Raw genomic sequence first — 221,826 nt, forward strand, 5'->3', positions numbered from 1 at the left:
TCGCGATTCCGGCCCCCGCGCCTCCACCGACGCGTCATCGCCACCGCGCCGCCCGATCGCGACTCGCGTCGCTCCTACGGGGCCTCGCTGAGGCGGCCGGAGTCCATGCGTAGCACGCGGCCGCAGCGGCGGGCGAGGGACTCGTCGTGGGTCACCAGGATCAGCGTGGTGCCCTGCTCGCGGTTGAGCGCGAACATCAGCTCGATGATCGCCCTCCCCGTCTCGGCGTCGAGGTTGCCGGTGGGCTCGTCGGCGAGCAGCACCCGGGGATCGGGCGCGAAGGCGCGCGCCAGCGCCACGCGTTGTTGCTCGCCGCCCGACAGGTGCTTGGGATAATGCGTGAGCCGGCTGCCCAGGCCGACGCGCTGCAGCCATTGGGTGGCGATCGCGCGCGCGTCGTCCACGCCGGCGAGCTCCAGCGGCAGCATCACGTTCTCCAGCGCGGTGAGCGCCGGCAGCAGCTGGAAGGACTGGAACACGAAGCCGATCGCCTCGCCGCGCAGCGCTGCGCGCGCGTCCTCGTCGAGCGCGAAGAGGTCGCGGCCCTGCACCCGCACCGTGCCGTGCGCGGGAACGTCCAACCCGGCGAGCAATCCCAGCAGGGTCGATTTGCCGGAGCCGGAGGCGCCCACAATCGCCACCGACTCGCCCGCACCCACGGCAAAGCCGATGTCCTGCAAAATCCGCAGCTCGCCCTGGCCGTCGGCCAGCGCGACCTGCTTGCACAGGTCATCGACCTCGATGACCGGATTGGAGAGCTCGATGCCGTTGCGTTTCATCATTCCCTTCGCGTTCATGTTCCTTTTCGGCGCCGTCGCCCGCGCCGACACCATCCTGGTATGGGGCGACAGCCTGTCGGCCGGCTACGGTCTGGAAAGGGGCCAGGAATGGCCCACCCTGTTGCAGACGCGTCTGCAGGCCGAAGGGTTCCGCCATGTCGTGGTCAACGCCAGTGTATCCGGCGAGACCTCGTCGGGTGGCCTCACCCGCCTGCCCGCCGCCCTGGCCGAACATGCGCCCACGCTGGTGATCCTGGAGCTCGGCGCCAACGACGGCCTGCGCGGACTCAAGCCGCAGCTGCTCGCGGACAACCTGGCCGCGATGATCGACGCTGCGCACGCGGCGGGCGCGCGCGTCCTGCTGATCGGCATGCGCATGCCGCCAAACTATGGTCCGGCCTACACGCAACGCTTCGCAGAGGTCTTCGCCAACGTGGCCGCGGAGAAGAAGGTGCCGCTCGTGCCCTTCCTGATGGACGGCTTCGCCGACCGCCCCGAGCTCTTCCTGCCCGACGGCATCCACCCGGCCGCCGAGGCGCAGCCGCGCATCGTCGACACGGTATGGGCCGGCCTTCGCCCGCTGCTTGCCGCGAAGGAGACGAAGGCGGCGCGCAAGTGAGGCTCGAAGCGCTGGGGGGAATTCAGCCGCAGGAGCGCTGCGAGGCGCGATCGTGGCGCACGGGATCCGACCGACGCCCGTCCCGGCACGATCGCCCGATCGCGACTCGCGTCGCTCCTACGAAGAACCGAAACACCGAGGGCTGGCTGTAGGAGCGACGCCAGTCGCGATCGCACTGCCCGGTCGCGCGTCGCGGCCGAAGGCAGGGGAGCACGGCGCCCGATGCCGAACGGCAGCCGCCCGTGGCGCCTACCCCACCACCACCCGCGCTGCGCCCGCCTTCATCTCGCCGACGATCGTCCCCGCCTCGCCCTGCTCGGCGCGCACCGCGGCCTGCACGGCCTCGACGGCTTCCGGCGCGCAGGCGATCAGCAGGCCGCCGGAGGTCTGCGGGTCGGTGACGAGCTTGCGCTGCCACTCCGGGGCGTCCACCGGCAGCTCCACGCTGGCACCGTAGCTCGCCCAGTTGCGCGTCGACGCGCCGGTGGCGACGCCGTCCCGGACCAGGGCGCGCGCCTCCTCGATCACCGGCAGCGCATCGAAGCGCACCGCGCCGGTCAGCGACGCGCCGCGGCACATCTCCAGCAGGTGCCCCGCGAGGCCGAAGCCGGTGACGTCGGTCACCGCGTGCACGCCGTCGAGGTCGGCGAGCCTGGCGCCGACACGGTTGAGCGTCGTCGTCCAGCGGATCATCTGCGCGTAACCGTCTGCCGACAGCCGGCCCTTCTTCAAGCCCGCCGAGAGGATGCCGATGCCGAGCGGCTTGGTGAGGATGAGCACGTCGCCCGCCTTGGCGCCGGCGTTGGTGCGCACGCGCGCGGGGTCGACCACGCCGAGGCCGACCAGACCGTAGATCGGCTCGAGCACGTCGATCGAGTGCCCGCCGGCGACCGGGATGCCCGCGTCGCGGCAGACCTCGGCGCCGCCCTTGAGGATCTCGCCGATCACCGCGGGCGGCAGCTTGTCGAGCGGCATGCCGACGATCGCCAGCGCCAGGATGGGCTGGGCGCCCATCGCATAGACGTCGGAGAGCGCGTTGGTGGCGGCGATGCGGCCGAAGTCGCGCGGGTTGTCCACGATCGGGGTGAAGAAGTCGGTGGTGGCGACGATGGCCTGGCGCTCGTTGAGCTTGTAGACGGCGGCGTCGTCGGCGGTGTCGGTCCCCACCAGCAGCTCGGGTGGCACGAGGCCGGCGGGCATGGTAGCGAGCAGCTCGGCGAGTACGGCGGGGGCGATTTTGCAGCCGCAGCCGCCGCCGTGGGAGAATTCGGTCAGTCTGATTTCGTTCATGTTTCCGGGAGAGAAAGCGACGCGCGGCGCAAGTGGGCGCCGCGCGTCGTGTCAACATCATGCAAAAAGGCGTCGCGACCGTAGCACAGCTGTCCGGCTTTGACGAGATCATCGACGCGCGCACGCCCGCCGAGTTCGCCGAAGACCACATTCCCGGCGCGATCAACCTGCCGGTGCTCGACAACGACGAGCGCATCGTCGTCGGCACGATGTACAAGCAGCAGTCCGCCTTCGACGCCCGCCGCCTCGGCGGCGCGCTGGTGGCCGCCAACATCTCGCGCCACATGCTCGCGGTGCTGCAGGACAAGCCCAAGAACTGGCGCCCCCTCATCTACTGCTGGCGCGGCGGCCAGCGCAGCGGCTCCTTCACCACCTGGCTGCGCATGGTGGGCTGGGACGCCTGCCAGCTCGAGGGCGGCTACAAGGCCTTCCGCCACCTGGTGATCGCCGAGATCGAGCGCATCGTGCCCACGCTGGCGTTGCGCATCGTGTGCGGCCCGACCGGCAGCGCGAAGACGCGCGTGCTCGAGGCGCTCGCGGCGCAAGGGGCGCAGGTGCTCGACCTGGAGGACCTCGCCGCGCACAAGGGCTCGGTGCTCGGCGCCCTGCCCGACCGTCCGCAGCCGGCGCAGAAGCGCTTCGAGACCCTGCTGTGGGATCGCCTGCGCCGGCTCGATCCGGCGCGCCCGGTGTATGTCGAGGCCGAGAGCCGCAAGATCGGCCTGGTCTTCGTGCCCGAGGCGCTGATCCTGGCGATGCGGCGCGCGCCCTGCATCCTGATCGACGCCACGCGCGCGGCCCGCCTCGAGTTTCTGGTGCGCGACTACGCCTACCTCGGCGACGACGTGGGCGCGCTGCAGGACAAGCTGCACCGCCTGCGCGAGCACCAGAGCCGCGAGACGCTCGAGCGCTGGAAATCGCTCGCCGCCGCACACGCGCTCCCCGAGCTGTTCGCCGAGCTGATCGACCAGCACTACGACCCGCTTTACCATCGTTCGCAGAATCACAACTACGTGCACTACGCCGACGCGCTGCGGGTGGAGAGCGCCGACCTGAGCACGGCCGGGGTGCGCGCGCTGGCCGGTCGCATTCTCGCCGAAGCTGCGGAGTGAAGCGTCCGGGGCGAGCCCGAGCAGCCCCGCCACTTTTTTCACCCGCCCCGCCACCCCAATCGGGACGCGCGTTTCCTCGAAGAACCGGCGCGTTCCCTGTGGCGCCGACGTCCGCATCGGCCGGTGGGAGCGACGCGAGTCGCGATCGGGTCGGCCCGTTGCGGCGACGCAGGTCGCGATCTCGCCGGCCGAGGGGCGGACACCGTCGCATCTTCGCCCAGGTGGCCGCCAAGCCTAGACGGATTGTGGCAGGCGGCCCGGCGACGCGCCGCGGGTCGCGCACAGGCGCTGGATCATCGCCGGACGCTCGATCTCGCCCTGCTCGAAGGCCACCACGCTCCAGCCCTCCGGAAGGCAGTCGAGCAGTTCGCGCGGACGGAGCAGGAAATCGGGGTTCGAGGGCTTGCCGAAGCGCTCGTTGCCGAGCATGAAGGTCTCGTAGATCAGCACGCCGCCCGGGCGCACCAGCTCGAAAAGCTCCGCCAAGCGCGGCCGGTACAGGTAATTTGCGACCACCACGGCGTCGAAGCGCTCGCCGCCGAGCGGCCAGTCCGTACCCTCGAGCTCGAGTACTCGCGTCGCGATCCCCGCCACCCCATCCAGCGTCGCCAGCGCCGCCGCGTCCCGATCGACCGCGGTGACGCTGCAGCCGCGCGCGGCAAGCCAGCGCGCATGCCGGCCGCCCCCCGCGGCGAAGTCGAGCACGCGCGCGCCGTCCGCGAGCAGCGCGGTGAAGCGCCGTACCCAATCGGAGGGGGCGCCGCCGGCACCGTGCAGGCTGGGGTGACGGCGGGGTTCGGGGACGGGATCGGAAGACATGGGGGCTCCTTGGATGCAAGCCTCGTCGCGGGGGCGCGGCAAGACCGGGCGTGGCCACCGCATTCTAGCGACGCTCGGCATGCCGTGCGCCGCAGGCTTGCCTTCCCACCTCGCGCTGCCCGCGCGCCCCATGCCGGGACCGACGCACAGGCACGGGCGGGCGATCGAGCGCCATTGCAGGCGAAAGGCCTAAACTAGCGGATTTAGCCACGTCACCACGCCGGCCGCGGCCGCGCCACCCGATTACCGGACCTTCACCGACGTCACCATGGATCTTGCCCAGTTCACCCTCCAGTACGACCGCCCCAGCACCGACGTCGAGTCGCTCAAGCGCGCGATCGCCAACAAGCTGATGTACCAGATCGGCAAGAACCCCGAGTCGGCGCTGCCGGAAGACTGGCTGCACGCAGTCGCCTACACCGTGCGCGACCACCTGGTCGAGCGCTGGATGAAGACCACACGGGCGAGCTACGCGCAGGACGTCAAGCGCGTCTATTACCTGTCGATGGAGTTCCTCATCGGCCGCAGCCTGGGCAACGCCATGCTCGCCCTCGAACTCGCCGGCCCCGTGCGCGAGGCGCTGCGCTTGCTCGACATCGACCCCGACAGCCTGCCCGAGCTCGAGCCCGACGCCGCGCTCGGCAACGGCGGCCTCGGTCGCCTCGCCGCCTGCTTTCTCGACTCCATGGCCACGCTCGGCGTGCCCGGCTTCGGCTACGGCATCCGCTACGACTACGGCATGTTCCGCCAGCAGATCGTCGACGGGCAACAGGTCGAGGTGCCCGACTACTGGCTCACGCACGGCAACCCGTGGGAGTTCCCCCGCCCCGAGATCCGCATGCGCATCCGCTTCGGCGGCCACCTGCAGGAGGATGGCGGGCGCGTGCATTGGGTGGGCACCGACGACGTGCTGGCGATGGCCTACGACTCGATCATCCCCGGCTACGGCACCGAGGTGACCAACACCCTGCGCCTGTGGTCAGCACGCGCCACCGAGGAGATCGACCTGTCGGCCTTCAACCGCGGCAACTATTTCGGCGCGGTGGAGAGCAAGAACCACTCCGAGAACGTCTCACGCGTGCTCTACCCGGACGACTCCACCCTCGAGGGTCGCGAACTGCGCCTGCGCCAGGAGTATTTCTTCGTCTCCGCCAGCCTGCAGGACATCCTGCGCCGCTACCGCGTCGGCCACACCGACTTCGACGCCCTGCCCGACAAGGTCAGCATCCACCTCAACGACACCCACCCGGTGCTCGCGGTGCCCGAGCTGATGCGCCTGCTGGTCGACGAACACGGGCTGGAATGGGCGCGCGCCTGGGCGTTGTGCCGGCGGGTGTTCTCCTACACCAACCACACCCTGATGCACGAGGCGCTCGAGACCTGGCCGCTGGAGATGCTCGGCCGCGTGCTGCCGCGCCACCTGCGCATGATCTTCGACATCAACGCGCACTTCCTCGCCGAGCTCAACGCCGAGCTCGGGCCCGACGTCGAGCGCATGCGCCGCATGTCGCTGATCGATGAACAGGGCGAGCGCCGCGTGCGCATGGCCTACCTCGCGATCGTCGCCTCGCATTCGGTCAATGGCGTTTCGGCGCTGCATTCGGCGCTGATGCGCGAGTCGATCTTCGCCGACTTCGCGCGCGCCTGGCCGCAGCGCTTCAACAACAAGACCAACGGCGTGACGCCGCGGCGCTGGCTGGCGCACGCCAACCCAGGGCTGGCGGCGCTGATCGACAGCCGCATCGGTCCAGCCTGGCGGCGCGACCTCGAGCAGCTCCAGGGCCTGCGCGCGCACGCCGACGACGCCGACTTCCTGCACACGCTGCGCGCGGTCAAGCAGGCCAACAAGCTGCGTCTGGCGCAGTGGATCGGCCAGCACTGCGGGCTCCACGTCGATCCGGCCGCGCTCTTCGATGTTCACGTCAAGCGCATCCACGAGTACAAGCGCCAGCTGCTCAACGTGCTGCACCTGGTGAGCCGCTACCAACGCATCCTCGCCGAGCCGAACGGCGAACACGTGCCGCGGGTGGCGATCTTCTCCGGCAAGGCGGCCTCGGCCTATCGCATGGCCAAGCTGGTGATCCGCCTCATCAACGACGTGGCTGCGGTCATCAACGCCGATGCGCGCGTCGGCGAGCGCCTCAAGGTGGTCTTCGTGCCCAACTTCAGCGTCAGCCTGGCCGAGCTCATCATTCCGGCCGCAGACCTCTCCGAGCAGATCTCCACCGCCGGCACCGAGGCCTCGGGCACCGGCAACATGAAGCTCGCACTCAACGGCGCGCTCACCATCGGCACGCTGGACGGCGCCAACGTCGAGATCCGCGAGCAGGTCGGCGAGGACAACATCTTCATCTTCGGCCACACCGCAGCCGAGGTCGCGCAGATCCGCAACGGCGGCTACCAGCCGCGTCAGTACTACGAGCGCGACGCGCGCCTGGCCGCGGCGCTCGACGCGATCCGGGCGGGCCTCTTCAGCCCGGACGAGCCGGGGCGATACCAGGCGATCTTCGACACCCTGGTGAACTGGGGCGACCACTACCTGCTGCTGGCCGACTACGCCAGCTATCTCGACGCCCAGGACCAGGCCGACGCGCGCTACCGCGATCCGCTGCAATGGAGCCGCTGCAGCCTGCTCAACATCGCCGGCATGGGGGCGTTCTCGTCCGACCGCACCATCGCCGAGTACGCGCGCACGATCTGGCACACCGAGCCGCTGCGCATCGGCAGCCCGGGCGGGCTATGAAGGCACGCGGGCGGCGGCATGGGGGCCGCCCGCGGCGCGATCGGCACGAATAAGTGCAATGCATCGGCCCCGCGCACGCTTTCCATGAGCGTCCAGGAGTGCGGCGGGCGATAATCGCGCGGCAGGGGCACGCAATCACAGGGAGCTTGCGGCGATGACGGCAGAACTCGAAACCATCCTGGAGCGTCACCGGCGCGATCCGCTGCAGTTGCTGCAGATCCTGATCGAGCTCCAGGCCCGTGACGGCTGGCTGCCGCCGGCCACGCTCTCCGCGCTGGCGGGCGCGCTCGGCATCCCGCGCGCCCGCGTCGAGAGCACCGCGAGCTTCTACAGCTTCCTGCACACCCGGCCGGCGGGCGAATACCGCATCCTGTTCTCCGACAACATCACCGACCGCATGCTCGGCAACCAGGCGCTGATGCAGACGCTGTGCGACAAGCTCTGGCTGCAGCCGGGCAAGGTGTCGGAGGACGGCCTGGCGAGCGTGTCGACCACCTCGTGCACCGGCATGTGCGACCAGGGGCCGGCGCTGCTGGCCAACGGGCGCACGATCACCCGCCTCACGCTCGAGCGCATCGACGAGATGGCGCACCTGATCCGCCGCCGGGTGCCGGTGGGCGACTGGCCGCCGGAGTGGTTCCATGTCGAGGACAAGCTCCGCCGCCGCGACGTGCTGCTCGACCATGGCCTGGCGCCGGGTGCGGCGCTCGCCGCGGCGCTCGAGCGCGGCCCCACCGGGCTGCTGTGGGAGATCGAGCGCTCCGGACTGCGCGGCCGCGGCGGCGCGGGTTTCGGCAGCGACATCAAGTGGCGCTCGTGCCGCGACGCCTGGGGCGACGCGCACTACGTGATCTGCAACGCCGACGAGGGCGAGCCCGGCACCTTCAAGGACCGCGTGCTGCTGTCGAGCTACTTCGACCTGGTGGTCGACGGCATGTGCATCGCCGGCATGGCGATCGGCGCCAACAAGGGCTTCATCTACCTGCGCGGCGAATACCGCTACCTGCTCGACCGCCTGGAAACACGCCTCGCCCAGCGCCGCGAACAGAACCTGCTCGGGCGCAACATCCTGGGCCGCGGCTTCTCCTTCGACATCGAGATCCACCTCGGCGCCGGCGCCTACATCTGCGGCGAGGAGTCCGCGCTGATCGAGTCGCTCGAAGGCAAGCCGGGCAAGCCGCGCATCCGCCCGCCCTTCCCGGTCACCAACGGCTATCGCGGGCAGCCGACCACGGTGAACAACGTCGAGACGCTCGCCCTCGCCGCGCTGATCGCGGTGCGCGGCGGCGACTGGTTCCACGCCATCGGCACCCCGGCCTCGACCGGCACCAAGCTGCTGTCGGTGTCGGGCGACGTCGAGAGCCCGGGCATCTACGAGTTTCCGTTCGGCGTCACCGTGGCCGAGGTACTCGAGGCCGCCGGCGCGCACGACACGCAGGCGGTGACGAGCGCCGGCGCGGCCGGGCATTGCCTGGCGGCCGACGAGTTCGGTCGTCGCATCGCCTTCGAGGACGTCGCCACCGGCGGCTCGATCATGGTGTTCGACCGTTCCCGCGACATGTTCGAGGTGGCGCACAACTTCGCCCACTTCTTCGCCCACGAGAGCTGCGGCTTCTGCACGCCCTGCCGCGTCGGCACCGCGGTCAACGCCCGCCTGCTGGACAAGCTCGCCGCCGACCACGGCTCGCCCTACGACCTCGACGAGATCGCGAAGATGCACCGCCTGATGCAGGGCGCCAGCCACTGCGGCCTGGGCAACACGGCGACGATCGCGATCGACGACATGCTGGCCAAGTTCCGCCCCGCCTTCGAGCGCCGCCTGCACTCGCCCGACTACGAGCCCGCCTTCGACCTCGACGCGGCGCTGTCGCAGGCGCGCCGGATGACCGGCCGCGACGACCCCGGCGCCCACCTCGGCGACAACCACGAGGCCCTGGTCGAGGAGCGCCCCCATGCGCAGGGCGCCACCACAGCGGGCGCCGCGCAGTCCGTCCCCTCCTCCGCCGAGGCCGCCTCGGCAAAGGATCTGCAGCCATGAACGATTCCTTCCTGCTCGACGGCGAGGACATCCCCTTCACCCCCGGCCAGACCGTGATGCAGGCCGCCGCCGCCGCGGGCAAGTACATCCCGCACCTGTGCTGGCACCCCGACTTTGCCGCGCACGGCTCGTGCAAGCTGTGCACGGTGAAGATCGGCGGGCGCTTCGCCACGTCCTGCACGGTGCGCGCCGCCGCCGGCCAGGAGGTGGAGAACCGCACGGCAGAGCTCGACGCCAAGCGCCGCACGCTGCTGCAGCTGCTCTTCGTCGAAGGCAACCACTTCTGCCCTTCGTGCGAGAAGAGCGGCGACTGCGCACTGCAAGCCACCGCCTACGAGATGGGCATGCTGACGCCGCATTTCGACCACTTCTACCCCGATCGCCCGGTGGACGCCTCGCACCCCGACGTGCTGCTCGAGTTCAACCGCTGCATCCTGTGCGAGCTGTGCGTGCGCGCCAGCCGCGATGTCGACGGCAAGAACGTGTTCGCGCTCGCCGGCCGCGGCACGCAGTCGCACCTGGTGGTCAACAGCGACACGGGGCGGCTCGCCGACACCGACTTCGCCGTCACCGACCGCGCCGCCGCGGTCTGTCCGGTGGGCGTGATCCTCAGTAAACGGGTGGGCTTCGCCGTGCCGATCGGGCAGCGGACCTACGACCGCCGGCCGATCAGCGCGAGCACCAGCCCCGAAGGCAAGGCCGGTGCCGGCATCGAGGAGGCTCGATGATGGACATCGACATCGCAAAGATCGACGCTGGCGGCGCGCCACGCAAGCTCAAGGTCGCCACCGTCTCGCTCGCGGGCTGCTTCGGCTGCCACATGTCCTTTCTCGACATCGACGAGCGCCTGCTGCCGCTGCTCGAACTCGTCGAGTTCGACCGCTCGCCGCTCACCGACATCAAGCACTGCGGCCCCTGCGACATCGGCCTCATCGAGGGCGGGGTGTGCAACGCCGAGAACGTGCATGTGCTGCGCGAATTCCGCGCCAACTGCAAGGTGCTGATCGCGCTCGGCGCGTGCGCGGTCAACGGCGGGCTGCCTGCACAGCGCAATCACCTCGAGCTCGCCGACCTCCTGCAGGAGGTCTATCGAACCGGCCACGGTCTCGCCGAGGGCAGCCGCATTCCCGACGACCCCGAGCTGCCGCTGCCGCTCAACCAGGTCCATCCGGTGCATGAGGTGGTGAGGATCGATTACTTCTTGCCTGGCTGCCCGCCATCGGGCGACGCGATCTGGGCCTTCCTGACCCAGTTGATCGAAGGCAAGGACCCGAGCCTGGGACATGGGCTGCTGCACTATGACTGAAACCCCGAAAGGCTCGCGGCTCGCGCCGCTCCTGCAGGAAGCTCGAGCACCTCGCTTTTCGGCAGGAGTGGCGCAAGCCGCGAGCCTCTCACTGACGACGATATCCAAATGAGCTTTCAACTCGAAACCGCCACAGTCGCCAGCGATACCTTGCGCCGTATCGCAATCGACCCCGTCTCGCGCGTGGAAGGCCACGGCAAGGTCACCATCCTGCTCGACGAGGACAACAAGGTGCACCAGGTGCGCCTGCACATCGTGGAGTTCCGCGGCTTCGAGCGCTTCATCCAGGGGCGGCCGTACTGGGAAGTGCCGGTGATGGTGCAGCGCCTGTGCGGCATCTGCCCGGTGTCGCACCACCTCGCCGCGAGCAAGGCGCTCGACCTCGTCGTCGGCGCCGCACGCGTCACGCCGACCGCCGACAAGATGCGCCGCCTGATGCACTACGGCCAGATCCTGCAGTCGCACGCGCTGCACTTCTTCCACCTGTCCTCGCCCGACCTGCTGTTCGGCTTCGGCTCCGAGCTCGGTCGGCGCAACATCGTCGGCGTGGCACAGCAATATCCCGACATCGCGAAGAAAGGCATCCTGCTGCGCAAGTTCGGCCAGGAGGTGATCCGCCTCACCGCCGGCAAGCGCGTGCATGGCACCGGCGCGGTACCGGGGGGCGTCAATCGCGCGCTGAGCGCCGACGAACGCAAGCTCCTGCTCGCCGATGCCTACCAGATGATCGCCTGGAGCCGCGACGCGGTGCGCATCATCAAGGAACTCCACCAGCAGGACCGCGCGCTCTACGACCACTTCGGCACCGTGCGCTCGAGCTTCATGGGCCTGGTCGCGCCCGACGGCAGCCTCGACCTCTACCACGGCGTGCTGCGCGCCAGGGACGCCGACGGCAGGATCCTCTTCGACCAGGTGGACTACCAGACTTACGACCGCCTCATCACCGAGGAGGTCAAGCCCTGGAGCTACATGAAGTTTCCCTACTTCACGTCGATGGGCCCGGAGGCGGGCTGGTACAAGGTCGGCCCGCTCGCGCGCGTGCAGAACTGCGACAGCATCCCCACGCCGTTTGCCGAGCACGAGCGCCGCGAACTCGTCGCGTACGCCGGCGGCAAGCCGCTGCACGGCAGCCTGGCCTTCCACTGGGCGCGCATGATCGAGATGCTCTTCGCCGCCGAGACCATCAAGGACCTGCTTCACGACGACGACCTCTCCGGCACCGAGCTCATGACGAGCGGCGAGCGCCGGCGCGAGGGTGTGGGCGTGATCGAGGCCCCGCGCGGCACCCTCTTCCACCACTACCAGGTGGGCGACGACGACCTCGTCACCATGGCCAACCTGATCGTCTCCACCACCAACAACAACCAGGCGATGAACACGGCGGTGCGCGAGGTCGCGAAGCAATACCTCCACGGCCAGGAGATCACCGAGGGACTGCTCAACCACATCGAGGTCGCCATCCGCGCCTTCGACCCCTGCCTGTCCTGCGCCACCCACGCGCTCGGGCAGATGCCGCTGGAGGTCACGCTGGTGGATGCCGAGGGCACGGAGCTGGACCGGAAATACAAGGCATGAGCGCGCCGGTGCTGGTCTTCGGATGGGGAAATCCGAGCCGCGGCGACGACGCGCTCGGGCCGCTGTTCGTGGAGGCGGTCGAGGCGATGAAGCTGCCGGGGATCGAGTGCCTGACCGATTTCCAGCTCCAGGTCGAGCATGCGCTGGATCTGCGTCGCCGTAGCCGGATCCTGTTCGTCGATGCATCCGGTACGGCACGGCCGCCTTTCGAATTCCAGCCGATCGCAGCGGCCCGCGACGACAGCTTCACCACCCACTCGGTCTCGCCGCAGAGCGTGCTACAGGTGTTCGAGGACCTCGAGGGCCGGCCCGCGCCGCCCAGTTGGTTGCTCGCCATCCGCGGTGACTCATGGGAGCTCGGCACCGCGCCAGCCCCCTCCGCCAACGCCAACCTGCGCGCCGCCATCGCGGCCTTCACGGCCTGGCTCCCCGACCTGTAGAAGCGGCGCAAGCCGCGAACTCGGCGGACTCATTATCGACGTGGGTGGGACGGCCGACGCCGCATTCGCGCCTGGCGGCGCTCCTGCAAGAAACGGCGCGCTTGCGGGTGTCGTGTGGGAGCGGCGCGAGCCGCGATTCCTGCGTGCGGGGAATCGACGTGGGTGGGACGGTCGACGCTGCATTCGCGCCTGGCGGCGCTCGTACAGGGATGCGACTTACCTTCCCGCTTACAACCCGCGCAACTGCTCCAGGGCCTCCTCCACGCGCTCGACCGCGATCACCTTCAGGCCCTCGATCGGATGCTTCGGCGCATTGGCGCGCGGAACGATGGCGGTGTCGAAGCCGAGCTTGGCGGCTTCCTTCAGGCGCTCCTGGCCACGCGGTGCGGGCCGGATCTCGCCGGCGAGACCGACCTCGCCGAACACCGCGAGGCCGCGCCGAAGCGGGCGGTCGCGCAGCGAGGAGACGATCGCGAACAGGATCGCGAGGTCGGCGGCCGGCTCGGTGATCTTGACGCCGCCGACCGCATTCACGAAAACGTCCTGGTCGAAGCAGACCACGCCGGCGTGACGGTGCATGACCGCGAGCAGCATCGCCAGGCGGTTCTGCTCCAGGCCCACCGACAGCCGGCGCGGGTTGGGGCTCTGCGACGAATCGACCAAGGCCTGCACCTCGACCAGCAGCGGGCGCGTGCCCTCCTGGGTGATCAGCACGCAGCTGCCGGCGACCTGCTGCGAGTGCTGCGACAGGAAGATCGCGGAGGGATTGGACACACCGCGCAGGCCGCGCTCGGTCATGGCGAACACGCCGAGCTCGTTGACCGCGCCGAAGCGGTTCTTGAAGGCGCGGATCAGGCGGAAGCTGGAGTGCGTGTCGCCCTCGAAGTACAGCACGGTGTCTACGATGTGCTCGAGCACGCGCGGGCCGGCGAGCGTGCCGTCCTTGGTGACGTGGCCGACCAGGATCAGGCTGGTTCCGCTCTGCTTGGCAAAGCGGGTGAGCTGGGCGGCGCATTCGCGCACTTGGGCGACCGAGCCGGGGGCGGACTGCAGGGTCTCGGAATAGACGGTCTGGATCGAGTCGATGACCGCCACGCGCGGGCGCGCCTCGCGCAGGGTGTGGAGGATGCGTTCGAGGTTGATCTCGGCGAGCATCTGCAGGGGCGACTGCGGTAACTGCAGGCGCTGGGCACGCAGCGCGACCTGCTCGCCCGACTCCTCGCCGCTGACGTAGATGACGCCGCCCGCCTTGGTGCCCTTGCCCGTCGCGCCCTCGCTGCCAGCCGACGCACTCGTCGCGGCCAGGTTGGAGAGCGCCTGCAGCAGCAGGGTGGATTTTCCGATACCCGGGTCGCCGCCGATCAGCACCACGCCGCCGGCGACCAGGCCGCCACCGAGCACGCGGTCGAACTCGTCGAGACCGGTGGGCTGGCGGGGTTCTTCGCGGGGTTCGAGCGCGGACAGGGGCTGCAGCCGGCTGGTCTCGCCGGCGAGCGCGGCGAAGCGGCTGCCCGCAGCCGGCGCTGCGGGCTCGAGCACGGTTTCGACAAGGGTGTTCCAGGCCTGGCACTGCGGGCACTGGCCTTGCCAGCGCACGGCCTGCGCACCGCATTCGGTGCAGACGAAAGCGGATTTCTGCCGTGCCATCAGGGTCTTCCGTAACTGCGTCAGGGCCCCGGCCGCGGCCGGAGCAAAAACTTGCGGGGAATCAGTCCTGCTCGGTCGCGATGCGGGCGAACTCCTCGCAGACGTGGTCGGCGAAGGCGTTGATCAGGCGCGAGCGGAACTTGTCGCGTGGCAGGATGACCTCGAGCGGGGTGTGCAGCCGCGGCTGCAGCGGGATCGCCACCAGCCTGCCCTCTTCCACGTCGCGCCGGATCGCGCGCCCGGAGGCGATCGCGAAGCCGAGGCCCGCGGCCGCGAGCTGCTTGACCGCGGCGAGGCTGCCGAGTTCGGCGCACAGGGTGATCTGGCTGCCGGCGATGCCGGCGGCCTCGAAGAACTCGTCGGCGATCTGGCGGATGCCGTTGCCAGGGTCGCGGTCGATGAAGGGGTGGCCGACCAGGTCGCGGGCGGTGAGCTCCTTGAACTTCGCCAGCGGGTGGCCGGGGCTGCAGATCACCAGGAGGTCGTCGCGCGCGGCGCTGCGGCGTTCGATGCTGGGCTGCTCGGTGGCGATCTCGATGAGGCCGAGGTCGAGATCGCGCGCGGCGACGCGATCCTCGGTGAGCTTGGAGGTTCCGACCACCACGCGCGGCAGCACGCCGGGGTAGCGGCGCTTGAAGCTCTCCAGCACCTGCGGCAGCCAGTAGGCGGCGATCGTCGTGCTGGTGCCGATGCGCAGCTGGCCGGCGAGCTCGTCGGTGAGTTCGGAGACGCGCGAGTCGAGCTCGGCCGACAGACCGAGGATGCGCTCGGCGTAGGCGAGCACGAGCTCGCCCGCGGCGGTGAGCGTGATCTTGCCGTGCCCGCGATCGAGCAGGCGGGTGTCGAAGTGTTCCTCGAGCTGCTTGATCTGGAAGGTGACGGCCGGTTGCGTCATGTGGAGGTGTTCCGCGGCTCGGGTGAACGAGCCGTGCTTCGCAACCGCGTGGAAAACCTGGAGTCTGCGATCTGCCATGGCGTGGATAAGTACGTTTTATTTACGTGAATTAAAGCACAAACCGGCGCATTCAGGTGGATCCCTGCGCGTTCATCCCGAGAACCTGCTCGCTGCGGCCTCAAACCGTTGCCATACGGGCATCTGCGCGCCCTCGCACAAGCGCTGCGCGAGATCATCACAGGGCAATCCGCTTCGTGATATAAACCGCGCTTCGACCTTCCGCCGCGACCCGACGATGCCGCTCGGCTTCTACATCATCATGGCAGCGCAGTTCTTCTCCGCGCTGGCCGACAACGCCTTGCTGATCATCGCCATCGCCATGCTCCGGGACATGGCGGCCCCCTCCGAATACGAGCCGCTGCTCAAGCTCTTCTTCACCGTCTCCTACGTCGCGCTCGCCGCCTTCGTCGGCGCCTTCGCCGATTCGATGCCCAAGTGGCGAGTGATGCTGATCAGCAACACGATCAAGATCGGCGGCTGCCTGATGCTTTTCCTGGGTACGCATCCACTCTTCGCCTACGCGGTGATCGGACTGGGCGCGGCGGCCTACTCGCCGGCGAAGTACGGCATCCTCACCGAGTATCTGCCCCACCGCCTGCTGGTGGTGGCCAACGGCTGGATCGAGGGCCTCACGGTGGCGGCGATCATCGTCGGCACCGTGATCGGCGGGATCATGATCCGTGGCGACGTCTCCACCTGGCTGATGGGGCTGGGCCTGCCCGGCGCCGGCTCGGCCTTCGGCGCGGCGGTGCTGGTGGTCGGCACCCTGTACCTGGTGGCGGCGATCTTCAACATGTACATCCCCGACACCGGGGTGGACCACAAGCCGCTCAAGAGCAATCCGCTCTACCTGCTGCACGACTTCAACCACTGCCTGCGCCTGCTCTGGCGCGACAAGCTCGGGCAGATCTCGCTCGCGGTCACCACGCTGTTCTGGGGCGCAGGCGCGACGCTGCAGTTCATCGTGATCAAGTGGGCCGAGCACAACCTGGGCATGAACCTGTCGCAGGCCTCGATGCTGCAGGGCGTGGTGGCGCTCGGCGTGGCCACCGGCGCGGTGCTGGCGGCGCGCTACATCACGCTCCGGCGCGCGGTGAACGTGATCCCGCTCGGCATCGCCATGGGCCTCGGAGTGATGATCATGGTCGGCGTCACCGAGGCCTGGGTCGCGATGGCGCTGATGGTGATCGTGGGCGGGCTGGCAGGCTTCTTCGTGGTGCCGATGAACGCCCTGCTGCAGCACCGCGGCCACATCCTGATGGGCGCCGGGCACTCGATCGCCGTGCAGAACTTCAACGAGAACCTGTCGATCCTGATGATGACCGGCACCTATGCGCTGCTGATCGTGCTCGGCCTGTCGATCAACACCGTGATCGTGCTGTTCGGGCTCTTTGTCGCCGGCACCATGCTGCTGGTGAAGCGCCGCCACGAAGCCAACCAGCGCGAATTCGACAACGTGGCGCTGCTCGAGGATCGCCCGCACTGAGGCCGGGCGGCCTTCGCCCCCGGCCCGCCCGGCACCCCGCCACCGCCTTCACCCCGTCTCGGCGATCAGCCGGCGCGCGAAGCAGAGGTCTTCCCATGCCTTGGCCTTGTCCTGCGGATTGCGCAGCAGATAGGCCGGATGGTAGGTGACCACGACCGGAGTGCCCGCGCGCTCGAAGCGCTTGCCGCGCGCGGCCGAGATTGCGATCTCGCGATCGAGCAGGGCCTGGGCGGCCGGACGGCCGAGCGCGACCAGCAGCTGCGGCTGCACGAGCGCGATCTGGCGATCGAGATACGGCTGGCAGGCGGCGATCTCGCCGCGTTCTGGAGTGCGGTTGTGTGGCGGTCGGCACTTGACCGCATTTGCGATATAGACGTCTTCTCCGCGCTTCAGCCCGATCGCCGCGAGCATGTTGTCGAGCAGGCGCCCGGCCTGGCCGACGAAGGGCTCGCCACGCTGGTCCTCCTCCGCGCCCGGCGCCTCGCCCACCAGCATCCAGCGTGCCTGGCGGTCGCCCACGCCGGGCACGGCCTGCTTGCGGCGCTCGCACAGCCCACAGGCCTTGCAATCGCGGATCTCGGCTTCGAGCGCGTCCCATTCGAGCGTGGAGATGCGGGCGCCGCGAGCCGGATCCGGCGCCGCAGGCGCACTGCGAACGGCTGCGGGCGTCGAAGCGGCCGCGGGCTGGGGGCGCGCGGCACGGTGCGGGCCGGCTTGGAACGCAACGCTCGATCGCGGTCCGGCAGCCGGGGCCGGTGCGGCTGGCGGAGGATTCGGCGTACGCGGCACCTCGACCCGGGGCGAGGCGGTCGCGTCGGTTTCGGTCGATGCAGGCTCGGCCGCTTCACGCTCCGCATCATCCGCTTCGGAGACCTCCGCCTTCCGCGTGCGCAGGCGCCAGATCGGGCCGAGCCCCATCTCGCGCAGCACCGCGTCGCGGCGGGAGGACAGGCGCGGCGACATCACAGCGCCCGCCTCATCACGATCGCGTCCTCGCGCCCACCCGCCGCGGGGTAATACCCGCGCCGGCGACCGATCTCGACGAAGCCGCTGCGCGCGTAGAGGCGCAGCGCCGCGGCGTTGGAAGGCCGCACCTCGAGGTAGAAATCCCGCGCGCCGCGCGTCTTCGCCCCTTCGGCCAGCCAGTCGAGGAAGCGCTTGCCCAGCCCCCTGCCCTGCAGCTCGCCGACGATGCCGATGTCGAGCAGATGCGCTTCGTCGAGCACGTTCATCACGACCGCGTAGCCGGAAGGGACACCGTCGCAGGACAGGATCCAGGCGTCGTAGCCGCTGGCCAGCGAGTCGGCGAAATTGCCGCGCGACCAGGGGTGGGCATGGAGCTCCGCCTCGCGCGCGCCGACCCAGTCGAGGTCTCCCTCGCCCATCGGCGCAAAGGCCAGCGCCAGCATCAGGCACGCCCTCCGCGCGCGAGTCGCTCGGCGGTGGTGAAGGCGACCTTGTCGCGCACGTAGAGCGGCGCGGCCTGCTCGGGGGCCACCAGCCCGCCTTCGCGCGCCTGGATCGCCCCGAGGCGGGCAATCTCTTCCGCACGCGGGTGAAGGTCGGGCTGGCAGGCGACGAGACGCCCTGCAGTGCGCGCCTCGAGTTCCTCCGGCCAGGCGCGGAAGGCCGACCCGGCAGCGCTCCACTCGCCGGGGGGCAGCTCGAGATCCAGCGGCGCGCAACAGCGCGGCATGCCCTGCGGCTGCGGCACCCCTTCGGTGTCGGTCACGAAGCTCGCCCAGTAGATCTCGCCCATGCGCGCATCGGTGGCCGCCAGCACCCGCGGCGCGCCGACCTGGAGCGCGAGCGCCTGCAGGCTGCCGACCACGGCCACGCCGAGATCCGCTGCCAGCGCGATGCCTTGCGCGACACCGCAAGCCAGCCGCAGCCCGGTGAAGGCACCGGGACCGGCGCCGAAGGCGACCGCGTCCAGCCGCGCCACGGCGAGCCCGGTCTCGGCAAGGAGTTCGCGCAGGTCGCGCAGCACCGCCTCGGAGTGATTGGCCGCGCCCTGGATGCGGCGGACGAGCAGCTCGTCACCATGCAGCAACGCGACGCTGCCGTGTTCGGTGGCGGTTTCGATGGAGAGGATGTTCATGGGGCCGCCATTCTACCGGGAGCGCGCCGGTTCGTTGCGGCCGCGGTTGTCACGCGGCGGCATCGACAGGGGCGAACGAAGACCGCGACCGCATGCGGGTGCGGGTATCCCGACTGCCGGATTGCCGAGTGCTCAGCGCTGCGGCTTGCGCCCCGATTCCTCGCGGTAGGCGCCGCGCGCGGCGTCGCGCATGTGGCGCCGCAGGTCGCTGCGCTCCTCCTCGCTCATGCGCCGGCGCTCGCGCGCGCCCTCGCGCTCGTTGCGCTGGTCGCTCAGGGTGTCGCGCCATTCCTGCCGGTCCTCTGCTCCCGCCGGACGCAAGCGTTGCGCCTGCTCCTCTCCACCGACGATGAAGCGTAGCTGCGCGCTGGCCGTGGTGGGCGCGAAGACGAAGAACGCCAGCAAGCCGCAAACGAGGTAAGCGCGCACGCACGGCCGGCAGGCAAGGTGCTGCGCGGGATGCCGGAAGGCGCGGGAAACGCGGAAAGGGGTCATGAGAGCACGACGTCGGCCCCTACGGCCTCGAGGAGGCACGGAACCGACGCAGGAAAGCGATGACCGCACCTTACGGCAAACCGCCCGGTGCGCAAAGCCTTCGCGGGCCTGATCGCGACTGCTTTGTAAGCCGATATTGCCTCTCCGTCCCCGCCTTACGAAGGCTTACCGGGAGCCCCCCGCGACCGGCCCCGGGAAGGCTGGCACCCTGCCGCGAGTCAGGCTAGCATTCCGTTCATGAACCAGAAAAACCGCTATCGCATTCTCGTGGTGGATGACGACGCGCGCCTGCGCGAGTTGCTGTCCCGATACCTTCAGGAACAAGGCTTTTCGGTGAAGGCCGTCGGCGATGCGCCGATGATGGATCGCGCCCTGCACCGCGAGCATTACGACCTGATCGTGCTCGACCTGATGCTGCCCGGCGAGGACGGGCTGTCGATCTGTCGCCGGCTGCGCGCGGCCGAGAACCAGATCCCGGTCATCATGCTCACCGCCAAGGGTGACGACGTGGATCGCATCGTCGGGCTGGAGATGGGCGCCGACGACTACGTCGCGAAGCCCTTCAACCCGCGTGAGCTGGTGGCGCGTATCCAGGCGGTGATGCGTCGCCAGCCCCACACCCTGCCGGGCGCGCCCACCCCCGAGGACGAGATCGTCGCGTTTGGCCGGGTCAAGGTGAACCTGGGCACCCGCGTGCTTGTCCGCGATGGCGAGGAGATTCAGCTCACCACCGGCGAATTCTCGCTGCTCAAGGTGCTGCTAACCCACCCGCGCCAGCCGCTGTCCCGCGACAAGTTGATGGAACTCGCGCGCGGGCGCGAGTACGGTGTGTTCGACCGGGCGATCGACGTCCAGGTCTCGCGCCTGCGCAAGCTGGTCGAGGACGATCCCGCCAAGCCGCGCTACATCCAGACCGTGTGGGGTTTCGGCTACGTCTTCGTGCCCGATGAGCAAAAGGGCGGCGAGGACAACGGCGGGCAGCCGGACACCCCGGCCGGCGGCGAGGACTGATGGCGGGCACGGTCGAGGCAGCGGGCGGGCCGGCGCGGCCCCGCCTGCTGCCGAGCACCCTGCTCTGGCAGACCTTCCTGCTCGTCGCGCTGCTGCTGATCGTCGCCCTCGGCAGCTGGGTGCAGATCTTCCGCTACTTCCAGGAGCCGGCGCGCTCGCGCGACGTGGCGCAGATGGTGGTTTCGGTGATCAACCTCACCCGCACCGCGCTGATCAATGCCGACTTCGACCGTCGCATGGATCTGCTGATCGACCTCGCCGCCCTGGAAGGCATCCGCATCTATCCCGCCGAGGCCACCGACGAGCTCGCGCCGCTCGCCGACACCCGGCCCTTGCGCTTGCTCACTGCCGACGTACGTCGGCAGCTCGGCGACCATACCCGCTTCGCCTCGCGCTGGAAGACGCTGGACGGCTTCTGGGTGAGCTTCCGTCTCGATCCGGACGACGCCAACGATGAATACTGGGTGATGCTGCCGCCCGAGCGTATCGAGAACCCGGACGATTTCGGCTGGCTCGGCTGGGGGGGGGGGGCGCTGCTCGCCGCCCTGCTCGGCGCCTTCCTGATCGTCGCCCGGGTGAGCGCGCCCCTGCGCCAGCTCGCGCGCGCGGCGCGCATGGTGGGCAGCGGCGAGCGCCCGCCTCCGCAGCCCGAGAGCGGCCCGCAGGAGATCGCGCTGGTGGCGCGCGCCTTCAACCAGATGGCGGGCAACCTCGCGCGCATGGACGAGGACCGCGCGCTGATCCTCGCTGGCGTTTCCCACGACCTGCGCACGCCGCTCGCGCGCCTGCGCCTGGGTATCGAGATGTCGGGTGCGCCCGACGACGAGGTCACCGCGATGGTCGCGGACATCGGCGAAATGGATCGCATCATCGGCCAGTTCCTCGACTTCGGCCGCGGCGACGCGCAGGAACCCACCGCGGCCATCGATCTCGCCACCCTGGCGCGCGAGGTCACCGAACCGTACCGGTTGCGCGGCGTGGATCTTCGCCTGGAGGTCCCGGAGAGCCTGTTCGTACAGGCGCGCGCCCTGTCGATCCGGCGCGCGCTCGCCAACCTGATCGACAACGCCCTGCGCTACGCGGGCGGGAACGCGCCGCTGGAGGTGACGGTCTCCATCGAGGACGGGCAGGCACGCATCGAGGTCGCCGACCGCGGACCGGGCATCCCCGAGAGCGAGATCGAGCGCATGCGCCAGCCCTTCACTCGGCTCGAGAAGGCGCGCAGCAACACGAAGGGCGCCGGCCTGGGCCTGGCGATCGTGGATCGGGTGATGCGCGCCCACCAGGGCCGCCTCGAGCTGTCCGCCCGCGATGGCGGCGGCCTGCGCGCGGCGCTCTGCCTGCCGCTCGCGGCTCCCGCCGGGGAACAGGATAGAATGCGGCGCTCCGCGCACAGCGAACCGGACCGACCATGAAATTCCTCTTCGATCTCCTGCCGGTGATCCTTTTCTTCGCCGCCTACAAGATCGGCGGCGCCAACCCCGAAGCCTCGCATGCCTTCGCTACCGGCTGGCTGGGCGACGGCATCGCGGTCTCGCAGGCGCCCATCCTGATCGCGACCTTCGTCGCCATCCTCGCCACCTTCCTGCAGATCGCACTGGTGTGGCTCAAGCACCGCAAGGTGGACACCATGCTGTGGATCAGCCTGGCGATCATCGTCGTATTCGGCGGCGCCACCCTCTTCTTCCACAACCCCACCTTCATCAAGTGGAAGCCGACCGCGCTCTACTGGCTGTTCGGCGCGGTGCTGCTCGGCTCGGCCTCGCTGCTCGGACGCAACCTCATCCGCACCATGCTGGAGGCCCAGATCAAGCTACCGGACCCGGTTTGGGCGCGGCTCAACCTCGCCTGGGCCGGTTTCTTCATCGCGATGGGCGTGCTCAACCTTTGGGTCGCCTACAACTTCAGCGAAGAAGCCTGGGTCGACTTCAAGATGTTCGGCGGCATGGGGCTGATGCTCGCCTTCGTGCTCGCCCAGGGTTTCTACCTGTCCCGTCACATGGAAGAGGAAAGCAACTGATGCTCTACGCCCTGATCGGAGAGGACGCTCCCGGCGCGCTCGAGACGCGCCTCGCGGTGCGCCCGCAACATGTCGCCCGCCTCGAGGCATTGCGCGACGACGGCCGCCTGCTGCTGGCCGGGCCGATGCCCGCGATCGACTCGCCCGACCCCGGCCCGGCGGGCTTCGCCGGCAGCCTGATCGTCGCCGAGTTCGACTCGCTCGCCAGCGCCGAGGCCTGGCTTCGGGACGACCCCTACGTTCGCCAGGGCGTGTTCGTACGCACCACCGTGCGCCCGTTCCGGAAGACGCTGCCGTGAGCGCGACGAGGGTCGAGCGCATCCGCGCCGCGCTGCACGAACGCTTCGCACCGACACGGCTCGAGATCGGCGACGACAGCGCGCTGCACGCCGGGCACGCGGGTGCGCGCGAGGGAGGCGGACATTATCGGGTTTTCATCGTCTCGGAAGCTTTCCAGGGCTGCAGCAGAGTCGTCCGGCAGCGTATGATCTACGACGCGGTCGGGGACATGATGCACAAGGACATCCATGCCCTCGCCATCCGCGCGCTAACGGCCGCAGAGGCCGAATCACAAGGACATTGAAGGAATCTCCATGAAACATTTCCCGAGCCGTCTCGCCATCACCCTGCTTGCCGGCTTCCTCGCGCTGCCCGCCCTCGCCGCATCCCCGGTCGCCAAGGTCAATGGAGTCGCGATTCCCGGCGAGCGTTCCGACGCCATGCTGGCCGAGCAGCGCGCCCAGGGCGCGCCCGACGGTGAACAGCTGCGCAATGCGGTGCGCGAGGAACTGATCCGTCGCGAGGTACTGAGCCAGGAAGCCGGCAAGAGGGGCCTGGACAAGAAGGCGGACGTGAAGGCGCAGATGGAGATGGCCCGCCAGGCCATCCTGATCCGTGCCTACCTGCAGGACTACGTGCGCACGAACCCGGTCGACGACGCCGAGCTGAAGAAGGAATACGAGGCCATCAAGGGCCGCATGGGCGACAAGGAATACAAGCCCCGCCACGTGCTGGTCGAGACCGAAGACCAGGCCAAGGCGATCATCGCCCGCCTGCAGGGCGGTACCGCCTTCGAGGAAGTCGCCAAGGAGTCGCGCGACCCGGGCTCCAAGGAGCGCGGCGGCGAACTCGGCTGGAGCAATCCGGCCATGTACGTGAAGCCGTTCTCGGATGCGATGGTCCAGCTCCAGAAGGGCAAATACACGACGACGCCCGTCAAGAGCGATTTCGGCTATCACGTGATCCAGCTCGACGACGTGCGCGACGTGCAACCGCCGCCGTTCGAGGAGGTCAAGCCGCAACTGCAGCAACGCCTGCAGCAGCAGAAGATCGAGCGCCACGTGCTCGATCTGCGCGAGAAGGCCAAGGTCGAGTAAGCGCCCGTCCTGTCCGCGCCTTCCGACGCTCCTGCGTGGAAGGCGCTGCGACGCTGGAAGGCGCGAACACGAACACAAGAAAAACCCGCTGCGGGCACTTGCCCGGTAGCGGGTTTTTTTTCGCTCGGTCGCTCCGGCGCTTCCACGCCGGGCAATATCCGGTCAGAACAGCTCTTCGGTCAGCTCCAGCGCGCCCGGGGCGCCATTGACGACCGTGTAGGCCAGACCGCCGGCCTGCGCGAGCACGTGGTCGGCATAGAAGCGCGCGGTGACGATCTTGGCCTTGCAGAAGCCGGCATCGCCCTCGCCCGCCTCGAGCTTGCGCTTGGCCACCAGCGCGGCGCGCGCCATCTGCCAGCCGCCAGCCACGATGCCGAGCAGCTTCAGGAAGGGCACCGAACCGACCGAGGCCGCCTTGATGTCCTGGGAGTAGGTGGCGAGGATGTAGGCCACAGCCTCTTCCACGGCCGCGATGCCCTTGCCGAGCGCGCGCGCGATGGCTGCGAAGGCCTCGTCCTGCACGCCGGCCACTTCGGCCTCGACCGCGCGCATCATCTTCACAACGGCACCGACGGTGGCGCCGTTCTCGCGGGCGATCTTGCGGCCGATCAGGTCGTTGGCCTGGATGGCGGTCGTGCCCTCGTAGATCGTGGTGATGCGCGAATCGCGGAAGTGCTGCGCCGCGCCGGTCTCCTCGATGAAGCCCATCCCGCCGTGCACCTGCACGCCGTCCGAGGTCACGTCGATCGAGTTCTCGGTGCACCAGCCCTTGACCACCGGGATCATCAGGTCGACGAAGGCCTGATTCTGCGCACGCACAGCCTCGTCGGCGTGGTGATGCGCCTTGTCGAAGGCGGCGCCGACGACGTAGGCGAGTGCACGCATGGCCTCGGTCTTGCTCTTCATGTTCATGAGCAGGCGACGCACGTCGGCGTGATGCAGGATGTTGACCTTCGGACCGCCGCGCACGCCGGCGTCGGTGCCCTGGATGCGATCCTTGGCGTACTGCAGCGCGTGCTGGTAGGAGCGCTCGGACAGCGCGAGGCCTTCCATGCCGACCGCGAAGCGGGCTTCGTTCATCATGATGAACATGTACTCGAGGCCGCGGTTGGGCTCGCCGACCAGAGTACCGATCGCGCCGCCCTTGTCGCCGAAGGCGAGCACGGCGGTGGGGCTGGCGTGGATGCCGAGCTTGTGCTCGATCGACACGCAATGCACGTCGTTGCGCGCGCCCAGGCTGCCGTCGGCGTTGACCATGAACTTGGGCACGACGAACAGCGAGATGCCCTTCACGCCCTCGGGCGCGTCCGGCAGACGGGCGAGCACGAGGTGGATGATGTTGTCGGTGAGGTCGTGCTCGCCGTAGGTGATGAAGATCTTCTGCCCGAAGATCTTGTAGGTGCCGTCGCCCTGCGGCTCGGCCTTGGTGCGCACCGCGGCGAGGTCGGAGCCGGCGTTCGGCTCGGTCAGGTTCATCGTGCCGGTCCACTCGCCGGCGATCATCTTGGGGAGGTAGAGGTTCTTCTGCTCGTCGGTGCCGCGCAGCATCAGGGCCTCGATGGCGCCGCTGGTCAGCATCGGGCACAGCGAGAAGGCCATGTTGGCCGACTTCCACATTTCCATGACCGCGGTGGCGAGCAGCTTGGGCAGGCCCTGGCCGCCGTATTCCGGATCGCACGGCAGCGCGGTCCAGCCCGACTCGGCGAACTGCGTGTAGGCGTCCTTCCAGCCCGGCGCGGTGGCGACCTCGCCATTGTTCCACTTGGCGCCTTCCTGATCGCCGGTCCAGTTCAGCGGAGCGAGCACGCCGCTGGCGAACTTGTCGGCTTCTTCCAGGATCGCGTCCACGAGGTCGGCCGAGACCTCCTCGTTGCCGGGCAACTGCATGACTTCGTCGAGACCGGCGAGCTCACGCATCACGAACTGCATGTCGCGGATGGGGGCGTTGTATTGACTCATTGTTGCGCTCCGGAAAAGGTTGAACAGCCCTACTTGTCGAGCAGATAGCGGCGATCGTCGAATGCACTCACCCATTCGGGCCGATACACCACCATCAGCGTGATGATCGCGCCGCTGATCCAGCCCTCGGAAAACCCGAGCAGCAGGAAGAACGGCAGGTAGTCGCTCCACAGGAAATCTGCGGAATACGCGCCCGACAGCGCCAGCACGGACGAGGCGGTCAGCCCCTGTGCGATTGCGGTCAGCGCGGAACCGGCAAAGCCGGTCACGAAAATGAAGATGAAGAAATGCGCCGGGAGCAGGCGCTCGATCAGGCGATGCAGACCGCTCGCGACGGAAACCGGAACCAGCACCATGAGCACGAAGTTGGCGGGCCAGTCGCCCCACTCCAGCGCGCCGTTGAGGGTGATCCCGCACAGCGCGAGCGCGAGCGCGGCGATCGCCTTCCACGGCCCGAGCGCGAGGGTTGCCGCCATCGCCCCGAGCAGATGCAGGTTAAGCCCCGGCTTGACCCCGGCCTTCATGCTCCAGATCAGCGTGAGGCACACCGCGAAGCCGAGCAGCAGGTTCAGATGCACCCCGCCGGCGAGCTCCCTCCACGGCAGCTTGCGCGCGAGCGCGAGCAGTCCCAGCGCGGCGAGCGCGAACACCACCCCCTGAACGTCTGCCGAAAGCAGCGCCGCCGGGAGATCCATGCCCGCGCTCCTCGCGCCCGGTCAGAGCGCCCCGGTCAGTTCCGGCACCACCTGGAACAGATCGCCCACCAGGCCGTAGTCGGCGACCTGGAAGATCGGCGCTTCGGGATCCTTGTTGATCGCCACGATCACCTTGGAGTCCTTCATGCCGGCCAGGTGCTGGATCGCGCCCGAGATGCCGACCGCGATGTAGAGCTGCGGCGCGACGATCTTGCCGGTCTGGCCGACCTGGTAGTCGTTGGGCACGTAGCCCGCGTCCACCGCGGCGCGCGAGGCGCCGAGCGCGGCGCCGAGCTTGTCGGCGAGCGGCTCGAGCAGCTTGTGGTAGTTGTCGCCGCTGCCCAGGCCGCGGCCGCCGGAGACGATGACCTTGGCCGCGCCCAGTTCGGGGCGCGCGCTCTTGACGATCTCGCGACCGACCAGCGCGGTCACGCCGAGGTCGGCCGCCGCCGCGACCGCCTCCACCGGCGCGGCGTTGCCGCCGGCTTCGGCCGCGTCGAACGCGGTGGTGCGCACGGTGATCAGCTTGATCGCGTCGGCGCTCTTGACGGTGGCGAGCGCGTTGCCGGCGTAGATCGGGCGCACGAAGGTGTCGGCGGACTCGACCGCGACGATGTCGCTGATCTGCGCCACATCCAGCAGCGCGGCCACGCGCGGCAGCATGTTCTTGCCCGCCGGCGTCGCCGGTGCGAGCACGTGGCTGTAGCCGCCCGCCAGACCCTTCACCAGCTCGGCGACGTTCTCCGCGGTCTGCGCCTCGTACTGCGGCGCGTCGCACACCCGCACCTTGGCGACGCCGGCGACCTTCGCCGCCGCTTCGGCCGCGGCTGCGCAACCGGCGCCGGCCACCAGCACATGGACGTCGCCGCCCAGCTTCGCGGCCGCGCTCACGGTGTTGAGCGTGGCCGCCTTGATCGATTGATTGTCGTGTTCAGCAATGACGAGAATGGCCATGTTCAGATCACCTTCGCAACGTTCTTGAGTTTGTCGATCAGCTGGGCCACGTCGGCCACGCGCTCGCCGGCGCTGCGCTTGGGCGGCTCGGCGACCTTCAGCGTGGCCAGACGCGGCGCGACATCCACGCCCAGGTCGGCCGGCTTCACGGTGTCGAGCGGCTTCTTCTTGGCCTTCATGATGTTGGGCAGCGTCGCGTAGCGCGGCTCGTTCAGGCGCAGGTCGGTGGTCACCACCGCCGGCAGCTTCACCGACAGGGTCTCGAGGCCGCCGTCGATCTCGCGCGTCACCGCGGCTTTCCCGTCGGCCAGCGTCACCTTGGACGCGAAGGTCGCCTGCGGCCAGCCCGCCAGCGCCGCCAGCATCTGGCCGGTCTGGTTGGCGTCGTCGTCGATCGCCTGCTTGCCGCAGATCACCAGCTGCGGCTGCTCCTTGTCGCACACCGCCTTCAGGAGCTTGGCGACCGCCAGCGGCTGCAGCTCGACATCGGTCTCGACCAGGATGCCGCGGTCGGCACCGATCGCCATCGCCGCGCGCAGGGTCTCCTGGCAGGCGCCCACGCCGCAGGACACCGCCACCACCTCGGTGGCCACGCCCGCTTCCTTCAGCCGCACCGCCTCCTCGACGGAGATCTCGTCGAAGGGGTTCATGCTCATCTTGACGTTGGCCAGGTCCACGCCGCTGCCGTCGGCCTTCACGCGAACCTTGACGTTGTAATCCACCACGCGCTTTACGGGTACGAGAATCTTCACTCTGACGCGCTCCTCTTCTTTGCAGGGGATGGTAGGCCCGAAATGCGGACCCGACTTTCGGATTATGTCACCGCCCTTGGCCGGTCGCACTGCTGCGCAGCAGCATTTCCATACGGCCAAGTATGGCGCATACGGTAGCGTATGGTCACCGAATCGTCAATACTACGCCGTATGGAAAACATTGTGAAAAAGCCGCGTACCCAGCTCGACCGTGCCGCCTGGATCGCAGGCGCCACCGAGGTGCTCGCCGAGGAAGGCATCGCGGGCTTGCGCGTGGAGGTGCTGGCGAAGCGGCTCAAGGTCACCAAGGGCAGTTTCTACTGGCATTTCACCGACCGCCGCGACCTGCTGATGGCCGTCCTCGCGCAGTGGAAGGAAGGTCGAATCCGCGACATCATCAAGCAGACGCGGGCACAGCCTGGCCGCGAGCTCGAGCAGATCTACCACGTCATCGACGTCTACAGCGCGAGCCGCAGCCGTCGCGGCATGATGATCGAGCTTGCCGTGCGCGACTGGGCGCGTCGGGACGCCGAGGCCGCGGCGATCGTCGCCGAGGTCGACGACGTCCGCCTGCGCTGCGCACGCGACCTCTTTCTCGCCTGCGGGGTGCCGATGGACGAGGCTTCCAGCCGCTGCATGCTGTTGTACGCTTACGTGTTCGGGGTCTCGCTGATGATCTACGAGAAATTCGATCGCGACGTCGTCCGGCTCAAGCGCGACATCGCCGACCTGATCGCGCGCTCGCCGTCGAGGGTGGTCGCTTAGCGCCTGCGCGGCAGCGCACGCGCCGAGCGATGCGCGCGCGCAGGCGTCGAGGGCGGAATCAGGCTCGACCGGAATGGCGCCTGGATTTCCTGCGCAACAATCCGAGCCCCAATCCAAGCAGGGCGATCGTTGCGGGCTCCGGCACCGTTAGCGCGGGAGCGTTCGTGCCACCTCCCGGGTTGTTGGTCCCCCCGGTGCCCGAACCCGAACTGGGCGCAGTGTCGGTCCACCACCGCGTGGAGCGGTCCGTCAACAACAGCCCACCAGTTGCGTACTCGAAAATCTGCACGCCGTTGAGATCGGTCTCGCTGAAGACGAAGACCGTGCTCCCGTCATCGTTCGTGCCCGTCAGCAGGCTGGTGGACCAGCCGTGGAGCTCCGCCGGATCGAGGCCGGCGAGGATGGAGTCGACTGCATCGTTTACGCCGATCTCCACCTTGGACGTGATCCGCGTCGCGGCCCGATACCAGTTGCCGCCCTCGTCCAGATACCAGTTTCCGACATCCCGCGTCTGCCCCATCCGCAGGTAGTAGCCGTCCGCCGAGCCGAGACCGGGGCCATTGGTGTCCGCGTACATCCGCACGTCGTTCGTGAGGTCGCTCCCCCGCCCTGCAAGGGTGCGCGTGACCCCGTTGATGGTGACCGATGCGCTCATGAAGTAGGTGCAGCCGGGGGCTGCGGATCCGCATCCGTAGGCGGAGAGGGTCGGATCGGTGTTGCGATCGGATCCCAGCGAAGCAGAGTCCATGAGCCACGAGAAGGTCGCGGCGCGTCCGGTGAGGCTGGTGTTTGCCCCCAGGCCGAAGACGTTGGTCCGATCGGTCCCGTAGGCGAGATTGCCCGAAACCTCGAGGCGGATGAGCGCAGCTTGCGCGCTCGCTGAAAGGGTGGCGATGCCGATGGCGGCGAGCAGGGCCATTCCGTTTTTCATGTTGTTTTCTCCCGGTTGCGGGCGTACGAGGCCCGTCCAATAAGCGTTAACTCGAAACCTCGCGGCACAAGGGTATGCATTCATCACCGAGACGGTTCGGCTAAAGCAAATTTCGAACCAGGAAGCTCTTCCCCATCAATACAGACACTTGCCGAGTCGATCGAGTGGCTCGCGAAAAAAAATGTAAAAAAAATCGACAAGCGGGCGCCGGGGATCTCGGCGCCCGCGTCGCCTATTCTTCTTCGAGGGGTGGCCAGTGCAGGACCTGGATGGCGTTGGCCGTGGTCACGTCCGCCACCTCTTCGGGCGCCATCCCTCGCAGCTCCGCAAGGATCCCGGCGTAACGGGCGAGGTTCGCCGGCTCATTGCGCCTGCCACGCGCCCATTCCGGCGCGATATCGGGTGCATCGGTCTCGAGGACGATCGCCTCCAAGGGCAGCGAGGCGGCGAGCTCGCGGATCCGGGTGGATCCGCCGTAGCTCATCGATCCGCCAAAACCCAGCTTGAACCCCATCCCGATCAGGATGTCCGCCTGCTGGCGGCTGCCGTTGAACGCATGTGCGATTCCACCCGGGACCGGGATGCGGCGCAGTTGCGCGAGTATCGGATCGATCGCACGCCGCACGTGCAGGATCACCGGCAGTCCGTGGCGAGCGGCCAGGCGGAGTTGTGCGGTGAAGAACTCGAGCTGTACGCCGCGATCGACGTCGGTCACGTAATGGTCGAGGCCGATCTCTCCGACGGCGATCGCCCTGCCACGGTTCAGGCGCTGGTCGAGGAGTTCGAGGTCTTCCCGCGCCGCCCGCATCGTGTAGAGCGGGTGGATGCCGAGCGCATGAACGATGCCGCGATGGTCGTCGGCGAGCCGCTCGACCGCATCGAACCCCCGGCGCTCGACAGCAGGAACGACGAAGCGCCCTACCCCCGCGGCGCGCGCACGCGCGATCGCCTGCTCGCGGTCGTCGTCGAACTCCGCAGCATCGAGGTGGACGTGGGTGTCGATCAGCACCGGTCGCCTTCGCATTGCTCGACGGGGATGATCCCGACGCCGCTCAGCGCCCCTTGAACTCAGGTTTGCGCTTGGCGATGAAGGCATCGATGCCCTCGGCCGCGTCCTCGCACATCGCGTTGCAGGCCATGGTCTCGGAGGCGAGCTGGTAGGCGGCGTCGAGGCCCATCTCGAGCTGCTTGTAGAACATCTGCTTGCCCATGCGGATCGCCACCGGCGATTTGGCCAGGATGGACGCGGCCAGGCGGCCGACCTCCTCGTCGAGCTGGTCGGCCGGCACCACGCGGTTGATCAGCCCGCGCCGCTGCGCCTCGCGGGCGTCGATGAAATCGCCCGTCACCAGCATCTCGAAGGCCTCCTTGCGCCCCATGTTGCGCGACAGGCCGACGCCGGGCGTGGCGCAGAACAGGCCGACATTGATGCCCGACACCGCGAAGCGCGCGTGCTCGGCCGCCACTGCGAGATCGCACATCGACACCAGCTGGCAGCCCGCGGCGGTGGCGATGCTGTGCACCCGCGCGATCACCGGCTGGGGCAGCTCGGTCAGCTTCATCATGAACCTGCCGCACAGGCGGAACAGGCGCTGCTGGAATTCCAGCGTATGGTTGCCGCGCATCTCCTTGAGGTCGTGGCCGGCGCAGAAGGCCTTGCCTTCGCCGGCGATGACCACCACGCGCACCGTCTCGTCGCGTGCGATCTCATCCACCGCGGCGATCAGCGCCTCGAGCATCTCGAACGAGAGCGCGTTGAACTGCTGCGGACGGTTCAGCGTGAGGGTGGTCACGCCGCCGGCATCCTCGCGGCGCAGGATGGGGGCTTCGGCTGCGGCATCGGGGCGGAATTCGGCGTTCATGGTTCTCTCCTCGTGGTTTCGTGTTCGCAGGGCCATGTGGCCACGGGCGGCAACGTTAACGTCAACAAGCGCGCCACGCCAGCGCTTCGCGCAGCGCTCCGCCCATCACGATTCGTCGCGCCATGCGTCCGGGTGTGAGAAAACGCACACCTGCGCCCGCGCCGGCAGCCCAAACTGAGCAAGAAGCCACGGACAGCGACCCGAACGCAGGGAGTGCCGGCGCGTGAACCTGAGAACTCGATTTCTCCTCCTCATCTCCGCGCTCATCGTGGTCGGCTCGGTATCCGCATGGGCGGTGTTCCATCATCTTGCCCGGCAGATCGTCATGCAGTGGGGACAACGCGTCGCCGACATCCAGGTGCGCTACGACCGCGCCCGCCTCCTGCAACCGCTCGAACGCGAGATCGCGCTGGCGCGGCAGATGGCCGACTCGCTCGTGCTCAAACGCTGGGCACGCTCGCCCGTCGATCCGGCGCTCGAAGCCGAGGCAGTGCGCGAAATGGAGAACTTCCGCCGCAACTTCAGCTCCGGCAACTATTTCGTCGCGCTGCGCACCTCCGGGGCCTATTACCACAACAACGCCGGGGACGAGTTCGCCGGCCGCCAGCTGCGCTACCACCTCGACCCCGCCAAACCCGCCGACGCGTGGTTCTACAAGCTCGTCCAGGTCGGGCCCGACTTCCACCTCAACGTCAATCCCGATGCCGAACTGGGCGTCACCAAGCTGTGGATCGACGTCCTCATCCGCGACGGCGACGAGATCCTCGGCGTGGTCGGCACCGGCATCGAGCTGACACGCTTTCTGGACGAGATCGTGGACCTGCACCAGGACGGCGTGAGCACGCTGTTCGCTGATCTTTCCGGTGCGATCCAGCTTCACCGCGACGCGAAGCTCATCGACTTCGCCAGCCTGGTCAAGCCGGAAGGGCAGAAGAGCCTGGCGGACCAGCTGCTCGATCGCGAGTCCGACCGCGTGGCACTGCGCGAGACGATGAGTGCCCTGGCGGCGTCGGGCGACGGCGTTCCGCGGGTCCTGGACCGCTTTGTCGAGTCCGGCGGGCGGCGGACCCTGCTCGGAATCGCCTTCGTGCCCGAGATCGGCTGGTACGAGATCACCCTGCTCGACCTCGACGTACTGATGCCGGTGGCAGCCCTCACCCCGGTCGCAGTCGCCTTCGTCCTCACCCTGCTGGTCGCGCTCGTCCTCGTCCATCTGGTCCTGCGTCGCCTCATTCTCGACCCTCTGGGCAGGCTGGAGCAGGCCATGCTGCGGGTGCGCGACGGCGACCTCAGCCCCGCGCCGCTGGCGCAGGCGAGTGGAGAGATCGGGCGTCTCACCCAGCACTTCGAGGCGATGGCGGGCGCGATCCGGGCGCACACCGCGGAGCTCGAGGCCAAGGTGCGCGAGCGCACCGACGCCCTGCACCGGCTGGCGCGGATCGATCCGCTCACCAACCTGACCAACCGCCGCGGCATGAGCGAAATGCTGGAGGCCGAGATCATCCGCGCGGAACGCCAGGCCAGCCGCTTCGGCCTGCTGTGGCTGGATGTCGATCACTTCAAGGAGATCAACGACCGCCGCGGCCATGGTGCCGGCGACGAGGCGCTGACGAGGCTGGCGCGTGTCCTGGAAGGATGCCTGCGCCCCTACGACCGCGCCGCACGTTGGGGTGGCGACGAATTCCTCGTGCTGCTCTCGCCTTGCGACGCGGCCACGCTGGAGGCGATCGCCCACCGCGTCCGCGCCGACATCGAGCACGGCAGCGCGGCCTGCGGCGAACGCGTCACGGTCACCATCGGCGCCTGCCTGGCGGAACCGGGCGAGACCCTCGGCGTGGTGCTGCAGCACGCCGACGATGCGCTCTATCGTGCCAAGGACGCCGGGCGCAACCAGGTCGTGATCGCCGCCCGCTGAAACCGAGCGCCCCACTCCACCAGGCCGCCGCCGGTGCGCTCGAGACGGCCGCCCCCCGCGGCATCGCCTTCCTCAGCGCTGGCAGCGACCCGCGATGCCGAGCCCGCCGGAGAGCGCGCGGTCGGTCTCGGCGATCCACTGCGCGATGGCAAGCGCCAGCCGCTCGGTCGCCGCACGGAAGGCGCTCGCCCCACCGCTCGCATCGGCCGTCGTGGCCGGCTCCGCCACGACGAGCGAAGCGCTGGCGATGACCGCGGCGCCGCGCACCGGCAGCAGGGCGAAGCGAGCCAGGAGACGAGCCTCGCTGCGTTCGCCCGCGGTGAAGACCTGCTCGAACTCGTCAAGCTGGACCTGCAGCCGGCACCCGCCCCCCTCGCCGGCACCGAGCGTGCGCTCCAGCACGAGTCCGAGCATGGCGGGAGGTGGAGCGGCCCAGCGGTTGTCGGCATAGGCGCGGCGACGCCCTGGATCGACCCGGGCATCGCGATAATGCATCGTCGTCGTCTGCAGCCAGGGGGGCGAGGACACCGCCACCCGCGCGGGCGCGAGCCCGTGGGCGAGCGCGGCGCGCTCGCCGGTGCCGAGATCGTAGGTCGTCGCCGCACGCGGACGCTCGGGGAGCACCTGGCAGGCGGCCACCAGCAGCGCGGTCGCGATACACGCGGACAGGCGCGGCAGGACGCGGTGGCAGTCGGGATGACGTGGCTGCATTCCTTTCTCCCTTCGGCTCATCGGTCGCTCCCCGCAAAGCCCTCGTGGCCCGCCTCACCGGGCCCGGGCAGAGGACGGTCGCGCCCGGTCAGCAGGAGCTGCGGCGAGGCGTCAAGCTCCTCGACCAGGTGGCCGAAGCGTTGCGAGGTGCTCGTGAGCTCACCGAGCAGGACATCGAGCTGCGGCAGCGTGCGCTCGACGAGGTCGTCCCCTGCGGCGGCGGCGCGGAGCTCCAGACGCGCGGCCGCCTGATCGATGCGGACGATCAGGCGGCGCAGCTCGGCAACGGCGGGCACGGCTTCGGCCGAGCCGCGCTCGAGGTTCCCGAGCACGGAGGTGATGCGCGCGATGTTCCCGGCACTCAAGGCGGCCCGCAGCGCGGCCAGGGTCGCCGGCAGTTCCGCCACCCCGCGATCGACGCCCGCGGCCGCTGACTCCAGGCTGGCCAGCGCCCCCTGCAGGCGCTCGCCGAGCGCCTGGAACTGGTCGAGGGCGGCGAGCGCCCGCCCGGAGAGCGCCTCCACCAGCCCGGGTTGCAAGGCGATGCGCGGCACCTCGCCATCGGCGGCAGCCAAGGGCCGGCGGTCCACCCCGCGATCGTCGAGCTGCACGAAGGCCAGGCCGGTCACGCCCAGCGTGCCGAGCGCGGCGGTGGTGCCGCGGGTCAGGGGCAGATCGGCGGGCACCGCGATGCGCACCAGCAGCGTGCGCAGGTCCTCGGGGTCGATCGCGACGGCGCGCACGCTCCCCACCGCCATGCCGCGGTAGCGCACGCGCGACTGTGCGCCCAGGCCGTTGATGTCGCCGCGTGCCTCGAGCACGATCTCGCGCATCGGCACGCGCTGGCCCGAAAACCACCAGATCGCGAACACGACGCCGGCACCGAGCAAGATTGCGAACAGCCCGGCGGCAAGCGCGTGGGCACGGTTTTCCATTTCAGCCTGCTCCTGCGCCGCGCGGCTGGCCGCAGCGCGCCTGCAGCCCACTGAAAAAGCGGGCGACGAAGGGGTGGTCGTAGGCGAGCGTGTCGGCGAGCGAGGCGTGGCTGACGATGCGGCGCTCGGCGAGCACCGCCACGCTCGTGGCCATCTGCGCCAGTGTATCGAGATCGTGCGTGACCAGCACCACGGTGAGTCCGAGCTCGCGATGCAGCGCGCGGATCAGGCGGATGAAGCTCGCGCTGCGGTCGGGGTCGAGCCCGGCGGTGGGCTCGTCGAGCAGCAGCAACTCGGGCTCGAGCGCGAGTGCGCGCGCGAGCGCCACCCGCTTGACCATCCCGCCGGACAGCTCGGCAGGCATCAGTGGCGCATGCGCCGGCTCCATCTCCACCATCGCCAGCTTGAGGGCGACCAGGCGGTCGATCTCCGGCCGGCTGATCACGCCGAGCTCGCGCAGCGGAAAGGCGATGTTCTGCGCCACGCTGAACGCCGAGAACAAGGCGCCGTGCTGGAACAACACCCCCATGCGGCGCTGGCGGGCGAGCCGCGCGGCCGCCCCGCCGGCATCGAGCGCCTCGCCGAACACCTCCACCCGGCCGGCGGCGGGCCGGCTCAGCCCGACGAGGTGGCGCAGCAGTGTGGTCTTGCCACTGCCCGAGCCGCCCACGAGGGCGACGATGTCGCCCGCGCGGATGGTGAGGTCCAGCCCCTCGTGCACGATATTGCGCCCGAAACGGGTGACGATGCCTTCGAGGCAGACCACGGCGTCGCTCGTCGCCCGCTCGCTCACAGCGGCAGCCCGATCGAACGGGTGGCGATCGCGAACACCGCGTCCACCAGGATCACCACCGTGATCGCCGCCACCACCGAGGCGGTGGTGTTCGCGGACAGGCTCTCGGTGTCGGGCTTCACCCGCAAGCCGAAATGGCAGGCCACGAGCGCGATCAGGAAACCGAACACCGCCCCCTTGGCGAGCCCGATGTAGAGGTTGGCCACCGGCACCGCATCGGGCAGCGCCCGCAGGAAGAACTGCAGCCCGATGCCGAGCTCCACCCAGGCCGACACCCAGCCGCCGAAAAGGGCGATCGCCGAGGTCCACAACACCAGCAGCGGCATCGCGAGGGAAAGCGCCACCACCTTGGGCAGCACCAGGCGCAGGCTGCGCGAGACGCCCATCGCCGCGAGCGCATCGATCTCCTCGGTCACCCGCATCACCCCGAGCTGCGCCGTCATCGCCGAACCGGAGCGCCCCGCCACCAGCACCGACACCAGCACGGGGCCGAGCTCGCGGATGATGCCCATGCCGAGGATGTTGACGATGAAGGCGTCCGCGCCGAAGGTGCGCAGCTGCAGCGCGGACAGATAGGACAGCACCACACCGATCAGGAAGCCGACCAGGGCCGAGACCGGCATCGCCTTGACGCCTACCTTGTGGAGGTTTGCCGAGATCTCCAGCAGCGGCCAGTCGCGTGGATGGTGCAGCAGGTGGCCGAGATCGAGCACGAGACGACCGAGGAGCGCGACGAAGCCGGAAAGATGGCCAGCGAATGCGAACAGGCCCTTGCCGAGCAGCGCCACCGCGTCGAGCGCGGAAGCGCGCGGCGGCTCGGGCAGCGCACGGGCGGAGGCGTTCTCGATACGGCCGATGATGGCGCGCTGGGCGTCATCGGCCTCGAGCGCCGCAGGCCAGCGTCCGCCCCAGGCCTGCCACAGCAGCAAGGCGCCGAAGCTGTCCATGCGGCGCACCGCGCGCAGCGACCAGCGCGCGTCGGGAGGCACCGTGGCCAGCGCCCGGCGCAGCGTCGGGAGGCACTCGTCGAGACCGCGCAGGGTCCAGTCGCCGGCGAGGCGGATGCCCTCGGCTCCGGCCGTGAAGACCTCGTCGAGCACACGCCCTGCCATCTGCGCTCAGGCCACAGGCGTGCGCAGGCTGAGCGCCCGGATGTAGAGCGCGCGCCCGAGACCCTGCCACTGGCGCTGCTCCTCGTCGAGCGCGGCCGCGGTGAGCGGCAGCTTCTGCAGCCAGCCCGGCGCGGCGGTGAGGCTGAAGCCGCGGCCCTCGCGACGCAGCGTGACGGGCGGCAGGCCGCGCGCGTCGCGGGCGCGGTGGATCACCACCGCCAGGCGCATGCAGGCGATCAGCAGCCAGTCCACGCTGCCAGGGTCGATCGAGGCGACACGTTCGAGCTTGCCACGATGCGCCAGCACCAGGCGCGCCAGGCGGGCCTGGTCCATGCGCGAGAAACCGGGCATGTCGGCGTTGCCGACAATGTAGGCGCTGTGCTTGTGGTAGCTCGAGTGCGCCACCGAGATGCCGATCTCGTGCAGCATCGCCGCCCAGCGCAGGAAGCGGTGGTCGTCGTGCTCGGGATCGGCGGTCTCCGGCTCGAGCTGGGCGAGCAGGTGGCAGGCCGTGTCGGCGACCTGCTGGGCCTGGCGCAGGTCGACGCCGTAGCGCCGCACGAAGGCGCTTACCGTGGCGTCGCGCAGATCGTGGTGGTGGTAGCGACCGAGCAGGTCGTAGAGCACGCCCAGGCGCAACGCACCTTCGGAGAACACCATGTGCTCGAGCTCGAACTCCTTGAAGATCGCGCTCATGATCGCGAAGCCGCCCAGGATGACGGGCAGGCGGTCGCCCTTGAGGCCGGCGAGGTCGATGTTGTCCAGGCTGCCGGCGCGCAGCAGCAGCGCCTTGAGCTTCTCCAGGCCCTCGCGGGTGATCCCGCTCGCCGACAGGCCGTTCTGCTCGAGGATCTCCACGATCGCCTTGGCAGTGCCGCTCGAACCCACCGCTTCTTCCCAGCCGGCCTCGCGGTAGGCCGCCGAGATCGTCTGCAGCTCGCGGCGGGCGGCGAGTTCGGCCTCCTTGAAGGCGCGCTTGTCGATGCGGCCCTCCGGAAAGTAGCGCAGGCTGTAGCCGACGCAGCCCATGTAGCGCGACTCCAGCAGCTGCGACTCGAAGCTCTTGCCGATGATGAATTCGGTCGAACCGCCGCCGATGTCGACCACCAGCTGCTGGCGGTGCGGATCCGGCAGCGTGTGTGCGACGCCGACGTAGATCAGGCGGGCCTCCTCGCGGCCGGCGATGATCTCGATCGGGAAACCGAGCGCGGCCTCGGCGCGGATCAGGAACTCGGGCGCGTTCTTGGCCACGCGCAAGGTGTTGGTCGCCACGGCGCGCACCCGGGTGGGCGGGAAGTCGCGCAGGCGCTCGTGGAAGCGTTGCAGGGCGCCGACCCCGCGCTGCTGCGAGGCGAGGTCGAGCATCTTGTCGGGCGACAGGCCGGCGGCCAGGCGCACCGCCTCCTTGAGACCGTCGAGCGGATAGATCTGGTCGTTGACGATGCGGCCCACCTGAAGCCGGAAGCTGTTGGAACCGAGGTCGATTGCGGCGATCAGATCTTGCATGGTTTTGTCGGCGGCTGGCACCCGCGGGGCGCCGGAACCCTGGATTCTAGCACCCCGCAAAAGGCTTCCGAGCCGCGCCGGCATGGCGCCGGGGAAGGCCCCGCGGGCGCGGCCCGACGTCATCAAACCGAAATGGAAATGTCACATAATCGCGAGCGAACTTCCGCGCACAGGAATCCCGAATGCCCGTCGACCGCATGACCCTGAACTACCCGCCCGAGCACTTCCTCAACCGCGAGCTTTCGCTGCTGCAATTCCAGCGCCGCGTGCTGGCGCAGGCCGCCGACCCCACCGTGCCGCTGCTCGAGCGCCTGCGCTTCCTGTGCATCGTGTCGAGCAACCTGGACGAGTTCTTCGAGATCCGCGTCTCCGGCATCAAGGAGCAGATCCGCATCGGCAGCCGCAAGTCGGGCGAGGACGGGATCGCGCCCGTCGAACTGCTCGAGCGCGTCAGCGACGAGGTGCACGAGATCATCTCCGAGCAGTACCAGCTGCTCAACGGCGACATCCTCCCGGCACTCGAGAAGGAAGGCGTGGTCTTCCTGCGCCGCAGCCTGTGGACCGAGGCCCAGCGCGCGTGGATCCACGACTACTTCATGCGCGAGGTCATGCCGGTGCTGACCCCGATCGGGCTGGACCCGGCGCATCCCTTCCCACGCGTGCTCAACAAGAGCTTGAACTTCGCCGTCGAGCTCGAAGGCCGCGACGCCTTCGGGCGCGACTCGGGCGCGGCGATCGTGCAGGCGCCGCGCGCGCTGCCGCGGGTGATCCGCCTGCCGCGCGAGCTGTGCGATCAGGAGTACGGCTTCGTGTTCCTGTCCTCGGTGCTGCACGCCCACGTGGGCGAGCTGTTCTCGGGCATGAACGTGCTCGGCTGCTACCAGTTCCGCGTCACGCGCAACTCCGACCTGTTCGTCGACGAGGAAGAGGTCAAGGATCTGCGCGCCTCGCTCAAGGGCGAGCTGCAGCAACGTCACTTCGGCGACGCGGTGCGCCTGGAGGTCGCCGACAACTGCTCCGAGGAGATGGCGGGTTTTCTCCTGCAGCACTTCCACCTCACCCCCGACGACCTCTACCGCACGCCCGGCATCGTGAACCTGGTGCGCCTCATGCAGGTCCCCGACTGGGTCGAGCGCCCGGACCTCAAGTACGCACCCTTCGTGCCCGGCCTGCCCAAGGTGCTCGACAAACGCCGCCAGGTCTTCACCGCGATCCGCGGCGGCGACATCCTGCTCCACCACCCCTTCCAGAGTTTCGCCCCGGTGATCGAGATGCTGCGCGCGGCGGCCGACGACCCGCAGGTGCTGGCGATCAAGATGACTGTGTACCGCACCGGCACCGACTCGGTGCTGATGGAGCACCTCGCCCGCGCGGCGCAGAAGGGCAAGGAAGTCACCGTGGTGCTCGAACTGATGGCGCGCTTCGACGAGGAGGCCAACATCACGCTGGCCAACCGCCTGGAAGAGGTCGGTGCGCACGTCGTGTATGGCGTGTTCGGCTACAAGACCCACGCCAAGCTGCTGATGATCGTGCGCCGCGAGGAAGACGGCCTGCGCCGTTATGTGCACATGGGCACCGGCAACTACCACCCGCGCACCACACGCTTCTACACCGACTTCGGCCTGCTCACCTGCAACGCGGAGATCGGCGAGGACGTCGCCACCGTGTTCAAGCAGCTCACCGGCCTGGGCAAGGCCACCGAGCTGCGCCACCTGTGGCAGGCGCCCTTCACCCTGCAGCCCAACGTGGTCGCGGCGATCCGGCGCGAGGCCGAGATCGCGCGCGCAGGCCGGCGCGGTCGGGTGATCGCGAAGATGAACGCGCTGCTCGAACCCGAGACCATCGAGGCGCTCTACGAGGCCTCGCAGGCCGGGGTCGAGATCGACCTCATCGTGCGCGGCCCGTGCGCGCTGCGCCCGGGCGTGCCCGGGCTGTCGGACAACATCCGCGTGCGCTCGGTGATCGGCCGCTTCCTCGAGCACCACCGCATCTTCCACTTCCACGCCGACGGCGCCGAGCACATGTACCTGTCGAGCGCGGACTGGATGGACCGCAACTTCTTCCGCCGCATCGAGATCGCCTTCCCGGTGCTCGACCCGCGCCTCAAGCGCCGCGTCATGAAGGAAGGCCTGCGCCCCTACCTCGGCGACAACTGCCAGGCCTGGGACATGCAGGCAGATGGCAAATACCGCCGCAAGCACCCGCGCAGCATCCGCCGCGCGGCGCAGCTCATCCTGCTGAAGGAGCTCGCGGCGAGCAGCTGAGGCGTCGATACGGGAAGGCGTGCTGCGCGAGTCGGCGATGGGGAGGCGCCGCTGAAGCGCTCGCCGGACCAAGCCCGATGCCGCGCAAGCCCGCCGCAGGGCCGGGGGCGGCGCTCACTTGCGCTGAGCGTCGATCACGCCGGGCACCTCGCGCACCAGCGTGATCGCGCGCTGCACCTGCTTGATGCCGCCCACCTCCATGGTGAAGCGCATGTAGGCGGTGCCCTTCTTGGTGAGCGTGTTGACCGCGATGACGTTGAGCTTCTCGCGCGACAGCACCTCGGAGATGTCGCGCAGCAGGCCTTGGCGGTCGCTCGCCTGGACGTTGATGTCGACCTGGTAGAGGGCGTTGCGGGTGTCGTGCGCCTTCTCGCCCCACTCGGCCGGGATCACGCGCTCGGGGTGCTTGCGCGCGAGGTCCTGGAAGTCGGCGCAATCGACGCGGTGGATCGAGATGCCGCGGCCGCGCGTCACGAAGCCCTCGATCGCATCCGGCGGGGCGGGCTTGCAGCAGCGCGACAGCGAGGTCATCAGCTTGCCCACACCGACGATCAGGATCTTGTCCTGATTGTCGCCCGAGCGGCTGCGGCTGACCACGAACTCGGGTTCGGCCTCCGCCGCCGGCTCGGGGGCGCTGCCCTCGCGCAGCGCGGTCTGCATCGCGCGCGGGCCCACCTCGCCACGCCCGGCGGCCAGGTACAGCGCCTCGGCGTTCTTGAAGCCGAGGCGCTCGGCCAGGCCGTCGATGTTGGCCTGGCCGTGGCCGTCGCGCTGCATCTCCTTGGTGACGAAGCTGCGCCCGCGCGAGAGGATCTCCTCCTCGTCCAGTTGTGCGAAGTACTGCTTGATCTTGCTGCGCGCACGCGAGGTGGCGACGTAGCCCTGGCGCGTGTCCAGCCAGTCGCGCGAGGGGCCGCCCTCCTTGGCGGTGACGATCTCCACCGTCTGCCCGCTCTCCAGCTGGGTGTTCAGGGGTATGAGGTGGCCGTCGACCTTGGCGCCGCGGCAGTGGTGGCCGACGTCGGTGTGCAGGCGGTAGGCGAAGTCGACCGGCGTGGCGCCGCGCGGCAGATCGACCACCCTGCCCTGCGGCGTCAGCACGTAGAGCGTGTCGTCGAGCGAGGCGCGCTTGAGCTGCTCCACCCAGTGCGCCGCATCGGTAACCTCGTCGCGCCAAGACAACAGGCTGCGCAGCAGCGCGATCTTCTCGTCGTAGTCGCCGCCCTGCCTGGCGCCTTCCTTGTAGCGCCAGTGCGCGGCCACGCCAAGCTCGGCGTGCTTGTGCATGTCGAAGGTGCGGATCTGCACCTCGAGCGCGCGCCCGTCGCCCGCCAGCACGGCGGTGTGCAGCGACTGGTAGTTGTTGCCCTTGGGCTTGGTGATGTAGTCGTCGAACTCCTTCGCGATCGGCTGCCACATCTGGTGCACGATACCCAGCACCGTGTAGCAGTCCTTGATCTCGGGCACCAGCACGCGCAGCGCGCGGATGTCGAAGACCTGCGAGAAGTCGAGCCGCTTCTTGCGCATCTTGTTGTAGATGCTGTAGATGTGCTTGGCGCGGCCGGTGATCTCGGCCTCGATTCCGACCGCGGCGAGCTCGCTCTTCAGGCGCTCGATGGAGTCGCGGATGAACTGCTCGCGCTCCACCCGACGCTCGTCGAGCATCTTCGCGATGCGCTTGTAGGTGTCGGGCTCGATGAAGCGGAAGGAGAGATCTTCCAGCTCCCACTTGATCTGCCACACCCCCAGCCGGTTGGCGAGCGGCGCGTAGATGTCCAGGCTCTCGCGCGCGACCTCGACGCGGGCCTCGCCCGGCAGGTCGGTGTAGAAGCGCAGGGTCTGGGTGCGCGAGGCCAGCCGCACCAGCACGACGCGGATATCCTCGACCATCGCCAGCAGCATCTTGCGCAGGACTTCGGTCTGCGCGCGGATCTCGGGCGCGCTCGCGCTGGTGGTGAGGCGGGTGAGCACGCGCAGGCCGTTGAGCTTGTGCAGGCCGCGCACCAGCGCGGTGATCGCCGGACCGAAGCGCGCCTCGATCTCCTCGGCGGGGGCCTCGAGTTCCTCCCAGGCTGCGAACAACAGCGCGGCCACGCGCGTCTCGGCGTCCAAACGCAGCGAGGCCGCGATCAACGCGGCACCGATCGCGTGCGTCCAGGTCGGCTCGCCGGTGCCGAGCACCTTGCCCTCGTAGAGGTCGGCGATCCATTCGAGCGCGGCTTCGATGTGCTCGCGTTCGGTCGGCTCCAGGCCGGCCGCGAGCAGATCGATCGGAGGGGCGGTGTCGCCCTGGGAGATGGCGTGGGTGACGGATACCATGGGTGCAATTATCCCACATCGGGCAGTCCATCGTGCTGCATGCCCGTGCTCGCAGCCCCTTCGCCGGGTGCGACTCCCCGGGTCAGCCGCGCCGGCGCGGCGTCTCGAAGGTGGTGAGCATGCCGCGCAGCAGGGCGACCTCCTCGCGCTCGAGGCGCACGCGGTTGAACAAGCGCCGCATGCGCGGCAACAGGCGCTTGGGGTTGGCAGGATCGTGGAAGCCGCTGGCGGTGACCGCACGCTCGAGGTGCGCCATGAAGCCCTCGAAGTCGGCATGCGTGGCCGGCTCGGGCTGCGGGTCGGCGGGCGCGGCGGCGTCGCCGAGCGCGGCCATGCGCAGCTCGTAGGCCAGCACCTGCACCGCCGCGCCGAGGTTCAGGGAGGAGAACCCGGCGTCGGTGGGGATGGTCACCGGCAGGCTGCACAAGGCGGCCTCCTCGTTGGTGAGCCCGCTGGTCTCGTTGCCGAACACCAGCGCGACGGCGCCGTCCTGCGTGCGCCGCACCAGCTCCAGCGCCGCGTCGCGCGCCTGCAGGCGCGGCAGCGAGAGTTCGCGCCGGCGCGCGGTCAGCGCCGCGGAAAAGACCGTGTCGGCGAGCGCCTCCTCCAGCGTGCCGACCACCCGCGCGGCGTCCAGCAGGTCGGCCGCGCCCGAGGCGCGCGCGGTGGCGACCTCGTCGGGAAAGGACTCGGGCGCGACCAGCCAGAGCTCGCGCAGGCCCATGGTCTTCATGGCGCGCGCGGCGGCGCCGATGTTGCCGGGATGGGTGGTACGGGACAGCACGACGCGGATGCGGTCGAGCGCGAGGGGGCGATTCATATTAAAATTCCGCGTTTTCCGAATTTGCCGGGCTGCCTGCCCGGAACGTGGCCCGGCGGTCGCGCGGCGGCTCGATGAAGCGGGCGGCGGCGCGCGCCCGAGGCACGTGGCAGGCCCCGATTCTTTAACCGAGACCGCTCCGCATGCATCCCACCCTGAACATCGCCGTCAAGGCCGCCCGTCGCGCCGCGTCCGTCATCAACCGCGCGTCGACCCAGCTCGATCTGCTGACCGTCCAGTCCAAGTCGCCCAACGACTTCGTCACCGAGGTCGACCGCGCCGCCGAACAGGCGATCATCGAGGTGCTGCGCGACGCCTTCCCGGGGCACGGGATTCTAGCAGAGGAGTCCGGCGAGTCCGGACCCGAGAGCGAATACACCTGGATCATCGACCCGCTCGACGGCACCACCAATTTCATCCACGGCATGCCACAGTACGCGGTCTCGATCGCGCAGGCGAAGAACGGCGTGCTCGAGCACGCGGTGGTCTACGACCCCAACACCAACGAGATGTTCACCGCTTCGCGCGGCGCCGGCGCCTTCCTCAACGACCGCCGCATCCGCGTCTCGCGCCGCACCCGCCTCAACGAGGCGCTGATCGGCACCGGCTTCCCCTTCCGCCAGTTCGACCACGTCGACGCCTACCTGGCGATGTTCAAGGAACTCACCCAGAAGACCGCCGGCATCCGCCGCCCGGGCGCCGCCTCGCTCGACCTCGCCTACGTGGCGTCCGGCCGCTTCGACGGCTTCTGGGAGATGGGCCTGTCGCCCTGGGACATGGCGGCCGGCGTGCTGCTGATCCAGGAGGCCGGCGGCCTGGTGTCCGACCTGTCGGGCGAAGCCAACTACCTCACCACCGGCAACCTGGTTGCCGGCACGCCGAAGATCTTCGGCCAGCTGCTGCCGATCATCCAGGCCTGGCGCCCGGCCAACCTGCGGGCCTGAGGACCGAGAAAACGCGGCCCGCTAGCCGGAACCCGGCGCGCGCAGGGTGAGCGTGTCGCCGCGCTGGGTAAACTCCAGGTGACGCAGCGCCGACATGCCGAGCAGCACCTCGTCGCCCTGCATGCCCGGGTTCAGGTGGCCGGCCACGTCGCGGAACTCGAAGGGGCCGAAGGCGAGGCGCGGGATGCGCGTCTGGCGCACCGTGACCGCGCCGTTGGCGGTCAGCACCGAGGCCGGCGCGCCCGCCTGCAGCCCAAGCTCCGCGGCGAGGCGCGCAGGGACCGACACCTGCGTCGCGCCGGTGTCGAGCAGCAGGCGCACCGGACGGCCGTTGATCTCGCCGGGCAGCAGGTAGTGCCCGGCGCGGTTGCGCTGCAGCACCAGCTCGCTGGCGCCGGGGGCGACCACGAGATTACGGTTGGGGTCCTCGCGGCGCTCGAGCGCGCCGTCGAAGCTCACCCAGCCCAGCGCGAGAAAGGCGAGCGTCGCCAGCAGGCCCAGCCTGCGGCCGATGCGGCGGGTGTCGGCGTCGGGTGTGTTCAAGTCGGTCTTTCCTTCGATCCACGGTGATAATCCTGCCTTTGCTGACGACAGCACGGCAACCGGGAGGTTTCTTCAGTTGGCAATCCGCAAGCCGCCCTTCGGCGACACGGCCATCCGCCCCGCCGCGCTGAGCGAGGCCGAGATCGGCGCCCACACTCCGATGATGCAGCAGTACCTCCGGATCAAGCAGCAGCATCCGGACACCCTGCTCTTCTACCGCATGGGCGACTTCTACGAGCTCTTCTTCGACGACGCCGAGAAGGCCGCGCGCCTGCTCGACATCACGCTCACCACCCGCGGCCAGTCGGGCGGCAAGCCGATCCGCATGGCGGGCGTGCCCTTCCACGCGGTCGAGCAATACCTCGCGCGCCTGGTCAAGCTCGGCGAATCGGTGGTGATCGCCGAGCAGGTGGGCGAGCCGGGCGCGAACAAGGGGCCGATGGAGCGCGCGGTGAGCCGCATCGTCACCCCCGGTACGCTCACGGACGCCGCGCTGCTCGACGACCGCCGCGACTCCTTGCTGCTCGCCGCCAGCCTGCACCGCGGCGTGCTCGGGCTGGCCTGGCTGAATCTCGCCAACGGCGACTTCCGCCTCATGCAGTGCCCATCGGACGCACTGCAGGCGCAGTTCGAGCGCCTGCGCCCGGCCGAGGTGCTGGTGCCCGACGGCCTCGCCCTGCCGCTCCTCGACACCCTCGCCCCCGCGCTGCGCCGCCTGGCCGACTGGCAGTTCGACGCCGAGACCGGCACGCGGCTGCTGACGACCCACTTCGGCACGCGAGACCTCGCCGGCTTCGGCGTCGAGGACCTGCCGGTGGCACTCGGCGCCGCCGCGGCCTTGTACGACTACGCCCAGGCCACCCAGCGCCAGACGCTCTCCCACGTCACCGGCCTCGTGGTCGAACGCGAGTCGGAATATCTGCGCCTGGACGCCGCAACCCGGCGCAACCTGGAGCTCACCGAGACCCTGCGCGGCGAGTCCTCGCCCACCTTGCTGTCGCTGCTCGATACCTGCGTGACCAGCATGGGTTCGCGCTGGCTGCGCCATGCGTTGCACCACCCGCTGCGCGAGCGCGCCGAGCCCGCCGCGCGCCATGCCGCGGTGGCGGAGCTGGTGGGTACGGTCGAAGGCGAGATGAGCGAGCACACCGGCGCAGCCCCCGGCGGCTTCGCGCTCGGTGGCCGCGACGGCCGCATCGCCTTCGCGGTGCGCAGCGCGCTGCGCGGCGTGGCCGACGTCGACCGCATCACCGCCCGCATCGCGCTGCGCAGCGCGCGCCCGCGCGACCTCTCGGCGCTGCGCGAGAGCCTGCTGCGGCTGCCCGAGCTCGCCGCCGCGCTCGCACCCTGCCGGGCGCCGCTGCTCGCCGAGATCGTCGGCGCGCTCGCCATCGCCCCCGAGCCGCTCGCCCTGCTGCAGCAAGCCATCGCCGCCGAGCCCGCCGCCATGGTGCGCGACGGCGGCGTGATCGCCCCCGGCTTTGACACCGAGCTCGACGAACTGCGCGGTATCCAGACCAATTGCGGCGAATTCCTCATGGCGCTGGAGACCCGCGAGCGCGAGCGCAGCGGCATCCCCGGGCTCAAGGTCGAGTTCAACAAGGTGCACGGCTTCTACATCGAGGTCAGCCGCGCCAACGCCGACAAGGTGCCCGACGACTACCGCCGCCGCCAGACGCTGAAGAACGCCGAGCGCTACATCACGCCCGAGCTCAAGGCCTTCGAGGACAAGGCGCTGTCGGCCAACGAGCGTGCGCTGGCGCGCGAGAAGACGCTCTACGACCAGGTGCTCGAGGTGCTCGCCGCCCACATCCCGGCGCTGCAGCGCATCGCGCGCGCGCTGGCCCTGCTCGACGGCCTCGCCGCGCTGGCCGAGGCCGCGCTGCGTTACGGCTACGTACAGCCACGCTTCCTGGAGACACCCGGGCTCACCATTACAGGCGGCCGCCATCCGGTGGTCGAGCGCCAGGTCGAGAGCTTCATCCGCAACGACGCCCGCCTGGCCGCCACGCGCCGCATGCTGATGATCACCGGCCCCAACATGGGCGGCAAATCGACCTTCATGCGCCAGGTCGCGCTGATCTGCCTGCTCGCCCATGTCGGCAGCTTCGTGCCGGCGGATGCCGTCGAGCTCGGCCCGCTCGACGCCATCTTCACTCGCATCGGCGCCTCCGACGACCTCGCCTCGGGGCGCTCGACCTTCATGGTCGAGATGACCGAGGCCGCCGCCATCCTGCACGGCGCCACCGAGCGCAGCCTGGTGCTGATGGACGAGATCGGCCGCGGCACCTCGACCTTCGACGGCCTCGCGCTCGCGTTCGCGATCGCCCGCCACCTGCTGGAGAAGTCGCGCGCGCTGACACTGTTCGCCACGCATTATTTCGAGCTCACCCGGCTCAACGCCGACTATCCCGAGTGCGCCAACGTGCATCTGGACGCGGTCGAGCACGGCCACCGCATCGTCTTCCTGCACGCGCTCGAGGAAGGCCCGGCGAGCCAGAGCTACGGCATCGAGGTCGCCGCGCTCGCCGGCATCCCGGCCGCGGTGATCCGCGACGCCAAGCGCCGGCTGCGCGCGCTGGAGAACCGCGAGATCGACGCCGGCCCGCAGGCCGACCTCTTCGCCGCCCTGCCCGAGCCGGAGGACGCGCCGCTGTCGCACCCGGTGCTCAGCGCGCTCGCCGACATCGACCCCGATGCACTGAGCCCGCGCGAGGCGCTGGAACGCCTCTACGCCCTCAAGCGCCTGGCCGGAGACCGCAACACATGAACCCGCCGATCGACATCTCCGAAGAAGCCGGCGTGCGCTACCTGCACTTCGGCTCCGACTGGATCCAGGGCGCGATGCGCATCCGCAAGCCGTACGCACTGGAACTCGCCTACACCCGCGAGATGATGGCCGGCCTGCTGCTGCGCGACGGCCTTGCCGCCGACGGCGGGCACTGGCCGCGCAAGGTGCTGATCATCGGCCTCGGCGCGGCCTCGCTGGCGCGCTTCGTGCATCACCACCTGCCGCAGGCCAGGATCCGCGTGGTCGAGATCGCTCCCGCGGTGGTGGCCGCGGCACGCCAGTTTTTCAAGCTGCCGACGGAGGATGCGCGCTTCTCGGTGCACCTCGGCTGCGGCGCCCAGTTCGTGCTCGAGCACGACGAGACCTGGGACTACGTGCTGGTCGATGGCTTCGACCGCAATGCGCGCGCCGGCGTGCTCGACACCGAGCCCTTCCACCAGGCCGTGCGTGCGCGCTTGTCGGCGCGCGGCATCATGGCGGTGAACCTCTTCGGCCGCGCGCGTGGCTACAAGGCCAGCCTGCAGCGCATCGTGCGCGCCTTCGATGACCGCGCGCTCGCCTTTCCGTCCTGCGACAGCGGCAACGTGGTCGCCTTCGGCGCGGCCGGCGAGCCGATCGAACGCAGCGTCGAGGAACTGCGCGAACGCGCCCGCCAGCTCAAGGCCGAGACCGGACTCGACCTCCTGCCTACAGTGACGCGCCTCGAAGCCGCGGGGGAACTCCCGGGCGGCGTGCTGCGCATGTGAGCCGCCCGCTCGCGACTTGCGTCGATCCGGCGCGCGTGCTCGAACGGCCCCATGGCCAGAACCCGGCAGCCCGCGTTATTGTCCACCCGATCGGATGTCCGTGCATCCGCAACCCGATAAGCTGCAAACCATGAACACTTTTCTGATCACCCTGCTCGTCGTCGGCCTCGTGATCCTGGCCATGGCGGTTGGCGTCCTTTTCGGGCGCAAGCCGATCTCCGGCAGCTGTGGCGGGCTCGGCTCGATGGGTCAGGACTGCGAGTTCGGCTGCAAGAAGCCGTGCTCGAAGCGCCAGGCCCGCATGATGGCGGCGCAGGCCGAACAACCACACTGATTCCCCGGAGACATGATGCTCGGCTCCCTTCTCGTCAAGGACTACATGGTCGGCGACCACCTCGCCTTCTCGCCGGACACCGATCTGCTCAAGGCGGTCCGTCTGCTGCTCCAGCGCGGCCTCTCCGGAGCGCCGGTGGTCGACGAAAACCGACGCCTCATCGGCTTCCTCTCCGAGAAGGACTGCCTCAAGGCGGCGTTGGACGCCTCGTATTTCCGCCGCGACGAAGGGAAGGTGGAAGACTTCATGAACCGCGACGTTGTCTCGATCCGCGCCAGTGCCAGCCTGATCGACGCGATCGAACTCTTCCTTGCCAGGAACCACCACATCCTGCCGGTCGTCGAGGGCGCGCGCCTGATCGGGCAGATTTCCCGCCACGACATCCTCAAGGGCCTGGAGAAGGTCCGCCGCGACGAACGCTAGCCTTCAGCGTCCTCGTGCACGAAACCGGTGCGCTGCGGGGCACCTGCGGAGCGATGCGAGTCGCGAGCGGGCGCTTCCATGGCGCCGTCGCAGATCCCATGCGCCCTGATCACGACTTGCATCGCCTTCCATGAGCGCCGGCGCACGCTCCCGCATCTGCAGGGGCGTGGCAAGTCACGGCGGGCTCAGCCGCCAGGCGCTCATCCCGCCGACGCCGGCTCCGGAGGCAACCACAAGCACAGCCCCTTGTTCGCCTTTGCGATGTCGGCGAGCGCTGCATCGTGGGCGGCGCATTCGTCGGCGCTCGCACGCAACACCCGGACCGCGGCGCGCAGCACGGGCGCGCCCTCGCTGTCGGACTCCCGCGGCGCGGCTTCCTCGTCGAGCCCGATCATGAGACTTTCCTGGCCGCGCGTCATCGCCAGGAAGACCTCGGCGAGCAGTTCCGCGTCGAGCAGCGCGCCGTGCAGTTCGCGGTGCGCGTTGTCGATCTCGTAGCGGTCGCAGAGCGCGTCGAGCGAAGCCTTCTTGCCCGGGTTTTGCTCCTTGGCGAGCTTCAGCGTATCGACGACCCCGGCGCACAGCGCACCCAGCTTCGCGCGCCCGAGGCGCTCGAGTTCGGCATCCAGGAAGCCGACGTCGAAGCTCGCGTTGTGGATCACCAGCTCGGCGTCGCGCACGAAGTCCTCGAAGTCGGCGACGATATCGGCGAACTTCGGCTTGTCGGCGAGGAATTCCTCGGTGATGCCGTGCACCGCCACCGCCTCGGCGTCGATGCCGCGCCCGGGGTTGATGTAGACGTGGTAGTGGCGGCCGGTGAGGCTGCGGTCGAGCAGTTCGACGCAGCCGATCTCGATGACGCGGTCGCCGTTGCGCCAGTCGAGGCCCGTGGTTTCGGTGTCGAGGACGATCTGTCTCATTGCACGCTCCCGCTCAGCATTGCACCGCGGCGCCGGACTTGCGCACCGCGTCCACGCCGCGGCGCGCGAGCGCGTCGGCGCGTTCGTTCTCGGGGTGGCCATTGTGGCCGCGCACCCACAACCACTTCACCTGGTGGCGCGATGCCGCGTCGTCGAGCGCCCGCCACAGGTCGGCGTTCTTGACCGGCTCCTTCGAGGCCGTCTTCCAGCCCCGCGCCTTCCAGCCGTGGATCCACTCCGAGATCCCCTTCTGCACGTACTGGCTGTCGGTGTGAACTCGCGCCGCCACCGGGCGCTTGAGCGCGTCGAGGGCACGGATCACCGCGAGCAGCTCCATGCGGTTGTTGGTCGTCGCCGGCTCGCCACCCCAGATCTCCTTCTCGTGCGATCCGGAGCGCAGGATCGCGCCCCAGCCGCCGGGTCCGGGATTGCCGCTGCAGGCGCCGTCGGTATAGATATCCACTTCTTCCATCGTTACTGCATGTTCCTCGTCGAGCCGTCGCGCTGGGCGACCGGCGAAAGTCGTTTGGCCGCGGCCTTGCGGCCGCGCCAGTGGGGGGTGATCAGCCGCATGCCCTGCACCCGCTTGACTCCGTGCAGCAGATAGCCCGCGCCCAGCACCGGCCACCAGCGCGAGCCAGCGCGGTCGAGGCAGCCCCAGCGCTCCAGCCACTGCGGCGTGCGCAGCGGCGGGGCGTAACAGCCGAAGCGGCTCTCCTGGATCTCGAAGCCGAGCAGGTTGAGCCAGTCGCGGATGCGCATCGCCGAGCGGTAATGCCCGCTCCACGGCGCCTCCGCACCGCGGCGCGCGATCAGGCGACGCAGGCCCCACAGGCTGAGCGGGTTGAAGCCGCTGATCACGACGCTGCCCTCGGGCACCAGCACGCGCTCGACCTCGCGCAGCACCCGGTGTGGGTGCGCGGAAAACTCGAGCACATGCGGCAGCAGCACAAGGTCGAGGCTGCCGGTGGCAAAGGGCAGCTCGTATTCGGTGCAGCGCAGATCGCGACCTTGCGGGCCGCAATCGATCCGGCGCGGCATGCGATTGGCGCGCAGCAAATCGAATCCGGACAGCCCGAGCTGCACCGCGTGATAGCCGAAAATGTCCGCCACCAGGCGGTCCAGTCCGTCCTGCTCCCAGTCGAGCAGGTAGCGCCCCTGCGGGGTCTGCAGCCATTCCTCGAGCCGGAGGATTGACATCGGCACTCAGGTCCTCACAATTCGCGGGATGGACATTATCCCCGTTCCCGCCTTCCGCGATAACTATATCTGGCTCGTCCACGACGGCCGCCATGCCTTGGTGGTCGATCCGGGCGACGCGACCCCGGTCGAGGAAGCCCTGCGCGAGCACGGCCTCGTGCTCGGCGCGATCCTGGTCACCCACCACCACCCCGACCACACCGGCGGCATCGCCGCGCTGGTGGCGAGCCACCGTGTACCGGTTTACGGCCCCGCGCGCGAATCGATCGCGGGCGTCGTCCATGCCGTCTCCGACGGCGACGAAATCCACCTGCCCGCGCCCGCCATCGCGCTGCGCGTCCTCGACGTGCCCGGGCACACCGCCGGCCACGTGGCCTACGTCGGCATGGACATCGAGCCGGGCCTGGTGTTCTGCGGGGATACGCTCTTTTCCGCCGGCTGCGGCCGGCTCTTCGAAGGCACGCCGACCCAGCTCGCGCACTCGCTCGCCCGCCTGGCCGCCCTGCCCCCCGACACCCGGATGTTCTGCACCCACGAATACACGCTGTCCAACCTGGCCTTCGCACGCGCGGCCGAGCCCGAGAACGTCGAACGCGACGCCTGGGCCGCGCACTGCGAGACGCTGCGCGCACGCGGCGAACCCACCCTGCCGAGCACCGTCTCCCGCGAGCTGGCGATCAACCCCTTCCTGCGCTGCGACCAGCCCGGGGTGATCGAGGCCGTCGCCGCGCACACCGGCAGCCGCCCGCAGGATGCGCTCGAATGCCTCGCCGCGCTGCGTGCCTGGAAGGACCGCTTCTGAGCCCCGATGACCTCTTCCGCTTCTTGTGCCGCCCAGCCCCGCGGCGGCCGCAGGCATGGCCCGCTGCTGGCCGTCTGCGCCTGCGCCCTCGCCCTTGCCGCCCTCGCCTCTCCCGCGTCCGCCCGTGACGTGACGGCGGCCCCGGCCACCCTCACCGCCAGCGACACCGCCGCTAGCGCCGCGGTAGCGACGTCCGCGCCCGAGACGGCGCGCGTGCTCACGCTCGATCTCACCCGCGACGCCAACGACATATGGGATCGCATCCGCCGCGGCTTCGGCATGCCCGACCTCGACAGCCAGCGGGTGATGGACCAGCAGAGCTTCTACCTCAACCGCCCGCGCTTCCTCAAGCAGGTCTTCGAGCGCGGCGGGCGCTATCTCTACTACATCGTCGACGAACTCGAGCGCCGTGGCATGCCGACCGAGCTCGCGCTGCTGCCGATGGTCGAGAGCAGCTACAACCCGATGGCCTACTCGCGCGCGCACGCTTCCGGCCTGTGGCAGTTCATCCCCTCGACCGGCAAGCACTACAACCTCACCCAGGACCACTGGGTGGACGAGCGCCGCGACGTGATCGCCTCGACCAACGCCGCGCTCGACTACCTGCAGCGCATCTACGAGATGCACGGCGACTGGCACCTCGCGCTCGCCTCCTACAACTGGGGCGAAGGTGCGGTGCAGCGCGCGCTCAAGCGCAACGCCGAGGACGGCCTGCCGCTCGAATACGAGCACCTGCGCATGCCCGACGAGACGCGCAACTACGTGCCCAAGCTGCAGGCGATCAAGAACATCGTCGCCGAGCCCGAGCTCTTCCACTTCGAGTTGCCCTACGTCGCCAACGAGCTGCACTTCGTCAGCGTCGAGGCACCGATCGGGGTCGACCTCGCCACCGCGGCGAAGCTCTCCGGCATGCCGCTGGACGAGTTCCTCGCCCTCAACCCGGGCTTCAACCGCCCCGCGGTGACCACGCCCGGGCAGATCTTCATCGTGCCCACCGACCGCGCCGAGCAGCTGCAGCAAGGCCTCGCCGAGCTCGACGAGGAGGACGGCGAATGGCGGATGCACGTGATGGCCGCGGGCGAGACCCTCGAGGCGGTCGCCGCCCGCCATGGCCTGAGCTCGGCCGAGCTGCGCAGGCTCAACGGCCTCGGCCCCGGCAGCCAGCCGGGTGAAGGCCATTCGCTGCTGGTGCCCGACGGCATCGACCCGGACGGTGCGCTCGAGGTGACCAGCCTGCTCCCGTTCGCCGCCACCGCCGCCCGCCAACCGGGCCTCAAGCTCAACACCAGCCAGGCCCGCAGCGGCGAGCCTCACCTCAAGTCGCCCAAGGCCAGGCCGCGCCCGGGCGAGAAGCGCAGCACCAAGCGCAGCAAGAAGCGCTGATCCTGGCGGCGGGGGCATGGAGTCCCGGGGCTCCCACCGCGCTTCGCGCCCCCCGCACAAGGAGCGACGCCAGTCGCGACTGCAGCGCCTCTACGAGCGCAGGCGCTTGAACGCTCGCGCGATCGCGACGCGCGTCGCTCCTGCAAGAAAACCGGTGTCAGCGGAGCGCGAGCGGCCAGTGGCAGCGCACGCGGTGGCCCTGGCCGAGGTCGGCGGGCGCGGGGTAGCGGATCCGGCATACGTCGGTGGCGTATGGGCAGCGCGGATGGAAATGGCAGCCGCTCGGCGGGGCGAGCGGCGACGGCAGCTCGGCCATGATCGTGCCGGGGGTCGCCGTGCTCCCGCCCGCAACGCCTGTGCCCCCCACGTCCGGTGCCGCGCCGCCCGCGCCCTCGATCCGCGGCACCGCCGCGAGCAGCGCGCGGGTGTAGGGGTGGGCGCGCACGCCGAGCACGCGCTCGATCGGGCCCTCCTCGACGATGCGACCGAGATACATCACCGCGACCTCGTCGGCGAGGTACTCCACCACCGCGAGGTTGTGGGTGATGAAGAGGTAGGCGAGGCCTTGCTCGTGCTGCAGCTCGCGCATCAGGTTGAGCAGCTGCGCCTGCACCGAAACGTCGAGCGCGCTGGTGGGCTCGTCGCACACGATCACCCGCGGCGCCACCGCGAGCGCACGCGCCACCGCGATGCGCTGGCGCTGGCCGCCGGAGAACTCGTGCGGATAGCGCCAGCGCATCTCCGCCGACAGCCCCACACGCTCGAGCAGTTCGGTCACGCGGGCCTGGCGCGCGCGGTGGTCGGCGCCGACGCCAAGCGCAGCCAGGCCCTCCTCGATGATCTCGCCCACCCGCATGCGCGGATCGAGCGAGGCGAAGGGGTCCTGGAAGACCATCTGCACCGCACGCCGCAGGGGTTGCAGCGCCGAGAGCGGCAGTGCGTCGTAGCGCTCGCCATCGAGCCATAGGCGGCCGGCGGTGGGCTCGATCAGGCGCAGCAGGGCCTTGCCCACAGTGGTCTTGCCGCAGCCCGATTCGCCCACCAGCGCGAGCGTGCGCCCGGGCTGCAGGCGCAGGCTCACGCCGTCGACGGCCTTCACGTGACCGACGGTGCGGCGCAGGAAACCCTTGCGTACCGGGAAATGCACCGCCAGCTCGGCGACCTCGAGCACGCTCTGCGCCGGGCGTGCGGCGACGACATCGGCCGCACCCGCCGTCTCGCGCACGAACCGGCGCGGAATCGCAACGCCTTCGTACAGATGGCAGCGCACGGCCTGCGTGCCGACCGCATGCCAGACGGGGACTTCCTCGTCGCAGCGGTCGAAGGCGGCCGGACAGCGCTCCGCGAAGCGGCAGCCGGGGAAGTGGCGGTCGGGCGGCGGCACGCTGCCCACGGGCGCGTCGAGCGCACCGCCGCGCTTGGCCGCCTCGGGCAGCGCGGCGAAGAGCTTGCGCGAATACGGATGCAGCGGCGTGGCGAAGAAGGCCTCGCGCGGACCGCTCTCCACCACCTGACCGGCATACATCACCCCCACGCGGTGGGCGACGCGCGCGACCACGCCGAGATCGTGGGTGATCAGCAGCATCGCCATGCCCTCGCGGCGCTGCAACTCGGCGAGCAGGTCGAGCACCTGGGCCTGGATGGTGACATCGAGGGCGGTGGTCGGCTCGTCGGCGATCAGCAGGCGCGGACGGCCGGCGAGCGCGATCGCGATCATCACGCGCTGCTTCATCCCGCCCGAGAACTGGAAGGGAAACTCCTGCAGCCGGCGCTCGGGGTCGGGGATGCCCACCGCGGCGAGCAGCCGACAGGCTTCGGCACGCGCCGCCGCGCCGCGCAAGCCGTGGGCGGCGAGCGCCTCGGCGATCTGCGCACCCACGCTCATCACCGGGTTGAGGCTGGTGGCGGGCTCCTGGAAGATCATGCCGATGCGCCCGCCACGCACCCGCCGCATCGCCGCCTCGGGCAGCGCGAGCAGGTCCTCGTCGCCCAGGCGCACGCTGCCCGCGGCGATGCGGCCGCCGTCGGGCAGCAGGCGGGCGAGCGCGAGCGCGGTCATCGACTTGCCGCAGCCCGATTCGCCGAGCAAGGCGAAGGTCTCGCCCGCGGCGATGGCGAAATTCACCCCGTCGACCGGGCGGACCTCCTCGCCGTCGGTGCGCGCGATCGCCACGCCCAGTCCTTCGACGTGCAGCAGCGCAGCGGTCGCGGCGTCAGGAAGATCGGCGGGGAGCGGAGCGTTCATGCGCGTGGGACGACCCTTGCAGGGCCGCAGCAGATCGAGGCGGAGGAAGGCGGAGAGAGGCGAACGAGGCGCGGACGAGGCGGACGGCCCCTGACACGCACCGCGCAGCCGCAGGTGCCGTCCACATGTCGAAAGGGCCGCTTGCGCGGCCCCGTCCTGACATCGGTGCAATCAGTGGTGGTGATGACCACCGGGACCATGCACATGGCCGTGGGTGATCTCCTCGGCGCTCGCCGCGCGCACCTCGGCGACGGTGACGTCGAACACCAGCGCCACGCCGGCCAGCGGGTGGTTGCCATCGACCACGACCTTGCCGTCGGCGATGTCGGTGATGCGGTAGATCATGTCTTCCTCGCCGTCCTCGGAGACGCGCTCGAAGCTCATGCCGATCTCGATGTTGTCCGGGAAAAGCTTGGCGTCCTCGACCAGGATCAGCTCCTCGTCGTAGTCGCCGAAGGCGTCTTCGGGCTGCAGCTTGACCTGCAGCTGCTCGCCGACCTTCTTGCCGTGCAGGGCCTCTTCGAGCAACGGAAAGATGCCATCGTAGCCGCCGTGCAGATAAACGAGCGGGTGCTCGCCGTCGTCGATCACCGCGCCTTCGGGGTCGCGCACGGTGTACTTCAGCGTCACCACGCTATTCTTGACGATTTCGTTTTGCATGCTGGGGTTCCAGTTCCTTGACCAATTCGAAAACCGCGGCGGCGTGGCCGCGGGGTGTCACATCGTAGAGCGCGTGGCGGATCCTGCCCTGCTTGTCGATCACGAAGGTCGACCGCCGCACGCCCATCTTCTTCATCCCGTCGACTTCGCGCTCATGCCATACGTTGTAGAGCCGGCACACCTCGGTGTCCGAATCGGAGAGCAGGCGGATCGACAATCCTTCCTGGTCGCGAAACTCGGCGTGGGTCAGGCAATCGTCCGGGCTCACGCCGACCACGATGCAGTCGTAGCGGGCGAACTCGTCGTCGTGGTCGCTGAAATCGGCGGCCTGACGCGTGCAGCCCGGGGTCTTGTCGCGAGGGTAAAAGTAGAGAACCACATTGTGCTTGCCGGCCACCGACGCGAGGTCGAAAATTTCCATGTCGGCATCCGGCAACGAAAACGCGGGGGCGATGTCTCCGCTCTGCAGCATGTGTTCTCCCTGATGTGGGCCGGATTCTAGCCGAGACCCCAGGCGAACACTACCGCCGGGACCGCAGGCTTCGGACTGGTCGAGCATGGGGGTCTCCTCCCTTTTCCTTGTCGTCGTGTCGGGTGCCGCGATGCGGCTCCGTGTCCAACGAATAGCCCAGATCGGGGCCGTACTCAAGTCGCAGCGCACCATCGTTCCGCCTGTCCTGGAGACCGCAAGCATGCCCCGGCCCCATCCGAACGCCCCCGCCAAGCCCCCCGCCGGCATGCGCGCGATGCAACTCGAACGCCCCGGCGAGGCCCTGCGCGCGGTGCATCTGGCGGTGCCGCGCCCCGGCCCCGGGCAGGTGCTGCTGCGGGTGGAGGCCTGCGGCGTGTGCCGCACCGATCTCCACCTCATCGACGGCGAGCTGCCCGACCCGGTGCTGCCGATGATTCCCGGCCACGAGATCGTCGGCCGCGTGGTCGAGCTGGGCGAAGGCGTCGGCGACGCCGCGGGCATGGCGCCGGGTCAGCGCATCGGCGTGCCCTGGCTGGGGTGGACCTGCGGGCATTGCGGCTTCTGCGCCAGCCAGCGCGAGAACCTCTGCGACGCGGCGCGCTTCACCGGCTACCAGATCCAGGGCGGTTATGCCGAATACACCGTGGCCGACGCACGCTACTGCTTCCCGATCGACGAGGCGCTCGACGCCGCCGAGGCCGCGCCGCTGCTGTGCGCCGGCCTGATCGGCTATCGTGCGCTGGAGATGGCGGGCGCCGCGCGCCGCATCGGCCTCTACGGCTTCGGCGCGGCCGCCCACATCATCACCCAGGTGGCGGTGTGGCAGGGTCGCGAGGTGTACGCCTTCACCCGTCCCGGCGACAGCGCAAGCCAGGCCTTCGCCCGCCGGCTCGGCGCCTGCTGGACGGGCGCGGGCGAAGAGCGCCCCCCGCACCCGCTCGACGCCGCGCTGATCTTCGCCCCCGCCGGCGAGCTCGTCCCCGCCGCGCTGCGCGCCGTCGCCAAGGGTGGCACGGTGGTGTGCGCGGGCATCCACATGAGCACCATCCCCGCCTTCCCCTACGACATCCTGTGGGGCGAGCGCCGCATCGTCTCGGTCGCCAACCTCACCCGCCGCGACGGCGACGAATTCCTCGCCCTCGCGCCCAGGGTGCCGGTACGCACCGAGGTCGTCCGCTTCGCCCTCGAGGACGCCAACGAGGCGCTCGAGCGCCTGCGCCGCGGCGCGCTGCAGGGGGCGGCGGTGCTGCTGCCCTGAATTCCGCTTGCCAGCGCTGCGGGACTGTTTAAAATTACAGCCATCCCATGGAGGCTGTCATGACCGCCCGTAGCGAAAACCTCACCGCGCGCCAGCAGGAAATCCTCGATTTCATCCGCTCCACCGTCGAGTCCGAAGGCCGCCCGCCCACCCGCGCCGAGGTGTGCACCGCCTTCGGCTTCCGCTCGCCCAACGCCGCCGAGACCCACCTGCGCGCGCTCGCCGCCAAGGGCGCGATCCTGCTCGAGGAGGGGCGCGCGCGCGGCATCCGCCTGGCCGAGGCGCTCGGCCTGCCCCTGGTCGGCCGCGTCGCCGCGGGCAGCCCCATCCTCGCCGCCGAACACGTCGAGGCGCGCTATCAGCTCGACCCCGCGCTGTTCTCGCCCAGGGCCGACTACCTGCTGCGCGTGCGCGGCATGAGCATGCGCGACGCCGGCATCCTCGACGGCGACCTCATCGCGGTGCATCGCAACAGCGAGGCGCGCAACGGCCAGATCGTGGTCGCCCGGGTGGACGACGACGTCACCGTCAAGACCCTGCAACGCAAGGGCCCGGTGGTCGAGCTCCTCCCCGCCAACCCGGACTACACCCCGATCGTCGTGGACACCCGCCGCGAGCCGCTGGTCATCGAAGGCGTCATGGTGGGGCTGATCCGCAAGGACCACTGAGCGAGCCGATGCCGCACCCGCCATGGCCCTCCCGCTCCAACGCCACGCCGACGCGTCGCTGCGCGCCGTAGCTCCTGCCGCCACCGGCACGCATGGCGTGCTCGCCGGCCTGCCTGCGGGCAGCGTGTGGCAGGCGAGCCGGCTCGCAGGCGCCGCAGGAGCGGTGCTGCCGACCGGCTTCTCCGCGCTCGACGCCGAGCTGCCCGGCGGCGGCTGGCCGGCCGGGGCGCTCATCGAGCTCCTCGCCGACCGCCCCGGCGTCGGCGAACTGAGCCTGCTGCTGCCGCTGCTCGGCGCCACCCCGCCCGCATGCTGGATCGTCTGCATCGCCCCGCCGCTGCTGCCCTACGCTCCCGCGCTGGCGAACGCAGGCGTGCCGCTGGCGCGCCTGCTCGTGGTGCGCCCCGAGCGCCGCGAAGACCTGCTGTGGGCCGCACGCCAGGCACTGCTGTCGGGCAGCTGCGCCTGCGTGCTGGCGTGGCCGCAGCGCATCGACAACACCGGACTGCGCCGCCTGCAGCTGGCCGCCGAGGAAAGCGCCACCCCGCTCTTCCTCTTCCGTCCCGGCAGCGTCGCCGGCCAGCCTTCGCCGGCGGTGTTGCGGATTGCGCTCGCCCCGCAGCCCGAAGGCCTGCAGCTACGCATCCTCAAGCGCCGCGGACCGCTCGCCGCCGCGCCGCTCGTGCTCGCCCTGCCGCCCGGGGCCAGCCCGGTACCGAAGGCATCCCGCGCAGGGCAATCCCCCCGGATGCCCCTCTCGGCAGCTTCCCACCCTACTGCATCCACCACCGTCGCCCCCGTCGCGCCTGCATGCAAACCGGAAGCGCGGCGTTTTCTGTAGGAGCGACGCCAGTCGCGATCGGCGGCCTTCCTCCACCCGCCGCAATCGTTTCGTCGCTCCAACCGCAGCCCTCGCTGCCGACCGATTCAAACACCTCGACGCGGAGCGTTTCCATGTTGTGGCTGGCGATCCTGTTGCCGGCGTTGTCGCTGCAGGTCTTCACACGCGGCGTACGCGCCGCCCCACCGCTGGCGATCCTGTCGCCCCGGGGCCGGGTGCTGGCCGCCAGCGCGGCGGCGAGCGCGGCCGGCATCGAACCGGGGCAGCGTGCGGCGAGCGCCCTCGCCTTGCTGCCCGAACTGCGCCTGCAACCGCACGAGCCAGCGCGCGAAGCCGAAGCCCTCGCCGAGATCGCCACCTGGGCCGGGCGCTTCAGCCCGCGGATCAGCCTGTCCGCAGCGGACGCGGTGCTGCTGGAGATCTCCTCCTGCCTGCGCCTGTTCGGTGGCACGGCACAGATCGAATCCGCCTTGCGCGAAGGCCTTGCCGAGCTGGGCTTCACGGCCCTGCTGGCCTGCGCACCCACTCCACTGGCCGCGCGCTGGCTTGCACGGGCGGCCGCTCCTTCCGCCCTCTCCTGCCCCCCGACCGACGCGGCACTCCCCACCGACGCCGCCGGGCAAGACTGGCGCGCTGCGCTCGACCCGCTGCCGCTCGAACTCCTGAGCGAGGAAGACGCCTGCGACGCCGCCACGCTGGAGTTGCTCGCCGGACTCGGCCTGCGCACCCTTGGCGAGCTTCGCCGCCTGCCGCCCGCCGGACTCGCCCGCCGTGGTGCGCAGGCGGCCGCGCGGGCGCTGGCGCGGGCGCGCGGCGAGCTCGCCGATCCACGCCCCTGGTTCGAAGCGCCGCTGCGCTTCCACCACGGCATCGCCCTGCCCGCGCCGGAACTTCACGCCGAGGCCCTGCTCTTCGCCGCACGCCGCCTCTTCGCCAGCCTTGCCGCCTGGCTCGATGCCCGCCACGCGGCAGTCGACCGCTTCCGCCTGCGTTTCGGCCACGGCTCGCGACCGCCCACCGAACTCGAGTTCGCGCTCGGCCGCCCAAGCCGCGACGAGGGGCACTTCGCCCTGATCGTGCGCGAACGCCTGGCCATGCTCGAGCTGTCCGCCGAGGTCGACTCGATCACCCTGTGTGCGGAAAGCCCCGTGGCTGCCGACCCGCGCGCCCGGGACCTGTTCGGCGATCCTGCCCAGGCCGGAGAGGACGCCGCCCTGCTGCTTGCCCGCCTGCAGGCGCGACTTGGCGAGGAATGCGTGCAGCGCCTGGATCTTCGCGCCGATCACCGTCCCGAAGCCGCCTGGCGAAACACCGTGCCCTCCGCACAGGCGACCACTGCACGCGCCGGCCGCGACGCCGCTGCGGGGCCGGCCTCGACACGGACGGCATCGCCGCCGCCACGCACGACAGCAGGCCTGCGCCCGCTCTGGCTGCTGCCCGCGCCGCGTCCGATCTCCGCTCCCCGCTATACCCTGCTCGGCGCCGCCGAACGCATCGAGACCGGCTGGTGGGACGGCATGCCGGTCCGTCGCGACTACTACCTCGCGCGCGATGCCGACAACGTCCTGTGCTGGATCTTCGAGAGCCTGGATGCGCCGGGGCAGTGGTTCGTGCATGGGTATTTCGGCTGAAGACGCCGGTCCCGATCACGGTGCCGGAGCCCGCGACGAGGGCGGCGCGAGCCGGGACGGAGGATCGCCACTCGCGTCGCTCCCAGCGGGGTCCGAAGCTGCATCGTGCTGCGGTAACGTGCCGATTTTCGTGGGAGCGACGCAAGTCGCGATCACGACGACGCGCGAGCGCGTGACGGGAACTGCAGGGGCGCGGGGCTGTGCGCGTAGTACACTTCCCGGGCTCCGAACCTTTTCCACCGCCTCCATTCCCATGCCCGAGCCTTCCTCTTCCGTCACCGTTTCCGCTGAAACCCGCGCCCGCCCCCTGCCGGGCGACCTCGACCGGCGCCGCGCGCTGTTCGCGCTGCTGGTATGCGTGGTCGCGCTGCCTGCATCGTGGCTGTTGTTCAGCCAGCTCGAGCGCCTGTGGCCGGAGATCGTGCGCCTGGAGGGGCTCGGCTTCCTCGCGGCGGCCACCCTGCTCGGCGGCGTGATGGCGATCGGCCCGCTCGCTGCGGCGCTCGGCTTCCTGATCGCGGTGTGGTTCGGGGTGCGCAGCGTCTACAGCGCGCGCAGCCTCGCCACGCCGCTGCTCGACCGCGTCATCGTCGGCGCCGGGCTGCTGGTTTGGTTCATGCCCGCGCTGGCGGCGATCGCACAGGCGGTGCGCGCGCTGACCACAGGGCGGATCCACTTCGTGCGCCCGCCGCGCGACTACCTCCTCGCCACCGATCCGATCGCCTTCTGGCAGGGCGTCGGCTTCTGGCTGATCATCGCGGGGCTCGCCGGCTTCCTCGCCTGGCGCTACTGGCAGCCGAAGCTGTTCCCGGCGCACGACGCCGCCCCCGAGGCCTGAACGCGACCTGCCGCCGCGAGCGCGCCTGGCCGTGCGTGCCCGCTCCGTCACACCTTGCCGTCGTCCGCGGCTGCGCCTCGCGCACGGCAAGGCGGCGCATCACCCCCCCAACCAACCCCGCCGCAGCTTCGCTGCCGCGCTATCGGCGCGCGGCGCCAGCTTGAGCTCCTGGCGCTCGGCAGGCGGTGCAGCGAGCACCGCGCGGAAGCTCATCAGCTCGTCGCGACGGAAGAGATGCAGTTCCACCTCGTCGCCCGCACCACGACGGGCGAGCAGATCCTCCAGCCCCTTGGCGCTGGAGATCCTCAGCCCGTCGAGCGCGATCAGCACGTCCCCGGCCGAGACGCCCGCCGCCTGCGCCGGACCGTCGTCGTACACATTGGCGACCTTCGCCTCGCCACTGCCCCCGCCGAGCTTCATCCCGAGCACCGGCGCGGTCCCCGCCGCCTCGGCGCGCAGGCTCACGCCGAAGGGACGCAGCAGGCGCGCCAACGGCAGATCCTCGCAGCCGTCCACCGCCTTCTGCAGCCATTTCGCCAGGCGCGCGCCGAGGCGTTCGCCGCCCGCGTCGCGCACCGCGGCGAAGATGCCATCCTCCGGCACGCCCACGCCGGTGAGGCCGTGGCGCCGCCACAGCAGCCGCATCACGTCGTCCAGGCTGGCCGCACCCTCGCTGCCCGCGCGCAGCTGCAGGTCGAGCGCGAGCGCGATCAGCGCACCCTTGGCGTAGTAGCTGACGATGGCATTGGGTGCGTTCTCGTCCTGGCGGTAGTACTTGGTCCACGCGTCGAAGGAGGACTCCGCCACGCTCTGCTTGAGCCGGCCGCTGCCGCGCAAGACGTTGGCGATGGTCTTGCCGAGCAGCCCCAGGTAGTCATCGATGCCGATCACGCCGCTGCGCACCAGGGCGAGGTCGTCGTAATACGAGGTGAAGCCCTCGAAGGCCCACAGCAGCCGGGTGTGGTTCTCGCGCGCGAGATCGTAGGGCGTGAACGCCACCGGCTTGATGCGCTTGACGTTCCAGGTGTGGAAATACTCGTGGCTGCACAGGCCGAGGAAGCTCTTGTAGCCGTCGGGCAGACCCTCCATGCCCTTCCACGGCAGCTCGGCGCGGCTGCAGATCAGCGCGGTCGAGGCGCGATGCTCCAGCCCGCCGTAGCCCTCTCCCACCACCATGGTCAGGAAGGCGTAATAGTCCACCGGCGCCGGCGTGCCGAAGAGCGCGATCTGCCATTCGCATATGCGGCGCAGGTCGGCGCACAGGCGCTCGAGGTCGCAGTCGTGGCGGCCGGTGAGCGCGATGTCGTGCGGCACGCCCGCGGCCTCGAAGCGTGCCAGCGTGAAACGGCCCATCTCGACCGGGTGGTCGATGAGCTCGTCGTAGTCCGCGGCGCGGAAGCGGCCGAAGCGGCAGGCCTGGCCCGGGTGGCCGTGCTCGGGCGGCAGCGCGGTGACGAGCTTCCAGTCGCGCCCGCAGTCGCCCTCGGGGCGTTCGATGGTCACCACGCAAGGTGCTTCGGTACGCCCCGCCACCGCGAGGAAGACGCTCGTGCCGTTGAAGAAGCCGTGTGTGGTGTCGAGATGGGCGGTGCGCACCGACAGGTCCCAGGCATAGACCTCGTAATGCACGCTCAGCACGCGCGCGCCCGGCACCGCAGCCGCGCGCCAGGTGTGCTTGTCGAGCTTCTCCAGCGCGCAGGGCTCGCCGTCGGCCTCGGCACGCAGGCGCACGATGTTGCGCGCGAACTCGCGGATCATGTAGCTGCCCGGGATCCACGCCGGCAGGCTGAAGACCTGCCCCGCGGGGTCGGGCTCGGCCACCGTGCAGCTCACCTCGAAGAGGTGGGCGCCGGGGTTCGCCGGGCGGATGCGGTATTCGACCGCGGGCGGCGGACGGTCATGGAGCGCCGACGCGGCGGCGGACAAGCGGGTGGAACGGGCGGACATCGGCAGGCTCCGGCGGAACTCGTCTGGAAGAGGTCCAATCGTAACCGCATGGCCGGGCGCCGGGGAGGCGACAGAGGTGGGCAGCGATCTCCCGGCGCCCAACGGCGAACGCCCGGCGTGACGGCCGCGATCCGCGGATACCCGTCATCCCCATGGATCGATTACCGTGCGCATCACGCGAACGACTGATAGGTTCCTTCGAACTCGATGATGATCGACCGGAGTCCGCTCAGATCGAGCTCACTGTTGTACTCCCGGGGAATTCGGATTGACCACTGACAGAACGGCCCGATCATTTGTCGCTGCGCGTCCAGGAACCCGCCGGTCAGCACGGGCGCTGGTGTCGCCGCTGGTGCGCTGGTAACGGTGCCCGTCTCGGGTCTTGCTGCCGCCGCCGCACCTGCCGAAATTGTCGTGCCGTCGGGGGAGAGCGCACGTGCATCGTAGCGGTACTCGTGATGCACTTTTTGATGATTGACGGTGACCGGCACGTCGCTGGCGGTCACGATCGTCTCTACGCCGGGATGCGTAAACTGAATCACGTGAATGTTGTCCTTGGTCCTCATCCCGAGCGCGCACGCTCGAATGGCGGAGAGGCGGACGTTGGCCATTCCCGGGAAGTGTGTATGGTCGGTGTTGGTGTCCTTTCGCGCCGGAAGAATCGACACCAGCCCCTCGTTGCCGTTCATCAGCGTTGCGAACAGCAGGGGGTTCCGCGCTTTTGTGAACTCGATTCGGCAGGAGTTGCCCATGGGGACAAAAGCTTGAATGGTCGAAAGCCGCTTGTTCTCCTCTTTCAGTCGTCCGACGATGAAGTCGATCAACGCGGCTCTGAACGCGGTCGAGTTGATGTTGTCGGGCCGCTGCGAGCCAGCCATCAACTGCCGAAGCACGTCGACGAACACATCCTTGTTGCTCAAGGTGTGCATCGTGAATGCGCGGCTCGCCAGGTACAGCGTCTCCACGCACTGCTCGCGCGCGTGACGCCACAACGCGCTGCTGAACGCGGCCATCTGCGGCAGGCTGAGACCGGCCTGACTGACCCGCCAACTTTCGGTCTTGTTCTTGGCCGACCTTATGGCATCCGCCTGCGATCGCAGGTAGCACAATTCGGTAAGCGCGTCGTTGTACTCGGCAATCTTGGCATTCCGCGTCGCGACCAGTTCGATGTAGTGCGCCAGATCGTCGCTTAATTTCTTCGCTGTCGGACACTTGCTGAAGAATTCGGCGCAGATCGCATCAACCTGCCTGCGCGTCGCCATCAGGCGGCCTTGCTCGGTTCCGTCGGCGCTGATCAGTCCGTCACTGGCCTGTTTCAATCCGGTGAAGTCGGTGACTTCATTGGACAAGGACAGCACCTGACGGCTGAGATACGAACGATTCACCGTGGTGCCGTTGTCGGTCGCGATCTCGTTGGCAGTCTTCGAGATCAAATCGCCGGCCTGACTTGCAACGAGCGGTATCGCGAAGGCTGGCGCCTCAGGGTTGATGAAGGCCAACTGACCGATGGCGGACAACAGGGCTGCGGGCGTAAGGCCTGTGCCGAGCGTGACTTCATTTTCAAAATCGGTGAATTTCTTGATCAAGTGCACCGAGCCCTCGGCGCGGTTCGCCTCGAACTGCTGAACGGACGTCAGGGCCGCATTGACCTTGGCGACGCTGTCGGCTACGTCCGCCTCGAGCGCCGTCAATGTGCGGCTCTGACTCCCCGAGAGGTTGCCGAGAAAGCCGGCTCGCTCCTGCGCGTTCTTCAGCGCGCCTGCCAAGGCGCCGTGCGTCTGCTCTATGGCGCTGTATTCTGCGACCACCTCGGTCAGATCCGGCTGATAGCGGTCGATCGACCCAAGCGCGACGAAATCATGATCGTGCCCGAACAGGTTCCGCCCCTGTCGAAGCGACTCCAGCGTCATCGTCGCCGCTGCAGCAAGGTCGGCCTCTTTGCGCTCCGTAGCCATCCGGACAATCCATGACAGGGTTGCCTGCAGGCTGCCGACCGCTTCGCGGGTCTCGTTGGTGTTCGCATGAACGTTCGTGAAGAGAAAACGTTCGCGGCAACGCTCGAAGACCATGGGCAGAAGATCCCCACTCAGTTGCAACGCAAGCGATCTGTCATCGACGATCGACCAGCAGCCGGGATAGTTTGACGCGGGACTGATGCCTACACGTGTGGGCGGCGTCGCAACGGGCCTCGCGCCTTGCGCAGGGCGATTGGCATTGTTGGCGCCGACCTGCCCGCTTTGCCCCGGACCAAATCCGCGCCCTCGGATGTCCAAGCCACCATTGACGGCGCCATACCGGGGATCTACGGGTGCGGGCCCGCCTGGTGTTCCCGCTTTTCCGAACGTCTGCTCCGCCGGCAGCGCTTGCCCATCTGCCCCGTTCGCATCGATGGGCGTATGAATCTCATTCCACGAGCCCCACACTTTGGCGCGAGTCCACACTGCCCAGATATTCGCGATCGTTCCTTCGAAGGCCGTCTGCTCGGCCTCCACGCGAATGATCTGGTACGTCTTCGGGTCGACGGATGGAACTGCCGGCGGGCGGAGCGCGCCAATGGCGATCGTGCCAGGGCTGCCGGCAACTCCGCCGTAACCCGGAAGTCCGCAGACACCGCCGCCGCCGCTGTCGGCGCCGTTCTGGTGCCCATCCGGATCCCTGCCGCCCATGAAAGCGAGGAAATTGGGCTTGTAGCGCAGCGAGTCCATTTTGGGCGTACCGCCGTTTCCACCGTTGCCGCCGATTCCGGGTGATGCTCCGTTGCCGCCGATGCCCCCCGCAACCGACAGGCTCATGCCTGACATCGGAAAATCAAACCCCAGAAAATTCAGCGAAATGGTTCCGCCGTCGCCACCTGCCCCGCCGTTTCCACCGTGACCGCCACAGCCTCCAGCGCCCCCACGTGCCGACTCCGAATCGTTGTCATCCAGGTTGTCGATCCCGTTTCCGCCGCGTCCGCCAGGCTGGCCCTTCCCTCCGTTGCCGCCGAGGCCCCCACTGGCATCGAGGACCAACTGCGGTCCCCGAACCAGTCGATCGCACCAGATCGTGATCGAGCCCCCCTCGCCCCCCTTGCCACCATCCCCGCCCGGTTGACCGTTCGACCCAACGCCTCCTTCGTGCCGCCCTGGTTGTCCGTCCTGTCCCGCGGTCGCCGCCATTGGTTCTGTGCCGGCGGTCGTCTGGCCTCCGCTGCACCCATCCTTGCCACGACAACCGCTTACATCGATTCCCCCGTAATTGCCTGGGTTCAATGGGTCGGGCAGGAACTCCAGGCGCCGGCAGACGATCGTTACCTGCCGTCCGGGCAAGGTGATCACGCCTTCAACCACCACCTCGTCGCCATAGACCGTCAGATTGGTGGTCGCCGCAACGGTCCTCTCGTTCAGGACGTGACGCCTTGCCGTCAGCACCTGCTGCATCGCGACTGAATCGCCCGCCGCCGCGGGAACCAGAATCTCCGAATAGTAGGGGTCGAAAGGCGTTTCGCTGGTGGATGCAGGCGAAGTGCATTCGGTCGTGTTCATGACGTTTCACCTCGATTCGAACGCGCCGTTCTGGAACAGAAAGGTCAATTCCTTTGCGATTGCGGCGCGCAGCGCCGCGATGGGTGCACAGGCGCCATCCGCGATCTGTTCAATCGCCAGCGGGTCGCCCGCCGCCGCACGGCTGTCTTCTCCATTCAGGATCGAGCGGGTTCGCAGCGCATACGCGTCGAGGGTTTGCAGCAGCGTCGATGCGAGGTTCTGCAGTTTCTGCGGATCCAGCTTGGACTTCACCAACTGTTTCGTGAAGTCGTCCAGTTTGCTCGCCAAATCAGAATCGAACGCGGCATCGAGTACCTTGCGGACGCTCTTCCCGAGCAGGGCGTCGACCTCGCTGAACAGCCGTGACTTCGACGAGCGCCAGAACTCTGCGAGATCCTGCCCGTTGGCCAACGCGCTTGCGGCGGTCTGGAAGCTCTGTTCATATGCGGCGCTACGGTCCGAGGCGGCTGCAAGTCCGTTCTCTGTCAGGGCGATGACGCTGTCCAGTCGGTCCGACACGCTCTTGAGACGGCTGATGTCCCGTTCCAGCTTGGACACTTTCCGTGTCGCCTCGTCGCGCTGAGCGGCCGTCAGGTCCGGACCTTGCAATTCGATGCGGAGGCCGTCGAGCTCTGTCGTCCGATCATAAATCAGCTGCTCGCTGCGGGCCTTGTTGTCGCGCCTTTTCGCGAGCTCCGTCTCCATGTTCGCCCGCGCCTGTTCAATCAGATCACCCGCCTCATCCATGCCGGCGCGCTCGATCAACTGCTTGGTCTGCGTGCTCATCGTGATCGGCTCGACGATGCCGCCTGCGGCGATGGCATGCAGACGCTCGGCAATCTGCTCAGACAGGCCGGTCAGCGCGCTGCCGAGCAGTGACAGGCAGGCGATTTCGGCGCGATCTTGCAGGCGCATTCCCTCGAGGCGCGAATCGAGCGTTGCGCGGGCCGCGCGAATACTCTCTCGAAGGGCATCGGCTGCCGCGCCGATCCGATCGGGATCATATTCGGCCGCCGGACTGGTAGCCTCTTCCCACTCGGCCAATCGCTCTTCCAGACCTCGATCAATCGACTTGAAGTCCGCTTCCAAGCCTGCCCCGAAACGTTCGAGCGTGGAGGCTCCGAATTCGTAGGCGTCGGACGCCGTCTCACGTGCGCTCGCCCAGTAGTCGCCGAGATCCAGGCTGAACTTGGCGGCCCGCTCGACCAGCCTGCGATTCGGTCCCGGGATTTCTTCGCGCTTGGCAGGCTTGTACCCCTCCGCTTTGGGGTCTCTCGACATGGAGTGATCGTAGAAGTGTTGGGCGTCCGAGGTGAAGGAATGCGCGATATCTGCCAGATGTCGGGCGCCAGGCGACTCGTGCTCGATCGGCCGTACTGCAACTCGTGTCAAGCGACACGAAGATTTAACCCCCTGACGACATCTGGAATTGACCCCCTGGGTTAATCAACTCTCCGACGTGATCGGGGTGGGGGCAGCGGCCTTCTGCAGAAGGCCGCTGCGGCGCTTGTCGCGCAGCCGGTAGCTGTCGCCCCGGATCGTGATGACCTGGCTGTGGTGCAGCAGTCGGTCGAGGATGGCGGTAGCGGCCACCGCGTCGCCGAACACCTGCCCCCACTCGCCAACGGGCCGGTTGCTGGTGATCAGCATGCTGGCCCGCTCGTAGCGCCGCGACACCAGCTGGAAGAACAGGTGCGCAGCGGCCGGCTCGAGCGGCAGGTAGCCCAGCTCATCGATGATCAGCAGCTTGGGCTTGGAGAGCTGCAGCAGCTTCTCCTCGAGCCGTCCGTCGGCGTGCGCCTTCGTGAGCCCGGCCATCAGCGCTGCTGCCGAGGTGAAGAGCACCGTGTAGCCGCGATCCACCGCTTCGCGCCCGAGGGCGACCGCCAGGTGCGTCTTGCCTACGCCCGGCGGACCGAGCAGCAGCAGGGCCTGACCGTGCCCGATCCAGCGACCGGAGGACAGATCCCGGATCTGCCCTGGATCGATCGAGGGCTGCGCGTCGAAGTCGAAGCCTTCGAGCGTGCGCACGCACGGGAAACGGGCGAGCTTCATGCCCATCTGGATGCGTCGGGTGTCGCGCCGGGCGACCTCGCGCTCGGCCAGGAAGAGCAGCGCTTCGCGCAGTGTCATCTGCGCCCGGCTGGCTTCGTCGAGCAGGCTGTCGAGCTGGTCGCGGATCGCCGTGAGCCGCAGCCGGGTGAGCAGTTCGTCGAGTCGGTCGGCATCGATCATCACCAGCCTCCTCCGACGAGCGCTTCGTACTCGGCCAGCGGACGCAGCAGCGCATCGGTGGGCGGCGGCGCCTCGATCTGGGCCGGCGGCAGCGACCCACCCAGCAGGTGGCTGCGCTCGATGCTGCGACCGCGACTGCCGGCGAGCTCCGCATGGCGGGCGACTTCCTCGCCGGCGTACTCGACCACCACGGTGTCGGCGCTGACCACGACCGTCACCGTCTCGCCAATCAGCCGCCACGGCACGCTGTAGGCGTTGGTGTCGAGCTCGATGCAGCCCTCCGCATTGACTCGGCGCACGAGCTCGCGCACCTGCAGGAAGGGGGCGATCCCGGCAACCGGACGCAGGTGTTCACGCTCCAAGTCGAAGCGCTCAGCGGGCGTGACACCGGTCGTACCGTGGATGCGCACATCGGCCACCTCGCGCTGCCAGCGCGCCAGGTGCGCCTCCATCGCCGTCCAGCTCTCGAAAGCATGGCCGGCGATGGCGTTCTTCTTCACGTAGCCCACGCCGTTCTCGGTCTTGCCCTTGGTGCGCGCGCGAAACGGCGCGCACGCCTTGGCACGGATATCCCAGTGCCGGCAGAACGCCTCGAAGCGGCTGTTGAGTCGGACCTGGCGCGTCTGCGTGTCGTGTTTGTCGACCAGCGCCTTGGCGTTGTCGATGAGCAGCGTCTGCGGCCGTCCGCCGAAGTGGACAAACGCCGCCTCGATCCCAGCGAACCACGCACTCTGGCGCTCGTGCCGGAACGCGCACGCAAATCCCCGGCGCGAATAGCCCAGCGTCGCCACGAACAGGAACACTCGCACCGACTCGCCGCCGATCAGCACACGTGTCTGGCCGAAGTCGATCTGCATCTGTTCGCCCGGTCCGGTCTCGAAGCGGATCGTCGCACGGCGACTCGCCTCCAGTTCCTGGCGGAACCCTCGACACGCGCGCTCGACCGTGCGCAGGCTCGTCTCGATCCCCAATTCCTTGCTCAACTGCTGACGCACCACGTCGCAGTTGCCCCGGTGCTGCAGGAAACGCTCCCGCAGCCATGCGTCGTGACCGCCCAGCACGCTGGCACGCTGCGGCTGCCGGTACGCCACCGGCCCGCCCGCGTTCAGATACCGCCGCACCGTGTTGCGCGCGATGCCCAGCGCCTTCGCAATCCGCTTCGCACCCCAGCCCGATTGCCCCAACCGAACGATCGTCGTGACCGCCTCCGGCTCCAACATCTCCTGCACTCCGCAAACCAGACGGCGTACAGGATTCACCTCGATGTGCTTCGTTTCCAATGATGGCCTCCTCGCGAACGAGGGGGTCAGTTCCTCGTGTCGCTAGGGGGTCAATTTACGGTGTCGCCTGACAACTCGCTCCAGTGCCATGGCTGCATCCCTCCTCTTCCCAGGTTCGGTTGGTGGTTACGGCGGCCTACGCGTGAATACGTCGTCGTCGATCGACCAACGACGTGTCCCGGCTTGTGTCCGCCCGCATACGGGCCTGTAACATTCTAGACACTACAGGAAAGACTCGCCCGCTGCCGCCAAGGGGCACGCTTGGATTCCTTCACCGCACCGAACCTGTGGTTGCTGGCGAAGTGTCGTCGCATGTGGTTCGACTGGAGGGTCGGATGGTCGGTCGCGCCGACCCATTCGCACTTCCTGAGGCATGAGGAGCGCGCGGAGCTGGACACCTCGCATCCGGATGAGAGCTGGTGGAGGGCCGAGTTGCAGATGGTTCCGTCGACAAGAAAAAAGCCGGCTCGCGGGCCGGCTTTTTTCTGCTGTCTGGTGGGCGATACTGGGATCGAACCAGTGACTTCCACCGTGTGAAGGTGGCACTCTACCGCTGAGTTAATCGCCCGTCTCTGGAACCTGTTCCGTACGATTTCCGTACCTTCTTTGCAGGAGGGCACCAAGTCGTTGATTTACCTGGTGGGCGGTACTGGGATCGAACCAGTGACCCCTGCCGTGTGAAGGCAGTGCTCTACCGCTGAGCTAACCGCCCTCCCGAAAAGAGGCCGCATTTTAGAAGGCGAGTCGCCGGGCGTCAAGCGCGGCATCGCTCGCGCGGCGTTGCTCGCACGCACGCCCCCTGGCGATGCGGCGCCGCGCGGGCAACCGGAGCCGGGACACGCGCGACCGCTCAGCGCAGCGCAGCGTGGATCTGCTCCGCGAGCTTGCGGCTGACGCCCTCCACCCGGCACAGGTCCTCCACCGTCGCCTCGCGCACCCCGTCCAGCCCGCCGAAGGCGGCGAGCAGGTTGCGACGGCGCGAAGGGCCGACGCCGGGGACGTCCTCCAGCTTCGAGCCCACCCGCGCCTTGGCGCGCTTGGCGCGGTGCCCGGTGATGGCGAAGCGGTGAGCCTCGTCGCGGATCTCGACGATCAGGTGCAGCGCCGCCGACTCGCCGCCGAGCGCCAGACCCTCGCGCCCGTCGGGGAAGATCAGCGTCTCCAGACCCGCCTTGCGCCCCTCGCCCTTGGCCACGCCCACCATCGCCACCGCCTCCAGGCCGACCTCGGCGAGGATCGCCCGCGCCGCGCTCACCTGCCCCTTGCCGCCGTCGATCAGGATCAGGTCGGGGCACACACCCTCCCCGGCCGCGACCTTGCCATAGCGGCGCTCGAGCGCCTGGCGCATGGCGGCGAAGTCGTCGCCGCCGGTGATGCCGGCGATGTTGTAGCGGCGGTATTCGGCGCGCTTCATGGCGCCCGCCTCGCACACCACGCAGGACGCCACCGTGGCCTCGCCCATGGTGTGGCTGATGTCGAAGCATTCGATGCGCTGCGGCGCCTCGTCCATGCCGAGCGCCTCGCGCAGGGCCTCGAGACGCTGTTCGATGCGGCCGGTGTCGCGCGCGCGCGCCTGGATGGCGAGGTGGGCGTTCTTCTCTGCCATCTCCATCCACGCCTTTTCCGCCTCGAAGCGCGGCGACACCACGCCGGGCGGACGCTCGGTGATCTCGGCGAGCGTCTCCTTGACCGCCTCCGGCGGCAGGTTGACCAGGATGCGCGCCGGGATCGGGTGCTGGCTGTAGTGCTGCTCGACGAAGGCGAGCAGGCTGTCCACCGCACCCGACACCGCCGCACCGCTCGGGAACTGCGGGCGATCGCCGAGATGGCGGCCGCCGCGCACCATGGCGATGTTCACGCAGGTGAGTCCGTCGGCCTCGATCGCGGCGAGCACGTCCACATCTTCATCCTTGCGGCTGTCGACGAACTGCTTGTGCAGCACCGCCTGCAGCACGCGCACCTGATCGCGACAGGCCGCGGCCTCCTCAAAGGCGAGGCGCTCGGCGGCGGCCTGCATGCGATTCGTGAGGTCGTCGATCACCTCGCTCGCCTGGCCGTCGAGGAAGCGCGTGGCGAGCTTCACGTCCGCAGCGTAGGCGGCGGGCTCGACAAGACTGACGCAGGGCGCGGTGCAGCGCTTGATCTGGTGCAGCAGGCAGGGGCGCGAGCGGTTGGCGAAGACGGTGTTCTCGCAGGTGCGCAGCTGGAAGGTCTTCTGCAGCAGATGGATGCTCTCGCGCACCGCCCAGGCGTTCGGGAAGGGGCCGAAGTAGCGCGCGCCCTTGGTGAAGGCGCCGCGGTGGTAGGCCAGGCGCGGGAACTCGTCGGCGGAGAGCTCGATGTAGGGGTAGGTCTTGTCGTCGCGGAAGAGGATGTTGTAGCGCGGCGCGAGGCTCTTGATGAGGTTGTTCTCGAGGATCAGCGCCTCGGCCTCGGAGCGTGTGGCGGTGATGTCCACGCGCAGCACCTGCGCCACCATCATCGCGATGCGCGGGCTGGAGACGGTCTTCTGGAAGTAGCTGGAGACGCGACGCTTGAGGTTCTTCGCCTTGCCGACGTAGAGCACCTTGTCGTCGGCGCCGATCATGCGATAGACGCCCGGCTCCTCGGTCAGGGTGCGCAGGAAGGGCTTGGGGTCGAAGGCGGGGGCGGGCGTCGGGTCGGTCATGGGAGCAGGATGTTTGAGCAACGCCGCTGATCGCGACTTGCGTCGCTCCTACAGGGGAGTTCGCTACCGCTGCGCGGAATTATCCTTCCTTGCGCAGGACTTCGGTACGTTGCTCACCGATGGTGGCGGCGGTCATGGTTGGCGCGGCGCTCTTGTCCTCGGGAATGGACGCGAGGTGCTCGCGGGCCCGGAGGTAGGGGGCGTGCAGTTCGAGTGCGAAGGGGTCGGCAAGCCAGGCTGGCCTGGCCGTGTCCGGCAAGATCGCGGCGAGTCGGGCCAGGTTGCCGGCGTCCAGGTCCGGCGCCCAGCGATCCAGCAGCTCGGCCGCGAGGTCAGGTCGATTGCACACCAGCAGCATGTCGCAGCCGGCCGCGTAGGCTGCTTTCGCACGGCCGACGATGTCACCGGCGACGCGGGCGCCTTCCATGTTGAGATCGTCGCTGAAGATCACCCACTGGAAGCCGAGGCGGTCGCGCAGCACCTCCTTCAGCCAGAACGGCGAGAAGCCTGCGGGCTGCGGTTCGGGGCTGGGGTCGGCGTTGGGGTAGACGACGTGGGCGGGCATGACGCCGGCGAGCTGGCGGCCGAGACGATGGCGGTAGGGGGCGATGTCCTCGTTCCAAACCGTGTCGAAGTCGCGCTCGTCCACCGGCACGTCGTGGTGCGAGTCGGCCTCGACGAAGCCGTGGCCGGGGAAGTGCTTGCCCACGCAGCCCATGCCCGCCTCCGCCATGCCGGCGCACAGCGCCTGCGCGAGCGCCGCGACCACCTGCGGATCGCGATGGAAGGCGCGGTTGCCGATCGCGCGGCAGCAGCCGTAGTCGAGATCCAGCACCGGGGTGAAGCTCAGGTCGACCCCGTGCGCGCGCAGCTCGGCGGCGAGCACGACGCCGGTGGCGCGCGCCGCGTCGAGCGCCACCAGATGGTCCTGCGCCCACAAGGCGCCGAGGCTGCGCATCGACGGCAGGCGGGTGAAGCCGTCGGTGCGGAAGCGCTGCACCCTGCCGCCTTCGTGGTCGACCGCGATGATCAGCGCCGGGTCGCGCAGCCCGCGGATCTCGGCGGTGAGCGCGCGCAGCTGCTCGGAGCCGGTGTAGTTGCGCGCGAACAGGATCACCCCGCCGACCAGAGGGTCGCGCAGGCGTTCGCGCTCCTCGTCGGTGAGCGCGGTGCCGGCGACATCGATCATGACGGGGCCGCGTGGGCGGCGGATGGGTGGATTCATGTTCTGGAGGCTCCGGGGCTCACACGCTTTCGATCAGGGCGAACGCGACGATGTGCTCGTCCTCGTCGCTGATGCTGAGGTGGGCGCGCAGCGCGTTGTCCCGCATGTGCGCGGCGAGGCGCTCGTCATAGCGGTATTCGGGCTTGCCGCGCGCGTCGTGGCCGACCGCAACCGCGTGCAGCGTGGCCGGCACCGCGACGCCGGTGCCGAGCGCCTTGCCGAAGGCTTCCTTGGCGGCGAAGCGCTTGGCGAGGAAGCGCGCCGGGTCGCGATGGGCGCGCCAGGCCTCGACCTCGCTCGCGGCCAGGATGCGCAGGGCGAAACGCTCGCCGTGGCGCTCGAGCGCCTCGCGCATCCGACGCAGTTGCACGAGATCGGTGCCGATGCCGTGGATCATGCTTGCACGCTCGCACACAGGCTCGCGCGCGCCCCTGTGGGAGCGGCGCAAGCCGCGAATGCGGCGCCCGGATCCACTCCACCGCCCGGATTGGGTGCAGCATTCGCGGCTTGCGCCGCTCCTGCAGGGGGACGCCGGCGCGCTGCGCTGTCGGCGGGTGCAAGGGGGCAGGGGCGCGGCACGCGCATCGCGCTTCCTCAGGCGCCCTGCGCCGCTTCGCGCATCAGCCGCTTCATCTCGGCGACCGCCGCGCGCAGGCCCACGAACACCGCACGGCTGACGATCGAATGCCCGATGTGCAGCTCGCGGATGCCGTGCAGGCGGGCGATCGGCTCGACGTTGTAGTAGTTGAGCGCGTGGCCGGCGTTGAAGCGCATGCCCAGGCTGCGCACCACTTCACCCGCCGTGCGGATCTTGTCGAGCTCGGCGAGCACCGCCGGCGCCTCGGCGTCGCGTCCGGCGGCGTGGAAGGCGTGGGCGTAGGGGCCGGTGTGGATCTCGCACACGCGCGCGCCGATGCGCGCGGCGGCCTCGATCTGCTCGGGCTCGGCGTCGATGAACACGCTGGTGACGATTCCGGCGTCGGCGAGGCGGGCGATCACGTCCTTCAGGCGCGTCTCCTGCGCGAGCACGTCGAGCCCACCCTCGGTGGTGATCTCGTGGCGGCCCTCGGGCACCAGCATCGCCATCTGCGGCTTCGTGCGGCAGGCGATGGCGACCATCTCGTCGGTGGCCGCCATCTCGAGGTTGAGCTTGACCTGGGTGAGCTCGGCGAGCCGGCGCACGTCCTCGTCGCCGATGTGGCGGCGGTCCTCGCGCAGGTGGATGGTGATGCCGTCGGCACCACCGAGGTGGGCTTCCACGGCGGCCCACACCGGATCGGGTTCCCAGGTGCGGCGGGCCTGGCGCAGCGTGGCGACGTGGTCGATGTTGACGCCGAGTTCGATCATCAGAGCTCCTGCAATTCCTTGAGCACCCGGCGCGACTGCAGCGGCTGGCCGCCCAGGGTGTGGTTGATCAGCATGCGCAGCAGCTGCTTGGACTGGCCCAGCGTCTCCGCACGCGAGAAGTCGCCGGCCGCCATGTCGAGCAGGGTCTGACCGGAGAGCAGCGGCTGCTCGCCGAGCGCGGCAGGGTCGAGGGCAGCACCCTCTTCCTCCAGCGCCTCCAGCCTCACCGGACCGCGCTCGATTATATAAAGGTAGCGCCCCTCGGGCCGCACCGGCTCGCCGCTGTCGCCCTCGTTCGCGAGCCCGGCCTCGTAGCCGAGCTCCTGCAGCAGGGCGAGCTCGAAGCGACGCAGGATGGGCGACTCCGCCTCGCCGCGGCCGAGCGCACGCACCGCCTCGGCGTAGGCGTCGAAGAGGCGCGGGTGGGGATCTTCACGTGCGGTCAGGCGCACCAGCAGCTCGTTGAGGTAGTAGCCGCAGATCAGCGCGCGCCCGATCAGCAGCGGCTGCCCGCCCTGCCATTCGGCACGCACCAGGGTCTTGACCTCGCCACCGCCAGACCAATCCATCCACAGCGGCTGGAAGGCGAGCAGCACGCCGCGCAACTGCGAGTGCGGGCGGCGCGCACCCTTTGCGACCAGGGCGACGCGGCCATGCTCGCGCGCGAAGATCTCGACGATCAGGCTGGTCTCGCGCCACGGGTAGGTATGCAGCACCCAGGCCGGCTGCTGCTCGATGCGCTGCTTGGCTGCCGCCATGACCCGGGGTCCGGATCACTCGTAGCCGAGGCTCTTCAGCGCGCGCTCGTCGTCGGCCCAGCCGCTCTTGACCTTGACCCAGACCTCGAGGAAGACCTTGCCGTCGAAGAGCTTCTCGAGTTCGACGCGGGCCTCGCTGGAGATGCGCTTGAGCTTCTCGCCACCGCGGCCGATGACCATGGACTTGTGGCCGGGCTTGTCGACGATCACCGCGGCGTAGATGCGGCGCAGGTTGCCCTCGACCTCGAATTTCTCGATCTCGACCGCGATCCCGTAGGGCAGTTCGTCGCCGAGCAGGCGGAAGAGCTTCTCGCGCAGGAATTCGGAGGCGAGGAAGCGCTCGCTGCGGTCGGTGATCTCGTCTTCCTCGAACATCGGCGTACCGACCGGCAGCAGGGGCGTGGCGGCCTTGACCAGCTCGTCGACGTTGCGTCCCTTCTCGGCCGACAGCGGCACGATCTCGGTGAAGTCGCGCGCCTCGCGCACCTGGGCGATGAAGGGCAGCAGGCGGGTCTTGTCCTTCAACTGGTCGACCTTGTTGATGACCAGGATCACCTTCGAGGACTCGGGGATCACCGCCAGCACCTTGCGGTCGTCCTCGGTGAAGCGCCCGGCTTCGATGACGAAGAACACCAGATCGACGTCGGCCAGCACCTGCGACACGGTGCGGTTCATCGAACGGTTGAGCGCGTTGCGGTGATGGGTCTGGAAGCCGGGGGTGTCCACGAACACGAACTGCGCGCCCGGCTCGGTGAGAATGCCGGTGACGCGGTGTCGGGTGGTCTGCGCCTTGCTGGAGACGATGCTGATCTTCTGCCCGATCAGACGGTTGAGCAGCGTCGACTTGCCGACGTTGGGGCGACCGACGATGGCGACGAAGCCGGCGCGAAAGCCGTCCTCGCCGGTGGGCTGGTCGCTGAGGGGAGTCTGGGACGCGTCGCTCATTTCTTTCTCACCGCGGCGAGCGCGAGCTCGGCCGACTGTTGTTCGGCGATGCGCCGGCTCGGGCCGCGGCCCAGCGTGCGTACCGCGAGTTTGGGGATTTCGCAGGCGACCTCGAACTCCTGCGCGTGGGCTTCGCCGACGATCTCGACCATGGTGTAGCTCGGCACCGGAATGCGGCGCGCCTGCAGCCATTCCTGCAGCGCGGTCTTGGGGTCCTTGCTCGGCTTGCACGGATCGACTTCGGCGATCAGCGGTGCGTAGAGGCGGTCGATGACCCCCTTCGCCGCTTCGAAGCCGGCGTCCAGATAGACCGCGGCGAACAGCGCTTCGAGCGCATCGGCGAGGATGGACGGGCGCCGGCTGCCGCCGGACTTGAGCTCGCCCTCGCCCAGGCGCAGGCAGTCGCCGAGCTCGAGCTCGAGCGCGAGGCGGTGCAGCGTGTCCTGGCGCACCAGCGAGGCGCGCACCCGCGACAGCTCTCCCTCGCGCAGCTCGCCGAAGCGGCCAAACAGCGCGATCGACACCACGCAGTCGAGGACGGCGTCGCCGAGGAACTCGAAACGCTCGTTGTTGGGCTGCCCGAAGCTGCGATGGGTCAGCGCCTCCTGCAGCAGGCGGACATCGGAGAACGCGTGGCCCAGGCGCGCCTGAAGTCGATCCGGCATCATCGGCTCAGCGCGGCTCGCTGCTCGGATGCAGGTCGATCGACAGGCTGACGTTGGCGAGCAGGGGAATCTTGCGGGTGTACTCGACGTCGATGACGGTGCGGACACCCGACTTGTCGATCGTCAGATCCGCGCCACCGACGCTGCTCACGTCGTCGATCTGCCGGCGCCGATCGAAGCTGCGCCGCACCTCGATCAGGCTCGCCCCCTTGTCGGACTCGTCGGCGACGATTCCGAGGATGCGCTTGATGGCGAGATACTCGTTGATCACCGGAACGCTGCGGAACCCGACGACGAGCACGAAGGCCGCGATCACGCCGGTCACCAGCACGCCCAGAAGCGTGAGCCCGCGTTGGGAACGCATCTTCATCTCCACCCCCATTTCAGTCGAAGCCGCCGATCCGCTTCATGTCGCCGAAGTTGAACCAGATGAAGAAGGCACGCCCGACGATGTTCTGGTCCGGCACGAAGCCCCACACGCGGCTGTCGCTGCTGGCGTCGCGATTGTCGCCGAGCACGAAGTAGTGCCCGGCCGGCACCGTGCAGCGCACGCCCGCATGCACGTAGGTGCAATGCTCGCGCCCGGGGAAGTTGAGCACCTGCGGCACGTAGGCCGGCGCGTCGCGCTCGATCAGCACAGAGTGCTCGACCTCGCCGAGCCTCTCGACGTATTTCGGCGAGTAGTACAGCCGATCCGGATGCAGGTAGCTGCCGTCCTCACGGATCGGCACCGCCTCGCCGTTGATGGTGAGGCGCTTGTCGATGTATTCGACGCGGTCGCCGGGCAGGCCGACCACGCGCTTGATGTAGTCCATCGACGGATCGGCCGGATAGCGGAAGACCATGACGTCGCCGCGCTGCGGATCGTTCACGGCGACGATCTTGCGGTTGATCACCGGCAGGCGGATCCCGTAGGTCCACTTGTTGACCAGGATGAAGTCGCCCACCAGCAAGGTCGGGATCATCGAACCGGAAGGGATCTTGAAAGGCTCGACGACGAAGGAGCGCAGGCCGAACACGATCAGGATCACCGGGAAGAAGCTCGCGCCGTACTCCACCCACCACGGGTCGGGCGTGCCCGCGGGACGCAGCTTGCGCGCGTGAAAGCGGTCGACGGACCACAGCGCGCCGGAGGCGATCAGCAACAGGAACAGGATCAGGGCAAAGTTCATGCGGTTTCCGTCTTAGGCCGGCCCCCAGGGCCGGCGTCGATCACTTGCCTTCGTCGGTGCGCAGCACGGCGAGGAAGGCTTCCTGCGGGATCTCGACGTTGCCGACCTGCTTCATGCGCTTCTTGCCTTCCTTCTGCTTCTCGAGCAGCTTCTTCTTGCGCGTGATGTCGCCGCCGTAGCACTTGGCGAGCACGTTCTTGCGCAGGGCCTTGATGGTCTCGCGCGCGATGATGTGCGCACCGATCGCCGCCTGCACCGGCACGTCGAACATCTGCCGCGGGATCAGGCCGCGCAGCTTGGCGGCGAGCTCGCGGCCGCGATACTGCGCGCTGGCGCGGTGCACGATGACGGACAGCGCGTCCACCTTCTCGCCGCCCACCATGAGGTCGAGCTTGACGAGGTCGGCCGTGCGGTACTCCTTGAAATCGTAGTCGAGCGAGGCGTAGCCGCGCGACACCGACTTGAGCCTGTCGAAGAAGTCCATCACGACTTCGTTCATGGGCATCTCGTAGATCAGCTGCACCTGGCGGCCGTGGTAGCGCATGTCGATCTGGTTGCCGCGCTTCTGGTTGCACAGCGTGATCACCGGTCCGACGTAGTCCTGCGGCAGGAAAATGGTCGCGGTGATGATCGGTTCGCGGATCTCCTGGTACTTGCCGGGCTCCGGCAGCTTGGCCGGATTCTCGATGCGGATGATCGAGTTGTCGTTCAGTACCACCTCGTAGACCACCGTCGGCGCGGTGGTGATGAGGTCCATGTCGAACTCGCGCTCGAGGCGCTCCTGCACGATGTCCATGTGCAGCAGGCCGAGGAAGCCGCAGCGGAAGCCGAAGCCGAGCGCCTGCGAGACCTCGGGCTCGAACTGCAGCGAGGAGTCGTTCAAGCGCAACTTTTCGAGCGAGTCGCGCAGTTGGTCGTATTCGGAAGATTCCACAGGATACAGGCCGGCGAAGACCTGCGGCTTGATCTCCTTGAAGCCGGGCAGCGGCGCACTCGCCGGCTTGTTGGCGAGCGTGATCGTGTCGCCCACCTTGGCTGCCTCGATCTCCTTGATGCCGGCGATGACGAAGCCCACCTCGCCCGCGCGCAGCGCATCCCGGCCCACCGAGCGCGGCGTGAACACGCCCACCTGGTCGCAGGGATACTGCAAGCCGTTCGACATCAGCAGGATGCGGTCCTTGGGCTTGAGTTCGCCGTCGACGACGCGCACCAGCATGACCACGCCGACGTAGTTGTCGAACCAGGAGTCGATGATCAGCGCCTTCAGCGGCCCGTCGGGCTCGCCCTGGGGCGGCGGCACCCGGGCGACGATGGCCTCGAGCACCTCCTCCACGCCCAGGCCGGTCTTGGCCGAGCACAGGATGGCCTCGGAGGCATCGACCCCGATGACGTCCTCGATCTCACCGCGCGCGTTCTCGGGGTCGGCCGCGGGCAGGTCGATCTTGTTGAGCACCGGCACCACCTCGACGTCGAGGTCGAGCGCGGTGTAGCAGTTGGCCACGGTCTGCGCCTCGACGCCCTGCGAGGCATCGACCACCAGCAGCGCGCCCTCGCAGGCGGCAAGCGAGCGGCTGACCTCGTAGGAGAAGTCGACGTGTCCCGGCGTATCGATGAGGTTGAGGTTGTAGACCTGCCCGTCCTTGGCCTTGTAGTGCAGGGCCGCGGTCTGCGCCTTGATCGTGATGCCGCGCTCGCGCTCGATATCCATCGAGTCGAGCACCTGCTCCTCCATCTCGCGCTCGGACAGGCCGCCGCAGAAGTGGATGAGTCGGTCGGCCAGGGTCGATTTGCCGTGGTCGATGTGGGCAATGATGGAGAAGTTTCGGATGTGCTTCATTTGAAACGAAAAAGGTGCCTTTCAGCACCCGTTTCGGAAAGGATTCGGTTAGTCGCCGGGCGGGTTCGGTCCAGCGCGTCAGGCCCGCGATTCTAGCGGAAAACCGCCCAGATAAGCGCGGACCGCGGCCTCGTCGAGGTGATAGTGGCAAAGTTCGTGCTCCCCGTGCAGCAGCACGGGCACCCATTCACCCCAGCGCGCCTCGAGCTCGGGATGCTGGTCGACGTCGATCACCTCGATGCCCCAGCCGGCCGCTTCGGCGAGCGGGCGCAGGGCGTCCACGAGCACATGGCACAGGTGGCACCATTCCCGGCTCATCACGGTAAAACGCCGTTCCATCGCGACCGGGCTCACTTGTCGGCGCGCAGGCTGACATAGGACGCGCTCTCGCCGCGCCCGACCAGCAGGGTGACCTGCTGCCCGGGCTTGAGTGCGGCGACCACGCGTTCGAAATCCTCGATGCGATCGAGCCTGGCCTGGCGCCCTTCGACGACGATCGCCAGCACGAGGTCGCCGGGAACGATCTGGGCCCGCGCGGCGGACTTTTCGGCACGCTGCACCAACAGGCCGTGCGCAAGCCCGCGCTCGCGCCGCTGCTGCGCCGTGGGCGCGACGAGTTCGAGGCCGAGGCGGTTGGTCGCGCCCGTGGCCAGACCGACCGCCACGGGCTCGACCTCTTCCTCCGGGTCGCGCCATTCGCCCAGCGTCAAGCTCAGGGAACGCGGCGCCCCGTCGCGATAGATCTCGACCTCGACCTTGCTGCCCGGGCGCGCCGCCGCGACGATGCGCGGAAGGTCGGCCGAATTCTCGACGTTGCGCTGGTTGAAGCGCACGATCACGTCGCCCTGGACGACGCCGCCGAGCGCCGCCGGACCACCGGCCTCCACACTGCTCACCAGCGCACCCGCAGGGCGCGGCAGCCCGAAACTGTCGGCGAGGTCGCGGGTGATCTCCTGGATCGACACCCCGATGCGCCCGCGCTCCACCCTGCCCTTCTCGCGCAGTTGCTGCTGCACGTCCATCGCGACATCGATCGGGATCGCGAAGGACAGACCCATGAACCCGCCCGTACGACTGTAGATCTGCGAATTGATGCCGATCACCTCGCCACGCAGGTTGAACAGCGGCCCGCCCGAATTTCCCGGATTGATCGCGACGTCGGTCTGGATGAAGGGCACGAAGTTCTCGTCGGGCAGACTGCGCCCCTTGGCGCTGACGATGCCGGCGGTGACCGACTGCTCGAAGCCGAAGGGCGAACCGATCGCCAGCACCCACTCGCCCACCGCGAGCGCCTCGGGGTCGCCGAGCACGACATGAGGCAGGTCCTTGGCCTCGATGCGGATCAGCGCGACGTCGCTGCGCGCATCGGCGCCGATCACCGTGGCGTCGAACTCGCGCTTGTCGGCGAGGCGGACCACGATGCTCTCTGCGGCCTCCACCACATGCGCGTTGGTGAGGATGAAACCGTCGGCGCTGATGATGAAGCCCGAGCCGAGCGACTTGTCGTCGGGCTCCGCCCCCGGGTACTCGGGCATGCGCGGGATGAACTTGCGGAAGAACTCGAACATCGGATCCGACTCGTCGAGTTCCGGAAGACGGAAGGGTTGCTTCTGCGGCTGCGCAGCCACCTGGGTGGCGCTGATATTGACCACGGCGGCGCCCTGTGTCGCCACGAGGCGGGTGAAATCGGGGAGCATCGCCCGCTCTGCCGTGCCGGCCGCGAAGCCCCTCGGCGCGCAGAGCATCAGCAGGAGACAGAGCACCACGGCGAGCGCCCTCGCGGCGCTCGTTTGCATGCGGACTTCGGGGTTCATTGCAGGACGCGCAGCCGGCGGCTGCAATTCTCCTCGACCGAGAGCTCCATGCTGAGACTGTTCCGCCAGTTGCGGCTGCGCGACAGCATCCGATTGACGACCCAGGCCAGCGCGAGCCCCGCGACGCCCCCGGCCAGACCCCAGGCATCGCCGTGCTGCACGCCGCCCAAGAGGCTGCCGAACGCGGCGCCGACCAGAAGCAGCAGCGTCCCCAGCCCGTAGCTGACCAGCGCCGCGCGCAGCGGCGCACCGTCCGGGATGCGGATCACCACCGCATCGCCAGCTGCGAAGCGGGCGTCCGCGGGGATGGAGAATTCGTCCCGGGGCATGCCGAAGACGTGGGAGATCTGCACCGAGCCGCAACCACCCGGCTCGTCACAGCGTCCGCAGCCGCCCTGCTTGCCACTGAGCTTGACCCAGGCCTGACCATTCTCGATCCGCAGGATACGGGCGCGCGCTTCCATCATCGTGCCTCCGGCCGAATGCCCTCGCCGATGCGACGCACCGCCGCCTCTGGCGCCTCGCCGAGTGCGGTGACAAGGTGACCGTCGATCGCGCGCTTGAAAATGTTGATCGCGCCGCTGGAGAGCGGGCCGAGGCCGGCTCGCGAACCCTCGCCGATCGGTTCGATGAACACGGAGATCGCCGCCAGCCCGTCGCTGAAAACCATGTGCACCGCTTCACCGCGATCCCGCCCCAGCGGGCGCTTCATGGCCGAGGTGAGCGCGTAACCCGGAACCGCCGGCTCGAGCACCCAGCCGGCAGCCTCGACGGACATGCTGACACCGCGCGCATTGACCATCCGCCAGCCTTCGTCGGTCTTGAAGCGCGACTCGAGCAGGCTGTTCTCCACCTCGCCCCCGATGCGCAGCTCGCTGAAGCTGAATTGCTCGATGACAGCACCGTGCTGATCGAGCGTACGCGACTTCAGCAGCAGGCCCGACTGCACGTCGGCCCACAGCACGTGGCCGTAGCGCAATTCGTCCTTGGGCTCGAGGACCAGCGCCTGGGCCTCGAGCCCGGCCACCCTGCCCAATTCGCCCTTGCGCACACGGTAGTTTTCGGCCAGCCCGGTCGGCGACGCCGGCAGGCGAGCCGGGAAGGCGCGACGGCCCTGCGCTTCGTCGATGATCACCGTGCGCTCGTCGGGCAATACGCAACGCACCTCGGCACCACGGCGGATGATTTCGCGCGGACTGCCATCGAGGACCTCGAGGCGCTCGTACTCGCCGCTGGCATCGACACGATGCGCGATCCGCGAGGTCTCGACATGGCTGCCGGACTGATACACGAAGGTGCCAACGTAATTGAGTCGTTGCCCCGCGGTCGAGATGCGTCCGAGCCAGGACAAGGGGTCGGTCGGGTGTTCGGCAGACGCCGGTCCCTGCGCGAGCAGCGCGCAGAGACCGAGCATGGCGGGGAACCACCTCATCGAGCGCCGCCCTCGCGCGTGTCGGATACGGTGCGGACGTACTGCACGCCGGCCGGCATCGGGCGGCCGCGGCTGAGGCCCTGATGGGCGAAGAGATACTCGCGCATCGGATCGGCCGCCGGAGCGGCGACCGGGCGCACATTCGAGGAACCGACGAACTGGATCGGCGACGCGGCGACCGCCATCTGCGGCGCCGGCGCGTCCTGCCGGTACAGACTCGCGGCCACCAACCCCACCGCGGCCACCCCCATCACCGAAGCGGCCAGCGGCATCAGGCGATGCACGAGGCCGCGCTGCGCGAGGCCTGCCGCCGGGACCCCAGGCGCGAGCAGCGTCGGCTCGTCATCCAGGCTGACCATGACACGGGAAACGAAATCACTTGAACCGGCGGAGTCGCCACGCAGGGTGTCGCCGATCAGGCAATAGGTGTCCCACTCCTTGCGCAGCGAAGCATCCTTGCGCATGCCGTCGAACACCGCACGCATGCCCTGGTCGTCGAGATCTCCGTCGAACAGCGCCGACACTTTGTCCTTCATGCTTGCACCTACCAACGTTTGTCCGGGGCCGTGTCCAGCAGGGGCCGCAGACGTTCTGCTATCGCTTCGCGCGCACGGAAGATCCGCGAGCGCACCGTGCCAATCGGGCATTCCATGATGCCGGCGATCTCCTCGTAACTGAGCCCTTCGAGCTCGCGAAGCATGATCGCCGTCCTCAGTTCCTCGGGCAGTGCGGCCATCGCGTCCTCCACGGTTTCGCCGATCTGGCGGGTCATCAGCAGCCGCTCGGGCGTGTTGATGTCGCGCAACTGATCGCCTTCCTCGAAGGTCTCCGCCTCTTCAGAATCGAAACTCGTCGAGGTCGGGGCCCTGCGCCCCTGGGAGACCAGGTAGTTCTTCGCCGTGTTGATGCCGATGCGGTACAGCCAGGTGTAGAAGGCACTGTCACCCCGAAACGAACCCAGCGCTCGATAAGCCTTGATGAAGGTCTCTTGCGCCACGTCCTCGACTTCTGCCGAGTCGCGGATCAGCCTCGACAGCAATCTGTTCAGCTTGCGCTGGTACTTGGATACCAGCAGACCGAACGCCTGCTTGTCGCCACGTTGAACACGCTCGACGAGTTGCTGATCGAGTTCCCGATCGCTCATGGGTTCCTGTTGATTCCGGGGAATTCAAAGATTCGAAGATCCCGGATTATAAGCGAGCGGGCCACGTACTCAGCAGAAATCGAAGACACTGGAACTGACAGGGTCGGGTGGAAATAGTTCAGGCGCGCGGACGGGCAGGACGGACGACCGGGCGCGCCCGACGGCCTGTCACCGCATGCTATATTCCCTCTCCCGCAAATCCTGCCCGAGCGACATCTTGCTGAAACAGTACGACGTACTCATTCTTGGCAGCGGCACCGCCGGCCAGTCGATGGCCCTCCGTCTGGCGGACCGCCTGCGCGTGGCGCTCGTGACCAAGCGCGAGTTGGCTGACAGCGCGAGCAACTGGGCGCAGGGCGGCATCGCCGCGGTGCTCGACAACACCGACAGCATCGAAGCTCATATCCAGGACACCTTCGTCGCCGGCGCCGGCCTGTGCAACCCCACGTCGACGCGCTTCGTGGTCGAGAACGGCAAGCGCGCGATCGAATGGCTGATCGACCGCGGCGTACCCTTCACCCGCGAGGCCGACTCCCAGCTCGGCTACCACCTCACCCGCGAGGGCGGCCATTCCCACCGGCGCATCATCCACGCCGCGGACGCCACCGGCGCGGCGGTGCAGGCGACACTCGGCGACCACGTGCGCCGACACCCGAACATCGACATCTACGAGCACCACATCGCGGTCGATCTCATCACCGCGGACAAGCTGGGGCAGTCCGGCGCAGGCTGCCTCGGCGCCTACGTGCTCGACATCCACGGCGAGCGCGTGCTGACCTTCGCCGCGCGCAACACCGTGCTCGCCACCGGCGGCACCGGCAAGGTCTATCTCTACACGACCAACCCGGACGTCGCCACCGGCGACGGCGTCGCGATGGCGTGGCGAGCGGGCTGCCGGGTGGGGAACATGGAATTCATCCAGTTCCACCCCACCTGCCTGTACCACCCGCAGGCGAAGTCCTTCCTGATCTCCGAGGCGGTGCGCGGCGAGGGAGGCCTGCTGAAGCTGCCCGACGGCACGCGCTTCATGCCCGAGCACGACCCGCGCGAGGAGCTCGCACCGCGCGACATCGTCGCGCGCGCGATCGATTTCGAGATGAAGAAACGCGGCATCGACTGCGTCTACCTCGACATCAGCCACAAGCCGGCCGACTGGCTGCGCGGCCACTTCCCCAATATCCACGCGCGCTGCCTGGAGCTGGGCATCGACATCACCAAGGAGCCGATCCCGGTCGTGCCCGCGGCGCACTACTCCTGCGGCGGCATCATGACCGACCTTGCCGCGCGCACCGGCGTTCCCGGGCTCTACGCCGTGGGCGAATCTGCATGCACCGGCCTGCACGGCGCCAACCGCCTCGCGAGCAACTCGCTGCTCGAATGCCTGGTGTTCGGCGAAGCCGCGGCCGAGGACATCCTCTCCAAGGCGCAAGAGCCTGCACCCGTGCTTCCGGCTTGGGACGAGAGCCGCGTCACCGACGCCGACGAGGAGGTGGTGATCTCGCACAACTGGGCGGAACTGCGCCGCTTCATGTGGGACTACGTCGGCATCGTGCGCACCAACAAGCGCCTGCGCCGCGCCCAGCACCGCATCCGCCTGCTGTCGCGCGAAATCCACGAGTTCTACTCGAACTTCCGCGTCAGCAACGACCTGATCGAGTTGCGCAATCTGGTGACCACTGCGGACCTGATCGTGCGCTGCGCGCTCAAGCGCAAGGAAAGCCGCGGCCTGCACCACTCGCGCGACTATCCCGAGACACTTCCACGCGCACGCGACACCGTGCTTCGTCCGCCGGCGCGCACGCCCCGCAAACGCTGAGCGTCAGCCCTGTCGCGCCGGCGCGATCCGTCCGCGGACGAGACCGCGTCAGCGCGCAGCGGCTTCGGGCCCGACGCGCCCCGAGCGATGGCGCAGCCAGACCCTGAGGAGGCGGAAACTGCCGGCGGATAGATTGCCGGGAACGAGGAACAGCGTTCGAGCAACCGGGGCGCCCTGCCCCGGCGCCGATATCTGCGCGGGCACCAGCGTGAACCAGGCGGCCATCGGCAACACCACCTGCGAGCGTTCGCGCACCCGATACAGCCCACCTTCACCGTCCGGTTCCTGCAACAGTTCGAGCGTGCCGTCGCGCTCCAGCCAGAGCGTGCAGCCATCCAGACGAGCCTGCGCACGCAAGCCGCGAAACAGCGACAGGAAGATCAGCGCCCAGGCGCAGGCGGCGATCGCCCGATCCACGTCTCCCGCCTCCCAGTCCGTGAAGACAGGCACGTGAAAAAGCGCCAGTGCGGCCGCTGCATGCACGACCCACACCGACGCTTTCACGAGACTGCAGCCGCGCAGCTTCAGTTCGACGGGGAACTGCATGCCGCGGAGCAGAACGAAAGGCTCACACCCGGCGGAACACCAGGGTGCCGTTGGTTCCGCCGAAGCCGAAATTGTTCTTCAGGGCCACGTCGATCTTCATCTCGCGGGCGACGTTGGCGCAGTAGTCGAGGTCGCACTCCGGATCCTGCTCGAAGATGTTGATCGTCGGCGGCGAAATCTGGTGGTACACCGCCAGCGCGGTCACAACCGACTCCAGCCCCCCGGCGCCACCGAGCAGGTGACCGGTCATCGACTTGGTGGAGTTCACCACCAGCTGCTTCGCCGCTTCGACGCCGAAGGCGAGCTTGATCGCGTCCGTCTCGTTCTTGTCGCCGAGCGGGGTCGAGGTACCGTGCGCGTTGAGGTACTGCACCTGATCGACGTTCACGCCGGCGTCCTTCATCGCATTGACCATGCTGCGGCGCGGGCCGTCGGTGTCGGGCGCGGTCATGTGGTAGGCGTCGCCGCTCATGCCGAAGCCGGCAACCTCGGCGTAGATCTTCGCGCCCCGGCGCCTGGCGTGCTCGTACTCCTCGAGCACCATCACGCCGGCACCCTCGCCGAGCACGAAGCCGTCACGCCCCTTGTCCCACGGCCGGCTGGCGGTGGCGGGATCGTCGTTGCGGGTGGACAGCGCCTTGGCCGAGCCGAAGCCGCCAATGGCGAGGTTGGTCACGGTGGATTCCGCGCCACCGCACACCATCACGTCGGCATCACCGTAGCCGATCATGCGCGCGCCCATGCCGATCGCGTGCAGGCCGGTTGTGCAGGCGGTGACCACCGCGAGGTTGGGCCCCTTCATGCCGAACATGATCGAGAGGTTGCCCGAGATCATGTTGATGATGGTGCCCGGAATGAAGAAGGGCGAGATCTTGCGCGGGCCGCCACCGAGGAAGTCGTTGTGCGTATCCTCGATCATCGGCAGGCCGCCGATCCCCGAACCGATATTGATGCCGATGCGGTCGGCGTTGGCCTCGGTGACCTCGATGCCGGAGTCGCGGATCGCCTGGATGCCAGCGGCCATGCCGTAGTGGATGAACACATCCATGCGGCGAGCTTCCTTGGGCGACAGGTAGGCGGACACGTCGAAGTCCTTCACCTCGCCGGCGATGCGGGCAGCGAAGTTGCTCGCGTCGAAACGGGTGATCGGACCGATGCCGCTCTTGCCGGCGATCAGGTTGGACCAGGCTTCGGTAACAGTATTGCCGACAGGCGAGATCACGCCCAGACCGGTGACGACGACTCTACGACGCGACACAGGCGACTCCGTTGAAATCGTTGGAGAAATTCAAACCTGTCCGGTTGCCGCAACGATGCGCGGTAACGCGGACAGGACGCGCGGGAAAATGCGCGGGGATTACTTCTTGAGGTGGGCGTTGACGTAGTCGATCGCCTGCTGGACGGTGGTGATCTTCTCGGCCTCTTCGTCCGGGATCTCGCACTCGAATTCTTCTTCCAGCGCCATGACCAGTTCCACGGTGTCCAGCGAATCCGCGCCCAGATCATCGACGAACGAAGACTCGGTCTTGATCTCCGATTCGTTCACGCCAAGTTGCTCAGCGACGATCTTCTTGACGCGCTGTTCGATGTTCTCCATGAACCAACTCCTTCCTGAGGGTGACAGGTGAATGTAAAAAGCCGGCGTATTCTACCAAAACGCCGCGGAACCGCTATCCCGACGCAAATCAGGACATGTACATGCCGCCATTGACGTGCAGGGTGGTCCCCGTCACATAGGCGGCAGCGGGGGAGGCGAGGAACGCCACGGCGCCGGCGATTTCTTCCGGACGACCGAGACGGCCCAGCGCGATGTTGCCGAGCAAGGCGTCGCGCGCGGCTTCGGGCAGCGCGCGCGTCATGTCGGTGTCGATGAAACCGGGGGCGACGCAGTTGACCGTGATGTTGCGGCTGCCGAGTTCGCGCGCCAGCGCGCGCGTCATGCCCGCCACGCCGGCCTTGGCGGCGGCGTAGTTGGCCTGGCCCGGGTTGCCGGAGCTGGCCACCACCGAGGTGATGTTGATGATGCGGCCGTGGCGGGCCTTCATCATGCCGCGCATGACCAGCTTGCTCATGCGGAAGACCGCGCGCAGATTGGTGTTCACCACCGCATCCCACTCCTCGTCCTTCATGCGCATGGCAAGGTTGTCGCGGGTGATGCCGGCATTGTTGACCAGGATGCCGACCGCACCGAAGCGCTTCTCGACCTCGCCGACCAGCGCCTCGCAGGCTGCCGCGTCGGTCACGTCCAGCGCCATGCCGGCCCCCTGGATGCCGGCGTCGGCGAGCGCCTTGCCGATATCGGCGGCGCCGGATTCCGAGGTGGCGGTGCCGACCACCGTCGCACCCAGGCGGCCGAGTTCGAGCGCCACCGCACGGCCGATGCCGCGCGACGCGCCGGTGACCAGGGCGACCTGGCCTTCGAGCGAAAAACTCATGTCTTACCTCACCGCCGCAATGGCTTGTTCCAGGCTCGCCGCGTCATGCGCCGAGCCACCCTCGACTTCCTTGGCGATGCGCTTGGTCATGCCGGCGAGCACCTTGCCGGGGCCGCACTCGATGACGTGGCTCATGCCGCGGGCGCCCATCGCCTGCACGAGCTCGATCCAGCGCACCGGCGAATACGCCTGCCGCACCAGGGCGTCGCGGATCTTCTCGGGATCATCGTAAACCGCGACGTCGACGTTGTTGATGACGTCGATCTCCGGCTTGACGATCGCCACACCGGCCAAGCGCTCGGCCAGGCGCTCGGCGGCCGGGCGCATCAGCGCGCAATGGAAGGGCGCGGAAACAGGCAGCAGCACGGCACGCTTGGCGCCCTTGGCCTTGGCGATCTCGCTCGCGCGCTCGACCGCGGCCTTGGCGCCGGCGATCACGATCTGCCCCGGCGCGTTGAGGTTGGCTGCCTCGACCACCTGGCCCTGCGCGGCCTCGGCGCAGGCCGCATGCACCGCGTCGGGCTCCAGGCCCATCACCGCCGCCATCGCGCCCTCTCCCGCCGGCACGGCCTCCTGCATGGCTTGGGCGCGGAAACGCACCAGCGGCACGGCGTCCTTGAAGGCCAGCGCGCCCGCGGCGACCAGCGCCGAGTACTCGCCCAGGCTGTGGCCGGCGACCAGGGCCGGTTTCGGCCCGCCCGCGGCCCGCCAGGCACGCCAGGCCGCCACGCCGGCGGTCAGCATCAGCGGCTGGGTGTTGACGGTGAGGGCAAGGCGCTCGGCAGGGCCGTCGCAGACCATCGCCCAGAGATCCTCTCCGAGGGCCTCGGAGGCCTCCGCGAAGGTGTCACGGATGACGGCGGACTCGCCGTAGGCGGCCATCATGCCGACCGATTGCGAACCCTGGCCGGGAAAAACCAGCGCAAAAGCCATGCTGTTCTCCGCTTGTGTCGAAAGTGGGAAATCGGGAAACGAAGCTCAGAAATCGATCAGGGCCGCGCCCCAGGTGAAGCCGCCACCGACGCCCTCGACCACGATGCGATGCCCCGGGCGCAACCGCCCCGCACGCACCGCCTCGTCGAGCGCGAGCGGAATCGACGCCGCCGAGGTGTTGCCGTGATGATCGAGCGTGGTCACGACGCGCTCCATCGGCACACCGAGCCGCTTGGCGGTGGCCTGGATGATGCGGATGTTGGCCTGATGCGGGATCAGCCAGTCGACACTGGACGCCTGCACACCCGCGGCATCCAGCACCTCGTTGGCCACATCGCCGAGCACCTTGACCGCGAACTTGAACACGGCCTGGCCGTCCATGCGCAGGAAGGGATCGCCGATCACCTGCCCCGAGGCCACAGCGCCCGGCACGCACAGGATGGGGTGGTGGCTGCCGTCGGCGTGCAGCGCCGAAGCCAGGATGCCCGGCCGCTCCGAGGCCTCGAGCACGACCGCGCCTGCGCCGTCGCCGAAGAGCACGCAGGTGCCCCGGTCGGACCAGTCGAGGATGCGCGAGAACACCTCGGCGCCGATGACCAGCGCGCGCTTGTTGCTGCCCGAGCGGATGAACTTCTCGGCCACGCTGAGCGCATAGATGAAGCCGCTGCACACCGCCTGCACGTCGAAGGCGGCGCCGCCGTTGCGGATGCCGAGCTTGGACTGCACGAGGGCCGCCGTGCTCGGGAAGATGTAGTCGGGCGTGGAGGTGGCGACGATGATGAGGTCGATGTCCTCCGCTTCGCAGCCGGCGGCCTCGATCGCGCGCTCGGCGGCGACGCGGGCGAGGTCGCTCGCCCCGGTGTCGGCCGCCGCCAGATGGCGGCTGCGGATGCCGGAGCGGCTGACGATCCACTCGTCGGAGGTATCGATGCCACGCTTGACCAGGTCGTCGTTGCTGACCGGTTCGCCGGGCAGGTAGCTGCCGGTACCGGCAATCCGTGCATAGATCATGCCTTCGCCTCGTTCATGCTCGCCATGCGTTCGGAGATGCGCTCGATGAGCCGGTTCGACGCCGCTTCGGCAGCGCGCGAAAGCGCATTGCCGAATGCGAGCACGTCGGCCGAGCCGTGACTCTTGAGCACCACGCCGCGCAGGCCGAGCAGCGGCGCACCATTGTAAAGACGATGATCGACGCGCTTCTTGAAGCGCTTGAGCACCGGCATCGCCGCCACCGCCAGCAGCTTGGTGAACAGCGTGCGCTTGAACTCCTGCTTCAGGAAGGCGCCGACCATCTGCGCCAGGCCCTCGGAGGTCTTGAGCGCGACGTTGCCGACGAAGCCGTCGCAGACGACCACATCCACCGTGCCCTCATAGATGTCGTTGCCCTCGACGTTGCCCTGGAAGTTGAGGCCGCTGTTACGCAGCAGCTCGCCCGCTTCCTTGACGACGTCGTTGCCCTTGATGACCTCCTCACCGATGTTGAGCAGGCCGACCGTAGGACGGTCCTTATGCTCGATCGCAGCGACGAGCATCGCGCCCATCACACCGAACTGGAGCAGATGCTCGGCGCTGCAATCGACGTTGGCGCCGAGGTCGAGCACATACGTGTGCCCCTTCATCGACGGCAGCACGGTCGCGATCGCAGGGCGATCGATCCCGGGCAGGGTCTTCAGCACGAAGCGCGAGATCGCCATCAGCGCGCCGGTATTGCCCGCCGAGACGGCAGCGCTCGCCTCGCCCGCCTTGACGAGGTCGACCGCGACGCGCATCGACGAATCCTTCTTGTTGCGCATGGCGATCGCGGGCGGATCGTCCATGGCCACCACCTCGGAGGCCGCGCGCACGCGGATGCGCGCGCCGAACTCGGTCGTCGCGTTGCCGAGCAGGGGCGCGATCGCCTCCTCCCGCCCGACGAGGATCGCGCTGGCCTGGGGATGGCTGCGCAGGAATTCCAGCGCGGCTGGCACGGTCACGACCGGGCCGTGATCGCCACCCATGCAGTCGATCGCAATGGTGACACCCATCGGGTTCTCGCGTGATTACAGGTTTCGGGAGCCGGAAAAAAGGCGGCGCCGGCGCAATGCGCCCGACGCCGCCCTTCTCGATTCAGGCAGCAGGATTACTCGCCCTTGCCCTTGGCGACCTTCTTGCCACGGTAGAAACCGCTGGGGCTCACGTGGTGGCGCAGGTGGGTCTCGCCGGTGGTGGGCTCGACGGCCAGCGCCGGACCGGTGAGGAAGTCGTGGGCACGGTGCATGCCACGCTTGGACGGGGACTTCTTGTTCTGCTGAACGGCCATGAGTAAAGCTCCTAAAACAAATATCGCGCCTATTTCGCGCTGTGACTGCCTCGCAGCGACGCCAGCGCAGCGAAAGGCGATTCCTTCGACGCACCACCATCGGGCCGTGGCGCGTCACAAACCTGGTGTCGCGGGGCGATCGGCAGGGCGAGCAGGATCTCGTCCTCGACCAGGGCGATCACGTCGAGCTCGCCATCGAGCTCGATCGCATCGATCTCGTCATCCTCGAGCTCTTCCTCGGGGATGGGCTGACCCGAACGCACCGGCTGCAGCACCGAGTCCACCCGGACCGGCCATGCCATCCCGCCGAGGCAGCGCTGGCAGCAAAGCTGCAACTCGCCCTCGAACATCAGGTGCAGCCGCGGTTCACGCGCCTCGACGCCTTCGACCATCGACCCCTCGATCCGCCACGACACCTGCCCGCCGGACGACGCGAGCACGTCGGACAGACGCAACATCTCCGCGACAGCGGTCACGCCTTCCAGCGTGCGCGCCTCCGCGGCAAATCGAAACGGGTCGGAGATGATCCTGGATGGATCGCCATGTTGCGACATAAGCCGCGCATGATAATATTTTTCGCATCGGCCTGTAAAGGCTTCATTCGATTCGGGAAGCCCCACCCCGATCCCTCCTCTCCAGCACAGTCGCGCGAACAACTCGACCGGTCTCCGGCGGGTCGTGTTCGCACCGGACCCATGAAGATCGTCCTCGCCTCCACCTCCGCCTACCGCCGGATGCTGCTCGAGCGCCTGCAACTCCCCTTCGAGACCGACCGCCCGGAGACGGACGAATCGCCTCTGCCCGGCGAGGCACCCGCCGCCACCGCCGAACGCCTGGCGCTGGAGAAGGCCCGTGCCGTCGCCGCGCGCTGGCCCGGCGCGCTGATCATCGGCTCGGACCAGGTCGCCCACCTCGGCAACGAGGTCTTCGGAAAGCCGGGCACCGAGGCGCGTGCGATCGCGCAGTTGCAGCGCATGCGCGGACAGACCGTGGTCTTCCACACCGCACTCGCCCTGCTCGACACCCGCAGCGGCCACGCCCAGGTCGAGGGCGTGCCGACGCACGTCCGCTTCCGCGAACTCTCCGACGACGAGATCCGCCGCTACGTCGAGCGCGAACGGCCGCTCGACTGCGCCGGCAGCGCCAAGTCCGAAGGCCTCGGCATCGCGCTGCTCGAAGCGATGCGGGGCGACGACCCCACCGCACTGATCGGCCTGCCGCTGATCGCCCTCGCGCGCATGCTGCGCACGGCCGGAGTGCATCTCCCATGAGCGGCGACGCCATGCCGCGCGGCAACCTCTACCTGGTCCCCGTGGCCCTGGGCGAGCACACACCGTGGGCACACTTCCTGCCTGCGCAGGCACAGGCGATCGCAGCCGGCCTGCGCCACTTCGTCGTTGAGACCGCGCGCGCGGCGCGCGCCCACCTCAAGCAGCTCGACTATCCCCACCCGCTGCGCGACACGGACATCCGCGAGCTGCCCGCCGAGGCCGCCGACGCGGCGCTCGACGCGCTGCTCGCCCCCGCGCTCGCCGGCACGGACCTCGGCCTGCTCTCGGACGCCGGCTGCCCGGCGGTGGCCGACCCCGGCGCCCGCCTGGTGGCACGCGCGCACGCCCTCGGCATCCGCGTCGTGCCGCTGGTCGGCCCCTCCTCCATCCTGCTCGGGCTGATGGGCTCGGGGCTCAACGGCCAGAGCTTCGCCTTCCACGGCTACCTGCCGGTGGCCGAGGGCGAGCGCGATGGGGCCCTGCGCACGCTCGAGGACGAATCCCGGAAGCTCGGGCGCACGCAGATCTTCATCGAGACGCCTTATCGCAACGAGCGCATGCTCGACGCCCTGCTGCGCACGCTCAAGCCCGAAACCCGGCTGTGCGTGGCCTGCGAACTCAACACCGCGGACGAATTCCTCCTCACCCGCAGCGTGCGCGAGTGGAAGAAGGCTGCGCGCCCCGCCCTCGCCCGCCGCCCCGCGCTCTTCCTGCTGCTGGCCTGAACGACGCTACGCGGCTCAGGCGTTGGCCAGCAGCCAGCCCGCGAGCTCGCCCGGCGTACGCACGCAGGCGAGCGGGGACTCGGCCACCAGCACCTCGACCGGATGCGCGCCGAAGCCCACCGCCAGCCCGGCGGTGCGCGCGTTCTTCGCCATCTGCAGGTCGTGGGTGGTGTCGCCGATCATCAGGGTGCGCTCCGGCGCCACGCCGAGCTCGTCCATGAGCGCTTCAAGCATCGCCGGATGCGGCTTGGAGAAGCACTCGTCGGCGCAGCGCGTGGCATGAAAATAGCGACCCAGCCCGGTGTGGCAGAGCGCACGGTTCAGGCCCACGCGGCTCTTGCCGGTGGCGACCGCCAGCAGGTGGCCGCGCCCGGCAAGCGCGTCGATCAGCGCGTCGATGCCCTCGAAGAGGCTCAGCTCGTGATCCGAGGACAGGTAGTGGTGACGATAGCGCTCGACCATGCGCGGATAGTCGGACTCTTCCAGATCGGGCACGGCGTGGCGCAACGCATCGCCCAGGCCGAGGCCGATGACGTAGCGCGCGCGCTCCTCGGAGGGCACCGGCAGATCGAGGTCGCGCGCCGCGGCCTGCATCGCACGCACGATGGCGGCAGCCGAATCCATCAAGGTGCCGTCCCAGTCGAAGACGATCAGGTCGAAACGTTCAGCCATGCTTTTTCTCCGCGGCATCGAGCCGGTCGAGGAAGGTTTGCAGGTCCGCGGGCAGCGGCGAATCGAAGGCGAGCGGCGCACCGGTGAGCGGGTGGGCGAGGCGCAGCTTCGCAGCGTGCAGGAACATCCGCCGCAAGCCCTCGACCTCCAGGCGCTTGTTGAGCGCGAAGTCGCCGTATTTGTCGTCGCCGCACAGCGCGAAGCCGAGATGGGCAAGATGCACGCGGATCTGATGCGTGCGCCCGGTCTTCAGTTCCACCTCGAGCAGGCTGTAGTCGCGCCAGCGCCGTACCAGGCGCACGATGCTGTGCGCCGCCTTGCCCTCGTCCGCGACGCGCACCCGGCGCTCGCCTTCGGCGGTCAGGTACTTGTGCAGCGGAACCTTGACGTGCTGCAGCGGATTGGACCAGCGCCCCGGCACCAGGGTCAGATAGCGCTTCTCCACGCTGCCCTCGCGCATCATGTCGTGCAACGCGGTGAGCGCCGAGCGTTTCTTCGCGACGATCAGCAGCCCCGAGGTCTCGCGGTCGAGGCGATGGGCGAGCTCGAGCATGCGTAGCTCGGGGCGCTGCACGCGCAGCTGCTCGATCACCCCATAGCTCACCCCGCTGCCGCCATGCACCGCCTTGCCGGAGGGCTTGTCGATGACGAGCAGCGCCTCGTCCTCGTACACCACCGGCAGCGGCTTGCCCGCCGGCGCGGGTGCGGCGTGGGTCGGCTCGGCGATGCGGATCGGCGGGATGCGCACCTCGTCGCCCTCCTGCAGGCGATAGGTCTGCTGCACGCGACGCCCGTTCACCCGCACCTCGCCGCTGCGCAGGATGCGATAGACGTGGCTCTTGGGCACCCCCTTGGCGATGCGCAGGAGGTAGTTGTCGATGCGCTGGCCCGCCGCCGCCTCGTCGATGCGTTCGTGGCGAACCGCGATCGCTTTGCCTTCAATCGTCGTCATGAAATATACTTTCGCGCGGTTGAACCGGTCGCTGCCACCCAAGTGCGGCGCGTCAGCAGTCCGTCAGGTCGAAACACCTGCTCCGGACGACGCGCGCAGACTGCTGGCAAAGAGCCCTGAAGAGCGCTCCCGGTCACAACCCTTGCCCGCCATCCAAGGCCGAAAAGGCGCCGATGGTAACGCAAGCGATCCCCTTCGACACACCCATCCAGCCCCCGGGTTGGATTTTGACGCGCAAGTCACCGACGCAGGATCAAATGTTCCGGCCACGCTGCCGCACCGGCACCGCGGGCGGGAACAAGAGAAATTCGACCAGCCGACCCATCACAGCCCTGTTAACCCACCGGATGAAAGCAGCAGCCCTACCCAATCGCTCCTGATCCCGGAAAGCGCGATGGTGCGCGCCGTTCGTCCTGCCCGTGTGTCTTCTCGCGGGAGAACGATCCAAATGAAGCGCATGCTTTTCAATGCGACGCAGGCCGAAGAACTGCGCGTCGCGATCGTGGACGGTCAGAAACTGATCGACCTCGATATCGAATCGGCCGCCAAGGAAGAACGCAAGAGCAACATCTACAAGGCCGTCATCACCCGCATCGAGCCCAGCCTCGAGGCGGCGTTCGTGGACTACGGTGCCGACCGCCACGGCTTCCTGCCGTTCAAGGAGATCTCGCGTTCCTACTTCCAGCCTGGTGCGGACGCCAAGGCCTCGATCAAGGAAGCCCTGAAGGAAGGCCAGGAACTCATCGTCCAGGTCGAGAAGGACGAGCGCGGCAACAAGGGTGCGGCGCTCACCACCTACATCTCGCTGGCCGGCCGCTATCTGGTGCTGATGCCCAACAACCCGCGCGGCGGTGGCGTCTCGCGCCGCGTCGAGGGTGACGAGCGCGCCGAACTGCGCGAGAACATGGATCAGCTCGACGTCCCCCAGGGCATGAGCCTGATCGCGCGCACCGCGGCGATCGGCCGCAGCGCCGAAGAGCTGCAGTGGGACCTCAACTATCTGCTGCAGCTGTGGACCGCCATCGAAGGCGCGGCACAGGGCCAGTCCGGCGCCTTCCTGATCTACCAGGAAGGCAGTCTGGTGATCCGCGCGATCCGCGACTACTTCCAGCCCGACATCGGCGAGATCCTGATCGACACCGACGACATCTTCGAGCAGGCCACGCAGTTCATGGCCCACGTGATGCCGGGCAACGTCGCCCGCGTGAAGCGCTACAGCGACGACGTGCCGCTGTTCTCGCGCTTCCAGATCGAGCACCAGATCGAGTCGGCCTATTCGCGCCAGGTGAACCTGCCCTCGGGCGGTGCCGTGGTGATCGACCATACCGAGGCGCTGGTGTCGATCGACGTCAACTCGGGCCGCGCCACCAAGGGCTCGGACATCGAGGAGACCGCCTTCCGCACCAACTGCGAGGCGGCCGACGAGATCGCCCGCCAGCTCCGCCTGCGCGACCTCGGCGGCCTCATCGTCATCGATTTCATCGACATGGAATCGGCCAAGAACCAGCGCGAGGTCGAGAACCGCCTGCGCGACGCGCTGCGCCACGACCGCGCCCGCGTGCAGACCGGCAAGATCAGCCGCTTCGGCCTGCTCGAGCTGTCGCGCCAGCGCCTGCGCCCGGCGCTCGCCGAAACCAGCTACATCACCTGCCCGCGCTGCAACGGCACCGGCCACATCCGCAGCACCGAATCGTCGGCGCTGCACATCGTGCGCATCCTCGAAGAAGAGGCGATGAAGGACAATACCGGCGCGGTGCACCTGCAGGTGCCGGTCGATGTCGCCACCTTCCTGCTCAACGAGAAGCGGGTCGACATCGCGCGCATCGAGATGCGCCACAAGGTGCAGCTCATCATCGTTCCGAACCGCCATCTCGAGACGCCGGCGCACGAGATCATCCGCCTGCGCCACGACCAGCTCAACACCGAGGACATCGCCCTGGCGAGCTATCAGATGGTGCAGAAGCCGGTCGAAGAGGACACCCGCCTGCCCTCCAAGGCCAACGAGCGCCCGGCACGCCCCGAGGCCGCGGTGAAGGGCATCGCCCCCGCGCAGCCTGCCCCGATGGCTGCACCCGAGCCCGCTCCCGCCTCGGCCCCGGCCCCTGCCGCGCCCGAGCCCAAGGGGCTGATCGCGCGCATCATGGGCTGGTTCTCCGCCGGCAAGGGCGCCGCGGAACCGGTCCCCGCCCCGGTCGTGGAAGAGACTCCGAAACGCGAGGCGCGCCCGCGTGGCGAACGCAGCGGCGAGGGTCGCCGCAATGGCGGCAGCAATGGCGGCCGTGGCCGTCGCGGCGAGCGCGACGGCGAGGCGCAGCCCTCCACCCGCGGCAGCCGTGCCGAGCGTGGCGAGAGCACCGAGCGCCCGCAGCGCGTCGCGGCCGAGCGTGCCGAGCGCCCCGAGCGTGCCGAGCGCCCCGAGCGTGCTGAACGCCCCGAGCGTGCCGAGCGCAGCGAAGGCGGCCGCCGTGGTCGCGGCCAGCGCGGCGAGCGTGCCCAGGAAGGCGCCGAGCAGCGCGCGGCCCAGACCGAGGACGATCTGCTGAAGGCCGCCACCGCCACTGCGATGGTGGCAGCGGCCACGACGGCGGACTCCGGCACGACCGAGACCGTTGCCAGCACGGAAGGCGGCGAAGAGGAAGGCACCCCGTCCGAGAAGCGCCGCCGTCGCGGCCGTGGCCGCGGCCGTCGCTCGGGCGAGCCGCAGGGCATCGACGGCGCCGCCGAAGCGGGTAACGAAGCCGAGACCGGGGCGAAAGCGCCCGAGGGCGAACTGCCGGGAATCGCGGCGTCCGCCGTCGAGCAGGGGACCGTCGAGTCCGCGCACGCTGCCAGCCCGGTCACGACCGGACAGGACGCGAACGTCGGCGCTGCCGCCACAGCCGTGGTGCAAACCGCTCCGGCGGATGCGCAGATCGCCGAACTGCCGATCGTCGGCGGCACCGCGGAGGACGTCACACCGGTCGCCCTGGCCGCACCTCAGGTGCCGCTTGCCCCGGTGCCGGTCGGCGCAGCGCTGGAAGTCGTCGCTGAAACGGCGCCTGCCGCGGAGGTCCCGGTCGACAAGGCCCTTGCGGCCGAAGCGGTGCTCGCCGAGCAAGGTGCTGCTGCCGAAGAGCTTGCCGCCGGGAGTGCTGCCACGGTCGAAGCGGTATCCGCCGCGGCGCCCCGTGCCGAGACCGCTGCCATGATCGATTCGGCTTCTGCCGAGGAAGCGCCGCCTGCGGTCGCCTCCGCAGCGGGCGAGGAGGCGGTCATCGGCACCGAACCCGTCGCGGTCGCCGAGCCCGCCCCCACGTCGAGCGCCGGCGTCCCCCCCGAGGTCGCCGCCGCAGCGCCGGAAGCCGTGCCAGCCCCGCTCGCGGATTCGACGGAGGTCGCCGAACCGTCCGTGCCTGCGGCAGCCGAGTCGACGGTGGTTCGCGCGATGGAAGCCGGCCGTGCCAGCCACGCGCCGAGCGCACCGATCGCGGTGCCGTCCGGCGACAGCGGCCTGATCAGGATCGAGACCGATCCGGCCAAGCGCGTGCAGTTCGGCACCGGCGCCCCGGAGCAGCCGGCACGCCTGGGCCGCCAGCCCCGCCCGGCCGCAGTGATCGCCGAAGAGCCGCTGCAACAGGTCGAGACCCGCAAGTAAGCGGTTCCACCAACCCCGGCGCGAAGGCTTGTCGAGCGCACATCGCGACTTGCATCGCTCCTGCAGGAAACCAGCCCGCGTGGTTGCGCTTTCCGCAGGAGCGGCGCGAGTCGCGATTTCCTTGTCGCCCCGAACTCAGCCCTCGCCCCGAACTCAGCCCTCGCCGCGGACGCGTTGCACGATCCCGCGTGCTGCGTCTTCACACATGTCGAGCACCAGGTCGAAGCCCTTCGGCCCGCCGTAGTAGGGATCGGGCACCTCCTCGCCGTGAGCTTGCGCGCCGGCGAAGGGCAGGAAGAGCTGCAGCTTGGGCCGGTACACCTCGGGGCAATGGCGCTGCATGTGCTCGAGATGCCCGCGGTCCATCGCCAGCAACAAGTCGAACTCCTGGAAGTCGCGCAGCTCGAGCTTGCGCGCGCGCAGCGCCGAGAGGTCGTAGCCGCGCAGCTTGGCCGCCTTCTGCGTGCGCGGGTCGGGTGCCTCGCCGGCGTGGTAGCCCTGCGTGCCGGCAGAGTCGAGCAACACCTGCGCACCCAGCCCGCCGGTCTCGACGAAGTGGCGCGCCACCGCCTCGGCGGTCGGCGAGCGGCAGATGTTGCCAGTGCATACGAACAGGATCCTCTTCATCCCCTCCCCTCCTCTTCTTGTTGTTCACACGCTGCCATGCTGGTCGGCGCCGAAGGCGCGCTCGCGCAGCTTGAAGAGCTCGTCGCGCGCCGCCGCCGCCTTCTCGAACTCGAGGTTGCGGGCGTGCTCCTGCATCTCCTTCTCCAGCCGCTTGATCGCGCGCGCCAGCGCCTTCTCGTCCATCGCCGCGTAGTCGCCGCCCTTCTCCGCCACGCGCGCGACGTCGCGCTTCGCGCCATCGGCATCGTACACCCCGTCGATGATGTCCTTGATGCGCTTGGTCACCGACTTCGGCACGATGCCGTTGGCCTCGTTGAATGCGATCTGCTTGTGGCGACGGCGCTCGGTCTCCCCGATCGCCGCCTTCATCGAGTCGGTGACGCGGTCGGCATAGAGGATGGCGGTACCGTGCAGATGGCGCGCGGCGCGGCCGATGGTCTGGATCAGCGAACGCTCCGAGCGCAGGAAGCCTTCCTTGTCGGCGTCCAGGATCGTCACCAGCGACACCTCCGGGATGTCCAGGCCTTCGCGCAGCAGGTTGATGCCGACCAGCACGTCGAACTCGCCCAGGCGCAGGTCGCGGATGATCTCGACCCGCTCCACGGTGTCGATGTCCGAGTGCAGGTAGCGCACGCGGATGCCGTTGTCGGCGAGATAGTCGGTGAGGTCCTCGGCCATGCGCTTGGTGAGCACGGTGACCAGCACACGCTCGTTCACCACCAGGCGCTTCTTGATCTCGGACAGCAGATCATCGACCTGAGTCATTGCCGGGCGCACCTCGACCATCGGATCGATCAGGCCCGTCGGGCGCACCACCTGCTCCACGACCTGGCCCTGGTGCTCCTCCTCGTACTTCGCCGGGGTAGCGGAGACGAAGACGGTCTGCGGCATAAGGCGCTCGAATTCGTCGAACTTGAGCGGCCGGTTGTCCAGCGCCGACGGCAGGCGGAAGCCGTAGCCGACCAGGTTCTCCTTGCGCGAGCGGTCGCCCTTGTACATGCCGCCGACCTGGCCGATGGCCACGTGCGACTCGTCGATGAAGAGCAGCGCATCCTGCGGCAGGTAGTCGATCAGCGTCGGCGGCGGCTCGCCCGGACCGCGCCCGGACAGGTGCCGGGAGTAGTTCTCGATGCCCTTGCAGAAGCCCATCTCGTTCAACATCTCGAGGTCGAAGCGGGTGCGCTGCTCGATGCGCTGCGCCTCCACCAGCTTGCCCTCGCGCTGGAAGAAGGCGACGCGCTCCTTCAACTCCTCCTTGATCGCCTCGATCGCCTGCAGCACCGTCGCGCGCGGGGTCACGTAGTGGCTGGACGGATAGACGGTGAAGCGCGCCAGCTTGTGCCTGAGGTGTCCGGTGAGCGGATCGAACAGGGTCAGGTGTTCGATCTCGTCGTCGAACATCTCGATGCGCACCGCGAGCTCGGCGTTTTCCGCCGGGAAGACGTCGATCACATCGCCGCGCACGCGGAAGGTGCCGCGGCGGAAGTCGATGTCGGCGCGGGTGTATTGCATCGCCACCAGGCGCTGGATGAGGTCGCGGTGCGCCATGCGCTCGCCCTCGCGCAGGTGCAGGATCATGGCGTGGTAGTCGACCGGATCGCCGATGCCGTAGATGCACGACACCGTGGCCACGATGACCACGTCGCGGCGCTCCATCAGGCTCTTGGTCGCCGACAGGCGCATCTGCTCGATGTGCTCGTTGATCGACGAATCCTTCTCGATGAAAAGGTCGCGCGAGGGCACGTAGGCCTCGGGCTGGTAGTAGTCGTAGTAGCTGACGAAGTACTCGACCGCGTTCTCGGGCAGGAACTCCTTGAACTCGGCGTAGAGCTGCGCGGCCAGCGTCTTGTTGGGCGCCAGCACCAGGGCCGGTCGCCCCATGCGGGCGATGACGTTGGCCATGGTGTAGGTCTTGCCCGAGCCGGTCACGCCGAGCAGGGTCTGATACATCAGGCCGTCCTCGACGCCTTCGCACAGCAGGCGGATCGCCTCGGGCTGGTCGCCGGCGGGCGGAAACGGCTGGTGCAGGCGGAAGGGGCTGCCCTCGAAGCCGAGCACGGTCCCGCCTTGCTGCGGTGCATCGTTTCCGGCGCTATTGCCTTGAGTCGTCATGCTAAAATTCCCGCTCCATTCCGGTGCATCGCCGCACGGCGGCACCGGACGAAAACGCCGATTATTTCCCAAATCGCGTGACAAGGCACGGCGCAAGTCCGTTCCCGCCACGCGCATTCACTGCCGCCCTACCGGAACAACTGGAGTCCTCATGTCCGCTTCGATCTTCGCCGCCGTCGAGATGGCGCCCCGTGACCCGATCCTTGGCCTCAACGAGGCCTTCGCCGCCGACACCCGCGCCGAGAAGGTCAACCTCGGCGTCGGCGTGTACTACGACGACAACGGCAAGATCCCGCTGCTCGCCGCCGTGCGCACCGCCGAGAAGGCACGCCTCGAAGCCATGCCGCCGCGCGGCTACCAGCCGATCGAAGGCCCCGCGGCCTACAACAACGCGGTGCAGGGCCTGCTCTTCGGCAAGGACTCGCAGCTCGCCACCAGCGGCCAGACCATCACCGTCGAGGCCCTCGGCGGCACCGGCGCGCTCAAGGTCGGCGCCGACTATCTCAAGCGTCTCGTCCCCGGCGCCACCGTGTACATCTCCGACCCGAGCTGGGAGAACCACCGCGCGCTGTTCGAATCCGCCGGCTTTCCGGTCGAGAACTACCCCTACTACGACGCCGCCAGCCGCGGCGTGAACTTCGCCGGCATGAAGGCCAAGCTCGACAGCCTGCAGCCCGGCTCGATCATCGTGCTGCACGCCTGCTGCCACAACCCCACCGGCGCAGACCTGTCCGACGCGCAGTGGGACGAAGTGGTCGCCGTGTGCCGCGAGCGCGGCCTGATCCCCTTCCTCGACATGGCCTACCAGGGCTTCGCCGAAGGCATCGACGCCGACGCCGTGGCCGTGCGCGCGCTGTCGGCCAGCGGCCTGCAGTTCTTCGTGTCGAGCTCGTTCTCGAAGAGCTTCTCGCTCTACGGCGAGCGCGTCGGCGCGCTGTCCATCGTCACCGCCAGCAAGGAAGAGGCCGGTCGCGTGCTGTCGCAGGTCAAGCGCGTGATCCGCACCAACTACTCCAACCCGCCGATCCACGGCGGCGCCATCGTCGCCGCGGTGCTGAGCTCGCCCGAGCTGCGCCAGATGTGGGAAGACGAGCTCGGCGGCATGCGCGAGCGCATCCGCGCCATGCGCACCGGCCTGGTCGAGCAGTTGAAGGCCGCGGGCGTGGCGCAGGACTTCTCCTTCGTGATCAAGCAGCGCGGCATGTTCTCCTACACCGGGCTCACCGCCGCGCAGGTCGAGAAGCTCAAGGCCGATTTCGGCATCTACGCCGTGTCGACCGGCCGCATCTGCCTGGCCGCGCTCAACTCCAAGAACATCGGCTACGTCGCCAAGGCGATCGCGCAGGTGGTCAAGGGCTGATCCAGCCCGGCCAGGGCGGCGGGATCGCAAAATCTTCCGCCCCAGCCTTGACGAGCGCGCATCTGCTGCCTAAAATGCGCGCCTCTGTTCCCCGATAGCTCAGTCGGTAGAGCGCCGGACTGTTAATCCGTAGGTCCCTGGTTCGAGCCCAGGTCGGGGAGCCAAGTTTCAGGACTTGGTGTTTCATAAAGGAACAGCAAGCCAGCATCGCAACCGAGTACTTCCTCGATAGCTCAGTCGGTAGAGCGCCGGACTGTTAATCCGTAGGTCCCTGGTTCGAGCCCAGGTCGAGGAGCCAGCATCGCCAACAAGAAAGCCAATCCTTCGGGGTTGGCTTTTTTGTTGGCGGGGCCAGCGCGACGCGGCACTATTCCGCGCCGGATCGACCTCGCCTATCGCGACTTGCGTCGCTCCTACAGGCGGGCGGAACGACCCGACGGCTCACGGAAGCGATGACGACCGAGCCCGCGGTGGGAGCGACGCAAGTCGCGATACGGCGCGCGAACGAGCACCGGCGTCCGGCCCCGCGCCACGATGCGTCAACGAGCACTGAAACCGGGTTCGCCGCCGTGCCGCGAGCCCTCACGAATTGCCCGCATCGTTCGCCGGGTCCATCTCGCGCGCGGCACGCAGGTCGCGGTACACCGCGGCACGCATGATCAGCATCGACACCACCGGCGCGGTCATCAGCACGAAGACGCTGATCAGCAACTCGTGGATCACCAGGCGCGACTGTGTCACGGTGAAGTACAGCATCGATGCCACCAGGATGCAGCCGGCGCCGAGCGCGATGCTGATCGCGGGGCCGTGGATGCGCTGGTAGAAGCTCTGCAGGCGCGCCAGGCCGAGCGTGCCGACGAGGGTGACGATGCCGCCCAGCACCAGCAGCAGGGCCACCGGGATCGCCGCCCACCACGGCAGGGATTCGGCACCGCTCATTGGGCTGCCCTCCTGTCGCTGCGCGACCTCCTCCCCGAGGGAGGGGAGCGCTTTCCTTCGGGCGGTGGTGCGGACGCGCTCATTCGATCACCTCCCCGCGCATCAGGAACTTGGCGAGCGCGATCGTGGATACGAAGCCGAGCAGCGCGATGATCAGCGCGGCCTCGAAATAGATCTGGCTGCCGTGGCGGATGCCCAGCAGCAGCGCCAGCACCATCACGCACATCCACAGCGTGTCGAGCGCCAGCACGCGGTCCTGTGCCGAGGGGCCGATCATCAGCCGCAGCGTGCACAACAGCATGGCCAGCACCACGCAGGCCAGCGCGAAAAGTGTCGCCGCCGAGAGCAGCGTCGCGGTCGTCATGTCCGGCCTCCTCCGGGTTCGGGCGTCTCGAACACCTCGATGATCGGCTGTTCGTAACGCGTCTTGATGGTGTGCACCCACCACGCCTCGTCGTGCAGATCGAAGACGTGGAGCAGCAGCTCGTGGCCGTCGGGAAGGATCTCCACCCACACCGTGCCCGGCGTCGAGTTGATCAGGCAGGACAGCAGGGCCAGGCCGTGCGGGCTCTTCAGGTCGAGCGGCACGCGGATGAATTGCGAGTTCACATCGGCCGAACGCCGCAACAGGATGATCTGGGTGACGTTGAAACAGGAGCGGACGATCTCGATCGCCGCCATCCACAGCAGGCGGAACAGCGCCAGCGGGCGGCGGATGCGGGCGTGGCCGTGCGGCTGCAGCGGCTGCGACAGCAGCGGCGCGAGCACGCCGAGCGCGCCGCCGAGCAGCCAGTGCGCGGGCTCCAGGCTCTGGTTGAGCATCAGCCACATCAGCAGCAGGCTCGCCGACAGCAGCGGCGAAGGCAGCCAGCGTCTCATCGCGCACCCTCCGCGCCCGGCGCGCGCAGCACCGGAGGCTCGCCGAGCACGCGCGCCGCGTAGTCGCCGCTGCGCAGCAGGCCCGCGGTGGTGCGGTCGAGGTAGTCGAACACCGTGCCCGCCTGCACCGTCAGCAGCACGCACAGGATCACCAGCGCCCCCACCGGCACCGCCTCGGAGAACTGCAGCCGCGGCGGCGTCACCGCGCCCGCAGCCCAGAAGGTGCGCACCCCCAGGCGCATCAGCGCGATGATCGCCGCCAGCCCGGCGAGGATCATCAGCCCGATCAGGCCCCAGGTCGTCGCCGGGACGCCTTCGGGCGCGGCCGCGAGCATGGCGTGGAAGAGGCTGAACTTGGCGACGAAGCCCGCCAGCGGCGGCATCCCGGCGATCACCAGCGCGCACGCGGCGAAGCTCAGGCCGAGGAAGGCGAGCGTGCCGGGAATGCCGACGCCGACCGGATCCTCCGGCTTGTCCTCGATCGCAAAGGCCTCCATGGTGATCGCGATCAGCGCCGCGCCCGGCGGACGGATGCGCTCGGTGAGCTCGATCAGCAGCATGAAGGCCGCCATCGCCAGCGTGGAGCCGAGCAGGTAGTAGAGGCCCGAGGCCAGCACCGCCCCCCCGGAATGCCCGATCACCGCCAGCAGCGTGCCCGAGGACACGATCGCGCCATAGCCCGCCATGCGCCCGCCGTCCTGGCTCGCGAGCATGCCGATGGCGCCGAACAGCACGGTCGCCATGCCGCCGAGGGTCAGCGCGGCGAAGCCGAAGCCCTCCGCGGCGCCCGCCCCCTCGCCGAACACCGCCAGCCACACCCGCAGCACGGCATACACGCCCACCTTGGTCATCAGCACCAGCATCGCCCCCACCGGCGCCGAGGCCGAGGCGTAGGTGGTGGGCAACCAGAACCCGAGCGGCCACATCGCCCCCTTGGTCAGAAAGGCGAGCGCCAGCACCGCCGCCCCGACCTGCAGCAGCCAGGCGTCCTGCGCGCCGAGCAGGGCCACGCGGGCGCCGAGGTCGGCGATGTTGAGCGTCCCGGAGGCGGCGTAGATCAGCGACACCCCGATCAGGAACACCAGCGAAGCCACCAGGTTCACCGCGATGTACTGCATGCCGGCCTGGATGCGACGCAGGTTGTAGCCGTGCAGCACGAGCCCGTAGGACGCCGCCAGCATGACCTCGAAGAACACGAAAAGGTTGAACAGGTCGTTGGTCAGGAAGGCGCCGTTGAGCCCCATCAGCAGGAACTGGAAGAGCGGGTGGAAGCTCACGCCGACGCGGTCCCAGCGCCGCGCCGAGAACACCAGCACGGCGAGCGCGATCGTCGCCGTCAGCACCAGCATCAGCGCGGAGAGGCGGTCGGCCACCAGCGCGATGCCGAAGGGCGCAGCCCAGTTGGCCGCCAGATACACGCCGATGCCGCCGGGCCAGTACCCGCCGTCGGCCAGCACCAGCAGTGCGACCGCCACCGCCCACAGCAGCATGCCGCTCGCGAGGCCGAGGCCGAACTTGAGCCCGTGGCGCTTCTGGTTGATCGGGATCATCAGCGCGCCGACGATCAGCGGCAGCAGCACGGGCACGATGATCAGGTGGTTGAGCCAGGGCAACACCGTCATTCGCGCGGCTCCTCGCCATCGACGTGGTCGCTGCCCGAGAGCCCGCGCGCGCCGATCATCATCACCAGGTAGAGCGCGGTGGTGGCGAAGCCGATCACGATCGCGGTGAGCACGAGGCCCTGCGGCAGCGGGTCGGCGAACTGCGCCGGATCGATGGCGGGCGTGGGCGTGATCGGCGGCTTGTCCACCCACAGCCGCCCCATCGCGAAGATGAACAGGTTCACCGCGTACGACATCAACAGCAGCCCGGTGATGAGCTGGAAGGTGCGCGGACGCAGGATCAGCCAGATCCCCGCGCCGAACACCACGCCGACGGAAATCGCCAGTACCAGTTCCATCAGATCCGCCTCCCCTCGGCACCGCCCTGTCCGTCCGCCGTCAGGTCCTCGCCCGGGTGGCGGTGCGCGCGCAGCGACTGGTGCGCGAGCGCGACCAGCATCAGCATCGTGGTGCCGACCACCACCGCGAACACGCCGAGGTCGAACACGAAGGCGCTCGGCAGGTGCAGCTCGCCCACCAGCGGCCACTCCACGTGCGCGGTGTGGGTGGTGAGGAAGGGATGCCCGAACCACCACGCCCCCAGGCCGGTGGTGCAGGCCAGCAGCAGTCCGAAGCCCAGCCAGCGATGCGGGCGCAGGTTCAGGCGGCTCTCCACCCACACCGTGCCGGCGAGCATGTACTGCACCAGGATCGCCACCGCGAAGATCAGTCCGGCAACGAAGCCGCCGCCCGGCAGGTTGTGCCCGCGCATGAAGAAATACACCGCGATCACCCCCATGAAGGGCAGCAGCAGGCGCAGGTAGATCCCCGGCACCAGCAGGTAGCCGCTGCCGGCCTGCTCGGCGGGGCTCTGCCGGCTCGCCGGATCGCCCTCGAAGCGCTGCTGCGGCGGGATGCCGGCGCTTTCCGGCGCCGGGCGGAAGCGGCGCAGCAACGCATACACGGTGAGCGCGACGACGGCGAGCACGGTGATCTCGCCCAGGGTGTCGAAGCTGCGGAAATCCACCAGCAGCACGTTCACCACGTTGCTGCCCCCGCCGCCGCCGAGGGCGTTGAGCAGGAAGAAGTCCGCGATCGTGTCCGAGGCCGGATGCACCAGCACCGCATGGGTCAGCGCCGCCAGCGCGAGGCCGCCGCCGACGGCGAGCGCGAGGTCGCGCGTGCGTCGCGTCCATACCTGCCACGGCGGCTGCACCGGGCCGGCGATCGACTCGATCCGCGGCGGCAGCCAGCGCAGGCCGAGCAGGATCAGCACCGTGGTCACCGTCTCCACCATCAGCTGGGTCAGCGCCAGGTCGGGCGCAGACAGCCACAGGAAGGTCGCCGCGGTGACGATGCCGGTGCCGCCGACGAGCGCGAGCGCGGCCAGGCGGTGGTACTTCGCCATCCACGCCGCCGCCAGCGCGCAGCCGGCGCCGATCAGCCACATGCCGGCGAAGATGGGGTCGAAGCCCCGCACGGGGATCACGGTCCACGCCGGCGGAGCGCCCGCCAGCAGGAGCGGGATCAGCAGCAGCGCGAGCATCATCAGCATCAGCTGCGGCTGCAGCCGGCGCGTGCCGACGCGGCGCAGCAGCCACTCCGCACCGCGGGTGAGCTGCAGCATCGTCGTCTCGTAGGCCTGCGCGCCGTTGAGGCGGTGGAGCAGCGGCACGCGCTCGCGCCGCGCCAGGTCGAAATGGCGGCGCAGCACCCCGTAAAGCAGCATGCCGCCCACGAGCGCGCACACGCTCATCAGCAGCGGCAGGTTGAAGCCGTGCCACACCGCCAGGTCGTAGGCCGGCGCGGCCTCGCCCAGGGTGGCGACCACCGCCAGGTGCAGCAGCGGCTCGATGCTCACGCCGGGGGCGACGCCCACCACCAGGCAGGCCAGCACCAGCAGCTCGACCGGAAAGCGCATCCAGCGCGGCGGCTCGTGGGGGTCGCGCGGCAGGCCCTGCGCCGACGTTCCGAAGAAGACCGAGATGAAGCGCAGCGAGTAGGCCACGCTGAACATGCCCATCGCCACCGCGGCGTACGACATCCACCAGTTGCGATCCCCCCCGACGTGCAGCGTCTCGGCGAAGAACATCTCCTTGGACAGGAAGCCGTTCAGCAGCGGCACCCCCGCCATCGCCGCGCTGGCCACAATCGCCAGCGTGGCGGTGATCGGCAGCTTGTGGCGCAGGCCGCGCAGCACGCGCAGGTCGCGGGTGCCGGTCTCGTGGTCGATGATCCCGGCGGCCATGAACAGCGAGGCCTTGAAGGTCGCATGGTTGAGGATGTGGAAGATCGCCGCGACGATCGCCAGCGGCGTGCCGATGCCGATCAGCACCGTGATGAGGCCGAGGTGGCTGATCGTCGAGTAGGCCAGCAAGCCCTTGAGGTCGTGCTGGAAGATGGCCACGAAGGCGCCGATCAGCAGGGTGCACACGCCGGCGCCGCCGATGATCCAGGTCCATTCCGGCGTGCCGGCAAGCGCCGGCCACAGGCGCACGAGCAGGAACACCCCGGCCTTCACCATCGTGGCCGAGTGCAGGTAGGACGACACCGGCGTGGGCGCCGCCATCGCATGCGGCAGCCAGAAGTGGAAGGGAAACTGCGCACTCTTGGTGAGTGCACCGAGCGCGACCAGCACCAGCGCGGGCAGGTAGAGCTCGTGGCCGCGGATCTGGTCGCCGGCGGCGAGCACCACGTCGAGGTCGTAGCTGCCGACGATATGCCCCAGCACCAGCACACCGGCCATCAGGCACAGGCCGCCGGTGGCGGTCACGGTGAACGCCATGCGCGCGCCGCGGCGAGCGTCCGCGCGGTGGTGCCAGTAGCCGATGAGCAGGAAGGAGGTGAGGCTGGTGAGCTCCCAGAACACCACCAGCTGCACCAGGTTGCCCGACAGCACGACCCCCAGCATCGAGCCCATGAAGGCGAGCAGGAAGGCGAAGAAGCGCGGCACCGGGTCTTCGGGCGACATGTAGTAGCGCGCATACAGCACCACCAGCAGTCCGATCGCCAGCACCAGCATGCTGAAGACCCAGGCGAGGCCGTCGACCCGCAGCACGAAGTCCAAGCCCTCGGCGGGCAGCCAGGCGAACTCCGCACGCACGACCTCGCCGGCGGCGACCTGCGGGAACAAGGCTGCGGCGATCGCCAGTCCGCCCACCGCCACCCCGATCGCCAGCCAGGACTCGCGGTTGCGCGCGTCCTGCGGCATCAGCGCGGCGAGCACGCTACCGAGAAAGGGGAGGAGGACGAGCGAGGCGAGCAGCATCGAGGCGGATCGGGGCGGAAAGGCGTTCAGGGACGGGGCGGGGGCCAGGACGACGTGCGGCGGTCCGGCGAAACCCTGCCGAGGTTACCACAGCAAATTTGGTGCCAGATTACCGGGCACGCATGAAAAGGCGGAGCTCCCGCAGGGGTCTGTCGGGTTCTGGGAGCGCGGGAGCGGCGCGCTCCAGCGCTTTCGACCCGCTTCACCGACCCTTCCACCGCCGTATCGCGACTTGCGTCGCTCCCACAAGATGCCCGTCGCTCCCACAAGGTGCCCGAATCACCCGGTGGGGGCGCCGGAACCGCGGTGTTCTTGTGGGAGCGACGCAAGTCGCGATCGCCGCTGAAGGGTGCGATGACGCTCGCACCGCCCTCACCCGCCGCCACCCTGCTCCCCGCGCACCAGCCGCCCGACATCGAAGCCACGCGCCGCGAGGCGCTCGAGCAGCTCGGCGTAGGCACGCGCCTCCACCGTCGGCGTGCGCGACAGGATCCACAGGTACTCCCGGCTCGGCTCGCCCACCGCGACCAGGCGATAGTCGGGGTCGAGGTCGAGCACCCAGTAGTCGCCCCATACGATCGGCAGGAAGGACAGCCAGGCCGGCGCGAAGCGCACCTCCAGCCGCGGCGAGTCGGCGCCACCGATCTGCCGCGCCACGCCGACCGCCTCGGAGACGCTGCCATCGGCCTCGCGGCAGCGGTTCACCACGCGCACCTCGCCGCTCTCCAGCAGGCTGTAGTCGGCGCGCGAATCCCCCACGCACTTCTTCTGGAACCAGTTCGGATAGCGCGCGATCTCGTACCAGGAGCCCATGTAGCGCGGCACGTCGAGCGCGGCGATCGGCTCCACGGGCGCGGATGGCGCGTCGGCCGCGGCAACGGGGCCGACCTGCGCCAGGAGCGCCAGCACACTGGCGGCGAGCATGAGCGGACGGTGCTTCATCGGAGATCCTGCATGTAAATGGGAGTGGTACGACTTCCCGAGGAGCGTGAAGTTTCTCTTGCCGTACGCAGCCGCTGCGCCGGCGCAAGCGGGCCATGCTGGCGGGGAAGCCCGCAAGGGCTCAGGATTGCACGCACTGGCGATCGCCCGCCGGGCCACCCCCAGGCTCCGCACGCGGCGCGCAAACCCACGCCCTGCACCTGCCCCCGGGAGCCCCACATGAAGCTGCGTCTCGCCCTGCTGATCCTCGTCCTCGCCGCCCTCCTCGCCTCGGGCATCGCCCCCTACGACCGCGGCGTGTGGTGGGCCGAGGTGGCCCCGGTGCTGATCGCGCTCCCCATCCTGCTCGCGAGCGCGCGCCGCTTCCCGCTCACCCCGCTCACCTACGGTCTGATCGCGTTCTTCTCCCTGATCCTCATCCTCGGCGGCGCCTACACCTACGCGCGCGTACCGGTCGGCTTCGTGGTGCAGGACTGGTTCGAACTCGCGCGCAACCCCTACGACCGCTTCGGCCACTTCTTCCAGGGCGTCACCCCGGCGATTCTGGGCCGCGAGCTGCTGCTGCGCACCTCGCCGCTGCGCCCGGGAAAATGGCTGTTCGCCCTGCTCACCCTGAGCTGCACCGGCATCAGCGCGCTGTACGAGCTCGTCGAATGGGCCTCGGCCGAGCTGTGGGCCGGCGGCGCGGTGGAATTCCTCGGCACCCAGGGCGACCCCTGGGACGCCCAGGCCGACATGCTGATGGCGCTGCTCGGAGCGATAATCGCGCAGATCGTGTTCGGACGGCTGCACGACCGCCAGCTCGCACGCCTCGCCGCGCAGCCCTCCACCTGAACGGACGCATCCGGCCGATCTTCATATCGGCCGTCCGTCGCGGCGACTGCGGTCGCCAGGCCCTGCCGGGCCGTCGCGCCCGGCTCATCAAGCCCCGGCGGCTTCCCGCACCGGGGCGGCTCACCTATCGGGAGACCTCATGAACCAGCCATCCTCGAACCCACGCCGGCGCTTCCTCACCGCGGCCGGCGGGCTCGCCACCGCCGCCGTCGCCGGCCCGGCCCTGGCGCAGTCCGCGCCCCCCGCCGCGAGCACCGAGCGCAGCCTGCCCTTCCTGATCGGCCGCGCCACCGACACCCTGCTGCCACCCGGCAAGCAACGCCGCGTCGTGATCTGCGGTGGCGGCTGGGGCGGGGTGACCGCCGCCAAGTACCTGCGCCAGCTCGCCCCCCAGCTCGACGTCGTGCTGCTGGAGCGCAACCCCGTGTTCTTCTCCTGCCCGATGAGCAACAAGTGGCTGGTCGATCAGGTGGATACCCGGTATCTCACCCACGACTACCTCGCCGTCGCCGAGAAGTACGCCTACCGCTTCATCCAGACCGAGATCCTCGAGATCGAGCGCGAGGGCAAGCGGGTGATCACGGCGGCCGGCGCCATCCACTACGACTACCTGATCGTGGCCCCCGGCATCCGCTACAACTACGAGGCCTGGTTCGGCAACGACCGCCGCATGGCCGAGGCCACCCGGGCGCGCTTTCCGGCGGCCTACATCCCGAGCGCCGAGCACTTCCACCTCAAGAACGCGCTCCAGTCCTTCAAGGGCGGCGACCTCGTGATGACCCTGCCGCCCCCGCCGCAGCGCTGCCCGCCCAGCCCCTACGAGCGCGCCTGCCTGATCGCGTCGATGTTCAAGCAGAAGAAGATCCCGGGGCGCATCTACATCCTCGACCACAAGGACGGCGCGCGCCCGATCGGCCCGGGCTTCCGTTCCACCTTCGAAGAGCTGTACAAGGACATCATCACCTACGTCCCCGACGCGCGCATCGAGGAGGTCGATCCGTTCAAGCGCAGGATCCGCACCGAGGCGGGCGATTTCGACTTCCAGCACGCCATCCTCATGGCCCCGCACCAGGCCGGCGACCTCGCCTGGAAGGCGGGTCTGGTGCCGCGTCCAGGTGCGGGCAACCCGAGCGGCGGCTGGGCCGACGTCGATCCGCTCTTCCTGCACGACCGCACGGACAAGGAGGTCTTCGTCATCGGCGACGCGGTCGGCTTCGTGTCGCCGCAGTTCGGCTTCTACCCCAAGGCCGGCCACGTCGCCAACCGCCACGCCCGCATCGTGGCCTACTACATCTCCGAGCGCGAGGCCGGGCGGGAACCCGACTACCGGCTCCCGGACAACCTCTGCTTCATGATGGTGAATATCGCCCCACAGGAAGGCATCTCGGTGCAGTTCGACTACAAGGTCAACGCCCAGGGCATCATCGAGCAGACCCAGATCGACTACAACGAGCGCACCGCGGCGACGATCTCGCAGGACTTCGGCTGGGCGCAGACCATCTACGAGGACATGTTCTCGTAAGCCGGCCCGTCCGGCGCGGGGCTCACACCCCGTGCCGGCGGCGGTGCTGGCGGGCGCCGGCGGCGCCGTCGGCGTCCGAATAGGCGTGGCGCGCCGCGGTCATCTCGGCGAGCACGGTGGCGATCTTGTGGTTGAGCGTGCCCTTGGGAATCACGCCCTTGGCGTCGGGCTCGCCGGCCTCGACGCCGGTCAGCACGGTCATCGCCTCGTCCACCGTCTTCACCGCGTGGATGTGGAAGCGGCCCTCCGCCGCGGCCTGCACCACGTCCTCGCGCAGCATCAGGTGGCGCACGCTCGCCGCCGGGATCACCACGCCCTGCGTGCCGTCCAGCCCGCGCGCGCTGCACAGGTCGAAGAAGCCTTCGATCTTCTCGTTCACACCGCCGATCACCTGCACCTCGCCGAACTGGTTCACCGAGCCGGTGATCGCGAAGCGCTGCTGGATCGGCACCTGGGTCAGCGCCGAGAGCAATGCGCACAGCTCGGCGAGCGAGGCCGAGTCGCCCTCGACCGGCGCGTAGGACTGCTCGAACACCAGGCTCGCCGACAGCGACAGCGGCTGGTGGCGGGCGTAGCGCGCGGCGAGGAAGGCCGACAGGATCAGCACGCCCTTGGAGTGGATCGCACCGCCGAGCTCGGTCTCGCGCTCGATGTCGACCACGTCGCCCTCGCCCATGCGCACCGTGGCGGTGATCCGCACCGGGTGGCCGAAGAGCTCCCCGGCGAGCTCGATCACCACCAGGCCGTTGATCTGGCCGGCGCGCTCGCCGGTGGTTGAGATCAGCGTGGTGCCGTCGAGGATGGACTCCAGTACCCGGGTCGGGTAACGATTGGCCCGCCGCGCGCGCGCGGCGAGCGCGTCCTCGACCTCGGCGCGCGTCGTGGCGGCGAGGCCCTTCTGGCGGGCGTGGAAGTCGGCCTCGCGCATGAGGTCGGAGAGCGCGCGGGTGTTGAGCGACAGGCGCCCGGAGTCCTCGGCCAGGCGCGAGGCTTCCTCGACCAGGCGCGCCACACCGCTGCGCTCGACCGGCAGCAGCTTCGCGCCGCGCGCGAGCAGCGCCATCAGGCGGGCGTACTCGCATTCGTTCTCGGGCGTGCGCAGGATGTCGTCGTTGAAGTCGGCCGCCACCTTGAAGAGGTCGGCGAACTCCGGATCGTGCTCCATCAGCAGGTAGTAGACCTCGCGGTCGCCGATCAGCACCACCTTGAGCGCGCTCGGCACCGCCTCCGGCTCCAGGGTCAACGCCCCGCTCCAGCCCTGCGCCTCGGCCGGCGGCTCGATGCGGATCTCGCCCGCGCGCAGGCTGCGCTTGAGGCCTTCCCAGGCGAAGGGCTGCGACAGCAGGCGCTCCGCGTCGAGCACCAGGTAGCCGCCGTTGGCGCGGTGCAGCGCGCCGGCACGGATCAGGTTGAAGTGGCTGACCTGGTTGCCCTGCTGCACGATGTGCTCGATGCGGCCGATCAGGTTGCCGTAGCCGGGGTTGTTCTCGAACACCACCGGCGCACCCTGCGAGCCGCAATGATCCACCAGCAGCTTGACCTGGTAGCGGTGGTAGCGCGTGTTCTCCTCGGGCTCGGGGGCCTCGTCGTCTTCTTCCTCCAGCATGGTGCCGCGCACCGCGCTGTCGATGACGTCGCGCTCGACCGCGTCGAGGAAGGCGAGCACCTCGGGCAGGTCCTCGTGCGCCTCGCGCACCTCGCGCAGCAGGTGCGCGACCGCGGGGCCGAGCACCTCGCGCTCGGCACGGTCGATCGACTCGCGCACCGACTTGCGCCAGCCGGGGAAGTCGTTGAGCAGATCCTCGAGGCGGTCGCTCCACGCGCCGATGCGCGCCTCGATGGCCTTGCGCTCGTCCTCCGGCAAGGCCTCGAAGGCCTCGGGCGACAGCGGCTCGCCGTCCTTGGTGGGCGCGAACACGAAGCCCTCGGGGGTCTGCAGCAGCGAGATGCCTTCGGCGTTGCAGGCCTTGCCGAGTTCGCGCAGCGCCCCTTCCTCGCGCGCCTTGTGCGCACTCTGCAGCGACTCGACACGCTCGACGTGGGCGTCGCTGTCGAGCGCGGCGCCGAGCGCCGGGCCGAGGTCGCGGATGAAGGTCTGCATGCGCGTGCGCAGCGCCGCGCCGCGCCCGGCCGGCAGGGTCAGCAGGCGGGGCTTGAGCGGCTCGTCGAAGTTGTGGAGATAACAGAGATCGGGCGGCACGTCCTCGCGCGCCGCGCGCTCGCGCAGCAGGCGGAAGGTGGTCGCGTGCTTGCCGCTGCCGGCATCCCCGAGCACGAACACGTGGTAGCCGGTGTGGCCCATCGCGAGGCCGAAGCGGATCGCCTCGACGGCGCGCTCCTGGCCAAGGTCGCCGGCGTGGTCGGCGAGCGATTCGGTGGTGTCGAAGCTGAAGCAGGCGGGGTCGCAGCGCTTGCGCAAAGCCGTCGCCGGCAGTGGCACGAGATCGGCCATGGATTTGATCTTTCTTCTGGTGCCGGAGCGGCAGGGAGCGCAATGATACACCCCGCCCCGCAGGCCCCGTGATCCACGCCCACTGCCCCCGGCTACGGCGGCTCCGCTTCTCGTGGGAGCGACGCGAGTCGCGATCGGCCGCGGGCTTGCGACGAAGCTCGAGATGCACGCCTGCGCGAACCTCGCCTTGCGCCGCGCTGTCCACGACTCGATAATCCCGCAACCCGAACCCCAGCCCGCAGCCGCAGCCGACCATGAAAGTCATCCCGATCCAGCAGGCCGCGTCTCCCCTCGCCCCCGCGGCCCCCGCGCCCGTTGCGGCGCCCGGCGCTGCGCTGGTCGACCGCCGCGCGCGCAGCGTGCGCGACCTGCGCATCTCGGTCACCGACCGCTGCAACTTCCGCTGTGTGTACTGCATGCCGCGCGAAGTCTTCGGCGACGACTACGCCTTCCTGCCGCGGCGGCAGCTGCTCAGCTTCGAGGAGATCCTGCGCGTGGCGCGGCTGTTCGTCGCGCGCGGCGTGCGCAAGATCCGCATCACCGGCGGCGAACCGCTGCTGCGCAAGGACGTCGACCGCCTGATCGGCATGCTCGCCGCACTCGACGGCGTCGAGGTCACGCTCACCACCAACGGTGTGCTGCTGCCCAAGCTCGCGCGCCGGCTCAAGGACGCCGGCCTGCACCGCGTCACCGTGAGCCTGGACGCGCTCGACGATGCGCTCTTCCGGCGCATGAACGACGCCGACTACCCGGTGGAGAAGGTGCTCGAGGGCATCGAGGCGGCCAAGGTGGTGGGCCTGGGCCCGATCAAGGTCAACATGGTGGTCAAGCGCGGCACCAACGACGTCGACATCGAGCCGATGGCCGCGCACTTTCGCAACAGCGGCCACATCCTGCGCTTCATCGAGTTCATGGACGTGGGCGCTTCCAACGGCTGGAAGATGGACGAGGTGCTGCCCTCGCGCGAGATCGTCGAGCGCATCGACCGCCTCTTCCCGCTCGAGCCGGTCGACCCCAACTACGAGGGCGAGGTCGCCGAGCGCTGGCGCTACAAGGACGGCGCCGGCGAGATCGGCGTGATCTCCTCGGTGACCCAGGCCTTCTGCTCGAGCTGCACGCGCATCCGTCTGTCCACCGAGGGACAGCTCTACACCTGCCTGTTCGCGCAGCAGGGCCACGATCTGCGCGCCCTGCTGCGCGAAGGTGCCGACGATGCCCGTATCGACGCGGCGATCGCCCAGGTGTGGCAGGGGCGCGAGGACCGTTATTCCGAGATCCGCACCGCCGAGACCGCCGCGCTGCGCAAGATCGAGATGTCCTACATCGGCGGCTGAAGCGGTCGCGGCCGCCGCCACCGCGGCCTGCGCCACCTCGATCGTCGCCTCAATCGTCGCGCATCGCCTCCAGCTCGAAGCGCAGCGCCACCGCATCGCCCACCATGCCGCGGCTGACGCCGTAGTCCATGCCCCAGCGGCTGCGCTCGATGGTCGTGCGCGCCGAGATGCCGAGCGTGTGCTTGCGGTGGCCGAAGGGATAGCTTGCGGCCTTGTTGAGCGTGACGTCGAGCACGACCGGGTGGGTCTGCCCGAGCAGGGTCAGACGGCCGGCGAGCTTGCCGTGCAGGCGCCCGTCGCGCTCGGCGCCGGCCTCGAAGCCGCTGGCCTCGAAGACGATCTCGGGATGCTTCCTGGCGTCGAGGAAGTCGCTGTCGCGCACGTGGCGGTCGCGCGCCTCGTGGTTGCTGAACACGCTGTCGGCGGCCACCACCACCCTCCCCGACTTCAGCGTGCGCGCGGCCTCGTCGTATTCGAAGCGCCCGCTCGCCTTCAGGAACAGGCCGATGATGTCGGCGTAGCCGAGGTGCTCGACCTGGAAACCGATGGCGAAATGCTCCGGGTCGATCGTGTAGCTGCGCGGCTCCGCCCAGGCCGGTGCGGCACCGAGGACGCCCGCCAGCACGGCCGCGGCGAGCATGCGGGGAAAACGTTTGCGCGATTCCATCTTCCTTTCTCCTCCAGGGACTTGCGAATGTGGCTTCCGCGGTCAGGATTGCGGACGCGTGTGGTACAGCCAGCGCACATCGACCGCGAAGGACCACGCCAGCAGCGCCAGCGCCAGCACCAGCAGCGCCGTCGCCAGCGCGCCGCCGATCGCCGGCAGCAGGCATAGCAGCAGGCAGGCGACCTGCCAGACGCAGACCAGCTTGCGCCGGCGGCTCTCCCGCAGCGGCCGCTCCAGCCAAGGCCAGGGCCGCATCGCGGCGACGAAGACGTAGCGCATCGCACCGATCACCAGCACCCAGGGTCCCGCCTTGTCCATCGCCAGCAGATGCACGCACAGGACCAGGATCAGGAAGGCGTCGAGCTCCATGTCGAAGCGCGCGCCGAAGTCGCTCTCGCAGCGCCAGCGCCGCGCCACCCAGCCGTCCACGCCATCGAGCAGCAGCGCGAGCGCGGCGAACGCGGCCACCTGCACGGGATGTGCATCCACCCATGCGGGCGCGGCAAGCATCCCGGCGAGGAGGGCGACCAGCAGGGCGCGCACCAGCGTCACCCGGTTCGCCGGACCCAAGCCGCGGCGCGGGTCGGACCAGAAGTGCCGGATCAAGGCAGCGATGGCGAGCAACACCGCGCCCGCCGCCCAAGCAGCCGCGAGCGGCAGCGCGAGCGTGCTCGACGCCAGCGCGACGAGCGCGACGAGGCCGCCGAAGCCCCCGGCCAGATCGCGCCAAAGGCGGGGAAGTCCGCCGCGCCGAACACAACATCCGCCCTGCTCCATCGCCATGCTGCCCTTGCGCCCCTTTCCCACGTCGTTCAGGCCCCATTCGCGCCTGGCGGCGCGCCTACAGTGGCTGCAGCGCCCTGCTACCATGCCTGCTTCGATCATCCGCCGCGCGAAAGGGTTCGCACAAGGAGCTCGGCATGTCCAGCACCAACCTCGCCTTCTGGACCGTCCGCCCGGGCTACGGGGAATTGCGTCCGGCACCGCTGCGCCCGCCCGCAGACGGCGAGCTGCGGGTGCGCAACCTCTTCGGCGCAGTCAGCCGCGGCAGCGAGAGCCTGGTGTTCCGCGGCGAGGTGCCAGAAAGCGAATACGAACGCATGCGCGCCCCCTTCCAGGAGGGCGACTTCCCCGGGCCGCTCAAGTACGGCTACATCGGCGTCGGCGTGGTGGAGGACGGCGTCGGCACCGCGGCCGCCGCCTTGCGCGGCCGCACGGTGTTCTGCCTGCACCCGCATCAGCAGCGCTACGTGGTACCCGCCGGCGCCGTCGTCCCCCTCCCCGCCGGCGTGCCGGCCGCGCGCGCGGTGCTGGCCGCCAACCTCGAGACCGCGATCAATGCCTGCTGGGACGGCGCCCCCGCGCTGGGCGACCGCATCGCGGTGGTCGGCGCCGGCGTGGTCGGCAGCCTGGTGGCGTGGCTGTGCGCGCGCCTCCCCGGCGTCGAGCTCGAGCTGATCGACACCGACCCCGGCCGCGCCCGCCTCGCCGCCGCGCTCGGCCTGGTTCACCGCCTGCCGGACCAGGCGCATGGCGACTGCGACCTCGTCTTCCACGCCAGCGGCAACCCCGCCGGCCTGGTGCGCGCGCTCGAACTCGCCGGACAGGACGCCACCGTCGTGGAGATGAGCTGGTACGGCCGCCGCAGCGCGGAGTTGCCGCTCGGCGCCGCCTTCCACGCCCGCCGCCTGCGCCTGCAGTCCAGCCAGGTCGGCCGCCTGCCGCCGCCACGCAGCCCGCGCTGGGATTACCGTCGCCGCATGGAACTCGCGCTCGCGCTGCTCGTCGATCCACGTCTGGACGCGCTGATCAGCGGCGAGACCGACTTCACCGACCTGCCCGCGCTGATGCAGCGCCTCGCCGAAGCCCCCGCCGGGGCGCTGTGCGAGCGCATCCGCTATGCCAGTCCGAGCACCTGAGATCCACCCGAGCATCGATCCGGAGCCCCCATGTACAGCCTCACCGTCCGCGAACACATCATGATCGCCCACAGCTTCCGCGGCGAGATCTTCGGCCCGGCGCAACGGGTGCATGGCGCGACCTACCTGGTCGACGCCTGCTTCCAGCGCAGCGAGCTCGACGCCGACGGCCTGGTGGTCGACATCGGCCTCGCCGCCGCAACGCTGAAGGCGGTGCTCGCCGAGTTCAATTTCCGCAACCTCGACGAGCTCGAGGAATTCCGCGGCCGCAACACCACCACCGAGTTCATGGCCAGGGTGATCTTCGACCGCCTCGCCGCCACGATCCGCGCCGGCCGGCTGGGCCCCGGGGCGCAGGGGCTGGAGCGGCTGAAGGTGAGCCTGCACGAGTCGCACGTCGCATGGGCGAGCTACGAGGGCGCGCTGTGAGCGCTCACAGGGGGAGCACAGACCTCGATTTCATCGTCCCCGGCGACCCCGCCCAGCGCACCGGCGGCTATCTCTACGATGCCCGCATCGTCGAGGCGCTGCGCCACCTCGGCTGGACCGTCACCGTCCATGGCCTGCCCGGCCGCTTCCCCGACGCCGACCCCACGGCGCGCGACGCCCTGCACGACACCCTCGCCACCCTGCCCGCCGGTCGGCGCGTGGTCATCGACGGGCTCGCGCTCGGCGGCCTGCCCGAGGTCGCGATCGAGCACGCCGGACGGCTGGCACTGGTCGCGCTGGTGCACCACCCCCTGGCCGACGAGCGCGGCCTCGATCCCGTGCTGCGGCGCTGCCTGCTGGCGAGCGAACGGGCCGCGCTCGCCGCCGTGCGCCTCGCGATCACCACCAGCGCCTTCACCGCGCGCCGGCTGCTCGACTTCGGGCTGCGCGCCGAGCGCATCCGCTGGGTCGAGCCGGGCGTGGCGCCGCTCGCGCTGGCCGCCGCGGAGGGCGAGCCGCCGCAGCTGCTGTGCGTGGCCAGCCTGACCCCGCGCAAGGGCCAGGACGTGCTCGTGCGCGCGCTCGAGCGCGTACGAGCGCTGCCCTGGCGCTGCACCCTGATCGGCAGCACGCATCGCGACCCCGGCTACGCCGGCGAGGTGGCCGAACTCGTCCGCAGCCTCGGCCTGCAGGACCGCATCCGGCTCTCCGGCGAATGCGCGGACGCGGCCCTGCGCGACGCCTACGCCGCCGCCGACCTCTTCGTGCTGCCCTCCCACTACGAGGGCTACGGCATGGTGGTCGCCGAGGCGATCGCCGCCGGGCTGCCGGTGCTCGCCACCACCGGCGGCGCGCTCGCGGGCACGCTGCCTCCCGGCGCCGGGCTGGCCGTGCCGCCCGGCGACGTCGATGCGCTCGCCGGCGCGCTTGGCGAGTTGATCGGCGACCGCGCCCGGCGCCTGCGCCTGCGCGACGGCGCCCGCCGCGCACGCGCTGGACTGCGCGGCTGGCCGCAAGCGGGCGAGGCCTTCGCCGCCGCCCTTGCCGAACTCGCGCCGGCGTCCGCGTGATCCCGTCCGCGCGCCCACCCGGAGCCGCCATGCCGACCCACCCCGACGCCGTCGATGCCCCCCGCCATCCCGACGCCTGCTTCGATGCCGACTGGCTCGCGCTGCGCGCCGCCGCCGACCGCGCCGCGCGCGCGCCCCGACTCGAAGCGCTCGCCGCCGCTTGGCTGCAGGGGCGACGGCGACGGCACCCGCAGGCCCCGCTGCGCCTGATGGACCTCGGCTGCGGCAGCGGCGCCAACGCGCGCCACCTCGCACCCCGCCTGCCCGGCCCGCAGCAATGGACGCTGGTCGACCACGACGCCGGTCTTCTGGAACGCGCCCGCACCCTCGGCGCGGACCTGCGCGATGCGCAGGGCGCGAAGCCGCAGGTCGACACCCGCTGCCGGGATCTCGGCACGCTCGCCGCACCTGCGCTCGCGGACACAGACCTCGTGTGCGCCTCCGCCGTGCTCGACCTCATGCCAGCGAGCTGGCTGGTCCGCCTCGCCGATGTCTGCACGAGCACCGGCTGCGCGCTGCTGATCACGCTGAGCGTGGACGGGACCTGGCGCTTCCTGACCCACGGCTCCGCAGAGCCACCCGTCCCCGACGATGCCTTCGTCCGCGACGCCTTCAACGCCCACCAACGCCGCGACAAGGGCCTCGGTGCCGCCCTCGGGCCGGACGCCGCACCCGCGCTCGCCGAGCTGCTCGCGGCGCGTGGCTTCGACGTCGAGACCGCCGCCAGCCCGTGGCGGCTGGACCTCGCCGCCCCGCCCCAGGCTGCGCTCGCATGCGCGCTCATCGACGGCTGGCGCGACGCCGCCACCGCGCAGTGCCCGCACGCCGCCGCGCGCATCGCCGCCTGGCACGCACGCCGCAGTGCGCAGTGCGCCGCACGGGGCAAGGAGGTGCTTGAAGTCGGGCACCTCGACCTCTTCGCCAGCCCGCCGGTCGCCACCCCGGCAGCGCTCCGGCCCGACGGCCCCGCCGCCCGCGCGCGATGAGCGGCGAAGCCCGGCGCACTCGACGCCCGCTGCCCGTCCTGCGTGCGCTTGCGAGCCTCGGGCTGCTCGCCGGCGTGCTGTGGTGGATCGAACCGCGCGCCCTCATCGCCGCCTTCGGCGCGCCCGCGCCCGCCTGGCTGGCGCTCGCGCTCGCGATCGGCGTGCTGCAGACGGCCTTGTCGGCGTGGCGCTGGCAGCTCACCGCCGGCCGCCTCGGCGCCCCGCTCGGCTTCGCCCATGCCCTGCGCGAGTACTACCTCGCGAGCTTTCTCAACCAGATCCTGCCGGGCGGGGTGATGGGCGACGCCGCGCGCGCCTGGCGCCACGCCAGTCTGCCGGGTACAGCCCGCGACGCAGCCTGGCAGGCAGTGGTGATCGAGCGCGGCGCGGGCCAGCTCGCGCTGCTGCTGGTGGTGGTCGCGAGCGTGCTCGCCGCCCCCGCGCTGCAGGTTGTGCCGGGACGCCTGGGCGACGCCGTCGACCTCCGGGGACTGCCGTGGATGGGCGTGCTCGCCGTGCTCGCCCTCGTCGCGACGGCACTCGCAGGCCGCACCCGGACGGCCCTGCGCAGCCTGGCGAGCGCCACCCGGCGGGCGCTGCTCGGGCGCGCGGTGCTGCTGCGCCAGCTGCTCGCCTCGCTGCTGATCGTGGCCAGCTACGTCGCGGTGTGGCTGTGCTGCATGCGCATGAGCGGGCTCGCCACGCCGCCAGCCCAGGCGGCGGCGCTGGTGCCCTGGGTGCTGCTGGCGATGGCGATCCCGCTCTCGGTGGCGGGCTGGGGCATCCGCGAAGGCGCGGCCGCGCTGGTGTGGCAGGCGGCCGGGCTGGACGCCGCCGAAGGCGTGGCGGCCTCGGTGAGCTACGGCGTGGTCGTGCTGCTGTCGACGCTGCCGGGCGCGCTGGCGCTGCGGCGCCACGAGCCCGGCGCGCGCTCCACCGCCGAGGCGACGCCTACTTGCCGGGCGGACGGGCCTTGAGGCTCTCCGAGGGCAGGATGCCGAAGCTCGACTTGTAGAGCTCGGCGAAGCGCCCGAGGTGGGTAAAGCCGTAGTCGAGCGCCACCGCGGTGACGCTCGCCACGCGCACGGCCGGGTCCATCAGGGTGGCGTACACATGCTCGAGCTTCTTGCGGCGGATGTAGGTTCGCGGGGACATCCGCGCCTGGTCCTTGAACACCTGATAGAGCGAGCGCTGGCTCAGCCCGGCGAACTGGGCGAGTTGCTCGACGCTGATGTCCTGCTTGATGCGCGCCTCGATGTGGCGCTCGAGGCGCTCGAACAGGCGCGCCTGGCCACAGGTCTGCGAGGTCGGCTGGTTATGCTGCAGGGTGAACAGCAGCTTGTTGGCCACGGCATGGGCGTAGTGCATGAACAGCTGCGCGCGTAGCGCCCCGCTGGCGCTCTCGCTCGCAACCAGGCGCAGCAGCGTGACCAGGTGGTCGAGCTCGTCGCGCGTGCAGGGGCTGCGGTTGAAGCGCACGCCCTCTCCCGCGTGGAGCCAGCCGCACTCCGAACACGCTTCGCGCAGCACGGACTCGGGGACGAGCACACTCCACAGCTCGCTATCGGCCGAATAGAGCAGCTCGGGCGACGCACCGGTGCCGAGCAGGATCTGTCCGGGCTCCAGCTCGATCGCCGCCTCGCTGCTGCGCAGGAAGGCGTGCCCGCGCACGAGCACGAGGGCCTCGTATTGCTCCGCGGGGTTGGGCGGGGCCTCGTCGGGCACGACATCGGCGACCAGCCGGCACAGGTCCAGGCGCTGCACACTCGCCGGACGCGCGCCGGCTTCCCGCGCCCGCGGCAGATCGTGCACCACAGGTCGGGCGGTTGCGGAGGCCCGCGTCGGGAGCGGGCCTTGATGCGGATTGGACGGCAGGTCGATCGACATCCTCACTCCAGTGAATCGGCGAGCCGGCTGCAGCGGGGTCCGTCGCCCACTCGCCGTGGAGCGCCGGTCGTCCCGCAGCGCAGCCGAACGATTCAGGATCGCACGGAAACGACTACGAAGACCTGCGGGATCATATCAGTCATTCGTCGACGAGAAACTCGTTTGTCGATTTTTTCTGTTATATCGAGATTTTATCTCTACTGCGCCGCCCGCCCCGCCCCATCGAAGTCGAGGTCGAACAAGCTGTCGCTCCCGCAGCGGAACGGCCTGCACACCGGACGCAGGGCCTCGTCGAGCGTGTCGATCGGCGGCAGAACCAGCCCGGCACGCCCCGAGCCGATCAGCAGCGGTGCGACCAGCAGATGGAGCCGCTCGATCGCCCCCGCCTGCACGAAACGCGACACGGTGTGCCCACCCCCCTCCACCAGCACCCGCCTGCAGCCCGCCCGTGCCAGCCAATCGAGCACCGCGCCCGGCTCGAAACCCGACCCGGCACCTGGCAGGCCCGCGCGCGCGACCCGCCCCGGCAGCACGGCGGCGGTGCCCGGCGCGAGATCCTCGCCAACCAGGTGCACGGTGGGCGCGGCGCCGTCTTGGAACAGCCTCGCGTCCGCCCGCGCGCGACCGCGCGGGTCGAGCACCACGCGCACGGGGTTGCGCCCGGCGACGTGGCGCACCGTGAGCTGAGGATCGTCGGCATTCACCGTGCCGACCCCCACCACCACCGCATCCACCAGCGCCCGCAGCCGGTGCAGGTGGGTACGTGCCTCGAGGCAGTTGATATAGTGCGAGGCCCCGCTCGCGGTGGCGATGCGGCCATCCAGGCTCTGCCCCAGCTGGGCGATCGCGAGACGGCCGGGCCTGGCCACCCAGGGCAGGAAGAGATCGAGCAGTTCCGCGGTGTCCGCGCGCAAGGCCCGCGCGCAGCGCCAGGCGCCGCGCGGAGCGATCTCGATCGCCACGCCCTCGACCGTGAAACTTATCGTCCCGGCGCCGGCCCAATCAGCGTCGCGGGCTTGCAGGATGCAGGCCCAGCCCCAATCTGGTACAAGTTCGTCCGCCATCCATCCTTCCCTGAAAAATCGTCTTCACTCGCGTCTGCCGGCCTGGAAAGCGCCTGGTGCAGGGTCGAGCCCCGACACCCCAAACGGAGAAAAACAAATGCGCCAAGCCGAGCGTGCCCTTTTCGACCTGCGACGCGGACTTTCGATCCTCGTGCGCGACCACGCGCGCGCCTTCGTCGTGTGCGCGGTCGAAGGCCTGGACGATGCCGCGGCGGGCGAAATGCAGATGCTGGCCGGCTCGCCCGCACGCCTGGTGCTGAGCGACCACCGCCTCGCCGCGATCGGCCGCGCCGGGGCCGCACAGGCGGTTTCCGTCGGCCTGTCGCCGCTTCCCGACGCCGCCGGTCTGCATGCGCTCGCCTGGCAGCGCGGCGCCAGCCTGCCCGCAGACGCCGAACTTCGCGACGGCGGCCCGGTCGAGCGCGCCGCCCTGCGCCTGCTCGGGCGCGCCCAGCGGGTGCCGGCGGCGCTGGTGTGCGAAGTCGCGCCCGATCGCGCCGCTGCGGTCGCGGCCACGGTGGCGAGCGGCGATCTGCTCGAGGTCGATGCCGCCGAGGCCATGCGCCTGTGCGAGAGCGGCCCCGGCCGGCTCGCCCGCATCAGCGAGGCGCGCGTGCCGCTGGCCGAGGCCGAGAACAGCCGCTTCGTGCTCTTCCGTGAAGCCGACGGCGTGCACGAGCACGTCGCCATCGTCATCGGAGAGCGCGCGAACTGGCCCGAGGACGTCCCGGTGCGCCTGCACTCGTCCTGCCTCACCGGTGACCTCTTCGGCAGCCTGCGTTGCGACTGCGGCGAGCAGCTGCGCCGCGGCGTGGCAGCGATCGACGCGCTCGGCGGCGGCGTGCTGCTCTACCTCTCGCAGGAGGGTCGCGGCATCGGCCTGGCCAACAAGCTGCGCGCCTACGGCCTGCAGGACGAGGGACTGGACACGATCGACGCCGACCAGGTGATCGGCTTCTCCAAGGACGAGCGCGACTTCCGCATCGCCCACGAGATGCTCGACGAGCTCGGCATCGACCGCATCCTGCTGCTCACCAACAACCCGAGCAAGGTCGCCGCGCTGCAGAAAGCCGGCATCCACGTCGTCGGCCGGCGCGCGATCTACGGCGAGGTCACCGCGCAGAACCAGCGCTACCTCAGGACCAAGGCCAGCCGTCACGGCCACTGGCTCAACGATCTGCTGAACGAGCAGGGCGAGCCGGGCGACGACGAGCCCGCATGCCTGCCCGCCGCGGACGCCGCGCACCGCGCCTGAGGCGCGGCCTCCAGGCCGGCCATGCGGCCTGCTCAGCGCTGCTCCGGCGCCGGTGCGCGCGTCACCAGCGCCTCGAGATCGAAGTCGTGTGCCTCTTCGACGATGCGCGCGAGACGGCTCGCGAAGTGTTCCACCAGGCGCGCCCCGAGCGCGGCGTCCGCCAGGCGAGGATCGCCGCAGGCCCCCGAAGGATGGAGGTCCTGCGCCATCCAGGCGAAGCCGGCCTCGCCCTCTGGGCCGAGCAGTCGCCCCGCCGCCGCCATGCGCGCCCCCAGCGACTCGAATCGATCGACCGCATCGCGCCTCACCTTGTGCGGCGCCAGATGCATCATCAGCGCGGTCTCGAGCGCGCCACCATGCAGGCCGTGGCGCAGTTCGTCCGCCGGCAGAGCGGCGGGTGGCGGCGGGAAGCGGAAGGAATGCGCGCGCACCACCAGCATGCCCTGCGCAGCGCGCAGCTCGAGCGCGGCCAGGTCCACCAGCGCCTTGTTGCCGCCATGGGTGTTGAACAGCACAAGGCGGCGCAAGCCGGCACGCGCGACGCAGGCACCGATCTCCACCACGCTCGCCAGCGCGGTCTTCGCGTCGAGCGCGAGCGTACCGGCAAAGCCCGTGTGTTCCAGGCTGCACCCCACCGCGACCGGCGGCAGCACGCACAGCGGCAGGCCCGCGCGCAGCTTCGGCACGGCCGCCTCGAGCAGGCCGAGGGCGATGTCGAGGTCGGTCGACAGCGGCAGGTGCTCTCCGTGCTGCTCGATCGCGGCGAGCGGCAGCAACGCGACCGCATCGGCGCGGGCGAGCCCGGCAATGCGGCTCGGGGTCAGGTCCTGCCACCAGGGCAGCGCGGGCTTGGCGTTCATTTCGGTCGGTCTCCCGGGGGGCATCGGCTGACCCGGATCATAGCCGCACTCGGCCACGGCCCGACGTCGCCGTGTCCCGCGCGCCCGCGCTTTGCCGCACGCGGCGGAGGGGTCGCATGAGCGCACGGACGCGTGATCTTGTGCTCGGCACGCTCCTGCCGCTGCTCGCGCTCGACGCCTTGCTGGTGTTCGACAACGCCTGGCCGACGCTGTGGCCGCGGCCGACGCCGGCCGTCTCGATCGAGCTCGCCTTCGCCGTCGCCGCACTGGTGCTCTTCGCCGCCTGGCGGAAACACGCAGCGCACGACCTCGTGCGCGTGCTCGCGGGGCTGGCCACGCTGTGGATCGTGCTGCGCTACGTGCAGGTGACCGTCCCCGCGCTGTTCGGCCGCCCGCTCAACCTCTACTGGGACCTGCCCCACCTCGGTGCCGTGCTCGACATGGGCGGCGACGGTCCGGGCGCGAAGGTCCTGCTCGCGCTCGCGCTCGGTATCCTCGTCGTGCTGGTACTGCATCGCGTGGTGTCGGCCTGCGTGCGTGCCCTCGCACGCAGCGCGGCGGCACCGGGCGCGCGTGCGCTGCTCGGCGGTGTCGCGGGCGCGGTGATCCTGCTGTGGGCGCTGGCGCCGTGGCCCGGCCAGCTCGCCGCGTCGGCCTTCGCGCGGCCGGTCGCCGCGCTGGTCTTCGATCAGATCCGCTTCCTGCGCTCGGCGCTCGCCGCCGACGGCGGCGAGCGGCTCGGCCCCGGCCCCGACTTCCGCGGCGATCTCGCGGCGCTGCGGGGCGCAGACGTGCTGATCGTGTTCGCCGAGGCCTACGGCGCGGTCAGCTTCGATCGACCGCCGATCACCGCGGCGCTCGCCGACGCACGCACCGAGCTGGGTGCCGCGATCGCGGCCAGCGGCCGCCAGGCCGTCTCCGCCCGCTTAGTATCGCCGACCTTCGGCGGCGCCTCCTGGCTGGCGCACGCCGCCGTGCTCGCGGGGGTCGATACCCGCGACCCGGCCGACCACGCGCTCTTGCTGACCACCGATCGCCCCACCCTGGTCCGCCACTTCGCCACCCACGGCTACCGTACCGTGGGCTGGATGCCAGGGCTGCAGCGCCCCTGGCCGGAGGGCCGCTTCTACGGCTTCGACCGCATCGCCGATGCCGACAGCGCGGGCTACGCCGGCCTGCCCTTCGGCTTCTGGCGCATCCCCGACCAGGCCTCGATGGCGCGCATCCACGTGGACGAGCTGGGCGGCAGCTTCGGCGAGGCCGTCGGTACGCAGCAGGCCCGCTCCAGCCCGGGCTCCTCCCCGGCTTCTGCGGGCGACACCTCCGCCAGCGCGCCCACTTCCCGTCCGGGCGCACGCGCGGAGACCGCTGCCGCGCGTCGCGCGCCACGGCTGGTCGTTTTCGCCACCGTCTCCACGCACGCCCCCTTCGCAGCGATCCCACCCTTGCGCGAGGACTGGTCGCGGCTGCTGCGCGCAGACGCCTTCAGTCAGGAGGAGGTCGAAGCCGCGGCGGCCGTGCGGGTGTCCTGGACCGAGCCGCTCCCCGCTTATCTGGCCTCGATGCGTTACCAGCTCGGCTGGCTCGCCGACTACCTCGCCCATCACGCCGCGCGGGAGCTGGTCCTGATCGTGATCGGCGACCACCAGCCGATCGGCACGGTGAGCGGGCCGGACCAGCCGCACGACGTGCCGGTGCATGTGATCGCCTCCGACCCCGCGCTGCTCACCCGCTTCGCGGCCGCCGGCTTCGTCGCCGGCCTGACGCCGCCACCGCAACCCCTCGGCCCGATGCATGAGCTTGCCCAGGTGCTGGTGGATGCCTTCTCGGGCCCGCGGTGAGTTCGCAGCCCGCATGACCGCCCCTCCAGACCGCGCAATCGCGACTTGCGTCGCTCCTACGAAAACCGGCACGCGCGCTTTGTTGCCGGCGCCGGGGCAGGGCTGTGGGAGCGACGCAAGTCGCGATTGGCGGTGGGGTGCTGACGGGGCGTCGGTGCAGGCTCGGGCGCCGTGATCGCGACTTGCGTCGCTCCTACGAAAACCGGCACGCGCGCTTTGTTGCCGGCGCCGGGGCAGGGCTGTGGGAGCAACGCAAGTCGCGATTGGCGGTGGGGTGCTGACGGGGCGTCGGTGCAGGCTCGGGGGCCGTGATCGCGACTTGCGTCGCTCCTACGAAAACCGGCACGCGCGCTTTGTTGCCGGCGCCTGGGCAAGGCTGTGGGAGCGACGCAAGTCGCGATTGGCGGTGGGGTGCTGACGGGGCGTCGGTGCAGGCTCGGGGGCCGTGATCGCGACTTGCGTCGCTCCTACGAAAACCGGCACGCGCGCTTTGTTGCCGGCGCCCGGACAGGGCTGTAGGAGCGACGCAAGTCGCGATTGGCGGCGGGGTGCTGCCGGGGCGTCGGTGCAGGCTCGGGGGCCGTGATCGCGACTTGCGTCGCTCCTACGAAAACCGGCACGCGCGCTTCGTTGCCGGCGCCCGGGCAGGGCTGTGGGAGCGACGCAAGTCGCGATTGGCGGAGCGACTACTCCGCCCTTTCCGGCGGCACGATGCGGTACAGCAGGGTGTCGCACTTGGCGCACGACACGATGCGGCGCTCGTCCTTGCCGTGGCTGAGGCCCTCGTCCTTGAATTCGGTCGATTCGCAGGCCGAGCAGCGCGGTTCGGTCTGGTTGTTGGCGTACAAGTAGGCGTTGAGCTCGGGGAGCGCGCGCTTGCGCTGCTCGATGCGGTGGAACTTCCTCAGGATGAGCCACATCGTGAAGAAGACCGCCATGATGAAAAGGATCGGCAGGGGAAAATCGGACATCGGTGCGGGGTTCCCGGACAGGTGAATCGGAGAAGCGATGCAGGCCTTGCGGCGAGTCGGGCCTGAAGATACGGGCGGCGGCGCGCCCCGTCCCTGTCCCGCATCAAATCGGACGGACGATCATCCGCGCGCGCCCGTGACGGGTGGTCCGACCGCAGCGGCCCCGGAAGAATTCCCCAGGTCCGCAGAATTCAATCCCGCCCCCCCCCCACGGATCCCCTTCCCACGGCCCCGGCAGCCAGCGCCGCCGGCGCGCCCTCGCCCGCCTCTTCGTCCTCCTCGTCCAGTTGCACCGACTCGATGCGGCGGAAGTGCGCGCTGATCTTGCGGCTCGAAGTGTGCACGTCCTGCACGTCGCGACTGGCCTGCTCGATGTGGCGGGCGAGCGCGGCCATGCGCTCGTCGAAGCGCTGGAAGTCCTTCGCGAGCTTGCCGAGCGCGTCCTGGATGACGTGGATCTGCTTGCGCGTCTCGACGTCCTTCATCACCGCGCGCGCGGTGTTGAGCACCGCCATCAGCGTGGTCGGGGACACGATCCAAACACGTTTCTGCTGCGCGTAGGCCACGATCTCCGGGTGGTAGGCGTGCAGCTCGGCGAACACCGCCTCGGCGGGCAGGAACATCACCGCGCCATCGGCCGTGCTGCCGGGCAGGATGTACTTGGCGGAGATCGCGTCCACGTGGCGCTTCACGTCGGCGCGGAAGGCCTGCTGCGCGGCGCGGCGGTCGAGCTCTGCGAGCGTGTCGTCGAACATGCGGTGGTAGTTCTCGAGCGGGAACTTGGCATCGACCGCGACGTTGCCGGTAGGCGCCGGCAGGGTGAGCAGGCAGTCCACCCGGGTGCCGTTGGGCAGCACCTGCTGGAAGGCGAAGGCCTCGGGCGGCAGCATGTTGCGCACGAGGTTCTCGAGCTGGACCTCGCCGAAGGCGCCGCGTGCGCGCTTGTCGCCGAGCAGCTCCTGCAGGCTGACCACGTTGGTGGTGAGGCCGTCGATCTTCTTCTGCGCCTCGTCGATCGTCGCCAGCCGCGCCATCACGCTGGCGAAGGTCTCGTTGGTCTTGCGGAAGCCCTCGTCGAGGCGTTGGTTGACCTGACCCGAGAGCGTGTCGAGACGGCCGTCCACGCTCTGCGTGAGCGCCTGCATGCCGCGCGACAGCTGCAGCGAGGCGGCGGTGAGCCCGCGCTGCAGCAGCTCGCGGTCGGCGCGCGCGTGCTCGCCGATGCGGTCGGTCTGGCGCGCGAGCCCGTCGTGCAGGTCGAGCAGCAGCTCGCGATGGCGCGCGGCCAGACGCTGCTCCATGAAGTCGGTGAGGTCGTCGCCGAGGCCTTCGCGCAGGCGGCGCTCGGCGCCGCCTGCGCGCAGCAGCCCCCAGGCCTGCAGCACCAGCACCGCCACCAGCAGACCGGCGAGCAGCCACTCTGCCGGCGTCAGTTGCAAGGACGTCATGCGTTCAGCCCAGTGCACGCAGGCTGGCGAGCGGCGGCCGGCTCAGCAGCGCACGCGTGCCCAGCCAGCCGCCGGCGACCACGCCGGCCGCGCCCAGCACCACGCCCACCAGCACCGGCGCCAGCGCCGGCACGTAGGGCATGCGGAAGACCTGCTCGGCCAGCACCCAGCCGATCGCGCTCGCGCCCACGCCCGCGAGCACGCCGGCGACCCCACCCAGCACCAGGAACTCGGCGAACAAGGCCTGGCGCACCTGGCGGTTGCGCGCGCCCAGGGTACGCAGCATGGCGAGCTCGTAGTCGCGCTCGTCGTGAGTGGACTGCAGCGCGGCATACAGCACGACCAGCCCGGCGAGCACCGCGAAGCCGAACACGAACTGCACGATCACGATCAGCTTGTCGGTCATCGACTGTACCTGTGCGATCACCGCCGCGGTGTCGATCACGGTGAGGTTGGGGAACTCGCCGACCAGCTTCGTGGTGAAGTCGTGGCGCGCGGGCGGCAGGTGGAAACTGGTGATCAGGGTCGCGGGGAAATCCTCCAGCACGCCGGGCGAGGCGATGAAGAAGAAGTTCACCCGCATCGAGTCCCAGTCGAGCTTGCGCACGCTGGTGATCGGCGCCTCGACGCGGCGGCCGCCGATCTCGAACGTCACACGGTCGCCCACCGCCAGCCCGAAGGTCTTCGCCAGCCCGGCCTCGACGGAAAACTGCGCGGAAAACTGCGCGGAAAACTGCGGCTGCGCCGCCGCCCCGTGCCAGCGCCCCGCCTCGACGACGTTGCCCGGCGGCAACTCGGCGCCGTACGACAGATTGAACTCGCGCTCGGCCAGGCGCCGCGTGCGCTCGTCCTCGTACGCCGAGGGGTCGACCGGCTTGCCCTCGATCGCCACCATGCGGCCGCGAATCATCGGCTGGATGGGCGGCACCGGCAGGCCCTCGGCGGCGAACCGCGCGGCGATGCCGGCGCGCTGGTCGGGCTGGATGTTGATCACGAAGCGGTTGGGCGCGTCCGGCGGCGCCATGCGCCGCCAGTTGTCGAGCAGGTCGGCGCGCACCAGGGTGAGCAGCAGCAGCGCGGTCATGCCCAGCCCGAGCGCGGCGGACTGGATCACGCTGCTGCCCATGCGGCGGCCGAGGGCGGCGATGCCGTAGCGCCAGCCGCCACCGCGCAGGCTGCCCTGTCCCTTGAGGCGGCCGGCGAGCCTGAGCACACCCCAGGCGGCAAGCGCGAACACGCCGAGCGCCACCGCGAAGCCGGCCGCCACCATGGCGCCAAGGCGCGCGTCGGCGGCGATCCAGAAGATCAGCCCGAGCAGCGCCGCCAGCCCGAGCGCCCAGGCGGCACCCGAGACCGGCTCGGCGAACTCGAACTCGCGGCGCAGCACGCGCAGGGTGCTGACCTTGCCCAGGCGCAGCAGTTGCGGCAGCACGAAGCCGGCGAGCAGCGCCATGCCCACCACCATGCCATGCGCGAGCGGCAGCGGCGAGGGCGCGGGCAAGTCGGTGGCGAGCAGCTCGCGCAGCCCGCCCGCCAGCCCCCACTGCACCGCCCAGCCCAGCGCGGTACCGGCGAGTGCGGCGGCCAGCCCGAAGAGCAGGAACTCGCCCACCACAATGCCCAGCACCTGCGCCTGACGCGCACCGAGCACGCGCATCACCGCGCAACCGTCGAGGTGGCGTGCCATGAAGCGGCGCGCGGACAGGCCCACCGCCACCGCGGCGAGGATCACCGCGAGCAGCGCCGCCAGGCGCAGGAAGCGCTGCGCCTGGTCGAGCGCGGCACGCACCTCGGGGCGGGCGTTGTCCACGGTCTCGACGCGCTGGCCGCGGCCGAGGTTCGCGCGCGCCCACTTCTCGTAAGCCTCCACCGCCTGCGGCGTGCCGGCCACGTGCAAGCGCCAGGTGGCGCGGCTGCCCTCGGCGATCAGGCCGGTGGCCTCCAGATCCTTGAGGTTGAAGATCGCGCGCGGCAGCAGGCTGAAGAAGTTGGCGCCGCGGTCGGCCTCGAAGCTGACCATGGCGCCGACACGGAACTCGAGCTCGCCGAGGCCCACCTTGTCGCCGGTGTTCACGCCCAGCTCGGCGAACAGGCGCTCGTCCAGCCACACCTCGCCCGCTTCGGGCGCGCGACCTGCGGGAGCGTCGGGCTGGTTGGGACCGGGCGCCAGACGGATGGTGCCGCGCAGCGGGTAGCCGTCCTCCACCACCTTGACGCCGCCGAGCGCCGCGCCCTCGGCGGTACTCGCCATGCTGGTGAACAGCACCGTCCTGGCGGTCTGCAGGCCGCGGCTGCGCGCCTCGTCGATGAAGGCGTCGGGCCACGGCTTGTCGGCGCGCAGCAGCAGGTCGCCACCGAGGAGCTGGTTGGCCTCGCGATCGAGCGCGCGCCCGACGCGGTCGGCGAGGAAGCCCACGCTGGTCAGGCTCGCCACCGCGATCATGATCGCCAGCCCGAGCAGGTGCAGCTCGCCCGCGCGCAAGTCGCGCAGCATCATGCGCAGGGCGAGTCGAAGCGTGCGCATCATCGGGCGGCGCTCACTTCACGCCGCCGAGCAGGCGCTGCACCAGCGCGCACCAGTAGGCCACGCCGGCCGGCAGCACCTCGTCGTTGAAGTCGTAGTTGGGGTTGTGCAGCATGCAGCCGCCCTCGCCCGGGCCGTTGCCGACCCACACGTAGGCGCCCGGCTTCTCCTGCAGGAAATAAGCGAAATCCTCCGCACCCATGCTCGGGCGGCGGTCGGTGAATACCCGCTCCGGTCCCGCCACCGCGCGCGCCGCCTCGGCGCACAGCGTGGCCTCGGCGACAGTGTTGACGGTCGGGGGATAGCCGCGGCGGAACTCGAAATCCACCTGCACACCATGGCTCTGCGCGATCCCCTCGGCCACCTGGCGCAGGCCGCGCTCGAGGCGGTCGCGCACCTCGGCGGAGAAGGTGCGCACCGTGCCGCACAGCTCGGCGCGGTCGGGGATCACGTTGTAGGCCTCGCCGGCATGGAACTGGGTCACCGACACCACGCCGGCGTCGATCGGATCGAGCACGCGGCTCACCAGGGTCTGCGCCGCCTGCACGAAGGCCGCGCCCGCCACCACCGGGTCCACGCCGAGGTGCGGCATCGCCGCATGCGCGCCGACGCCGGTGAAGCGGATGTCGAAGCGGTCGGCGCTCGCCATCACCGGGCCGGCGTGGACGGCGAAGCTCCCCGCCTCCATGCCCGGCCAGTTGTGCATGCCGAACACCGCCTCCATGGGAAAGCGCTCGAAGAGTCCGTCGGCGATCATCGCCGGCGCGCCACCCTCGCCTTCCTCGGCGGGCTGGAAGATCAGGTACACCGTGCCGTCGAAGTCGCGCCGTGCGGCCAGCGCCTCGGCCGCGCCGAGCAGCATGGTGGTGTGACCGTCGTGACCGCAGGCGTGCATGCAGCCCTGGATGGTGGACTTGTGCGCGAACTCGTTGCGCTCGGTGATCGGCAACGCATCCATGTCGGCGCGCAGCCCGATCGCACGCAGCCCGCGGCGGCCGCGCACCACACCGACCACGCCGGTGCCGCCGATGCCGCGATGGGTCTCGATACCGAGCGCCTCCAGATGGCGCGCCACCAGCTCGGCGGTGCGGCGCTCCTCGAAGGCGAGCTCGGGGTGGGCGTGGATGTCGCGGCGGATCGCGGTCAGCTTGCTCTGCAGGGGGCGGACGCTTTCGATGAGGCTCATGGCTGCACCGTGTTGTCGTGGTTTGTCGCGGGTGTCCGAGTGTAGTACAGGCGGACGCGGGTGGATCCTTCGGCGTCCTCAATCCGGTTGCGGCGGGGGCAAGGGAGACGGCTGGCGCGACGCGGGATCACGATGGTCGGCATGCATTCCAGGCGTCGTGGCGTCTCGACCGCAGGGATCGCATGGATCGCGACTTGCGTCGCTCCTACGCGCGGGCCGCACCGTAGGAGCGACGCAAGTCGCGATCGGGCAGCGCAGAATGTGTTTCCCGTCATGGAGCACGTCGACGTCGCCGGGGTCTGAAACAAAACGCGGCGTGAAGTTCCCGCCCCCTCGGACACGGCGATTCCGGCCGATCGCACAAAGTTCTCTAGGGAAGATGTCGAATCCGCCGCGATAATCGCGCATGACCGAACCGACGCCCCCCTCCTCACCCATCCTCGCGAGTCCCCCGGACGCCCCGCCCGGGTCACTCCCGCCCGCAACCCCCGGCCTGCCTTTCGACGGCCTGCCGCTCTCGCCCGCCATGCTGGACACCCTGCGCCAGCTCGACTACCGGGCCATGACCCCGATCCAGGCGGCCAGCCTGCCGCTGGCCCTCGCCGGGCACGACCTCATCGCCCAGGCCAAGACCGGCAGCGGCAAGACCGCGGCCTTCGCCCTGCCCCTGCTGGCCCGGCTCGACGTGCGCAAGCTCGCCGTCCAGGCCATGGTGCTGTGCCCGACCCGCGAGCTGGCCGACCAGGTCACCCAGGAGATCCGCCGCCTGGCGCGCTTCGAGGCCAACATCAAGGTGCTGGCGCTGTGCGGCGGCACGCCGATGCGCCCGCAGCGCGACAGCCTCGAGCACGGCGCGCACGTCGTGGTCGGCACGCCCGGGCGCATCATGGACCACCTCGAACGCGGCAGCCTGGTGCTCGAGGCCCTGAACACGCTGGTGCTGGACGAAGCCGACCGCATGCTGGACATGGGTTTCCACGACGACATCGCCTTCGTGGCCAGCCGCTGCCCCTCCGAGCGCCAGACCCTGCTGTTCTCCGCCACCTACCCCGAGGGCATCGCCCGCCTGGCCGCGCGTTTCCTGCGCGAGCCGCAGGAGGTGAAGCTGCTCGAGCAACACGCGCACGGCAAGATCCGCCAGCGTTTCTACGAGGTCGCCCACCCGGCGCGGCTGGAGGCGGTCGCGACGCTGCTGCGCCACTTCCGCCCGGTCAGCACGCTGGCCTTCTGCAACACCCGCCAGCAGTGCCGCGACCTCGTCGAGCTGCTGCGCGCGCGGGGCTTCGCGGCGCTCGCCCTCAACGGCGAGATGGAGCAGCGCGAGCGTGACCAGGTGCTGATCCAGTTCGCCAACCGCAGCTGCTCGGTGCTCGTCGCCACCGACGTCGCCGCGCGCGGGCTGGACATCGCACGTCTCGAGGCGGTGATCAACGTCGACGTCACCCCCGACCCGGAGATCCACATCCACCGCATCGGCCGCACCGGCCGCGGCGACGAAGAGGGCTGGGCGCTGAACCTGTGCAGCAGCGCGGACAAGCGCCGCGTCGCGAGCATCGCGCAGAGGATGGGCTTCGAGCCCGAGTGGCACGCCCTCGACGAACTGGTGGAAGACGCGAACGAGCCCCTGCAGGCGCCGATGACGACGCTGCTGATCCTGGGCGGACGCAAGGACAAGATCCGCCCTGCAGACGTGCTCGGCGCGCTGACCGGCGAGGCCGGCTTCACCCGCGAGCAGGTCGGCAAGATCACCGTCACCGACCAGACCACCTACGTCGCGGTCGAGCGCGCGATCGCGCGCGAGGCGGTGCGCCGGCTGTCGGCGGGCACGCTCAAGGGCAAGAAGGTGAAGGTGCGCGCGCTGGAAGTGTGATGCGGGGGTGAGGCTCGCGGTGGGTGCTTGGCGCTTTGAGCCGCGGGCGCCCCGCGCCGGTCTCAACTTCGACGCGACGCCAGTCCGGCGATCTGCTCGCGCAAGCTCTCGCATTCGGCCTCGAAGCCGGCGCGCGCTTCGGCAAAGTGCGTTTCCCAGCGCTCGACCTGAACGGCCCGGCGGTACGCGGGATCCAGTTGCAGGGTCTGCACGGCAAGGATCAGGTCGGCGACCCGGGTCTGCAGTTCGGCAACCCGACGCCGGACGGCGCTGCTCGCGGGCGCCGCGCTCCCCTGCACAGGGCTCGCGTCGTCGCGCTTGCGCGCCCACCCCGCCAGCTCGGCGGTGATGGCGCGCAGCCCCGCGAGGTCGCGCGCCTGGTAGGCAGCCTGCACGCGCAGGAAGACGTCGTGCGCCTCGGCGCGCTCGGCCTCCTCCGCACGGTCCGGATGGCAGCGCATGGCCGCCGCGCGATACAGCCGGCGCAGTTCGTCCTGCTCGTCGTCATCGAGTTCGGGCCGCGGCACGGGCGTGTGCGCGGTGCTGCGGCGGTAGGCGTCGAAGTCCGCTTCGGCCTGGCGCGCCTGCTCCCGATCGGCCGCCGCACCCGAGCGCTCGGCCTTCAGGTCGAGATATTCCCGGCGCAGGCGCAGGCATTCACCCACCACGTCGCCGAGGGCAAGGAACTGCTGCTGCTCGTAGCTGCGCACCTGCTGCTCCATGTCGGCGAGACGGCCGGTGAAGTCGAGCATCTGGGCCTGCAGACGGGCACAGCGCGCGAGCAATCGTTCGGCGTCCGGATCGGGCGCGGCGACGATGGCGGCAGGCTCGACATGCTCGTCGGGCGCGGATTCGGCGCCGAGTGGATCGCGACGCTCAGGCATCGACGGGGACTCCGCGTGTGCGGGCCCAGGCTCGGATATCGACGCGGGTGCAACTTCCGGCGCATCTGCCGGCACTGGCGGCACGGCCGTGGAGGCGACGCGCGTCCCCGGCAGACGCGCGCGGGCGGCGGTCTTGCCGGCGCAGAAGCGCAGGATGGCCGCACGGATGCTTGCCAGGAACAGGCGGAAACCCAATTTCAGCCTCGATTTGGAGTGGACATGGAATCGACATTCGACATATTGCACTGCACCATAAACGCCTGACAACAGGAACGCTCCACGGAGCAGGACAATCCATCCCTGTTGCAGCGCGTCCGGCTCGTGTCCGCCAGCATCCTGACCGCCCCTCGAAGGCGCGGATTCACGTCCCCGCCCAGCTGCGGCCGTGCGCGTTCGAGATACGCGTTCAAGGCGGGCGTCGATGGCGCCGCCGCGGCTGCGCGGCGGCTTATGCTTTGCGCACCAATTGCGGCGCACACGGTCCCAAGCCGTGCGGGAACAGAACGCCCGCCCTTGCCGCGCCCGAGTTCAACCGGAACCCGTCCACCTTGAAGCTCTACTACGCCGACCATTTCGTCCTCCCGCTGCCCGCGGGCCACCGCTTTCCGATGGAAAAATACTCGCGGCTGCGCGCGCGCCTGCGCGACAGCGGCCTGTTCGCCGACGACGACTTGCGCGTCCCTGCCGCCGCCAGCGACGCCGAGATCCTGCGCGCCCACGACGCCGGCTACCTGCAGCGCGTCGCCGGCGGCACGCTGGACGCGGCCGAGGTACGCCGCATCGGCTTTCCATGGAGCGCGGCGATGGTCGAGCGCTCGCGCCGCTCGGCGGGCGCCACGCTGGCCGCCTGCCGCAGCGCGCTCGATCGCGAGGGCGGCGCAGCCTGTGCCGCCAACCTCGCCGGCGGCACGCACCACGCACATCGCGACTTCGGCTCGGGCTTCTGCGTGTTCAACGACGCCGCCATCGCCGCGCTGGCGATGCGGGCCGAGGGCCGCGCCGGCCGCATCGCCATCGTCGATTGCGACGTGCACCAGGGCGACGGCACCGCGACCATCCTCGCCGACACGCCCGAGGTCTTCACCTGCAGCCTGCACGGTGCGAAGAACTTCCCCTTCCGCAAGCAGGCGAGCGACCTCGACGTCGAACTGCCCGACGACACCGGCGACGAGGCCTACCTCGCCGCGCTCGATGCGGCGCTCGACACCGTCTTCACCCGCGGCCGCCCCGAGCTGGTGATCTACCTCGCCGGCGCCGACCCCTACGCCGGCGACCGCCTCGGCCGGCTCGCGCTCAGCATCGACGGCCTGCGCCGGCGCGACGAACGCGTGCTCGGCCGGTGCCGCGCCGCCGACGTGCCGGTCGCCGTGGCCATGGCCGGTGGCTACGCGCAGCCGATCGACGACACGGTGACGATCCACTTCAACACCCTCTGCACGGCGGCGCGGGTGGCCAATGCGCGCTGACGGCCGGGTTCAAATCCGCGGCGCGCACTGCGATGGTGCCGGAACGCGAGTACGTGCCCCGGATCGGCCCGCGTTGCACCGGGCATCGCGTCCGTCCCGACGCGGTGCGGCCTGCAGCGCCGAAGCACCGATCACGACGCATTGCGTCGCTGGAGACATGCAGCGATGACGACCCGACTGTACGGCGTGGACTTCACCTCCTCACCCCGCCGCGCCAAGCCGATCACCGTGGCCCATGGCCACCTCGACGGCGCGCGCGTGGAGCTCGTCCGTTTCGAGCACTGCGTTGACTGGCCCGGCTTCGAGGCCCTGCTCGCTCGCCCCGGCCCCTGGCTAGGCGCCTTTGACTTCCCGTTCGGACTGCCGCGCGAGGCGATCGCCGACCTGGACTGGCCGCAGACCTGGCCAGCCCTCGTGCGCCATTGCGCCACGCTCGGCAAGCCCGCCTTTCGCGCCGCGCTCGATGCCTACCGCGAATCTCGCCCGGTCGGTCGCCGCTATGCCCATCGCGCCACCGACCTCCCCGCACGCTCGCACAGTCCGCTGAAGCTGGTGAATCCGCCGGTCGGGCTGATGTTCCTGGAAGGGGCGCCGCGTCTGCTTGCCGCTGGCGTGCGTGTGCCGGGCATGCACGACGGTGACCCGAGCCGCGTGGCCATCGAGGCTTATCCCGGGCTGCTCGCCCGCCGCATCACCCCCGCTTCGTACAAGAGCGACGAGCGCCGCAAGCAGAACGCGGAACGCCATGCGGCACGCAAGCAGATCATCGACACGCTCACCGTCGGACCGGTCTCGTCGCAGGGCGCGTCCCGACCGCTGGTGTTGGCCGCCACGCGCGAACAACACCAGGCCATGCTCGACGACGCCAGCGGCGATCTTCTGGACGCCGCGCTCGCGCTGCTGCAGGCGGCCGCGGCTGCGCGCCTTGGCCCGCCGCACTTCGGCCTGCCCGCCGGGATGGATCCGCTGGAGGGGTGGATCGCCGGTTGCGGGACAAGCAACGCTTAGCACTCGGCGACCACCGGCTTCGCACCATCGACGACGTCGCATGACCCGGGCATGCCTGCCCAATACGGTCGCTTGCTTGGCATGGCGCTTGCTTCAGCCTCAGGGCAGGACAAGTCATTCGCGCAGTTAATTCGCCCATTCGCAACGCGTTTTTTTGGGCACAATACGGACGCGTTTCGGCTTCACCCAAACCCCTCCCCCGATCACCCCGGAGATCCAGAGCATGAAGAGAACCGTCGTCGCAGTCGCCCTGATGAGCATCGGCCTCAGTGCCGCCCAAGCGCAGGAAGTGGTCGTCAAGCTGGGCGGGGCCGCCCCGCTCACCGGTAACCAGTCGCACCTTGGCAAGGATCTCGAGAACGGCACCCGCCTCGCCATCGAGGAGGCCAACGCCAAGGGCGTGACGATCGGCGGCAAGAAGGTCAAGTTCGAGCTGGTCGGCGAGGACGACCAGGCCGACCCGCGCACCGGCACCACGGTGGCGCAGCGCCTGGTCGATGCCGGGGTGAAGGGGGTGATCGGGCATCTGAACTCGGGCACCTCGATTCCGGCCTCGCGCATCTACGACCAGGCGGGCATTCCGCAGGTGTCGCCGGCCTCGACCAACCCGAAGCTGACGCTGCAGAACTTCAGCGGCGTGTTCCGCACCATCGCCAACGACGTGCAGCAAGGTACCGGGCTCGGCAAGTACGCCACCGGCGCGCTCGGCGCCAAGCGCGTCGCGATCATCGACGACCGCACCGCCTACGGCCAGGGCCTGGCCGACGAGACCGCGAAGGCGGTGAAGGAGTCCGGCGGCGAGGTCGTCGCGCGCGAATTCACCACCGACAAGGCCACCGACTTCAACGCCATCCTCACCAAGATCCGCGCCACCAACCCCGAGGTCGTCTTCTACGGCGGCATGGACGCCCAGGCCGGCCCGATGGTGCGGCAGATGAAGCAGCTCGGCATCACCGCCAAGTTCCTCACCGGCGACGGCGGCTGCAGCCCCGAGATGATCAAGCTCGCCGGCGACGGCATGTCGTCCAGCGCCTACTGCTCGATGCCGGGCCTGCCGCTGGAGAAGATGCCGGGCGGCGCCGACTTCCGCGAGCGTTACAAGAAGCGCTTCAACGCCGACGTGCAGGTGTATGCCCCCTACGCCTACGACGCCGCGATGGCCATCATCACCGCGATGCAGAAAGCCGACTCGGTCGAGCCGTCCAAGTACCTGCCCGAGCTCAAGAAGAGCAACTTCCCGGGCGTGATCGGCAACGTCTCCTTCGACGCCAACGGCGACATCAAGGAAGGCGCGGTGACGATCTACAACTTCAAGGACGGCGCCTGGGTGCCGCTGTAAGCGCCTGAACCGCCGCCGGCGCACCCGCTTGCGGCGCGCCGGCGGCGCGCGACATCCCCGTTTCGATTTGCCCGCCCCGGAGACCCTGCGCGTCCGCCGGGGCGTGGCGCGCGACTCCGCAGACTTCAAGAAGGCAGCATGGAAACCCTGATCCAGCAATTCATCAACGGGCTGGTGATCGGCAGCGTCTACGCGCTGATCGCGCTCGGCTACACCATGGTGTACGGCATCCTGGGCCTGATCAATTTCGCCCACGGCGACGTGCTGATGGTGGGCGCGCTGGTCGCGCTGCAGACCATGCTGTTCCTGATGGGCATGGCACCCGGCATGTCTCCGCTGGTGATGCTGGCGATCGCGCTCGCGGTGGCGATGGTGATCTGCATGCTGCTCGGCTTCACCATGGAGCGGCTCGCCTACCGGCGATTGCGCAACGCGCCGCGCCTGGCGCCGCTGATCACCGCGATCGGCGTGTCCTTCCTGCTGCAGACCCTGGCGATGATCATCTGGGGCCGCAACTACCACACCTTCCCGCAACTCATCTCGACCACGCCGCTGCAGCCGATCCCCGGCGTGTTCGTCACCCCGGTGCAGATCGCCATCGTGGTGGTGTCGGCGCTGCTGATGGTCGGCCTGCTGCTGCTCGTCAATCGCACCCGCATCGGCCGCGCGATGCGCGCGACCGCCGAGAACCACCGCGTCGCCAGCCTGATGGGGGTCGACACCAACGCGGTGATCGCGCTCACCTTCGTCATCGGTGCCGCGCTCGCCGCCGTGGCCGGGGTGATGTTCGCCAGCAACTACGGCATCGCCCACTACGGCATGGGCTTCATGCCGGGCCTCAAGGCCTTCACCGCCGCGGTGCTGGGCGGCATCGGCAACCTCGGTGGCGCGATGCTCGGCGGCGTCGTGCTCGGGCTGGTGGAGTCCTTCGGCGCGGGCTACATCGAGCACCTCACCTTCGGCTTCCTCAACTCGTCCTACCAGGACATCTTCGCCTTCATCATCCTCGGCCTGGTGCTGATCTTCCGGCCCACCGGACTGCTCGGCGAACGCGTGTCGGACCGGGCCTGAGCGAGCACGCACCATGAACGAACTCGTCGCCGCCGTCCCCTGGCTGGGCAAGCGCAACCCCACCGCCGCGCGCTGGCTGATCATCCTCGTCGCCATCGCGGCGCCCTTCATCGCCTGGCAGTTCGGCCGCAGCTGGGTGCGCATCCTCGACTTCGCGCTGCTCTACATGATGCTGGCGCTCGGCCTCAACCTGGTGGTCGGCTTCGCCGGCCTGCTCGACCTCGGCTACATCGCGTTCTATGCGGTGGGCGCCTACACTTTCGCCTTCCTGGCTTCGCCGCACTTCGACGTGCATCTGCCGTTCTGGGTCATCCTGCCGCTGGGCGCCGCCTTCGCCGCGCTCGCCGGCGTAATGCTCGGCTTTCCGGTGTTGCGATTACGCGGGGATTACCTCGCCATCGTCACCCTCGGTTTCGGCGAGATCGTGCGCATCTTCATGCTCAACCTCAACTACCCGGTCAACATCACCAACGGCCCGCAGGGCATCAACATGATCGACCCGATCAACCTGTTCGGCTGGGACCTGTCGCGCAACATCCGCATCGGCGAGGACTTCACCATCCACTCGCTGTTCCTCTACTACTACTTCTTCCTGGCCGCGGTGGTCGCCTCGATCATCTTCATCCAGCGCCTGCAGATCTCGCGCATCGGCCGCGCGTGGGCGGCGATGCGCGACGACGAGCTCGCCGCCAAGGCGATCGGCATCAACACCCGCGACATGAAGCTGCTCGCCTTCGCCCTCGGCGCCACCTTCGGCGGCGTGGCGGGCGCGCTGTTCGGCGCCTTCCAGGGCTTCGTCAGCCCGGAGAGCTTCAGCCTGATGGAGTCGATCGCGGTGCTGACCATGGTGGTGTTCGGCGGCATGGGCAACCTCGCCGGCGCGGTGGTCGGCGCCTTCGTGCTCGCGCTGCTGCCCGAAATCCTGCGCGACGTCGCCGTGCCGCTGCAGCAGACCCTGTTCGGCCACGTGCTGCTCGACCCCGAGGTGCTGCGCATGCTGCTGCTGTCGCTGGCGATGATCCTGATGATGCTGCTGCGCCCGGCCGGCATGATTCCGGCGCGTGCGCGCTACTGCCACGATCACCACCTGAGCCATCACCTGAACAACACGCCGAAGCGGGAGGCCGCAAAGTGATCACGCTGCTCGAAGCCCGCAACATCGGCAAGCGCTTCGGCGGCCTGCAGGCCTTGTCCGACGTGTCGCTGACCATCCGCAAGGGCGAGGTCTACGGTCTGATCGGCCCCAACGGCGCCGGCAAGACCACCTTCTTCAACGTCCTCACCGGTGCCTACACCCCCGACGGCGGCGAGTTCGTCTTCAACGGCAGCGAGCTGCCCAGCGGCAAGCCGCACAAGGTGGTCGGCCGCGGCATCGCCCGCACCTTCCAGAACATCCGCCTGTTCCGCGACCTCACCGCGCTCGAGAACGTCATGGCCGGCCACCACATCCGCACCCGGGCGGGCATATGGGGCGTGCTGACGCAGAACCGCTTCACCCGCGAGGAGGAACGCCTGACCACCGAGCGCGCCTACGAGCTGCTGCGCTACGTCGGCATCGAGCGCTTCGCAGACGTGGTGTCGAAGAACCTCTCCTACGGCGACCAGCGCCGCCTGGAGATCGCGCGCGCGCTCGCCACCGAGCCGCAGCTGCTCGCGCTCGACGAACCGGCGGCGGGCATGAACGCCACCGAAACCGGCCAGCTCAAGCAACTGATCCAGCAGATCCGCAACGACGGCATCACCGTGATGCTGATCGAGCACGACGTGAAGCTGGTGATGGGCCTGTGCGACCGCGTCGCGGTGCTCGACTTCGGCAGCAAGATCGCCGAGGACGTGCCCGCAGTGGTGCAGAAGGACGAAGCGGTGATCGCCGCCTATCTGGGCGGAGGCAAGCATGCAAACTGATCCCCGGCTCGAGCCGAGCACGCCGCTGCTGCGCCTGCAGGAGCTGAAGATCGCCTATGGTGGCATCCAGGCGGTCAAGGGCATCGCGCTCGAGCTCCATGCCGGCGAGACCGTGTGCCTGATCGGCGCCAATGGCGCCGGGAAGACGACCACGCTCAACGCCATCGCCGGCGTACTGCCGATCGCCGGCGGCGACATCCACTACAAGGGCGAGCGCATCAACGCCCTGCCCGCCCACCGCCGCCTGCGCGCAGGCATCGCGCTGGTTCCCGAGGGGCGCGGCATCTTCACCCGCCTGACGGTGGAGGAGAACCTGCGCATGGGCGCGTACACGCGCAAGGACGCAGCCGCCATCGAGGCCGACCTTGAGCGCGTCTACACCATGCTGCCGCGAGTCAAGGAACGCCTGGCCCAGGTCGCCGGCACGCTGTCGGGCGGCGAGCAGCAGATGGTGGCGATCGGCCGCGCCCTGCTGTCGCGCCCGCGCCTGCTGCTGCTCGACGAGCCGTCCATGGGCCTGGCACCGCTGATCGTGGAGAAGATCTTCGAGGTCGTGCAGTCGGTGGCGCGCGAGGGTGTCACCATCCTGCTCGTCGAGCAGAACGCCAACCTCGCGCTCGAGTTCGCGCAGCGCGGCTACGTGATGGAGTCGGGGCGGATCACCCTCACCGGCAGTGGCAGCGCCTTGTTGCAGGATCCGAAGGTGCGCGCGGCGTACCTGGGCGAGGAGGCCTAGGACGAGGCGCGTCGCGATTCCGGCCTCTCCGGAGGCGCCGGCGCGACTCGACCGTCCGATCGCGACTGGCGTCGCTCCTGGGGCACGGCTCCGGAGGCCATGTCGGTTCGCTCGCCCGAGCGCAAGTCGGCGGAACACGAGCCGGCCACCGCACTCCGCAGCGGGGAGGGAAAGCGCTAACATTGCGCACCTTTTTTCGCTCCCTCCCCCAATGCAGAATCTGAAGTACTTCACCTGGTCGATCGGCTTCACCGTCTTCGGGCTCGTCGGCGGCTATCTGCTCGGCGGCTGGCCGGCCGCCTTCATCGTCGCCGTGCTGGCGGTGCTGGAGACCTCGTTGTCCTTCGACAACGCGGTGGTCAACGCCACCGTGCTGCGCCACATGGACGAGAAGTGGCGCCAGCGCTTCCTGCTGTGGGGCATCCTGATCGCGGTGTTCGGCATGCGCATCGTGTTCCCGCTCGCCATCGTCGGCGTGGTCGCCAGCCTGGGGCCGGTCGAGGTGGTCGATCTCGCGCTCTTCAACCCCGACGAATACGCCCGCCTGCTCACCTCGGCGCATCACGAGATCGCGGCCTTCGGCGGCGCCTTCCTGATGATGGTCTTCCTGAAGTTCTTCATCGACGAGAACAAGGACACCCACTGGCTGGCGCCGATCGAGAGCCCGCTGACCAAGCTCGGCCGCCTGGAGGCCGCGCAGATCCTGCTGACCCTGCTCGCCATCCTCGCCACCTCGGCGTGGATCGACGGTGCGGACAAGCGCATGGAGTTCATCGTCGCCGGGGTGTGGGGGCTGATCGTCTATATCGCCGCCGACGGCCTGGGCGCGATCATGGGCGGCGAGGAGGGCGAAGGCGGCAAGATGGTCGCCAAGACCGGCTTCGCCGGCTTCATGTACCTGGAGCTGCTGGACGCGTCCTTCAGCTTCGACGGCGTCATCGGCGCCTTCGCGCTCACCACCAGCCTGCCGATCATCGCCATCGGCCTGGGCGTGGGGGCGATGTTCGTGCGCTCGTTCACGCTGATGCTGGTGTATCGCGGCACGCTCGAGGCCTACCGCTATCTGGAGCACGGCGCCTTCTGGGCCATCGGTGCGCTGGCGGCGATCATGTTCGTGGGAGTGCACATGCACATCCCGGAGACCTTCACCGGCCTGATCGGCGCGGTGCTGATCGGCGCGGCGTTCTGGAGCTCGCTGCGGCACAACCGGCTGAGCGTAGGCGGGGGCTGAAGCGCAGAATCGCGACTCGCGTCGCTCCCACAAGACCATCGCGGCTCCGCGGCGGTGGAAGCACCGCATCCCCGATCCGGAGCGAACCACCTCGCCCGGGTCGCATGTGGGAGCGACGCAAGTCGCGATTGCGGCTGCGCCTGCAAACGATTGCGGCGACACCTGCGCACGATGGCGGCCGGTCGGACGGTCTGCGCGCAGCCTCCTGTAACACCCCGGTCACGCCGTGCTCATAGATTCGGGGGCCTTTGCCCACCGCCCCCCGACACCATGAGCCACCGCCTGCGCCACGCCCTCGAGACCTTCTCCCTCAGCCTCCTCGCCGCCGCCACGCTGGCTGCGTGCACCGGCGACGACGACACTCCACCGCCGCCGCCTGCAACCGAAACCGCCCCGGCCCCGCAGGCCCCCGCTCCCGAGCGCACCCCGATCTCGCTGCGCCTGGAGCGCATCGGCGGCTACGCGACCAATCTCTTCGGCAAGAGCGCCGCGGAGATCCCCGCCTACGACCCCGCCAGCAAGCGCGCCTTCGTGGTCAACGCGGATGCGGGCGCGGTCGACGTGCTCGACCTCGCCAACCCCGCAACGCCGATCTCCGTCGGCCGGCTCGACTCGCAGGCCCTGCTCGCCGGCTCCGAGATCAACAGCGTCGCCGTGCGCGATGGCGTGGTCGCGGTCGCGATCCAGGCCAGCCCCAAGACCGACAAGGGCCGGGTCGCGCTCTACCGCGCGGCTGACCTTTCGCTGCTGGGCAGCGTCGAGGTCGGCGCCCTGCCCGACATGCTCACCTTCACGCCCGACGGCAAGACCGTGCTGGTCGCCAACGAAGGCGAGCCGAACGACGACTACTCGATCGACCCCGAGGGCTCGATCAGCGTGATCGACGTCTCCACCCCCACGGCCCCGGTCGCCCGCAGCGCCGGCTTCACCGCCTTCAACGGCCAGGAGAAGGCGTTGCGCGCCCAGGGCGTGCGCATCTACGGCCCCGGCGCGAGCGCCGCGCAGGACCTCGAGCCCGAGTACATCGCCGTCTCGGCCGACGGCGCCACCGCGTGGGCCACGCTGCAGGAGAACAACGCGCTCGCCCGCATCGACGTGGCCAAGGCCACGGTGGAGGCGATCCTGCCGCTCGGCGACAAGGACCACGGTGTGGATGCGAACGCGTTCGATCCCTCCGACACCGACAAGAAGGCCGTCATCCAGGCCTGGCCGGGCGTGCGCGGCCTCTACCTGCCCGACGCGATCGCCTCATACACCCACCAGGGCCGCACCCTGCTGGTCACCGCCAACGAGGGCGACGCCCGTACCTGGGGCGAAGGCGACGACGCCTACTGGGACGGCGACGCCAGCAAGGGCTTCGTCGAGGAGTTCCGCGTCAAGCACCTCACCAACACCAGGGGCTGGACCGGCCGCAAGGGCGACGACCTGCCGCCGCAGCTCGACGCGCTCGCCGACGGCGGCCTGCTCGACCCGACGGTCTTCGCCTACTGCGGCGCGGTCGCTGGCAACCCGGGCAAGTGCCGCGACGACGACCAGCTCGGCCGCCTCAACATCACCTGGACCATGGGCTATCGCCAGGACGCCGACGGCAAGCCGATCCTGTTCGACACCGCCGGCAACGAGAACCCGGCCGGCACCCGCCTGATGTACGACACGCTCTACGCCTTCGGCGGACGCTCGTTCTCGATCCGCGACGCGGACGGCAAGCTGGTGTGGGACTCGGGCGCCGAGATCGAGCGCTTCCTCGCCAGCGACGAGTGCAAGCTCGGCAGCGCGCGCAACATCCCCTGCGCGACCTGGTTCAACACCAACCACGAGGAAGGCGACACGCTGGACAATCGCAGCGACAACAAGGGTGCGGAACCCGAAGGCGTCGCGCTCGGCCGCATCGGCGACAAGACCTTCGCCTTCGTCGGCCTCGAGCGCATGGGCGGCGTGCTGGTCTATGACATCACCGACCCGCAGGCGCCGACCCGCGTGGACTACCTCAACCCGCGCGAGGACTGGAGCACCAAAGACCCCTCGACCGTGCTGGCGAGCGTCGGCGACCTCGGCCCCGAAGGCCTGCACTTCATCCCCGCCAAGGACTCTCCCAACGCCAAGCCGCTGCTGCTGGTCGGCAACGAGGTCAGCGGCACCACGGCGGTGTACCAGCTCAACCTGAGCTACTGAGCGGCTCGATCTCGCACAGCCCCGAGCGCAGGGGCTGCGAGCCGGCGACCGGATCGACGCTGCGGTCGGAGACGAGGCGGCTGTAGTTCGCCCCCGCCTCCGAGCGCGCGTCGTAGCCGTCGGCCGCCCCCGCCGCGCCAGGCTGCCACCAGCCGTATTCCACCCACACCACACGCGCATCGAGCGCCGCATCGAAACGCGCGCGCAGGCGGATGGCGCCGTTGGCAGTGCGCACCCGCACCCAGTCGCCCTCCGCGATGGCGCGCGCCCGTGCCGCGTCCGGGTGCAGATGCACCGCCGGTTGGGGAGAGTGCCGGCGCAGCGAGGGCGCCTGGCGGTCCTGGCCGTGGCGGAAGTGGCGCAGCTTGGCGGTGGTCATCACCAGCGGATATTCCGGCGCCGCCTTGCCGAAGGGCGAATCAACCGGCTCGGCGAAGCGCGGCAGCGCCGGCTCGCCGTGCTCGAGCAGCGTCTCGGAATACAGCTCGATACGCCCGCTCGGCGTGCGCAAGCCCTCGTCCCGGTACTTGCGGTAGCGCGTGGCCGCGGGCAGCGCGAGCCCGCCCGGGTGCGCGCGCAGCGTCTCGAGCGTGAGTCCGGTCGGGGCGAGCACATGGGCCAGCCCCGCCTCGAGGTCGCCACCCCAGAACTGCTCGCCCAGCCCCAGCCGCTGCGCGAGCCGGAACACCACCCAGGCATCCGCGCGGCTGTCGCCGAGCGGCGCGATCGCCGCCGGGCGCAGCTGCACCCAGGATTCCGCCGCCTGGCTGCCCTCGAAGCCCACCCGCAGCGCCTCGCGCTCCCACGGCGTGCAGATCGGCAACACGATGTCGGCCAGCGCCGCGGTGGGCGTCAGGGTGAGGTCGGCATAGACGCAGAACTCGAGCGCGGCGAGCGCCCGCGCGGCGCGTTCGGCATCGGCATGGTTGAGCAGGAAGTCGCGGCCGAAGCCCACCAGCGCGCGGATCGGGTACGGCCGCCCCTCCAGGATCGCGTCCCACAGCACGTCCGACCCGATCAACCCCAGCCTGGCAGGGCCGAGCCGCGAGCGCTCCAGCCCGATGCAGCGCGCGCGCTGCGCAGCGGGGAGCAGTTCCTTGCCGCTGGCGTCGTTCGACGGCGCGGGCGTGAACGCAACGTTGCCGCCCGGCGCGTCGAAACTGCCGGTGAGCGCCATCAGCGTGGCGATCGCGCGGTCGGTCTGGGTGGCGTTGGTATGCTGGCACACGCCCGCCCAGCAGTAGTACGAGACCGCCGGCCCGGCCTCGTGCAGCAGGCGGGCGAGCGCCTCCACCTGCGCGGGCTCGATCCAGCACAGCTCGGCGACGCGCTCGGGGGTGTAGTCGGCACAGGCCTGCTCGAAGAGCGAGAACACGGTCTCGCAGCGCAGCATCCCGCCGTCGACGAGTCGGACATCGAGCCCGCCCGACCGCAGCAGATCCGGATCACCGCTGCCCGCCGCGGCGCGCACGTCCCGACCCGACGCGATCGGTGTCCGGTCGGTGCCCGACCACCCGCGCGCGCACGCGATCACGCCCCCATCCACCCCCAGCGCGACGAAGTCGTCCGCCGCCGCCCCCGCCGGCGGCGCGGCGAGCTCGCCGGCACGCAGCAGGCGGCCGTTGTCGCCGCGCACCAGCAGCGGCGCGTTGCTGAAATCGCGCACGAAGCCGGCGTCGAACCACCCGCGCGCCAGCATCACCCGCGCCACCCCGAGCGCGAGCGCGCCATCCGAGCCGGGGCGCACGCGCAGCCACAGGTCGGCATCGGCCGCGAAGCCCGCCTTGCGCGGATCGACCACCACCAGCTTCGCCCCGGCCTTGCGCGCCGCCCGGATCGCCAGCGAGTTGGCCAGCCAGGTGTCGCGCGGGTTGTGCCCCCACAGCACGATGCAGCGGCTGTGCGCGAAGTCCGGCGTGGCGATGCCGCGGCCGAAGCTGAGCTGATGGGTGAAGTCCTTGTGCCAGTTGCAGATCTCGGTGCCGTTGGCCACGTTGGGGCTGCCGAAGGCGTTGGCCAGGCGCTCGATCCAGCGGATGTCGTCGGCGATCGGCGTGCCGCTCGGCGTCGCGATCGCGAACGCCACCGCCTCCGCGCCGGATTCGTCGCGCACCCGCGCGAGCGCCTGCGCGACGCGGTCGAGCGCCTCGTCCCACGAGATCTCGCGCCAGCCGGGATCGGAGTCGCCCTTGGGGCGCGTGCGCAGCAGCGGGCGCAGCACGCGCTGCGGGTCGTAGACCAGCTCCGGCGCCGCCCGCCCCTTCACGCACTGCGCCCGCCCGGTCGGATGCGCCGGGTCCGGCAGCTGCGCCACCAGCCGACCGCCCTCCACCACCATGCGCGAGCCGCAGCGCGACTTGCACAGGCCGCAGAAGCCGGGGATGGATCGGCGCGAGGCGGAAGGATCCGCCGAGGGATCATCGGGCATGGTGAGCGGCATGACGCTGTGGTCCAATCGAGGGCGAGGCACACGCTCGCGGCTCATACCATGCTAGCAGCCTGCCGCCGCATGCCAACCCGGAGATCCCGATGGAACGCCTTTTCGTCTACGGCACGCTCGGCCCCGGCCGCCCCAACGAACACGTCCTGCAGAAGATCGGCGGCACCTGGCAGCCCGCCAGCGTGCGCGGCCGGCTCGTCCGCGCCGGCTGGGGATTCGCGCAATCCGGCTTCCCCGCCCTGGTACTCGACGCGCACGGCGAGGAGATCGCCGGACACGTCTTCGTGTCGCCGAACCTCGCCGCGCACTGGCCCGCGCTCGATGCCTTCGAGGGCGAGGACTACGTGCGCGAAGCGGCCAAGGCCGTCCTGGCCGATGGCACCGAAGTGGAGGCCTGGGTGTATGCGCTTGCGGAGGCGAAGCGGCCCCGCCCGGCGCGAGCCTGAGCTCCCCGCCCGCGCCAGGTGCCGCTCGGCCTCTTGCCCTTCTGCCTGGAGTGCACCTGGCCCGGGCGCACACGACAACGGCAGCCGCAGCTGCCGTTGTCGGAGCGATGCGCCGGGCGCTCAGGCTGCCTTGCGGCGGCGCGCCGCCAGACCGGCGAGGCCGAGGCCGAGCAGCGCCAGCGAACCGGGCTCCGGAGTCGGATTCACAACGCTCTCCGGTGTCCCTGCGCCGAAATAGGTGCGCGTCACATACTCCGACGATGCACCCGCAGCAAGCGAGAACACGTTGCGCAGCGCCAGCGTGACGTCATAACCGCCGCCCAGATCGATGAACTGGTCGATATCGGCACCGTCGCCGGTGATCAGGTCGTCGAGGGCGCTGCCGGAAACGATGCGTCCGCGCAAGCCACTGTACGAGTCGATTTCATAGCGCCCGGTGGCCGGAACGGTGCCGCCAGTGGCGCTGATGCCGACGAAGGTCGTTGAGGTCGCCGACCCGGTCGCGGTATCCGTCTCGAACAGCACCTCGACCCCGCCGAGGCTGATGCGGCCACCGCCGTCCGAGATGCTGCCGTCGAACTGGAGATCGCCATCGATATAGCGCACGAGCTCGAAACCGAGCAGGCCTTGCGTGGTATTCGTGATCGAGTAGGTCTGCGTCAGGACGCTGCCGGTCTGCGTGCTGCCCGTCATCAAGGGAGTCAGCACCTGGGACAGGCTGAACGAAAGACCGCTGAGGGCGAACGCGCTGCTCGCCGTCGTCGTCGAGCCGGTGACCGTCGGGTTCGTCAAGCCGCCGCTGCCGCCGATGTCCCCGGAGGTCAGGAAGGTGCGTGCGCCCGCCGTTGCGCCCAGCCTGATGGCCACGCCCGACTCGTACGTCGTCCCGGCCGCCACCCCCGCGCCGATCGGGTTGTAGAGCGCATCGGTGGAGTTCGCTCCCACGGAGGAGCCGAAACTGCCATAGCCATCCACGCCGACCGTGACGCTTCCGTCGCCGGCGCCGGTCGTCAGGGTGTAGGGCGCCGCCAGCGCGGTGCCGCCGGCGGTCGCGAGCGCTGCGATGGCAATGAGTCTTGCCGAGAGAAGCTGCTTGTTCATTTTGATGTCCCCGAATGTTGCTGTCTGGTGTTTGGCAAGCGGACGCCGCCCGAGCGATCGTCCTATCGCCCCATTCGGCGCGACCTTGCTGGCATCAACGCAAGCAAGATGTATTCCAGCCAGAACAAATCTACTTAACACATTGAATAATATCAACTTTATTTCCTACGCCCGATACTTCTGGCGCTCAAACCTGTCGAAGTGTAAAAATTCTCGACGGCAAACTTCGGCTTCATCATCCTGAATCCGTGTTCTCTACAGCGCATACCCGCTCCGCGAGCCCCAGCGCATGATTCTTCTGCTGCCTGACTCCCAATCTCAGCTCACCGCAGCCCCGAGCGCCGTCCTTTCATGGCCCGGAGCGCCGGCGAGCCGGGCTTCCGGCGGGTGCGCTATGTCATTTCCCTTCTCCCGCGCGGCCGTCGCCCTTCCGCCGCAGCGAAATGGCCTCGATTCGGAGAATTCGGCCGCCGGATTTGCATCACGGCGAAGCCACCGCGCACAGTCGCGCCTGCACCGTGGTGAACACCTTCACATGCGCGGCCACGCCGCGCCCGAAGTCCAGCACCAGGCGCCGGGCGTGTTCGACGAACTTCGCCGCGCGGTACATCACCTCCTGCAGCACCGTCTTGATGCGCCGGCGCTTGGCCGGGTGGCGGATCGGCGAGAGCTCGCCGGCCAGCCCGAGCTGGCCGATCAGGCGCAGGCAGTTGTAGGCGAATGCGGCCAGATGCACGACCGCGTCGTTGGTGTCGAACTTACCCGAGGGCAGGCGCTCGAGGTCCAGGTCGGTCTTGATCTCGGAGTGGAACTGCTCGTGCGTGCCGTGGTGCTTGTAGAGCTCGATCACCTCGGCCATCGCCCCATCGAGGCTGGTCCACCAGCCTTCGATCTCGATCTCGGGCGCCAGCAGGTGCTGGCCCTTCTTGTCGATGGTGCGCTCGGTCACCCGCACCACCAGGCGCAGCGTGCGCTTGGCCTTCTTCCAGGCACGATCGATCTTCAGGTCCAGCAGCCCCACCCGCTTGCCCACGCGCGCTTCTTCGAACGCACCGGCGGCCTCGGCCCGATCCACCCAGGCGGTCTTGTCCTGGCGGCGCGGGTTCCACTTGGTGAGGTAATCGAACGAACGCCCGAGTTCGGCCCAGCGATCGCGCTCGTCGGCCAGCGCGAACAGCAGCCGCGCGCTATCGAAGCCGCTATCGGCGCGCCACAGCAGCTTCGCATCGGCGGCGCACACCCGGCGCAGGCGCGGGAGCGCGCGCTCGAAGAAATACTCCGTCTCCAGCGCCGAGTGGTGCGAACCCGCGCGCAGTTCCAGGCCGAGGTTCCAGCCCTCGTTGCCCAGGTACAGCGCGATCGGCGTGTAGCCGTCGACACCCTGGTAGGTGCGGCTGACCGCTTCCTTCTTGGTGTCGGAGTTGTCCATCACGAAGGTGTCCAGGTCGGCGCAGACGTAGCCCTTGTGCGCCGTGATCGGCGCCTCGGTGCGCTCGAGCAGGCGCAGGCTCAGCTCGTCGGTCAGCTCGCGCAGCTCGGCCGCGCGGGCATCGAGCCGTTGGCGCATCCACACGCTGCCGGGCACCTTGGCGAGCCCGAGCGCTTCCTTGAAGAAGCGGTCGCCGCGAAACGGCTCGATCGCCTCGAAGTCGCTCTTGCCCAGGCTCAGCAGCCCGACCACCGACTTGACCAGATCCGAGCTCAGCATGCCCTGCGACACTGGCAGCCTCGGGTCGATCACCGCCTGAACCTGTGCCGCCTGGCAGCACTGCCCGATCAGCGCCAGGCCCGAGTACGAGGTCAGGTTGAGCTTGGCGGATTGCTTGACTTCGAAGCGCGGCATGGTCGGTTGGGTGAATGAGTCGGATGCGTAATTGTACAATTACATCAATGCGTTAGGCTGGATTTCCGGCTAAACGAACACGGATTCAGGATCATGCCCAACGGCGGCGGCGAGCCGGTCTTCCTGCACGTCAGGGGAGACAGGAAACAGCAGGAAATAGGGACAGACCCCAATTACGTTGCGGGAAGGATTATCTCGAACGTTGAAAGGCACCATTCCTCAAAGCTCAGCAGCAACAACAGGTCGGGTCGAGAAGCTTGAGTACGACTTGCCGGTCCGCTGCAAAGGACGGAGTCGCAGTCGGGCGCCTGAGACCAATCCCTGACGCTCCAGATTAGCAGTCGTCCAAACCGCGATCGCATCAGCATTTCACCCACTCATTCCGCAAAGGAGCCCTTACAGTGGACATCCCGCGAATATTCAACATCACTGAAAGCGCTCACCGTTTCCATAATCCGTTCACTCCCGACAAGTACGCGACGCTCGGCACGGCGTTGCGTATGGCGCCCGGGACACGAGTGCTCGACCTCGGCAGCGGTTCGGGTGAGATGCTCTGCACATGGGCTCGCGATCACGGGATCTTCGGGACCGGAATCGATATGAGCGCGTTGTTTTCCGAGCATGCAGGACTGCGCGCCAAAGAACTCGGCGTTGCCGATCAAGTTCGGTTCATTCATGGCGATGCAGCGGGTTACATTGCTGAAGAAAAGGTCGACGTCGCCGCTTGCCTGGGCGCCACCTGGATTGGCGGAGGGCTTTCCGGAACGATCGAACTACTGGCGCAAAGCCTTCGCGCCCGAGGGATCATCCTCATTGGCGAGCCCTACTGGCGACGACTGCCCGCTACTGACGAGATCGCCAAGCGTTGTCTTGCAAACTCAATCTCTGATTTCCTCCCGCTTCCGGAACTTGTGTCGTCCTTCGGCACGCTCGGCTACGACCTTGTCGAGATGGTTCTGGCAAACGAGGACGGTTGGGACCGATACGAAGCAGCCAAATGGCTCACCATGCGCCGCTGGCTTGACGCCAACCCCGACGACGAGTTGGCCCACGAGGTTCGCGCCCGGCTGACTTCGGAACCGGCGCGCCACGTTGCTTACACCCGTGAATACCTGGGCTGGGGTGTGTTTGCGCTGATGGCGCGGTAGTCTCCACCCTCCCTCGATCCCTCCCCTGACCCCACGATCATGCGCCACCAAGGAAAGATCACCACCTGGAAGGACGACAAAGGCTTCGGCTTCATCACCCCCAACGGCGGCGGCGAGCCGGTTTTCGTCCACGTCAGCAGCCTTGCCAACCGCCAGCGCCGGCCCGAAGGCACGGAGCTGGTGAGCTACGAACTCGCCACCGATGCCAAGGGACGACTGCAGGCGAAGGCCGTCGCCTTTGTCGGCGAGCGCGCGGTAGCGCCTGCGGCGCCGGGGCGCAGCAGCCTGCCACCGCTTTTCGCGGCGGGCTTCGTCGGCTGGTTGGGCGTGATGGCCTGGCTCGGGCGGCTGCCGCTGGCGGTGCTCGCGCTTTACGCGGCGGCGAGCGTCGTCGCCTTCCTCGCCTACGGGCACGACAAGTCGGCCGCCGTGCGCGACGCCTGGCGCGTCAAGGAGAACACGTTGCACCTGTTCGCCCTGCTCGGCGGCTGGCCGGGGGCGCTGGTGGCGCAGCGGCTGTTCCGCCACAAGTCTTCCAAGGCCTCGTTCCAGACCACCTACTGGATCACCGTCGTGCTCAACTGCGCGGCGCTCGCCTGGCTGCTGTCGCCCCACGGGGCGCAGACGCTGCAGGCGGTGCTGGCCGCGATCTGAGCGCCGGCGGGCTCGCCGGACGGCGGCCGCCGCCTTCTCCATCCCTCCACGCCTCCCGGATCACCCAAGCATGTCACCGAACGCCGTCATTTCCCTGTCCGATCGGGTCGAGCACGACGAGGTGCTCGCGCTCTACGTCGCCAACCGCTGGTCCTCGGCCGAGAAGCCCGATGTGCTGCTGCGCGCGCTGCGCGATTCGCATGCGCTGGCGACCGCGCGCGTGGACGGGCGGCTGGTGGGGCTGGTCAATGCGATCTCGGACGGGCATCTGGTGGCGTATTTCCCGCACATGCTGGTGTTGCCGGCGTTCCAGCGCCAGGGCATCGGGCGCCGCCTGATGGCGGCGATGCTCGCGCGCTATCGCGACTTCCACCAACTGATGCTGACCGCCGACGGCGACGCGGTGGCCTTCTACGAGGCGATGGGCTTCACCCGCGCAGGGCGCACGGTGGCGATGTGGATCTACGCGGGGAAGGATCACTGAGGGGGTGGCCGAGGCGTCCGCTCTGGCGAAGGGGCTCGCCGCGCCTCGCTCAACCCCCTGCTTCTGCACGGTCGCGCAGCATCCAGATCCCCCGGACCGCGAGCTCGAAGCCGCCGAATTGCCGGTCGGCGATCATCAGCCCCACCTGCTCGATGCGCGCCCCATGCAGCGACGGTGCGTCAGGCACCGGACGACCGCGCCAGGTGGGCCGAAAATCGGCCAGGGCCAGGCGCACCCGGGTCCACAAGCCGGCCGGGGGCGCGAAGGCAGCCTGGTAATTGACGCCGTCGAAGCCGCGGTCGGTGCGCAGGGCCAGCTTGTAGCGGCGGCCGTCGCCGCGCACTTCGAGTTCGATGGCGTCGCGGTCGCCCGCGTCGAGCCCCTCGTTGCCGAACCCGCCGGGCGCGGGCGGCGCCAGGGCGCTGCGCACCGAGGCGAAGCCGCCGTTGTTGTCCGCCGACACCGTCCCGGCAAACAGCGCATGGCCGGCGGAATCGAAGCGCAAGGCGCTGCGCGACACGCCGCCCATGACGCGGTCGTCGATCGCCGACCAGGTGACGACCGACTCGGGACGGTCGAAGAGGAACAGGGGCAGGGACATCGTTAAATTATGCACCCGCGACGGAGCACCCGGCATGGCCTGGCAGAATCCGCACCGCACACGTGCCTTGACTCGCGACCGTCCTTATCTATGCTGAATTACCGATTACGAATCAGCGTGTTACCGACGCACGGCGCTGGCGTCCCGGCCCTTGGCCGGGAGTGCGTGCGCGATCCTTTGCAGCGGCATCCGCAAGCCGCTGCCCTTGGCCGGGCCTCCCTTCCGCCTCCGTATCGACGTGTGAGCAGGCCGGTGTGCCGCGAGGCGTACCGAGCCGAAGCGGGCTCGGCTGCATCCATCGAGAGGAGGCCATCATGGCGAGGACCAAGGACAAGGAACCTTCCGAGCAACGGCGTCAGCGCACTTGCGCAACGATGGAAGAGCATCGCCGGCTCGCCTACCTCTATCCCGAATATCGCCGCAGGCGCCGGGAGATCGAGCTCGAGACGCGCCAGTTCATCGCGCGCTACGCCGCCGAGGGCCTGCGCACCGGGATCGTGCGCATCCCGGTGGTGGTGCATGTGGTGTGGAACACCGCGGCGCAGAACGTGAGCGATGCGCAGATCCAGTCGCAGATCGACGTGCTGAACGCCGATTTCCGCCGCACGAACGCGGACGCCGCGAGCGTGCCGGCCCACTTCGCCGGCGTGGCCGCGGACGCCCGCATCGAGTTCGCGCTCGCCGTGCGCGACCCCAACTGCGGCGCGACCACCGGCATCACGCGCACGAACACGGCGACGACCGGCTTCACCCGGGCGACCCGAAACAACGTCAAGTCGGCGACCACCGGCGGGGCCGATCCGTGGCCTTCGGACCGCTACCTCAACATGTGGGTGGCCAACTTCACCGACGACCTGCTCGGCTTCGCCACCTTCCCCGGCGGCCCGGCGGCGCTCGACGGCTTCGTCGTCGATACGCAGGCCTTCGGGACGATGGGCACGGCCGCCGCGCCTTTCAACCTCGGCCGTACCGCCACCCACGAGATCGGGCACTGGCTCAACCTCATCCACATCTGGGGCGACGACACCGCGCAGCCCGACCAGTGCAGCGGCACCGACATGTGCGCCGACACACCCAACCAGGCGGACGAGACCTACGGCAATCCTGCGGGCATCCGCATCTCCTGCGGCAACGGGCCCAACGGCGACATGTACATGAACTACATGGACTACACCGACGACGTCGGCATGTTCATGTTCTCCCAGGACCAGGTGACCCGCATGAACGCGACGCTGATGGTCGCGCGCACCGGCATCCTGGCCTCCGACGGGCTGGTCCCGGTAGGCGGCGGCTCGCCCGCGCCCGACCTGTGGATGCAGGACAACGCCGACGACGTCGGCGCCGAGCCGGATGCGAGCACCAACCCGATGTGGATCAGCGACGACATCTGGGTGCGCAACGTCGCCGACGGCCTCACCAACCAGGACCACCAGAACCCCAACGGCGAGCAGACGAACTACGTCTATGTGCGCGTGCGCAACCGCGGCTGTGCCGGCGCCGCGGCGCAGAGCGGCACGCTCAAGCTGTATTGGGCGAAGGCGTCGAGCTCGCTGTCGTGGCCGGCGCCCTGGGACGGCAGCGTGGCCAGCCCGGCGCTGATGGGCGGGCTCGTCGGCAGCCAGGCGGTGAGCGTGAACGGCGGCGACACCGAGATCGTGGAGTTCGCGTGGACGCCGCCGGATCCTTCGGACTATGCGGCCTTCGGCGCGGACAAGGCGCACTTCTGCCTGCTCGCCCGCATCGAGACCTCCGCCACCGCGCCCTTCGGCATGAGCTTCGCCGAGACTGCCAACCTCTACGCCAACGTGCAGAACAACAACAACATCGTGTGGAAGAACATCTCCATCGTCGACACCGACGGCGACGGGGCGCGCCACGCGGACGTGGTGATCGGGCGCTTCACGCGCGAACGGCGCGCCACGCGGCTGCTGTTCCGCACGCCGAAGCGGCGCGGCTTCTCGCTGTTCGACTGGGGCCACCTGATGGTCGAGTTCCGCGGCGAGGCCCTGCTCGAATGGGTGAAGGAGGGCGTGAAGGGCGATGGCTTCGAGCGCCTGCAGGACGGGCGCCTGTTCATCGCGCGTGCGGGCGCGGAGGTCGTCGGCCCGCCGCTCAAGCCCGGCAGCTTCGGCACCGTGCATGTGCAGTTCGTGCCCGATGGCCGGCGCCCGACCGGCGCCCAGGTCTTCGAGCTCGATCTGATCGAGCTCGACGCCAAGGGGCGCGCCGTCGGTGGGCAGCGCCTGCTGCTGAAGACCGGCCGTGCGCCCGCGAAGCCTTGCTGCCGACGTGAAGCGGGAAGCTTCGACGGCGTCAACTGGACGCCGGACTCGACCTGCCGATGCGGCTGCTGAGGGGTTTGCCGCCCCGGTCGTCCGCGGGCGAAGTGCGAACGGCCCGAGCGTCGCCAGGCGCCGGGCCGTTCGCTTGTGCCTTTGGAGCCGAGGCAATGCCGAGTGGACGCGCGCAGCGCTCGTCCGCTACCTTCCAGCCCTCGTTCGGCCCGTCGGCCGCACAATCCCTTCGCTCATCTTTCCCCATCCGGCCGCCACGCGGCCTGCATCGCCCCTTCGGAACCACATCGCTCATGACCGCCCTCTTCCAGCCCTTCAAGCTCAAGGACCTCACCCTGCGCAACCGTATCGCCATCCCGCCGATGTGCCAGTACTCAGCCACCGACGGCGTGGTCAACGACTGGCACCGCGTACACTACCCCGCGCTCGCGCGCGGTGGCGCCGGGCTGCTGATCGTCGAGGCCACCGCGGTGTCGCCCGAGGGCCGCATCACGCCGGGCTGCCTCGGCCTGTGGAACGACACGCAGGCCGCCGCACTGGCGCCGATCGCGGCCTCGATCAAGGCCGCAGGCGCGGTGCCCGGGATCCAGATCGGCCACGCCGGTCGCAAGGCCAGCGCAAACCGGCCGTGGGAGGGCGACGACCACATCGCCGCCGACGATGCGCGCGGCTGGCAGACCCTGTCGCCCTCGGCCACGGCCTTCGGCGCCCACCTGCCCAAGCTGCCGCGCGAGATGACGGTGGACGACATCGCCCGCGTGCGCGCGGACTTCGTCGCCGCCGCGAAGCGCGCACGCGCGGCCGGCTTCGAATGGCTGGAGCTGCACTTCGCCCACGGCTACCTCGGCCAGTGCTTCTTCTCGGTGCACGCCAACCAGCGCAGCGACGCCTACGGCGGCAGCTTCGAGAACCGCAGCCGCTTCCTCATCGAGACCGTGCGCGCGGTGCGCGCGGTGTGGCCGGAGAACCTGCCGCTGACGGTGCGCTTCGGCGTCATCGAATACGACGGCCGCGACGAGGAGACGCTCGCCGAGTCGATCGAGCTCGCGCGCAGCTTCAAGCGCGAGGGCCTGGACTTTCTCAACGTCAGCGTCGGCTTCTCGACCCTGAAGGCCAGGGTGCCCTGGGGTCCCGCCTTCCTCGCCCCGGTCGCCGAACGCGTGCGCCGCGAGGCCGGGCTGCCGGTGGCCGCGGCCTGGGGCATCGACAACCCGGTGATCGCCGACGCCTGCGTGCGCGACGGGCAGCTCGATCTGGTGATGGTGGGCCGCGCCCACCTCGCCAACCCGCACTGGCCGATGCATGCCGCGCGCGCCCTGGGCGTCGAGCGCCCGACCTGGGTGCTGCCGGCACCCTACGCGCACTGGCTGGAGCGCTACGCGGGGGCTTGAGGCGAAGCAGCGGCGCAGGCGGCCGCGGCCGGGTTTCACCCCGGGCGGCCGCCCGGGGTCGAGCCCGCGTCTCAGCTGTGCAGGATCTCGTAAAGCCGGCCCCAGCGCTCGCTGAAGATGCCGGCGTCCATCTCGCGCACGCGCTCCATGCGCGGCACGAAGTCCATGTGGGCGAGGATGTCGCGCTCGATGTCGACGCCGGGCGCCACCTCGAGCAGTTCCATGCCGCCCTCGCGGGTGAGCTGGAACACTGCGCGCTCGGTGACGTACATCACCGTCTGCCCCACCCCGGCGGCGTAGTGGCCGCTGAAGGTGATCTGCTCGACGTGGTCGAGGAACTTGCGGCTCGTGCCCTCGCGGACGATCTCGAGGCGGCCGTCGGCGGCGCGGATCTCCAGCCCGCCGGCGGTGAAGGCGCCGCAGAACACCACCTTCTTGGCGTTCTGGGTGATGTTGATGAAGCCCCCGCAGCCCACCGGCCGGCCGCTGAACTTGGAGACATTCACGTTGCCATGGACGTCGGTCTGGGCGAGCCCGAGGAAGGCCACGTCGAGGCCGCCGCCGTCGTAGAAGTCGAACTGGTAGCCCGGGTCGATGGTCGCATCGGCGTTGCTGGCGTGGGCGAAGTCGAGCCCGTCGGCGGGGATGCCGCCGATCGGGCCGGTCTCCAGGGTCAAGGCCATGAGGTCCTGCACGCCCTCCTCGGCCGCGATCGAGGCGATGCCGGCGGGCACGCCGATGCCGAGGTTCACGATCGCGCCGTGGCCGAGCTCGACCGCGGCGCGGCGGGCGATGATCTTGCGTTCGTCGAGCGGCAGCCGGCGCAGCGAACCGACCGGCACGCGGATGTCGCCGGCGAAGGCGCGGTTGTACTGCGTGCCCATGGTCTGCATGTGGTTCTCGGGACGGCCCACGACGACGTGGTCCACCAGGATGCCCGGCACCTTGACCTGCTTCGGATGCAGGGTGCCGTTCTGCACCACCTGCAGCACCTGCGCGATGACGATGCCGCCGTTGCGCTTCGCGGCCTGGGCGATCGAGATCGACTCGTTGAAGATGCCCTCGTCCTCGACCGTGAGGTTGCCGTTCTCGTCGGCGGTGGTGCCGCGGATCAGCGCGACGTCGATCCGCGGCGCGCGGTAGAACAGCCACTCCTGCCCGTCGAAGTCGACGCGCTCGACGATCTCCTCGCTGGTGGCCGAGTTGAGCTTGCCGCCCTCGATGCGCGGATCGACGAAGGTCTCCAGGCCGACCTTGGTGATCAGCCCGGGGCGGCCTGCCGCCATCTCGCGCGGCAGCACCACCAGCACGCCCTGCGGCAGATTGTAGGCCTCGATGCGGCTGTCCATGATCAGCTGCATCAGCACCGGCCCGCCCACGCCGAAGTGGCCGCCGACGATGCGCTTGATCATGCCCGGCTGGGTGAGGTGGAAGATGCCCTTGTTCTTGCCGTTGCCGAGCCCGCAGGCGTGCCAGATCGTCATGTCGCGCGGATGACCGGTGGCCTCGAAGCGCTCGCGGATCGAGATCGCGACCTCCTCGGCGAAGCCCGCCAGGCCCACGCCGCTGCAATACAGCGTGGCGCCGTCCTTGATCAGCTTGCCCGCCTCGGCGGCGGGAATGACTTTCGATTTCGACATTGGTCCAGTTCCAATTTTTGCACCCGGCAAGGCATCGGCCTGCCGGGCGGACGGTGATCAGAAGGCCGCTTCGTCGAAGCGGGTCAGTGCACCGCCGGCCTCGCGCACGGTGGCGGCATGGGCCGCGGCCTGCGGGCCCAGGGTCGCCATGTAGAAGCGCGCGAGTTCGACGATGCCGTCCAGGTACACCGGGTCGCCCTCGCCCGCCGCCTGCCGCGCGCGCGCCGCCAGCGCGGCACGCCCGAGCTGCCAGCCGCCGCACACGGTACCGAGCAGGTGCAGGAAGGGCACCGCGCCGGCGAGCACCTCGCCAAGCTGCTCGCGGCCGTTGGCGAGGATCCAGTCGGTCGCCGACTCGAGCGCGTCGATCGCCGCGCCCTGGCCGTCGCCGAGCTCGGCGAGCCCCGCGGCCGAGAGCGCCGTGGCGCTCGCGCGCAACTCGACGATCAGCTCGCGCAGCGTGGCGCCGCCCTCGCGCAGGATCTTGCGCCCCACCAGATCGTTGGCCTGGATGCCGGTGGTGCCCTCGTAGATGGTGATGATGCGGGCGTCGCGGAAGTGCTGCGCGACTCCGGTCTCCTCGACGAAGCCCATGCCGCCGAAGACCTGGATGGCCTCGTCGCACACGTCGTTGCCGAGCTCGGTGCACCAGCCCTTGGCCACCGGCATCAGCAGGTCGACGTAGCGGCGGTGCTTGTCCGCCACCGCGGCATCGGGGTGGTGGTGGGCGATGTCGAACCAGCCGGCGGCGGTGTAGAGCAGCGTACGCATCGCCATCACCCGCGCCCGCATCGACAGCAGCATGCGCTTGACGTCGGGGTGGCACAGGATGGGCCGGCCCGCGGCCCCGCTCACCGCGTCGCGCCCCTGCACGCGCTCGCGGGCGTAACCGAGCGCCATCTGGTAGGCGCGCTCGGCGAGCGCCGCGCCCTGCACGCCGACGCCGAAGCGCGCCTCGTTCATCATCACGAACATGACCTCGAGGCCGCGGTTGGGCTCGCCCACCAGCCAGCCGATCGCGCCGCCGCCCTCGCCGAAGCTGAGCGTGCAGGTCGGGCTGCCGTGGATGCCCATCTTGTGTTCGATCGAGATGCAGCGCACGTCGTTGCGCGCACCCAGGCTGCCATCGGGCTCGACGAGGAACTTGGGGACGATGAAGAGCGACAGCCCCTTCACCCCCGCCGGTGCGTCGGGCAGGCGGGCGAGCACCAGGTGGACGATGTTGGGCGTGAGCTCGTGCTCGCCGTAGGAGATGAAGATCTTCTGCCCGAACAGCTTGTAGCTGCCGTCGGCCTGCGGTTCGGCGCGGGTGCGCGTGGCGGCGAGGTCGGAGCCCGCCTGCGGCTCGGTCAGGTTCATCGTGCTGCCCCACTCGCCGCTCACCACCTTGGGCAGCCAGGTGCGCTTCTGCTCCGCGCTGGCGGCGATCCGCAGCGCCTCGGCCTGGCCCTGGTTGAGGATGGGCAGCATGGTGAAGGCCATGTTGGCGGCGTTCCACATCTCCATCACCGGCGTGGACACCAGCTTGGGCAGTCCTTGGCCGCCGAACTCGACCGGCAGCGACAGGCCGAGCCAGCCCGCGGCACAGAACTGCGCATAGGCCTGCTGCCAGCCCTCGGGGGTGGCGACGCGGCCGCCCTCCAGCAAGCGGCAGCCCTGCTCGTCGCCCGCGCGGTTCAGCGGCGCCAGCACGCCGGCGGCGAAGCGGCCGGCTTCCTCGAGGACGGCGCCGATCACGTCGGCGCTGGCCTCCTCGCAGCCGGGCAGGCGGGCGATGTCGTCGAGCCCGGCGAGCTCGGCGAGGATGAACTGCATGTCCCGCAAGGGGGGCTGGTAGTCGTACATCCGGAGTCTCCTCTCTGTCGTTCTTGTTCTCGCGCGCTCAGCTGCAGGCGGCGCGGAGATCCTCGGGGATCGGAATTGCCTTGATGCGCAGGGGATCCTCCGGGTCCTGGACCGCGAACACGCGCACCTCCCTGCCCTCGCACAGCACGGTGTCGCCGCGCCGCGCGACGTGACGCATCACGAAGCTCTTGCCGCCCCAGTCCTCGACCCAGGACTCGATCTCGATGTCCTCGCCATAGGTGGCCGAGTTGCGGAACTTCGCCTGCGCGTCGACCAGGGGCGCGCCGATGATGCCGCGCGTAGCCGTGGTCTCGCGCCAGCTCGGCACGCCGCAGGCGGTGCAGAACTCGCGGAAGGCGGTGTCGAACCACTTGAAGTAGTTGGCGAAGAACACGATCTGCGCGGGGTCGCAGTCGCTGAAGGCGATGCGCATGCGGTGGAGGTGGCGGCGTGCCATGGCGGGCCCCGTCTCAGCGCGCGGCCAGGCGCACCGCGCCGTCTAGCCGGATCGTCTCGCCGTTGAGCATCACGTTGTCGATGATGCTCAGCGCCAGCTTGGCGAACTCCTCGGGCTCGCCGAGGCGCGGCGGGAAGGGCGTGTTCTCGCCGAGCGACTTCTGCACCTCGGGCGGCAGGCCGCGCATCATCGGGGTGATGAACAGGCCCGGCGCGATCGTCATCACGCGGATGCCGAAACGCGCGAGTTCGCGCGCGATCGGCAGCGTCATCGACACGATGCCGCCCTTCGAGGCCGCGTAGGCGGCCTGGCCGATCTGGCCCTCGTAGGCCGCGACCGAGGCGGTGTTCACGATCACGCCGCGCTCGCCGTCGGCCTGCGGCACCCCCTTGCTCATCGCCTCGGCGGCGAGCCGGATCATGTTGAAGGTGCCGATCAGGTTGATGCGGATCGAGCGCTCGAAGTCGGCGAGCGGCTGCGCGCCCTCCTTGCCGAGCACCTTGCCGGCGTTGCCGATGCCGGCGCAGTTGACCAACCCCTGCAGGCCGCCGAAGCGGCTCACCGCCAGGTCCACCGCCGCGCGCGCGTCCGCCTCGGCGGAGACGTCGGTGCGGGCGAAGGCGGCGCGCTCGCCGAGCGCGGCGGCGAGCGTCTCGCCCTGCCCGGCATTGAGGTCGGCGATCACCACGTTGGCGCCGGCGCCATGCAGCGCGCGCACGGTGGCCTCGCCCAGCCCGGAGGCACCGCCGGTGACGATGAAGGTATTGCCTGCGAATCTCATTGCGTTCTCCCGGTCGCCGCTCAGGCGACGTTCTCCACGATCACCGCCACGCCCTGGCCGCCGCCGGCGCAGGCCGAGGCCACGCCATACTGCAGCCCGGCGGCACGCACGGCGCGCGCCACGGTGTGGGTCAGGCGCACGCCCGAGGCGCCGAGCGGGTGGCCGATGGCGATCGCGCCGCCGTTCACGTTGGCCTTGTCGCGGTCGAGCGCGAGCTCGCGCTCGCAGGCGAGGTACTGCGCGCCGAAGGCCTCGTTGATCTCGACGCGACCGATGTCCTCGACCGCGATGCCGGCCAGCCGTGCGGCGGCGCGGATCGCCGGCGCCGGGCCGATGCCCATGATCTCGGGCGGCACCGCCACCGCCGCGCCCGCCACCACCCGGGCCAGCGGCTGCAGCCCGTGGGCGCGCACCCAGTCGCCGCGCGCCACCAGCACCGCCGCCGCGCCATCGACGATGGCCGAGCTGTTGCCGCCGGTCTGCACGCCACCAAAGGCGGGCTTGAGCTTCTGCAGGATCTCGAGCGCGGTCGGCCGCACGTGGCCGTCGCGATCGCACACGCTGGCGCGATCGGCGAGGCGGATGCCGCGCGGCTTGTAGCCGTCGAGCTCCCAGGTCTCGTTCGCCAGCGCGCTCACCTCGTCTCCGAACCAGCCTGCCTCCCAGGCCGCCACGCCGCGGGCGAAGCTCTGCGCGGCGAAGCGGTCGACCTCGTCGCGGTCGATGCCATAGCGCACCGCGAGGTTCTCGGCGGTGCCGCCCATCGAGGTCTTCGGTGCGGTGTCCAGCGTGGCCTCCCAGAGGAAGTCCTTGAACTCGACCTGCCCCATGCGGAAGCCCGCGCGGTGGGTGTAGGCCGCCACCGGGTTGCGCGACATCGACTCGGCGCCGACGCAGAGCACGACGTTCGCCTTGCCGAGCGTGATGTGGTCGGCGGCGGTGAGGATGGTGTCGAAGCCGGTGCAGCACAGGCGCTGCACCAGCAGGGCCGGCACGTCGGGATTCACGCCCGAGTACAGCCCGATGTGGCGCGGCAGGTAGTAGGCGTCGAAGCTCGACTGCGCCATGTTGCCGGCGACGATCGCGTCGACCTCGGCGGCGGGGATCCCGCTGTCGGCGAACAGCGCGCGCGCCGCGGCGATGCCGAGGTCGGTCGGCGAGACGTCGCGCAGCACGGTGTTGTAGTCGGCGAACGGCGTGCGGCGGCCGGCCACCAGCCAGATGTCGTCGTAGGCGAGGCCGCGCGCGGCCGCCTCCGACTCGGCGAAGTTACCCATGCCCTGCTTGCTCATTGACGTGCTCCCTGGCCCTTGCGCTGGAGGAATTCGCCGATGCGTGCGGCGATCTCGGGGTTGGTCTGGACGACCGCGGCGGTCAGCGACTCGACGAAGAAGCCGTCGTCGCTGGCCATGTTGTCGATGCGGGCGATCGCGGTGACCATCGCCCAGTTGGCCATCGGCGCGTTCTCGGCGACGCGGCGCGCGAGCTCCTGCGCCTTGGCGAGCGTCTCGCCCGCGCCCACGAGGTAGTGCGACAGGCCGAGGCGCTGGCCCTCGTCGGCGTCGAGGATGCGGCCGGTGAGCATCATTTCGCACATGCGCCCGGCGCCCACGATCTTCGCCACGCGCACCGAGGCGCCCCCGCCGACGTAGATGCCGTGGCGGCCTTCGGGCAGCTGGTAGATCGTGCTGGGCTCGGCGACGCGGATGTGCGCCGCGGTGGCCAGCTCTAGCCCACCGCCGATCACCGCGCCCTGCATCGCGGCGATCACCGGGATGCCGCCGTTCTGGATGCGGGCGAAGATGCGGTGCCAGGACTGCGAGTGCAGCATGGTGCCGAAGGCGTCGCGGTGCTGGTGCTCGGAGAGGTCCAACCCCGCGCAGAAGTGCTTGCCCTCGCCCGCCAGGATGATGGCGCGGGTGCCCTCGGGGGTGGCGACCAGCGCCGCCTCGAGCGCCGCGAGCAGGCGGTCGCTGATCGCGTTGCGCTTATCCGGACGGGCCAGCAGGAGGGTGTAGATGTCGTCCTCGGACGTGGTCTTGACGAGCTGTTCGGTCATTGCTTGTTCCCTTTCGATGAAAATCACGCCGCCGGATGGACCGTGATGACGGTCTTGTCGAGCACGTCGGCGTAGAGGAACTCGACCAGGTCTGCGCGGCGGGTCAGCACCGCGCGCTGGTTGATGTATCCCTTGTCGGTGATCTCCCCGGCCTCGACCGAGGGCGGCTCCGCCATCAGGATGGCGCGCGTGGGATGGGTGGAGGAGCCCCCGCCCTTCTTGATCATCGCCGCCATGCCCTGCGCGACGCGGCTGCGGATCGCCGGGTTGAGCAGCAGGTCGATGATGTCGGCGTCGGGTGCCAGATGCGGGCACAGGCGGCGGCATTCGGGCAGGTTGGGGAAGATCAGGAAGCCGATCTCGTCGCGGTCGTGGCCGGTGACGACGATGTCCTGCGCGATCGGCGACATGGCGTCGATCCCCGCCACCCGCACCGAGCCCACATGCACCCAGGTGCCGGTGAGGAGCTTGAAGTCCTCGCCGACGCGGCCGTCGTAGAGCAGGCCGCGCTCGGGGTGCGCCGCATCGACGAACTCGACGGCGTCGCCGATCAGGTAGTACCCCTCGTCGTCGAAGGACTTCGCGGTCAGCTCGGGCTGCTTCCAGTAGCCGGTGAAGACGTTGGGCCCCCTGACCCGCACCTCGAGCTTGCCGTGCGAGGGCACGAGCTTGAGCTCGGTGCCGGGCACCGGCACCCCGATCACGCCCGCGCGCACCGCCTGGAAGTGGCAGTCCGTAGCCAGCGGCGCGGTCTCGGTGGAGCCCCACGAGGACACCATGGGGATGCGCGCGCCGACGCTCGCCTCGGACAACGCCTCGAGCTCGTTCCAGAGGTGCTGCGGCAGTGCCGCACCGGCGTACATGATCACCTGCAGGCGGCGGAAGAAGCGCTCGCGCAGGGCGGCGTCCTGGCGCAGGTGGGGCACCAGCATGTCGTAGGCGCGCGGCACGCTGAAATAGATCGTCGGCGACACCTCGCGCAGGTTGCGCAGGGTCTTCTCGATCAGCGCGGGCGTGGGCTTGCCGTCGTCGATGTAGAAGCTGCCGCCCCAGCGCAGCACCATGTTGAAGTCGTGGTTGCCGCCGAAGGTGTGGCTCCACGGCAGCCACTCGCACACTACCGGGCGGTTGCTGCGCAGGAAGGGCCACACCAGCTCCTTGGCGAGCTGGTTCGAGCACATCATGCGCTGGGTGTTGATGACCGCCTTCGGCGTGCCCACCGAACCCGAGGTGAACAGGAACTTGGCGATGGTGTCGGGGCCGACCGCAGCGAAGGCCGCCATGACGGCCGCCTCGTCGGCCTTCGCAGCGGCCTGCGCCTCGATCTGCGCGATGGGCAGCACGCCGGGCTGCGGCTGGCTGCGACTGCCGGCGACGACGACACCGTCGTGCAGGTCGGCCACCGCCGCGATCGCGGGCAGGAAGCGCTCGATCGGGTCGGCGAAGACCACGCCCGGGCGCAGCAGCTCGAAGTTGCCGCGCAGCTTGCCGAAGTCCTTCGACATCAGCGAGTTGCCCGGCGAGATCGGCGCCACCGGCACGCCGACGTGCATCGCCGCCAGCGCCAGCAGGGCATGCTCGATGGCGTTGTCCGAGAGGATCACCACCGGCCGCTCGGCCGAGAGCTTCTGGCCGAGCAGCCAGGAGGCGATCGCCACGACGCGGCGGCGGGCCTCGCCATAGCTGAGCCGATCCCATTCGCCGGCGGCGTTGCGCTCGGCGAGGAAGACCTCGTCGGGCTGCACCGCGGCCCAGTGCTCCAGCCAGTCGCCCACGCAGCGCGGGATCGCATCCGGCAGCTCGATGCCCGAACGCAGGATGCGGTCGCCGTTGGGCCGGTGCCGGATGATCAGGTCCGGGTCGGCGAACAGGCGTGCAGCGTCGCGAATGATCTCAGCCATGGCCTCGTCTCCTCCTTTTAGCGTCGCGGCGGCTCGCACTTACTGCGCGACCAGCTTGTAGGCGCCGCCTTCGATGCGGATCAGCACGCGGGAACGGTCGTCCAGGCCGAAGTGGTCGTTCGGGGTCATGTTGAACACCCCATGCACGCCCACCACCTCCTTGCTCGCCTCGAGCGCATCGCGCAGCGCGGCGCGGAACTCGGCGGTACCGGGCGCGCCCTTGGCCTTTGCCGCGGGCACTGCGGCCTCGATCAGGCGGAAGGCGTCGTGGGCATAGCCGGCAAAGGCGGAGAAGCTGCCCGCGCCGTACTGGGCCTCGTACTTCGTGACGAAATCGACACCGGAGGCCTTGGAGGGATGGCTGTCGGGAAGCTGCCTGACGACCGAGACCGGCCCCACCGGGAGGATCGCGCCCTCGGCCGCCTTGCCGGCAACGCCGAGGAAGGCCTGGTTGGCGGCGGCGTGGGTCTGGTAGATCTGGCCCTTGTAGCCGCGCTCGACCAGCGCGCCCTGCGGCAGCGCGGCGGGGCTGCCCGAACCGGCGACCAGCACGGCATCCGGGCGCGCCGTGGTGAGCTTGAGCACCTGGCCAGTCACCGAGGTGTCGTTGCGGTTGTAGCGCTCGACCACGGTGAGCTGGATACCGGCCGCCCCGGCGTGCTTGGTCACCGAGTTCAGCCAGTCCTCGCCGTAGGCGTCCGAGAAGCCGATGAAGCCGAGCGTCTTGTAGCCCTTGGACTTCATGTGCTCGACCAGCGCGCTCGCCATCACCTCGTTCTGCTGCGGCGTGCGGAAGACCCACTCGTTGCGCTCGACCGGCAGGGACACCGGGCTCATCGTCACCAGCGGGGTCTTGGTCTCGTGCGCCACCTCGGCCATCGCGGCGGTGGCCGGGGTGCTGGACGAACCGATGATCGCATCCACGCGGTCCTCGGTGACCAGGCGGCGGGCATTCTTGGTGGCCACGGTGGGATCGGTGGCGTCGTCCAGCACGACCAGCTTGACCTTTTCGCCGCCGATCTCGGTCGGCAGCAGGGCGAAGGCGTTCTTCTCGGGGATGCCGAGCGAGGCGGCCGGGCCGGTGGCCGAGAGCGAGACCCCGATGGTGATGTCGGCGAACGCAGCGGAGCTGAGGGTGAAGGTGGCGGAGAGCGCGACGACGAGCTTGGCGAGTTTCATGTTTCCTCCAATTGGCTGGTGTGGTGACCGCTACGGCAAGGGCCGGCGGAAAGTCGGCTGCTCTCTCGCGGGACTGCAGCTCTTCTAGGCTGTGCGCAAGATATCGCTTCACTAACTACCTTGTCAAACACTTGTTCAATTACTTTTTCGATTGACCTTCGGGCATCATCTACCGGAACATCCAGCCGTCCCCCAGGGCCACGAAGCCGCGCGTTGAGCTCGCTTTTCGCTGCGATGCGGCGGAAAATCCGCTCCGGATGAGAGACACGACCCGAAACGAAACCCCCATGAACGCAGCACGACCCGACGGCGCCGCAATGGCGCCCATGACCGACACGGAGGCCGCGATCCTCCAGCTCGCGCGCGAGGCGCCCGAGCTCGGCCAGGTCGCGGTGGCGGAACGGCTCCGCAGCGAAGGCCTGCGGATCTCGCCCTCGGGCGTGCGCTACCTCTGGCAGAAGCACGGCCTCGAGACTGCGGTGAAGCGCCTGCACGCGCTGGAGGAAGGCAGGGGCGCGGAGGCACTGACGGAGGCGCAGCGCCGCCTGCTCGAGCGCGGCCTGCTCACCGAGCGCCTGGCGCGCGGCGAGCAGGCGGAGGACGGAGCGGGCAAAGAGCAGGAGCCGACCGAGCGCCGCCGGCTGATCCTGGATGCAGCTGCACGCCTGTTCTCCGCAGAGGGCTACGACCGCACCTCGATCCGCGACATCGCACGCAACGTCGGCCTGCTGCCCGGCTCGGTCTATCACTACTTCCCGTCCAAGCGCGAGCTCTTCCTCGCCGTTCATCGCGAGGGCTTCGAGCACACGCTTGAGCGCGTCCGTGAAGCGGCCGCGAGCGGTGGCGATCCCTGGGAATGCCTGCGGCGCGCCTGCGAAGCCCACGTCGAAGGCATCGTTGGGGGCACCTCGGTGGATCGCCTGGCGGGGAGCAACCTGGCGACCGCGCAGAACGACGAGCTGCTCAACGAGATCCGTCCCCATCGTGCCGCCTACGAGACCGTGTTCAAGACACTGATCGACGCCCTGCCCCTGCGCGCGGGAACCGATCGCTCGCTGCTGCGCCTGTTCCTGCTGGGCGGGATGAACTGGGTCTATCTCTGGTACCGAGAGGGCAAGCGCTCGCCGCGCGAGATCGCCGACGCGATGGTCGACATGCTGCGCAGCGGCGTGCAGCCCTGAGCGACGCGCGTCCGCCGCGCGGCGCTCATTCCCCCAGCACGCCGATGGCTTCGTCGTACCAGGCGATCCAGCCCTGCTCGTACTGGATGCCGGCCTTCAGGATGAGGTGGTGGATGCGCCGCTGGCGGGTGGGCTCGACCTCGGCGGGAAAGTCGCGCGCCTCGATGGCGCGATAGGCGCGCAGCTTGTCGGCGTGGAGCGCGCGACGGCGATCGAGTTCGGGCAGCAGGCCGAGCGGCCCGGTGACCGCGTCGGCGCGCAGGCGGACCATGAACTCGTCGCGCAACTCGGGCAGGGGCGAGGCCTCGGCGGCCCAGCGCATCAGCTCGTCGCGCCCGGTGGGCAGCACGCTGTAGCTGCGCTTGCGGGTGCGGCCGGCGTCGGGGTCGGCGTCGGAGCGGATCCACCCCGCCTTCTCCATGCGGCCGAGCTCGCGGTAGATCTGCTGATGCGTGGCCTGCCAGAAGTGGCCGATGGACTTGTCGAAACGCCGTGCGAGCTCGTAGCCGGACGAGGGTTGTTCGAGCAGCGAGGTGAGCAGGGCATGGGCGAGCGACATGCACGAAGTCTAGCCGCGCGCAGCAGGAGCATGCAACGCGTTGCATAGTTGGCGCGAATCTTCTACAGTCCTGCAACTGGTTGCATAGTCGGACGGCCGGTGGGCGGCGCAGGCCTGCCCCTGCCCCGCGCGTCTCTCCCTCCCCTCTCCCGCGCGCGGGGCAGCCCCTCCCCTGCCGCCCGGCCATGCGACCAGCCCCGATAAAAATCCGCGAGCGAGACGATGGCCACCTATCCGAACCTGTTCCGTCCCCTGGACCTCGGCTTCACCACCCTGCCCAACCGCTTCCTGATGGGCTCGATGCATGTCGGCCTGGAAGAGGCCGAGGGGGGGGTCGAGCGCATGGCCGCGTTCTACGCCGAGCGGGTGCGCGGCGGCGTAGGGCTGATCGTCACCGGCGGCATCGCCCCCAACCTCGAGGGCCGGCCGTGGAGCGGCGGCGCCACGCTGACGACTTCCGAAGAGGCGGCCCGCCATCGCGTGATCACCGACGCGGTGCACCGCGAGGGCGGCAAGATCGCGCTGCAGATCCTGCACTTCGGCCGCTACGCCTATCACCCCGAGCTGGTCGCACCGAGCCCGATCCAGGCCCCGATCGCGCCCTTCGTACCGCGGGAACTCTCCGCCGCCGACGTCGAGCGCACGATCGAGGACTTCGTACGCTGCGCCGAACTCGCCCGCGAAGGCGGCTACGACGGCGTCGAGATCATGGGCTCCGAGGGCTACCTGATCAACGAGTTCATCGTCGCCCATACCAACAAGCGCACGGACGCATGGGGCGGCGCCTTCGAGAACCGCATCCGCTTCGCCACCGAGATCGTGCGCCGCACGCGCGCGCGCCTCGGGCGCGAGTTCATCCTCATCTTCCGCCTGTCGCTGCTCGACCTGGTCGAGGACGGCTCCACCTTCGAGGAGGTGGTGCAGCTCGCGCAGGCGATCGAGGCCGCCGGCGCCACGCTGATCAACAGCGGCATCGGCTGGCACGAGGCGCGCATCCCCACCATCGCCACCTGCGTGCCGCGCGCCGGTTTCGCCTGGGTGACGCAGAAACTCAAGGACCATGTCGGCATCCCGCTGATCGCCACCAACCGCATCAACACGCCCGAAATCGCCGAGAGCATCCTCGCCGAGGGCAAGGCCGACATGGTGTCGATGGCGCGGCCTTTCCTGGCCGACCCGGACTTCGTGCGCAAGGCTGCGGAAGGCCGTGGCGCCGACATCAACACCTGCATCGCCTGCAACCAGGCCTGCCTGGACCATACCTTCGCCGGCAAGATCACCTCCTGCCTGGTGAACCCGCGCGCCTGCCACGAGACCGAGCTGGTGATCGAGCCGACCACGGCCCCGCGCAGGATCGCGGTGGTCGGCGCCGGCCCGGCGGGCCTGGCCTTCGCCACCACCGCCGCCGAGCGCGGGCACAAGGTCGTGCTGTTCGAGGCCGGGGCGCGCATCGGCGGGCAGTTCAACATCGCGATGCAGATCCCGGGCAAGGAGGAATTCGCCGAGACCCTGCGCTACTTCGGGCGCCGCATCGAACAGACCGGGGTCGCGCTGAAGCTGAACACCCGCGTCTCGGCCGCCGAGCTGGCCGGGAAGTTCGACGAGGTCGTGCTCGCCACCGGCATCGTGCCGCGCGTGCCGGAGATCGAGGGCGTGGATCATCCCAAGGTGCTCGGCTACCTCGACGTGCTGCGGGACAGCAAGCCCGTCGGCCGTCGCGTCGCCATCCTGGGCGCGGGCGGCATCGGCTTCGACGTCGCGGAGTACCTGAGCCACGAGGGGATCAGCCCCAGCCTCGCGCCGGCGAAGTTCTACGCCGAATGGGGCATCGACGCGCGCTATGCGAACCGCGGCGGGCTCACCCGCCCCCAGCTCGAAACCGCGCCGCGCGAGATCGTGCTGCTGCAGCGCAAGGCGAGCAAGGTCGGAGAGGGCCTGGGCAAGACCACCGGCTGGATCCACCGCACCGCGCTGAAGAACCGCGGCGTGCGGATGATCGCGGGCGTCACCTACCGCCGCATCGATGACGCCGGCCTGCACGTGAGCATCGGCGGCAAGGACGAGGTGCTGGCGGTCGACAACGTGATCCTGTGCACCGGCCAGGAGCCGCAGCGCGAGTTGCAGGCCGCGCTGGTCGAGGCCGGCATGCGGGTGCATCTGATCGGCGGCGCGGACGTGGCCGCCGAGCTCGACGCCAAGCGCGCGATCAAGCAGGGCATCGAGTTGGCGGCCAGCATCGAGAAGGCGGCATCCGCCCCTGCACTGCTCGCCGGCCAGCTCCCCGCCTCTCCCGGCGGCGCCGGCATCCCCCTGCCGCAGTTCGACACCCTGCGCATCGGCCTCGATGGCCAGGTCGCGCTGGTGACGCTGAACCGCCCCGACAAGGCCAACGCGATGAACCTGCAGATGTGGCAGGACCTGCGCGCCGCGATGCAGTGGGTGGATCGCACGCCCGCGGTGCGCGTGGCGGTGCTGCACGGCGCCGGCGCCAACTTCTGCGCCGGCATCGACCTGCAGATGATGATGGGCATCCTGCCCATGGTGAAGGACGCCTGCGAGGCGCGCACGCGCGAGAACCTGCGCAACCTGATCCTCGACCTGCAGGACACGCTCACCAGCCTGGAGCGCTGCCGCAAGCCGGTGCTCGCCGCCATCCACGGCGCCTGCGTGGGCGGCGGCGTGGACCTGGTGGCCTGCGCCGACATGCGCTACTGCGCGGCGGGGACGTATTTCTCGGTCAAGGAGGTCGACCTCGGCATGGTCGCCGACGTCGGCAGCCTGCAGCGCCTGCCACGCCTGATCGGCGAAGGCATGGTGCGCGAGCTCGCCTACACCGGGCGCCGGGTGGACGGCGCGGAGGCCGGGCGGATCGGCCTGGTGAATCGGGTCTTCGACACGCCCGAGGCCCTGATGGAGGGGGTGATGCAGCTCGCGCAAGCCATCGCCGCCAAGTCGCCGCTGGCGATCCGCGGCACCAAGGACATGCTCAACCACGCCCGCGACCACAGCGTCGCCGACGGTCTCGACCGCGTCGCCACCTGGAACGCCGCGATGCTGCTGTCCGACGACCTGCAGGCGGCGATCCGCGCAGGCCTCACCAAGCAGCCACCGAAATTCCGCGACTGAACGCGGTCTGAGGGCATGGGTGCGCGTGCGTTATGTCCGTGGCGCGCTGCAGGAGCGACGCAAATCGCGATTGCAGCGTCTCCGCCCTCCCCCACGCCCCTCACCACCGTGCCGTGCGATCGCGACTTGCGTCGCTCCTACAAGACCGGCGCGGTTGCGGAGCGTTTCCTGACGACCGATCAATTCTTCTTCACGAACTCCGACTTCAGCTTCATCGCGCCGATGCCGTCGATCTTGCAGTCGATGTCGTGGTCGCCCTCGACCAGGCGGATGTTCTTCACCTTGGTGCCGACCTTGACGACCAGGGACGAGCCCTTGACCTTGAGGTCCTTGATCACGGTGACGCTGTCGCCGTCCTGAAGCACGTTTCCGTTGGCGTCCTTCCACACCTTGTGCGCCTCGGTGGCCTCGGCTGCAGCGAGCTTCGGCCATTCGTGGGCGCATTCGGGGCAGACGAAGTTGTCGCCGTCCTCGTAGGTGTATTCGGAATTGCAGGCGGGGCACCTGGGCAGGCTGCTCATTTCGTTTCCTGATGGATTGGAGCGCAGGCGGCGCGACGGCCGCCCGGATGGGGAATCATTCGATCGTGATCTTCATCGCCGGCGGACGGATGCCGCGGCGCTTGCGCTCGGCCTGGATCAGTTCGGCGATGTTGGTGTTGTTGTTCTGCAGCGCCCAGGCGTCGGCCGAAAGGCCGGCGTCGTTGAGCGCGTTGAGATCGGTCTGTGGCAGCGCGAGCAGGCGGCGGACCACGTCGATGTGGCCGTTGCGCGCCGCCAGCATCAGCGGCGTGGCCTTGTTGGGCGCGGGTGCATTGACGTCGGCGCCGGCGGCGAGGATGTCGGCGATCAGCTTGTCGCGGCCCTCGAAGGCGGCGTAGTGCAGCGGCGCCCAGCCGTCGTGCGCAACCACGGCGCCGGCCTTGATGAGCGCGCGTGCAACGTCCTCGTGGCCGCGCAGCACGGCCAGCATCAGCGCGGAGTCGCCCGCCGGGTTGCGGTAGTCGAGGCGGGCGCGGTTCTTCGCCAGCGCCTCCACGGCCGCGGTGTGGCCCTCGCGCGCGGCGAGGATCAGCAAGGTGTTGCCCTGCGCGTCGACGGTATCGGGGTCGAGGCCGCGCTGGATCAGGCTGACGAGTTCCTTCGCGTCGCCCATGCTGGCGGCGGAGAGCGCGTCGTCGAGGGTGGCGGCGAGCGCGGCATGCGAAGCCAGGCCGCCGGCGACGAAGGCCGCGGCGAGGACGAGGCGGCGCAGCCCATGTACCGGAGTGCGGGAGGGCGTGCGGAGATCAGGCAGGTCTTTGTGCATGGCGGAAGAGACGGAAGAAGTTGTCGGTGGTGGCTTGCTCGACCTGCGCCAGCGGGAGCTCGCGCAGGCGGGCGATCTCCTCGGCGACATGGACGACCCAGCCGGGCTCGTTGGTCTTGCCGCGGTGCGGCACCGGGGCGAGATAGGGGGAATCGGTCTCGATCAGCAGGCGCTCGAGCGGCACGCGGCGGGCAACCTCCTTGAGCTCCTTCGCGTTGCGAAAGCTCACGATGCCCGAGAACGAGATGTAGAAGCCGAGCTCGAGCGCAGCCTCGGCCACCTCCCAGCTCTCGGTGAAGCAGTGCATCACTCCGCCGGCCTCGCCGGCCCCCTCCTCGCGCATCAGGCGCAGGGTGTCCGCGGCGGCGTTGCGGGTGTGGACGACCAGCGGCTTGCCCGTCGCACGCGCCGCGCGGATGTGCACCCGAAAGCGCTCCCGCTGCCACTCGGGCGCGTCCTTGTGCCAGTAATAGTCCAGCCCGGTCTCGCCGATCGCCACCACGCGCGGGTGGTCCGCGAGCGCGACGAGGCGGGCGACGTCCGGCTCCTCGCAATCGGCATTGTCCGGATGCACGCCGACCGAGGCCCACAGGTGGGCGTGGCGCTCGGCGAGCTCACGCACACGCGGGAATTCCTCCAGCCGTACGCCGATGCACAGCGCGGTGCCGACGCCGTTGGCCGCCATGGTGGCGAGGATCTCGTCCTCGCGCTCGGCGAGGCCGGGAAAATCGAGATGACAGTGTGAATCGACGAACATCCGGGTCCTGGAATGGTTTGATGAAGTCGGCGTTGTTGAACTCGGCAGCGCGCGACGCGAAGCGGGCCCTGCCCTTGCCGGCGCGCTCAGAGCGTGTGCGTGGGCCGGCTCGAGCCGAGATGGCCGGCGAGCACCTTCTCGATGCGGTCGCGCAGCACCCGGCTGGACTCGTCGGGCGAGAACTGCACGCCGATGCCCTGGGTCTTGCCGCCCTGCGCGCCGTCCGGCGTGATCCACACCACGGTGCCCGCGACCGGATGGCGGGTGGCGTCGTCCATGAGCTGCAGCAGCATGAAGACCTCGTCGCCCAGCTTGTAGCTCTTGGGCGTGGGCACGAAGATCCCGCCGTTGGCCAGGAAGGGCATGTAGGCCGCGTAGAGCGCCGACTTGGAGCTGATGTTGAGCGACAGCACGCTCGGGCGGCTGACCGCTGGTCGAGCGGCTTGGGTCATCCTCGGGCTCCGGCGACGGCACGGGCGTAGCGCATCAGCATGTCCTCCAGCACCAGCCGCAGGCTCAGCGGATGGCGCGACACCTTGCGGATCTGGGCGACTTCATTGTAGCAGGCGCTCGCCGCGGCCACGCTCATGCGGCTGGCCAGCGCGGCGAGCACGCCCTCCTGCGCGGGGAAGAAGCGCACCCGGCCACCCAGGCGCAGCGCGGCGAGGTCGCTCACCCAGCGCTGCATCCAGTCGGTGAGCTCGGGCAGGCCGAAGCCGGCAGCGAGCGCATCCTTCGAGCGCAGCCAGGCCTCCCACTGCCCGGCCAGGCGCAGCGCGTCGGCGCCTTGCAGGCCGGCGATATCGCGCACGAAGCGCGCGTGCATCGCCGCGCCGCCACCCTGCGCGAGGCGCTCGGCGGCGAGCGGCATGCCGCCGCCCAGCGCCAGCAGCGCACGCGCATCGGCGGCGGCATGCGCGCCCCAGCGCGCCAGCGCAGCTGCGTCGGGACGGCTGAAATGCCACTGCTGGCAGCGGCTGCGGATGGTGGGCAGCAGGATGCGCGGCGCGGAGGACACGAGCACGAAGATGCAGCCCTCTGGTGGCTCCTCAAGCAGCTTGAGCAGCGCGTTGGCGGTGACGCCGTTCATCGCCTCGGCCGGATCGAGCAGCACGACGCGGCGCGAGCCATGGTGGCCGGTGACGGCGAGCGCGCCCTGCAGCGCGCGGACCTGGTCGATGCGGATCTGCGTGGAGGCCGCCTTGCCGGGCGCCTCGCCGTCGCCCTCGCCCTCCGCCGCGGCGGTCTCGGCCTCGGGCACGACTCGGTGCAGGTCGGGGTGGTTGCCCGAGAGCCGCCACAGGCAGGGCTCACATTGCCCGCAGGCGTGGCCGTCGGCACCGGGGGCGTCGCACAGCAGGCGCGCCGCCAGCGCCTCGGCGAGCGCGCGCTTGCCCAGGCCTGCGGGGCCGACGAAGAGCAGCGCGTGCGGCAGGCGTTCGCCCAGCTCGACGAGCCGCGTCCACGTCGATTGCAGCCAGGGGTGGATCATGAGAAGAAGCGCTCGCGCACGACGCGCTCGATGTCGGCGCGGATCGCCTCCGGCGAGCGCGCGGCATCGATCACGCAAATGCGCAGCGGCGCCAGGCGGGCGCGTTCGAGGTAGGCGGCGCGCACGCGCTCGAAGAAGTCGCGCTGCTCGCGCTCGAAGCGGTCGGGATCGACCCCGGTGGAGGCGACGCGCGCGGCGGCGAGCGCCGGATCGAGGTCGAACACCAGGGTGAGGTCGGGCTGCAGGCCGGGATGCACCCAGGCCTCAAGCGCGTCGAACTTGGCGCGGTCGAGCCCGCGCCCCCCCACCTGATAGGCGAAGGTGGCATCGGAGAAGCGGTCGCACACCACCCAGCGCCCGGCGGCGAGCGCGGGCTCGATGCGCGCAGCCAGATGCTCGCGGCGCGCGGCGAACATCAGCATGGCCTCGGTCTCGAGGTGCATCGGCTCGTGCAGCAGCAGCTCGCGCAGGCGTTCTCCGAGCGCCGTGCCGCCGGGCTCGCGGGTCTGGTCGACGTCGCGGCCTGCGGCCTGCAGCAACGCCACCACGGCGGCGATCTGGCTGCTCTTGCCGGCACCGTCGATGCCTTCGAAGGTGATGAAGCGGCCGCGGGCGGGCGCGGCTGCGCTCGCGGGCACGGCGGAGGGTGCGTTCTCGATCATGTCGGTTTCGGGCAGGCGCGGCGGCATCCGGCTCATCCCCCACCTCCGTTGCGGATGTATTTATCGACGGCGCGGTTGTGCGCCGCGAGGTCGCGCGAAAACTCGCTGCTGCCGTCGCCGCGCGCGACGAAATAAAGGAAGTCGCTCTTCTCGGGTTTGAGCGCAGCGCGCAGCGCAGCCTCGCCCGGCATCGCGATCGGCGTCGGCGGCAGGCCGGCACGGGTGTAGGTGTTCCACGGGTGGTCGGCATCGAGATGCGCCCGGCGCAGGCGGCCGTCGAACTCGGGGCCGAGGCCGTAGATCACCGTGGGGTCGGTCTGCAGACGCATGCCGATGCGCAGCCGGTTGGCGAACACCGAGGCGACCAGGGCGCGGTCCTCGGGGCGGCCGGTCTCCTTCTCGACGATCGAGGCGAGGATCAGCGCCTCGTAGGGCGAGGCCAGCGGCGTGGCCGGGTCGCGCTCGGCCCAGGCCTTGTCGAGGCGGGCCTGCATGGCCTCGTGCGCGCGTCGCAGCACGGCGAGCGCGCCCGAGCGCTTGTCGAACAGATAGGTATCGGGGAAGAAGAGGCCCTCGGCGTTCTGCGCGCTCGCGCCGATGCGCGCGAGGATCTCCGCCTCGCCCAGCCCGGCGGTGTCGGCTTCCAGATCCGGATGGGACTCCAGCGCCTGGCGCACCTGGCGGAAGGTCCAGCCCTCGACCAGCAACAGCTCGCCCTGCGTGACGTCGCCGTCGGAGAGCTTGAGGATGAGCTGCCAGGGCGTGATGCCGGCGTGCACCTCGTAGCTGCCGGCCTTGATGCGGGCGTCGCGCTTCGTCAGACGCGCGAGCAGCGCGAGCAGGCGCGCATCCACGCCCACGCCGGCGCGCTCGATGGCGGCGGCGGCCTGGCGCATGCCCATGCCGCGGGCCACGGTGAAATCCACCCGCTCGGCGGCGAGCGCGAGAGGCCGGTGCGCATACCACCAGCCCGTCGCCGCGATCATCGCGGCAAGGATGGCAAGCACGGCGAGCAGCAGGAGCAGGCGGGGGAGAAAACGCTTCATCGGAGGGGGAAGAGCCGGCTAAATCCCTGTCGGCGCGAGGGGCGACCGCCACGGGGAGGGCGCTTATAATACCGCAGCACGTGCCCTCCCCCTCCTGCGGCGCGCCCCCGAATCCCTTCCGAGACTGCCCGAACCGAGACCATGACTGCCTGGACCGAACACCTCGCCCGCATGGGCGCCACGCTCGACGAAACCGCCCGCTCCATCGCCTTCGCCTCGCCCGCCGACGAAGCGCGCGCGACCGAGACCGCCACCATCGCGGTGCCGCTGCTGCACCTGGGCACGATCCGCTCGCAGGGCCCGGATTCCGCCGCCTTCCTGCACAACCTGGTGTCGAACGACGTCAAGCACATGGAAGCCGACACCGCGGCGTGGAACAGCTTCAATTCGCCCAAGGGGCGGATGATCGCCAGCTTCCTGGTGTGGACCGAGGAGGGCGGCCATGCGCTCGCGCTCTCGGCAGACATCCTGCCCGCGTTCCTGAAGAAGTTCTCGATGTACGTGCTGCGCAGCAAGGTCAAGCTCGCCGACGCCAGCGCCGAGGTCGCGCTGATCGGCCTCGCCGGTCCGCAGGCCGTGGCGATCGCGCAGGCGGCAGGCGCCGCGCTGCCCGCCGAGGACATGCGCCAGGCGGTATCGGCCGCGGGCGTGCGCTGCATCCGCCTCGGCGCGCAGCGCCTGGTGCTCGCCGTCGCCACCGACGCCGCCCCGGCGCTGTTCGACGCGCTCGTCGCCGCCGGCGCGCTGCGTGCCGGCACCGCGGCCTGGCACCTCGGCATGATCCGCGCCGGCCTGGCGCTGGTCACCGCGCCCACCCAGGAAGAGTTCGTCGCCCAGATGCTCAACTACGAGCTCATCGGCGGGGTGGACTTCCACAAGGGCTGCTATCCGGGCCAGGAGATCGTCGCGCGCACCCAGTACCTCGGCAAGCTCAAGAAGCGCACCTACCGCCTCGCCCTGCCCGCCGGCAGCACGGCCGCGCCCGGCACCGACGTCTATGCGCCAGACTTCGGCGAGCAGTCCGCCGGCAAGCTGGTCAACGTCGCACCGACCGCCGACGGTGGCGTCGAGGCGCTCGCGGTGATCCAGTCGAGCAGCGCGGAAGCCGGCGAGATCCGTGTCGGCGCGCCCGACGGGCCGCGCGCAGACCTGCTCGACCTGCCGTATGCGCTCGCCTGACGGGCACCGCGACCGGGCCCGGGGGCCTGGTCGTACTCGCCGAGGCGCGTAGCCATGTGCCTGATCGTCTTCGCCTGGCAGGCGCATCCCGACTATCCGCTGGTGGTCGCGGCCAATCGCGACGAATATCTTGCGCGCCCCGCCGCGCCCGCGCATTGGTGGGTGGACGCACCCGAGCTGCTCGCCGGCCGCGACCTCGAGGCCGGCGGCACCTGGATGGGCCTTACGCGCGGCGGCCGCTTCGCCGCGTTGACCAACTACCGCGACCCCAGCCGCCACATCGCCGGCGCGCCCTCGCGCGGCGCCCTGGTGCGCGAGGCGCTCGAGGATGTCCGCCCGGCGCCCGCCACGCTGCAGGCCGTGCAGGCGAGCGCGGGCAACTACGCCGCCTTCAACCTGCTGGTGGGCGACGCCGACCGGCTCGGCGTGCTCGAGAGCACCACCGGCGGGCTGCGCATGCTGGAGCCGGGATACTACGGCCTGTCCAACCACTTGCTCGACAGCCCCTGGCCCAAGCTGGTGAAGACGCGCGCAGCACTCGCCGGCAAGCTCGAGGCGCTGCCGACGTCAGGCCCGGCCGCGGCGACGGAGGATGCGCTCGTCGCCGGCCTCCTCGGCCTGCTGCGCGACCCCACGCCCGCGCCCGACCCGCACCTGCCCGCGACCGGCGTAAGCCTGGAGTGGGAGCGCTGGCTGTCGCCCGCCTTCATCCGCGCACCCGGCTACGGCACGCGCTGCAGCAGCGTGGTGCTGCGCGATCGCAAGGGCCGCACCCGCCTCGTCGAATGGACCTGGGACGCCGATGGGGAACTGCGCAGCCGGGTCGAGCACGCGTTCGGCGCCGGCACGACCTGAACGCCGCGCGCAATGCGCTCGCGTGCGCGGCCGCTACACCGGCCGCCGCATCGCGCGGTGGGGAATGCCCGCTTCCATGAAGACCTCGCCCACCGGCTCGAAGCCGTGGCGCAGGTAGAAGTCGAGCGCGTGGGTCTGCGCATTGAGCGCGACTTCGTTCAGCCCGCGCCGCGCCGCCTCGGCGATCAGCGCCTGCAGCACCGCCCCGCCCACCCCGGCGCCGCGCGCCTCACGCAGCACCGCCATGCGGCCGATGTGACCGTCGGGCAGCAGGCGCCCGGTGGCGATCACCCGTCCCTCGGCATCGTGCGCGATCGCGTGCCGGCACACCGCGTCGAAGGCGTCACGCTCGATCTCCTCGGGCACGCCCTGCTCCACCACGAAGACCCCGGTACGCACCGGCATCACCCGCGCCTCGGCCTCGTCCCAGCCCACCACCTCGATCCGCACGCCCTTCATTCGACGATCTCCACCACCGTGCCCGCCGGCACGAGCTCGAACAGCTCGATGATGTCGTGGTTGCGCATGCGCACGCAGCCGTGCGAGCGCGCAACGCCCATGGGCTGGTCGTCGCCGGTGCCGTGCAGGTAGATGTAGCGCCGCATGGTGTCGACCTCGCCACCGCGGTTGCGCCCAGGCTCCTCGCCGCACAGCCACAGGATGCGCGACAGGATCCAGTCGCGCCCCGGGTGGGCGGCCGCGAACTCCGCCGTCCACACCTCGCCGGTCGGCCTGCGCCCGCGGAACACCGCACCCGCCGGTGCGCCCGCGCCGATGCGCGCACGGATACGGTGGCGGCCGCGCGGCGTGCACAGGCTACCGCTGCGCTCGCCCGCACCGCGTTCGCCGGTCGACACCGCGTAGCGGCGGATGCAGGCGCCGTCGGCGCCGAAGAGCTCCAGGCACTGCCGGCCGAGGTCCACGCGGAGGTGCATTCAGGCCACCAGCGTGCGCCCGCGGCGGGCGGCGAAGAAGCTCGACAACATGCGCCCGCACTCGTCGGCGAGCAGTCCGCCCTCGATGGTGGCGTGATGGTTGAGGCGCGGCTCGGCGAAGAGATCGAGCACGCTGCCGGCGACACCGGTCTTGGGGTCGCGCGCACCGAACACCACGCGCGCGATGCGGGCGTGCATGATCGCACCCGAGCACATCGCGCAGGGCTCCAGAGTGACGTAGAGCTCGCAGCCGGGCAGGCGGTAGTTGCCGAGGTGCGCCGCGGCGTCGCGCAGCGCCATGATCTCGGCGTGCGCGGTAGGGTCGTGGCGCCCGATCGGCTGGTTGAAGCCGCGGCCGACGATCTCGCCCCCGCACACCACCACCGCGCCCACCGGCACCTCGTCCGCGGCCCCGGCCGCGCGCGCCTGCTCGAGCGCAGCGCGCATGTAGTCTTCGTCGTTCATGGTTTTCGCAGATCGGGAACGGGGGCGATTCTAGCCCGAAAGGCCGCGGGCACTCGAGCCGGCGCCGCGCCGGCTCATCGCAGGAGCGACGCGAGTCGCGAACGCGGCGGCTCAGCCCCTCCATCGGGCGCGGTAACGGGCGGAATGGCAAGATCGCGACTCGCGTCGCTCCTGCAGGGCGCCCGGGTTGAGGCCGACGCGGGCAGCCCGGAGCGCCGGCGACGGGCCGCGCGCGCGGGCCGCGAGCGGCCGCCCGGCGCCGCCACCGGATCGAAGCCGCGGTCACGATCGAGCGCGAGGCTTGGAGGTCAAGCACGCTGCCTTCGGCTAGAATCCGCCCGTCCTGCCCCCGGCCCGGGGGCGTTCCCGTTTACGGACCCGCGCATGCTTCCCGATCCCGACCTCATCCGCCCCTACGGCCCGCTCGTGCGCCGTATCGAAGCCGAAGCCACCGTCATCGGCGACCAGATCCTCAAGATCGACCACTTCCTCAACCACCGCATCGAACCCAGCTTCATCACCGAGATGGGCCAGGAGCTCGCGAAGCGCCTGGCACGCTTCGAACCCAGCGTGGTGCTCACCGCCGAGGCCAGCGGCATCGCCCCCGGACTGGTGGTCGCCCAGGCCCTCGACGTGCCGCTGGTGTATGCGAAGAAGTACGCGCCCGAGGTCGAATCCCCCGCGATCGCGCGCGTGATCCCCTCGCCCACCAAGGGCGGCGAGACCAAGCTCGTGCTGTCGCAGCGCTACATCGTGCCCACCGACCGCGTCGTCATCGTCGACGATTTCCTCTCCAACGGCCGCACCGCGGTGGCCCTGGTCGAGATGGCGCGCGAGGCCGGCGCCGAGGTGCTGTGCGCGAGCTTCATCGTCGAGAAGCGCTTCAAGCACGGCCACGCCGCCATCGAGGCCCTCGGCGTGCCGGTGTGCACGCTCGCCCAGGTCGAGGCGCTGGAGAACGGCCACGTCCGCCTCACCCAGCCCTGAAGCGACGGTCGTTCGTGGGATATGCACGCGCACGCCGGCCAGCATGCGCATAGACTGCGACGATCACACGAACGGAACCGGCCCATGAGCTCTTTCGACACCCAATTCGAAGCCTTCGCCGAACAGGTGCAGCAGGAGCTGCGCGAAGGCGTGACGAGCTTTCCCACCGTATTCGACCTGTCGGTGCGCGTCCAGAAGCTGGCTGACGCCCCGGAGACCTCCCTCGCGCAGATCGCGGGCGCGGTGCAGACCGAGCCCCTGCTTGCGGCCAAGGTCATCCGCATGGCGAACACGCTGACGCTGAACCCCTACCGCGGCCAGATCACCAGCCTGAGCGATGCGATCCAGCGCATCGGCCTGTCCACGCTGCGCTGCCTCGCCTTCGCGGTCGCCGCCGAGCAGCTCGCGCGCGACCACCGCTCGCGCCAGATGCGCCTGATCGCCAGCGGCCTGTGGATGCACTCGATCGACGTGGCGGCGTGGTCCTGCGCCTTCGCACACCACCTCAAGCGCCCCGACCCCGATGCCGCGATGCTCGCCGGCCTGATGCTCGACATCGGCCAGTTCTACCTGCTTGCGCGCGCGGCGCGCTACCCGGCGCTGGAAGGGGACATGGGCCGCTTCGCCGAGGTGGTCACCACCTGGGACGAGCCGGTGCGCGACGCCGTGCTCGAAGCCCTGGAGATGCCCGAGCGCATCATCACGGCCTGCGCCGCCGACCCCTTCGCCAACACCGAGTGGCCGCCGGCCGAGCTCGGCGACGTGGTCTTCCTCGCCACCCTCGCGGCCGAATCGCCCAACCCCTTCGACACCCTGCTCGGCAGCCGCCAGCGCGGCGAACTGCTCGAAGCGAGCGTGGCGGACGGACTCGATCGCGACGGCTTCGACACCCTGATGTCCGAAGCCCGCGCCAGCCGTCAGGAGCTGATCTCCGCCGCCTGCGGCTGAACTCCGCGGCCGGCCGTTCCCGGCGGACGCCCGCCTGCCGGATCCGCTCAGGACTGCGCGCACTCCGCGAGGTGGGAGCGCAAGGCCGCGGCCGACAGCGCCACGGCCTCGCGCGCCTCCGGGATGAGCTTGCCCAGGGTGTAGAAGCCATGCACCACGCCCTCGAAGACACGCAGCGCCACCTCGCCGCCTTCGCTGCGCACGCGCTCGACGAACGCCAGGCAGTCGTCCACCAGCGGATCGCATTCCGCGCAGATCACCTGCATCGGCGGCAGCCCGGCGAGCGAGGCCGCGCGCATCGGCGACGCCCGCCAGTCCTCGGTATCGACGCCGGGCAGGTAGCGCTCGAAGAACCACTGCAGCGACTCACGATCGAGGAAGAAGCCCTCGGCGTAGCGCTCGCGCGAGGGCCGCGCGCTGCGGATCTCGGTGCTCGGGTAGATCAGCAGCAGGAAGGCCGGCTTCACCTCGGCCGCGCGCAGGGCGAGCGCGGTGACGATCGCCAGGTTGCCCCCGGCGCTGTCGCCGGCGAGGGCGATGCGCGCCGGGTCGATGCCGAGCAGGTCGGCGTTGTCGACCGACCAATCGAAGGCCAGGCGCATGTCCTCGGGCGCGGCGGGGAAAGGATGCTCGGGCGCGAGCCGGTACTCCACCGACAGCACCGCGCAACCCGAGCCGTTGGCGAGTTCGCGGCAGGCCACGTCGTAGCTCGCCACGTCGCCGATGCACCAGCCTCCACCGTGCGCGAAGATCACCAGCGGCAGACGGTCGTCCATATGGCTGCCGAAGGGCCGGTACAGGCGGGCGAGCAGCGCCGAGGTGTCGGGGCGCGGGATCGGCACCTCGGCGGTGGAGGCCACCGCCGGCGCCTCGGGCCGGAAGGCGAAGTGCAGCTTCTGCGCCGAATGACGCGCCTGCGCCACCGCGAGTTCGTGGAAGCGGGGGGCGCCGACACGGTAGGCCATGTCGAGCAGGGAACGGGTTTCTTTGGTCAGCGGCATGATCGAGAACGGATTGCGTTTTGCCGGGCCACGCCCGGCCGCGGGCGGAGTCCGCGATTCTACCCGTCGCACCCCACGACGGGCGTGCCCTGCGGAAGGCACGGGATTAGAATTCGTGCAGACAAGGGAGAAGCGTCATCATGAACAAGACCGAGGAAACCGTCCCCGTAGTGGACACCGCCTCCACCCGCAGCAAGAAGCCGCGCACGGCTCCGCGCGCCAAGGACGCGGGCGCCGCGCGCGCGAAGTCCAAGGCCGCCGGCCCCGCACGTCCGATCGCGGCCGGCGACACCGCGCCCGATTTCAGCAGCACGGGCATCGAGGCCTTCGAGATCGAGCAGGCGATCGACGCCGCGCAGGACTCCAAGCTCGTCGCGGTCAAGGACATCCTGGCCCGAGCGGCTGCGGATCCGCAGGCCAAAAGGGAGGACGCGCTCGAGGCCATCCTCGACGGCGCCTCGCCCGACGACATCCACATGCTGCGCCGCGCGCTGATGCGCGCCGACCTGCCGCAGGCGCCGGGCGCCCATCCGGACGACGAGCTCTCGCCCGACTGGCGCAAGGGCGGCTACCCCTACCGCAACCTGATGTCGCGCAAGGCCTACGAAAAGCAGAAGTACCGGCTGCAGGTCGAGTTGCTCAAGCTGCAGGCCTGGGTCAAGGAGACCGGTCAGCGCGTGGTGATCCTTTTCGAGGGCCGTGACGCCGCCGGCAAGGGCGGCACGATCAAGCGCTTCATGGAGCACCTCAACCCGCGCGGCGCGCGCGTGGTGGCGCTGGAGAAGCCCTCCGAGCTCGAGCGCGGCCAATGGTACTTCCAGCGCTACATCCAGCACCTGCCCACCGCCGGCGAGATCGTGCTGTTCGACCGCTCCTGGTACAACCGCGCCGGCGTCGAGCGCGTCATGGGCTTCTGCACGCCCGACGAGTACAACGAATTCATGCGCCAGGTGCCCGAGTTCGAGCGCAACCTGGTGCGCAGCGGCATCCACCTGATCAAGTTCTGGTTCTCGGTGAGCCGCGAGGAGCAGCGTCGCCGCTTCAAGGAGCGCGAGTCGCACCCGCTCAAGCAGTGGAAACTGTCGCCGATCGACCTCGCCTCGCTCGACAAGTGGGACGAATACACCAAGGCCAAGGAGGCGATGTTCTTCTACACCGACACCGCCGACGCGCCATGGACCGTAGTCAAGTCCGACTGCAAGAAGCGAGCACGCCTCAACGCGCTGCGCTACGTGCTGCACAAGCTGCCCTATGCCAACAAGGATGTCTCCCTCATCGGCCCGCTCGATCCCTTGCTGGTAGGCCGTGCCAACGTGGTGTACGAGCGCGGCGAGAAGGACGCCGTGGCGCTGCTGTAAGCGTCTGCAGTCCGACGCAGCGCACATTTGCATCCGGGATCGACGGCTGGTGACAAGAGGTAAGCCGTCGTGCGGGCCGCGTCCGTGGCGATCTATCCTGCAGGCACGGGTCGCCGGCGGGATGTCCCTCGCTGGCTGGCCGCCCCCGCGCGCCCCACGGCACAAACGACAAGGGAGAACAAGATGAACATCGGCAAACTTCGCCACAAGGCCACCGCCGGCCTGATCGTCGCCGCGCTCCTCGCCGGCCCGGCCTTCGCCGACAAGCCGGACGGGGCCGGCGGCGGCAAACCCGATCGCGTCCAGGGCGGCAAACCCGATCACGGCGGTCCCCAGGAACGCGGCGACAAGCGCCCCGACAAACGCAGCGAGCAGGGCAATCGGGACGTGCGTGGCGACGAGACGCGCGGGCGCGGTGGAGACCGCGACGGTGGCCAGGCGCGCGGCCGCGAGCAGGACCGCGACCGCGAACATCGCACCGACCGCGCCGGCTCGTCACCGCGCGTTTCGGCCTACTTCTCCGACCGTCACCGCGAGGTGGTGCGTCAGTATTACGGCGACCGCTTCCGTGCCGGCGACTGCCCACCCGGACTGGCAAAGAAGGGCAACGGCTGCATGCCGCCGGGACAGGCGAAGAAGTGGCGCATCGGCGCGCCGCTGCCGCGCGACGTGGTGTGGTACGACGCGCCGGGCGACATCGTGCTACGCCTCGGCATGCCGCCCGAAGGTCATCGCTTCGTCCGCGTCGCCGCCGACATCCTGCTGATCAGTGTCGGCACCGGGATGGTGGTCGATGCGATCGAGGATCTCAGCCGCCTCTGAGCCCCGGCGCGGATCCGCCACGAGGCGGGTCCGGTGCCTCGCTGCGCGTGCCGCGCCCACAAGGCGAACCGATCGCGCATCGCCCGGTCCACCGCTTGCCGTTCCTGCCAGGAGACCGATCATGTCCTTCGCCCGTCTTGCCCGTGCCCTCGCCCCCGCCGTTCTGCTCGCCACCCTCGCCCCCAACGCCGGCGCTGCCGACGATGCGATGACGCGCCTCTACGACCACAGTCTGCGCCGTCTGTACGCCGACGAGTCGGTGCGGCTCGCAGACCGCTACGCCGGCCAGCCCGTGCTGGTGGTCAACACCGCCAGCCACTGCGGCTTCACGCGGCAGTTCCGCGAGCTCGAGGCGGTGCACCAGCGCTACAAGGCGCGCGGGCTCAAGGTCGCCGGCTTTCCGTCCGACGACTTCCGCCAGGAGGCTGCCGACGAGGCCGAGACCGCCGAGGTCTGCTTCCAGAACTTCGGCGTCACCTTCGACATGTACGCGCCGATCCACGTCACCGGCACCGAAGCGCATCCCTTGTTCCGCGAGATCGCACGCCAGTCGGCGGCGCCGGAGTGGAACTTCCACAAGTACGTGATCGACCGCAACGGCCGCGTGGTGGCGGCCTTCGGCAGCCGCACCAAGCCCGACGCCCCCGAGGTGATCGCGGCAATCGAGAAGGCGCTGTGAGCGCCGCGCCCCACCAAGCGCGACAACGAGGCGGCCGCCAGCCGCCCACGGAAAGGGAGAACCCATGAAGGAATACGACCTGATCGCCATCGGCGGCGGCAGCGGTGGCGTCGCCACCGCCCGCCGCGCCGCGGAATACGGTGCGCGCGTGCTGCTGATCGAGGCCGCCCGCCTCGGCGGCACCTGCGTCAACGTCGGTTGCGTGCCCAAGAAGGTGATGTGGTACGCCTCGGGCATCGCGCAGGCGCTGCGCGATGCCCCCGGATACGGCTTCGCGGAGGTCGCCGGGCGCTTCGACTGGGCCACGCTCAAGCAGCGTCGCGATGCCTACGTCGAGCGCCTCAACGGCATCTACGCCGGCATGCTGGACAAGTCCGGCGTCGAGCTGAAGCGCGGCTTCGCACGCTTCTCCGGCCCGCGGGTGGTCGAGGTCGAAGGCGAGCGCTTCACCGCACCCCACATCGTGATCTCCACCGGCGGCCGCCCCGCCCTGCCCGACCTGCCCGGCGCCGAGCTCGGCATCGATTCGGACGGCTTCTTCGCCCTCGAGGCGCAGCCGCGTCGCGTCGCCGTGGTCGGCGCGGGATACATCGCGGTGGAGCTGGCCGGCGTTTTCCACGGCCTGGGCAGCGAGGTCTCCATGCTCGTGCGCGGCGATCGCCTGCTGCGCCCCTTCGACGCCATGCTGCGCGACGAACTCGCCGCGCAGATGCAGGAGGACGGCATCGCGCTTCGCTTCGGCACCCGGGCGCGCGCGCTGCGGCGCCAGGCCGACGGCAGCCTGCTCGTCGACTGCGGCGAGGCCGGCAGCCTCGAGGTGGACGCGCTGGTGTGGGCCACAGGCCGCCAGCCCAACACCGACCGCCTGCAACTCGCCGCGGCCGGCATCGAGGCCGACGCCAAGGGTACGATCCCCACCGACGCGTTCCAGAACACCAACGTGCCCGGCATCTACGCGATCGGCGACATCACCGGCCGCGCCGAGCTCACCCCGGTGGCGATCGCGGCGGGTCGCCGGCTTGCGCTGCGCCTGTTCCGCGGCGGGTCCGACAGCAAGCTGGACTACGAGAACATCCCCACCGTGGTGTTCAGCCACCCGGCCATCGGCACCGTCGGCCTCACCGAGGAAGAGGCGCGCAAGCGCTTCGCCGACGTGAAGGTCTACAGCACGCGCTTCACCGCCATGTATAACGCGCTCACCGAGCACCGTCCGAAGACCTCGATGAAGCTGGTCTGCGTCGGCGCGGACGAGCGCATCGTCGGCGCCCACGTGATCGGCGACGGCGCCGACGAGATGCTGCAGGGCTTCGCGGTGGCGGTGAAGATGGGCGCGCGCAAGGCGGACTTCGACGACACGGTCGCGATCCACCCGACCAGCGCCGAAGAATTCGTCACCATGCGCTAAGGGAGCGAGCGATGCCGATGACTTACGAGCAACACCTGGACGAGGTCGCCACGCTTTTATACGAGCGCTACGACCAGAGCGAAAAGGCGGCCATCAAGCTGGTGATGGCCGCCCAGGAGGACGGGTTCTTCAGCGGGCACGACGACGATCCGTCGATATGCACCCTGGAACGCGCGCAGGCCGATGCCCGCGCGGTCTTCCGCAAGTACGGAAAGGCTTAGGAGCAGCAGCCGTGGCCGCCACCGCCGCCGCAACCGCCGCCACCGGCGACCGCGGCAGCGGGCGCACCCACCGCAGCCGGAGCGCCGAGCTGGATGGTGAAGTCGATGACGATGTTGCCCGGCTCGCGGGCGACGTAGTGGATGCCGACCTGGTTGCCGTAGCGTTGCTGGATCTGGTTCAGCAGCGGCAGCGGATCGTGGTCGTTGACGAAGCGCATGACCTCGCCGTCCTCGAGCGACTCGAGCGCACCGAAGATGGCGGCATGGCGGAAGCGCTTGGCAACGCCGCGCGCATCGAAGGGGTGAACAGCGTTATCGGACATCTTGGATCTTCCATTGGGGGTCCGGTCTCGAACCTGCGGCCGGAATCGCAGCTCGCGAATCCTAGTACCGCGCGCAGGCGGAATCCTTGAGCAAGGACAAAAACCCCGTGCGCACTGCTAGAGTGAAGATCTTTTCACCGGCATCTTCCGGAGAAGCGAAATGGATTCCCGCCCCGCTCGTCGGCCTTTCCGTCACCTCGGCCGCCTCGCGCTACCGCTCGTCCTCGCCGCCTCGCTGACCCTGTCCGGCTGCGGTTACAACGACTTCCAGCGCCTCGACGAACAGACCCGCGCCGCGTGGTCGGAGGTGCTCAACCAGTACCAGCGCCGCGCCGATCTCATACCCAACCTGGTCGAGACGGTCAAGGGCGAAGCCGCCTTCGAGCAGGAGACGCTGACCCGCGTGATCGAGGCGCGCGCCCGCGCCACATCGATCCAGGTCACCCCCGGAATGCTCGACGACCCGCAGGCGCTGGAGCGCTTCCAGCAGGCACAGGGCCAGCTCGGCAGCGCGCTGTCGCGTCTGCTCGCGGTCGCCGAGAACTACCCCGACCTCAAGGCGAACCAGGGCTTCCAGGACCTGCGCGTACAGCTCGAGGGCACCGAGAACCGCGTCACCGTGGCGCGCAACCGCTACATCGACGCCGTCCAGCAATACAACGTGCTGGCGCGCAGCTTCCCGTCCAACCTCACTGCGATGGTGTTCGGCTACCAGCCCAAACCCGGCTTCACGGTGGCCGACGAGGCCGCGATCTCGGCGCCGCCCCGGGTCGACTTCGGTGGCCAGGGCGGACGCTGAGCGATGGCGCAGCAGCTCTGGCGCGCGCTGCTGACGCTCGCCGCACTGTTCGCGACCGGGCTGGCGCTTGCCCAGCCGCTGCAGCCGGTGCCGGCACTGCAGGCGCGTGTGACCGACCTCACCGCAACGCTGTCGGCGGCGCAGGTGCGCGCGCTCGAGGGCAAGCTCGCCGCCTTCGAGGCCGCGCATGGCAGCCAGATCGCCGTGCTGCTCGTGCGCAGCACCACGCCCGAGGATATCGCCGCCTACGCCTTCCGTGTCGCGGATGCCTGGAAGATCGGCCGTCGCGAGGTGGGCGACGGCGTGCTGCTGCTGGTGGCGAAGGACGACCGCAAGGTGCGCATCGAGGTCGCCCGTGCGCTCGAGGGCGCGATCCCCGACCTCGCCGCCCGGCGCATCATCGACGGCGCGATCACGCCGGCCCTCCGCCGTGGCGACTTCGCCGGCGGCATCGACGCCGGTGTGGGAGGCCTGTCCGCGCTGATCCGCGGCGAGAACCTGCCTGCGCCGGAACCCGCCGCACGCGGCGGCGGAGGCGCCGGCATCGAGGACCTCGGCGCCCTGCTTTTCGTCGGCGTGCCGATTCTCGGCGCGGTGCTGGTGGGCATGCTCGGGCGCAAACCCGGGGCCTTCGCGACGGGCGCCGTCACCGGGCTCATCGTGCATCTGCTTACCGCCAGCCTCTTTCTCGCCCTCGTCGGCGGCGTGCTCGCCGTGGTCTTCGTGCTCGCGCTCGGCATCGGCGGCGGCGGTCGCGGCGGTCCGCCGCATCGCGGCGGAGGGCCGGTCATCCGCGGCGGCAGCCTCGGCGGCCTGGGCGGCGGCAGGCTCGGGGGTGGCGGGTTCCGTTCCGGCGGCGGAGGCAGTTTCGGTGGCGGCGGCGCCTCGGGGAGCTGGTGATGGAGACACTGCGCAGGCTCCTGCGCCACCTCTGGCTCGACGCCGACGACGCCCGTCGCGCACTCGGCGAGGCGGCGCTCGACCGCCTGGAAGCGCGTGTTCGCTCAAGCGAGACCGGCCACACCGGGCAGATCTGCCTGTGCGTCGAGGCCAGCCTGCCGCCGAGCTACCTCTGGCGCCACCTCGCGCGCCGCGAGGCGCTCGCGAGCGTAATCCGCGACCGCGCGATCACGCTGTTCGGCAAGCAGCGCGTGTGGGACACCGAGGACAACAACGGCGTGCTGGTCTATCTGCTGCTCGCCGAGCACCGCATCGAGATCGTCGCGGATCGTGCGCTCGCACGCCAGCTCGAACCCGCCGCCTGGCAGGCACTGGTCGATCGCCTCGCCACGCCCTGCCGCGAAGCGCGCTTCGAGGACGCGCTCGCGGCCGCGGTGGATTGCCTGGACCAGCTGCTGCGCGCGGCTTTCCGCGGGGCGGGCGCCACCGGCCTTGCGAGCGGTGGCGGTCTCTCCGACCGCCCGGTGCTGCGCTGAAGCGACCGAAGCTGTTGCAGCGCAGCATCATACGCACCCGTCACGCCGTCGAAGCACCGGATGCGCCGCGGAGCCGCAAGCGAGCTGTGCTATTGTGGAAGCCGGGATGGTGAAGTCGGTGAGGATGTGCCGGCCCGAGAACAACAAGGGACACCGTCCCGAGGGCGCCAAGCCCGGAAAAAGTCAGACAACCGATACGTGCGAGTGGAGAGGAGCCTATGGCCAGCAAACAGGAACAGTTGAACGAACTTCAGAAGAAGAACCTCGAGGCGGCGATGCGCCTGGCCCAGATGTCGATCGAGAACTCGCAGCGCATCATGGAGATCCAGGTCACCACGGCCAAGCGTCTGTTCGAGGAAGGCGTGCAGAACGCCAAGGCCCTCTCGGCCGCGAAGGACCCGCAGGGCGCGATGGAAATGCGCGCAAGCTACGCGCAGCGCACCACCGAAGAGATGCTCGCGTGCGCACGCCAGATTGCCGAGATCACCGCTGCCACCCAGGCCGAGTTCGGCCGGCTGGTGGGGGAGCAGCTGAGCTCGGGCAGCACCGACATGTTCGAAGCCATGCAGAAGATGTTCACCGGCATGCCGATCGCCGATCAGAACGCGCTGGGCGCGATGCAGACCGCGATGGACACCACCCGTGCGGCCTTCGAACAGATGACGCGCGCCTCCACCCAGGCCTTCCAGGCCTTCACCCAGCAGGGTGGCAAGGGTCGTCGCTGAACGCCTCCGCCTCGTGTGGCGGGCCGTTCCCGCTGCGATTGAAAACGGCGCCTTGCGGCGCCGTTTTGTTTGATCCGCATCCCGAAAGAACCCGCAAAGGGCGGCCTCCCCGGCCGTCCTCGCCCCCTCAGCGCCGCAGCTCGATGTCGTCCCAGTCCTCGCCCTCGCCCGCGGGGACCTGCGCACCGGAGGCGGCCCAGCGCGCAGCGGCCGAGTCGTCACTCTCGCGCGCATCGACCCAACGCGCGCCCTGCGGCGTCTCCTCGCACTTCCAGAACGGGGCCCGCGTCTTCAGGTAGTCCATGATGAACTCGCAGGCGGCGAAGGCCTCGCCACGATGCGCGCTCGTCACGCCGACGAAGACGATGCGGTCGGCGGGCTCCAGGCGGCCGTAGCGGTGGATGACGCGCACGGAGAGCAGCGACCAGCGCGCCTTCGCCTGCTCGACGATCTCCTCGAGCGCGCGCTCGGTCATGCCCGGGTAGTGCTCCAGCGTCATCGCGCGCACGCCGCTGCCGTCGTTGGCGTCGCGCACCAGGCCGACGAAGCTCGCCACCGCGCCGACGTCGCGCCGTCCCTCGCCGAGGCGCGCGATTTCGCCCCCGACGTCGAAGTCCTCGTGCTGGACGCTGACCTCGGCGGCGTCCTGCGCTCTCGCTTCCACCATCGTCAGCCTCCGGTCACCGGCGGAAAGAAGGCGACCTCGTCGCCGCCATCGAGCGACGCATCGGCGCCCGCCATCCTCTGGTTGAGCGCCGCGCGCACGTTGCGCCCGGCCGCCAGCGCCTGCCAGCCCTCGCCGCGCGCGGCCAGGTGGCTGCGCAAGGCCCCCACCGTGCCGACGCCGGCGGGCAGATCCAGCTCCTCGCCGGCGCACCCCACCGCCTCGCGCAGGCTCGCGAAATACAGAATCTTCACCTTGCTCGTCATGTCCGTCTCGTTCCCTTGATTGCCCGTCCGCGTCCGCTCGTCCCCATCCGCGCCTCAGTGCAGCAGGTCGCCGTAGGGCAGGAAGCGCACCGTCTCGCCGCACGCGATCACCGTGCCGGCCGGGATGTCGACCAGGCCGTTGGCCCACACGGTGGACTCGAGCGCCGCCGAGCCCTGGTTGGCGAAGAGTTCCACCCCGCCCTGCGCGTTCATGCGCGCGCGCAGGAACTCGCGCCGGCGGTCGGGCCGAGGCCAGTCGAAGTCGGCGCGCAACTGCATCGACGCCGGAGCGACCTCGCTCACTCCCTGGGTGGCGAGCAGGAAGGGCCGCACCATCAGCAGGAAGGTCACGAAGCTCGACACCGGGTTGCCCGGCAGACCGATGAAGGCGGCACCATGCACCCGCCCGTAGGCCAGCGGCTTGCCCGGCTTCATCGCGATCTTCCACATGTCCAGGCTGCCCTCGGCCTCGACCGCCGGCTTGACGTGGTCTTCCTCGCCCACCGACACGCCGCCGCTGGTGAGGATGAGATCGTGTCCCTCGGCCGCGCGGCGCAGCACCTCGCGGGTGGCGTCGAGGCGGTCGGGCACGATGCCGAAGTCCTCGACCTCGCAGCCTAGCCCGGCAAGCAGGCCGCGCAGCAGGTACCGGTTGGAGTTGTAGATGCCGCCGGGCGGCAGGGGCTCGCCCGGCATCACCAGCTCGGAGCCGGTCGAGAAGACGGCGACCTTGACGCGCCGATGCACCGGCAGCCGCGCCAGACCCACCGAGGCGGCGAGCGCGACCGCCTGCGGGCTCAGGCGAAGCCCGGCGGGCAGCACGCGCGCGCCGCGGGCGACATCCTCGCCCATGCGACGCACCGCCTCGCCGGCACGCGGCACCATGTTGACCACCACCTCGTCGCCCGCGTGCTCGCACAGCTCCTGCATCACCACGGTATCCGCGCCGGGGGGCAGCGGCGCGCCGGTGAAGATGCGCGCGGCGGTGCCGGGGGCGAGCTCGTGGCCGACGCTGCCGGCGGGGATGCGCTGGCTCACCGGCAGGCGGGTTCCGGCCACCGGCACGTCGGCAGCGCGCAGGGCGTAGCCGTCCATGCCGGAGTTGTCCATCGGCGGCTGGTCGATGGTGGAATGCTGATCGACCGCGAGCACGCGGCCGGCGGCGAACAGGGTGTCCACCTCCTCCACCTCGCGTACCGGGCGGACGAAGCCGAGCAGCTTCTCGTAGGCTTCGTCGAAGGAAAGCATGTCGGGGTTCATCGGTTCTTGAAGTAGTCCAGGATGAAGTCGGCGACCACGGCGGGCTCGTCGAGCGGCAGACGCGGCAGCGGGCAGTCGATCTCGCCGTTGGTGGCGACCGCGACCACGTGCGGGTTCTCGGGCCACAGCGGCGGCTTGCCGTGCGAGGGGCGGTGGATCTCGATCTTGGGTACCGCCGCCGCCTTGTAGCCTTCGATCAGCACCAGGTCGCAGGGTTCGAGCAGGCGCAGCTGCTCGTCCAGCGTGGGCTCGGGGGCGCCGCGCAGCTCGTGCATCAGCACCCAGCGGTCGTTCGACAGCATCAGCACCTGCATCGCGCCGGCCTCGCGGTGGCGCCACGAGTCCTTGCCCGGCTTGTCGAGGTCGAAGCCGTGGTGGGCGTGCTTGATCACCGACACGCGCAGACCGCGCGCGGTGAATTCGGGGATCAGCTTTTCGACCAGGGTGGTCTTGCCGGAGCCGGACCAGCCGGCGAAACCGAAGACTTTCATCGAGACTCGCCCCACGGCGTGATATGAGCAGGGCCGAAGGATACAACAGAGCGCCGCTGCCCACCCTTGACCCAGCTCAGCCGGCTTGCCTTGGTGGCGGCAGGCTCTCGAGGAAGGCGACCGCGTCGGCTTCGGCGCGCGTGCGGCGCATGGGCGGCAGACTGCGCCAGACGACCTTGCCGTAGGACTTGTCGATCATGCGCGGGTCGCAGATGCACAGCACGCCGCGGTCGCGCTCGCTGCGGATCAGGCGCCCGGCGCCCTGCTTCATGTTGATCACGGTCTTGGGCAGCTGGTGATGCACGAAGGGGCTCAGGCCCTGCTTCTGCATGTGCTCGACGCGCGCCGCCAGCACCGGGTCGTCGGGCGGCGCGAAGGGCAGCTTGTCGATCACCACCAGCGAGAGCGCGTCGCCCGGCACGTCGACGCCCTCCCAGAAGCTCTGGCTCGCCACCAGCACCGCGTTGCCCAGGCGGCGGAAGCGCTCGAGCAGCTCGGTGCGCGAACCCTCGCCCTGCAGCAGCACCGGCAGCGCGTCACCGCTCTGCGCAAGCCCGTCGAGGATCAGCTCGTGGATGCGGCGCATCGCACGCAGCGAGGTGCACAGCACGAAGGCGCGCCCTCTTGCGGCGCGGATCAGCGGCAGCGCGACCTTCGCGACACGCTCGGTGTAGTCGGGCGAGTTGGGCTCGGGCATGCCGGCCGGCGCGTACAGCAGCGCCTGCTCGGCGTAGTCGAAGGGGCTGCCCCACACCGCGGTGAGCGGCGGCGGGTCCATCCAGGCCAGGCCCAGCTCGCGGCAGTAGTGACCGAAGTCGGCCTTGCCCACCGCCAGCGTCGCCGAGGTGAAGATCCACGCGCGCGGGTGGCCTTCGAGCTGGCGCTTGAACACGTCCGACACGTGCAGGGGGGTGGCATTGAGCGCGAGCGACTGGGTGAAGACCTCGACCCAGCGGATCAGCTCCTTGTCTTCGGGCTTGCGCCAGCTCGCCAGGCGGTCGGACATCTCCTCGGTGCGGCGCAGGCAGTTGCCCAGGCCCTCGGAGCGCTCGGCCTGGGTGGCGAGGACCGCGTGGAAGTCGGCGAGCGCCTTCTCCAGCGCCTCGACCATGGCGTCGAAGTTCTCATGCTCGGCGGCCTGCGCGGCGGAGAGCCGCGCGCTCTCCGGCCCGAACACCAGGCGCAGGTCGCGTGCGGCCTTTTCCAGGTTGCGGGTCTGGTCGATCATCGCCACGCAGTCGCGCGCCGCGGCCACGGTCTCGGAGCGCGTATCGCGCGCCAGCTCCAGCACCTGGGCGGTGGACACGCTGTCGCCGAAGAACAGGCTCGCGGTCTCGGGGAGCTGGTGGGCCTCGTCGAAGATCACCGCGTTGCACGCCGGCAGCAGCTCGCCCATGCCCTCGTCGCGCAACATCACGTCGGCGAAGAAGAGGTGGTGATTGACCACCACCACGTCGGCCTCCATCGCGTTGCGCCGCGCCTGCATCACGAAGCACTCGTCCTTGTGCGGGCAGTCCTGGCCGAGGCAGTTGTCGCGTGTCGAGGTCGCGGCGAGCCAGGCCAGCGAGTCCTCGCGCACGTCGGTGCATTCGGCCTTGTCGCCGGTCTGCGTGAGCCTGGCGAAGCGCGTGATCGCGCGCAGGTCTGCGGCGTCCTGCGCGGTGAGGAAGCGGCCGTCGCGCGCGTTGCGCTCGAGGTGGTAGTGGCAGACGTAGTTGGCGCGCCCCTTCAGCAGCGCGATCGTCACCGGCACCTTCAACGCGGCGCGCACGGTGGGCAGGTCGCGGTTGAAGAGCTGGTCCTGCAGCGTCTTGGTGCCGGTGGAGATGATGGCCTTGCCCCCGGCCAGCAGCGCCGGCACCAGGTAGGCGAAGGTCTTGCCGGTGCCGGTGCCGGCCTCCGCCACCAGCACGCGGTTCTCGCGCAGCGCCTCGGCGATCTTCTGCGCCATCTCGATCTGCTGCGGACGGGCACGAAAACCGGGGATCGCGGCGGCGAGCGGGCCGTCGTCGGCGAAGATCGGGGCGGGGTCGGACATGATGCGTCGTGGGCTTCCGGGGCAAGCTGTACATTATCCCAGTTTCGGTGCAACTAGCCTATTCGCTTGCCGCGCCCACGAGGCTCCACGGCCCGCTCGGGCGATCGCGGCACGCCCCGGGTCCGGTCGACGGCAACACCACTGCAACATCTCCAGCCGATAGTCCACAGCCTTTGCCAGCGACAGAACGGCGATCACCCCGAATGACCCCATGAGGGGACGGACGCCAGCCCACGCATGCGAACTGGCGCCTGCTTTCCCGAAAACGCGCATTCCGGTGGCGTCCCATGCCCTGCGCCGAACGACAGACGACCTGTCGCTGCGATCCCGTCGCGCGCGCCGGACATCGCGCCTGCGGTCTTCACCAGTGTCCCCGCTCCTGCCGATGCCGACGTATTCCCGCCGCCACACCGCCGCCCTCCGCTCCCTGCCGAACACCCTGCCCACGCTCGCCTGGCTGCTCGCGCTGACCTCTTGCGCCTGGGTGGCGGCGGAGCTGTTCTGGCAACTTGCGGCGCCCGCGCCGGTGGCTGCGGTTGCGCGCCACGAGACCGACGCCCGCAAGGTGGCCGCACGCATCGGCCTGCATGTGGGTCGTGCCGCACCGGTCGCCGACAAGGCCCCGATGCGCGCGGCAGGCCCGGATGCACGCTACACGGTCACCGGCATCGCCACCGGCTTCGGCGCCCTGCCCGGCTTCGCGATCCTGCAGGCCGAGGACGGCTCCAGCCTCAGCCTGAGCCCCGGCCAGGCCCTGCCCGATGGCCGCAGGCTCGTCCGCCTACTGCCCGAGGCCGCCGAATTCGAGCTCGATGGCCGCCGCAGCACGCTCGCCCTGCCCGCGCGCGCCAGCGAGCGCGGCGAGTCCTCCCGCCCACCCACGCCCGTCGCCGATGGCGGGCCCAGACGCGATCCCCGATGACCCGCCTTTCCACCCTCCGACCGCTTCCTCGTTCCTTCCCCGCGCGGGGCCGAGCCGTGTTGCGCAATGCGCTGCGCGCGCTCGCCATTGCCGCGCTCGGCCTCGGCTCGTGCCTCGTGCACGCCGCGGGCGAGCCGGTCGCGCTCAACTTCCAGAACGCCGAGATCGACTCGGTGATCCAGGCGATCGGGCGCATCTCGGGGCGCAACTTCCTCATCGATCCGCGCGTCAAGGGCAAGATCAACCTCATCACCAACACCCCGGTCGCGCCCGAGCTGACCTACCAGATCCTGCTCTCGGCGCTGCGCCTGCAGGGCTACGCGGCGATCGAGGAGTCGGGCCTGACCAAGCTGGTGCCCGAGGCCGACGCCAAGCTGCACGGCGTGCCAGTGGTCAGCAGTCGCCAGGGCGCGGCCGGGGCGCGCGGCGACCGTCTGGTGACCCAGGTCTTCGCGCTGCGCCACGAGTCGGCGGCGCACATGGTCAACGTGGTGCGCCCGCTGGTCTCGGCCAACAACGCCGTCACCGCCTTCCCGGGCAACAACACCCTGGTGGTGACCGACTACGCCGAGAACCTGCGCCGGCTCGCGAGCGTGATCGACTCGATCGACACCCCGCAGGGCGACGTCGCGGTGCTGCACCTGCAGCACGCGATGGCCAACGACCTCGCCCCGGTGCTCGTCCGCCTGCTCGCCGAGCAGCAGACCGGTGGCCAGAACGCGGGCGGGCTCGCACCGCCGCAGATCGTCGCCGAACCCAACAGCAACAGCCTGCTGGTGCGTGCCGACACGCCGAGCCGCCTGGCCGCGCTGCGCCAGCTCGTCACCGCGCTCGACCGTCCGGGCGCGGGCGGCGACATCCGCGTGGTGTATCTGCGCAACGCCGACGCCGTCCAGGTCGCCGCGACGCTTAATGCCGCGCTCGCCGGCGAGGGCGGCACGAGCGACGCTGCAGGCACGCAGCCGCTGTCGCGCAACAGCGGCGGCAGCAGTGGCTTCGGCACGGGCAGTTCCGCCCCGTCCGGAATGGGCGTCGCCAGCGCACCCCTGCGCGGCACCGGCTCCACCCCCGGCAGCGCGGCAGGCGGTCTTTCCTCCGCCACTCGCGGCGGCATGGTGCAGCCGGACGCGGTGAACAACGCGCTGATCATTACCGCGCCCGACGCGATCTACCGCAACCTGCGCGCGGTCATCGACCAGCTCGACCGCCGCCGCGCTCAGGTCTACATCGAGGCGCTGATCGCCGAGATCTCCACCGAGCGCGCCGCCGAGTTCGGCTTCCAGTGGGTCGCGGGCGCCTCGGCGGGCGAGGTCGGCGTGCTCGGCGCGCAGCTCTTCAACAGCGGCGGCGGCAACCTCGGCCAGCTCATCGCCGGCAGCGCCGACCGGACCAGGCTGACGCTGCCGAACAATGGCCTCAACCTGGTGGTGGGCGGCGGCAAGGTCAACGTGCCCGGCATCGGCGAAGTGCTCAGCCTGGGCGTGCTGGCCCGTTTCCTCGAGAACGAGGTCAGCGCCAACATCCTGTCCACACCCAACCTCATCACCCTCGACAACGAGGAGGCGCGCATCGTCGTCGGTCGCAACCTGCCCTTCGTGACCGGCCAGTACGCCAACACCGGCGGCGGCACCACGCCCGCCAACCCCTTCCAGACCATCGAGCGCCGCGATGTCGGCCTCACCCTGCACGTCAAGCCGCAGATCTCCGAGGGCGGCGCGATCCGCCTGCAGATCTACCAGGAGGCCTCGGCGGTGGTGGGCAGCGCCGAGAGCGCCGCCGCCGGCAACTCGGTGACCACCAAGCGCTCGATCGAGTCCATGGTGCTGGTGGACGACGGCGCCATCCTGGCCCTCGGCGGACTGGTCGAGGACAGCTACAGCGGCGGCGAGGAGAAGGTGCCGGTGCTCGGCGACCTGCCCTTCGCCGGCAACCTGTTCCGCTACGACACGCGCAAGCGCGCCAAGACCAACCTGGTGGTGTTCCTGCGCCCGGTGATCCTGCGCGACCGCGAAAGCTACGCCGCGCTCACCGACAGCCGCTACGACTACGTGATCGGCCGCCGCGACCAGCTGCCCTCGGGCGCCAATCTGCTGCGCGACCCGCCGCCGGGCGAGCCGGCGCCGGTGGTCGACCTCGCCTTCCGCCCCTTGCAGCCCGCCGCGACGCCGGCGGCCCCGCGCTGATGGGTTTCGAGCTGCCCTACGGCTTCGCGCGCGACCACGGCGTGCTGGTCGCGGCCCTCGGCGCCGAACACGCCGAGGTGCTGGTGCGCGAGGACGTTCGCCCGCAAGCGCTCGCCGAAGTACGCCGCAGCGTCGGCCTGCCACTGCGCCTGCAGCGCGTGCCGCGCGCGCTCTTCGACGCCCGCCTCGCCGAGGCCTACGGCGGCGCCGGCGGCAGTGCGGCGGAGATCGTCGCCGACGTCGGTCAGGAGGTCGACCTCGATCGCCTGATGACCGAGCTGCCCGCGGTCGAGGACCTGCTCGACACCCAGGACGACGCGCCGATCATCCGCCTGATCAACGCCTTGCTCACCCAGGCGGTGCGCGACGGCGCCTCGGACGTGCACATCGAGCCCTACGAGCGCGAGTCGGTGGTACGCCTGCGCCGCGACGGCGTGCTGCGCGACATCGCGCGTCCGCGCCGCGGCCTGCACGCGGCGATGGCCTCGCGCATCAAGATCATGGCGCAGCTCGACATCGCCGAGAAACGCCTGCCCCAGGACGGCCGCATCACCCTGCGCCTGGCCGGGCGGGCGGTCGATGTGCGCGTGTCCACCGTGCCCACCACCCACGGCGAACGCCTGGTGCTGCGCCTGCTCGACAAGCAGGCCGGGCAGATCGGGCTCGACGGCCTGGGCATGGCGCCCGACACCCGCGCCGTGTTCACCGACCTGTTCGCCCAGCCCCACGGCATCCTGCTCGTCACCGGCCCCACCGGCTCGGGCAAGACGACCACGCTGTACGCGGCGCTGCAGAGCCTGGATGCCGGCCGCCTCAACATCGTCACGGTCGAGGATCCGGTCGAATTCGATCTGCCCGGGGTCGGCCAGATCCCGGTCAACCCGCGCATCGAGCTCGACTTCGCGCGCGCGCTGCGCGCCATCCTGCGCCAGGACCCGGACGTGATCATGATCGGCGAGATCCGCGACCTCGAGACCGCGCAGATCGCCATCCAGGCCAGCCTCACCGGCCACCTCGTGCTCGCCACCCTGCACACCAACGACAGCGCGGCCGCGCTCACCCGCCTGGTGGACATGGGCATCGAGCCCTTCCTGCTCGCCTCCACCCTGCGCGGCGTGCTCGCCCAGCGCCTGGTGCGCAAGCTCTGTCCCGACTGCCGCCAGCCCGCCGCGCCCGCCAGCACGACGCGGGGCTGGGAAGCCGGCCAGTGCGCGCACTGCGGCCACAGCGGCTACCGCGGGCGTGCCGGCATCTACGAGCTGCTGGTGGTCGACGAGGGCCTGCGCCGCCTGATCCACGACGGCGCCGACGAGGACCGCCTGCGCGCCCACGCGCGCGCCGCCGGCATGCACAGCCTGCACGAGGACGGCCTGCGCCACGTCGCCAGCGGGCTGACCAGCGCCGCCGAGCTGCAGCGCGTGATCCGCGCCTGAGCCATTTGTCATGAGCGCCTTCCGCTATCGCGCCTTCGACCTCCAGGGCACGCCGAGCACCGGCGTGATCGAGGCCGACTCGGGCCGCGCCGCACGCAGCGCGCTGCGCGAGCGCGGCCTGCATCCGGTCGAGGTCATCGACCTCGGCCAGCAGGCCCGCGCTGCCGCCGATCGCCCGGGCTGGCTCGCACGCGTGCAGGCGCGCCGCCGCCTGCCGGTGAACGAGCTCGCGCTGCTGTCGCGCCAGTGGGCGACCCTGCTCGCCGCCGGGCTCACGGTCGAGCACGCGCTGTCGGCGCTGATCGAGCAGGCCGAGAGCGAGCGCGTGCACGACACCCTGGCGGCGATCCGCTCCGACGTCGTCTCCGGCCACAGCCTGCGCATCGCGCTCGACCGCCACAGCGGCGCCTTCCCGCCGATCTACCGCGCGGCGATCGCCGCCGGCGAGCAGTCCGGGGAGCTCGCCGCGGTGATGAACCAGCTCGCCGACCACCTCGAACACGGCGCCGACCTGCAGAGGAAGACGATGCAGGCGCTGATCTACCCGGCCCTCGTGGCGATGGTGGCGCTGCTGGTGGTGACCGGGCTGATGGTCTTCGTGGTGCCGCAGGTGGTGGGCGTGTTCGCGCACAGCAAGCAGGCCCTGCCGCTGCTCACCCGCATCATGATCGGGGTGTCGAACTTCATCCGCGACTGGGGCTGGCTCGCGCTCGCCGCGGGTGCCGCCGCCCTGCTCGGCGCGCTCGCGCTGTTGCGCGACGAGCGCATCCGCCACGCCTTCGACCGCCGCCTGCTCGCGCTGCCTGTGCTCGGCCGCCACCTGCGCAGCCTGGACGCCACCCGCTTCGCGAGCACGCTCGCCATCCTGGTCGGCAGCGGCGTACCGCTGCTCGCCGCGCTCGACGCCGCCGGCCGCGTGGTGCAGCGCCTGCCGATCCGCGCCGCGGTGCGCGAAGCCGCCGAGCAGGTGCGCGAAGGGCGGCCGCTGGCGCGCGCGCTCGCCGCCGGGCGCGCGTTTCCGCCGATGCTGATCCACATGGTGGCCAACGGCGAAGCCACCGGCCGCATCGACCAGCTGCTCGAGCGTGCCGCGCGCCTGCAGCAGCAGGAACTCGAAACCCGCACCGCCACCCTCACCAGCCTGCTCGAGCCGCTGCTGCTGCTGGTGATGGGGGCGGTGGTGCTGCTGATCGTGCTCGCGGTCATGCAGCCGATCATCGAAATCAACACCCTGATGAGGTAAGTCCATGCTGCAACGCTTCGTCCGCCCTGCCGGCCCCGCCATCCACACCCATCCCGGCCGCCGCCGCGCCCGCGGCTTCACGCTGATCGAGGTGATGGTCGTGATCGTGATCCTCGGCGTGCTCGCCGCCCTGGTCGTGCCGCGCATCATGAGCCGGCCCGACGAGGCGCGCGTGGTCGCGGCGCGCCAGGACATCGCCTCGCTGATGCAGGCGCTCAAGCTCTACAAGCTCGACAACCGACGCTACCCGAGCACCGAGCAGGGCCTGGGCGCGCTGGTCGCGCGCCCGACCGCGGCGCCCGCGCCCGAGAACTGGAAGGCCTACGTGGAGCGCCTGCCCGCCGACCCCTGGGGCCAGCCCTACCAGTACCTGGCGCCGGGCGTGCACGGCGAGGTCGATGTGTTCAGCTACGGCGCCGACGGCCGCCCGGGCGGCGAAGGCTTCGACGCCGACGTCGGCTCCTGGCAGCCCTGAGCGCCCCGCCCTTCGGCAACGCGAGCCCATGCAGCGCGGCTTCACCCTCGTCGAACTGCTGGTCGTGCTGGTGATCGTCGGCATCGCCGGCGGTGGCATCGCGCTCGCGCTCGACCGCGCCCAGGCCGACGACGGCGAGCACGAGGTCGAACGCCTGCGCCGCGCGCTCGAAGGCGCCGCCTATCGCGCCGAGCTGCGCGGCCGCGCGCTCGCGGTGGATTTCCTCCCCGACGGCTATCGCTTCAGTGAGCGCCAGCCCGACGGCGGCTGGAAGCGACTGGAGGCACCGCCGGAGTTCGCCCCGCGTGCCTTTGCCGGCGGCCTGCGCGTGGCCGCGCTGCGCGTGGGCCAGCGCGCGGGGCGGCAGGCGCTGCCGGCGGATTCGGGCGCAACGTCGCTCCCCGGCGCGGTCGCGCCCCCCGCGGGGGAGTCGCTCGCCGCCCCGGTCGCGGAAGGCGGGGGCGGGCGGAGGATCGTCTTCGGCACGCGCGCGCCGGCCTTCGAGCTGGAACTGGCCGAAGAGGGCATGCGCTACCGCATCGCCGGCCGCATCGACGGTCGTGTGGAGCGTCGGCCGGGCGCGGAGGCCGCACGATGACTCCGGCGCCGAATCGCAATCGGGCTCGCCCTCGCAACGCCGGACGCACGCGCGGCTTCACGCTGCTCGAGACTCTGGTCGCACTCGCGATCGTGGCAATCGCACTGGTGTCGGCATTGCGCGCGATGGGCGCGACCGCGCAGTCCACCGCAGCCCTGCGCGAGCACACCCTGGCGAGCTGGGTCGCGCAGAACCGCCTGGCAATGCACCGTGCCACTGCGGCCTGGCCGGAGATCGGCGAGTACAGCGGCGAAGCCGAGCAGGCGCGCATGAGGATGCGCTGGGAGGAGAAAGTGAGCGGCACGCCCAACGCACTGTTTCGGCGTATCGACGTGCGCGTGCTCGACGCGAGCGGCGGGCGCACCCTCGCCACCCTGAGCGGCTTCGCCGTGCGTCCGCTGCGCTGAACGAGCCGATGCAGCCGTACCGCACTCCCCCCCCTGCCCTCGCCGCTCGTCGCCGCTCCGCGCGCCGTCGGGGCGCCGGCCTGACCCTGATCGAGCTGATGGTGGCGATGGCCTTGCTCGGCGTGATCGGCGTGCTCACCTGGCGCGCCACCAGCCAACTGGTGGATGGGAGAGAGCGCATCGGCGCCGAGCTCGCGCGCTGGCAGGCGGTGATGCACGCGAGCGCACTGATCGAGCGCGAGCTGATGCAGATCGCCCCGCCGGAGCTCGCCGACGGCACCGGCGCGACCGCAGCCGCCACGGGCGCGGCGCTCCCCGCGCTCGAACTCGAGACCGAACCCGACGACCACCGCAGCCGGCTCGCGTGGACGGTGGTCGGCGGCGAGCAGGGCTTCGGTCGGATCGAACTCCTCCATCGGGATGGTCGCCTCGAAGCCCTCGTCTGGCCCGACCGCGAGGCGCGCGGCGAGGCGGTCCGGCTGCCGCTGCTCGATGGCGTCGCTGCCCTGCGCTGGCGCCTGATCGCGGCCGGCCAGCCGCACGCGCAGTGGCCCATCGCCGAGAGCCGAAGCCGCCGGCGCGGCCGCGTCGCGCTCGTCACGCCGCTGCCCGAGGGGGTCGAACTCACCCTGGAGCTCGCCGATGTCGGCCCGCTCACCCGCGTTTTCGCGCTGCGCTAGGCGGGCCGCGCAGCGCGGCGCCGCGGTGGTGCTCGCGCTGCTGACGGTCAGCTTCGCCGCCATGCTCGCCGCAGCCGCACTCGCCGATTTCGGCCACGGCCTGGCCATGCTCGGCGGCCGCCACGACCAGGCCCAGGCCTGGCAGCTCGGGCGCGCCGCGGTGGACTGGTCGCGCAACATCCTCGCCGACGATGCGCGCCGCACGTCCACCGATCATTTTGGGGAGATCTGGACCACCGCGATCCCCGTCACCGCGATCGGCAGCGATAGCGCCGACGGCAGCGTGGGCGGGGCGATCCACGACCTCTCCGGGCGCTTCAACCTCAACGACCTCGCGCCCGACGGCCGCCCCGACACGCAGGCGATCGCCCGTTTCACCCGCCTGCTCGGTCTGGTGGGGATGGATGACGCGAGCGCGAACGCGACTGCCCGCGCGCTCGCAGCCCACCTGCAGGGCGGGACCGCCGAGCTCGGCACGGCCCCTGCCGCGGCCCCCGGTACGGCCCCCGACGGGCGCAGCGGCGGCGAGACGAACGCGAACGCGGGTGGCGGACGCGCGCTGGTCGAGACACGCGAGCTCGTCCTGCTCGGGCTGGTTCCCGCCGCGACCTTCGCCGCGCTCGAGCCCCACGTCGTCGCCGCGCCGCCCGGGGCGCCGATCAACATCAACACCGCAAGCGCGGAAGTGCTCGCCGCAGTGCTCGACAGCCTGAGCCTGGACGTCGCGCGCAACCTGGTCGCAGCACGCGAGCGCGCCTGGTTCCGCAACCTCGGCGACCTCGAAGGACGCCTGCCCGAAGGTGCTGCCCTGCCCGCCGGCCGCGTGCTCGACGTACGCAGCCGCTACTTCCTCGTCACCATCAGCGCCGCCTACGGCGACGCCTTACTGAACCTGCAGGCCATGCTCGACCGCGAGTCGAACTGGCCCGCCATCCTCTGGTACCACACGCCATGACCACCACCCTGATGCTGCTCGCCGGCGAGCGCTGGCCACAGGACCCGGTCGCCGACTGGGTGCTGCTCGACGCCGCACGCCGGCCGCTCGACCACGGGCGCAGCGATCCGCGCCACTGGCCCGCAGCCGATCGCCACGAGATCGTCCTCGCCGGCAGCCGCGTGATCCGGCTCGAGCTCGAGCTGCCGCCGGCACCGAAGCGCGAGCAGCCGCAACTGATCCGCTACGCGCTCGAGAGCCATCTCGCGCGCGACCCCGACCTGCAGCATCTCACCGTCAGCGGCCGCGACCCGGCAAGCGCGCGCGTCGGCGTGCTCGTTGTCGCGCGCAGCGAGCTCGCCACCCTGGTCGCGACCTGCAAGGCCCTCGGGCGACCGCTCGACGCGGTACGCAGCGCGCTGCAGCTCGCCCCGCCCGCCTCCGGCGAGTGGACGCTGGCGCTGCTGCCCGGCGCGACCGCGGTGCTGCGAACCGGCCTGCAGGCGGGCATGGCGCTCGACGCCGACAGCACGGACACGCTCGCAGAATGGCTCGCGCTGCAGCTCGACGCGACGCCCGCCGAGGCGCGCCCCACCCGGCTGGAAGTGCGCTCGACCACCGGCACACCCATCCCCGAGACCCCTGCGCTTGCGGCGCGCATCGGGGTGGAGCTGCGCGAGGGTCCGACGCTGGATTGGTGGCGACTGGCGAACGACGCCGCCAACCTGTTGCACGGCGAGTTCGCGCCGGCGCATGGCGGCGACGGCTGGTGGCGGCAGCTGCGCCGGCCGGCGCTGCTCGCCGCGGGCGCGGCAGGCGCGTGGTTGCTGGTGCAGGCGGCACTGGTCGCAATCGATGGCGGCGAGGAGCGCGCGCTGCGCGAACGCGGCGAGCGCCTGGCCGCCGAGGCCCTGCCCGGCCAGCCCCTGCTCGAACCGCGCATGCAACTGCGCCGCGCGCACGAACGCGCACTGCAGGTGCATGGGCAGCTCGCCGCCGGCGACCTCTTGGCCTTGCTCGACGCCGCGCTCGAAGCCGGCGCGCCGCAACCGCAAGCACTGCGCTACGAGGATGGCCGGCTCACGCTGGAGTTGGCCAGTGCGCCGCCCGCCGACCTCCTCGTCCGCCTCGACGCGCGAGGCCTCGCGGCGCGCGCGGAGGGCAGCCGCCTGATCCTCGCCGCCCGCCCCTGAACGCCGATGACCGCCTCTTCGACCCCCGCCCTCGCTTCCGGCCGATCGCCGGCCCTCTCGCCGATTGCGCGCCTGCGCGCCTGGTATGCCGCATGCGCCCCGCGCGAGCGCCGCATGCTCGTGCTCGCCGTCGCAGTCGTGCTCGGCGGCGCCCTGATCTCCACGGCCGAGCAGCTCGCCGCCGAACGTGAACGGCTCGCACGCAGCTTGCCGGCGGCGCGCCTGGCCTACCTCGGCATGGAACAGGACAGCCTGGGCCTGGCCGCGCTGCGCGAGCGCCCCACGCCGACCGCGCCCCCGCTCGCGGCCCTGCCCGACTCGATCCGCGCCGCCGCCAGCGCACGCGGCATCGAGGCCGCGGCGCGGATCGCCGGCGATCGGGTGGAAGTCGGCGGCCGTGCCACCCTGCCTGCGCTCGTGGACTGGCTCGCCACCCTGCACGCCGAGCAGCGCCTGCGTCCGACGCGACTGGAGTTGCAAGCCGCCGGTACCGACGGGCTGGCGCGCTTCGACGCCATGTTCGAGGTGGGCGGACAGTGAAGTTCGCCACCGGCGCGGCCATCTTCGCCGCGAGCGTGGGGGCACTGCTCGTCGCAAGCGCGCCCGCGGTGCTGCTCGACGCAGCGCTCGATCATGCCAGCGCAGGGCGCTTCCGCCTGGTGCTGGCCGAGGGCACGCTGTGGAACGGCCAGGGACGTCTCGCAAGCGCGGACAGCAGCGCATCGCTGAGCCCGATCACCCGCCTGCGCTGGGCGTTCGAGCCCTCCGCGCTGGCGGGTGCGCGGCTACGCTGGCAGCTGACCATCGACGGCGGCGCCCCCGCCACGCTGGAGATCGATCCTGGCGGCGTCGCCCTGCAGCGCCTCGCGGTGCAGCTGCCGCCCGCCACCGCGCTCGCCGCAGTTCCCCATGCGATCGCGCGCGCCGGTTGGCGCGGCGTCCTCGAGCTGAACGTTCCCGCGCTCGCCTGCGGCTGGGGCGGACGCTGCGCGGGCACGCTGCAGGCGGAGTGGCGCGCCGGCGGCGTGGACATCCTGCCCGGCCAGGCGCTCGGCGACCATCGCATCGTCGCCGCGATCGCAGCGCCGGTGACGACGCTGGAGATCAGCGCCCTGCGCGGGCGCGCGCTCGCCGTGAATGGCAAGGTGGAACTCTCGGGCGGGCAGCGCCCGCGCGTCGATCTCGATGTCGGCGGCGATCCCCGGCTGCTTGGCCGCCTGGAAGGCATGCTCGCGGAGCTGCGCCCGACACGCGACGGCGAGCGCATGCGGATCCGTTTCTGAATCACCCCCCGCCGCACTCCGCCGCGTGCGCGGGATCGCCCTCGTCGAAGCGTAAGAAACCCTTCACGCCCGCGTAATCCGGCGCAGGAAAACTCGTGGCTTTTCCGACCCTGCATCCGGAGTGATGAAGCAATGAAGAAGCCCGATACGCTCGACGACCTTCCGACCAACCTCTCGGCCAACGAGCACTTCCAGTCCGTCGTGGAGCGTGCGGTCAGCCGCCGCGGGTTCCTGAAGAGCGGCCTGGGCCTCTCGGCCGTCACCTTCCTGTCGGGCTCGCTCGCTGCCTGTACCTCGGATGACGACACGCCCGTGGCCGGCACCCCGACCGCCGGGACGCCCCCTGCGCCTGCGCCTGCCGCGGGGCCGCTCCTCGGCTTCGCCGCCGTCGCCACATCGAGCGGCGATGCGATCGTCGTCCCCGCGGGCTATTCGGCGCAGATCTTCACTCCCTGGGGATCGCCGCTGTTCAGCGACTCCCCCGCATGGCGACCGGACGGCACCAACACCGGTGAAGAGCAGGCTCGCCAGGTCGGCGACAACCACGACGGGATGAGCTACTTCCCGATCGACGGATCGAACGAAGGCCTCCTGGTGATGAACCACGAGTACTGCAACTACGAGTATCTGTTCGGCGCCGAATTCATGACGCCGTGGACGGCGGACAAGGTCTCCAAGGCGCTCAACGCGCATGGGGTCTCGGTCCTCCACGTCAAGAAGAACGGCGCGGGGCGCTGGGAAGTCCACATCGGCTCGCCGTACAACCGCCGGATCACCGGCAAGACGCCGATGACGCTGACCGGCCCCGCCGCCGGCGACGCCCTCCTGCGCACCACGGCGGACCCCAGTGGCCTCAACGTCTTGGGAACGCTGAACAACTGCGCCAACGGCAAGACGCTGTGGAACACCTACCTGACCTGCGAAGAGAACTTCAACGGCTATTTCGCCACCGCAGCGAGCCCGGCACCGACGCGCAGCGCGGCCTTCGTCCGCTACGGCATCAGCGCCGGCGGTTCCGGCTACCGCTGGCACGAGCATGAGGACCGCTTCGACTACGCCAAGGAACCCAACGAGGCCAACCGCTTCGGCTGGGTCGTCGAGATCAATCCCTTCGAGCCCGGCTCCACGCCGAAGAAGCGCACCGCGCTCGGCCGCTTCAAGCATGAAAATGCCGAGATGAGGCTCGCCGCAGACAAGCGCGTGGTCGTCTACATGGGCGACGACCAGGCCAACGATTACCTCTACAAGTTCGTGTCCGATGGCGTTTTCGACGCAAGCCGTGGGCTTGCAAACGGCAACCTGCTCGACGCCGGCAAGCTGTATGTGGCCAAATTCGACGCCGGCGCGGCCAGCGGCGACTTCATGGGTGTGGGGGAATGGCTGCTGCTCGACAAGGCGGCCAACCCCACGCTGGCGGCAGACGCCCGCTTCGCCACCCAGGCCGAAGTCCTGATCCACGCCCGCCTCGCCGCCGACGCCGTCGGTGCGACCAAGATGGATCGCCCGGAGTGGATCACCACGCATCCGCAAACCGGCGAGGTCTATTGTGCCCTGACCAACAACTCCGGCAGGACCACGACGGACGAGGCGAACCCGCGCGCGCAGAACCGCTACGGACAGATCGTGCGCTGGCGCGAGGCCGGCGACGACGCCGCCGCGATGACTTTCGAGTGGGATCTCTTCGTGCTCGCAGGCAACCCGGTGGCTTACCCCGACCGCCAGGACCTGCGCTCCGGTTCCGCGAACGTATCCGCCGACAACACCTTCAACAGCCCCGACGGCATCGGCTTCGACGGCGCGGGCCGGCTGTGGATCCAGACCGACGGAAACTTCTCGAATAGCGGCGACTACGCGGGCCAGGGCAACAACCAGATGCTGGTTGCCGACCCCGAGAGCAAGGAGATCCGCCGCTTCCTGGTCGGACCTTCGGGCTGCGAGATCACCGGCCTTGCATTCTCCCCCGACTACCGGACCATGTTCATCAACGTGCAACATCCCGGCGAGGCCGGTTCGCATCCGCGCGCACCGGACGCGAGCATGCGCGGGAGCCTGTCGATGGACGAGTATCTTGCGCAGAACCCGCTCGCGTTCAGTCAGTGGCCCGAGGCCGGCGGCGGTCGCCCACGCTCGGCGACCGTCGTGATCACGAAGGATGACGGGGGCGTGGTCGGCTCCTGATCCCACGGCGGGACGAACAGGGCGGCGCGAGCGCTCGGGGGACACGCCCGAGCCGCCCTGGTTGTCCAAGGGCCGGACGCGCGCCCAAGCGACGCCCATCGCGGCGGACGGGCGCCGCGCCCCGACTATTCGGTGCGGTGCGGCTCGGCGAGGTAGTCGCGGGTGCGCATCTCGATCAGGCGGCTCACCGTGCGCACGAACTCGTGGGCGTTGTGGCCCTCGGTGTAGAGATCGTGGGCCTCGACCGCCGCGCTCATGATGAGCTTGACGCGGTGGTCGTAGAGCACGTCGATCAGCCAGGTGAAGCGGCGTGCCTCGGAGGCGTTGCCGACCAGCATCTTGGGCACGTTCGACAGGATCACCGTGTGGTGCTCGCGCGCGATCTCGAGGTAGTCGTTCTGCGAGCGCGGGCCGCCGCACAGGCTGGCGAAGTCGAACCAGATCACCCCCGGGGCCTGGCGCACCACGTCGATGTTGCGCCCGAGGATCTCGACGCTGCCGCCGCGGCCCTCGCTCGCGGCGAGGCGGCGGAAGTCCTCGGTCATCTTGCGCTTGGCCGCGTCGTCGTGTGGCACGAGGTAGATCTCCATCTTCTCGAGCGTGCGCAGGCGATAGTCGGTGCCGTGATCCACCTCGATGACGTCGAAGCGCTGCTTGATCTTCTCGATCGTGGGCAGGAAGTTGATGCGCATCAGGCCGTTGGGATAGAGGCCGTCGGGCGGATAGTTCGAGGTCATCACGAAGATCACGCCGCGGTCGAAGAGCGCGTCGAGTAGCCGCCCCAGGATCATCGCGTCGGCGATGTCGGAGACATGGAACTCGTCGAAGCACAGCAGCCGGGTGTGCTCGGAGATGCGGTCGGCGACCTTCTGCAGCGGATCGGGTGCGTTGTTGAACTTGCGCAGGTCGTTCTGCACCTCCTGCATGAAGGCGTGGAAGTGCACCCGGCGCTTGCGGCGATACGGCACCGAGTCGTAGAAGCAGTCCATCAGGAAGCTCTTGCCGCGCCCCACGCCACCCCAGAAGTAGACGCTGCGCGGCATCTTGGGCTTGTTCAGGAACTGCTTGATGCGGCTGCCCTGGCGCGCCGCCTTGAAGCCGACGAGCTCGGTGTACAGGCCCTGCAGGCGCTGTGCTGCGGCGCGCTGGGCGGGATCGGACTGGTAGCCGCGCGTCTTCAGCAGGGCTTCGTAGGCGTCGATCATCCCGTGCTGGGGAACGTTCAGGATGCGGTGAGGCATAGGAAATCGGTCAGGAGCGTTGATCGGAGGACTGCAGGTTAACGCAAAAAGGGGTGGGCGCAGGGAAGCCCCCGCACCTCACCCCTCACAGCTCACGCCTCGCTCAGAAGTGCAGCGGACGCTTGTCGCAGGCGAGCGCGGCCTCGTGCACCACTTCCGACAGGGTCGGGTGGGCGTGGCAGATGCGCGCCAGGTCTTCCGAGCAGCCGGCGAACTCCATCGCCACCACGGCTTCGGAGATCAGCTCCGACGCGTTGGCGCCGATGATGTGCACGCCGAGGATGCGGTCGGTAGTGGCGTCGGCCAGCATCTTGACGAAGCCGGTCGAGTCGCCCATGCCGAGCGCGCGGCCGTTTGCCAGGAAGGGGATCTTGCCGACCTTGTAGGCCACGCCGGCGGCCTTCAACTGCTGCTCGGTCTTGCCGACCCAGGCGATCTCGGGGCTGGTGTACAGCACCCAGGGCACGGTGTCGAAGTTGCAGTGGCCGGCCTGGCCCGCCATCAGCTCGGCGACCATGACCGCCTCTTCCATCGCCTTGTGCGCGAGCATCGGCCCGCGCACCACGTCGCCCACCGCCCACACGCCGGGCAGGTTGGTCTTGCAGTGGTCGTCCACCTCGATCTGGCCGCGCTCGTTGAGCTTGAGCCCGACGGCTTCGGCGTTGAGGCCCTGGGTGTTGGGCACGCGGCCGACGGAGACGATCAGGCGGTCGGCTTCGAGCTTCTGCTCGGCGCCGTCCTTGTCCTTGTAGGCGATGCTGACGCCCTTCTTGCCCACCTTGACCTCGCCGATGGTGACGCCGAGGCTGAACTTGAGGCCCTGCTTGGTGAAGACCTTGAGCGCTTCCTTGGCCACGTCCTGGTCGGCGAGCGAGAGGAACTCGGGCATGGCTTCGAGCACGGTGACCTCGGCACCGAGGCGACGCCACACCGAGCCCATCTCGAGGCCGATGACGCCGGCGCCGATGACGGCGAGCTTCTTCGGCACCGCGTCGAGGTCGAGCGCGCCGACGTTGTCGCAGACGATCTTGTTGTCGACCGGCACGCCCGGCAGGTGGCGCGGGGCCGAGCCGGTGGCGACGATGACCTGCTTGGCGGTGACGAGCTCTTCGCCGACCTGGACCTGCCAGCCGGCGTCGCCCTTGCCGACGAAGGCGCCGTGGCCGTTGAGCAGGGTGACCTTGTTCTTCTTGAACAGGCCCTTGATGCCGCCGGTGAGCTGGTCGACGATGCCCGACTTGCGGGCGATCATCTTGGGCACGTCGATCTTGGGCGTGCCGACGCTGATGCCCTGGCCTTCGAAGGCGTGGCCGGCTTCCTCGAACAGGTGCGAGGTGTGGAGCAGCGCCTTGGAGGGGATGCAGCCGACGTTCAGGCAGGTGCCGCCGAGGCGCGGCTCGCCCTTCGGGTCGGCGTAGGGATTGGATTCGCAGCAGGCGGTCTTGAAGCCGAGCTGCGCGGCACGGATCGCGGCGACGTAGCCGCCGGGGCCGCCGCCGATGACGAGGACGTCGAATTCTTTGGACATTGGGTTACCCGTGAGGAGTTGAGAGTCAGGAGTCGGGTGCGAACAGGCGCCCTGCGGGCGCCCAGGCAAGGCGAACCGCGAGGCATGGAGCGCTCACCGCTCCTTGCGCCTCGCGCCTCGCACCTTACGTCCGCTCACACATCCAGGATCAGGCGAGCCGGATCTTCCAGCGCTTCCTTCATCGTCACCAGGCCGAGCACCGCCTCGCGACCGTCGATGATGCGGTGGTCGTAGGACATGGCCAGATAGTTGATCGGACGAACCACGACCTGGCCGTTCTCGACCACGGCACGATCCTTGGTGGCGTGGATGCCGAGGATGGCCGACTGCGGCGGGTTGATGATCGGGGTCGACATCATCGAGCCGAACACGCCGCCGTTGGAGATCGAGAAGGTGCCGCCGGAGAGGTCGTCGAGCGAGAGCTTGCCGTCCTTGGCCTTCTGGCCGAACTCGGCGATCTTCAGTTCGATCTCGGCAATCGACATGGTCTCGGCGTTGCGCAGGATCGGCACCACCAGGCCGCGCGGCGAGCCGACCGCGATGCCGATGTCGATGTAGCCGTGGTAGACGATGTCGTTGCCATCGACCGAGGCGTTCAGGATCGGGAACTTCTTCAGCGCGGCCACGGCCGCCTTGACGAAGAAGCCCATGAAACCGAGACGGACACCGTGCGCCTTCTCGAACTTGTCGCCGTACTGCTTGCGCAGGGCCATGACGGGCGCCATGTTGACCTCGTTGAACGTGGTCAGGATGGCGTTCTCGTTCTTCGACTGGATCAGGCGCTCGGCGATGCGGGCACGCAGGCGGGTCATCGGCACGCGCTCTTCAGGACGGTCGCCGGTGAGCTGCACCGCGGCCGACGCCGCGGCTGCGGCGGCCTTGGGCTGGGCGGCGACGGCATCTTCCTTGGTCACGCGACCGCCACGGCCGGAGCCGGCGACGTCGCCGGCGGCGATGCCCTTCTCGTCGAGGATCTTGCGCGCGGCCGGGCTGGCGGCGCCGGCGGCACCGGACGCCGCCGCAGCGGCGGCGGGTGCGGCCGCAGCCGGGGCTGCGGCCGGAGCCGCGGCGGCGGCGGCGGCCTTGGCTTCGGTGTCGATCTGGGCGATCAGCTCACCCGAGGTCACGGTGTCGCCACCCTGCTTGATGATCTTCACCAGAACACCGTCGGCCGGGGCCGGGGTCTCGAGCACGACCTTGTCGGTCTCGATGTCGATCAGGTTCTCGTCGCGCGCGACCGCGTCGCCTTCCTTCTTGTGCCAGGTGACCAGCGTGGCTTCGGAAACCGACTCGGACAGCTGCGGTACTTTGACTTCGATCAGCATGGATTTCTCTCCCTAGGTATTTTTCAGTGCGGGGACTGCGGCGTGGTGTCCTGGATCGGACCGAAGGCGTTTTCGAGGACCGCCTTTTGTTGCGCGTTGTGCTTGGCGTAGTAGCCGACCGCGGGCGAGGCGGCGGCCGGGCGGCTCACCAGCAGCAGACGGCGCTTGGTGCCGAGCACGTTGACCAGGTGCTGGCGCGAGGCGAGCCAGTACCACGCGCCCTGGTTGCGCGGCTCTTCCTGGGCCCAGACGATCTCCTTGGCGTTCGGGAACTGCTCGATCGCCTTGGCGAAGGCCTCGGTCGGGAACGGATAGAGCTGCTCGATGCGGACCAGCGCGGTGTCGGTGATCTTGTTCTCGCGGCGATGGGCGAGGAGCTCGTAATAGATCTTGCCCTGGCACAGAACCACGCGCTTGACCTTCTTGGCGTCGAGCTTCTCGACCTCGGGGATCACCGTCTGGAAGCTGCCGTTGGCCAGTTCCTCGATCGAGGAAATCGCCTCCTTGTGACGCAGCAGCGACTTCGGCGTGATGATGATCAGCGGCTTGCGCACCTTGCGGATCGCCTGGCGGCGCAGCAGGTGGAAGATCTGCGCCGGGGTGGTCGGCACGCAGATCTGCCAGTTGTGCTCGGCAGCGTTGTTCATGTAGCGCTCGAGACGGGCGGACGAGTGCTCGGGGCCCTGGCCCTCGTAGCCGTGCGGCAGCATCAGCGTGAGACCGCACAGGCGACCCCACTTGGCCTCGCCCGAGCTGATGAACTGGTCGAGCACCACCTGGGCGCCGTTGACGAAGTCGCCGAACTGGGCCTCCCAGATCACGAGCTCGTTGGGCTCGGTCGTGGCGTAGCCGTATTCGAAGGCGAGCACGCCTTCCTCCGACAGCACCGAGTCGTAGCTCTGGAAGCGGGCCTGGCCGTCCTGGATGTGGTCGAGCGGCTTGTAGATGCCCTCGTCCCAGCGCTCGCGCTTCTGGTCGTGCAGAACGGCGTGGCGGTGGAAGAAGGTGCCGCGGCCGACGTCCTCGCCGGAGAGGCGCACGCCGTAACCCTGCGCCAGCAGGCTGGCGTAGGCCAGGTTCTCGCCCATGCCCCAGTCGAAGGGCGCTTCGCCACGCCCCATCGCGGCGCGGTCGTCGATGATCTTCTTGACGCGCGAGTGCAGCGTGAAGTTCGCCGGGATGGTACTCAGGCGCTCGGACAGGCGCTTGATC

General features: G+C 69.8%; 205 protein-coding genes and 4 tRNA genes (1 of these 209 only partly in view). 91 read left to right on the plus strand and 118 right to left on the minus strand.

Annotation, left to right across the window (positions count from 1 at the left end):
• Window positions 1–74 precede the first annotated feature (74 nt).
• Complete coding sequence (locus tag ACZ5PP_RS03440; protein ID WP_012585441.1) at window positions 75–779, minus strand: ABC transporter ATP-binding protein; 705 nt, start codon at window positions 777–779, stop codon at window positions 75–77.
• On the opposite strand from ACZ5PP_RS03440, the gene ACZ5PP_RS03445 reads away from it, so the two are divergent.
• On the plus strand, window positions 763–1,398 hold the full coding sequence (locus ACZ5PP_RS03445) for an arylesterase (protein WP_004302151.1): 636 nt from the start codon (window positions 763–765) through the stop codon (window positions 1,396–1,398). The two genes, ACZ5PP_RS03440 and ACZ5PP_RS03445, sit on opposite strands and share 17 nt — an antisense overlap.
• Window positions 1,399–1,647: 249 nt before the next feature.
• Here ACZ5PP_RS03445 and selD read toward each other — a convergent pair whose 3' ends face one another.
• Window positions 1,648–2,688 carry a selenide, water dikinase SelD gene (selD, locus tag ACZ5PP_RS03450; protein ID WP_374617070.1) on the minus strand — a complete coding sequence of 347 codons (1,041 nt, stop codon included), beginning with the start codon at window positions 2,686–2,688 and terminating at the stop codon, window positions 1,648–1,650.
• Window positions 2,689–2,747: 59 nt separating this feature from the next.
• Here selD and mnmH point away from each other — a divergent pair, with 59 nt between their 5' ends.
• On the plus strand, window positions 2,748–3,800 hold the full coding sequence (gene mnmH, locus ACZ5PP_RS03455; RefSeq protein ID WP_464826758.1) for a tRNA 2-selenouridine(34) synthase MnmH: 1,053 nt from the start codon (window positions 2,748–2,750) through the stop codon (window positions 3,798–3,800).
• 234 nt (window positions 3,801–4,034) lie between these two features.
• On the opposite strand, the gene ACZ5PP_RS03460 is transcribed toward mnmH, so the two are convergent.
• Window positions 4,035–4,619 (minus strand): class I SAM-dependent methyltransferase, encoded by a 585-nt coding sequence (locus tag ACZ5PP_RS03460; RefSeq protein ID WP_464826759.1) that lies wholly within the window; start codon window positions 4,617–4,619, stop codon window positions 4,035–4,037.
• Between the two features lie 268 nt (window positions 4,620–4,887).
• Here ACZ5PP_RS03460 and ACZ5PP_RS03465 point away from each other — a divergent pair, with 268 nt between their 5' ends.
• The 6 genes from ACZ5PP_RS03465 to ACZ5PP_RS03490 all read left to right on the plus strand — a co-directional run bounded on the left by ACZ5PP_RS03465 (window position 4,888) and on the right by ACZ5PP_RS03490 (window position 12,721).
• Window positions 4,888–7,362 (plus strand): glycogen/starch/alpha-glucan phosphorylase, encoded by a 2,475-nt coding sequence (locus ACZ5PP_RS03465; protein ID WP_012585446.1) that lies wholly within the window; start codon window positions 4,888–4,890, stop codon window positions 7,360–7,362.
• A gap of 154 nt (window positions 7,363–7,516) precedes the next feature.
• Entirely contained in the window at window positions 7,517–9,400 is a 1,884-nt protein-coding gene (locus ACZ5PP_RS03470; RefSeq protein ID WP_464826760.1) for an NAD(P)H-dependent oxidoreductase subunit E, read from the plus strand.
• Entirely contained in the window at window positions 9,397–10,128 is a 732-nt protein-coding gene (locus ACZ5PP_RS03475) for a 2Fe-2S iron-sulfur cluster-binding protein (RefSeq protein ID WP_004302164.1), read from the plus strand. The genes ACZ5PP_RS03470 and ACZ5PP_RS03475 overlap by 4 nt, the downstream gene beginning before the upstream one ends.
• Complete coding sequence (locus ACZ5PP_RS03480; protein ID WP_012585447.1) at window positions 10,125–10,706, plus strand: NADH-quinone oxidoreductase subunit B family protein; 582 nt, start codon at window positions 10,125–10,127, stop codon at window positions 10,704–10,706. Before ACZ5PP_RS03475 ends, ACZ5PP_RS03480 begins: the two co-directional genes overlap by 4 nt.
• Before the next feature lie 108 nt (window positions 10,707–10,814).
• Complete coding sequence (locus ACZ5PP_RS03485) at window positions 10,815–12,281, plus strand: Ni/Fe hydrogenase subunit alpha (protein WP_012585448.1); 1,467 nt, start codon at window positions 10,815–10,817, stop codon at window positions 12,279–12,281.
• Complete coding sequence (locus tag ACZ5PP_RS03490) at window positions 12,278–12,721, plus strand: hydrogenase maturation protease (protein ID WP_004322151.1); 444 nt, start codon at window positions 12,278–12,280, stop codon at window positions 12,719–12,721. Before ACZ5PP_RS03485 ends, ACZ5PP_RS03490 begins: the two co-directional genes overlap by 4 nt.
• A gap of 228 nt (window positions 12,722–12,949) precedes the next feature.
• Here the strand turns inward: ACZ5PP_RS03490 and radA are convergent, their stop codons facing one another.
• Window positions 12,950–14,368 (minus strand): DNA repair protein RadA, encoded by a 1,419-nt coding sequence (radA, locus tag ACZ5PP_RS03495; protein ID WP_004322149.1) that lies wholly within the window; start codon window positions 14,366–14,368, stop codon window positions 12,950–12,952.
• A 61-nt stretch (window positions 14,369–14,429) separates the two neighbouring features.
• A complete protein-coding gene (locus ACZ5PP_RS03500) occupies window positions 14,430–15,341 on the minus strand; it encodes a LysR family transcriptional regulator (RefSeq protein ID WP_012585449.1) in 912 nt (303 codons plus the stop codon).
• A gap of 217 nt (window positions 15,342–15,558) precedes the next feature.
• Between ACZ5PP_RS03500 and lplT the strand changes: the two genes are divergently transcribed.
• Window positions 15,559–16,809: a lysophospholipid transporter LplT gene (gene lplT, locus ACZ5PP_RS03505; protein WP_004322141.1), complete on the plus strand. Its 1,251-nt coding sequence runs from the start codon at window positions 15,559–15,561 to the stop codon at window positions 16,807–16,809.
• A gap of 48 nt (window positions 16,810–16,857) precedes the next feature.
• Here the strand turns inward: lplT and ACZ5PP_RS03510 are convergent, their stop codons facing one another.
• From ACZ5PP_RS03510 to ACZ5PP_RS03525, 4 genes are all read right to left on the minus strand, one after another.
• The gene (locus ACZ5PP_RS03510) at window positions 16,858–17,772 is read right to left on the minus strand and encodes a uracil-DNA glycosylase (RefSeq protein WP_004322138.1); all 915 of its coding nucleotides are present in this window, start codon (window positions 17,770–17,772) and stop codon (window positions 16,858–16,860) included.
• Window positions 17,772–18,218, minus strand: a complete 447-nt coding sequence (gene rimI, locus ACZ5PP_RS03515) for a ribosomal protein S18-alanine N-acetyltransferase (protein WP_004322136.1) — start codon at window positions 18,216–18,218, stop codon at window positions 17,772–17,774. Before rimI ends, ACZ5PP_RS03510 begins: the two co-directional genes overlap by 1 nt.
• On the minus strand, window positions 18,218–18,910 hold the full coding sequence (tsaB, locus tag ACZ5PP_RS03520; protein WP_004322135.1) for a tRNA (adenosine(37)-N6)-threonylcarbamoyltransferase complex dimerization subunit type 1 TsaB: 693 nt from the start codon (window positions 18,908–18,910) through the stop codon (window positions 18,218–18,220). Before tsaB ends, rimI begins: the two co-directional genes overlap by 1 nt.
• A 132-nt stretch (window positions 18,911–19,042) precedes the next feature.
• The gene (locus ACZ5PP_RS03525) at window positions 19,043–19,405 is read right to left on the minus strand and encodes a hypothetical protein (RefSeq protein ID WP_012585450.1); all 363 of its coding nucleotides are present in this window, start codon (window positions 19,403–19,405) and stop codon (window positions 19,043–19,045) included.
• A gap of 237 nt (window positions 19,406–19,642) precedes the next feature.
• Between ACZ5PP_RS03525 and ompR the strand changes: the two genes are divergently transcribed.
• From ompR to ACZ5PP_RS03555, 6 genes are read left to right on the plus strand one after another with little or no spacing between them, the layout of a single operon-like run.
• The gene (gene ompR, locus ACZ5PP_RS03530; protein ID WP_004322133.1) at window positions 19,643–20,416 is read left to right on the plus strand and encodes an osmolarity response regulator transcription factor OmpR; all 774 of its coding nucleotides are present in this window, start codon (window positions 19,643–19,645) and stop codon (window positions 20,414–20,416) included.
• Window positions 20,416–21,831 carry a sensor histidine kinase gene (locus ACZ5PP_RS03535; protein WP_012585451.1) on the plus strand — a complete coding sequence of 472 codons (1,416 nt, stop codon included), beginning with the start codon at window positions 20,416–20,418 and terminating at the stop codon, window positions 21,829–21,831. The genes ompR and ACZ5PP_RS03535 overlap by 1 nt, the downstream gene beginning before the upstream one ends.
• A complete protein-coding gene (locus tag ACZ5PP_RS03540) occupies window positions 21,828–22,436 on the plus strand; it encodes a septation protein A (protein ID WP_464826761.1) in 609 nt (202 codons plus the stop codon). Before ACZ5PP_RS03535 ends, ACZ5PP_RS03540 begins: the two co-directional genes overlap by 4 nt.
• A complete protein-coding gene (locus ACZ5PP_RS03545) occupies window positions 22,436–22,735 on the plus strand; it encodes a YciI family protein (protein WP_004325535.1) in 300 nt (99 codons plus the stop codon). Before ACZ5PP_RS03540 ends, ACZ5PP_RS03545 begins: the two co-directional genes overlap by 1 nt.
• On the plus strand, window positions 22,732–23,019 hold the full coding sequence (locus tag ACZ5PP_RS03550; protein ID WP_464826762.1) for a BolA family protein: 288 nt from the start codon (window positions 22,732–22,734) through the stop codon (window positions 23,017–23,019). The genes ACZ5PP_RS03545 and ACZ5PP_RS03550 overlap by 4 nt, the downstream gene beginning before the upstream one ends.
• Window positions 23,020–23,029: 10 nt before the next feature.
• Window positions 23,030–23,812 carry a peptidylprolyl isomerase gene (locus ACZ5PP_RS03555; protein WP_004325532.1) on the plus strand — a complete coding sequence of 261 codons (783 nt, stop codon included), beginning with the start codon at window positions 23,030–23,032 and terminating at the stop codon, window positions 23,810–23,812.
• Window positions 23,813–23,974: 162 nt separating this feature from the next.
• Here the strand turns inward: ACZ5PP_RS03555 and ACZ5PP_RS03560 are convergent, their stop codons facing one another.
• From ACZ5PP_RS03560 to ACZ5PP_RS03575, 4 genes are read right to left on the minus strand one after another with little or no spacing between them, the layout of a single operon-like run.
• On the minus strand, window positions 23,975–25,771 hold the full coding sequence (locus ACZ5PP_RS03560) for an acyl-CoA dehydrogenase (protein ID WP_004325531.1): 1,797 nt from the start codon (window positions 25,769–25,771) through the stop codon (window positions 23,975–23,977).
• A gap of 29 nt (window positions 25,772–25,800) precedes the next feature.
• Window positions 25,801–26,466 (minus strand): energy-coupling factor ABC transporter permease, encoded by a 666-nt coding sequence (locus ACZ5PP_RS03565; protein ID WP_004325529.1) that lies wholly within the window; start codon window positions 26,464–26,466, stop codon window positions 25,801–25,803.
• A 21-nt stretch (window positions 26,467–26,487) separates the two neighbouring features.
• Window positions 26,488–27,420, minus strand: coding sequence for an electron transfer flavoprotein subunit alpha/FixB family protein (locus ACZ5PP_RS03570; RefSeq protein ID WP_043743445.1), 933 nt, complete (start codon window positions 27,418–27,420; stop codon window positions 26,488–26,490).
• A gap of 2 nt (window positions 27,421–27,422) precedes the next feature.
• Window positions 27,423–28,172 (minus strand): electron transfer flavoprotein subunit beta/FixA family protein, encoded by a 750-nt coding sequence (locus ACZ5PP_RS03575; protein ID WP_012584435.1) that lies wholly within the window; start codon window positions 28,170–28,172, stop codon window positions 27,423–27,425.
• Between the two features lie 171 nt (window positions 28,173–28,343).
• Here ACZ5PP_RS03575 and ACZ5PP_RS03580 point away from each other — a divergent pair, with 171 nt between their 5' ends.
• Entirely contained in the window at window positions 28,344–28,937 is a 594-nt protein-coding gene (locus tag ACZ5PP_RS03580; protein ID WP_004308182.1) for a TetR/AcrR family transcriptional regulator, read from the plus strand.
• Between the two features lie 58 nt (window positions 28,938–28,995).
• Here ACZ5PP_RS03580 and ACZ5PP_RS03585 read toward each other — a convergent pair whose 3' ends face one another.
• The 3 genes from ACZ5PP_RS03585 to ACZ5PP_RS03595 all read right to left on the minus strand — a co-directional run bounded on the left by ACZ5PP_RS03585 (window position 28,996) and on the right by ACZ5PP_RS03595 (window position 31,730).
• Window positions 28,996–29,868, minus strand: a complete 873-nt coding sequence (locus tag ACZ5PP_RS03585; RefSeq protein ID WP_464826763.1) for a PEP-CTERM sorting domain-containing protein — start codon at window positions 29,866–29,868, stop codon at window positions 28,996–28,998.
• Window positions 29,869–30,100: 232 nt separating this feature from the next.
• A complete protein-coding gene (locus tag ACZ5PP_RS03590) occupies window positions 30,101–30,877 on the minus strand; it encodes a TatD family hydrolase (RefSeq protein ID WP_004308189.1) in 777 nt (258 codons plus the stop codon).
• A 43-nt stretch (window positions 30,878–30,920) separates the two neighbouring features.
• Window positions 30,921–31,730: an enoyl-CoA hydratase gene (locus ACZ5PP_RS03595; protein WP_004308191.1), complete on the minus strand. Its 810-nt coding sequence runs from the start codon at window positions 31,728–31,730 to the stop codon at window positions 30,921–30,923.
• A gap of 223 nt (window positions 31,731–31,953) precedes the next feature.
• Between ACZ5PP_RS03595 and ACZ5PP_RS03600 the strand changes: the two genes are divergently transcribed.
• Window positions 31,954–33,645 (plus strand): GGDEF domain-containing protein, encoded by a 1,692-nt coding sequence (locus ACZ5PP_RS03600; RefSeq protein WP_040829006.1) that lies wholly within the window; start codon window positions 31,954–31,956, stop codon window positions 33,643–33,645.
• Window positions 33,646–33,717: 72 nt separating this feature from the next.
• On the opposite strand, the gene ACZ5PP_RS03605 is transcribed toward ACZ5PP_RS03600, so the two are convergent.
• The 5 genes from ACZ5PP_RS03605 to ppx are packed head-to-tail and all read right to left on the minus strand — an operon-like array spanning window position 33,718 to window position 38,702.
• Entirely contained in the window at window positions 33,718–34,356 is a 639-nt protein-coding gene (locus ACZ5PP_RS03605) for an ABC-type transport auxiliary lipoprotein family protein (RefSeq protein WP_043743447.1), read from the minus strand.
• Between the two features lie 17 nt (window positions 34,357–34,373).
• Window positions 34,374–35,291, minus strand: coding sequence for an MlaD family protein (locus ACZ5PP_RS03610; RefSeq protein WP_004308197.1), 918 nt, complete (start codon window positions 35,289–35,291; stop codon window positions 34,374–34,376).
• A 1-nt stretch (window position 35,292) separates the two neighbouring features.
• A complete protein-coding gene (locus ACZ5PP_RS03615) occupies window positions 35,293–36,084 on the minus strand; it encodes an ABC transporter ATP-binding protein (protein WP_012585458.1) in 792 nt (263 codons plus the stop codon).
• The gene (locus ACZ5PP_RS03620; protein ID WP_004308200.1) at window positions 36,081–37,196 is read right to left on the minus strand and encodes an MlaE family ABC transporter permease; all 1,116 of its coding nucleotides are present in this window, start codon (window positions 37,194–37,196) and stop codon (window positions 36,081–36,083) included. Before ACZ5PP_RS03620 ends, ACZ5PP_RS03615 begins: the two co-directional genes overlap by 4 nt.
• 6 nt (window positions 37,197–37,202) lie before the next feature.
• A complete protein-coding gene (gene ppx, locus ACZ5PP_RS03625; RefSeq protein WP_004308202.1) occupies window positions 37,203–38,702 on the minus strand; it encodes an exopolyphosphatase in 1,500 nt (499 codons plus the stop codon).
• Window positions 38,703–38,884: 182 nt separating this feature from the next.
• Between ppx and ppk1 the strand changes: the two genes are divergently transcribed.
• Complete coding sequence (ppk1, locus tag ACZ5PP_RS03630; RefSeq protein WP_004308203.1) at window positions 38,885–40,966, plus strand: polyphosphate kinase 1; 2,082 nt, start codon at window positions 38,885–38,887, stop codon at window positions 40,964–40,966.
• Window positions 40,967–41,080: 114 nt separating this feature from the next.
• Here the strand turns inward: ppk1 and ACZ5PP_RS03635 are convergent, their stop codons facing one another.
• Together ACZ5PP_RS03635 and ACZ5PP_RS03640 are read right to left on the minus strand one after the other, a co-directional pair.
• Window positions 41,081–43,285 (minus strand): RelA/SpoT family protein, encoded by a 2,205-nt coding sequence (locus tag ACZ5PP_RS03635; protein WP_012585459.1) that lies wholly within the window; start codon window positions 43,283–43,285, stop codon window positions 41,081–41,083.
• Between the two features lie 82 nt (window positions 43,286–43,367).
• Window positions 43,368–44,105, minus strand: a complete 738-nt coding sequence (locus ACZ5PP_RS03640; protein ID WP_004308205.1) for an RNA methyltransferase — start codon at window positions 44,103–44,105, stop codon at window positions 43,368–43,370.
• A 143-nt stretch (window positions 44,106–44,248) separates the two neighbouring features.
• On the opposite strand from ACZ5PP_RS03640, the gene ACZ5PP_RS03645 reads away from it, so the two are divergent.
• Window positions 44,249–45,049, plus strand: coding sequence for an inositol monophosphatase family protein (locus ACZ5PP_RS03645; protein ID WP_004308207.1), 801 nt, complete (start codon window positions 44,249–44,251; stop codon window positions 45,047–45,049).
• A 21-nt stretch (window positions 45,050–45,070) separates the two neighbouring features.
• On the opposite strand, the gene ACZ5PP_RS03650 is transcribed toward ACZ5PP_RS03645, so the two are convergent.
• Window positions 45,071–45,592 carry a retropepsin-like aspartic protease family protein gene (locus ACZ5PP_RS03650; RefSeq protein ID WP_004308208.1) on the minus strand — a complete coding sequence of 174 codons (522 nt, stop codon included), beginning with the start codon at window positions 45,590–45,592 and terminating at the stop codon, window positions 45,071–45,073.
• 163 nt (window positions 45,593–45,755) lie between these two features.
• Between ACZ5PP_RS03650 and mutS the strand changes: the two genes are divergently transcribed.
• From mutS to ACZ5PP_RS03670, 4 genes are all read left to right on the plus strand, one after another.
• The gene (mutS, locus tag ACZ5PP_RS03655) at window positions 45,756–48,362 is read left to right on the plus strand and encodes a DNA mismatch repair protein MutS (RefSeq protein WP_407083906.1); all 2,607 of its coding nucleotides are present in this window, start codon (window positions 45,756–45,758) and stop codon (window positions 48,360–48,362) included.
• Window positions 48,359–49,129, plus strand: a complete 771-nt coding sequence (locus ACZ5PP_RS03660; protein ID WP_004328146.1) for a fused MFS/spermidine synthase — start codon at window positions 48,359–48,361, stop codon at window positions 49,127–49,129. Before mutS ends, ACZ5PP_RS03660 begins: the two co-directional genes overlap by 4 nt.
• Window positions 49,130–49,259: 130 nt before the next feature.
• Complete coding sequence (gene nqrM / locus ACZ5PP_RS03665; protein ID WP_041589852.1) at window positions 49,260–49,463, plus strand: (Na+)-NQR maturation NqrM; 204 nt, start codon at window positions 49,260–49,262, stop codon at window positions 49,461–49,463.
• Window positions 49,464–49,478: 15 nt separating this feature from the next.
• Window positions 49,479–49,886: a CBS domain-containing protein gene (locus tag ACZ5PP_RS03670; protein ID WP_012585463.1), complete on the plus strand. Its 408-nt coding sequence runs from the start codon at window positions 49,479–49,481 to the stop codon at window positions 49,884–49,886.
• A gap of 200 nt (window positions 49,887–50,086) precedes the next feature.
• Here the strand turns inward: ACZ5PP_RS03670 and dnaQ are convergent, their stop codons facing one another.
• From dnaQ to ACZ5PP_RS03685, 3 genes are read right to left on the minus strand one after another with little or no spacing between them, the layout of a single operon-like run.
• Complete coding sequence (gene dnaQ, locus ACZ5PP_RS03675) at window positions 50,087–50,806, minus strand: DNA polymerase III subunit epsilon (RefSeq protein ID WP_004320384.1); 720 nt, start codon at window positions 50,804–50,806, stop codon at window positions 50,087–50,089.
• A 13-nt stretch (window positions 50,807–50,819) separates the two neighbouring features.
• On the minus strand, window positions 50,820–51,278 hold the full coding sequence (gene rnhA, locus ACZ5PP_RS03680; protein WP_012585465.1) for a ribonuclease HI: 459 nt from the start codon (window positions 51,276–51,278) through the stop codon (window positions 50,820–50,822).
• 2 nt (window positions 51,279–51,280) lie between these two features.
• Window positions 51,281–52,006, minus strand: a complete 726-nt coding sequence (locus ACZ5PP_RS03685) for a class I SAM-dependent methyltransferase (protein ID WP_374615757.1) — start codon at window positions 52,004–52,006, stop codon at window positions 51,281–51,283.
• 28 nt (window positions 52,007–52,034) lie between these two features.
• Between ACZ5PP_RS03685 and gloB the strand changes: the two genes are divergently transcribed.
• Window positions 52,035–52,808: a hydroxyacylglutathione hydrolase gene (gloB, locus tag ACZ5PP_RS03690; RefSeq protein WP_464826764.1), complete on the plus strand. Its 774-nt coding sequence runs from the start codon at window positions 52,035–52,037 to the stop codon at window positions 52,806–52,808.
• A gap of 6 nt (window positions 52,809–52,814) precedes the next feature.
• The gene (locus tag ACZ5PP_RS03695) at window positions 52,815–54,191 is read left to right on the plus strand and encodes a transglycosylase SLT domain-containing protein (RefSeq protein ID WP_043743449.1); all 1,377 of its coding nucleotides are present in this window, start codon (window positions 52,815–52,817) and stop codon (window positions 54,189–54,191) included.
• A gap of 157 nt (window positions 54,192–54,348) precedes the next feature.
• On the opposite strand, the gene ACZ5PP_RS03700 is transcribed toward ACZ5PP_RS03695, so the two are convergent.
• The 3 genes from ACZ5PP_RS03700 to ACZ5PP_RS03710 form a co-directional block, all read right to left on the minus strand.
• A complete protein-coding gene (locus tag ACZ5PP_RS03700; protein WP_464826765.1) occupies window positions 54,349–56,436 on the minus strand; it encodes an ABC transporter ATP-binding protein in 2,088 nt (695 codons plus the stop codon).
• Window positions 56,437–56,607: 171 nt separating this feature from the next.
• On the minus strand, window positions 56,608–57,096 hold the full coding sequence (locus tag ACZ5PP_RS03705; RefSeq protein ID WP_012585468.1) for an FKBP-type peptidyl-prolyl cis-trans isomerase: 489 nt from the start codon (window positions 57,094–57,096) through the stop codon (window positions 56,608–56,610).
• Window positions 57,071–57,568, minus strand: a complete 498-nt coding sequence (locus tag ACZ5PP_RS03710) for a peroxiredoxin (RefSeq protein ID WP_012585469.1) — start codon at window positions 57,566–57,568, stop codon at window positions 57,071–57,073. The genes ACZ5PP_RS03705 and ACZ5PP_RS03710 overlap by 26 nt, the downstream gene beginning before the upstream one ends.
• 220 nt (window positions 57,569–57,788) lie before the next feature.
• Here ACZ5PP_RS03710 and ACZ5PP_RS03715 point away from each other — a divergent pair, with 220 nt between their 5' ends.
• From ACZ5PP_RS03715 to ACZ5PP_RS03735, 5 genes are all read left to right on the plus strand, one after another.
• On the plus strand, window positions 57,789–58,826 hold the full coding sequence (locus ACZ5PP_RS03715) for a zinc-dependent alcohol dehydrogenase family protein (RefSeq protein WP_464826766.1): 1,038 nt from the start codon (window positions 57,789–57,791) through the stop codon (window positions 58,824–58,826).
• Window positions 58,827–58,885: 59 nt separating this feature from the next.
• Window positions 58,886–59,494: a transcriptional repressor LexA gene (gene lexA, locus ACZ5PP_RS03720; RefSeq protein ID WP_004320360.1), complete on the plus strand. Its 609-nt coding sequence runs from the start codon at window positions 58,886–58,888 to the stop codon at window positions 59,492–59,494.
• A 22-nt stretch (window positions 59,495–59,516) separates the two neighbouring features.
• Window positions 59,517–60,335, plus strand: a complete 819-nt coding sequence (gene imuA / locus ACZ5PP_RS03725; protein WP_464826767.1) for a translesion DNA synthesis-associated protein ImuA — start codon at window positions 59,517–59,519, stop codon at window positions 60,333–60,335.
• Between the two features lie 113 nt (window positions 60,336–60,448).
• Window positions 60,449–61,966, plus strand: coding sequence for a Y-family DNA polymerase (locus ACZ5PP_RS03730; protein ID WP_012585472.1), 1,518 nt, complete (start codon window positions 60,449–60,451; stop codon window positions 61,964–61,966).
• A 253-nt stretch (window positions 61,967–62,219) separates the two neighbouring features.
• Complete coding sequence (locus ACZ5PP_RS03735; RefSeq protein ID WP_004302682.1) at window positions 62,220–62,804, plus strand: hypothetical protein; 585 nt, start codon at window positions 62,220–62,222, stop codon at window positions 62,802–62,804.
• 99 nt (window positions 62,805–62,903) lie between these two features.
• Here the strand turns inward: ACZ5PP_RS03735 and ACZ5PP_RS03740 are convergent, their stop codons facing one another.
• The 23 genes from ACZ5PP_RS03740 to rpoE all read right to left on the minus strand — a co-directional run bounded on the left by ACZ5PP_RS03740 (window position 62,904) and on the right by rpoE (window position 86,797).
• Complete coding sequence (locus tag ACZ5PP_RS03740; RefSeq protein ID WP_464826768.1) at window positions 62,904–64,751, minus strand: M61 family metallopeptidase; 1,848 nt, start codon at window positions 64,749–64,751, stop codon at window positions 62,904–62,906.
• Window positions 64,752–64,924: 173 nt separating this feature from the next.
• The gene (locus ACZ5PP_RS03745) at window positions 64,925–68,275 is read right to left on the minus strand and encodes a hypothetical protein (protein WP_464826769.1); all 3,351 of its coding nucleotides are present in this window, start codon (window positions 68,273–68,275) and stop codon (window positions 64,925–64,927) included.
• A gap of 6 nt (window positions 68,276–68,281) precedes the next feature.
• Window positions 68,282–69,556 carry a coiled-coil domain-containing protein gene (locus ACZ5PP_RS03750; RefSeq protein WP_012585475.1) on the minus strand — a complete coding sequence of 425 codons (1,275 nt, stop codon included), beginning with the start codon at window positions 69,554–69,556 and terminating at the stop codon, window positions 68,282–68,284.
• Window positions 69,557–69,721: 165 nt separating this feature from the next.
• Entirely contained in the window at window positions 69,722–70,510 is a 789-nt protein-coding gene (gene istB / locus ACZ5PP_RS03755; protein ID WP_004299423.1) for an IS21-like element helper ATPase IstB, read from the minus strand.
• Window positions 70,510–71,730 (minus strand): IS21 family transposase, encoded by a 1,221-nt coding sequence (istA, locus tag ACZ5PP_RS03760; RefSeq protein WP_004299421.1) that lies wholly within the window; start codon window positions 71,728–71,730, stop codon window positions 70,510–70,512. Before istA ends, istB begins: the two co-directional genes overlap by 1 nt.
• 553 nt (window positions 71,731–72,283) lie before the next feature.
• Window positions 72,284–72,358, minus strand: a tRNA-Val gene (locus tag ACZ5PP_RS03765).
• 69 nt (window positions 72,359–72,427) lie between these two features.
• Window positions 72,428–72,502: transfer RNA gene (locus ACZ5PP_RS03770), tRNA-Val, on the minus strand.
• A 138-nt stretch (window positions 72,503–72,640) separates the two neighbouring features.
• Window positions 72,641–74,458 (minus strand): excinuclease ABC subunit UvrC, encoded by a 1,818-nt coding sequence (gene uvrC / locus ACZ5PP_RS03775; protein ID WP_004302690.1) that lies wholly within the window; start codon window positions 74,456–74,458, stop codon window positions 72,641–72,643.
• A gap of 79 nt (window positions 74,459–74,537) precedes the next feature.
• Window positions 74,538–75,683 (minus strand): beta-N-acetylhexosaminidase, encoded by a 1,146-nt coding sequence (gene nagZ / locus ACZ5PP_RS03780; RefSeq protein ID WP_004302692.1) that lies wholly within the window; start codon window positions 75,681–75,683, stop codon window positions 74,538–74,540.
• Window positions 75,684–75,702: 19 nt separating this feature from the next.
• On the minus strand, window positions 75,703–76,080 hold the full coding sequence (gene acpS / locus ACZ5PP_RS03785) for a holo-ACP synthase (RefSeq protein WP_004302693.1): 378 nt from the start codon (window positions 76,078–76,080) through the stop codon (window positions 75,703–75,705).
• Between the two features lie 197 nt (window positions 76,081–76,277).
• The gene (locus ACZ5PP_RS03790) at window positions 76,278–77,030 is read right to left on the minus strand and encodes a pyridoxine 5'-phosphate synthase (RefSeq protein WP_012585476.1); all 753 of its coding nucleotides are present in this window, start codon (window positions 77,028–77,030) and stop codon (window positions 76,278–76,280) included.
• Window positions 77,030–77,788, minus strand: a complete 759-nt coding sequence (gene recO, locus ACZ5PP_RS03795; RefSeq protein WP_004302698.1) for a DNA repair protein RecO — start codon at window positions 77,786–77,788, stop codon at window positions 77,030–77,032. The genes ACZ5PP_RS03790 and recO overlap by 1 nt, the downstream gene beginning before the upstream one ends.
• A gap of 15 nt (window positions 77,789–77,803) precedes the next feature.
• On the minus strand, window positions 77,804–78,733 hold the full coding sequence (era, locus tag ACZ5PP_RS03800) for a GTPase Era (protein WP_004302700.1): 930 nt from the start codon (window positions 78,731–78,733) through the stop codon (window positions 77,804–77,806).
• On the minus strand, window positions 78,730–79,401 hold the full coding sequence (gene rnc, locus ACZ5PP_RS03805; RefSeq protein ID WP_004302702.1) for a ribonuclease III: 672 nt from the start codon (window positions 79,399–79,401) through the stop codon (window positions 78,730–78,732). Before rnc ends, era begins: the two co-directional genes overlap by 4 nt.
• A gap of 4 nt (window positions 79,402–79,405) precedes the next feature.
• Entirely contained in the window at window positions 79,406–79,768 is a 363-nt protein-coding gene (locus ACZ5PP_RS03810) for a DUF4845 domain-containing protein (protein ID WP_012585478.1), read from the minus strand.
• Window positions 79,769–79,781: 13 nt separating this feature from the next.
• Complete coding sequence (gene lepB / locus ACZ5PP_RS03815) at window positions 79,782–80,570, minus strand: signal peptidase I (protein WP_004302705.1); 789 nt, start codon at window positions 80,568–80,570, stop codon at window positions 79,782–79,784.
• A gap of 40 nt (window positions 80,571–80,610) precedes the next feature.
• Window positions 80,611–82,407 (minus strand): translation elongation factor 4, encoded by a 1,797-nt coding sequence (gene lepA / locus ACZ5PP_RS03820; protein WP_004302707.1) that lies wholly within the window; start codon window positions 82,405–82,407, stop codon window positions 80,611–80,613.
• Between the two features lie 78 nt (window positions 82,408–82,485).
• Window positions 82,486–82,746 (minus strand): glutaredoxin family protein, encoded by a 261-nt coding sequence (locus tag ACZ5PP_RS03825; protein WP_012585479.1) that lies wholly within the window; start codon window positions 82,744–82,746, stop codon window positions 82,486–82,488.
• A gap of 11 nt (window positions 82,747–82,757) precedes the next feature.
• The gene (locus ACZ5PP_RS03830) at window positions 82,758–84,203 is read right to left on the minus strand and encodes a Do family serine endopeptidase (RefSeq protein WP_041589853.1); all 1,446 of its coding nucleotides are present in this window, start codon (window positions 84,201–84,203) and stop codon (window positions 82,758–82,760) included.
• 14 nt (window positions 84,204–84,217) lie between these two features.
• Window positions 84,218–84,688, minus strand: coding sequence for a SoxR reducing system RseC family protein (locus tag ACZ5PP_RS03835; RefSeq protein WP_231570676.1), 471 nt, complete (start codon window positions 84,686–84,688; stop codon window positions 84,218–84,220).
• The gene (locus ACZ5PP_RS03840) at window positions 84,685–85,653 is read right to left on the minus strand and encodes a MucB/RseB C-terminal domain-containing protein (protein ID WP_012585481.1); all 969 of its coding nucleotides are present in this window, start codon (window positions 85,651–85,653) and stop codon (window positions 84,685–84,687) included. The genes ACZ5PP_RS03835 and ACZ5PP_RS03840 overlap by 4 nt, the downstream gene beginning before the upstream one ends.
• Complete coding sequence (locus ACZ5PP_RS03845) at window positions 85,650–86,189, minus strand: sigma-E factor negative regulatory protein (protein WP_464826770.1); 540 nt, start codon at window positions 86,187–86,189, stop codon at window positions 85,650–85,652. The genes ACZ5PP_RS03840 and ACZ5PP_RS03845 overlap by 4 nt, the downstream gene beginning before the upstream one ends.
• 8 nt (window positions 86,190–86,197) lie before the next feature.
• Window positions 86,198–86,797: an RNA polymerase sigma factor RpoE gene (gene rpoE / locus ACZ5PP_RS03850; RefSeq protein WP_004302718.1), complete on the minus strand. Its 600-nt coding sequence runs from the start codon at window positions 86,795–86,797 to the stop codon at window positions 86,198–86,200.
• Between the two features lie 217 nt (window positions 86,798–87,014).
• Here rpoE and nadB point away from each other — a divergent pair, with 217 nt between their 5' ends.
• Window positions 87,015–88,613 carry an L-aspartate oxidase gene (nadB, locus tag ACZ5PP_RS03855; protein ID WP_004302720.1) on the plus strand — a complete coding sequence of 533 codons (1,599 nt, stop codon included), beginning with the start codon at window positions 87,015–87,017 and terminating at the stop codon, window positions 88,611–88,613.
• A 48-nt stretch (window positions 88,614–88,661) separates the two neighbouring features.
• On the opposite strand, the gene ACZ5PP_RS03860 is transcribed toward nadB, so the two are convergent.
• The 9 genes from ACZ5PP_RS03860 to ACZ5PP_RS03900 form a co-directional block, all read right to left on the minus strand.
• On the minus strand, window positions 88,662–89,159 hold the full coding sequence (locus ACZ5PP_RS03860; protein ID WP_012585483.1) for a protein YgfX: 498 nt from the start codon (window positions 89,157–89,159) through the stop codon (window positions 88,662–88,664).
• 22 nt (window positions 89,160–89,181) lie between these two features.
• Window positions 89,182–90,417 carry a beta-ketoacyl-ACP synthase II gene (gene fabF, locus ACZ5PP_RS03865; protein ID WP_004302724.1) on the minus strand — a complete coding sequence of 412 codons (1,236 nt, stop codon included), beginning with the start codon at window positions 90,415–90,417 and terminating at the stop codon, window positions 89,182–89,184.
• Between the two features lie 99 nt (window positions 90,418–90,516).
• A complete protein-coding gene (gene acpP / locus ACZ5PP_RS03870; RefSeq protein WP_002930040.1) occupies window positions 90,517–90,756 on the minus strand; it encodes an acyl carrier protein in 240 nt (79 codons plus the stop codon).
• A gap of 88 nt (window positions 90,757–90,844) precedes the next feature.
• On the minus strand, window positions 90,845–91,594 hold the full coding sequence (gene fabG / locus ACZ5PP_RS03875; protein WP_004302726.1) for a 3-oxoacyl-ACP reductase FabG: 750 nt from the start codon (window positions 91,592–91,594) through the stop codon (window positions 90,845–90,847).
• A 3-nt stretch (window positions 91,595–91,597) separates the two neighbouring features.
• Window positions 91,598–92,527: an ACP S-malonyltransferase gene (gene fabD, locus ACZ5PP_RS03880; RefSeq protein WP_004302728.1), complete on the minus strand. Its 930-nt coding sequence runs from the start codon at window positions 92,525–92,527 to the stop codon at window positions 91,598–91,600.
• Window positions 92,528–92,572: 45 nt separating this feature from the next.
• Window positions 92,573–93,538 (minus strand): beta-ketoacyl-ACP synthase III, encoded by a 966-nt coding sequence (locus ACZ5PP_RS03885; protein WP_004302731.1) that lies wholly within the window; start codon window positions 93,536–93,538, stop codon window positions 92,573–92,575.
• Window positions 93,535–94,551, minus strand: a complete 1,017-nt coding sequence (gene plsX / locus ACZ5PP_RS03890) for a phosphate acyltransferase PlsX (protein ID WP_004302734.1) — start codon at window positions 94,549–94,551, stop codon at window positions 93,535–93,537. Before plsX ends, ACZ5PP_RS03885 begins: the two co-directional genes overlap by 4 nt.
• A 95-nt stretch (window positions 94,552–94,646) precedes the next feature.
• Entirely contained in the window at window positions 94,647–94,826 is a 180-nt protein-coding gene (rpmF, locus tag ACZ5PP_RS03895; protein ID WP_004302736.1) for a 50S ribosomal protein L32, read from the minus strand.
• Window positions 94,827–94,855: 29 nt separating this feature from the next.
• Entirely contained in the window at window positions 94,856–95,380 is a 525-nt protein-coding gene (locus tag ACZ5PP_RS03900) for a YceD family protein (RefSeq protein WP_012585484.1), read from the minus strand.
• 141 nt (window positions 95,381–95,521) lie between these two features.
• On the opposite strand from ACZ5PP_RS03900, the gene ACZ5PP_RS03905 reads away from it, so the two are divergent.
• Window positions 95,522–96,097: a Maf family protein gene (locus ACZ5PP_RS03905; protein ID WP_004302740.1), complete on the plus strand. Its 576-nt coding sequence runs from the start codon at window positions 95,522–95,524 to the stop codon at window positions 96,095–96,097.
• Window positions 96,094–96,822 (plus strand): SAM-dependent methyltransferase, encoded by a 729-nt coding sequence (locus tag ACZ5PP_RS03910; protein ID WP_004302742.1) that lies wholly within the window; start codon window positions 96,094–96,096, stop codon window positions 96,820–96,822. The genes ACZ5PP_RS03905 and ACZ5PP_RS03910 overlap by 4 nt, the downstream gene beginning before the upstream one ends.
• Window positions 96,823–96,837: 15 nt before the next feature.
• Here ACZ5PP_RS03910 and ACZ5PP_RS03915 read toward each other — a convergent pair whose 3' ends face one another.
• Complete coding sequence (locus tag ACZ5PP_RS03915) at window positions 96,838–97,494, minus strand: HAD-IA family hydrolase (RefSeq protein ID WP_004302744.1); 657 nt, start codon at window positions 97,492–97,494, stop codon at window positions 96,838–96,840.
• Window positions 97,487–98,446, minus strand: a complete 960-nt coding sequence (locus ACZ5PP_RS03920; RefSeq protein ID WP_004302746.1) for an RluA family pseudouridine synthase — start codon at window positions 98,444–98,446, stop codon at window positions 97,487–97,489. Before ACZ5PP_RS03920 ends, ACZ5PP_RS03915 begins: the two co-directional genes overlap by 8 nt.
• Before the next feature lie 448 nt (window positions 98,447–98,894).
• Between ACZ5PP_RS03920 and ACZ5PP_RS03925 the strand changes: the two genes are divergently transcribed.
• On the plus strand, window positions 98,895–102,080 hold the full coding sequence (locus ACZ5PP_RS03925; protein WP_012585485.1) for an Rne/Rng family ribonuclease: 3,186 nt from the start codon (window positions 98,895–98,897) through the stop codon (window positions 102,078–102,080).
• 153 nt (window positions 102,081–102,233) lie between these two features.
• Here the strand turns inward: ACZ5PP_RS03925 and ACZ5PP_RS03930 are convergent, their stop codons facing one another.
• Window positions 102,234–102,707: a low molecular weight protein-tyrosine-phosphatase gene (locus ACZ5PP_RS03930; protein ID WP_004316277.1), complete on the minus strand. Its 474-nt coding sequence runs from the start codon at window positions 102,705–102,707 to the stop codon at window positions 102,234–102,236.
• Window positions 102,708–102,731: 24 nt separating this feature from the next.
• Window positions 102,732–104,819, minus strand: coding sequence for an excinuclease ABC subunit UvrB (gene uvrB / locus ACZ5PP_RS03935; RefSeq protein ID WP_043743470.1), 2,088 nt, complete (start codon window positions 104,817–104,819; stop codon window positions 102,732–102,734).
• Window positions 104,820–104,970: 151 nt separating this feature from the next.
• Between uvrB and ACZ5PP_RS03940 the strand changes: the two genes are divergently transcribed.
• The 3 genes from ACZ5PP_RS03940 (at window position 104,971) to ACZ5PP_RS03950 (ending at window position 106,477) form a co-directional block, all read left to right on the plus strand.
• On the plus strand, window positions 104,971–106,179 hold the full coding sequence (locus ACZ5PP_RS03940; protein ID WP_012585487.1) for an amino acid aminotransferase: 1,209 nt from the start codon (window positions 104,971–104,973) through the stop codon (window positions 106,177–106,179).
• An 88-nt stretch (window positions 106,180–106,267) separates the two neighbouring features.
• Window positions 106,268–106,343: transfer RNA gene (locus tag ACZ5PP_RS03945), tRNA-Asn, on the plus strand.
• Window positions 106,344–106,401: 58 nt separating this feature from the next.
• Window positions 106,402–106,477 (plus strand) — tRNA-Asn (locus ACZ5PP_RS03950).
• Between the two features lie 284 nt (window positions 106,478–106,761).
• Here ACZ5PP_RS03950 and mnhG read toward each other — a convergent pair.
• The 7 genes from mnhG to ACZ5PP_RS03985 all read right to left on the minus strand — a co-directional run bounded on the left by mnhG (window position 106,762) and on the right by ACZ5PP_RS03985 (window position 113,808).
• The gene (gene mnhG / locus ACZ5PP_RS03955) at window positions 106,762–107,118 is read right to left on the minus strand and encodes a monovalent cation/H(+) antiporter subunit G (protein WP_012585488.1); all 357 of its coding nucleotides are present in this window, start codon (window positions 107,116–107,118) and stop codon (window positions 106,762–106,764) included.
• Window positions 107,119–107,197: 79 nt separating this feature from the next.
• Window positions 107,198–107,482: a K+/H+ antiporter subunit F gene (locus ACZ5PP_RS03960; RefSeq protein WP_004316286.1), complete on the minus strand. Its 285-nt coding sequence runs from the start codon at window positions 107,480–107,482 to the stop codon at window positions 107,198–107,200.
• A complete protein-coding gene (locus ACZ5PP_RS03965; RefSeq protein ID WP_004316288.1) occupies window positions 107,479–107,997 on the minus strand; it encodes a Na+/H+ antiporter subunit E in 519 nt (172 codons plus the stop codon). Before ACZ5PP_RS03965 ends, ACZ5PP_RS03960 begins: the two co-directional genes overlap by 4 nt.
• The gene (locus ACZ5PP_RS03970; RefSeq protein ID WP_004316291.1) at window positions 107,994–109,619 is read right to left on the minus strand and encodes a monovalent cation/H+ antiporter subunit D; all 1,626 of its coding nucleotides are present in this window, start codon (window positions 109,617–109,619) and stop codon (window positions 107,994–107,996) included. Before ACZ5PP_RS03970 ends, ACZ5PP_RS03965 begins: the two co-directional genes overlap by 4 nt.
• The gene (locus ACZ5PP_RS03975) at window positions 109,616–109,957 is read right to left on the minus strand and encodes a Na+/H+ antiporter subunit C (RefSeq protein ID WP_012585489.1); all 342 of its coding nucleotides are present in this window, start codon (window positions 109,955–109,957) and stop codon (window positions 109,616–109,618) included. The genes ACZ5PP_RS03970 and ACZ5PP_RS03975 overlap by 4 nt, the downstream gene beginning before the upstream one ends.
• Window positions 109,957–112,866, minus strand: coding sequence for a monovalent cation/H+ antiporter subunit A (locus ACZ5PP_RS03980; protein ID WP_043743473.1), 2,910 nt, complete (start codon window positions 112,864–112,866; stop codon window positions 109,957–109,959). The genes ACZ5PP_RS03975 and ACZ5PP_RS03980 overlap by 1 nt, the downstream gene beginning before the upstream one ends.
• Before the next feature lie 372 nt (window positions 112,867–113,238).
• Window positions 113,239–113,808: a lipocalin family protein gene (locus ACZ5PP_RS03985; protein ID WP_004316296.1), complete on the minus strand. Its 570-nt coding sequence runs from the start codon at window positions 113,806–113,808 to the stop codon at window positions 113,239–113,241.
• Between the two features lie 219 nt (window positions 113,809–114,027).
• On the opposite strand from ACZ5PP_RS03985, the gene ACZ5PP_RS03990 reads away from it, so the two are divergent.
• Window positions 114,028–114,642, plus strand: a complete 615-nt coding sequence (locus ACZ5PP_RS03990; RefSeq protein WP_004316299.1) for a DUF2238 domain-containing protein — start codon at window positions 114,028–114,030, stop codon at window positions 114,640–114,642.
• Window positions 114,643–114,781: 139 nt separating this feature from the next.
• Complete coding sequence (locus ACZ5PP_RS03995; protein WP_043743495.1) at window positions 114,782–116,164, plus strand: FAD-dependent oxidoreductase; 1,383 nt, start codon at window positions 114,782–114,784, stop codon at window positions 116,162–116,164.
• Between the two features lie 22 nt (window positions 116,165–116,186).
• Here ACZ5PP_RS03995 and ACZ5PP_RS04000 read toward each other — a convergent pair whose 3' ends face one another.
• Window positions 116,187–118,616 carry a Lon protease family protein gene (locus tag ACZ5PP_RS04000; RefSeq protein ID WP_464826771.1) on the minus strand — a complete coding sequence of 810 codons (2,430 nt, stop codon included), beginning with the start codon at window positions 118,614–118,616 and terminating at the stop codon, window positions 116,187–116,189.
• Window positions 118,617–118,870: 254 nt separating this feature from the next.
• Between ACZ5PP_RS04000 and moaA the strand changes: the two genes are divergently transcribed.
• Window positions 118,871–119,950 carry a GTP 3',8-cyclase MoaA gene (gene moaA, locus ACZ5PP_RS04005; RefSeq protein WP_004323160.1) on the plus strand — a complete coding sequence of 360 codons (1,080 nt, stop codon included), beginning with the start codon at window positions 118,871–118,873 and terminating at the stop codon, window positions 119,948–119,950.
• Window positions 119,951–119,999: 49 nt separating this feature from the next.
• Here moaA and ACZ5PP_RS04010 read toward each other — a convergent pair whose 3' ends face one another.
• Together ACZ5PP_RS04010 and ACZ5PP_RS04015 are read right to left on the minus strand one after the other, a co-directional pair.
• On the minus strand, window positions 120,000–120,617 hold the full coding sequence (locus tag ACZ5PP_RS04010) for a YceI family protein (protein WP_464826772.1): 618 nt from the start codon (window positions 120,615–120,617) through the stop codon (window positions 120,000–120,002).
• 42 nt (window positions 120,618–120,659) lie between these two features.
• Entirely contained in the window at window positions 120,660–121,400 is a 741-nt protein-coding gene (locus tag ACZ5PP_RS04015) for a CDP-alcohol phosphatidyltransferase family protein (RefSeq protein ID WP_464826773.1), read from the minus strand.
• A 137-nt stretch (window positions 121,401–121,537) separates the two neighbouring features.
• On the opposite strand from ACZ5PP_RS04015, the gene ACZ5PP_RS04020 reads away from it, so the two are divergent.
• From ACZ5PP_RS04020 to ACZ5PP_RS04040, 5 genes are read left to right on the plus strand one after another with little or no spacing between them, the layout of a single operon-like run.
• Window positions 121,538–122,536 (plus strand): zinc-dependent alcohol dehydrogenase, encoded by a 999-nt coding sequence (locus ACZ5PP_RS04020; RefSeq protein ID WP_464826774.1) that lies wholly within the window; start codon window positions 121,538–121,540, stop codon window positions 122,534–122,536.
• A 30-nt stretch (window positions 122,537–122,566) separates the two neighbouring features.
• Complete coding sequence (locus ACZ5PP_RS04025) at window positions 122,567–122,965, plus strand: 6-pyruvoyl trahydropterin synthase family protein (RefSeq protein WP_004323165.1); 399 nt, start codon at window positions 122,567–122,569, stop codon at window positions 122,963–122,965.
• Window positions 122,962–124,035 (plus strand): glycosyltransferase family 4 protein, encoded by a 1,074-nt coding sequence (locus ACZ5PP_RS04030; RefSeq protein ID WP_287471362.1) that lies wholly within the window; start codon window positions 122,962–122,964, stop codon window positions 124,033–124,035. The genes ACZ5PP_RS04025 and ACZ5PP_RS04030 overlap by 4 nt, the downstream gene beginning before the upstream one ends.
• 29 nt (window positions 124,036–124,064) lie before the next feature.
• The gene (locus ACZ5PP_RS04035) at window positions 124,065–125,021 is read left to right on the plus strand and encodes a class I SAM-dependent methyltransferase (RefSeq protein ID WP_464826775.1); all 957 of its coding nucleotides are present in this window, start codon (window positions 124,065–124,067) and stop codon (window positions 125,019–125,021) included.
• Entirely contained in the window at window positions 125,018–125,998 is a 981-nt protein-coding gene (locus ACZ5PP_RS04040; protein ID WP_464826776.1) for a lysylphosphatidylglycerol synthase transmembrane domain-containing protein, read from the plus strand. Before ACZ5PP_RS04035 ends, ACZ5PP_RS04040 begins: the two co-directional genes overlap by 4 nt.
• Here the strand turns inward: ACZ5PP_RS04040 and ACZ5PP_RS04045 are convergent.
• Window positions 125,973–126,908, minus strand: a complete 936-nt coding sequence (locus ACZ5PP_RS04045; protein ID WP_464826777.1) for a helix-turn-helix transcriptional regulator — start codon at window positions 126,906–126,908, stop codon at window positions 125,973–125,975. The genes ACZ5PP_RS04040 and ACZ5PP_RS04045 overlap by 26 nt on opposite strands.
• Window positions 126,909–127,105: 197 nt before the next feature.
• The gene (locus ACZ5PP_RS04050) at window positions 127,106–127,972 is read right to left on the minus strand and encodes a RibD family protein (RefSeq protein WP_083854725.1); all 867 of its coding nucleotides are present in this window, start codon (window positions 127,970–127,972) and stop codon (window positions 127,106–127,108) included.
• A 97-nt stretch (window positions 127,973–128,069) separates the two neighbouring features.
• On the opposite strand from ACZ5PP_RS04050, the gene ribA reads away from it, so the two are divergent.
• Window positions 128,070–129,227 carry a GTP cyclohydrolase II RibA gene (gene ribA / locus ACZ5PP_RS04055; protein ID WP_464826778.1) on the plus strand — a complete coding sequence of 386 codons (1,158 nt, stop codon included), beginning with the start codon at window positions 128,070–128,072 and terminating at the stop codon, window positions 129,225–129,227.
• A 32-nt stretch (window positions 129,228–129,259) separates the two neighbouring features.
• Here ribA and ACZ5PP_RS04060 read toward each other — a convergent pair whose 3' ends face one another.
• Window positions 129,260–130,087 carry a creatininase family protein gene (locus ACZ5PP_RS04060; RefSeq protein ID WP_464826779.1) on the minus strand — a complete coding sequence of 276 codons (828 nt, stop codon included), beginning with the start codon at window positions 130,085–130,087 and terminating at the stop codon, window positions 129,260–129,262.
• A gap of 116 nt (window positions 130,088–130,203) precedes the next feature.
• On the opposite strand from ACZ5PP_RS04060, the gene ACZ5PP_RS04065 reads away from it, so the two are divergent.
• On the plus strand, window positions 130,204–131,928 hold the full coding sequence (locus ACZ5PP_RS04065) for a hypothetical protein (RefSeq protein ID WP_464826781.1): 1,725 nt from the start codon (window positions 130,204–130,206) through the stop codon (window positions 131,926–131,928).
• Between the two features lie 686 nt (window positions 131,929–132,614).
• On the opposite strand, the gene ACZ5PP_RS04070 is transcribed toward ACZ5PP_RS04065, so the two are convergent.
• From ACZ5PP_RS04070 to ACZ5PP_RS04085, 4 genes are all read right to left on the minus strand, one after another.
• Complete coding sequence (locus tag ACZ5PP_RS04070) at window positions 132,615–132,899, minus strand: hypothetical protein (protein WP_004321819.1); 285 nt, start codon at window positions 132,897–132,899, stop codon at window positions 132,615–132,617.
• 191 nt (window positions 132,900–133,090) lie between these two features.
• Window positions 133,091–134,347 carry a DNA recombination protein RmuC gene (locus ACZ5PP_RS04075; protein WP_464826782.1) on the minus strand — a complete coding sequence of 419 codons (1,257 nt, stop codon included), beginning with the start codon at window positions 134,345–134,347 and terminating at the stop codon, window positions 133,091–133,093.
• A 4-nt stretch (window positions 134,348–134,351) separates the two neighbouring features.
• Window positions 134,352–136,874, minus strand: coding sequence for an ABC transporter permease (locus tag ACZ5PP_RS04080; protein ID WP_464826783.1), 2,523 nt, complete (start codon window positions 136,872–136,874; stop codon window positions 134,352–134,354).
• A gap of 10 nt (window positions 136,875–136,884) precedes the next feature.
• Window positions 136,885–138,057: a M20 aminoacylase family protein gene (locus ACZ5PP_RS04085; RefSeq protein ID WP_004321811.1), complete on the minus strand. Its 1,173-nt coding sequence runs from the start codon at window positions 138,055–138,057 to the stop codon at window positions 136,885–136,887.
• A gap of 406 nt (window positions 138,058–138,463) precedes the next feature.
• Between ACZ5PP_RS04085 and dbpA the strand changes: the two genes are divergently transcribed.
• Window positions 138,464–139,927 (plus strand): ATP-dependent RNA helicase DbpA, encoded by a 1,464-nt coding sequence (gene dbpA / locus ACZ5PP_RS04090; RefSeq protein WP_273422006.1) that lies wholly within the window; start codon window positions 138,464–138,466, stop codon window positions 139,925–139,927.
• Between the two features lie 62 nt (window positions 139,928–139,989).
• On the opposite strand, the gene ACZ5PP_RS04095 is transcribed toward dbpA, so the two are convergent.
• A complete protein-coding gene (locus ACZ5PP_RS04095) occupies window positions 139,990–140,811 on the minus strand; it encodes a DnaJ domain-containing protein (RefSeq protein ID WP_144312162.1) in 822 nt (273 codons plus the stop codon).
• Between the two features lie 548 nt (window positions 140,812–141,359).
• Between ACZ5PP_RS04095 and ACZ5PP_RS04100 the strand changes: the two genes are divergently transcribed.
• The 9 genes from ACZ5PP_RS04100 (at window position 141,360) to ACZ5PP_RS04140 (ending at window position 151,739) form a co-directional block, all read left to right on the plus strand.
• A complete protein-coding gene (locus ACZ5PP_RS04100) occupies window positions 141,360–142,277 on the plus strand; it encodes a histone deacetylase family protein (RefSeq protein WP_012585508.1) in 918 nt (305 codons plus the stop codon).
• 165 nt (window positions 142,278–142,442) lie between these two features.
• On the plus strand, window positions 142,443–143,285 hold the full coding sequence (locus ACZ5PP_RS04105; RefSeq protein ID WP_004306175.1) for a DUF429 domain-containing protein: 843 nt from the start codon (window positions 142,443–142,445) through the stop codon (window positions 143,283–143,285).
• A gap of 223 nt (window positions 143,286–143,508) precedes the next feature.
• Entirely contained in the window at window positions 143,509–144,624 is a 1,116-nt protein-coding gene (locus ACZ5PP_RS04110; protein ID WP_004306173.1) for a branched-chain amino acid ABC transporter substrate-binding protein, read from the plus strand.
• A 138-nt stretch (window positions 144,625–144,762) separates the two neighbouring features.
• Window positions 144,763–145,695: a branched-chain amino acid ABC transporter permease gene (locus ACZ5PP_RS04115; protein WP_012585510.1), complete on the plus strand. Its 933-nt coding sequence runs from the start codon at window positions 144,763–144,765 to the stop codon at window positions 145,693–145,695.
• 13 nt (window positions 145,696–145,708) lie between these two features.
• Window positions 145,709–146,830, plus strand: a complete 1,122-nt coding sequence (locus tag ACZ5PP_RS04120) for an ABC transporter permease subunit (protein WP_273421997.1) — start codon at window positions 145,709–145,711, stop codon at window positions 146,828–146,830.
• A complete protein-coding gene (locus ACZ5PP_RS04125) occupies window positions 146,827–147,600 on the plus strand; it encodes an ABC transporter ATP-binding protein (RefSeq protein ID WP_012585511.1) in 774 nt (257 codons plus the stop codon). The genes ACZ5PP_RS04120 and ACZ5PP_RS04125 overlap by 4 nt, the downstream gene beginning before the upstream one ends.
• The gene (locus ACZ5PP_RS04130) at window positions 147,590–148,336 is read left to right on the plus strand and encodes an ABC transporter ATP-binding protein (protein ID WP_012585512.1); all 747 of its coding nucleotides are present in this window, start codon (window positions 147,590–147,592) and stop codon (window positions 148,334–148,336) included. Before ACZ5PP_RS04125 ends, ACZ5PP_RS04130 begins: the two co-directional genes overlap by 11 nt.
• A 211-nt stretch (window positions 148,337–148,547) precedes the next feature.
• Window positions 148,548–149,567 carry a DUF475 domain-containing protein gene (locus tag ACZ5PP_RS04135; protein ID WP_012585513.1) on the plus strand — a complete coding sequence of 340 codons (1,020 nt, stop codon included), beginning with the start codon at window positions 148,548–148,550 and terminating at the stop codon, window positions 149,565–149,567.
• Between the two features lie 270 nt (window positions 149,568–149,837).
• A complete protein-coding gene (locus ACZ5PP_RS04140; RefSeq protein ID WP_273421991.1) occupies window positions 149,838–151,739 on the plus strand; it encodes a choice-of-anchor I family protein in 1,902 nt (633 codons plus the stop codon).
• Here ACZ5PP_RS04140 and ACZ5PP_RS04145 read toward each other — a convergent pair.
• On the minus strand, window positions 151,723–154,179 hold the full coding sequence (locus ACZ5PP_RS04145; RefSeq protein WP_273421988.1) for a molybdopterin-containing oxidoreductase family protein: 2,457 nt from the start codon (window positions 154,177–154,179) through the stop codon (window positions 151,723–151,725). The genes ACZ5PP_RS04140 and ACZ5PP_RS04145 overlap by 17 nt on opposite strands.
• A gap of 89 nt (window positions 154,180–154,268) precedes the next feature.
• On the opposite strand from ACZ5PP_RS04145, the gene ACZ5PP_RS04150 reads away from it, so the two are divergent.
• On the plus strand, window positions 154,269–154,625 hold the full coding sequence (locus tag ACZ5PP_RS04150) for a gamma-glutamylcyclotransferase family protein (RefSeq protein WP_273421987.1): 357 nt from the start codon (window positions 154,269–154,271) through the stop codon (window positions 154,623–154,625).
• Between the two features lie 120 nt (window positions 154,626–154,745).
• On the opposite strand, the gene ACZ5PP_RS04155 is transcribed toward ACZ5PP_RS04150, so the two are convergent.
• Both ACZ5PP_RS04155 and ACZ5PP_RS04160 read right to left on the minus strand, forming a co-directional pair.
• Window positions 154,746–155,726: a PEP-CTERM sorting domain-containing protein gene (locus tag ACZ5PP_RS04155; protein ID WP_464826784.1), complete on the minus strand. Its 981-nt coding sequence runs from the start codon at window positions 155,724–155,726 to the stop codon at window positions 154,746–154,748.
• 481 nt (window positions 155,727–156,207) lie between these two features.
• Window positions 156,208–157,569, minus strand: a complete 1,362-nt coding sequence (locus ACZ5PP_RS04160) for an IS1380 family transposase (RefSeq protein WP_004300513.1) — start codon at window positions 157,567–157,569, stop codon at window positions 156,208–156,210.
• Between the two features lie 401 nt (window positions 157,570–157,970).
• Here ACZ5PP_RS04160 and ACZ5PP_RS04165 point away from each other — a divergent pair, with 401 nt between their 5' ends.
• The 3 genes from ACZ5PP_RS04165 (at window position 157,971) to ACZ5PP_RS04175 (ending at window position 159,855) form a co-directional block, all read left to right on the plus strand.
• The gene (locus tag ACZ5PP_RS04165) at window positions 157,971–158,717 is read left to right on the plus strand and encodes an SAM-dependent methyltransferase (protein WP_464826785.1); all 747 of its coding nucleotides are present in this window, start codon (window positions 157,971–157,973) and stop codon (window positions 158,715–158,717) included.
• Between the two features lie 39 nt (window positions 158,718–158,756).
• The gene (locus ACZ5PP_RS04170) at window positions 158,757–159,371 is read left to right on the plus strand and encodes a DUF1294 domain-containing protein (RefSeq protein WP_464826786.1); all 615 of its coding nucleotides are present in this window, start codon (window positions 158,757–158,759) and stop codon (window positions 159,369–159,371) included.
• A gap of 70 nt (window positions 159,372–159,441) precedes the next feature.
• Window positions 159,442–159,855, plus strand: coding sequence for a GNAT family N-acetyltransferase (locus ACZ5PP_RS04175; RefSeq protein WP_287470438.1), 414 nt, complete (start codon window positions 159,442–159,444; stop codon window positions 159,853–159,855).
• Window positions 159,856–159,904: 49 nt separating this feature from the next.
• Here ACZ5PP_RS04175 and ACZ5PP_RS04180 read toward each other — a convergent pair whose 3' ends face one another.
• Window positions 159,905–160,456 (minus strand): CIA30 family protein, encoded by a 552-nt coding sequence (locus ACZ5PP_RS04180; protein ID WP_287470437.1) that lies wholly within the window; start codon window positions 160,454–160,456, stop codon window positions 159,905–159,907.
• A 314-nt stretch (window positions 160,457–160,770) separates the two neighbouring features.
• On the opposite strand from ACZ5PP_RS04180, the gene ACZ5PP_RS04185 reads away from it, so the two are divergent.
• Together ACZ5PP_RS04185 and ACZ5PP_RS04190 are read left to right on the plus strand one after the other, a co-directional pair.
• Window positions 160,771–162,810 (plus strand): zinc metalloprotease, encoded by a 2,040-nt coding sequence (locus ACZ5PP_RS04185; RefSeq protein WP_464826787.1) that lies wholly within the window; start codon window positions 160,771–160,773, stop codon window positions 162,808–162,810.
• 233 nt (window positions 162,811–163,043) lie between these two features.
• Window positions 163,044–164,141 carry an NADH:flavin oxidoreductase/NADH oxidase gene (locus ACZ5PP_RS04190; protein WP_287470436.1) on the plus strand — a complete coding sequence of 366 codons (1,098 nt, stop codon included), beginning with the start codon at window positions 163,044–163,046 and terminating at the stop codon, window positions 164,139–164,141.
• A 71-nt stretch (window positions 164,142–164,212) separates the two neighbouring features.
• On the opposite strand, the gene ACZ5PP_RS04195 is transcribed toward ACZ5PP_RS04190, so the two are convergent.
• From ACZ5PP_RS04195 to ACZ5PP_RS04230, 8 genes are read right to left on the minus strand one after another with little or no spacing between them, the layout of a single operon-like run.
• The gene (locus tag ACZ5PP_RS04195; protein WP_012585524.1) at window positions 164,213–165,781 is read right to left on the minus strand and encodes an acyl CoA:acetate/3-ketoacid CoA transferase; all 1,569 of its coding nucleotides are present in this window, start codon (window positions 165,779–165,781) and stop codon (window positions 164,213–164,215) included.
• 57 nt (window positions 165,782–165,838) lie between these two features.
• On the minus strand, window positions 165,839–167,626 hold the full coding sequence (locus ACZ5PP_RS04200; RefSeq protein ID WP_464826788.1) for an acyl-CoA dehydrogenase: 1,788 nt from the start codon (window positions 167,624–167,626) through the stop codon (window positions 165,839–165,841).
• A gap of 37 nt (window positions 167,627–167,663) precedes the next feature.
• Entirely contained in the window at window positions 167,664–168,083 is a 420-nt protein-coding gene (locus ACZ5PP_RS04205; RefSeq protein WP_012585526.1) for an acyl-CoA thioesterase, read from the minus strand.
• A gap of 13 nt (window positions 168,084–168,096) precedes the next feature.
• Entirely contained in the window at window positions 168,097–168,864 is a 768-nt protein-coding gene (locus ACZ5PP_RS04210; RefSeq protein WP_287470434.1) for a 3-hydroxyacyl-CoA dehydrogenase, read from the minus strand.
• Window positions 168,865–168,884: 20 nt separating this feature from the next.
• Window positions 168,885–170,156, minus strand: a complete 1,272-nt coding sequence (locus ACZ5PP_RS04215; RefSeq protein WP_464826789.1) for a thiolase family protein — start codon at window positions 170,154–170,156, stop codon at window positions 168,885–168,887.
• On the minus strand, window positions 170,153–170,923 hold the full coding sequence (locus tag ACZ5PP_RS04220) for a crotonase/enoyl-CoA hydratase family protein (protein ID WP_273421977.1): 771 nt from the start codon (window positions 170,921–170,923) through the stop codon (window positions 170,153–170,155). Before ACZ5PP_RS04220 ends, ACZ5PP_RS04215 begins: the two co-directional genes overlap by 4 nt.
• 23 nt (window positions 170,924–170,946) lie before the next feature.
• A complete protein-coding gene (locus ACZ5PP_RS04225; RefSeq protein WP_273421975.1) occupies window positions 170,947–172,824 on the minus strand; it encodes a feruloyl-CoA synthase in 1,878 nt (625 codons plus the stop codon).
• A gap of 39 nt (window positions 172,825–172,863) precedes the next feature.
• The gene (locus ACZ5PP_RS04230) at window positions 172,864–174,003 is read right to left on the minus strand and encodes an ABC transporter substrate-binding protein (protein WP_273421974.1); all 1,140 of its coding nucleotides are present in this window, start codon (window positions 174,001–174,003) and stop codon (window positions 172,864–172,866) included.
• 287 nt (window positions 174,004–174,290) lie between these two features.
• Here ACZ5PP_RS04230 and ACZ5PP_RS04235 point away from each other — a divergent pair, with 287 nt between their 5' ends.
• The gene (locus ACZ5PP_RS04235; RefSeq protein WP_144312164.1) at window positions 174,291–175,184 is read left to right on the plus strand and encodes a TetR/AcrR family transcriptional regulator; all 894 of its coding nucleotides are present in this window, start codon (window positions 174,291–174,293) and stop codon (window positions 175,182–175,184) included.
• A 25-nt stretch (window positions 175,185–175,209) separates the two neighbouring features.
• On the opposite strand, the gene ACZ5PP_RS04240 is transcribed toward ACZ5PP_RS04235, so the two are convergent.
• The gene (locus ACZ5PP_RS04240; RefSeq protein WP_464826790.1) at window positions 175,210–175,743 is read right to left on the minus strand and encodes a PadR family transcriptional regulator; all 534 of its coding nucleotides are present in this window, start codon (window positions 175,741–175,743) and stop codon (window positions 175,210–175,212) included.
• A 222-nt stretch (window positions 175,744–175,965) separates the two neighbouring features.
• On the opposite strand from ACZ5PP_RS04240, the gene ACZ5PP_RS04245 reads away from it, so the two are divergent.
• Window positions 175,966–178,869, plus strand: a complete 2,904-nt coding sequence (locus ACZ5PP_RS04245) for a crotonase/enoyl-CoA hydratase family protein (protein ID WP_464826791.1) — start codon at window positions 175,966–175,968, stop codon at window positions 178,867–178,869.
• Window positions 178,870–179,048: 179 nt separating this feature from the next.
• On the opposite strand, the gene ACZ5PP_RS04250 is transcribed toward ACZ5PP_RS04245, so the two are convergent.
• The 7 genes from ACZ5PP_RS04250 to mltG all read right to left on the minus strand — a co-directional run bounded on the left by ACZ5PP_RS04250 (window position 179,049) and on the right by mltG (window position 184,134).
• Window positions 179,049–179,390 (minus strand): zinc ribbon domain-containing protein YjdM, encoded by a 342-nt coding sequence (locus ACZ5PP_RS04250; RefSeq protein WP_004306142.1) that lies wholly within the window; start codon window positions 179,388–179,390, stop codon window positions 179,049–179,051.
• A gap of 55 nt (window positions 179,391–179,445) precedes the next feature.
• Complete coding sequence (locus ACZ5PP_RS04255) at window positions 179,446–180,177, minus strand: ankyrin repeat domain-containing protein (RefSeq protein WP_464826792.1); 732 nt, start codon at window positions 180,175–180,177, stop codon at window positions 179,446–179,448.
• A complete protein-coding gene (locus ACZ5PP_RS04260; RefSeq protein ID WP_464826793.1) occupies window positions 180,158–180,934 on the minus strand; it encodes a TatD family hydrolase in 777 nt (258 codons plus the stop codon). Before ACZ5PP_RS04260 ends, ACZ5PP_RS04255 begins: the two co-directional genes overlap by 20 nt.
• An 86-nt stretch (window positions 180,935–181,020) precedes the next feature.
• Window positions 181,021–181,386 carry a PilZ domain-containing protein gene (locus ACZ5PP_RS04265; RefSeq protein ID WP_273421966.1) on the minus strand — a complete coding sequence of 122 codons (366 nt, stop codon included), beginning with the start codon at window positions 181,384–181,386 and terminating at the stop codon, window positions 181,021–181,023.
• Window positions 181,383–182,426, minus strand: a complete 1,044-nt coding sequence (holB, locus tag ACZ5PP_RS04270; RefSeq protein WP_012585535.1) for a DNA polymerase III subunit delta' — start codon at window positions 182,424–182,426, stop codon at window positions 181,383–181,385. Before holB ends, ACZ5PP_RS04265 begins: the two co-directional genes overlap by 4 nt.
• Window positions 182,423–183,124 (minus strand): dTMP kinase, encoded by a 702-nt coding sequence (tmk, locus tag ACZ5PP_RS04275; protein ID WP_004327763.1) that lies wholly within the window; start codon window positions 183,122–183,124, stop codon window positions 182,423–182,425. Before tmk ends, holB begins: the two co-directional genes overlap by 4 nt.
• Entirely contained in the window at window positions 183,121–184,134 is a 1,014-nt protein-coding gene (gene mltG / locus ACZ5PP_RS04280; RefSeq protein ID WP_004327765.1) for an endolytic transglycosylase MltG, read from the minus strand. Before mltG ends, tmk begins: the two co-directional genes overlap by 4 nt.
• A gap of 141 nt (window positions 184,135–184,275) precedes the next feature.
• On the opposite strand from mltG, the gene ygfZ reads away from it, so the two are divergent.
• Window positions 184,276–185,313, plus strand: a complete 1,038-nt coding sequence (gene ygfZ, locus ACZ5PP_RS04285; RefSeq protein WP_464826794.1) for a CAF17-like 4Fe-4S cluster assembly/insertion protein YgfZ — start codon at window positions 184,276–184,278, stop codon at window positions 185,311–185,313.
• A 54-nt stretch (window positions 185,314–185,367) separates the two neighbouring features.
• Complete coding sequence (locus ACZ5PP_RS04290) at window positions 185,368–186,168, plus strand: NRDE family protein (RefSeq protein WP_464826795.1); 801 nt, start codon at window positions 185,368–185,370, stop codon at window positions 186,166–186,168.
• A 33-nt stretch (window positions 186,169–186,201) separates the two neighbouring features.
• On the opposite strand, the gene ACZ5PP_RS04295 is transcribed toward ACZ5PP_RS04290, so the two are convergent.
• From ACZ5PP_RS04295 to tadA, 3 genes are read right to left on the minus strand one after another with little or no spacing between them, the layout of a single operon-like run.
• Window positions 186,202–186,627, minus strand: coding sequence for a GNAT family N-acetyltransferase (locus ACZ5PP_RS04295; RefSeq protein ID WP_004327623.1), 426 nt, complete (start codon window positions 186,625–186,627; stop codon window positions 186,202–186,204).
• Window positions 186,624–187,103, minus strand: a complete 480-nt coding sequence (locus ACZ5PP_RS04300; RefSeq protein ID WP_004327621.1) for a L,D-transpeptidase — start codon at window positions 187,101–187,103, stop codon at window positions 186,624–186,626. Before ACZ5PP_RS04300 ends, ACZ5PP_RS04295 begins: the two co-directional genes overlap by 4 nt.
• Window positions 187,104–187,568 (minus strand): tRNA adenosine(34) deaminase TadA, encoded by a 465-nt coding sequence (tadA, locus tag ACZ5PP_RS04305; RefSeq protein ID WP_004327619.1) that lies wholly within the window; start codon window positions 187,566–187,568, stop codon window positions 187,104–187,106. It abuts the gene before it with no gap.
• Between the two features lie 384 nt (window positions 187,569–187,952).
• Here tadA and xpt point away from each other — a divergent pair, with 384 nt between their 5' ends.
• Both xpt and ACZ5PP_RS04315 read left to right on the plus strand, forming a co-directional pair.
• On the plus strand, window positions 187,953–188,555 hold the full coding sequence (gene xpt / locus ACZ5PP_RS04310; protein ID WP_004323003.1) for a xanthine phosphoribosyltransferase: 603 nt from the start codon (window positions 187,953–187,955) through the stop codon (window positions 188,553–188,555).
• A gap of 84 nt (window positions 188,556–188,639) precedes the next feature.
• A complete protein-coding gene (locus tag ACZ5PP_RS04315; protein ID WP_004323005.1) occupies window positions 188,640–189,503 on the plus strand; it encodes an HDOD domain-containing protein in 864 nt (287 codons plus the stop codon).
• A 47-nt stretch (window positions 189,504–189,550) separates the two neighbouring features.
• Here ACZ5PP_RS04315 and ACZ5PP_RS04320 read toward each other — a convergent pair whose 3' ends face one another.
• Window positions 189,551–190,504 carry an alpha/beta hydrolase gene (locus tag ACZ5PP_RS04320; RefSeq protein WP_012585537.1) on the minus strand — a complete coding sequence of 318 codons (954 nt, stop codon included), beginning with the start codon at window positions 190,502–190,504 and terminating at the stop codon, window positions 189,551–189,553.
• Window positions 190,505–190,644: 140 nt separating this feature from the next.
• Between ACZ5PP_RS04320 and ppk2 the strand changes: the two genes are divergently transcribed.
• From ppk2 to ACZ5PP_RS04345, 5 genes are all read left to right on the plus strand, one after another.
• Complete coding sequence (gene ppk2 / locus ACZ5PP_RS04325) at window positions 190,645–191,862, plus strand: polyphosphate kinase 2 (protein WP_012585538.1); 1,218 nt, start codon at window positions 190,645–190,647, stop codon at window positions 191,860–191,862.
• A gap of 183 nt (window positions 191,863–192,045) precedes the next feature.
• Window positions 192,046–192,684 carry a hypothetical protein gene (locus tag ACZ5PP_RS04330; RefSeq protein WP_004323011.1) on the plus strand — a complete coding sequence of 213 codons (639 nt, stop codon included), beginning with the start codon at window positions 192,046–192,048 and terminating at the stop codon, window positions 192,682–192,684.
• 121 nt (window positions 192,685–192,805) lie between these two features.
• The gene (locus tag ACZ5PP_RS04335) at window positions 192,806–193,363 is read left to right on the plus strand and encodes a glutathione peroxidase (protein WP_043745706.1); all 558 of its coding nucleotides are present in this window, start codon (window positions 192,806–192,808) and stop codon (window positions 193,361–193,363) included.
• Window positions 193,364–193,427: 64 nt separating this feature from the next.
• Window positions 193,428–194,768: a glutathione-disulfide reductase gene (gorA, locus tag ACZ5PP_RS04340; protein ID WP_004323013.1), complete on the plus strand. Its 1,341-nt coding sequence runs from the start codon at window positions 193,428–193,430 to the stop codon at window positions 194,766–194,768.
• An 11-nt stretch (window positions 194,769–194,779) separates the two neighbouring features.
• The gene (locus tag ACZ5PP_RS04345; RefSeq protein WP_004323014.1) at window positions 194,780–194,989 is read left to right on the plus strand and encodes a hypothetical protein; all 210 of its coding nucleotides are present in this window, start codon (window positions 194,780–194,782) and stop codon (window positions 194,987–194,989) included.
• Here the strand turns inward: ACZ5PP_RS04345 and ACZ5PP_RS04350 are convergent.
• Window positions 194,986–195,312 carry a DUF2249 domain-containing protein gene (locus ACZ5PP_RS04350; protein WP_004323015.1) on the minus strand — a complete coding sequence of 109 codons (327 nt, stop codon included), beginning with the start codon at window positions 195,310–195,312 and terminating at the stop codon, window positions 194,986–194,988. The genes ACZ5PP_RS04345 and ACZ5PP_RS04350 overlap by 4 nt on opposite strands.
• A gap of 160 nt (window positions 195,313–195,472) precedes the next feature.
• Between ACZ5PP_RS04350 and ACZ5PP_RS04355 the strand changes: the two genes are divergently transcribed.
• The 4 genes from ACZ5PP_RS04355 to ACZ5PP_RS04370 all read left to right on the plus strand — a co-directional run bounded on the left by ACZ5PP_RS04355 (window position 195,473) and on the right by ACZ5PP_RS04370 (window position 198,272).
• Window positions 195,473–196,111: a LemA family protein gene (locus ACZ5PP_RS04355; RefSeq protein WP_004323016.1), complete on the plus strand. Its 639-nt coding sequence runs from the start codon at window positions 195,473–195,475 to the stop codon at window positions 196,109–196,111.
• A gap of 3 nt (window positions 196,112–196,114) precedes the next feature.
• On the plus strand, window positions 196,115–197,011 hold the full coding sequence (locus ACZ5PP_RS04360) for a TPM domain-containing protein (RefSeq protein ID WP_012585539.1): 897 nt from the start codon (window positions 196,115–196,117) through the stop codon (window positions 197,009–197,011).
• On the plus strand, window positions 197,011–197,547 hold the full coding sequence (locus tag ACZ5PP_RS04365) for a TPM domain-containing protein (protein WP_004321069.1): 537 nt from the start codon (window positions 197,011–197,013) through the stop codon (window positions 197,545–197,547). The genes ACZ5PP_RS04360 and ACZ5PP_RS04365 overlap by 1 nt, the downstream gene beginning before the upstream one ends.
• 218 nt (window positions 197,548–197,765) lie before the next feature.
• Window positions 197,766–198,272 carry a phasin family protein gene (locus ACZ5PP_RS04370; protein ID WP_004321068.1) on the plus strand — a complete coding sequence of 169 codons (507 nt, stop codon included), beginning with the start codon at window positions 197,766–197,768 and terminating at the stop codon, window positions 198,270–198,272.
• Window positions 198,273–198,399: 127 nt separating this feature from the next.
• Here ACZ5PP_RS04370 and moaE read toward each other — a convergent pair whose 3' ends face one another.
• The 5 genes from moaE to ACZ5PP_RS04395 form a co-directional block, all read right to left on the minus strand.
• Window positions 198,400–198,939, minus strand: coding sequence for a molybdopterin synthase catalytic subunit MoaE (gene moaE, locus ACZ5PP_RS04375; protein WP_004321067.1), 540 nt, complete (start codon window positions 198,937–198,939; stop codon window positions 198,400–198,402).
• A 2-nt stretch (window positions 198,940–198,941) separates the two neighbouring features.
• Entirely contained in the window at window positions 198,942–199,202 is a 261-nt protein-coding gene (moaD, locus tag ACZ5PP_RS04380; protein WP_273421946.1) for a molybdopterin converting factor subunit 1, read from the minus strand.
• Window positions 199,203–199,256: 54 nt separating this feature from the next.
• A complete protein-coding gene (locus tag ACZ5PP_RS04385; protein ID WP_464826796.1) occupies window positions 199,257–200,462 on the minus strand; it encodes a molybdopterin molybdotransferase MoeA in 1,206 nt (401 codons plus the stop codon).
• Window positions 200,459–200,953 carry a molybdopterin-guanine dinucleotide biosynthesis protein B gene (mobB, locus tag ACZ5PP_RS04390; RefSeq protein WP_004321064.1) on the minus strand — a complete coding sequence of 165 codons (495 nt, stop codon included), beginning with the start codon at window positions 200,951–200,953 and terminating at the stop codon, window positions 200,459–200,461. The genes ACZ5PP_RS04385 and mobB overlap by 4 nt, the downstream gene beginning before the upstream one ends.
• 76 nt (window positions 200,954–201,029) lie before the next feature.
• The gene (locus ACZ5PP_RS04395; RefSeq protein WP_273421942.1) at window positions 201,030–202,991 is read right to left on the minus strand and encodes an ATP-dependent DNA helicase; all 1,962 of its coding nucleotides are present in this window, start codon (window positions 202,989–202,991) and stop codon (window positions 201,030–201,032) included.
• 385 nt (window positions 202,992–203,376) lie between these two features.
• On the opposite strand from ACZ5PP_RS04395, the gene ACZ5PP_RS04400 reads away from it, so the two are divergent.
• From ACZ5PP_RS04400 to ACZ5PP_RS04460, 13 genes are all read left to right on the plus strand, one after another.
• Window positions 203,377–203,913, plus strand: a complete 537-nt coding sequence (locus ACZ5PP_RS04400; protein ID WP_004321062.1) for a type II secretion system protein N — start codon at window positions 203,377–203,379, stop codon at window positions 203,911–203,913.
• Complete coding sequence (gene gspD, locus ACZ5PP_RS04405; RefSeq protein ID WP_464826797.1) at window positions 203,910–206,096, plus strand: type II secretion system secretin GspD; 2,187 nt, start codon at window positions 203,910–203,912, stop codon at window positions 206,094–206,096. The genes ACZ5PP_RS04400 and gspD overlap by 4 nt, the downstream gene beginning before the upstream one ends.
• Window positions 206,096–207,529: a type II secretion system ATPase GspE gene (gene gspE, locus ACZ5PP_RS04410; RefSeq protein WP_464826798.1), complete on the plus strand. Its 1,434-nt coding sequence runs from the start codon at window positions 206,096–206,098 to the stop codon at window positions 207,527–207,529. Before gspD ends, gspE begins: the two co-directional genes overlap by 1 nt.
• Before the next feature lie 10 nt (window positions 207,530–207,539).
• Entirely contained in the window at window positions 207,540–208,772 is a 1,233-nt protein-coding gene (gene gspF / locus ACZ5PP_RS04415; protein WP_464826799.1) for a type II secretion system inner membrane protein GspF, read from the plus strand.
• Window positions 208,773–208,776: 4 nt separating this feature from the next.
• The gene (gene gspG / locus ACZ5PP_RS04420; protein ID WP_004330183.1) at window positions 208,777–209,247 is read left to right on the plus strand and encodes a type II secretion system major pseudopilin GspG; all 471 of its coding nucleotides are present in this window, start codon (window positions 208,777–208,779) and stop codon (window positions 209,245–209,247) included.
• A gap of 28 nt (window positions 209,248–209,275) precedes the next feature.
• Complete coding sequence (locus ACZ5PP_RS04425) at window positions 209,276–209,845, plus strand: prepilin-type N-terminal cleavage/methylation domain-containing protein (protein WP_464826800.1); 570 nt, start codon at window positions 209,276–209,278, stop codon at window positions 209,843–209,845.
• On the plus strand, window positions 209,842–210,252 hold the full coding sequence (gene gspI / locus ACZ5PP_RS04430; protein WP_464826801.1) for a type II secretion system minor pseudopilin GspI: 411 nt from the start codon (window positions 209,842–209,844) through the stop codon (window positions 210,250–210,252). The genes ACZ5PP_RS04425 and gspI overlap by 4 nt, the downstream gene beginning before the upstream one ends.
• 8 nt (window positions 210,253–210,260) lie before the next feature.
• Window positions 210,261–210,932, plus strand: coding sequence for a type II secretion system protein GspJ (locus ACZ5PP_RS04435; RefSeq protein WP_464826802.1), 672 nt, complete (start codon window positions 210,261–210,263; stop codon window positions 210,930–210,932).
• Window positions 210,895–211,887, plus strand: coding sequence for a type II secretion system minor pseudopilin GspK (gene gspK, locus ACZ5PP_RS04440; protein WP_287470403.1), 993 nt, complete (start codon window positions 210,895–210,897; stop codon window positions 211,885–211,887). Before ACZ5PP_RS04435 ends, gspK begins: the two co-directional genes overlap by 38 nt.
• Window positions 211,884–213,059 carry a type II secretion system protein GspL gene (gspL, locus tag ACZ5PP_RS04445; protein WP_464826803.1) on the plus strand — a complete coding sequence of 392 codons (1,176 nt, stop codon included), beginning with the start codon at window positions 211,884–211,886 and terminating at the stop codon, window positions 213,057–213,059. Before gspK ends, gspL begins: the two co-directional genes overlap by 4 nt.
• Before the next feature lie 114 nt (window positions 213,060–213,173).
• Window positions 213,174–213,599: a type II secretion system protein GspM gene (gene gspM / locus ACZ5PP_RS04450; RefSeq protein WP_464826804.1), complete on the plus strand. Its 426-nt coding sequence runs from the start codon at window positions 213,174–213,176 to the stop codon at window positions 213,597–213,599.
• Window positions 213,596–214,342, plus strand: coding sequence for a type II secretion system protein N (gene gspN / locus ACZ5PP_RS04455; protein WP_464826805.1), 747 nt, complete (start codon window positions 213,596–213,598; stop codon window positions 214,340–214,342). Before gspM ends, gspN begins: the two co-directional genes overlap by 4 nt.
• Window positions 214,343–214,474: 132 nt before the next feature.
• The gene (locus ACZ5PP_RS04460; protein WP_464826806.1) at window positions 214,475–216,520 is read left to right on the plus strand and encodes a PhoX family protein; all 2,046 of its coding nucleotides are present in this window, start codon (window positions 214,475–214,477) and stop codon (window positions 216,518–216,520) included.
• 125 nt (window positions 216,521–216,645) lie between these two features.
• On the opposite strand, the gene zapE is transcribed toward ACZ5PP_RS04460, so the two are convergent.
• From zapE to ACZ5PP_RS04480, 4 genes are all read right to left on the minus strand, one after another.
• Window positions 216,646–217,761 carry a cell division protein ZapE gene (zapE, locus tag ACZ5PP_RS04465; RefSeq protein ID WP_464826807.1) on the minus strand — a complete coding sequence of 372 codons (1,116 nt, stop codon included), beginning with the start codon at window positions 217,759–217,761 and terminating at the stop codon, window positions 216,646–216,648.
• Between the two features lie 103 nt (window positions 217,762–217,864).
• The gene (gene lpdA, locus ACZ5PP_RS04470) at window positions 217,865–219,289 is read right to left on the minus strand and encodes a dihydrolipoyl dehydrogenase (protein ID WP_004324186.1); all 1,425 of its coding nucleotides are present in this window, start codon (window positions 219,287–219,289) and stop codon (window positions 217,865–217,867) included.
• Window positions 219,290–219,423: 134 nt separating this feature from the next.
• On the minus strand, window positions 219,424–220,614 hold the full coding sequence (gene odhB / locus ACZ5PP_RS04475; protein WP_012585554.1) for a 2-oxoglutarate dehydrogenase complex dihydrolipoyllysine-residue succinyltransferase: 1,191 nt from the start codon (window positions 220,612–220,614) through the stop codon (window positions 219,424–219,426).
• A gap of 23 nt (window positions 220,615–220,637) precedes the next feature.
• A protein-coding gene (locus tag ACZ5PP_RS04480) for a 2-oxoglutarate dehydrogenase E1 component (RefSeq protein WP_004303366.1) crosses the window boundary here: on the minus strand, window positions 220,638–221,826 show its 3' portion. 1,661 nt of this gene lie beyond the right edge of the window; the window shows 1,189 of its 2,850 coding nt (coding positions 1,662–2,850); the start codon falls outside the window, past its right edge; it ends in the stop codon at window positions 220,638–220,640.

The sequence above is a fragment of the Thauera sp. DNT-1 genome, assembly GCF_055393985.1.

Excerpts from the sequence above, each read along its gene's own strand:
- ACZ5PP_RS03445 (WP_004302151.1), top strand. The coding sequence starts at position 763 with ATGCCGTTGCGTTTCATCATTCCCTTCGCGTTCATGTTCCTTTTCGGC.
- ACZ5PP_RS03440 (WP_012585441.1), bottom strand. The coding sequence starts at position 779 with ATGAAACGCAACGGCATCGAGCTCTCCAATCCGGTCATCGAGGTCGAT.
- selD (WP_374617070.1), bottom strand. The coding sequence starts at position 2,688 with ATGAACGAAATCAGACTGACCGAATTCTCCCACGGCGGCGGCTGCGGC.
- mnmH (WP_464826758.1), top strand. The coding sequence starts at position 2,748 with ATGCAAAAAGGCGTCGCGACCGTAGCACAGCTGTCCGGCTTTGACGAG.
- ACZ5PP_RS03460 (WP_464826759.1), bottom strand. The coding sequence starts at position 4,619 with ATGTCTTCCGATCCCGTCCCCGAACCCCGCCGTCACCCCAGCCTGCAC.
- ACZ5PP_RS03465 (WP_012585446.1), top strand. The coding sequence starts at position 4,888 with ATGGATCTTGCCCAGTTCACCCTCCAGTACGACCGCCCCAGCACCGAC.
- ACZ5PP_RS03470 (WP_464826760.1), top strand. The coding sequence starts at position 7,517 with ATGACGGCAGAACTCGAAACCATCCTGGAGCGTCACCGGCGCGATCCG.
- ACZ5PP_RS03475 (WP_004302164.1), top strand. The coding sequence starts at position 9,397 with ATGAACGATTCCTTCCTGCTCGACGGCGAGGACATCCCCTTCACCCCC.
- ACZ5PP_RS03480 (WP_012585447.1), top strand. The coding sequence starts at position 10,125 with ATGATGGACATCGACATCGCAAAGATCGACGCTGGCGGCGCGCCACGC.
- ACZ5PP_RS03485 (WP_012585448.1), top strand. The coding sequence starts at position 10,815 with ATGAGCTTTCAACTCGAAACCGCCACAGTCGCCAGCGATACCTTGCGC.
- ACZ5PP_RS03490 (WP_004322151.1), top strand. The coding sequence starts at position 12,278 with ATGAGCGCGCCGGTGCTGGTCTTCGGATGGGGAAATCCGAGCCGCGGC.
- radA (WP_004322149.1), bottom strand. The coding sequence starts at position 14,368 with ATGGCACGGCAGAAATCCGCTTTCGTCTGCACCGAATGCGGTGCGCAG.
- ACZ5PP_RS03500 (WP_012585449.1), bottom strand. The coding sequence starts at position 15,341 with ATGGCAGATCGCAGACTCCAGGTTTTCCACGCGGTTGCGAAGCACGGC.
- lplT (WP_004322141.1), top strand. The coding sequence starts at position 15,559 with ATGCCGCTCGGCTTCTACATCATCATGGCAGCGCAGTTCTTCTCCGCG.
- ACZ5PP_RS03510 (WP_004322138.1), bottom strand. The coding sequence starts at position 17,772 with ATGTCGCCGCGCCTGTCCTCCCGCCGCGACGCGGTGCTGCGCGAGATG.
- rimI (WP_004322136.1), bottom strand. The coding sequence starts at position 18,218 with ATGCTGGCGCTGGCCTTTGCGCCGATGGGCGAGGGAGACCTCGACTGG.
- tsaB (WP_004322135.1), bottom strand. The coding sequence starts at position 18,910 with ATGAACATCCTCTCCATCGAAACCGCCACCGAACACGGCAGCGTCGCG.
- ACZ5PP_RS03525 (WP_012585450.1), bottom strand. The coding sequence starts at position 19,405 with ATGACCCCTTTCCGCGTTTCCCGCGCCTTCCGGCATCCCGCGCAGCAC.
- ompR (WP_004322133.1), top strand. The coding sequence starts at position 19,643 with ATGAACCAGAAAAACCGCTATCGCATTCTCGTGGTGGATGACGACGCG.
- ACZ5PP_RS03535 (WP_012585451.1), top strand. The coding sequence starts at position 20,416 with ATGGCGGGCACGGTCGAGGCAGCGGGCGGGCCGGCGCGGCCCCGCCTG.
- ACZ5PP_RS03540 (WP_464826761.1), top strand. The coding sequence starts at position 21,828 with ATGAAATTCCTCTTCGATCTCCTGCCGGTGATCCTTTTCTTCGCCGCC.
- ACZ5PP_RS03545 (WP_004325535.1), top strand. The coding sequence starts at position 22,436 with ATGCTCTACGCCCTGATCGGAGAGGACGCTCCCGGCGCGCTCGAGACG.
- ACZ5PP_RS03555 (WP_004325532.1), top strand. The coding sequence starts at position 23,030 with ATGAAACATTTCCCGAGCCGTCTCGCCATCACCCTGCTTGCCGGCTTC.
- ACZ5PP_RS03560 (WP_004325531.1), bottom strand. The coding sequence starts at position 25,771 with ATGAGTCAATACAACGCCCCCATCCGCGACATGCAGTTCGTGATGCGT.
- ACZ5PP_RS03565 (WP_004325529.1), bottom strand. The coding sequence starts at position 26,466 with ATGGATCTCCCGGCGGCGCTGCTTTCGGCAGACGTTCAGGGGGTGGTG.
- ACZ5PP_RS03570 (WP_043743445.1), bottom strand. The coding sequence starts at position 27,420 with ATGGCCATTCTCGTCATTGCTGAACACGACAATCAATCGATCAAGGCG.
- ACZ5PP_RS03580 (WP_004308182.1), top strand. The coding sequence starts at position 28,344 with ATGGAAAACATTGTGAAAAAGCCGCGTACCCAGCTCGACCGTGCCGCC.
- ACZ5PP_RS03585 (WP_464826763.1), bottom strand. The coding sequence starts at position 29,868 with ATGAAAAACGGAATGGCCCTGCTCGCCGCCATCGGCATCGCCACCCTT.
- ACZ5PP_RS03595 (WP_004308191.1), bottom strand. The coding sequence starts at position 31,730 with ATGAACGCCGAATTCCGCCCCGATGCCGCAGCCGAAGCCCCCATCCTG.
- ACZ5PP_RS03605 (WP_043743447.1), bottom strand. The coding sequence starts at position 34,356 with ATGCAGCCACGTCATCCCGACTGCCACCGCGTCCTGCCGCGCCTGTCC.
- ACZ5PP_RS03610 (WP_004308197.1), bottom strand. The coding sequence starts at position 35,291 with ATGGAAAACCGTGCCCACGCGCTTGCCGCCGGGCTGTTCGCAATCTTG.
- ACZ5PP_RS03620 (WP_004308200.1), bottom strand. The coding sequence starts at position 37,196 with ATGGCAGGGCGTGTGCTCGACGAGGTCTTCACGGCCGGAGCCGAGGGC.
- ppx (WP_004308202.1), bottom strand. The coding sequence starts at position 38,702 with ATGCAAGATCTGATCGCCGCAATCGACCTCGGTTCCAACAGCTTCCGG.
- ppk1 (WP_004308203.1), top strand. The coding sequence starts at position 38,885 with ATGCCCGTCGACCGCATGACCCTGAACTACCCGCCCGAGCACTTCCTC.
- ACZ5PP_RS03635 (WP_012585459.1), bottom strand. The coding sequence starts at position 43,285 with ATGGTATCCGTCACCCACGCCATCTCCCAGGGCGACACCGCCCCTCCG.
- ACZ5PP_RS03640 (WP_004308205.1), bottom strand. The coding sequence starts at position 44,105 with ATGAATCGCCCCCTCGCGCTCGACCGCATCCGCGTCGTGCTGTCCCGT.
- ACZ5PP_RS03645 (WP_004308207.1), top strand. The coding sequence starts at position 44,249 with ATGCATCCCACCCTGAACATCGCCGTCAAGGCCGCCCGTCGCGCCGCG.
- mutS (WP_407083906.1), top strand. The coding sequence starts at position 45,756 with ATGCAGCAGTACCTCCGGATCAAGCAGCAGCATCCGGACACCCTGCTC.
- ACZ5PP_RS03660 (WP_004328146.1), top strand. The coding sequence starts at position 48,359 with ATGAACCCGCCGATCGACATCTCCGAAGAAGCCGGCGTGCGCTACCTG.
- nqrM (WP_041589852.1), top strand. The coding sequence starts at position 49,260 with ATGAACACTTTTCTGATCACCCTGCTCGTCGTCGGCCTCGTGATCCTG.
- ACZ5PP_RS03670 (WP_012585463.1), top strand. The coding sequence starts at position 49,479 with ATGCTCGGCTCCCTTCTCGTCAAGGACTACATGGTCGGCGACCACCTC.
- dnaQ (WP_004320384.1), bottom strand. The coding sequence starts at position 50,806 with ATGAGACAGATCGTCCTCGACACCGAAACCACGGGCCTCGACTGGCGC.
- rnhA (WP_012585465.1), bottom strand. The coding sequence starts at position 51,278 with ATGGAAGAAGTGGATATCTATACCGACGGCGCCTGCAGCGGCAATCCC.
- ACZ5PP_RS03685 (WP_374615757.1), bottom strand. The coding sequence starts at position 52,006 with ATGTCAATCCTCCGGCTCGAGGAATGGCTGCAGACCCCGCAGGGGCGC.
- gloB (WP_464826764.1), top strand. The coding sequence starts at position 52,035 with ATGGACATTATCCCCGTTCCCGCCTTCCGCGATAACTATATCTGGCTC.
- ACZ5PP_RS03695 (WP_043743449.1), top strand. The coding sequence starts at position 52,815 with ATGACCTCTTCCGCTTCTTGTGCCGCCCAGCCCCGCGGCGGCCGCAGG.
- ACZ5PP_RS03700 (WP_464826765.1), bottom strand. The coding sequence starts at position 56,436 with ATGAACGCTCCGCTCCCCGCCGATCTTCCTGACGCCGCGACCGCTGCG.
- ACZ5PP_RS03705 (WP_012585468.1), bottom strand. The coding sequence starts at position 57,096 with ATGCAAAACGAAATCGTCAAGAATAGCGTGGTGACGCTGAAGTACACC.
- ACZ5PP_RS03710 (WP_012585469.1), bottom strand. The coding sequence starts at position 57,568 with ATGCTGCAGAGCGGAGACATCGCCCCCGCGTTTTCGTTGCCGGATGCC.
- ACZ5PP_RS03715 (WP_464826766.1), top strand. The coding sequence starts at position 57,789 with ATGCCCCGGCCCCATCCGAACGCCCCCGCCAAGCCCCCCGCCGGCATG.
- lexA (WP_004320360.1), top strand. The coding sequence starts at position 58,886 with ATGACCGCCCGTAGCGAAAACCTCACCGCGCGCCAGCAGGAAATCCTC.
- imuA (WP_464826767.1), top strand. The coding sequence starts at position 59,517 with ATGGCCCTCCCGCTCCAACGCCACGCCGACGCGTCGCTGCGCGCCGTA.
- ACZ5PP_RS03730 (WP_012585472.1), top strand. The coding sequence starts at position 60,449 with ATGTTGTGGCTGGCGATCCTGTTGCCGGCGTTGTCGCTGCAGGTCTTC.
- ACZ5PP_RS03735 (WP_004302682.1), top strand. The coding sequence starts at position 62,220 with ATGCCCGAGCCTTCCTCTTCCGTCACCGTTTCCGCTGAAACCCGCGCC.
- ACZ5PP_RS03740 (WP_464826768.1), bottom strand. The coding sequence starts at position 64,751 with ATGTCCGCCCGTTCCACCCGCTTGTCCGCCGCCGCGTCGGCGCTCCAT.
- ACZ5PP_RS03745 (WP_464826769.1), bottom strand. The coding sequence starts at position 68,275 with ATGAACACGACCGAATGCACTTCGCCTGCATCCACCAGCGAAACGCCT.
- ACZ5PP_RS03750 (WP_012585475.1), bottom strand. The coding sequence starts at position 69,556 with ATGTCGAGAGACCCCAAAGCGGAGGGGTACAAGCCTGCCAAGCGCGAA.
- istB (WP_004299423.1), bottom strand. The coding sequence starts at position 70,510 with ATGATCGATGCCGACCGACTCGACGAACTGCTCACCCGGCTGCGGCTC.
- istA (WP_004299421.1), bottom strand. The coding sequence starts at position 71,730 with ATGTTGGAGCCGGAGGCGGTCACGACGATCGTTCGGTTGGGGCAATCG.
- uvrC (WP_004302690.1), bottom strand. The coding sequence starts at position 74,458 with ATGACCGACCCGACGCCCGCCCCCGCCTTCGACCCCAAGCCCTTCCTG.
- nagZ (WP_004302692.1), bottom strand. The coding sequence starts at position 75,683 with ATGAATCCACCCATCCGCCGCCCACGCGGCCCCGTCATGATCGATGTC.
- acpS (WP_004302693.1), bottom strand. The coding sequence starts at position 76,080 with ATGATCCACGGCATCGGCACCGATCTCGTGCAACTGCGTCGGATGCGC.
- ACZ5PP_RS03790 (WP_012585476.1), bottom strand. The coding sequence starts at position 77,030 with ATGATCGAACTCGGCGTCAACATCGACCACGTCGCCACGCTGCGCCAG.
- recO (WP_004302698.1), bottom strand. The coding sequence starts at position 77,788 with ATGGCGGCAGCCAAGCAGCGCATCGAGCAGCAGCCGGCCTGGGTGCTG.
- era (WP_004302700.1), bottom strand. The coding sequence starts at position 78,733 with ATGAGCGACGCGTCCCAGACTCCCCTCAGCGACCAGCCCACCGGCGAG.
- rnc (WP_004302702.1), bottom strand. The coding sequence starts at position 79,401 with ATGATGCCGGATCGACTTCAGGCGCGCCTGGGCCACGCGTTCTCCGAT.
- ACZ5PP_RS03810 (WP_012585478.1), bottom strand. The coding sequence starts at position 79,768 with ATGAAGATGCGTTCCCAACGCGGGCTCACGCTTCTGGGCGTGCTGGTG.
- lepB (WP_004302705.1), bottom strand. The coding sequence starts at position 80,570 with ATGAACTTTGCCCTGATCCTGTTCCTGTTGCTGATCGCCTCCGGCGCG.
- lepA (WP_004302707.1), bottom strand. The coding sequence starts at position 82,407 with ATGAAGCACATCCGAAACTTCTCCATCATTGCCCACATCGACCACGGC.
- ACZ5PP_RS03825 (WP_012585479.1), bottom strand. The coding sequence starts at position 82,746 with ATGGAACGGCGTTTTACCGTGATGAGCCGGGAATGGTGCCACCTGTGC.
- ACZ5PP_RS03830 (WP_041589853.1), bottom strand. The coding sequence starts at position 84,203 with ATGCAAACGAGCGCCGCGAGGGCGCTCGCCGTGGTGCTCTGTCTCCTG.
- ACZ5PP_RS03835 (WP_231570676.1), bottom strand. The coding sequence starts at position 84,688 with ATGATGGAAGCGCGCGCCCGTATCCTGCGGATCGAGAATGGTCAGGCC.
- ACZ5PP_RS03840 (WP_012585481.1), bottom strand. The coding sequence starts at position 85,653 with ATGAGGTGGTTCCCCGCCATGCTCGGTCTCTGCGCGCTGCTCGCGCAG.
- ACZ5PP_RS03845 (WP_464826770.1), bottom strand. The coding sequence starts at position 86,189 with ATGAAGGACAAAGTGTCGGCGCTGTTCGACGGAGATCTCGACGACCAG.
- rpoE (WP_004302718.1), bottom strand. The coding sequence starts at position 86,797 with ATGAGCGATCGGGAACTCGATCAGCAACTCGTCGAGCGTGTTCAACGT.
- ACZ5PP_RS03860 (WP_012585483.1), bottom strand. The coding sequence starts at position 89,159 with ATGCAGTTCCCCGTCGAACTGAAGCTGCGCGGCTGCAGTCTCGTGAAA.
- acpP (WP_002930040.1), bottom strand. The coding sequence starts at position 90,756 with ATGGAGAACATCGAACAGCGCGTCAAGAAGATCGTCGCTGAGCAACTT.
- fabG (WP_004302726.1), bottom strand. The coding sequence starts at position 91,594 with ATGAGTTTTTCGCTCGAAGGCCAGGTCGCCCTGGTCACCGGCGCGTCG.
- fabD (WP_004302728.1), bottom strand. The coding sequence starts at position 92,527 with ATGGCTTTTGCGCTGGTTTTTCCCGGCCAGGGTTCGCAATCGGTCGGC.
- ACZ5PP_RS03885 (WP_004302731.1), bottom strand. The coding sequence starts at position 93,538 with ATGATCTATGCACGGATTGCCGGTACCGGCAGCTACCTGCCCGGCGAA.
- plsX (WP_004302734.1), bottom strand. The coding sequence starts at position 94,551 with ATGGGTGTCACCATTGCGATCGACTGCATGGGTGGCGATCACGGCCCG.
- rpmF (WP_004302736.1), bottom strand. The coding sequence starts at position 94,826 with ATGGCCGTTCAGCAGAACAAGAAGTCCCCGTCCAAGCGTGGCATGCAC.
- ACZ5PP_RS03900 (WP_012585484.1), bottom strand. The coding sequence starts at position 95,380 with ATGTCGCAACATGGCGATCCATCCAGGATCATCTCCGACCCGTTTCGA.
- ACZ5PP_RS03905 (WP_004302740.1), top strand. The coding sequence starts at position 95,522 with ATGAAGATCGTCCTCGCCTCCACCTCCGCCTACCGCCGGATGCTGCTC.
- ACZ5PP_RS03910 (WP_004302742.1), top strand. The coding sequence starts at position 96,094 with ATGAGCGGCGACGCCATGCCGCGCGGCAACCTCTACCTGGTCCCCGTG.
- ACZ5PP_RS03915 (WP_004302744.1), bottom strand. The coding sequence starts at position 97,494 with ATGGCTGAACGTTTCGACCTGATCGTCTTCGACTGGGACGGCACCTTG.
- ACZ5PP_RS03920 (WP_004302746.1), bottom strand. The coding sequence starts at position 98,446 with ATGACGACGATTGAAGGCAAAGCGATCGCGGTTCGCCACGAACGCATC.
- ACZ5PP_RS03925 (WP_012585485.1), top strand. The coding sequence starts at position 98,895 with ATGAAGCGCATGCTTTTCAATGCGACGCAGGCCGAAGAACTGCGCGTC.
- ACZ5PP_RS03930 (WP_004316277.1), bottom strand. The coding sequence starts at position 102,707 with ATGAAGAGGATCCTGTTCGTATGCACTGGCAACATCTGCCGCTCGCCG.
- uvrB (WP_043743470.1), bottom strand. The coding sequence starts at position 104,819 with ATGACGACTCAAGGCAATAGCGCCGGAAACGATGCACCGCAGCAAGGC.
- ACZ5PP_RS03940 (WP_012585487.1), top strand. The coding sequence starts at position 104,971 with ATGTCCGCTTCGATCTTCGCCGCCGTCGAGATGGCGCCCCGTGACCCG.
- mnhG (WP_012585488.1), bottom strand. The coding sequence starts at position 107,118 with ATGAGCGGTGCCGAATCCCTGCCGTGGTGGGCGGCGATCCCGGTGGCC.
- ACZ5PP_RS03960 (WP_004316286.1), bottom strand. The coding sequence starts at position 107,482 with ATGACGACCGCGACGCTGCTCTCGGCGGCGACACTTTTCGCGCTGGCC.
- ACZ5PP_RS03965 (WP_004316288.1), bottom strand. The coding sequence starts at position 107,997 with ATGAGACGCTGGCTGCCTTCGCCGCTGCTGTCGGCGAGCCTGCTGCTG.
- ACZ5PP_RS03970 (WP_004316291.1), bottom strand. The coding sequence starts at position 109,619 with ATGACGGTGTTGCCCTGGCTCAACCACCTGATCATCGTGCCCGTGCTG.
- ACZ5PP_RS03975 (WP_012585489.1), bottom strand. The coding sequence starts at position 109,957 with ATGGAACTGGTACTGGCGATTTCCGTCGGCGTGGTGTTCGGCGCGGGG.
- ACZ5PP_RS03980 (WP_043743473.1), bottom strand. The coding sequence starts at position 112,866 with ATGCTGCTCGCCTCGCTCGTCCTCCTCCCCTTTCTCGGTAGCGTGCTC.
- ACZ5PP_RS03985 (WP_004316296.1), bottom strand. The coding sequence starts at position 113,808 with ATGAAGCACCGTCCGCTCATGCTCGCCGCCAGTGTGCTGGCGCTCCTG.
- ACZ5PP_RS03990 (WP_004316299.1), top strand. The coding sequence starts at position 114,028 with ATGAAGCTGCGTCTCGCCCTGCTGATCCTCGTCCTCGCCGCCCTCCTC.
- ACZ5PP_RS03995 (WP_043743495.1), top strand. The coding sequence starts at position 114,782 with ATGAACCAGCCATCCTCGAACCCACGCCGGCGCTTCCTCACCGCGGCC.
- ACZ5PP_RS04000 (WP_464826771.1), bottom strand. The coding sequence starts at position 118,616 with ATGGCCGATCTCGTGCCACTGCCGGCGACGGCTTTGCGCAAGCGCTGC.
- moaA (WP_004323160.1), top strand. The coding sequence starts at position 118,871 with ATGAAAGTCATCCCGATCCAGCAGGCCGCGTCTCCCCTCGCCCCCGCG.
- ACZ5PP_RS04010 (WP_464826772.1), bottom strand. The coding sequence starts at position 120,617 with ATGGAATCGCGCAAACGTTTTCCCCGCATGCTCGCCGCGGCCGTGCTG.
- ACZ5PP_RS04015 (WP_464826773.1), bottom strand. The coding sequence starts at position 121,400 with ATGGCGATGGAGCAGGGCGGATGTTGTGTTCGGCGCGGCGGACTTCCC.
- ACZ5PP_RS04020 (WP_464826774.1), top strand. The coding sequence starts at position 121,538 with ATGTCCAGCACCAACCTCGCCTTCTGGACCGTCCGCCCGGGCTACGGG.
- ACZ5PP_RS04025 (WP_004323165.1), top strand. The coding sequence starts at position 122,567 with ATGTACAGCCTCACCGTCCGCGAACACATCATGATCGCCCACAGCTTC.
- ACZ5PP_RS04035 (WP_464826775.1), top strand. The coding sequence starts at position 124,065 with ATGCCGACCCACCCCGACGCCGTCGATGCCCCCCGCCATCCCGACGCC.
- ACZ5PP_RS04040 (WP_464826776.1), top strand. The coding sequence starts at position 125,018 with ATGAGCGGCGAAGCCCGGCGCACTCGACGCCCGCTGCCCGTCCTGCGT.
- ACZ5PP_RS04045 (WP_464826777.1), bottom strand. The coding sequence starts at position 126,908 with ATGTCGATCGACCTGCCGTCCAATCCGCATCAAGGCCCGCTCCCGACG.
- ACZ5PP_RS04050 (WP_083854725.1), bottom strand. The coding sequence starts at position 127,972 with ATGGCGGACGAACTTGTACCAGATTGGGGCTGGGCCTGCATCCTGCAA.
- ribA (WP_464826778.1), top strand. The coding sequence starts at position 128,070 with ATGCGCCAAGCCGAGCGTGCCCTTTTCGACCTGCGACGCGGACTTTCG.
- ACZ5PP_RS04060 (WP_464826779.1), bottom strand. The coding sequence starts at position 130,087 with ATGAACGCCAAGCCCGCGCTGCCCTGGTGGCAGGACCTGACCCCGAGC.
- ACZ5PP_RS04065 (WP_464826781.1), top strand. The coding sequence starts at position 130,204 with ATGAGCGCACGGACGCGTGATCTTGTGCTCGGCACGCTCCTGCCGCTG.
- ACZ5PP_RS04070 (WP_004321819.1), bottom strand. The coding sequence starts at position 132,899 with ATGTCCGATTTTCCCCTGCCGATCCTTTTCATCATGGCGGTCTTCTTC.
- ACZ5PP_RS04075 (WP_464826782.1), bottom strand. The coding sequence starts at position 134,347 with ATGACGTCCTTGCAACTGACGCCGGCAGAGTGGCTGCTCGCCGGTCTG.
- ACZ5PP_RS04080 (WP_464826783.1), bottom strand. The coding sequence starts at position 136,874 with ATGATGCGCACGCTTCGACTCGCCCTGCGCATGATGCTGCGCGACTTG.
- ACZ5PP_RS04085 (WP_004321811.1), bottom strand. The coding sequence starts at position 138,057 with ATGAGCCTCATCGAAAGCGTCCGCCCCCTGCAGAGCAAGCTGACCGCG.
- dbpA (WP_273422006.1), top strand. The coding sequence starts at position 138,464 with ATGACCGAACCGACGCCCCCCTCCTCACCCATCCTCGCGAGTCCCCCG.
- ACZ5PP_RS04095 (WP_144312162.1), bottom strand. The coding sequence starts at position 140,811 with ATGCCTGAGCGTCGCGATCCACTCGGCGCCGAATCCGCGCCCGACGAG.
- ACZ5PP_RS04105 (WP_004306175.1), top strand. The coding sequence starts at position 142,443 with ATGACGACCCGACTGTACGGCGTGGACTTCACCTCCTCACCCCGCCGC.
- ACZ5PP_RS04110 (WP_004306173.1), top strand. The coding sequence starts at position 143,509 with ATGAAGAGAACCGTCGTCGCAGTCGCCCTGATGAGCATCGGCCTCAGT.
- ACZ5PP_RS04115 (WP_012585510.1), top strand. The coding sequence starts at position 144,763 with ATGGAAACCCTGATCCAGCAATTCATCAACGGGCTGGTGATCGGCAGC.
- ACZ5PP_RS04120 (WP_273421997.1), top strand. The coding sequence starts at position 145,709 with ATGAACGAACTCGTCGCCGCCGTCCCCTGGCTGGGCAAGCGCAACCCC.
- ACZ5PP_RS04130 (WP_012585512.1), top strand. The coding sequence starts at position 147,590 with ATGCAAACTGATCCCCGGCTCGAGCCGAGCACGCCGCTGCTGCGCCTG.
- ACZ5PP_RS04135 (WP_012585513.1), top strand. The coding sequence starts at position 148,548 with ATGCAGAATCTGAAGTACTTCACCTGGTCGATCGGCTTCACCGTCTTC.
- ACZ5PP_RS04140 (WP_273421991.1), top strand. The coding sequence starts at position 149,838 with ATGAGCCACCGCCTGCGCCACGCCCTCGAGACCTTCTCCCTCAGCCTC.
- ACZ5PP_RS04145 (WP_273421988.1), bottom strand. The coding sequence starts at position 154,179 with ATGCCGCTCACCATGCCCGATGATCCCTCGGCGGATCCTTCCGCCTCG.
- ACZ5PP_RS04150 (WP_273421987.1), top strand. The coding sequence starts at position 154,269 with ATGGAACGCCTTTTCGTCTACGGCACGCTCGGCCCCGGCCGCCCCAAC.
- ACZ5PP_RS04155 (WP_464826784.1), bottom strand. The coding sequence starts at position 155,726 with ATGAACAAGCAGCTTCTCTCGGCAAGACTCATTGCCATCGCAGCGCTC.
- ACZ5PP_RS04160 (WP_004300513.1), bottom strand. The coding sequence starts at position 157,569 with ATGCCGCGCTTCGAAGTCAAGCAATCCGCCAAGCTCAACCTGACCTCG.
- ACZ5PP_RS04170 (WP_464826786.1), top strand. The coding sequence starts at position 158,757 with ATGCGCCACCAAGGAAAGATCACCACCTGGAAGGACGACAAAGGCTTC.
- ACZ5PP_RS04175 (WP_287470438.1), top strand. The coding sequence starts at position 159,442 with ATGTCACCGAACGCCGTCATTTCCCTGTCCGATCGGGTCGAGCACGAC.
- ACZ5PP_RS04180 (WP_287470437.1), bottom strand. The coding sequence starts at position 160,456 with ATGTCCCTGCCCCTGTTCCTCTTCGACCGTCCCGAGTCGGTCGTCACC.
- ACZ5PP_RS04185 (WP_464826787.1), top strand. The coding sequence starts at position 160,771 with ATGGCGAGGACCAAGGACAAGGAACCTTCCGAGCAACGGCGTCAGCGC.
- ACZ5PP_RS04190 (WP_287470436.1), top strand. The coding sequence starts at position 163,044 with ATGACCGCCCTCTTCCAGCCCTTCAAGCTCAAGGACCTCACCCTGCGC.
- ACZ5PP_RS04195 (WP_012585524.1), bottom strand. The coding sequence starts at position 165,781 with ATGTCGAAATCGAAAGTCATTCCCGCCGCCGAGGCGGGCAAGCTGATC.
- ACZ5PP_RS04200 (WP_464826788.1), bottom strand. The coding sequence starts at position 167,626 with ATGTACGACTACCAGCCCCCCTTGCGGGACATGCAGTTCATCCTCGCC.
- ACZ5PP_RS04205 (WP_012585526.1), bottom strand. The coding sequence starts at position 168,083 with ATGGCACGCCGCCACCTCCACCGCATGCGCATCGCCTTCAGCGACTGC.
- ACZ5PP_RS04210 (WP_287470434.1), bottom strand. The coding sequence starts at position 168,864 with ATGAGATTCGCAGGCAATACCTTCATCGTCACCGGCGGTGCCTCCGGG.
- ACZ5PP_RS04215 (WP_464826789.1), bottom strand. The coding sequence starts at position 170,156 with ATGAGCAAGCAGGGCATGGGTAACTTCGCCGAGTCGGAGGCGGCCGCG.
- ACZ5PP_RS04220 (WP_273421977.1), bottom strand. The coding sequence starts at position 170,923 with ATGACCGAACAGCTCGTCAAGACCACGTCCGAGGACGACATCTACACC.
- ACZ5PP_RS04225 (WP_273421975.1), bottom strand. The coding sequence starts at position 172,824 with ATGGCTGAGATCATTCGCGACGCTGCACGCCTGTTCGCCGACCCGGAC.
- ACZ5PP_RS04230 (WP_273421974.1), bottom strand. The coding sequence starts at position 174,003 with ATGAAACTCGCCAAGCTCGTCGTCGCGCTCTCCGCCACCTTCACCCTC.
- ACZ5PP_RS04235 (WP_144312164.1), top strand. The coding sequence starts at position 174,291 with ATGAACGCAGCACGACCCGACGGCGCCGCAATGGCGCCCATGACCGAC.
- ACZ5PP_RS04240 (WP_464826790.1), bottom strand. The coding sequence starts at position 175,743 with ATGTCGCTCGCCCATGCCCTGCTCACCTCGCTGCTCGAACAACCCTCG.
- ACZ5PP_RS04245 (WP_464826791.1), top strand. The coding sequence starts at position 175,966 with ATGGCCACCTATCCGAACCTGTTCCGTCCCCTGGACCTCGGCTTCACC.
- ACZ5PP_RS04250 (WP_004306142.1), bottom strand. The coding sequence starts at position 179,390 with ATGAGCAGCCTGCCCAGGTGCCCCGCCTGCAATTCCGAATACACCTAC.
- ACZ5PP_RS04255 (WP_464826792.1), bottom strand. The coding sequence starts at position 180,177 with ATGCACAAAGACCTGCCTGATCTCCGCACGCCCTCCCGCACTCCGGTA.
- ACZ5PP_RS04260 (WP_464826793.1), bottom strand. The coding sequence starts at position 180,934 with ATGTTCGTCGATTCACACTGTCATCTCGATTTTCCCGGCCTCGCCGAG.
- ACZ5PP_RS04265 (WP_273421966.1), bottom strand. The coding sequence starts at position 181,386 with ATGACCCAAGCCGCTCGACCAGCGGTCAGCCGCCCGAGCGTGCTGTCG.
- holB (WP_012585535.1), bottom strand. The coding sequence starts at position 182,426 with ATGATCCACCCCTGGCTGCAATCGACGTGGACGCGGCTCGTCGAGCTG.
- tmk (WP_004327763.1), bottom strand. The coding sequence starts at position 183,124 with ATGAGCCGGATGCCGCCGCGCCTGCCCGAAACCGACATGATCGAGAAC.
- mltG (WP_004327765.1), bottom strand. The coding sequence starts at position 184,134 with ATGAAGCGTTTTCTCCCCCGCCTGCTCCTGCTGCTCGCCGTGCTTGCC.
- ygfZ (WP_464826794.1), top strand. The coding sequence starts at position 184,276 with ATGACTGCCTGGACCGAACACCTCGCCCGCATGGGCGCCACGCTCGAC.
- ACZ5PP_RS04290 (WP_464826795.1), top strand. The coding sequence starts at position 185,368 with ATGTGCCTGATCGTCTTCGCCTGGCAGGCGCATCCCGACTATCCGCTG.
- ACZ5PP_RS04295 (WP_004327623.1), bottom strand. The coding sequence starts at position 186,627 with ATGAAGGGCGTGCGGATCGAGGTGGTGGGCTGGGACGAGGCCGAGGCG.
- ACZ5PP_RS04300 (WP_004327621.1), bottom strand. The coding sequence starts at position 187,103 with ATGCACCTCCGCGTGGACCTCGGCCGGCAGTGCCTGGAGCTCTTCGGC.
- tadA (WP_004327619.1), bottom strand. The coding sequence starts at position 187,568 with ATGAACGACGAAGACTACATGCGCGCTGCGCTCGAGCAGGCGCGCGCG.
- xpt (WP_004323003.1), top strand. The coding sequence starts at position 187,953 with ATGCTTCCCGATCCCGACCTCATCCGCCCCTACGGCCCGCTCGTGCGC.
- ACZ5PP_RS04315 (WP_004323005.1), top strand. The coding sequence starts at position 188,640 with ATGAGCTCTTTCGACACCCAATTCGAAGCCTTCGCCGAACAGGTGCAG.
- ACZ5PP_RS04320 (WP_012585537.1), bottom strand. The coding sequence starts at position 190,504 with ATGCCGCTGACCAAAGAAACCCGTTCCCTGCTCGACATGGCCTACCGT.
- ppk2 (WP_012585538.1), top strand. The coding sequence starts at position 190,645 with ATGAACAAGACCGAGGAAACCGTCCCCGTAGTGGACACCGCCTCCACC.
- ACZ5PP_RS04330 (WP_004323011.1), top strand. The coding sequence starts at position 192,046 with ATGAACATCGGCAAACTTCGCCACAAGGCCACCGCCGGCCTGATCGTC.
- ACZ5PP_RS04335 (WP_043745706.1), top strand. The coding sequence starts at position 192,806 with ATGTCCTTCGCCCGTCTTGCCCGTGCCCTCGCCCCCGCCGTTCTGCTC.
- gorA (WP_004323013.1), top strand. The coding sequence starts at position 193,428 with ATGAAGGAATACGACCTGATCGCCATCGGCGGCGGCAGCGGTGGCGTC.
- ACZ5PP_RS04345 (WP_004323014.1), top strand. The coding sequence starts at position 194,780 with ATGCCGATGACTTACGAGCAACACCTGGACGAGGTCGCCACGCTTTTA.
- ACZ5PP_RS04350 (WP_004323015.1), bottom strand. The coding sequence starts at position 195,312 with ATGTCCGATAACGCTGTTCACCCCTTCGATGCGCGCGGCGTTGCCAAG.
- ACZ5PP_RS04355 (WP_004323016.1), top strand. The coding sequence starts at position 195,473 with ATGGATTCCCGCCCCGCTCGTCGGCCTTTCCGTCACCTCGGCCGCCTC.
- ACZ5PP_RS04360 (WP_012585539.1), top strand. The coding sequence starts at position 196,115 with ATGGCGCAGCAGCTCTGGCGCGCGCTGCTGACGCTCGCCGCACTGTTC.
- ACZ5PP_RS04365 (WP_004321069.1), top strand. The coding sequence starts at position 197,011 with ATGGAGACACTGCGCAGGCTCCTGCGCCACCTCTGGCTCGACGCCGAC.
- ACZ5PP_RS04370 (WP_004321068.1), top strand. The coding sequence starts at position 197,766 with ATGGCCAGCAAACAGGAACAGTTGAACGAACTTCAGAAGAAGAACCTC.
- moaE (WP_004321067.1), bottom strand. The coding sequence starts at position 198,939 with ATGGTGGAAGCGAGAGCGCAGGACGCCGCCGAGGTCAGCGTCCAGCAC.
- moaD (WP_273421946.1), bottom strand. The coding sequence starts at position 199,202 with ATGACGAGCAAGGTGAAGATTCTGTATTTCGCGAGCCTGCGCGAGGCG.
- ACZ5PP_RS04385 (WP_464826796.1), bottom strand. The coding sequence starts at position 200,462 with ATGAACCCCGACATGCTTTCCTTCGACGAAGCCTACGAGAAGCTGCTC.
- mobB (WP_004321064.1), bottom strand. The coding sequence starts at position 200,953 with ATGAAAGTCTTCGGTTTCGCCGGCTGGTCCGGCTCCGGCAAGACCACC.
- ACZ5PP_RS04395 (WP_273421942.1), bottom strand. The coding sequence starts at position 202,991 with ATGTCCGACCCCGCCCCGATCTTCGCCGACGACGGCCCGCTCGCCGCC.
- ACZ5PP_RS04400 (WP_004321062.1), top strand. The coding sequence starts at position 203,377 with ATGCCGACGTATTCCCGCCGCCACACCGCCGCCCTCCGCTCCCTGCCG.
- gspD (WP_464826797.1), top strand. The coding sequence starts at position 203,910 with ATGACCCGCCTTTCCACCCTCCGACCGCTTCCTCGTTCCTTCCCCGCG.
- gspE (WP_464826798.1), top strand. The coding sequence starts at position 206,096 with ATGGGTTTCGAGCTGCCCTACGGCTTCGCGCGCGACCACGGCGTGCTG.
- gspF (WP_464826799.1), top strand. The coding sequence starts at position 207,540 with ATGAGCGCCTTCCGCTATCGCGCCTTCGACCTCCAGGGCACGCCGAGC.
- gspG (WP_004330183.1), top strand. The coding sequence starts at position 208,777 with ATGCTGCAACGCTTCGTCCGCCCTGCCGGCCCCGCCATCCACACCCAT.
- ACZ5PP_RS04425 (WP_464826800.1), top strand. The coding sequence starts at position 209,276 with ATGCAGCGCGGCTTCACCCTCGTCGAACTGCTGGTCGTGCTGGTGATC.
- gspI (WP_464826801.1), top strand. The coding sequence starts at position 209,842 with ATGACTCCGGCGCCGAATCGCAATCGGGCTCGCCCTCGCAACGCCGGA.
- ACZ5PP_RS04435 (WP_464826802.1), top strand. The coding sequence starts at position 210,261 with ATGCAGCCGTACCGCACTCCCCCCCCTGCCCTCGCCGCTCGTCGCCGC.
- gspK (WP_287470403.1), top strand. The coding sequence starts at position 210,895 with ATGTCGGCCCGCTCACCCGCGTTTTCGCGCTGCGCTAGGCGGGCCGCG.
- gspL (WP_464826803.1), top strand. The coding sequence starts at position 211,884 with ATGACCACCACCCTGATGCTGCTCGCCGGCGAGCGCTGGCCACAGGAC.
- gspM (WP_464826804.1), top strand. The coding sequence starts at position 213,174 with ATGCTCGTGCTCGCCGTCGCAGTCGTGCTCGGCGGCGCCCTGATCTCC.
- ACZ5PP_RS04460 (WP_464826806.1), top strand. The coding sequence starts at position 214,475 with ATGAAGAAGCCCGATACGCTCGACGACCTTCCGACCAACCTCTCGGCC.
- zapE (WP_464826807.1), bottom strand. The coding sequence starts at position 217,761 with ATGCCTCACCGCATCCTGAACGTTCCCCAGCACGGGATGATCGACGCC.
- lpdA (WP_004324186.1), bottom strand. The coding sequence starts at position 219,289 with ATGTCCAAAGAATTCGACGTCCTCGTCATCGGCGGCGGCCCCGGCGGC.
- odhB (WP_012585554.1), bottom strand. The coding sequence starts at position 220,614 with ATGCTGATCGAAGTCAAAGTACCGCAGCTGTCCGAGTCGGTTTCCGAA.